This window comes from Paraburkholderia phenoliruptrix (assembly GCF_019511605.1).
In the GTDB taxonomy this organism is placed as follows: domain Bacteria; phylum Pseudomonadota; class Gammaproteobacteria; order Burkholderiales; family Burkholderiaceae; genus Paraburkholderia; species Paraburkholderia phenoliruptrix_A.
This window is the reverse complement of the sequence record NZ_JAEUAV010000014.1, coordinates 1-177,613: the sequence shown is the minus strand read 5'-3', so window position 1 is coordinate 177,613 and position 177,613 is coordinate 1. Positions and strand designations below refer to the sequence as shown.

Genomic DNA, 177,613 nt, shown 5'->3' with positions numbered 1-177,613 from the left:
GCTTAGGGGAGGGGGTGTGCTGCGGGGGCATCATTGGCTATGCATCTTAAGCCTCGATATGCAGACACCAGCTTAAGCGATTGCCCTGCATGAAAACCACGGGATCAAGAACCCCCGCCCTCAACCCTGCCGCAAACAATAAGCCGCGACAGCCTCGAGCACAGCGTCATCCTCACCCACCGCACCAGCGCAGCGGATTTGCACCGCAGGCTGCGCCTCCTGGCAGCGCTGGATCAGCTCCGGCAAGTCCTTCCGGATGTGCCCGCCTTGCCCAAAAAACACCGGCACGACGGTAATCACATCGCAGCCATCGGCGACCAGTTCGCCGATCGCCGTGGGCAAATCCGGCTCCATCAACTCGAGAAAAGCGAGGCGGACGCGCCCGTCGCCGCCGGCTGACGCGCGCGCGGCGCGCAGCTTCGCCGCTAACCGCTCGAAAGGCTCACGCCAGCGCACATCTCGCGCGCCGTGCCCGAACAGGACCAACCCATGCGTAGCCATCGCGAAGGCTCCTAATGCCGATCCACCCACTTCAGCCCGACCAGACCGAGTACCAGATAAACGAGTCCTGGTGTAGCCGCCGTCAACGGTGCGGGCCACGTGTTCAACGTGCCGATATGCGAGAACAGCGTATTGAACAACTGGAAGCTCATGCCGAGCATGATCCCGCCGAACACCTTCATGCCCACCACGCCGGCCCGCGTGTGCAGATACGCAAACGGCAACGAGAGCACCAGCATCACGAACACCGCAAACGGATACAGCACCTTGCGCCACAGCGCGATTTCATAGCGCTGCGTGTCCTGATGGTTCTCCGTCAAATGCTGAATGTAGCGGAACAGGTTGAACATCGACATGCGATCCGGCGACACCAGCAGCACCGACAGGATCTGCGGCGTCAACTCCGAGCGCAGCGAATATTCAGGCAGCACAACCTGCTTCGCGCGATACACCGGATTCAGTGCATCGGCCGGCGTGCCCGCGGGCGGGGGCACGTCAATTAGCTGCGTATCCGTCACGCCTGTCAATCGCCAATGACCGGGCGGCTGATAAACGCCGCTTTGCGCGATGCGCACGTTGGACAGCCGGAACTTCGAATCGAACTCGTAGATCCGCACGTTGCTGATCGTGGCGTCCGGCTTCAGTTCGCCGACGTTGACAAAGCGCGTGACCTGCTCGCCGTCCGCGCGCGCGGTCAGCGTGTCTTTTACCCACACGCCGGACTTGAAGTTGCTCGACACCGAGGAGCCCATTGCCTCGAGCCGCACGCGTTCGGACAACTGGTCGGTGTACGGGCCGATTACTTCGCCAATCAGATACGTGAGAAACACCAGTGGAATGCCGATTTTCAGCAGCGAGCGCAGCGCCTGATTGGTGGCGAGCCCCGACACGCGAAAAATCGTGTATTCGGAATTCGCGGCCATCTGCGCAAACACGTAAATCGCGCTGATCAGCGCGGCGACCGGAATGATCTCGTAGAAGCGCGACGGCGTTTGCAGCGCGACGCGCAGCACCGCGTACTGGAATTTGTAGTTGCCGTGGCCGACCGAATTCAGTTCGTTGATCAGGTCGAAGAAAAAGAACAGGCCAGAAAACGCGAACAGAATAAAGATGAACGTGAGATAGATCTGACGCGCGAAGTACCTTTCGTAGATGCGCATCGCTCAGGCCCCCTGCGAACGGCTGAACATGGCCCGCGTGAACAGCGGCCGGTTGCGCACGCGCAGCCAGAAGATGAACGCGACAATGCCGGCCACGATCACGTGCAGGATCACGAGCCCCACGCCGAACGACATCTTGCCCTGCTCGATCCACGACTGCACGACATTCAACAGGTTCGAATACGTGAGATAGATCAGCACGGCCATCACGAGGTTGATGGTGCGGCTGCGCCGCGGATTCTGGTGCGCAAGCGGAATGGCGAGCAGCATCAGATTGATGGCGATGAGCGGCAGGCCCGCGCGCCACGCGAATTCGGCGAGGTTTTCCTTCGTGGGGTTGCGCAGCAGCGTGAGCGTGGGCGTGCCCGTCGTGGTGGGCGTGTTGACGACCGGCTGGCTCTCGATCCTGACGCCGTAGCGCTCGAATTCCATGATGCGGAAATCCGGATGCCCCGGCTCGCCGTCGTAACGCCGGCCGTTTTCCAGCACGACGAAGCGATCGCCGTTCTTATGTGTTTCGGTGTGGCCGTTTTTCGACACCACGACGTTGAGCTTGCCGTTTTCCGTGCTGGTCACGAACACGTTTTCGACATGGCCCTGGTCGGGCGACATCTTTTCAATGAAGAACACGCGATGGCTCGCCGCCGACTCGCGGAACTGTCCGGGCGCGAGCAGCGAAACTTCGTCGCGCTGCTGGAAGCGCGCGCGAATCAGCTTGCTTTGCTGGTTCGACCACGGCCAGCCGACGAACACGAAGAACATGATGAGAATGATGATCGGCGTGGCGAACATGCCGATGGGCTTGATGAATTGCGTGAGGCTCACCCCTGAGGAGAGCCACACGACCATCTCGGAGTCTTTGTACCAGCGCGTGAGCACGAACAGGATCGAGACGAACAGCGTGGCGACGAGCATGATGGCGAGATAGCCGATCACGGTCAGGCCGATCAGGACCAGCACGTCGCGCGGGTCGATCTCGCCTTGCGCCGCGAAGCCGACGATGCGGATCATCATCGTGGTCAGCACGAGCGTGAGCAGAACCATGAACACGGCACCAGCCGTATACGCGAGTTCGCGCTGGAGGGAGCGTTCGAAGATCATTATTGATGACGAGAGGGGGCGCTCTCAGCGACGCGCGGGTTGCTTTCCGTCACGCCTCCGGTGCAGCCGCCGCGGGAAAAATAGCGGATAATTGCGGCTTTCATCCTAAGCCCAGATTTTATCCGAGGACAAGCGCGATGGACTTTAGCATAAAAGCCTGTGATTGGACCAAAGGCTCGTCAAACGGTTTCCTCACCGGGAAATCGGATTGCATCGTAATCGGCGTGTTCGAGTCGCAAACGCTCTCGGGCGCGGCCCTTGAAATCGACGCGGCCACCAAGGGCCTCCTGACCCGCATCATCAAGGCGGGCGACATGGACGGCAAAGCAGGCACCACGCTGTTCCTGCATGAAGTCTCGGGTATCGGCGCATCGCGCGTGCTGCTCGTCGGGCTCGGCAAACAGGACGCTTTCAGCCAGAAAGCTTACGGCGAAGCGGTGCGCGCCGCATGGCGCGCGTTGCTCGCCACCAAGGTCGTGCAGGTTACCTTCACACTGGCTCAACTGCCCGTGCTCGAGCGTTCGGCCGACTGGGGCGTGCGCGCCGCAATTCTCGCGTTGCGCGAACTGACCTACAAGTTCACGCAGATGAAGAGCAAGCCCGACAACTCGGCGCGTGCGTTAAAGCGCATCGTGTTCAGCGTGAACACCGGCGACGAGAAGGCCGCCAAGCTCGCTGCGAAGCAGGGCGCCGCGCTTGCCAACGGCATGGACCTCACGCGCGACCTCGGCAATCTGCCGAGCAACGTATGCACGCCCACTTATCTCGCGAACACTGCAAAGAAGCTCGCGAAAGACTGGAAGCTGAAGGTCGAGGTGCTTGGCGAGAAGCAGTGCGAAGCGCTCAAGATGGGCTCTTTCCTGTCGGTTACGGCGGGTTCGGTGGAGCCGGCGCAGTTCATCGTGCTGCAATATCAGGGCGGCGCAGCGAAAGCCGCGCCCGTCGTGCTGGTCGGCAAGGGCGTGACGTTCGACACGGGCGGCATTTCGCTCAAGCCGGGCGAAGGCATGGACGAAATGAAGTACGACATGTGCGGGGCCGGCTCGGTGCTGGGCACGCTGCGCGCTGTCGCCGAAATGGGCCTGAAGATCAACGTGGTCGGCATCATTCCGGCCGTGGAGAACATGCCTTCGGGCACGGCTACCAAGCCGGGCGACATCGTCACGAGCATGAAGGGCTTGACGATCGAAGTGCTGAACACGGACGCCGAAGGCCGCCTGATTCTGTGCGACGCGCTCACTTATGCCGAGCGCTTCAAGCCGGCCGCGGTGATCGACATTGCCACGCTCACGGGCGCGTGCATCATTGCGCTCGGCCATCACAACAGCGGTCTGTTCTCGAAAGACGACGCGCTCGCCGGCGAGTTGCTCGACGCCTCGCGCGAGGCATCGGACCCGGCCTGGCGCCTGCCGCTTGACGACGAGTATCAGGAACAGTTGAAGTCCAACTTCGCGGATCTGGCCAACATCGGCGGACGTCCGGCAGGCAGCGTGACGGCAGCCTGCTTCCTGTCGCGCTTTACCGACGCGTATCCGTGGGCGCATCTGGACATCGCCGGCACGGCCTGGAAGAGCGGTGCGGCGAAGGGGGCGACGGGGCGTCCGGTGCCGCTGCTCACGCAGTTCCTGATCGATCGGGCCGCGGACGCTCGCCTCCCGCAATGACGCATTGCAGTAAAGTCGCACGTGCCGCAGCGCCGGCACGCAGCGCGAGGCAAAGCCGCCGATGACTCGAATCGACTTCCATTCGAACGTCGGCGACTCGCTGCTGTATGCGTGCCGCCTCGCGCGCAAGGCATATCAGGCCGGGCAGCCGACCATCGTCGTGGCGGAGCCCGAGCGTCTGCGCGCGTTCGACGAACAGTTGTGGACCTTCTCGGCGCTCGACTTCGTGCCGCACTGCATGGCGGGCACGCCGCTCGCCGCGCAAACGCCCATCGTGCTGGCCACGAATCTCGACGACGTCCCGCATCACCAGGTGCTGCTCAATCTGGGCGCGAGCGTGCCCGCGCAATTCGCGCGCTTCGAAAGATTGCTCGAAGTGGTGGGTAACGCACACGACGAACTCATTGCCGGGCGCGAGCGCTATCGCTTCTATCGCGATCGCGGCTATGCTTTGAACAACTACAAGCAGGGCGCTTAGGCCTACGGCCCGCGTTGCGTGGTGCGTTGCATCGCGTCGCGTTCAGACGCTCCGGCGCACGCGCGGTCTGCTTTCGCTTCGACTCAAACACGGAGGGCGCACGTGTCCGATCCCAACGATAACTCGATCCCCATCCTGCAAGAGGTGCTCGTACCAGGCCACGCGGCGCAACGTCGCGAGCCGCAGAGCGGCGGGGCAGCTCCGACTGTTGCGCAACCATCGGCCGCACCTGTTGCGCCTGCCGCTGCGCAGCCTTCGACCGGAGCGGTTGCGCAACCGCCGTCGGCTGGTGCCGCTGCGCCCGCCAGTGCACAGCCTTCGACCGCGGCCGCTGCGGTCGCAGCACTCGCTGCTGGTGCTGCACAGCCGGCGACCGTAGCGGCTACAAACACCGCTGCCCCAGCCGGCGTGCCGCTGCGCGGATCCGAGCAGCTTCGCGAGTTCAGCGAGCAAGCGGAGCCCGAACTCGCGCCGCAGCCGGTTCTCTCACCTGAAGAAACGCTCGCGCCTGAACCCGTGCTTGCACCGCAGCCTCCAGTCGATCACGCGCAGCCGGCAGTCCATTCCGACGACGCGCATCGCGCAGCCGAAGCCGAGCACGCGCATGACGAGGTGCTCGCGGCTTCGGCAGGCGTGTTCGATCGCACTGAGCCGCCACCGCCGCTGGAAGCTGGCGCCACGGTGCCGCCGGACATCGCGCAGGGGACAGGGGAACAGGTGGCTTCACGCGTCGATGCCGATCTCATCGCCGGGCGTCTGAGCGAACGCTTTGCGGCGTTCCTTGCGGGCGACGGACGCGCCGTCATCGAAGCACGCTGCCGCAGCGCCGTGCAGGAGCACACGACGCGGCTCGTCGATCAGATCACGCGCGAAGTGGCGTTGACGTTGGAAAAAGAAATGACCGGCTGGGTACGCGAAGCCGTTGCAGCGGAGCTCGCCCGCCAAACCCCCGGCGCGTGACGACGAAGAAGCTCGCGGATTGAATGGAGAAGCCGGGAATCGGCGCTTGCGCCGCTGCTGGCACCGTTCACACGCGAGCGGACTACGCATGGGACGAGCGCCACGCGCGCTCATACCCGCTCACCCGCGCTACTTCAACGTCAACACCCAGCTTGCCAGGGTGGCCGCCTGATCAGGCGTGAGTTGGGTGTTCGCGGGCATCGGCACCTGGCCCCACACGCCGCTGCTGCCATCCAGAATCTTGTGCTTCAGGTACGTGGCGGCATCCTCGCGGCCCGAGTATTTCGCGGCGACGTCGTGCAGCGCCGGCCCCATGAACGGCCGCGCCACCGAGTGGCAACTCATGCAGTTCTGCTGCTGTGCAAGCGCGAGCCCGGTCGCCGCTTCGGCGTGCGCACTCGCGCTGACGCCGATGGACATGGCGGCGAACATGGCAGCCGCTGCAAGCACCGCATACGACATTGATTTCATTCTGGTCTCCGCCGGTGCAGGTGCCCGACTTGTGGTGCAAGCATTATAAAAGGAAAGGGACGCACGGTTTTTCGTGCGTCCCCTTCGCTTTTACGTAGAGCCTGTCGCCCGGCAGCCCGCGCCGGGCTTGATGCCTCGCGGCGAGCCCGCCGTGCGCCACCGCCCGTGCTGGTCGCGCGTGTCAGTCGCCCGTGCCGGCGGTTCGTGCCAGTCGCCCCATGCCGGCTGCCCGTGCCCGCCGTTCATGCGCCAGACGGCGCACTTCCTCAGCCTGTGACCGCCCCCTTATTGGCCGGCAGCGCGAGCGCCGAGTACTTCGCCAGCACGCCGCGCGTATAACGCGGCTTCGGCTGTTGCCACGCGGCGCGGCGGCGTTGCAGTTCGGCGTCGTCGACATTCAGTTGCAGCAGCAGCTTATGGGCGTCGATGGTGATCGAGTCGCCTTCCTGCACGAGCGCGATCGTGCCGCCCACGAACGCTTCCGGCGCGACATGGCCGACCACCATGCCCCAGGTGCCGCCTGAAAAGCGTCCGTCGGTGATCAGGCCGACGCTCTCGCCGAGTCCCTTGCCGATGATCGCGGAAGTCGGCGCGAGCATTTCCGGCATGCCCGGTCCGCCCTTCGGCCCGAGGTAGCGCAGCACGACGACATCGCCGGCAACGATCCTGTCCGCGAGAATCGCTTCGAGCGCGCTCTGCTCGTCGTCGAACACGCGCGCCGGGCCGGTAATGACCGGGTTCTTGAGCCCGGTGATCTTGGCGACCGCGCCGTCTTCGGCGAGATTGCCCTTGAGAATCGCGAGGTGGCCTTCCTTGTACAGCGCCTGCTCGATCGGAAAGATCACCTGCTGATCGGCGCGCGGCTTGGCCGGCACATCCTTCAGTTCCTCGGCGAGCGTCTTGCCGGTAATGGTGATGCAGTCGCCGTGCAGCAGACCCGCGTCGAGCAGAATCTTCATGACTTGCGGAATGCCGCCCGCCTTGTGCAGGTCGGTCGCGACGTACTGGCCCGAGGGCTTCAGATTGCAGATCACCGGTACTTTCTTGCGCATGCGCTCGAAGTCCTCGATGGTCCACTCCACTTCAGCGGCATGCGCGATGGCCAGATAGTGCAGCACCGCGTTAGTCGAGCCGCCGGTCGCCATGATCAACGCCACGGCGTTTTCAATCGATTTCTTCGTGATGATGTCGCGAGGCTTCAGGTCTTTCTTGACCGCTTCGACGAGCACGCGCGCCGATTCGGCGGCGGAGTCGACCTTTTCCTGATCCGGATTGGCCATCGTCGACGAATACAGCAGCGACATGCCGAGCGCCTCGAACGACGAGCTCATGGTGTTGGCCGTGTACATGCCGCCGCACGAACCGGTCGACGGGCAGGCGTTACGTTCGACTCCTTCGAAATCTTCCTGCGACATGCGGCCCGCCGTGAATTCGCCGACCGCCTCGAACGACGACACGATGGTGAGGTCGGTGCCCTTCCAGTTGCCGGGGCGGATCGTGCCGCCGTACACGTAGATGCCCGGCACGTTCATGCGCGCGAGGCCGATCATGCCGCCCGGCATGTTCTTGTCGCAGCCGCCGATCACGACCACGCCGTCCATCCACTGCCCCTGTACGCAGGTCTCGATGCAGTCGGCGATCACTTCGCGCGACACCAGCGAGTACTTCATGCCTTCCGTGCCCATCGACATGCCGTCCGAAATGGTCGGCGTGCCGAAGATCTGCGGATTCGCGTCCGCGCCCTTGATCGCGGCGACGGCCGCGTCGGCGAGCCGTTGCAGGCCAGCGTTGCACGGCGTGATCGTAGAGTGGCCGTTGGCGACGCCGATCATCGGCTTGTCGAAGTCTTCCTTCTGATAGCCGAGCGCGTAGTACATCGAGCGGTTCGGCGAACGGGCCACGCCCTGCGTGATGTTCTGCGAACGACGGTTGTATGGCATGGGGAGCTCCAGTCTGTCTGTTTTGCTGGTCGGTCCAGTGTAGTTCGGACGCGTCGGCCAAGAATGCTATTTTGCGATATGCGTGTCCAATATATTATTGGCGGCCCATTAGGTCGTAAAATGTATTAATCATGTTGCCCTCCGTTCCCGACCTGCGTCAGTTGCGCTATTTCGTGACCGTCGCCGAAGAAAAGCACTTCGGCCGTGCGGCCGCGCGCCTTTCGATTACCCAGCCGCCGCTCTCGCAGGCAATTCGTGCGCTCGAAGAGACGCTTGGTGTCGAGCTGTTCGCGCGTACCAAGCGCTCGGTCGAGCTCACGCGGGTGGGCGCCGACCTGTTGCCTGAGGTGCAACGGCTGCTGGCCGGCGCGGAAGGGCTGCGGCCGCTCGCGCAAAGCCTTGCGCGCGGCGAGGCGGGGGTGCTGTCGCTTGCGTTCGTGTCGACGGCCGACTACGGCCTGCTGCCGCGCCTCTTGCGCGACTTCGGCGCGCGCCATCCGCGCGTGCGGCTCGAACTGACCGAGGCCACGAGCGACGTGCAAGTGGATGAACTCGTGGCCGGGCGCATCGACGCGGGCCTACTGATCGCGCCGCTGCCGTCGCGGCATGCCACCCAGCTTGCGTGGCTGCCCATCGAGCGTGAGCCGCTCGTCATTGCCATGTCGACGCAGACGGCGGCGCGCGTGGCGGCCGCCGCGGGCAGCGCCGGCGACCCGCGCGCCGAGTGGCTCGACACGCCGGTGAGCCTGCGCGAGGTGGCCGATGTGCCGCTCGTCATCTTCCCGCGGCGTTTGGCGCCCGGCTTTTATGACATCATTATGGATTGCTACGGCGTAGCCGGCTTCGCGCCGCGGGTCGGCCAGGAAGCGATACAGATGCAGACCATCGTGAGCCTGGTGTCGGCCGGCATGGGTGTCGCACTGGTGCCGCAATCGCTGCGTAACCTGCGCCGCACCGGCGTCGTGTACCGGCCGTTGTCCGAGTCCGTGCCCGCTATCGAGACAGGTCTCGTCTGGCGCAGCGCCGAGATGAGTCCGGTGCTTGCGGGCTTCATCGAGATCGTGCGCGCGCATGCCGCCGGCGAAGTGCAGCAGGCCGCGTTCCCCGATTAGCGAAGCGGCGCCGAACGCATGGCGCGTGCAGCCGTCCAACGCAGGCGGCACATGCCGCGCGCTGTCCACACCAACCAGCTTCTGAACGAACCGCCCATAACAACACGATGCTCATTCACCCGAACTTCGACCCCGTTGCCATTCACCTGGGGCCGCTTGCCGTGCGTTGGTACGGACTGATGTACCTGGTCGCGTTCATCGCGGCAATCGTGGTCGGCAGGCTGCGGCTGCGTTTGCCGTATGTGGCCGCCCAAGGCTGGACGCCGAAAGATATCGACGACATGCTGTTTTACGGCGTGCTCGGCACGATTCTCGGCGGCCGGCTCGGCTATGTGCTGTTCTACAAGGCGAGCTTTTACTTCGCGCATCCGCTCGATATTTTCAAGGTGTGGGAGGGCGGCATGTCGTTCCACGGCGGCTTTCTCGGCGTGACCTTTGCGATGGTGCTGTTCGCCTATCAGCGCAAACGCTCGTGGCTGCAGGTCACGGACTTCGTCGCGCCGATGGTGCCGACCGGGCTCGCGGCGGGGCGGCTTGGCAACTTCATCAACGGCGAGCTGTGGGGGCGCGTGACCGATCCTTCGGCGCCGTGGGCCATGCTCTTTCCCGGCGCCGCGTCCGACGACGCCGCGTGGCTCGCCGCGCATCCGCAACAGGCCGCGCAATGGCACCTGACTGAGGTGTTTGCGCAATATCACATGCTGCCGCGCCATCCTTCGGAGTTGTACGAGATCGCGCTCGAAGGCGTCGCGCTCTTTTTCGTGCTGTTCTTCTTCTCGCGCAAGCCGAAGCCGCTGGGTGCGATTTCCGCCGTGTTCCTGATCGGCTACGGCCTTGCGCGCTTCACGGTTGAATTCGCGCGCGAGCCCGACGACTTTCTCGGCCTCCTCGCAATGGGCTTCTCGATGGGCCAATGGCTTTCGCTGCCGATGATTCTCGTGGGCGTTGCGATGCTCGTGTGGTCGTATCGGCGCGGCCGCAGCGAAACAGCGCACGCGTTGCCGTGAGCGCGCAATTCGCCGCGCGATAGCAAGCGCGCAGAGGGATAGCAAAACGCCACGGCATGCCGTGGCGTTTCTGTTTGCTGTGCGCCGCTCGCTGTCGACAAGGAGCGGCGCCGTGAGCGGTCACTTCATCTGAACCGAGCCCGAGACGTTGACGGTGACCGTCGACGTGCCGCCTTCTATGGGCACCGGCGCAGCCGTTTTCGCTTCGGCGCCCATGGCGCGCGCGCTCATCATCATGACGGGGCGCGGCATGACGCCGTTGTGCCCGACGTTGACCTCGCGGATCGAATAGCCACTGTAGCCGAACGCCTGGGCAGACGAAGCGGCCTGCTCGCGAAACGATTTGATCGCTTCGGCGGTGAGCTTCTGTTCGGCGGCGCGCTGCGCTGCTGGCGACAGCGAGAACTGCACATTGCCGACCTGCATGACGGATGCCAGTTGCCCCGCGAGCTTCGACGCCGCGGCAAAGTCGTGCGATTCGAGCACGACCTCCGTGCGCCCGCGCCATGCGGAGATGCGGCCGTCGCGATCGGTGGACGGATAAATCGAGAACGAACCGGTGCGCGCGGTCACGCCGCTCACGCCCTTGGCTTTTTGCAGCGCCGAATCGGCGCGCTGGTTCAGCGTGGAAGTGAGCGACGACGGGTCGCTTGCTTCCTGCTCGTAAAAGAGCGTGATATCCACGACGTCTTGCGGCACCTCGGCGCTGGCCTGCGCATTGAGCGACAGCACGCCGGCAGGTTGATAGGGCGCGACAGTCTGGGCCCGCGCGACGGCCGGGGAAAGCGCGAGCGCAGCAGGTGCCGCGCAGACGAGCGCGAAAGCGAGGGCACGTGCGGTGTGTTTCGTCATTGTTGGACTCCTTGCTTGAACAGGATGGCGCGCCGCGAGTGCGCGCAATGCAGCGGCATGGTGCTTGCATGTGCCGTTGCGAGTCCGTTAGGCGCTCGTAACCTGAGCTTGGTTCCCTAATTTGACCTTGCTTGAAGTTGCTGGACTTCGACAGAGCGGAGCGCTTCACGCGCGACACTTGCACGCACCCACGCACCGTAGGCCCGCGAGTTGCGCGTGCAATGTGCGTCGCATCGCTCGACACGGCGCACGCCGACCCGCAGCCAACGCCGGTCGGTTCAGACAAGCCGCGTCGTGATGAAGCGCCACTCCGCTTCGGTCACCGGCGTGATCGACAGACGGTTGCCTCGTGCAAGCACCCGCATGTCTTTCAACTCTTCGTGCTCGCGCAAAGCCGCGAGCGGAATCAGCGGAATTTTCTTCTTGAACACGACGTCGACCAGCAGCCAGCGCGGCGTTTCGTGCGACGACTTGGGGTCGTAATACGGACTCTTGCTGTCGAACTGCGTGGGGTCCGGATACGCGGTAGACGCTACTTCAGCGAGCCCCGCGATGCCCGGCTCCGGGCAGCTCGAGTGATAGAACAGCACACCGTCGCCCACTTGCATGGCGTCGCGCATGAAGTTGCGCGCCTGATAGTTGCGCACGCCCGTCCACGGCAGCGTGCGGTGCCGAGCGTTGGCGAGATGGTCGATGCTTGCTTCGTCCGGTTCGGACTTCATTAGCCAGTAGCGCATGAATCGAATTGAACGTTAAGAGTTTGAAGAAGCAGGGAAAGAGACGCAGGACGCGAGGCACAAACAAAAACGGCACCGGACGCAAGTCCGATGCCGTTCCACATATGGTCCCCGCCTTAGCCGCTAGGCCGGCATCCTGAACCGAAGGTTCAGAATTGGTCGCAGTTAGCAGCACTTCGGGTACATCAGACAGAGTGACGCGCACACCCGTGCTACAAATTTCCGCAACCGTGCACATGGCATTGGTTCAAGGAATATATGACCTTGGCGAACCAGGCAGGGAAGCTAAACCGATAAACATGCGACTCGCAACTGCCGCTTACTGCACGCTGTACTGCGCGATGACAGTACCCAGTTGCTCGTTCATTTGATGCATTGTACGCCGGATTTCCTCAGCGGGAAATGCTTCTCCGTGACGCACGCTTTGTTGCAGCTTAAGCAGTTCGGATGCCAGCGACAGCGCGGCCATGACAGCAATGCGATCCGTGCCCCGCACGTTGCTGTTATTGCGGATCTTCGACATTTCCGCGTCGACCCGCGCGACTGCTTCGAGCAGCGCGCCTTCCGTTTCCGGCGAGCAGGCAAGACGATAGGGCACGCCGAGAATCGATACTTCGATCTGCTTGGTGGTCATGCATTTTCTCCGTGGCGTGTGGCGTCGCTCTCCGCTTGCACTTCATGCTGAACGGGCTCGAGCAGATCGAGCTGGTTGTCCGGCTCGTTGTGCGCGCGCGCACGCGGCAATTTTTCGAGGATCGCGTTCAAGCGCACCTGGGCGTCGTCGATCTTGGCCGACAGCGCGTCGCGCTCCGCCTGCAGTGCGTCGCGTTCCTCGCGCAGCAGCGCAAGTTCCGTGCGCGTGGCTTCTGCTTCGGCGCGCGACTGCGCGAGTTGCTCTTCGAGCGCGATACGCGCTTCATTGTGGCGCTGGCTGATCGCGATCAGCTTGCCGATATTCTGTGAAAGTGTTTCGAGTTCGGTGAGCATGTGCTGCGTCCTCTAAAGACCTCGCATTTTAGCGCGGAATGTCGCACGTTCCGACAATTGTCTCGTTTCGAGACGTAACAACACCGCTTTTTGCAGGCTTTTTTCGACTGAAGAAGAAAAACTACTCGCATGGCGGGGATCGCGTCGGACAGAAGTTCGACCCTGTCCGAATGAATCGCTCATACAGCCCGCATTCTTGACTGACCCCGACGCCGCTCATACACTGGCCGCACTCTGGTGCCCGCGCGCATGTCACTGTGCGCGCAGTTAAACGGGAAGCAGGGCGCGCGGCTCACCTGAACGCGCTAACCTGCGCTGCCCCCGCAACGGTAAGCGACCGCATTGGCGCGCTCGTGTTGCGCTCGTATTGCAGTTCAGTACTGCCATACGGGTGACGACTGGGTGACAACTGGCTAGCAGTTCCGGCCAGCAACTCGCGCTTTGCAGTTCGATCCCCATCGCGAGTTCCGGTTCAACTCGCGAGTGTGCCACTGCGCGTCACGCGTGGGAAGGCGGGATCGAAAGTCGTTAGCCCGGATACCGGCCAGAGGGAGGGGCGCAACTGCGAAATGTTAAAAACGCACGCGCCCCGTTACGCGAGGGCCTGCGGGGAAGCGGGCCGCGCACGCCATCCACGGGAACTCTCATTTCATGCTGTCCCCCATCGCCCGCGCGGCGCTGCTCGCTTTTGCAGGGCTGCCGTCTCTCGCGCATGCTCAGGCCACGGCGCCTGCAAGCGCTGACTCCTCGTTCAACGTGTTGTCGCCCGTCGTGGTCACTGCCGAGCGCGGACCGCAACCGCTCGCCGACGCCATTCCGCAAACGGCGCTGTTCGATCAGCAGGACATTGCCGACACCGCCGCAACCGATCTGCCCGGCCTGCTGCAACTTGCTCCCGGCGCGCAAATCTCGCGCACAGGTGGCCCCGGCTCGACGGCTAGCCTCTATTTGCGCGGTGCATCGACCACGCAATCGCTCGTGCTGATCGACGGCGTGCGCGTCGATTCAGTGAGTCTCGGCGCCGCGCAAATCGCCCAGATTCCGCTCGATCAGATCGACCACGTCGAAGTCGTGAACGGCAACGTGTCCGCGTTATATGGCTCCGGTGCGATAGGCGGCGTGGTCCAGGTGTTCACGAAGGACGGCGGCGATCACCCGCCGCGCTTCAATTTCTCGGTGGGCTACGGCAGCTATCACACGCAGACACAGCAGGTCGGCGCCAACGGCGCATTGGACAAAGACGGCCGCACGACCTTCAGCATTTCGCTCGCGCGCTCGAAAGACGACGGTTTTTCCGCGCTCGATCCGCGCGAGGCGCCCAATGCCAATCCCAACGCTAACGGCTACCTGAACGAGAGCGTCTCGGCTTCGCTGCGCCACAAGTTCAGCGACAAGTGGGACGCGGGCGTCACCTACTTCCAGTCGAACGGCAACACCAGCTACGACAACGCGTACGGCACGCCGACCGATCTGAACAATCTGTACACGAAGGTGCGCCAGGTGTCGGCGTTTGCGAACGGCAAGCTGACCGACTGGTGGACCACGCATCTGATCGTCTCCGAAGGCGACGATCGCAGCGTGTCGAACACCAACGGCCTGTACAACGGCCGCTTCGATACCGACAACCGGCAGTACACATGGCAGAACGATTTCGCGCTCGCCGCGCAGCAGAAGCTACGCGTGGGCTATGAGCACCTGGACCAGAGCCTCGACTCCGATACGTTCGCCGCGCCCACCCGTCGCGTGGATTCTGCTTTTGCGGGCTATACGGCGCGGCTCGGACGCAGCCAGATCCAGGCGAACGTGCGGCGCGATCAGTACTCGGATTTCGGTGGAGCGAACAGTTACTATCTCGGCTACGGGTTCGACATCACGTCGCACTGGAAGGTAAGCGCAAGCTATGCCGATTCGTTTCGCGCGCCGAGCTTCGACGATCTGTACTATCCGTTAAGCGGCAATCCGTCGATCCAGCCCGAGCGTAGCCACTCGCTCGAAGCTGCGCTGCAATACGCGTCCAACGCGCTTGGCGTAATGCGGCTGAGCGCTTTCCAGACGCGCTATTCGAATCTGATCGACTATCGGCAGGTCACGCCTGGCATCTATCTCGCCGAGAACGTGGGGCATGCGAAAGTGCAGGGCATTGAAGGATCGTGGAGCGGACATGTCGGCAGGACCGACGTGCGCGCAGCGGTGACGCTGCAAAATCCGGTCGATCTCGACAACGACGTGGACCTCGTGCGGCGCGCGCGCCGTTTTGCGTCGCTCGCGGTGAATCGCAGCATCGCGGGGTGGCGCGTGGGCGGCGAGTGGATTGTGAGCGGTCCGCGTGAAGACAGCAGCGGCAAGCTGGGCGGTTACGGCATCGTCAATCTGTCCGCGCGTTACAACATCACGAAAGCGTGGTACGTGGCGGCGCAAATCCAGAATCTGTTGAACAAGGACTATGAAACGGCCTACTCGTATAACTCGCCGCGGCGCGGTGCGTATGTCACGGTCGGCTGGCAGCAGCAGTAATACGCGCGCCATGCCGGGAGCGCTCCTATGAACCCTATGAACCGTTCCCCGGCTTCGCTGCCCGCCACGCTCCACGCCATGAGCGCGAAGCGCGCCGCCGCCATCTGGCTCGTGCTCGCGCTCGCCGCGCTGGTCGTGTTGATGGCGTCGCTCGCGTTGGGCAGCGTGTCGGTCGCACCGGTCAGCGTGATGGAGGCGCTTTCACCGTTGCATGCGTCGTCTTCGCAAGGCGCGTCTGCCGATCTCGCGGCAGAAATTGTCCGCACGCTGCGTTTGCCGCGTGCATTGGCCGGTTTTGCGTGCGGCGCATTGCTCGCGGTGGCCGGCGCGCTGCTGCAAGTGTTGTTGCGCAATCCGCTTGCCGAGCCCTACGTGCTCGGCGTGTCCGGCGGGGCCGCGAGCTTCGCGCTGGTCGCGATGATCGCCGGCTGCTCGTGGTGGCTCGTCGACGTATCGGCATTCGCGGGCGCATTCGTGTCGATTCTTCTCGTGCTCGGCCTCGCACGCCGCGAGCTTTGGCGCGGTGAACCGCAGGACACGTCGCCGCGTCTGCTGTTGACGGGCGCGGTGATCGCCGCCGGTTGGGGCGCGCTGATCACGTTGCTGCTGAATGTGGCGCCCGACAACCGTTTGCGCGGCATGCTGTTCTGGCTTACCGGCGACCTCAACGGCAATGCGATGCCGTGGACGGCGCTGGCTGCGCTCGTCGTCGTGTTGCTCGCGATCGTCCCCGTTGCGCCGCGCCTGAATGTGCTGCTACGAGGCGATGCAGTCGCACAAGCGCTGGGCGTGGCGGTGGTGCCGCTGCGGCTGCGCGTCTATCTGGCGGCCTCGCTCGCCGCGGCGGCGGCCGTGACGACCGCGGGCACCATCGGCTTTATCGGGCTGGTGGTGCCGCATGTGTTGCGGCTTGCATTCGGCAACGATCAACGCATGCTGCTGCCCGCGGCGGCGCTCGCTGGCGGCGTCGCGGTGATGGGCGCCGACCTGATCGCGCGCCTCGTGATCGCGCCGGCGCAATTGCCGGTCGGCGTGATCACGTCGATTATCGGCGTGCCGGTGTTCCTGTGGATGCTGCTGCGCGCTCCCCGATGATGCACACAGCCAACCGGGCCGAGCCCGCCCTCAGCGCCCAACGCGTGACCTTGCGCGCGGGCTCGCGTACCTTGCTCGACGCGTTCACGCACACTTTCTACGCGGGCGAGATCTGGTGTGTCGCGGGTCCGAACGGCGCCGGCAAGACAACGCTTCTATCGACGCTCGCAGGATTGCGGCAAGCGTTCGCGGGCCACGTCGAACTCGACGGCACACGTCTTGTCGACTGGCACGCTCAACAACTCGCACAGCGTCGTGCGCTGATGCCGCAAAGCGCGCCCGACACGTTCAGCGCAAGTGTGCTCGACATTGTCATGCTCAACCGCTTCCCGCATCTGACCGGTTGGGGCTGGGAGCGCGAGGCCGACCGCGCTGCCGCGCGCGCCGCGCTCGATCTGCTGGGCCTCACTCGCCTCGCCGCGCGCGACGTGCTGTCGCTCTCCGGGGGCGAGCGTCAGCGCGTCGCGCTCGCCGCGGTGTTATGTCAGCAAGCGCCGCTTCTGCTGCTCGACGAACCGCTTTCTCATCTGGACCTGCATCATCAGATCGAGTGTCTCGAAGCGCTCAGTGAATGGACGCGCGAGCCGGGGCGTAGCGTGCTGTTTTCGTGTCACGACCTGAACCTCGCGCGTCGCTTCGCAACCCACGCGCTGCTGCTGGATGGCAACGGCGCAGCATATGCGGGCCCCGTGCGCGATGTCCTGACGCCCGCGTTGACGAGCCGCGTGTTCGGCTACCCGCTGATTCTGATTCGCGACGGCGAGCACGAGGCGCTAATTCCCGCGCTGGGTTCGCGTCATGAATCGCCTTCGGTTCATGACGCGGCCGCACGCCGCTAGCCAGACCACAACATCATCTATCTCGACCAACTCATGACTTCTCTGCCCGCTCCGTCCGCATTGCCCGAAGTTGAACCGCTCGATCAGAGCTTGCGCGCGGAGCTTCAGCACATCATCGATACGAAGACGAAGCCGCCTGGCAGCCTCGGTCTGCTCGAAGCGCTCGCTTGTCAAATGGGATTGATCCAGCACAGCACGCGTCCCGTTGTGCAACGCCCCACGCTGATCGTGTTTGCCGGCGACCACGGCATTGCCGCCGAAGGCGTGAGCCCGTATCCGCAAGCGGTGACCGCGCAGATGGTGGCGAATTTCCTCGCGGGCGGCGCGGCGGTGAATGCACTGAGCCGCGTCGCCGGCATGGAGCTCGAGGTGGTGAACGCGGGCATTTCCACACCGCTGCCGCGCAGCGACGGGCTGATCGACATTCCGGTCGCTGCGGGCACACGCAACTTCGCGCAGGAACCGGCAATGACGCGCGAGCAGGCGCTCGCGGCGATGCAGGCGGGCGCGGCGCGCGTGCGGCATCATGCGGCGCTCGGCAGCAACGTGATCGGCTTCGGCGAGATGGGCATTGCAAATACGTCGGCGGCGGCGTGTCTGATGAGCCGCCTGTGCGGCCTGCCTATCGACGAGTGCGTGGGCCGCGGCACGGGTCTGGACGACGCGGGGCTCGCGAACAAGCGCAACGTGCTGGCGGCAGCGCTCGCGCATCATGAGGCGTCGCATGAACCGCTCGATGTGCTCGCAACCTTCGGCGGTTTCGAAATCGCGATGATGGCGGGCGCCTACCTCGCGGCGGCGCAAGCGCGCATGACGATTGTCGTCGACGGCTTCATCGCCGGGTCAGCGCTGCTCGCGGCCAACGCGATTGCACCGAGCGTGCGCGATTACTGCGTGTTTGCTCATGCGTCGAACGAAGCGGGGCACCAGCGCATGCTCGAGCATCTTGGCGCGCGGCCGCTGTTGTCGCTCGACATGCGGCTGGGCGAGGGCACCGGCGCCGCGCTTGCCGTGCCGCTGCTGCGCGCGGCCTGCGCGTTCATCAACGAGATGGCGAGCTTCGAATCGGCCGGCGTCGCGAATCGCGAAGCCTGAGGGGCGCGCAGCGGTTCATCCCACAACACGCACGCGAGCACGCACCTATGAATCCGCTGGCGGAATTGCGCTACTTTTTCACCGCGCTCGGGTACTTCACGCGTGTGCCCGTGCCGCGCTGGGTCGGTTACGAACCGCACTATCTGAACGCGGCGGCGCGCTATTTTCCGCTCGTCGGCGTGCTGATCGGCGGCTTAAGTGCGCTTGTCTATCTGACGGCGTTGCGCGTGTTTCCGGCGGGCGTGGCGGTGTTGCTGTCGATGGCCGCGTCGCTGCTGATTACCGGCGCGTTTCACGAGGACGGTCTTGCCGATTGCGTGGATGCGTTCGGTGGCGCCTATACGCGCGACGATGTGTTGCGCATCATGCATGACTCGCGCATTGGCGCGTTCGGCGCGATTGCGCTCGTCATCGCGCTCGCGCTCAAGTGGCAGACGCTCGCCGCGTTGCCGCCGCTGCGGGCTGCCGGACTGATGATCGCAGCCCATGCAGCAAGCCGCGCCTGTGCAATCAGCTATCTGGCCTCGCTCGACTATGTGCGTGCCGAAGGCAAGGCGAAGCCGGTTGCGCAACGTCTGAGCGTCCCGGCGCTGGCGTGCGCGGCGCTCTTCGGCTTGCCGTGGCTGTTATGGCCGGACGGCTTGCGCGGCTTCTCTTCGGCGGACTGGCGCTTTGCCGCTGCGACGCTCGCAATGCTCGCGGTGCTGCGCTTTGCGATGGGCCGTTATTTCATGAGGCGCATAGGCGGTTACACCGGCGACTGCCTCGGCTTTGCGCAGCAGGTTTTCGAACTGAGCATCTATCTGGCAGGGCTCGCATGGATATCGTCCTGATTCGCCATCCCGCGGTCGCGCTCGACGCGGGCGTGTGCTACGGCCACAGCGATGTGGCGCTCGCCGAAGCCGCGGACGTGTCGTCCGCCGCGCTCGCATTGCGGCTTGCGGGCTTGCAGGTGCCCGCACCGCGCGTCGTGATGTCGAGTCCGTTGACGCGCTGCTCGGCGCTCGCCGTCGAATTGGCAAACGACTTCGGCTGCGTGCTGAGTCACGACGACCGCCTGAAGGAAATGAATTTTGGCGACTGGGAAGAGCGTCGCTGGGACGCGATAGATCGCGAACTGCTTGACGACTGGGCGGCCAACTTCGAACACGCGCGAGCGCATGGCGGCGAGAGTGTCGCGCAGTTCGTCATGCGCGTGCGGGCGTGGTTCGATGCCTACACGCAGACTCGTGAGCTTTCACCCGCCTATGTGGTGACGCACGCGGGCGTGATGCGCGCGCTCGCTTCGCTGGCGCTTGGCGTGCCGCTCGAATGCTGCTTGCGATGGTCGCTCGAAACGGGCGGCATGGTCTGGTTGCGTCGCGGCGATGAGGGGCAGCCGTGGTCGCTTGTGAAGTGGAACGCTTGAGGGTGAGCGTTGTGAGGCGCGCGGGAGTTCGCGGGCGCGAGATCGCGCTGCGTGTCGTTCACCGTTGCGGACTGTACCGCGCGTGACTGACTGGCACTGCGTTTCTTTCCGCATCGCCCGAGTGGCGCTCAGCGTAGCTGCCGTCAGAGCAAGTGTCACGGAGCGTCGCGGCGCATATTGGCGCGCCGCTTGTCTCCATCTTCCGCTACGTTCTACTTCCTGCGCGAGCGCGCCAGTTCGAGGTCTGCGCACATCTGCGCCGCGCCTTCCACGATGCGCGGCGCGGGCCGATTGATCAGATCGCCGTCGATCGCGAACAGGTTGTTGTTCGCCACCGCCAGTAGCCGCGGCCATGCGCGCCATGCGCCGAGTTGCGGCAACGCAGTGTCCGGTCTGGTCGCACCGGGAGCAGCGGTGACAATGGCCTCCGGGTTCGCGGCGAGCACTGCTTCTGTGGAAACCGTGGGCACGAGCGGTTGCAGCGCTGCGAACACGTTGCGGCCGCCGCATAGCTCGATGACGTCGCTGACCATATGCTCGCCGTTGAGCGTCATCAACGGCTGATCCCACACCTGATAGAACACGTTCACTGCCGGCCGTTTCGCATACTGCGCGCGCAGTTGCGCAATCTCGCGACGATACGCGGCCGCCGCTGAATCCGCCACGGACGACGTGCCGAGCAGCTGGCCGAGCCTGGTCAGTGAAACGGCCACATCGTCCAGATGATGCGGCTCGCTGAAGTACAACGGTATGTGCAGTTCGCGCAGTCGGTCGAGCTGACGTTGCGCGTTGCCGTGCCGCCACACCACGATCAGATCGGGCTTGAGCGCAACGATGCGTTCGAGGTCGAGCGACTTGTTGTCGCCGACGCGCGGCAGTTGTTTTGCCTCGGGCGGATAGTCGCTGTATGACACGGCGCCCACCATCTTCGACGCGCCGCCCGCCGCGTACAGAAGCTCGGTGACGTGCGGCGCGAGGCTGATCACGCGTTGAGCCGCAGCGGGCAGGCTGACCACGGCGCCCGTGTCGTCGGTCACAGTGATGCTGGCATTCGCGGGCAACGCGACGGCAATCAAGGGGACAATCAGAGCGGCAGTCAAGGCGGCGGGGATCGAACGGGCAAGGCGCGCGAAGAATGTCATCGATTCCAATGTCGAAATGTGCGTTGAACGTAAGAGCGGTGCGGCGAGGCGCAAGAGCGTTGCAGCGGTCAAACGCCTCAGCCTGATTCGGGTGCCTGGGCGCCGGTCGCCGCCGTCGTCCGCCGCGCCGCCACTGCCGCCATCGCGTCGCGCAAGCTGTCTTGCAGGCGCGTCCATTCCGCCTCACTGCCAGGCAAGCCGAAACGCACGCTACCCGACGACGCGAAAAGCCGCGTCCATACGCCGCGTGTGGCGAGAGCTTCATGCAAGGCCGCGGCGCGCGGGTCGTCGGTCCATGCGAAGAGCGGCGTGGCCCGGCTGCGGATGTCATGCGCTTGCAGCAGGTCGACGAGACGCGCGCTGTCCGCGGCGAGTCGCGAGCGCATCTGCTGTTGCCAGCCGTGATCCGCGAATGCCGCCTTCACGGCATGACGCGCCGGGCCGCTGACGGTCCAGGCGCCGAGCGCGCGGCACAGCCGTTCGAGCATGGCCGGCGATGCCAGCACGAAACCGGCGCGCACGCCTGCGAGGCCAAAAAACTTGCCCGGCGAGCGCAGCACGATCAGACCTTCACGATTGACGTGCGTTGCGAGCGACGCGGCGGGCATCGTGTCGGCAAAGGCTTCGTCGACGAGCAGCGTGCCGCCGCGCGCGCTCAGTTGCGCGTGCCAGGCGAGCAGCTTTTCAGCGCTCAGATGGTGAGCGGTCGGATTGTTCGGATTCACGACGATTGCGTGCGTGAGCGCTGCGGGCAATGTGTCGCAGGCAATGTCGAGCGGCATGACGCCATGACCCGCGCGCTCGAAAGCCGGTGCGTATTCGCTGTAAGTGAGCGGCGCGACGCCGGCCTGGCCTCGCGGCAACAAGGCCGGCAGCGCGCGGATCGCCGCCTGGCTTCCGGCGACGGGCAACACGTGCGCGGCGTCGGGCGCGCCGTAATAGCGCGCGGCGCAGTCGGGAAGGCCGTCGCCTTCGTCGGGCAGGCGGCGCCATGCTGCGGCGGGCACGGGCGGCACCGGATAGCCATGCGGATTGATCCCCGTCGACAGATCCAGCCACTCGTCGTACGGAATTCCATAGCGCTCGGCCGCTTCGTGCAGATTGCCGCCGTGCGTGATCGGCGCGCGGGGCGTCGCGGGAACATCGGCTGGCAGGGCGCTTTGCTCGCGCTGCGCAGCGCGAGCAAAGCGCGAGTCGGCGATTCGTTCAGACATGCAGCGGCACGCTCAACAAGGCCAGCACGATCAGCACCGCGAGCCACAGAATCATGGTGCGCTCGACCAGCATCAGCGCCGCTGTAATGTGCGCGGCCTTGGCGGGATGGCCGAAGCCGAGCGTGGGCCGGTGTTCGAGCGCGCCGTGATAAACCGCCGGGCCGCCGATCAGCACATTCAGGCTGCCGGCCCCCGAGGCCATGACCGGGCCGGCGTTCGGGCTGTCCCAGCGCGGCGCCTGCTCGCGCCAGCAGCGCCAGGCCGTGCGCGTGTCGCCGAGCAGCGCGTAGCTCGCGGCGGTGAGGCGCGCGGGAATCCAGTTGAGCACGTCGTCGAGGCGCGCGGCCGCCCAACCGAAGCGCAAGTAACGCGGCGTGCGGTAGCCCCACATGGCATCGAGCGTATTGGCGAGGCGAAAGCCGAGTGCGCCGGGACCACCCGCGATCGCGAACCAGAAGAGCGCGCCGAAAATTGCGTCGTTGCCGTTTTCCAATGCCGATTCGACTGCGGCGCGCGACAGCGCGGCTTCGTCCGCATGCGCGGTTTCCCGCGAGACGATCCGTGCGGTCAGCAAGCGCGCCTGCGCGAGGTCGCGCTTTCCGAGCGCCTTGGCAATCGGTTCGATATGGTCGTGCAGGCTGCGCGCGCCAAGCGCGAACCACAGCAGGGCGACGTGCATGGCACACGCCGCGAAAAACGGCAGGACGGCCACCAGCCACCATGCGGCCAGCACCGGCGGCAACACGGCCAGCGCCCACGCGAGCAGACCCTTTAGCCGCAGGCGCCGGCCGCGGTTGTAGTGCGCTTCGAGACGCGTCGCCCACTTGCCGAAGCCCACCAACGGATGCGCGCCGCGCGGCTCGCCGAGCCAACGGTCAACGGCCACGCCCGCGGTGGCGAGCGTCACGATGAGGGGAAGCGTCAGCATCACGCGGCGCCTGCGGTTTTGAGAGCGAGCGGCAGGCCCGCGACCATCATCGTGGCCTGGCTTGAGAGCGCCGCAATGCGCTGATTGAGCCGCCCGAGTTCGTCGACGTAAAGACGCGTGGCCGCGCCGAGCGGCACGACGCCGAGGCCGATCTCGTTGCTGACCGCGATGATCTTGCCGCGCGAGGTGGCGAGCGCCGTCGCAAGCGCCTCGATGCGCGCCTGATATTCAGCCGGCGGCAGCGGCTCGCCGTCGGCGGGGCACAGCAGATTGGCAAGCCACAAGGTCAGACAGTCGATCAGCGTGCAGTGCCCCGGCGCGTCCGCTTGCGCTACTGCGCCCGCGAGGTCGAGATCCGCTTCCAGAAGGCGCCAATGCGCGGGGCGCCGCGCGCGATGATGCGCGATGCGCGCGTTGAATTCGGCGTCGCCGGCAACGCGCGCCGTCGCAATGTAGGTGACGGGCAGCGCGCTTTGGCCGGCGAGACGCTCGGCGTACACGCTCTTGCCCGAGCGCGCGCCGCCGAGAACGAAGGTGAGGTCGCGGGAAATCATCGCGTGATTGTACCGGCGTGCCGGCGTGCAGAGCGGGCCGGCGCGATGGGATAATGCGGCCCACCATTCCTTTTCATCGTCGAGTTCAAGGTTTCCGTGAGCACCCAACCGATCCCGCCGCAGATTCCGCTCGACGCGCCAGTCGTGCCGCGCGGCACGCTGATGATCCAGGGCACCACGTCCGACGCCGGCAAGAGCACGCTCGTCGCCGGTTTGTGCCGGCTCGCGCGGCGCGCCGGTGTGCGCGTGGCGCCGTTCAAGCCGCAGAACATGGCGCTCAACAGCGCGGTCACCGTTGACGGCGGTGAAATCGGGCGCGCGCAGGCCCTCCAGGCAGTGGCCGCCGGGATCGCCGCGCACACCGACCTGAACCCCGTGCTGCTCAAGCCGACGAGCGATCGCGGCGCGCAGGTGATCATCCACGGCAAGGCGCGCATGAATCTCGACGCCCGCGCGTATCACGACTACAAGCCGGTCGCCTTCGAGGCGGTGCTGCAATCGTATGCGCGGCTGCAAGCGGCATACGACACGATTTTCGTGGAGGGCGCGGGCAGCCCGGCCGAGATCAACCTGCGCGAGCGCGACATCGCGAACATGGGTTTTGCCGAGGCCGTGGACTGTCCGGTGGTGCTGGTGGCAGACATCGACCGGGGCGGGGTCTTCGCGCATCTGACGGGCACGCTCGCCTGCCTGTCGGCGAGCGAGCAGGCGCGCGTGCGCGGCTTCGTCATCAACCGTTTTCGCGGCGATATCGGGCTGCTGAAGCCGGGCCTCGACTGGCTCGAAGCGAAGACCGGCAAGCCGGTGCTCGGCGTGATTCCCTATCTGCACGGATTGACGCTCGACGCCGAGGACATGCTGCCGCCCGAGCTGCGCGCCGCGCAGCGCGGCGACGCCGCGCGCACCCTGCGGGTGGTGGTGCCGGTGTTGCCGCACATCAGCAACCATACGGATTTCGACGCGCTGCGCGCCCATCCGCAAGTCGATTTCCACTACGTGCGCAGCGGCATGACGCCGCCGCCCGCGGATCTGATCATCGTGCCGGGCTCGAAGAACGTGCGGGGCGACCTCGCGTTCCTGCGAGCGAACGGCTGGGACGCGGTGCTGCAACGGCACCTGCGCTATGGCGGGCGGGTGATCGGCATCTGCGGCGGCATGCAGATGCTGGGCCGCGAGGTGGCCGACCCGCACGGCGTGGAAGGTGCGCCCGGTGCGTCCGCAGGGCTCGGCTGGCTCGACTACTCGACGGTACTGACGCGCGAGAAGACGCTCGTGAACGTGACCGGGCGGCTCACGCTGCCCGGCTTGCCGGAAGTGGCCGGCTACGAGATTCATATGGGCGAGACGCGGGGGCCAGCGCTCGAGTCGCCGGCACTGCGTCTTGACGAAGCAGACGAGGCGAGCGGGATCACTGGACGAGGCCGGAAAAGCTCCGGGGCGCAGGCGCACGAGGCAGGCCACGCGGGCCAACGTGGCCACATCGCTCAACCCGGCACCGCGCGCCCGGATGGCGCGATTTCCGCCGATGGGCAAATTCTGGCGACCTACGTGCACGGGCTGTTCGACACGCCGGCCGCTTGCGCGGCGCTGCTGGCGTGGGCCGGGCTGAGCGACGCCGAAGCGATCGACTACCCCGCGTTACGTGAAGCGTCGCTGGATCGGCTGGCCGACACGCTCGCGGAGCATCTCGACCTCGCGGCATTGGCGGCGGCAGTCAGCTGAGCGCCGACACGACCCGCTGTTGCTCGCGTTGCGCGCAAAAATGGCGAAGGGCAACCGGCAGGTTCGCTCCAGTTGCCTCGTCCGCTGCGTCCCGCGCGTCAATACAACACGATTTGCGTGCAGCGAAAGAGCGCGATGGTCTTGCCCGCCGGATCGGTGACGGTTGCGTCCCACACCTGCGTACTGCGGCCGAGGTGCACGGCTTTTGCGACGGCGCGAATCGTGCCCTCGGTCGCCGTGCCGACGAAGTTGCTTTTCAGCTCGACCGTCGTGAAGTTGCGCGCCGTTTCCGGCAGATGGGCGAGGCACGCGTAGCCGCAGGCGGTGTCCGCGAGACCGATTACCGTGGCCGCGTGCAAGAAGCCGTTGGGCGCGAGCAGTTCTTCGCGCACGGTCAGTTCCGCGCTCAGCATGCCTTCGTCCAGCGACAGCACATGCACGCCCAGCAAGCCCGGCAGCTTGCCCTTCTGGCGTTCGTGCAGGCGTTCGACGGTGTATTCCGGACGGAGCTTGCTCATTGATCGGCTTCCTCGAAAGATGGATTCGCTGACGGACGACGGCCGATTAGCCGTTCGGGGGCTTCGGCCTCGCTGCATTTGTCGATATTATCAACGGCTGGATCGGCGCGCGCGGACCCGCAGCCTCGCAAAGCGGCACGCGGGCGCGACAACAGGGCGGCAAGCCCGAAGCAGAAAGCGGCAAACCGGCTGGCATTGCCCAGCCTTCTTTCCGGGAGTATTCATGACGGTAATCGTGGTGGCGAATCCGAAGGGCGGCGTGGGCAAGAGCACGCTGTCGACGAATCTGGCCGGCTATTTCGCCGCGAGCGGCGAGTGGGTGGCGCTCGCCGATCTTGACAAGCAGCAGTCGGCGCACGCGTGGCTGTCGTTGCGGCCCGACACATTGCCCGCCATCGAAACGTGGGAGGTCAACCCCGAGACGCCCGTCAAACCGCCGAAGGGACTCGAGCACGCGATCATCGACACCCCCGCCGGGTTGCACGGCAATCGCATGAACGTCGCGCTCGAACTGGCGGACAAGGTGATCGTGCCGCTGCAGCCGTCCATGTTCGACATCCTCGCCACCCAGGACTTCCTGGAGCGGCTGGCTAAGGAAAAGGCGGTCAGCAAAGGGGCAATCGAGGTCGGCGTGGTCGGCATGCGAGTGGACGCGCGCACGCGCTCGGCGGAGCAACTGCACCGTTTCGTGGAGGGGCTGAAGCTGCCCGTGCTCGGTTACTTGCGGGACACGCAGAACTACGTGCAGCTCGCCGCACACGGCCTGACGCTGTGGGACGTCGCGAAAAGCCGCGTGGAGAAGGATCTGGAGCAGTGGGAGCCGATCATCCAGTGGACGAACGGCGCCGCGAAGAAAGGCTGAGCGGGCGGCGAGCGACGGCTGGGGCTGCCATGCGGGCGGCAGTTCGGCAGGGAGCCGGCCGAATACTGGCCCCTGGGACGGCGGCCCAGGGAGCGGCCGAACACCGGCTTCAGGTACTGGCCGAATACCGGCCTGATTCGGGCGAATACGGGACTGATACGGGCCAATACCGGCCGACTCCCATGCGGCTCCCGGCGGCGGGTCGGCTTAGGTCCACTTCTGGCTCAGGTCCAGTTCTGGGTGGGCACGTGGTCGCGGCTGCCCTTGATCTTGTTGTTTTCGTCGACAAAAACCAAATCCGGCTTCCAGCCCGCCTTGAGTTCCGCCTCCTCGACCATCGCGAAAGCCGCAATGATCACCAGATCGCCGAGTTGCGCACGCCGGGCCGCCGAGCCGTTCAGCGAAATCATGCCGCTGCCGCGTTCGCCCTTGATCGCATAAGTCGAGAAACGCTCGCCGTTGTTGATGTTCCAGATGTCGATGCGTTCGTTTTCGACAATGTTCGCCGCTTCCAGCAGGTCTTCGTCGATCGCGCAGGAGCCTTCGTAGTGCAGCTCGCAATGCGTGACCGCGACGCGGTGGATCTTCGACTTGAGCATGTTGCGTTGCATGGCTGGCCAATCCTTTGATTCCTGGCGATTCTCAGGTGTCGTGCGAATCGCCTCAAGCAAGTTTAGATTTCGAGGTTGTCGATAAGACGGGTCGCGCCGAGCTTGGCCGCGGCCAGCACGACGAGTTCGGCGTTCGCGTCCTGCGGACCGGGGGGCAGCAGATTCGAGCGCTTGCGCACCGCGACGTAGTCGGGTTGCCAGCCGCGCGCGCTGAGCGATGCCATGGCCGCGCGCTCGAGCGCCGCGAAGTCGCGCTCGCCCGCGAGAACCGCGTCGCGCACGCGATTCAGTTCGGCCGCCAGCATCGGCGCTTCGGCGCGCTCGGCCGGCTCCAGGTAGCGGTTGCGCGAGCTGAGCGCGAGGCCGTCGGTATCGCGCACGGTTTCCGCGGCCACGATGTCGGTAGGCAGCGCGAACTGGTGGCACATGCGGCGCACGATCATCAACTGCTGGTAGTCCTTCTTGCCGAACACCGCGACGCGCGGCTGCACGCAGGACATGAGCTTCATCACGACGGTGCACACGCCCTGGAAGAAGCCGGGGCGGAATTCGCCCTCCAGAATGTCGCCCAAGTCGTGCGGCGGATGCACGCGATACTCCTGCGGCTCCGGGTACAGATCGCGCTCGGTCGGCGCGAACAGCACGTAGACGTTTTCTTTCTGCAGCTTCTCGATATCGGCTTCGAGCGTGCGCGGGTATTTGTCGAAATCTTCGTTGGGCCCGAACTGCAGACGGTTGACGAAGATGCTCGCCACCACCGGATCGCCGTGCTGGCGCGCGAGGCGCATCAGCGACAGATGGCCCTCGTGCAGGTTGCCCATCGTCGGCACGAAGGCGGTGCGATTCTGGCCGCGCAACTGGTCGCGCAATTCATGGATCGAGCTGATGACTTTCATGATCGGACGGGGATTCCTCGCGCGGCGCGAGGCTGGGTTGACGCAACGGCCCTGGCCGGTAGCGCGGCCCGCGGCCTCACTGGTAATGACAGGTTCGAAGCGCGGGATTGTAGTGGATTTGGCGGCCGGTTGCACCGAAATGAGGCCTGAGCGGCGCCTCGAAAGGGGGCGCGCCGGCATTGCTGCGAGGAGCGCTTGGGTCGGCGCTGATCTGGCGCTTGTCCGGCCTCATCCGGCGTTCATCCGGCGTTCATCCGGCGATTATCGGACCCGTTCGAGCTGCGCAGCGGTGTTCAGGCCGGCAAGTAGGCAAGGCGCACATAAATCGGTGCGAACGGCTCCGCCTGGGTGATTTCCACGAGCGATTCCCGGCACAACTCCAGCACGGCGATGAAATTCACTACCACGACGGGCACGCCCTTGCTGGTGTCGAAAAGCTCGGAAAATTCCATGAAACGCGCGTTCTGCAACTGCCGCAGAATCGTGCTCATGTGTTCGCGCACCGACAGTTCCTCGCGCGAAATCTTGTGATGCTGCACCAGCTTCGCGCGCTTGATCACGTCGGCCCACGCGGCGCGCAGGTCTTCGCTGTTCACGTCCGGAAAGCGCGGTGTGATGCTTTGCTCGATATACACTTCGGCGCGCAGGAAGTCCCGCCCGAGTTGCGGCAACTGGTCGATGCGCTGCGCGGCCAGCTTCATCTGCTCGTATTCGAGCAGGCGCCGCACGAGTTCGGCGCGCGGGTCTTCGGCTTCCTCGCCGCTGTCTACCTTCTTGACCGGCAGCAGCATGCGCGACTTGATCTCGATCAGCATGGCCGCCATCAGCAGATATTCGGAGGCGAGTTCGAGATTGGTCTGGCGCAACTGGTCGACGTAGCCCAAGTACTGCACGGTGACGTCCGCCATCGGGATGTCGAGCACGTTGAAGTTCTGCTTGCGGATCAGGTAGAGCAACAGATCCAGCGGTCCCTCGAACGTTTCGAGAAATACCTCGAGCGCGTCCGGCGGAATGTACAGGTCGGTGGGCAGCTTGAAGAGCGGCTCGCCGTACAGGCGCGCGAACGCAATGCCGTCGACAGTGTCCGGCGTCGAATCGGTGGCGGGCGTGGCAAGCGCGGCGTCGGGCGACGCCGGCGGTGCGCCGTGAGCCTCGTCGGCGTGACTCATTGGTGGCGGCGCGGCGCTCAGAAGTTCTGGTAGTACTGGTAAGGCGTCTGTTCGACGCGCGAAGCCTTCTGCTCGGCGCGCTCTTCCAGGTCGATCGGCTGCTTGTCCCACAGAAGCGCCCGGCCGCGGCGTTGCTCTGCTTCCAGGTTAGGCTTTTGCTGCTTGAGCTGGTTCAGGAACTGGGTGATGTCCGATTGATACATGGCTCGACTTCTTCCGTAGTTGGGGAAATGGCGGCTTCGCTGCTCTGCGCACGTGCCGCTACTCGATTTCGCAATTTTAGCTCATGCGCCGCGCGCGGTCGAAAAACTCCGGTGGGCAGGCCGCGCGGGGTGTGTATCTGCCGCTTCGCTTCGCGCGGCTGGAACCCGCGCGCCGCGCGGCGCGTCAAAGGCGGGCGCGTGCGTCCCGCATAAGGCGCCCGGGTGCGGGGCTGCGCGTCTTCTCCGAAGTGCGTCCAAGTGTGCATTCGCGGTGCATTAGCGGCGCATTAGCGGATGCGTTTAGAGATAGCGCCGTTGCGCCGATGTGGTCAAATAGTGAGCTTCGGCGGCACTGCGCGCCCGAACGACAAATTCAATCAACCATGGCCGGAGGTCCTGCTTGGCGGGGTGTGTGATCGAAAAGCCGCACGAGCGGCGCGGCGCGCTGGGCGCACTGGGCGCAGCGCCGCAGCCGGCCGCAGTCAACGCCGCAGGGCGGCGGCATTGGCTGCGCTGGCTGCACGCGTGGCTCGCCGTCGGCATGCTGCTGGTCCTCGCGGGCGGCCCCGCTTATGCAGCGCGCGCGGCGGCGAGCTACAAGGTCGACGTGCAAGCCTCGCCGCGTTCGCTGCGCAAGCTGCTCGACGAGCACCTCGACATTGCGCGCTTCGCGAAACGTCCCGACATCAGCGACGACCAGTTCGAATTTCTGATCACCGCCACGCCCCAGCAGGTGCGCGACCTCGCGGCCACGCAAGGCTACTTCACGCCGGTGGTCCGTACCGACGTGCGTACCGTGGACAAGACGAAGCACGTCACGGTGAACGTGGATCCGGGGCCGCAAACCATCGTCAGCTCGATCTCGCTCTCCTTTCGCGGCCCGGTGCTGACCGAGGACCCGGCGCAGGAAAACGCGGCGCGCTTCGCCTTCACGCTGCACGAAGGCGATCCGTTTTCCCAAAGCGAGTGGGACGACGCGAAGAACGCGTCGCTGAAGGCGTTGCAGGCGCGCCGCTATCTCGGCGCGAAGATCTACCACTCGGAGGCGCGCGTCGATCCGCGCACGCACGAGGCGAAGCTCTCGGTCGCATTCGAAAGCGGGCCGACCTTCACGATGGGCAAGCTCGACGTGTCGGGCACGCGGCGCTACCCGGAGCAGATCGTCGATAACGTCAATCCGATCTCGGTGGGCGACATTTACGACGTGCAGCGCATCACCGAATTGCAGCGGCAGTTGCAGAACACGCCGTACTACGCGAGCGTTGCGATCGACGTGGACAGCGACCCCGCCAAGCCGGTCGAAACGCCGCTGCACGTGAAGGTGTCGGAGTATCCGTACAACAGCATTCGCGGCGGCGTCGGCTACTCGACCGACAATGGCGCGCTCGTGCAGGGCGCGTATTCGTATCTGAATACGTTCGGCAAGGCGTGGCCGTTCACTATCGACGGACGTCTGGATCAGGTCCAGCAATACGGCCAGGTGCAGCTCGCGATGCCGCCCGGGCCGCGCGCGTGGACCAACAGCGTGCTTGCCTCGTACACCACCACCGACGTTTCCGACACGCGCATCTACAGCATTCGCGGCGGCGTGCAGCGCACGCGTACGTCGCAATTCATCGACTATAACTACGCGATCCTGTTCTACCAGGACCGGCTCGACCAGAACGTCGGCGCGCCGACCACCAGCCGCGCGCTCGTGCCTTCATGGTCGTGGACCCGCCGCAATACCGACGACCCGCTGTTCCCGCGCAAAGGCAACCTGATCCACGTGGAGGCCGGTTTCGCGGTGAAGGGCGTGCTGACCGACCAGACGTTCATTCGCGGCTACGCGCGCGGCCAACAGTATTTGCCCATCGGCAAGGAAGACCTGGTGGTGTTTCGCGCGGAACTGGGCGGCGTGTTCACGAGCGGCAGCTCCAGCGGCATTCCGGCTTCGCTGCTGTTTCGCGCCGGCGGCTCGAACTCGGTGCGCGGCTATGGTTACCAGAGCATCGGTAACAACGTTCAGGGCTCGGTGCTGCCGACCAAATACCTTGTCACGGCGTCGGCGGAGTACCAGCACTGGTTCACGCACGACTGGGGCGCGGCGGCGTTTTTCGACGTCGGCACCGCCACCGACACGTGGGGCGAGCGCGTGTTCTATCCGGGCGCGGGCGTCGGCGCGCGCTGGCGCAGCCCCGTCGGGCCGGTCAACGTCGACCTTGCGTACGGCATTCGCAACCGCAGTGTGCGGCCCTATCTGACGCTCGGGATCGCCTTCTGATGGAAACCTCCTCTTTCTCCAACCGCGCATGACCACGGACGTTTCCGCCCAACCTCCCGCACCGCCCCCCGGCGACCAGCCTCCCGGCGACCGCCAAGCCGGGCCGCCAGGTCCGCCGCCGCGGCGGCGCCGCGTGGGTCGCCTGCTGGTGAAAACGCTCGGCTGGGCGGTGGTCGTGATCGTCTTGCTGGTCGTGCTGGCGCTCGGCCTCGTCTACGGAGCGCTGACCACCGAACGTGGCACCGCTTACGCCTGGCAGGCGGCGGTGCGGCTCTTGAGCGGCAAGCTGAGCGGCACCCTGGAAGGCGGCGCGCTGGCCAACGGCGTGCGGCTGCGCGACGTGCGCTGGCGCGCGCTCGACGGCAGCGGCACCGACATCCAGATCGACCGCGTGGCCGGCCGCTGGGGGCTGACGCGCGAGCCGTGGCGTTTCACCGTCGACTATCTGCATGTGGGCACCGTGGACGCGCGCATTGGCGCCTCGTCGCCGCGCAGCAACGAGCCGCTGAAGCTGCCGCAAGATCTGCGCTTGCCGATGCAGCTCGAGATCCGCGACGTGCAGGTGGACAGGCTGTTGCTGCGTCAGGGCACCTCGACCAGCGAGTTTGCGCACTTCGCCTTTCATGGACGCAGCGACGGGCGTCATCACGAGGCCGCGGTCGAGCGGCTGGATACGCCGTTCGGCGCGGTGGCGGCATCGGCGAAGCTCGACGGCGTGAAGCCGTTTGCAATCGCCGGCGACCTCTCTTATTCCGGCAAGGTCCGCGACGAGGCCGTGCAGGTGGGCGGGCAGATAAGCGGATCGCTAGAAAATCTGATCGCGGAGCTCGACGCGAGCGGCATGAAGCTCGCGGGGCACGCGCACGTCGAGGCGACACCATTCGCCGAAGTGCCGCTCAAACGCGCGACGCTGACCTTCGACCACGTCAATCCGCAGGCATTTGCGCCGGGCGCGCCGCTCGCCGATCTGGCGGTGAGAGCGGAGTTGCAGCCGGTGGGGCACGAACCTGGCCCGGCGGGTGGCGACGGCGCGGCCCGCCCGGCGGACCGCGGCCGTGATGACAGTGGCAAGGCCGGTTCCGGATCCATCGCAACCGCGCCTGCCGGCGCGTCTGGGCGTCGCGCCCCCGCGCATCCGGCCAGCTCAGGTGGGCGGCACGCAAGCGAGGCGCCGCCAGAAGCACCCGCGCAAGCGGACAACTCCGCGAAGGCCAGCCCGTTCGCCGTGGCAGGCCATATCTCGATCGTCAACGCACGTCCCGGCGCAATTGATCAAAACCTGCTGCCGCTCATCGACGCCAACGCCGATGTGCGCCTCGACGCCCAGGCGCAGCGCATCTCGAATCTCGCCGTGCGGCTCGTGAAAAGCGCCACGCTGACAGGCGGCGGCGCGCTCGCCGGCAAGCGCGGGCAGTTCGATCTGCAGGTGGCCGGGCTCGACCTGAACGCGCTGGAGGCGGCGGTGCGTCCGACACAGCTTTCCGGTCCCATCGCGATCCGGTTGAACGACGATATCCAGACTGTCACGCTCGATCTTGCCGATCCAAAAGCCGCGCTGCGCGCGCAAGGCAAGCTGACAATGGACCCCGCGCGGCTCAGCTTCAACGACGTGCGCGTCACGTCGGGCCAAGGCCGCATCGAGCTGTCCGGCGCGCTCAAGCACGATGCGAATTCCAGCTACAACCTGAAAGCGCAACTGACCGACTTCGACCCGTTGACGCTGACTTCGCAGATGCCGTCGCGCACGCCGGTCAAGGGGCCCGCCGTGACGCAGAGTGCCGCGAACGGCAAGCTCGCGGCCGAGGCCGCTGCGCAAGCGGGCAGCACCGCCGGCGCGAAAAGCGCGGCTCCGGCCGACAAAGCGGCGGCGGCAGTCAAGAACACCGGCAAGGCCGTGGTAAAAACCGAGGTGCTGCAGCGCAAGAGCCCCGCGCCCAAACGCGCCGCGCCGCCCGCCCGGAAGATAGAGGCGAAGGTCAACGGCACCTTGTCCGCGACCGGCATGCTGGCGCCGGTGTTCACCACCAAGGCCGAATTCAGGCTCGGTCCGAGCGTCTACGACGGCCTGCCGCTAACAGGCGGCGGCACCGTGCAACTGGCGGGCTCGCGAATTTTGCCGAGCCGCGCGAACCTCTCCGTGGCCGGCAACCAGGTCGACCTGCAAGGCAGCTTCGGCGCGCGCGGCGACCGCTTGCGCTTTCATGTCGACGCCCCCGCGCTCGAGCGCCTCGGCTTCGGTCTCGCCGGCCTGATTGCCGCCGACGGCGATCTGACCGGCACCTTCGATCACCCGAACGTGGTGCTGAACTACAAGGCCGACAGCGTCGTGCTGAGCAGCAACCGCATCGGCCATGCGGAAGGCCACGCGGAACTGCGCGACGGTGCGAACGGTGCGCTGGTTTTCACCACCGACGCGCGCAACGTCAGCGCAGGCGGCGTCGATCTGGCCACGCTCACCGCGCGTCTGACCGGCACGCGCGCCAATCATTCGCTCGAAGCGGCCGCCACCGGCAAGCTGCAGGAGCGCCCGCTCGATCTGACGCTCGCGGCCAACGGTAAGCTCACCGAAGCGCGCGACGGCACGCGCTGGGACGGCACGGTGACCCGTCTGCAAAACCGCGGCACACCGGCGCTGAATCTCGACTCGCCTCTCGCCGTGAGCGCCGGTCCGCGCCGCCTGACGCTCGGCGCGACGCGCCTCACGCTGGAAGGCGCGGTGCTGAGCCTGAAATCGTTCGCGTTCGACCACGGCCGGGTGCAATCGGCGGGCAGTCTGACCGGCATTTCGCTCGCGCGTCTTCAGGATCTGCGCCGCGAGATCACCGGCGTGCCGCCGGCGGTCAAGACCGACCTGATCTTCGACGGCGATTGGGACTTCGCGCTCGGCAACAGCGCGAGCGGACATATCCAGCTAAAGCGCCGCAGCGGCGACGCCACCGTCGAGATAGGCCGCGGGCTGGCGTCGCTCGGCATTACCGACATCGCCGCGCGTGCCGAATTCAGCGGCGGCAACCGGCTGAACGCAACGCTGCATGCGCAGGCGAGCCGCATCGGCGTGATCGACGCCGACGCGCATACGCTGCTCGTCGCGCGCGACGGCTTTCTGACGGTCGACGAGGAGAGCGTTCTCACCGGCAATGTGAGCGCCAATGTGCCGTCGCTGAAAACGACCGGCGGGCTGTTCGGCCCGAGTTATCTGCTAGACGGCCATCTGGCGCTCAAGCTCGCGCTCGGCGGCACCGTCGCGCGGCCCAACCTGACCGGCTCGCTGCTCGGCGACGAGCTGTCGGCCACCCTTGTCGATCAGGGCGTGCAACTGAAGGACGGCGTGGTGCGCATCGCGCTGTCGCACAATCTCGTGGACTTCCAGCAGGTCGAGTTCCACGGCGCGAGCGGCACCTTGCGCGCCACCGGCCGCGTGCGCCTGGACGGCGCGGAGCCGGACCTGACCGCAAGCATCGTCGCGGACAAGCTCGAGCTTTTTGCCGCGCCGGACCGCAACCTGTCGCTGACCGGCAGCGCGACGGTGGCGAACGCGGGCGCGCAGGGCGGCATGGCGATCAACGGCAAGTTCGTGGTCGATCATGCGCTCTTCGACATGCCGGAGCAGTCGGCGCCCAAGCTCGGCGACGACGTCGTGGTGGTGCGCCCGGACGGCACCGTGGCCGGCGAGCGGCCGCGGCCGGTGCCCGGCAGCAACAAGCCGATCGGCCCGTTTGCGCCGCGCGCGAACATCGACATCAGTCTCGGCAACAGCTTCCGCTTCCGCGGGCAAGGCGCGGATCTCGGCCTGACCGGCACGATCACGGCGATGAGCGCGCCGAACCTGCCGCTGCGCGCGGTCGGCAACGTGCGCGTGACGCCGGGCTCGACCTACACCGCGTTCGGCCGCAAGCTGAACATCGAGAACGGCTTCTTCACGTTCAACGGGCCGGTGGCGAATCCCGGCATCAACATTCTGGCGATGCGCCGCAACCAGCAGGTCGAGGCAGGCGTGCAGGTGACCGGCACCGTGCAGTTCCCGGTTGCGAAACTCGTGTCCGAGCCGAACGTGCCGGACAACGAAAAGCTTTCGTGGCTGCTGTTCGGCCACGGCACGGACCAGGGCAACAACCTCGGCCAGCAGAGCACCATGACGACGGCGCTGGCGCTGCTCGGCAGCGCCAGCGGCAAGCGGATCGCGCAGACCTTTGGTCTGGATGAGTTTTCGATTGGCCGCAGCGAAGTCGGGCTGACCGATCCGCAGGTGGTGATGGTGTCGAAGGCGATCAACGAATGGCTCGTAATCGGCTACGAGCAGGGCTTGCAGTCCGCGAGCAATGCGATCAAGGCGACCGTCAACCTGACGCGCTACTGGTCGGTAGCGGCTTACGGCGGCACCTTCGACGGCATCACGCTGCTCTATACACGGCGTTACGACCGGATCAAGTGGTGACGGTTGCGGCTATGAAAAAACGGCACGCCTTTGCAGGGCGTGCCGTTCTTGGATGGTGCAGAGCCAGGAGCCACGTCGGGCTTGACCGAAGCGCCAAACCCGCCGCCGCGCGTTCCCCCGCGCTTACTTCACCCGCATACCGGGCTTCGCGCCGCTGTGCGGCTCGAGCACGTACAGGCCCGGCTCGGCTTTCTCATCCGCCGCCGACGCCGCCAGCACCATCCCTTCCGACAGACCGAACTTCATCTTGCGCGGCGCGAGGTTTGCGACCATCACCGTGAGCTTGCCGATCAGTTGCTCGGGCTGATACGCGGACTTGATGCCGGAGAACACGTTGCGGGTTTTCTCCTCGCCGACGTCCAGCGTGAGTTGCAGCAGCTTGTCCGAGCCTTCCACCGCCTTGCAGTCGACAATTTTTGCGACGCGCAGATCGATCTTCGCGAAGTCGTCGATCGAAATGACGCCGGGCGTTTCGTCGCTCGCGCCGGGAGCAGCGGCGGCGGCGGCCTTGGCAGCCTTGGCGGCTTTGGATTTCGCCTTCGCGTCCGCCGCCGCAGGCGCCGCCGTTTGCGGCGTGGCTTGCAGCGACTCGCGATTGGCCGCGAGCAGCGCTTCGATCTGCTTCGGATCGACGCGCGTCATCAGATGCTTGTACGCGTTGATCGGGCGCGCCGAGCTGAGCGGCAGGTTCGCATCGGCCCATTGCAGCGGTTCGACGCCGAGGAACGCTTCGACCGCCTCGGCCAGCTTCGGCAACACGGGCTTGAGCGCGATCGACAGCAGCCGGAACGCCTCGATGCTCACGCTGCAGGTTTCGTGCAGCGCGACGGCGTTAGCCGGGTCCTTCGCCTGGTCCCACGGCTTGGCCGTGTCGACGTACGCGTTGACTGCGTCGGCCAGTTCCATGGTTTGACGCAGCGCACGGTTGTACTCGCGTGCCTCGTAGTTCGCGGCGATCTGTCCGAGCGCGGCACGCAGCGTGACGAGCAGCGGATGCTGCATCGCGCTGTCCTGCACGCGGCCGTCAAAGCGCTTGATCAGGAAGCCCGCGGCACGGCTCGCGATATTCACGTACTTGCCGACCAGATCGCTGTTCACGCGCGCCTGGAAGTCGTCGAGGTTCAGGTCGAGGTCTTCCATCGTGCTGTTCAGCTTGGCAGCGAAGTAGTAGCGCAGCCATTCTGGATTCAGCCCTGTCTCGATGAAGCTTTGCGCGGTGATGAAAGTGCCGCGCGACTTGGACATCTTCGCGCCGTCCACGGTCAAAAAACCGTGCGCGAACACGTTGGTCGGCGTGCGGTGACCCGAAAATTCGAGCATGGCCGGCCAGAACAGCGTGTGGAAATACAGAATGTCCTTGCCGATGAAGTGATACTGCTCCGCCTTCGAGCCGGGGCGAACCCACGCGTCGAAGTCGAGGCCGCGCTTTTGCGCGAGATTCTTGAAGCTCGCGTAGTAGCCGACCGGCGCATCCAGCCACACGTAGAAATACTTGCCCGGCGCGCCCGGAATCTCGAAGCCGAAGTAAGGCGCGTCGCGCGAGATGTCCCAGTCGGCGAGTCTGGCTTCGCCGGCGTCGCCCAGCCACTCGCGCATCTTGTTGGTCGCCTCGGGCTGCGCAAGGCCGCCGACCCACTCGCGCAGGAAGTTCTCGCAACGGGGGTCCGAAAGGCGGAAAAAGTAATGCGTGGATGTCTTGCGAACCGGCGTGGCGCCCGAGACAACCGAATACGGATTGACGAGATCGGTCGGCTGATAGGTCGAGCCGCAGACCTCGCAACTGTCGCCGTATTGGTCTTTTGCGCCGCATTTCGGGCATTCGCCCTTGATGAAGCGGTCGGGCAGGAACATTTCCTTGACCGGGTCGTATGCCTGTTCGATGTCGCGCGCCTCGATCAGGCCGGCTTCCCTCAGCGCGAGATACACGTTCTCGCTCAGCACGCGATTCTCTTCCGAATCGGTCGAATAATAGTTGTCGAACGAAATGCCGAAGCTGTCGAAGTCGCGCTTGTGCTCCTGCCAGACGCGGTCGATCAGTTGCTTCGGCGTCAGACCTTCCATCTCCGCACGCAGCATGACGGGCGTGCCGTGCGTGTCGTCGGCGCCCACGTAGTAGACCTCGTGCCCGTGCATTCGCAGCGCGCGGACCCAGATGTCCGTCTGGATATATTCGACCAGATGGCCAATATGGATTTGCCCGTTCGCATACGGAAGGGCCGACGTGACGAGAATCTGGCGGCGGCCCGACGGCGCGCCTGCGGTGAGATCGGTTGCGGGTGCTGACATAACGATGGTGGGAGCCTGCGGTGGGACGAAAGGTCGATTCTAGCAGGGCGGACGCCCGCCGGGCGCGGGCCCGCGCGGGGCTGGCGCAGCCGCGCGGCCTTGGACGACGCGAAAAGCGAGCGCCCAAAAAAAACCGGGGCGATTAACCCCGGAGCAACAACGACAAGAGGAGAATGGTGACGCGGCGGCTTCGCCAGCCACGTACCGTAAAGACAGACAGCGAATTTTCGCGAGAGTTCGAAATTTTTTTCGTTCCCGTACGAGATTTCCCGCCGCGCATTTTTCAGGCTGTGCCGCGCGCCGAGCGCAACAACATTGCGCCGCTGTCTGGCCGGTCCAGAGCGGGCTGCGGCGCGATAAACCACGCTCCCAAGCCGCCCCAAGCCGCCCTGAGCCGGGCGGGCGCTGCGCGCGCCCGCCTTTCTCCGTACTGTCGCGCGCCGTGCTTACTGCGTGGCGTGCTGAGCCGTGGCGCGCAGGTAGATTTCCACGCGACGGTTGGCGGCGCGGCCGGCTTCCGTGTTGTTGTCGGCGATCGGCTGGTTCTGACCCATGCCTTGCGCCGACAGGCGCTGCGCCGCAACGCCGCGCTGCTCGAGGAAGCTCACCACGCTCTGCGCGCGATTGACCGACAGCGTCTGGTTGTAGGCCGGCTGCCCGGTGCTGTCGGTATGGCCGACCACTTGCGCGATCACTTCCGGATTCTGCTGCAGCGTCTGCGTCAGCTGATCGAGCACCGGCGCGAACGACGGCTTGATCGCATAGCTGTTCGTGTCGAACGTCACGGAGCTCGGAATGTTCAGCTTGAGCGAGCCGTCCGGCTGCTCGGTGATTTGCGTACCGGTGCCCTTGGTTGCGCCCGACAGCTTGTTGTGAATGGCCTGCCAGTTGTAGCCGGTAATGCCGCCCACCGCAGCGCCGACCCCCGCGCCTATTGCCGCGCCCTTGCCGCCGCCGAAAATCGCGCCGAGCGCCGCGCCGGTGCCGGCGCCCACGCCCGTGCCGACAGCCGTGTTAGTACCCTGTTGGCTGGCGCAACCTGCCAGCACGGAGCCGGCAACTGCGAAAACGGCCAGGCGAGTCATGAGTCTTGCGTTCATTTTTGGTTCCTCTCGATTGATGCAAATGACGCGCTTAAAGCGCGCAGGTAAAGCATTTAAAGCATTTTCGCGACGTCGCGCCTTGCTAGTGAGCGGCGCTTGCTGCAGCAACAGCCTTGTGCCGGTCCGGCCGGATAACCCAGGCGGCAGGCTTGCGAGCAGCCCAAGGACCAAGCCCAAGGACCTGGCCCAAGGACCTGGCCCAAGGACCTGGCCCAAGGACCTTCTTCGTCCGTCCCGGTCCGACAGTGAAGAAGGGTCTTCCGGCATCGCTTCACCCCAGCCACTACAATAAAGGCTGGCGCACAGCGATGCGGCCCCAGGGCAATTCGCCTGCCGGAAGGGTGCCCCGCATGCGTGGTTTTCGCAATGCTGACTAACAATTGCTTGCAAATTCCGGCGTGCGGCGAGATTTCGATCCCGCCGCGACGCCGGTGTTCCCCTCGGAGTGTCAATGAGTATCGATCGGGCATTGGTCGACGCTGCGCTCGCAGCCGTCACTGACCCCAACACCGGCCGGCCGTATGCGGCTGCCAGAAACGTGAAGGACGTGGCCGTGGAGGGTGACACGGTCAGCGTCGCGGTGGTAGTCGGCTATCCGGCCATGCGCGAATTCGACGCGATCCGCAAACAGTTCGACGACGCGCTGCGCGCCGTGCCGGGCGTGGCGCAGACTCGCGTGCAGGTCTCGCAGGAAATCGCCGCGCATACGGTGCAGCGCGGCGTGAAACTTTTGCCGAACGTTAAAAACATCGTCGCAGTGGCGTCGGGCAAGGGCGGCGTCGGCAAGAGCACGACTGCCGTCAATCTTGCGCTCGCGCTGGCGAGCGAGGGCGCGTCGGTGGGCATACTCGACGCGGACATCTACGGCCCGTCGCTGCCCTTGATGCTCGGCATCGAAGGGCGCCCGGAGTCGCCGGACGAAAAGACCATGAACCCGATGACAGGTCACGGCCTGCAGGCCAACTCCATCGGCTTTCTGATCGAGCAGGACAACCCAATGGTGTGGCGCGGCCCAATGGCCACGTCGGCGCTCGAACAGCTGCTGCGGCAGACCAACTGGCGCGATCTGGACTACCTGATCGTCGACATGCCGCCGGGCACCGGCGACATCCAGTTGACGCTTTCGCAGCGGGTGCCGGTGACGGGCGCCGTGATCGTCACCACGCCGCAGGACATTGCCCTGCTGGACGCGCGCAAGGGCCTGAAAATGTTCGAGAAGGTGGGCATTCCGATTCTCGGCATCGTCGAGAACATGGCCATGCACATCTGCTCGAACTGCGGGCACGAAGAGCATATCTTCGGCGCGGGCGGCGGCGAGCGAATGGGCAAGGAGTACGGCGTCGACCTGCTCGGCAGCCTGCCGCTCGACATTGCGATCCGCGAGCAGGCCGACTCTGGCCGGCCGACCGTGGTGGCCGACCCGCAAGGGCGCATTGCGCAAACGTATCGCACGATCGCGCGCAAGGTGGCGGTGCATATCGCCGAGCGGGCGCGCGACATGAGCTCGAAGTTCCCCAACATCGTCGTGCAGAACACCTGACAGGTCGTGCCGGTCGGCGGGCCGGCGCACTGCGGCAGCCCCGCCGGGCGCGGCAGGCGGGCGCAAGCGTCTGTTTTCGCGATGTCTCGCGGTATCATGTCGACTTCACAGGTTCGGCTCGGCGGCCGCAGGGGCGGCTGCCAGGCCGGCAAGAGGATCGCATGGGAAAACGAATCGACGGGCAGGCGGTGCATGCGTTCATCGTCCTGACTGCCAGCAGTGTGCTGTTGTGCGGCTGCAGCGCCTTCCTGAGACCACAGGAAAAGCGTGCCGACGCGCAGTTGCTGCCCACCGTAAGCAATCAGGCGCGCGGCCTCGTGACGTTCATCGAGCGCTCTGACGGAGTGCAGGTCACCTACAATCTTGCGGGCTTGCCGCCCAATAGCGATCATGCGCTGCAAGTGCACGAGCGCGGCGACTGCAATGCCGCCGACGCCTCGAGCGCCGGCCAGGTGTTCTCGCCCGCGGCGGAGCGTCTGAAAGCAGGCGCGCGCGTGGAGGGCGATCTCGGCAACATCCATGCGGACGCCAACGGTGTGGCAAGCGGCTTCATCGTGGCACCGGACGTCTCGCTCGACGGTATCCGTTCGGTCCTGCAGCGCGCGGTTCTGCTGCATCACGACGCCACCGACCCCTACGCGTATCCGCAGCACGGCGCGGGTCCGGCGCTCGCTTGCGGCGTGATCCGTCAATGAGCGCAAGCGCCACGGGCTTTATCCTCGAGCGGCTCGCCAGCGGCAGCGCTTGCAGCGCGGATCTGCGGCAGCATCTTCACGATCGCGTAAAATAAGCGCCTTTCGTGCGGCGCACCGTCATGGACACCTGAGCAGCGGGCCCGGGCCGTGGTGCCCCGGCGCACACCGCGCAGCCATCATTCAGTTACCCGTCGGTTATCCGTCACCTATCTGTTATTACGTCGAGCAGCGTTCACCTATGACCATCAAATCCGACAAGTGGATCCGGCGCATGGCCGAGTCGCACAAAATGATCGAGCCGTTCGTGCCCGATCAGATTCGCGTCTCCGAGGACGGCCGGAAGATTGTCAGCTACGGCACTTCGAGCTACGGCTACGACATTCGCTGCGCCGACGAATTCAAGATCTTCACGAACATCAACTCGACGATTGTCGACCCGAAAAACTTCGACGAAAAATCGTTCGTGGACTTCAAGGGCGACGTGTGCATCATTCCGCCCAATTCGTTCGCGCTTGCCCGCACGGTCGAGTATTTCCGCATTCCGCGCTCGGTGCTGACCGTGTGCCTCGGCAAGTCCACTTACGCGCGCTGCGGAATCATCGTGAACGTCACGCCGTTCGAGCCGGAATGGGAAGGGCACGTCACGCTCGAATTCTCGAATACGACACCTTTGCCTGCCAAAATCTACGCGAACGAAGGCGTCGCTCAAGTGCTGTTCTTTGAAAGCGACGAGATTTGTGAAACGTCGTACGCGGATCGCGGCGGCAAATATCAAGGTCAGCACGGCGTCACGTTGCCCAAGACGTGACGTCGGCAGCGCATTGACCCACCAGCTATTCGGGTGACCGCTGCGATTTTCAGAATGCAGCGGTCGTTCTTTTTGGAGAATCGCCCATGAAGTTCCGTTTTCCCGTCGTCATCATCGACGAAGATTTCCGCTCCGAGAACATCTCGGGTTCCGGCATCCGGGCTTTGGCCGAAGCAATCGAGAAAGAAGGCGCGGAAGTGCTCGGGTTGACGAGCTACGGCGATCTGACTTCGTTCGCGCAGCAGTCGAGCCGCGCGTCGTGCTTCATCCTTTCCATTGACGACGACGAGCTGCTGCCGTACGTCGAGAACGTCGTGGTGGAAGGCGAAACGCCAGAGCTCGCGGCCGCGATCGTCGCGCTGCGCGCGTTCGTGACCGAAGTACGCCGCCGCAACGCGGACATTCCGATTTTTCTGTACGGCGAGACGCGCACCTCGCGCCATCTGCCGAACGACATTCTGCGCGAGCTGCACGGCTTCATCCACATGTTCGAGGACACGCCGGAGTTCGTCGCGCGCCATATCATTCGCGAGACAAAGGTGTATCTCGACTCGCTCGCGCCGCCGTTCTTCAAGGAGCTCGTGAAGTACGCGGACGAAGGTTCGTACTCGTGGCACTGCCCGGGCCATTCGGGGGGCGTCGCGTTCCTGAAGAGCCCGCTGGGGCAGATGTTCCACCAGTTCTTCGGCGAGAACATGCTGCGCGCCGACGTTTGCAACGCAGTGGACGAACTCGGGCAACTGCTCGATCACACCGGGCCGGTGGCGGCTTCGGAGCGCAACGCCGCGCGCATTTTCAGCGCGGACCACGTGTTCTTCGTGACCAACGGCACCTCCACCTCGAACAAGATCGTCTGGCACGGCACCGTGGCGCCGGGCGACATCGTGCTGGTGGACCGCAACTGCCACAAGTCGATCCTGCACGCGATCACGATGACGGGCGCGATTCCCGTGTTTCTCACGCCCACGCGCAACAACTTCGGCATTATCGGTCCGATTCCGCGCTCGGAATTCGAGCCGGAGAACATCCGCAAAAAGATCGCGGCGAATCCGTTCGCGCGCGAAGCGCTCGCGAACAACCCGAACCTCAAGCCGCGCATTCTGACCATCACGCAAAGCACATACGACGGCGTGATCTACAACGTCGAAATGATCAAGGAGATGCTGGGCGAATGGCTCGACACGCTGCATTTCGACGAGGCGTGGCTGCCGCACGCGGAGTTTCACGAGTTCTATCAGGACATGCATGCGATCGGCGCGGGCCGCCCGCGCATCGGCGCGATGGTGTACGCGACGCACTCCACGCACAAGCTGCTGGCCGGCATCTCGCAGGCTTCGCAGATCGTCGTGCAGGATTCGAAGAACAGCCGCTTCGACAAGCATCGCTTCAATGAGGCGTACCTGATGCACACGTCGACAAGCCCGCAATACGCGATCATCGCCTCGTGCGACGTGGCCGCGGCGATGATGGAAGCGCCCGGCGGCACCGCGCTCGTCGAAGAATCGATTGCCGAAGCGCTCGACTTCCGTCGCGCGATGACGAAGGTCGACGAAGAATACGGCGACGACTGGTTCTTCAAGGTCTGGGGCCCGGAGCAGTTTGCCGAAGAAGGCATTGGCTCGCGCGAAGACTGGATGCTGCGCCCGGACGACTCGTGGCACGGCTTCGGTCCGCTCGCCGAGGGCTTCAACATGCTCGACCCGATCAAGGCGACCATCGTCACGCCGGGTCTGGACATGAACGGCGATTTCGGCGAGTCGGGCATTCCGGCCGCGATCGTCACGAAATATCTGGCCGAGCACGGCATCATCGTCGAGAAGACCGGGCTGTACTCGTTCTTCATCATGTTTACGATCGGCATTACGAAGGGCCGCTGGAACTCGATGGTGACCGAGCTCCAGCAGTTCAAGGACGACTACGACAACAACCAGCCGCTGTGGCGCGTGTTGCCGGACTTCGTCGCGCTGCACCCCACGTATGAGCGGGTCGGATTGCGCGACCTGTGCCAGCAGATCCACAGCGTGTACCGCGCGAACGATATTGCGCGCCTCACGACCGAGATGTACCTCTCGAGCATGGAACCGGCAATGAAGCCGTCGGACGCATTCGCAAAGCTCGCGCATCGCGAGATCGACCGCGTGCCCATCGACGAGCTGGAAGGCCGCGTCACGTCCATTCTGCTGACGCCTTATCCGCCGGGCATTCCGCTGCTGATTCCGGGCGAGCGTTTCAACAAGACTATCGTCAACTACCTGCGCTTTGCGCGCGAGTTCAACGAGCGCTTCCCGGGCTTCCACACGGACATCCACGGGCTCGTCGGCGAAATGATCAACGGCCGCATCGAGTATTTCGTCGATTGCGTGCGCGTCTGACAATGCGGCCAACGAGGCTTCTTGCACTCGCGCTCACGTGCGTGCTCGGCGCCGCGCCGCTGGCGGCGCGCGCCGAAGTTGCCGCTGCCGATCCCATCGACGCGGCGATGCGCACGTGTCTTGCGCGCAGCGATATGTCGTCGACGGCGGGGCAGGTGCAGTGCATGGAGACGGCGCGCATCGGCTGGAAGACCGCGCTCGACAACGCATGGCAGCAGTTGCAGCCGGAATTGCCGCCCGCGCGGCGCAAGCAGTGGCAGAAAAGCCAGGCAAGCTGGGAGGCTTTGCGCGACGCCGACAAACAACTGCTCGCGGCGGTGTTTGCGACCACGCGCGGCACCATGTACCTGCTGGCCGAAGCCGACATGCAACTGCAGCCGGTGCGCGACCGTGCGCTCGTGCTGCGCGGCGCGGTGGCCGACGCACGCCCCGGCCAGCCGTCGCGCGGCAAGCGTCTTGGCGCCTGTACTGCCGACGCTCGCTGCGAACACGCCATGTTCGACATGAACCGCTACTACCGCCGTCTGCGGGCGAAGTTGCCGGTGCGCGCACGTCCAACGCTGGTGCGTGCGCAGAAGGCGTGGACTACGTACCTGAACGCGGCCACGCCGCTTGTCGACGAGCGCGGCCGCTTCGACATCATCGGCGCGCGGGTTGCAATGCTCAAACGCCTCGCCGAAACGGCCGGCAACGACTAGACGCCTGAGTCACCCCGGTCGCTTTGGTCGCCTCGGTCGCCTCGGTCGCCGCGTCATGCCGGATGTCGGCATTTCCGTTCAGGTTCAGGTGAGCGCAAAGCTCTCCGGCTGCGGACCCGGCAGCGCAAGCGGCGGCTCGCCGCGCAGATCGCGCATAGCGTCTTCGATAATCATGGACATCGTGTTGAGCGCGAGGTCGTTGTCGTCGGTGCCGAACGGCTCTTCGATTTGCGAGGCGATCGCTTCGTGCGCCATGAACGTGTAGGCAACGAACACCGCGAACACCGGCGTGAAAATGCCGATGCTGTCGACCAGCCCGAACGGTAGCGACGCACAGAAGAAGTACACGGTGCGATGGATCATCACCGAGTACGCAAACGGCAGGGGCGTGGACGCAATGCGCTCGCATCCGCCAATCACATCGGACAAGCCATTCAGATTGCGGTCGAAGGCGAGCACCGCCATCGGATCAATTGCGCCGCTCTGCGCGTGGCGCTGCACCCATTCGCCGAGAACCAGCATCAGCGTAGCCGGTTTATAGCGCGACGCCATCACGCGTTCCAGCAGCGCGGGCGGCAGACGCGCGGCCAGATCGTCGCGCGGATCGGTTCTGCGAAGCTGATGGCGCAGCGCATGCGCGAGTGCACCGAGCGCCGTGCAAAATTCGATCAGGTCTTCTTGCGGCAACTGCCGCGCTCGCAAGGTGAGCGCCTGCCGGGTCAGCGAGCGCGAGTCGTTGAGCAACTGGCCCCACAGCTTGCGCGCCTCCCACCAGCGGTCGTAGCTCGCGTTATTGCGAAAGCCGAGAAACACCGCGAGTGCAATGCCGACCAGCGAGAACGGCGCGGTGGTGTTCAGGTTCAGCGAGATCGGCAACAGATGATCGTGCGCCGCGACCGCGACCACCGAAATGGCGAAAATGAGCGCGAGCCGTGGCAGCAACTGCGGAAGAACCGAGCCCCGCCAGGCGAGCAGCATGCGGAACCAGTGGAGGTGCGGGCGGATGATCATCGGTGTGCATGGCCGTGAGCGATGGGGGTTCTATTATCGCTTCAACAGACGGCTCCTCTCGTGCTTCGTCCGTTGCAATGAAAGGCCACGCCGCAGCGTGGCCTTCATGCCGACCTGAATCAGGCTGCGGGCGGACTCAGTCGCGCGCCGATGAAGCCGCGCCGTGACTGAGCCAGTCGAGCACGGCGCTCGCGTCGTCGTCGGCGCCTTGACGTGCTTTGGCAACCGTCTCCGCGACGTCCGCGCTCGGCGCCGCGCGACGAATCGCCACGCCTACCGCGAGAATGTCGATCATCACCAGATGCAGGATGCGCGAAATCATCGAGAGCTGCGACTCGCGAATCTCGATGTGATCCGTTTCCAGCGCGACCGTGGCGCGCTTGGCCAAAGGCGTATTGCTCGACGTGATCGCGATGACCTTTGCACCGGCTTGCATCGCGACGTCCAGCACGCGCAGCAGTTCGGGCGCGCGGCCGGACTTGGACACCGCCACGATCACATCGCCCTTGCCGAGCAACGCAGCCGAGGCGGCCTGCATGTACAGATCGCCGTACGCAATGGTCGGAATGCCGAAGCGAAAGAACTTGTAGTGCGCGTCCTGCGCGACGATATTCGAATTGCCGAGCCCGTAGAACTCGATGCGACGCGCGCCGTTCAACAGGTCGATGGCGCGCTCCACGTGTTCGAAGTTCAGGTGCTCGCGCAACTGCAGGATGGCCGAGACAGTGTTGTCCAGCACCTTCGCGCCGAAATCCGTCGCCGTGTCGCCGAGGTGCACCTGGCTATGGCTGACCGGAATCGTGCCGGTCAAACCGGTGGCGAGCTTCAGCTTGAAGTCCGACAAGCCCTGGCAGCCGAGCGAGCGGCAAAAGCGGATCACGGTCGGCTGACTCACGTCGGCCTTGCGCGCGATGTCGACAATCGGGTCGTTGATGATGGAGCGCGGATGATTCAGCGCGAGATCGGCGACGCGGCGCTCGGCCGGCGTCAACGCGTCGCGCATCTGACGGATCCGCTCGAATACCGCCGACGAACTGCCGCCCGCGCGATTCGACAATTGCTCTGCAAGAATCGCGGAAACGCCCAGAAAAGCCGGATATTCCGCGGTAATCACGTAGGTCGGCACGTTCTGCAAGTACGCCTCGAAGCGGCCCTTCGCCTCGAAGCGCTTGCGAAACGACGAGCGCGCGAAGAACTCGCCGAGCCGCGGCACGACGCCGCCGCCGATATAGATGCCGCCAAGCGCACCGAGCGTCACCGCGATATTGCCCGCGAAGGTGCCGAGAATGCCGCAGAACACGTCGACGGATTCGGCCGCGAGCGGCTCGCCATCGAGCGCACGCTTGACGATTTCGCGCGTGTCGACGGTGGCGGCCACGCGTTTCTTGTCGCGGCCCGCAAGCGCGCGGTAGATCACTTCGATGCCGGGGCCCGCGGCCACACGTTCGAACGACACGTGCGACCACTTCTTGCGCGCGTACTGCAGCACGATGTCCTCGCGTTCGTCGGCCGGCGCGAAGGTGGCATGGCCGCCTTCGCTGCCGAGCGCGATCCAGCGGTCGTCCGCCGGAATCAGGCCGGATACGCCCATGCCGGTGCCGGGGCCGAGCAGGCCGATCACGCTGTTCGGCCGGCGCGTGCCGCCGCCGACCTGCACGCGCTGCGAGTCGGTCAGGCCCGGCAGGGCCATCGCAAGCGCGGTGAAGTCGTTCACGACGAGCAGTGTGTCGAAGCCGAGCGCGCGGCGCGTGGCTTCGATAGAAAACGTCCAGTCGTGATTCGTCATGCTGACCTGATCGCCGTCGACCGGGTTCGCAATCGCAATTGCCGCGTGGTTGACGCGGCCAATCTTCGTGTCCTTCAGATACTTCTTGATGACGTCCGCAACGCCGGGATAATCCGCACAAGGGTAGACCTGCACCGAGCCGATCTCGCCCGGTCCGGTTTCGAGCGCGAAGCGCGCATTCGTGCCGCCGATGTCGGCGAGCAGCCTCGGTCCGTCGGCGTGCTGGCCCGCGCCCGGAACAGCCTTAGTTTGCACACCAGTAGACATCGAGTCTCACTCCCTTGTCGTTTGCCAGCTGCGAGATGGCATTTTTTTGTAGCGAAGAGGCGGCGGCGTTCAGCACGTCCATCTTGCGCGGTCCTGCGATCAGCAGAAACAGATGCCTGATTTCCTTCAACGCCGAAAGCGACCAGCTCACGCGTGCATGCGGCGCGCTGCCGGGATGCACGGCGACAAAGCGCTCGGCGGTCGTAATGGCGTGGTCCCATTCGGGGGCATCCGCGAAAATCGACGCCGTATGGCCGTCTTCGCCCATGCCGAGAATCGCGACGTCGGGCACGTTCGCAAAACGCGGGTCGGCGTTGAGCGTGGCGACGTGCGAATGCAGGTCCTGGGTCGTGTCCGCGAGCGGCCAGAAGGTCGCGTCCTGCGCCGCGCGCTGCAGCAGCGTGGCACGCACGAGTTGTGCGTTGCTCGCGCTGTCCGTCTCGGGCACCCAGCGGTCGTCGACCAGCGTCACGGCTATGCGCGGCCAGTCGAAGCTGTGTGTGGACAACGTCTGCAGGAACGGGCGCGGACTGCTGCCGCCGGACACGGCGAGCAGGGCCGGGCGCGCGCCGGCGGTTGCGTTACCGGCCGTCGATGCGCCGGCAATACCGGCGTCCGACGTTGCCGCCTGTGCGGCCAGCGATGCATGTAGCGCGTCGCCGACTGCCTTCGCCAACGCGTCGGATTGGGCGCGTTGATCGTCGAAAGCGTGAAGCTCGATCACTTCTCCTCCGTGCTGCTTTTTTGTTAGCGCGGCGCAAGGCCGCCGCGAATCAGTTCTCTTCTTCGAGCCAGCAGGTGCCGTGCTGCGCGAGCATCGCGCTGGCGGCCGCGGGACCCCACGTGCCCGCCGCATACGGCTTGGGCGGCCGGTTCGAAGCCTTCCATTCGTTCAGGATCGGCTCGACCCATTTCCATGCCGCTTCCTGTTCGTCGCGTCGCACGAAGAGCGCGAGACGACCGTTGATCACGTCGAGCAGAAGACGTTGATACGCTTCCATCTGCCCTTCGCGGAAGAACTGGTCGAACGCGAGATCGAGGTGAACGCTTGCGAGGTTCATGCCTTCGCCCGGCTGCTTGGCGAGACAGTAAAGGCGAATGGTCTCGTTCGGCTGCAAACGGATCACCAGACGATTGGCGCCGGCGCGCAACGCCGAGGCGCCCAGCGCCGAATGCGGTACCGCGCGGAAATTCACCACGATTTCCGCGACGCGATCGGCCAGCCGTTTGCCGGTGCGCAGGAAAAACGGCACGCCCGCCCAGCGCCAGTTCTCTATCTCCACCTTCAGCGCGACGAAGGTTTCCGTCGTGCTGTTCTGCTTCACGCCAGGTTCAGTCGCATAGGCGGGCACCGAGGTGCCGCGAATCACGCCCGAATGATACTGGCCGCGCACCGCGACCTTGCCGATGTCGAGCGGATCGATGGGCTTTAGCGCACGCAGCACGCGCAGCTTCTCGTCGCGCACCGAGTCGGAGTCCATCGAGTGAGGCGGCTCCATTGCAACGATGGAAAGCAGTTGCAGCAGATGGTTCTGCACCATGTCGCGCAGCGCCCCGGTATTGTCGTAGAAATCGCCGCGCGCTTCGACACCGAGTTCTTCCGCAATGGTGATCTGGATGCTCTCGACCCACTCGCGGCGCCACAGCGGCTCGAACAGCGCGTTGCCGAAACGCAGCGCGAGCAGGTTCTGCACGGGCTCTTTGCCGAGGTAGTGGTCGATACGGTAGATCTGCTCTTCCGCGAAGATTTCGCCGACCGCGTCGTTGATCGCATTGGACGACTTCAGGTCGTAGCCGAGCGGCTTCTCGAGCACGATGCGCGCGTTTTCGTTCAGCCCCACCGACGCGAGCGCGCGGCAGATAGGCACGAACAGCGACGGACCGGTGGCCAGATAAAACACGCGGATGCCAGGCAGCGCCTGCACCGCATCGCGCAGCAGCACGAAGTCTTCGGGATTGCCGAGGTCGAGCTTCACGAACTCGATGCGTTCCAGAAAGCTGGCCCACGCGCTTTCGTCGACACCGTTCTTCGACACATGCGGCTTGACGTGCCCGTTCACCCACTCGAGGTATTCGCCGCGATCGCCGACATGGCGCGCAACCGCGACGATCTTGCCGCTGTCGGCCAGCATGCCGCCCGCACGATGTGCTTCGAAGAGGGCGGGGAGAATCTTGCGCATCGACAGATCGCCGGTTCCGCCGAAGAGAACGAAGGTGAAGCTTGAATCGGTTTGCATGAGTCTCCGTCGATGTCCTGAGGCCGCCGCGCGGACCGCTCACTGCTCGCGGAAGGGCGACCGTAGTCCGATAAAATATTTTTTGACACTGAATTGTAGTTTAACTACAATCCAAATCAAGAGGTAGCGCTAATTCGATGAAAAAAGCGTGCGCTGGCAGGCAGGTTGCGCGTTTCGCGAATCGGCAGGCGCCCCCTGCATGTTAACGACAAGTGGCGGACAACGCATGGCGGCATCGGCGGGCGGTCCCCTCGTTGAAGTGCAAGGCACCTCGAGTCTGCCGCGCGACGCGGGCGGGCAAAAATCAAAAGAGGAGACAGTCAGTTGCATCCCGAACCACTCATCTCTTGAGCTTCCAGCGACCGGACATCGGCCGCCGGCACATGCTCCGCGCATGCGCCCGACCATGCTCGATCGCCCAGTGTTTTGCCTGTTTTGAACCAACCACAGCACCCTGGCGACATCAGGGGCCATTTGTTTTTTGTTCAGGTGTCTGGAGGAGATAAGCAATGAAATTTCGCGCGATCATGGGCGCTCTGTGCGCCGCAGGTCTGATGTGTGGCGTCTCGGCTGCGCAGGCTGCCGAGTCGGTCGAAGTGTTGCACTGGTGGACTTCGGGCGGCGAATCGAAAGCCGTCGGCGTCCTCAAGGACGACATGACGAAGCAGGGTTACACGTGGAAGGACTTCGCGGTTGCGGGCGGCGCCGGCGCGGCTGCCATGACGGCACTCAAGACGCAGGTGATCTCGGGCAACGCGCCGAGCGCGGCGCAAATCAAGGGTCCGCTGATTCAGGACTGGGCTTCGCAGGGCGTGCTGGTGCCGATCGACTCGGTCGCGGGCGACTGGAAGAAGAACCTGCCGCCGGAAATCGACAAGATCATGCACGCTGACGGCCACTACGTCGCGGCGCCGTTCTCGGTGCATCGCGTGAACTGGCTGTACATCAACAAGGCTGCGCTCGACAAGGCGGGCGGCAAGGTGCCGACCACGTGGCCGGAGTTCTTCGCGGTCGCCGACAAGATGAAGGCCGCGGGTATCCAGCCGATCGCGATGGGCGGCCAGCCGTGGCAGGACCTGACGCTGTGGGAAGACGTCGTGCTGTCGCAAGGCGCGGACTTCTACAAGAAGGCGCTGGTCGACCTGGATGAAAAGACGCTGACTTCGGACAAGATGGTCGGCGTGTTCGACACGGTCCGCAAGATTCAAGGCTACTTCGACGCGGGCCGCACCGGCCGTGACTGGAACCTCGCCACCGCCATGGTCATCAACGGCAAGGCGGGCATGCAGTTCATGGGCGACTGGGCGAAGGGCGAATTCGCCAACGCCGGCAAGAAGTCGGGTGCGGACTACGTCTGCGCTGCCGTGCCGGGCACCGAAAAGTCGTACACGTTCAACGTCGACTCGTTCGTGTTCTTCCAGCAGAAAGGCCAGAAGGCTGCCACGCCGGGCCAACTCGCGCTCGCGAAGACCATCATGTCGCCGGAATTCCAGGAGCAGTTCAGCCTGAACAAGGGTTCGATTCCGGTGCGCCTCGGCGTGTCGATGGCAAAGTTCGACGACTGCGCGAAGAAGTCGTACGCGGATGAGCAAACCGCGATCAAGTCGGGCGGCTATGTGCCCTCGCTTGCTCACGGCATGGCTCAGCCGGATGCGGCAGCCGGCGCGATCTCCGACGTCGTCACGAAGTTCATGAACTCGCAGCAGGATTCGAAGAGCGCGGTTGCAGCGCTCGCGAAGGCAGCGAAAACCAAGTAAGTGAAGTTGCGAAGGGCGCGCCGGTGTATCGGCGCGCCCTTCGCGCCGTTGATCGCGTGAATTCGCGCCATCCGGTGGGTTGCCTGCACTTCGCCCATGCGGGTGCACGCGGCTTCACCTGACAGTTTCAGCAGGAGTCGAGTAGTGACTGCTTCTATCAGCGAAAACGGGAAAACGGCTACCGTCGCCCGCCGCGCGTCGCCCATGTCGGCCCTTGCCGATCGCTGGATTCCGAAGCTGGTGCTCGCACCCAGCGTCGTGATCAGCCTGATTTTCGTGTATGGCTTCATTGCCATTACGGGCTATCTGTCCATGTCGAACTCGCGGCTCATGCCGCGCTACGATTTCGTCGGCTTCGACCGTTACCGCGAACTGTTCGACAACGACGTGTTCTGGACCTCGGCCGCGAACCTCGGCTGGTTCGGCATTCCGTTCATCGGCATCTGCATTGGCCTCGGTCTCTTTCTCGCGATTCTGCTCGATCAGCAGATCCGCAACGAAGGCGCGCTGCGCGCCGTGTTCCTGTATCCGATGGCGCTGTCGTTCATCGTGACCGGCACGGCGTGGCAATGGATCATGACGCCGAGCATCGGCCTCGAAAAAGTCTTTCACGACTGGGGCTGGACGAGCTTCTCGTTCGGCTGGCTGGGCGACCCCGACAAGGCGATTTTCTGCGTGGTGATCGCCGCAGTGTGGCAATCCACCGGTTTCGTCATGGCGCTCTTTCTCGCGGGCTTGCGCGGCGTAGACGGCGAAATTTTCAAGGCCGCGCAGATGGACGGCGCGAACCTGCCCACCATCTACCGCAAGATCGTGATTCCGAGCATGCGCCCGGTGTTCTTCTCGGTGCTGCTGATTCTTTGCCACATCACGATCAAGACCTTCGACCTCGTCGTTGCATTGACAGCGGGCGGTCCGGGCACTTCGTCGTCGCTGCCGGCTATTTTCATGTACACGTTTTCGTTTAATCGCGGGCAGCTCGGCGTCGGCGCGGCATCGTCGATGATGATGCTGGCCACCGTCGTGGCCGTGCTCGTGCCGCTCATGTATCTGGAATCGAGGAGCACCCGCAATGCAGCCTAAGATGACGATCAGCCGTGCCGTCATTTACGCGGCCCTGGTTCTGTTTGCCCTGTACTTCCTGTTTCCGCTGTACGTGATGCTGTCCACGTCGTTCAAGGACATCGACCAGTTGCGCACCGGCAATCTGCTCACGCCGCCGTCGCACTGGACCGTGGATCCGTGGATCAAGGCATGGAGCGGCGCCTGCACCGGCGTGCGCTGCGACGGCATGCAACCGTTCTTCATGAACTCGGTGCGCATGGTGATTCCGGCGGTGCTGATTTCGTCGATCATCGGCGCGTTCAACGGCTACGTGCTCACGCACTGGCGTTTTCGCGGCGCCGATCCGATCTTCACGATGCTGCTGGTCGGCTGCTTCATTCCGTTCCAGGCAATCCTGTTGCCGATGGCGCGTTTCGAAGGCGCGCTCGGCCTGTCCAACACGACCACCGGTCTGGTAGTGGTGCACGTGATCTACGGTATCGCGTTCACGACCATGTTCTTCCGCAACTTTTACGTGAGCGTTCCGGCCGAACTCGTGAAGGCGGCGCGTATCGACGGCGCGGGTTTCTTCACGATCTTCACGAAGATCCTGCTGCCGGTGTCGCTGCCCATTTTCATGGTGTGCCTGATCTGGCAATTCACGCAGATCTGGAATGACTTCCTGTTCGGTATCGTGTTCTCCGGCGTGGACTCCATGCCGATCACCGTGGCGCTGAACAACCTCGTGAACACTTCGACCGGCGTGAAGGAATACAACGTGGACATGGCCGGCGCGATCATCGCCGCACTGCCGACCCTGCTCGTCTACATCGTGGCCGGACGCTATTTCGTGCGCGGCCTGACGGCGGGCGCCGTGAAGGGCTGACGCCTCGCGAGATCATCCGAGCGCGGCGGCGCTTCGTGCACCGCACATACGGGCACATGAGCACCGCCGCCATCCGACAAGACGCTTTCAAGCAGTACCAGAGACTAGAGGATTCACAGCATGGCAAGCCTTTCCATCCGTGACGTGTACAAGACTTACCCGAATGGGGTGCCGGTTCTGAAGGGTGTCAACATCGACATCGAAGACGGCCAGTTCCTGATTCTCGTCGGCGGCTCGGGCTGCGGCAAGTCGACGCTGCTCAACATGATTGCCGGCCTCGAAACGGTGACCAAGGGCGAGATCCAGATCGACGGCAAGACGGTGAACAACCTCTCGCCGAAAGACCGCGACATCGCAATGGTGTTCCAGTCGTACGCGCTGTATCCGTCCATGACGGTGCGCGAGAACATCTCCTTCGGCCTGAACATCCGCAAGGTGCCCAAGAGCGAGCAGGCGCAGATTGTCGAGCGCGTGTCGAACACGCTGCAGATCACGCACCTGCTCGATCGCAAGCCGGGGCAGTTGTCCGGCGGCCAGCGTCAGCGCGTGGCAATGGGCCGTGCGCTCGCGCGCGACCCGGTGATGTTCCTGTTCGACGAGCCGCTGTCCAATCTGGACGCCAAGCTGCGTATCGAGATGCGCTCGGAAATCAAGCTGCTGCATCAGCGCCTCGGCACGACGATTGTCTATGTGACGCACGACCAGATCGAGGCGATGACGCTCGGCGACCGCATCGCCGTGATGAAAGACGGCATCGTCCAGCAGTTCGGCGCACCGCAGGAAATCTACGACTCGCCGTCGAATCTGTTCGTGGCGGGCTTTATCGGCGCGCCGCCGATGAACTTCATTCAGGGCAAGCTGGTCGAGCAGGGTGCGGGCGTGGGCCTCGAACTGGATACCGGCGTGGCGCGCACCGCGCTGCTGCTGCCGTTCGACTCGGCCAAGGTCAAGTCGCATATTGGCCGTGAGGTGATTCTCGGCTTGCGGCCGGAGCGCATTACCGATTCGCGCGGCGCGCATGGCGACCACGGCAAGCTGCAGCAGATCGACGTGAAAGTCGACGTGATCGAGCCGACCGGTCCGGACACGCTGGTATTCGCGCAGGTCAACGGCAAGCGCGTGGTGAGCCGCGTGCACCCGGCATCGAACCCGCAGCCGTTGACGAACACCACGCTGTTGTTCGATACGTCGAAGGCGGTGCTGTTCGATCCGTCGAACGAAGAACGGATCGCTTAAGGCGAGACTTCTGACTCAATTTCGCACTGTCTGTTCGTGCAACGGAAAAGCCCCTTGGCTCGCGAGAGACAAGGGGCTTTTTCTTTTTGCTTCTTCTTTTTGCTTTTACTCGTGCGTTTGCTTCGGAAGAACCCGTTCCCCGCGCGTCAAGCGTCCGGAATGCGCAGGTCCGGATTGTTGCGCACGAGTTCCGTCACCCATTCGGTGAACGCGCGCAGCCGCGAGCTGAGATTTCGGCGATGCGCGTAGAGGATCGACAACGGCGTGCCCGGACTCGTGTAGTCGGTGAGGATCTCCTTTAGCACGCCGCGCTCGATCAGATGCGCAACCATGAAGCGCGACGGCTGGATGATGCCGTGGCCGAGCGCGCCCGCGCGAATGTAGACCGAGCCGTCGTTCACCGCGAGCACGCTTTTCATCGTGACCTTCGCGATCTCGCCGTTCACTTCGTATTCGAACGGAAAAGTTTTGCCGGTGCGCGCCGACACATAGTTGACCGCGCGGTGCTCGCTCAATTGATCGAGCGTGGTCGGCGTGCCGTATTTCTCCAGATAAGCCGGCGACGCGCACGTGACGATCCGCGCATGGCCAATGCGCCGCGCAACGAGGCTCGATTCCTCCGGCGTCCCCATGCGAATCACGCAGTCCACCGCGTCCTGAATCAGGTCGATGTTGCGGTCCGCGAGGCCGAGCCGCACGTCGATTTCAGGGTAGCGGCGGTAGAAGTCGTCGAGCGCGGGCAAGAGAAGCGCGCGGGCGAGCGTGCCCGAGGTGTCCACGCGAATCGTGCCCACCGGGTTTTCGCGCTTGTTCGACAGCGACGACTCAGCGTCCGCCACTTCCGCGAGAATGCGCACGCAGCGGTCGTAGAACAGCGCGCCGTCTTCGGTGACGCTGACCTGGCGCGTCGAGCGGTTCAACAGGCGTACGCCGACGTGTTCTTCGAGCGCCTGGATCGTGCGGCTCACCTTGGCGCGTGGCAGGTCGAGCGACTCGGATACTTTCGTGAAGCTGTTCGCCTCGACCACACGCGTAAATATCTCCATCGCTTCGAAACGGTCCATGTTTGGCCTTATGTGTAATTGCTGGAAATAGGTTTCGACGTGAAGTGTATAGGCTCGAATTAATGTTGTCCGCAACTGGGCGCCGCGGCGGTACCGCACGCGTTCCCGCCGTGTCCGTTCAGGCCGGGTTCGGCTGTGCTCAGTCCCTATCCGGCGCGCCGAGCGGGAACAGCGGGCGGTATGGCCGTGCTTCGTCCACCGCACGGGCAAACGACGGACGCGCCAGCAGACGCTCGCGATAGGCACGCACCTGCGCGAAGCGTGCGTCGATTGGGTGCGTCCAGTCGGCGTAAAAGAGCGCGGGCGCGGCCGCGCAATCGGCGAGGCTGAACGTGCCGCCTGCAGCCCATTCACGACCCGCCATGGTCCTGTCGAGCCACGCATAGGCTGTATCGAGCATCGCGCGCGCTTCGGCAACCCCGCGCTTGTCGCGTTCGGCTTCGGGGCGCAGGCTGTCGAACACGACCTTCTGCTGCGGCGTCGAAATATAGTTGTCGAAGAAGCGGTCCATGCCGCGCACCTCGAGCGCGGCGCGGGCGTCGGCGGGCAAGAGCGCCACCGGGCCTGGGTAGTGCAGCCCAAGGTATTCGATGATGATGCTCGCCTCCATCACCGTGTGCCCGCCGTCGACCAGAACGGGAAAGCGTTTGATTGGCCACAGTTCGGCGAATTCGGCCATGATCTGCGGATTGTCGTGCGCGAGCATGCGGAATTCGAACGGCGTACCGTTCTCGTACAGCGCGATCAGCGCCTTCTGGCAGTATGAGGAGAACGGGTGCGCGTATAGCTTGAGGCTCATCGTAATCACCTTCGGCGGTTCGACGCGTGCTGCGACCCGGTCGGGCCGCTCCGGACACGGCGTCCACACACGACGAACGGGCGCGGTGAAAATCGACACACCGCACGGCGCGAGCATGCGCTCGTCGCTTGGCCCGTCGCTCAGGCGGTCGCTGAGTCGGTCGCTCAGGCGGTCACTGATCGGTCGCCCAGTCGGTCACTCGCCCCGCAAAGCCAAACCCTGCTAATGCGGCAGGCGCACGTCGAAGCGGTACGTCGCGAGGCGCGCGAGCAGAATGAAGCCGGTGGCGATCAGCACGCTATACACCGTGTCGAAGTTCACGTAGTCCAGCAACACATACAGCCAGCAACCGACAAAAGCACAGGTCGCGTAGGGCCGCGAATCGCGCAGAATAAGCGGCACTTCGTTGCACAGCACGTCGCGGATCACGCCGCCGAACACGCCGGTGGCCACGCCCATCATCACGGACGTGAACCAGGGCATTTGCGCGTCGTGCGCGATGGAGGTGCCCGCAATGCTGAAAAGGCCAAGGCCGATCGCATCGGCCACCAGCAGCACGCGCTCGGACAAGAGGCGCGAGGTCATCTTGAGCAGCGTGGGCGCGAACAGCGACATCGCGAAGATCGCAATCAGGTAGTCCTGATGCTCGACCCAATAGAACGGCCGGCGCTCGAGCAGCACGTCGCGCAGCGTGCCGCCGCCGAAAGCCGTGGCGATTGCGACGAGAAACGTGCCGACCGCGTCGAGGCGCCGTGTCCTCGCCTCGATGAAACCGGAAATGGCGTACGCGAAGATGGCCAGCGCCTCCATGATGGAAAGCGCGAGCGTGAGTCTGGGGTGGATCACCGCGGCTCCGTCGAAGGTCTGGCGTGAGCCGGCGCCGCCCCCGGCTGAAGCAGCACCACCACCGCGCCGGCGCCGCCGTCATGCGGGCGGGCCTGGCAGAACGCGATCACTTCGTTCTTTTGCACGAGCCACGCCCGCACTTTGCCCTTCAGCACGGGTTCCTTGCCGATGGACCCGAGGCCCTTGCCGTGAATCACGCGCAGACAGCGCAAGCCGCGCTTGACCGACTCGCGGATGAACTCGGCCAGCGCCTCGCGCGCTTCTTCGCGGCGCATGCCATGCAGATCGATCTGCGCCTGCACGATCCAGTCGCCGCGCCGCAGTTTGCGCACGACTTCCTGGCTCACGCCGGGGCGGCAATAGGAGAGCGTTTCGTCGGTGTCGAGCAGTACTTCGGGGTCGTACTCGTCGGAGATGGCTTCGTGCAGCACCGCTTCTTCGTCGAGGAGGGTTTGCACCGGCAGCGGCGGCGGAGGATTGCGCGGCAACGATGCACGCGGCGGCACCGCGAGCGGCGCAACCTCGCCGATCTCGCGGCGAAACAGGTCGGCGTCCGCGGCTGCTTCGCGCTGTGCGGCGGCGGCCGCCGCGCGTTCGCGCTCGCGTTTTTGCGCGTCGATCTTCAATGCGTCGCGCAACGCGGAGAGGCCCGCGAGCCCCGCAGCCGGCTCGATGGCAGGCTTCGCGGCGGGCGTCGCCGGTTCGCGCGCGGCCGGCGCGGCGGCGCGTGCGCGCTTCGGCTCGTTCGGATGAGGGTGGTTCTTCGGCATAGCGGTAGTGGACGCGGAAAATGCGAAAAAAACGGCCTGAACGAGCTGATCGGCCAGCAATCCGGTCACGCGGCGCCTCGCGCAACCATGCTGCGGCTTCGCATGAAAAAAGGCCGCCGGCAAGTGAGCCGCGGCCTTTCATTCAGCTAGCAGCCGGGCAAGGCCCAGCCGCCATTTTACCGTTGCGTTGGCGTGCAGGCGCTTTGCATCAACGCTCGGCTTCCTGGCTCATCGCATGTTCGCCGGCCATCTCGTTGATGGTTTCCAGATAGCGCTGCGCGTCGAGTGCAGCCATACAGCCGGTGCCCGCGCTCGTGATCGCCTGACGGTACACGTGGTCCTGCACGTCGCCGGCCGCGAACACGCCCGGCACGCTGGTGGCCGTGGCAAAGCCGTTCAGGCCGCCCTTGGTGATAATGTAGCCGTTCTTCATCTCCAGTTGGCCTTCGAAAATGTCCGTGTTCGGCTTGTGGCCAATCGCGACGAAAAGGCCCTGCAAAGCGATGTCCGTCGTCTCGCCGGTTTGCGTATGCTTGATGCGCACGCCGGTCACGCCCGACTGGTCGCCGGTCACTTCGTCGAGCGTATGGTTCCATTTGATCTCGACGACGCCTTCCTTCTCTTTCGCGAGCAGGCGGTCGATCAGGATCGGCTCCGCGCGGAACTTGTCGCGGCGATGGATCACCGTGACCTTCTTTGCGATGCCCGACAGGTACAGTGCCTCTTCGACCGCGGTATTGCCGCCGCCGACCACGGCCACGTGCTGCTGCTTGTAGAAAAAGCCGTCGCACGTTGCGCACGCGGACACGCCCTTGCCCATGAACGCTTCTTCCGAGGGCAGGCCGAGGTATTGCGCCGACGCACCCGTCGAGATGATCAGCGAATCGCAGGTGTATTCGCCCGAATCGCCGATCAGGCGGATCGGCTTTTCATTGAGCTTCGCCGTGTGGATGTGGTCGAAGATGATTTCGGTGTTAAAGCGCTCAGCGTGCTCCAGGAAGCGCGCCATCAGTTCTGGGCCCTGCACGCCGTTGGCGTCGGCGGGCCAGTTTTCGACGTCGGTCGTGGTCATCAACTGGCCGCCTTGCGCAAGGCCGGTGACGAGCACCGGCGCGAGGTTGGCGCGCGCTGCGTAGACCGCGGCAGTGTAGCCGGCGGGACCGGAACCGAGAATCAGAACCTTGGCGTGTTTCGTGGAAGTTGCGGGCATGATCAAATCCTTTTACGGCGCGCTGCCCGCCCATGCGGGCAACGCGACTTGGCTGAAACTGTAGATGGGCATCAGTCGGCCATTATAAAGGGCGGGGCGGCCGCCTGCTCCATGAAGCTTTTCCATCGCAGCGATAGCCCGGCACATCGCTGCGCGCGGCGCGCGCGTGGCCAATCGGCCAGGTTACCGTCATTTACAGCCTGCCTTGGGGCACTGCGTTTACAATAGGCCGGATCGAAGTTTCGGGTCGACGGCGCCGTGCCCGCAGCCGCGCAGCGCCCGGCACACCGGACTGGCCACACAAGCAACAGGATCAATGGCAAAAGCTCCTTATTCCGCGAGCGCGCAGGCATTGCCGCACCGCATGTCGCGCCTCTTCACCGAAATCCGCTGGATCCTGCAGGTCGCGCTCGGCGTGTTCCTGCTGATGGCGCTCGTCAGCTACAGCCGGCGCGACCCGAGCTGGACGCACGCCGCGCAGGTCGATCACATCGCCAACTGGGCGGGGCGCGTGGGCGCGTGGACTTCGGACATTCTGCTGCTACTGTTCGGCCTGTCCGCCTACTGGTGGATCGTGCTGCTCGGCCGGCACATCTCCGCGAACTACAAGCGCATTACCCGTCACGAGGAATTGCCGGAAGACGCGCCGCGCGACACCACCTGGCTTGCGGACGCGTTCGCGTTCATGCTGGTGCTGCTCGCCTGCGACGGTATCGAGGCGCTGCGCATGTGGTCGCTGAAGGTGCAATTGCCGCGCGCGCCGGGCGGCGTGATCGGCGAGACGGTCGCGCGCGGTGTCTCGCATGCACTCGGCTTCACGGGCGGCACGCTGGCGTTGCTGATCGTGCTGGCCATCGGCCTGTCGCTGTATTTCCGCTTCTCGTGGCTCTCCGTGGCGGAAAAGGTCGGCGAGTCGATCATCTCGGCCGTCACCTTTGCAAAGCTGCGCCGCGAGGCGGGGCGCGATCGCAAGCTGGGCGAGGCGGCCGCCGTCAGGCGCGAGGGCAAGGTCGAGAAGGGCCGCGTGCGTATCGAGGAACACGAGCCGGTAGTGATCGTGCCGCCGGTCGTCACGCCGGCCAAGTCGGAGCGGGTCGAAAAAGAACGGCAGGTGCCGCTGTTCACCGATCTGCCCGGCGATTCCACGCTGCCGCCCATTTCGCTGCTCGATCCCGCGCCCGCCGCGCAGGAAACCATCTCCGCAGATACGCTCGAATTCACCTCGCGTCTGATCGAGAAGAAGCTCAAGGACTTCGGAGTGGAGGTGAGCGTGGTCGCTGCCTATCCGGGCCCCGTCGTCACGCGCTATGAGATCGAGCCGGCCACCGGCGTGAAGGGCAGCCAGATCGTGAATCTGGCGAAAGACCTCGCGCGTTCGCTGTCGCTCGTGTCCATTCGCGTGGTCGAAACGATTCCGGGCAAGAACTACATGGCCCTCGAATTGCCGAACCAGCGCCGCCAGACCGTGAGTCTGTCGGAGATTCTCGGCTCGGCGGTTTATGCGGACGCCGCCTCGCCGCTGACCATGGGCCTTGGCAAGGACATCGGCGGCAAGCCCGTGTGCGCCGACCTCGCGAAGATGCCGCACCTGCTGGTGGCCGGCACCACCGGCTCGGGCAAGTCGGTGGGTATCAACGCGATGATTCTGTCGCTGCTTTACAAGGCGAGCGCCGACCAGGTGCGCATGATCCTGATCGATCCGAAGATGCTCGAAATGAGCGTCTACGAAGGCATTCCGCATCTGCTCTGTCCGGTCGTGACGGACATGCGCCAGGCCGGCCACGCGCTCAACTGGGCAGTCGCCGAAATGGAGCGCCGCTACAAGCTGATGAGCAAGCTCGGCGTGCGCAATCTCGCGGGCTACAACAACAAGATCGACGAAGCCGCAAAGCGCGAGGAAAAGCTGCCGAACCCGTTCAGTCTCACGCCGGACGATCCTGAACCGCTCACGCGCCTGCCGAACATCGTGATCGTGATCGACGAACTCGCGGACCTGATGATGGTGGTCGGCAAGAAGGTCGAGGAACTGATCGCGCGGATCGCGCAGAAGGCGCGCGCGGCGGGTATCCATCTGATTCTCGCGACGCAGCGTCCGTCGGTCGACGTGATCACGGGTCTTATCAAGGCAAACGTGCCGACGCGAATGGCGTTCCAGGTGTCGTCGAAAATCGACTCGCGCACGATTCTGGACCAGCAGGGCGCGGAATCGCTGCTCGGCATGGGCGACATGCTGTATCTGCCGCCGGGCAGCGGCTTGCCGGTGCGCGTGCACGGCGCGTTCGTGTCCGACGAGGAAGTGCACCGCGTGGTCGACAAGCTCAAGGAGCAGGGCGAGCCGAACTATATCGAGGGCATTCTGGAAGGCGGCGTGACCGGCGAGGGCGACGAAGGCTCCGCGGGTGCCGGCGGCGGCGGCTCGGGCGACGGCGAGTCCGACCCGCTCTACGACCAGGCGGTGGACGTGGTGCTGAAGAACAAACGCGCGTCCATTTCGCTGGTGCAGCGGCATTTGCGCATCGGCTATAACCGCGCGGCGCGTTTGCTCGAGCAGATGGAAAACTCGGGCGTCGTGTCGGCCATGTCGTCGAACGGCAATCGCGAGATTCTCGCGCCGGCGCGCGAGGCGGACTGAGCGCAAGGGCTCGTGTCCGTCTGTAACGTCCGTTTCCAGACGTTTGCTCCTAAGCTTCGCTTAAGACTCGCTGCCTAAGCTGCGGTCCAAACCCCAAGACGGCTTGGGAGCGGGTTCAGTCTCACGCGTATGTGCCGAGGTCCGCGAATCGCGCGCCGTATCTGACGCTGCGCGCGGTTTTGCGAGAGGCCGCAAGCAACACGACTATCACCACGCGCCGCGACCAGCTCGGCCGTTCAACGAATTCAAATCAAGGGAGAAAACCATATGCAGCTATTCGCGCAGCAGTATGCCCAGTCAAGCAACTCCGGCCGGTTTGCCCGCCTGGCTCGCAGCGTGGCGCGCGGTGTCGGCGCGGCGGCGCTCGGCGCGTCGATGCTGGTCGCTTCGCAGGCTTTCGCGAGCGGTACCGAGCAATTGAAGACGTTCGTCGCGCAGGTTCACTCCGCGCGCGGCACCTTCGTGCAGCAGGAAGTGCGCGCGCCGGGCAAGGCGCAGGCGGCCAGCAGCCCGAGCGCCGGGAGCGGCGTGCTGTCTACCAACGGCGGCGGCAGGAACAGCACGTCGAGTGGCACATTCACGTTTGCGCGCCCGGGCAAGTTCATCTGGCAATACGAAAAGCCCTACGCGCAACTGCTGCAAGCGGACGGCGACAAGCTGTACGTGTATGACAAGGACCTGAACCAGGTGACCGTGCGAAGCCTCGGCGGCGCGCTCGGCGCGAGCCCGGCGGCCATTCTGTTCGGCAGCAACGATCTGGACAAGAACTTCACGCTGCGCGATGCGGGCGTGAAGGCCGGCATCGACTGGCTCGAACTGACGCCGAAAACGAAGGACACGCAATTCCAGCGCGTGGGCATCGGCTTCAAGGACGGCAATCTGCAAGCAATGGAATTGCACGACGTATTCGGCAACGTGACGCTGCTGACGTTTTCCAACATCCAGAAGAATCCGCCGTTGCCGGCGGACGCGTTCAAGTTCACGGTGCCCAAGGGTGCGGACGTGATCAACGGCTAGTTTTGCTGCCGTAGGTTTGAGGCATGCGCGGCCTTCATATCGTCGAGAAACGCTTCGACAATATCGGTTCGTTGCCGCCGTGCCCGGGTGACCATATGAAACGTGACCCGATAGCGCATGAGCGCCGGGTTCAGTGCGGCGAGCAGACCTTGCTCGACGAACGGCGCCGCGAAGTGCTCCGGTAGATAGCCGAGGTGATGCCCGGAAAGCACGAGCATGGCGACGGCTTCCATGTTGTCGGCCACGGCGGTGACATTGCGGGCAGGCGCCGCATTTTCGGCTTCGGGTAACGGATAGCTGCGCCACGCCCATTCGTGCGCCGCGGCCTGCGCGGGCGTTACGCGCCCGGCGCGCTCAAAGAGCGGATGCCCCTTCGCGCAGTAGGCGAACTGCTCTTCGGCAAATATCTCGGTGTATTCGAGCGACGGCACCCGATGCCAGAAATAGCCGATGCCGATCTGAATCCGCCCGTTGAGCAGCAGTTCTTCGAGTTCGCCGGGCGAGCGCACGAGAATCGAGAATCGCACCGACTGATCGCGCGAGCGAAAACGGCCAATCGCGTCGCTGATTCGCGCGCTTGCCGACACCGGCGTATGGCCGATCATCCCAATGTCCAGCGTGCCGACCAGCTTGCGGCCCACATTGCGCGCCTCTATGCCGAAGTTGTCCACTGCATCGAGCAGCGCGCGAGCGGCGTCGACAAACTGCTCGCCGCGCGCGCTCAGCCGGAAGCCGCCGCGGCCGCGTTCGCATAGCCGGTAGCCGAGGCGCGTTTCCAGCGTGGCGAGCTGGGTGCTGATGGTGGACTGGCCGACATTGAGCGTGGCTTGCGCGGACGAGACGCCGCCCGCGTCGACAATTGCGAGAAATACGCGGATGAGCCGCAGGTCGAGGTCGGTGAGTTGGGAGAACATGCGTCAGCATACATCGCTCGGGATCGATGTGAAGGTTTTTGCGCGGCTATTTGAGGATCCGCAAAGTTGCTCAAGAATGAAGGTTCACCCGGCAGGAGGCGTGCGGGCGGCCTGAACGTTCGCTGCTTCGCGCCGGTTCCGCGGGTTTTTACGCCAGTTCCGCGCCTGTTGCGCTGCTTTCATTGCCGAGCCACGATGAATACTTCCTCTTTCATTTCCCCCGAAGCCGGCGAGCGGCCGCAACCGCTCTCCGGCAATGCAATGCCGCGCTGCGGCGGCATTGCGACGATGATGCGTTTGCCGAATGTCGGCTCCGCTGCGGGATTCGATGCCTGTTTCGTCGGCGTGCCGTTCGATCTGGGAACCTCCAACCGCACGGGCGCGCGCTTCGGGCCGCGCCAGATTCGCAGCGAGTCGGTGCTGCTGCGCCCCTACAACATGGCGACGCGCGCAGCGCCGTTCGATTCGCTGCGCGTGGCCGACCTCGGCGACGTGGCCATCAACCCGTACAACCTGCATGACTCGATTGCGCGAATCGAAACCGCGTATGACGAGATTCTGCAGCACGATTGCAAGCCGGTCACGTTAGGCGGCGATCACACGATAGCGTTGCCGATCCTGCGCGCGATTCATCGCAAGCACGGCAAGGTGGGACTGATTCACGTCGACGCGCATGCAGACGTCAATGACACGATGATGGGAGAAAAAATCGCTCACGGCACGCCGTTTCGTCGCGCGGTGGAGGAGGGCTTGCTCGACTGTGAGCGCGTCGTGCAGATCGGTCTGCGCGGCACCGGCTACGCTGCCGAAGACTTCGACTGGTGTCGCGATCAGGGCTTCGAGGTCGTGCAGGCCGAAGCCTGCTGGAACCAGTCGCTCGCACCGCTGATGGCGCGCGTGCGCGAGCGCATGGGCAATGCGCCGGTCTATCTGACATTCGACATCGACGGGATCGATCCCGCTTTCGCGCCTGGCACCGGCACGCCGGAAATCGCCGGACTGACGGTGCCGCAGGCGCTCGAAATCATTCGCGGCGCGCGCGGTTTGAACATCGTCGGGTGCGATCTGGTGGAGGTCGCGCCGCCGTACGATCCGTTCGGCACCACGGCGCTGCTCGGCGCCAACCTTGCGTTCGAGTTGCTATGCGTGCTGCCGGGCGTCGAATATCGGACGCCTGTACGCCTGTAGCTCGCTGAACCGGCTCGCGACGCGAGTTGCCGCAGAAAAGCTGCGCAATGCGTCACACGCAAAGAAAAGGCCTGCAAATGCAGGCCTTTTTTCATCGGCAGGCAAAGAGACCGCTTACGCGTAGGCCGTCTTGCGCGTCGAGACGAAGACGAGATAGCACACCGCACCGATTACCAGCGAGGGCAACGTCGCGCCCAGATTCGGCAGCCATTGGTTGATCGCCTGATAAGCCGCTATGCCGATCGCCCACGCAATGAACGCGCTCAGATGCCAGCCTGCCGAAAAGCCATAACGACCGCGCACGTCGGCAAGCGCGGCCGCTTCGATGCGGCGCTTGCGCACGATGAAGTGGTCCACCAGCACCACGCCGAAGAGCGGCGCGAACACCGAGCCGATCAGCAACAGGAAGTTCTGATATTTCGCCATCGGCACGAGCAGCGCGATCAACGTGCAAAGCGCGCCGAATGCCGCCGAGAGCATCGGCACACTGCCGCGCGCCCAGAAGGTTCCCGTCGACACGGCCGCCGAATGAATGTCGGCAAATGCATTGTCGACTTCGTCGATCAGGATCAGCAGCAGCGCGAGGCCGCCGCCCGCCTGCGCGAGCGCGCTCGTGAGCAGCGCGTCGCCGCCGCCCGCGGCGAGGCCGTAGACCGCGCCCAACGCATAGAACCACAGGTTCGCGATGCCGTAGCCAAGCAGCGTGCCGCGAAACGTCTCGCCGGCGCGGCGGCCAAAGCGGGTGTAGTCCGCGATCAACGGCAGCCATGAGAGCGGCATGGCGACCACTAGGTCGATCGCGCCGCCGAACGACATCTCGCCGGTGCCGGGCTTGCGCAACATTGCCGCCAGGTCGTGCTGCGCGAGCAGATTCCACGTGAGCCACGCCGCGCCCGCGAGCAGCAGCCAGATACCCCAGCTGCGCAGAAAACGCCGCACAAACGAGAGCGGACCGCTGATCGCGAGCAGCGTCGCAAGCAGCCCGAACACGACGGTCCAGATGAGCGGCATCGAGAAACCGAATGCCTGCTTCGCGAGGGCGTCGGCGGAATCGCGCATCACGATCACTTCGAACGCGCCCCAGCCGACCAGTTGCACGGCGTTCAGCACCGCGGGTACCGAGGCGCCGCGCACGCCGAGCGTCGGCCGCAGCGACGACATCGCGGCGAGTCCCGTGTCCGTGCCGATCACGCCCGCGAGCGCGAGCAGGACCACGCCGATCGCGCTGCCTATAGCGATGGCGAGCAACGCATGCGCAAGCGACAGGCCGGGCACCAGCAGCGCGCCGGCCTGAGCGACGAGCAGGCCGATGCCGAGCGAGAACCAGAGGGCAAATGCGTCGCCGGTGCCAAACGCGCGCCGTGCGTCGGGCACCGGCGTGAGCGGTGCGTAGGTGGAGCCGGCGTCGCCGGCGAGTGGGTCGGGTGTTGCTTGTGTCATCGGGTCTTGTCCCTGCGTGGTGTGTCTAGGTGCCGATTTTGTTGCCGGTGTTGCTGCTGGTTGTGTTACTGGTTTCGCTGCTGGTCTTGTTGTTGGTCTTGTTGCTGGTCTTGTTGCTGTTGTGCGGCTCGTCGGCCGCGCAGCGGGCCGGCCGCGAACGCGCTTCGCTCGCGCAAGGCGCCGTGGCTGTCATAATGCAGGACGTTGCCCGCGTGTTGGTTGCGCGTTGGTTGCCTGTTCGCCGCGCGGGTCTGGCGCTTGTCCGGCAGCACGGCGCCTGCGCCCATCGCAGATGCCGTCGCGCGAAGCGCGTCCGGAAAGCCGAGATTATCCCCAAAACGTCATGTTCGAAGAAACCCGTGCCAATGTCCCGCTCGCCGAACGGCTGCGGCCCCGCAATATCGACGAAGTGATCGGCCAGAAGCACCTGCTCGGCCCGAACAAGCCGCTGCGGGTCGCATTCGAGTCCGGCCAGGCGCATTCGATGATCCTCTGGGGCCCGCCCGGCGTCGGCAAGACCACGCTCGCGCGGCTCATGGCGGACGCGTTCCACGCGCAGTTCATCGCGCTGTCGGCGGTGCTCTCCGGCGTGAAGGACATTCGCGAGGCGGTCGAGACCGCGCAGGTCCACCGCGCGAATGGGCATCAGACGCTGGTGTTCGTCGACGAGGTGCATCGCTTCAACAAGAGTCAGCAAGACGCGTTCTTGCCGCACGTGGAGTCGGGACTTTTCGTGTTCGTCGGCGCGACAACGGAAAATCCGTCGTTCGAGGTGAACAGCGCGTTGCTCTCGCGCGCCGCCGTGTATGTGCTGAAAAGCCTCGACGAGGACGAGTTGCGCGAACTGCTCGCGCGCGCGCAGCACGAACTGGGCGGCCTGACGTTCACCGACGAAGCGCGCGACGCGCTGATCGGCTCCGCGGACGGCGACGGCCGCAAGCTCCTGAACAACCTGGAGATCGTCGCGCGCGCCGCTTCGCAGCAGAAGACGACGGAGATCGACGGCGCGTTGCTCGGCAGCGCGCTCGCCGAAAATCTGCGCCGCTTCGACAAGGGCGGCGACGCGTTCTACGACCAGATCAGCGCGCTGCACAAGTCGGTGCGCGGCAGCAGTCCGGACGGCGCGCTGTATTGGTTCTGCCGGATGCTCGACGGCGGCGCGGACCCGCGTTATCTGGCGCGCCGCATCGTGCGCATGGCGTGGGAGGACATTGGTCTGGCCGACCCGCGCGCCGCGCGCATCGCACTCGATGCCGCCGAAACCTACGAGAGGCTCGGCACGCCCGAGGGCGAACTGGCGCTTGCGCAGGCGATCATCTATCTGGCGGTCGCGCCCAAGTCCAATGCCGGCTACAACGCGTACAACGAAGCGCGGCGCTTTGTCAGCAAGGACAAGTCGCGCGGCGTGCCGGTGCATTTGCGCAACGCGCCGACGCGGCTCATGAAGGAGCTCGGCTACGGTCACGAGTATCGCTACGCGCACGACGAACCCGACGCCTACGCGGCCGGCGAGACCTATCTGCCGGACAACATGCGCGATCCGCATTGGTACACGCCGACGCCGCGCGGACTTGAAGGCAAGATTGGCGAGAAGATGGCGCGCCTTGCCGAACTCGACGCGCAATGGCGCAGCGAGAACAAGCCGAAGAAGGGCTGAGACTATCCGGCGCGCGGCGCCGGTGCGCTAAAATCCCACCTTCACACAACGAATACCCGCCCCATCCCATGCTCGACATCCAGTTGCTGCGCAAAGACCTCGACGGCGTCGCGAAACGCCTCGCCGACCGCGGCTATGCCCTCGACGTCGCGGCTTTTACCGCGCTCGAAGCGGAACGCCGCGATACCCAGACCCGTACCGAAGAACTGCAGGCACGCCGCAACAGCCTGTCCAAGCAGATCGGCGCGATGAAAGGGCGCGGCGAGGACACCTCGGCGCTGATGGCCGAAGTAGGCGGCATTGGCGACGAGATGAAGGCGTCGGCGGCAAAGCTGGACGATATTCAGAAGCGTCTGTCGGATCTGCTGCTGGGCGTGCCGAATCTTCCGCATGAGAGCGTGCCGGTGGGACGCGACGAGGCAGATAACGTCGAAGTGCGCCGCTGGGGCACGCCGCGTCAGTTCGACTTCGAAGTGAAAGATCACGTGGATGTGGGTGCGCCGCTCGGCCTCGACTTCGAGACCGGCGCGAAGCTCTCGGGTGCGCGCTTCACGATGCTGCGTGGCCAGATCGCGCGGCTGCACCGTGCGCTCGCGCAGTTCATGATCGACACGCATACGCAGCAGCACGGCTATACGGAGATTTACACGCCGTATATCGTGAATCCGGAGATTCTGTACGGCACCGGCCAACTGCCCAAGTTCGCAGACGACATGTTCCGCGTCGAGAAGGGCGGCGGCGAAAACACGGTGACGCAATATCTGATTTCCACATCGGAAATTTCGCTAACGAACACGGTGCGCGAGAGCATCGTCGAAGGCAATGCGCTGCCTATCAAGCTGACCGCGCATTCGCCGTGCTTCCGTTCGGAAGCAGGCTCGTACGGGCGCGATACGCGCGGCATGATCCGTCAGCATCAGTTCGACAAAGTCGAGATGGTGCAGATCGTGGCGCCGGAAACGTCGTACGACGCGTTGGAACAGATGGTCGGCCATGCGGAGACAATCCTTCAGAAGCTCGAACTGCCGTACCGCGTGATCACGCTGTGTACGGGCGACATGGGCTTTTCGGCGACCAAGACTTATGACCTCGAGGTGTGGTTGCCGGCGCAAAACACCTATCGCGAAATTTCGAGCTGCTCGAATACGGAGTCGTTCCAGGCTCGCCGGATGCAGGCCCGTTATCGCAACGCGCAAGGCAAGCCCGAACTGGTGCATACGCTGAACGGCTCGGGGCTCGCGGTCGGCCGCACGCTCGTGGCCGTGCTGGAGAACTTCCAGAACGCGGACGGCTCGGTCACGGTGCCCGCTGCATTGCGGCCGTATCTGGGCGGTGTGGAACGGCTGGAAGTGCCGGCGGCCTGAGTTGCATTGCTGCGGGGCGCTCCTCTGAATTTTTTTCGATGAGGGGCTTGGAAAACCAGATTAGCTGTTCTATAATCTTCCTCTCTCAAGCAGCGACCCGCTTGAACCTGACAAATCCGCCCGGCTTCATGAGTGGCGGTAAGTTGGAAAACACGGAAAGGTGGCAGAGTGGTCGAATGCGCCGGACTCGAAATCCGGTGTACCTTTAGGGGTACCGTGAGTTCGAATCTCACCCTTTCCGCCAGATTTTTAAAACAGGCCCTTCGGGGCCTGTTTTTGTTTCTGGTCGAGCATTGTGATGGTCCTTTGAATGTCGCGCAGGTGTTCCGCTTTTATAAGCGATCCTAAGCGAATGCGCGACGACAGTGCCAACGCCAACAAGCGGATGCCGACCTAAGCTGTCATTGCGCCTGCCTGCCACCGGCCCCTTCCCGATCCTCTGTACAATTGGCCGTTCGATTGAACATCGAACCACCTTCGAACCTAGCGACCGAATTCATGGCCATTACCTACAAGACTCCCGACGACATCGCCCGGCTGCGTATTTCGGGCCGCCTCGCGGCCGATGTGCTGGCCATGATCGGCGAGCACGTCAAGGCCGGTGTCTCCACCGAAGAACTGGACGCGCTGTGCAACGACTACATCGTCAACACGCAGAAGTCGATTCCGGCGAACGTCGGCTATCTCGGCTTTCCAAAGACGGTATGCACGTCGGTCAACCAGGTCGTGTGCCACGGCATTCCGAACCGCAACGAGGTGCTCAAGGACGGCGACATCATCAACATCGACGTAGCTATCATCAAAGACGGCTATTTCGGCGACACGAGCCGCATGTACGTGGTCGGCGAGCCGAGTCCCGTGGCGCGCCAACTGGTCGACACGACCTATGAAGCCATGCTCGCGGGCATCCGCGAAGTGAAGCCGGGCGCCACGCTTGGCGATGTCGGCCATGCGATCCAGAAGATCGCGCAGCGCGATGGTTTTTCGATCGTGCGCGATTATTGCGGCCACGGCATCGGCAAGGTGTATCACGAAGAGCCGCAGGTCCTGCACTACGGTCAGCCGGGGCAGGGCCTGCGTCTGAAGCCCGGCATGGTCTTTACCATCGAACCCATGATCAACGCGGGCCGCGCAGGCACCACCGTTCTGCGCGACGGCTGGACGGTGGTGACGAAAGACCGCTCGCTGTCGGCGCAATGGGAACACATGATCGCCGTCACCGACGACGGCTACGAACTCCTTACGCCCTGGCCGGACGGCACCGGCGGCTACGAGGCGCCCTAGCCTGCAAGGTCACCCCGCGAACAGGCACACGTGCACGGCGCCGGGCGCGGCAAATGCTGCGAACCTGTTGCGCGCTTTGCGAGAACCCGTTCGCGCGATAAGATCGCCCGGCAAAGAATGATTTGACTCGCACGCCGGTTCGGTTAAAGCTACGCCTTAAGGCTTCAAGGGGTTTTCGTCTGCATGAGTCCGTCATTGACCGTTCGCCGTATCGCCGCTGATCAGGGCGCCGTTTTTCGCGAACTCCGTACTGCGTCGCTGCGCGAGGCGCCCTATGCCTTTGGCGCGACCCTGGAAGACGCATTGTCTGCGGATGCCGCCAGCTTTGACGTCATCGCCGCGAAGCACGCGGTTTCTCTGACCGTCAGCACTTTTATTCTCTATACCGAAGGTCATCCGGCCGGACTCATCGAAGCGCATTTCGAAGAGGTCCCGGGGCGCCGTGCTTTTGTCTGCGAGCTATGGGTGGCGCCGGCGGTCCGGCATCTGCGCGGCGGGGAACTGCTAGTCGACACCGCGAGCGGCTGGCTCGCCAGCGAAGGCGCCACGGAAATCTATGCGTGGGTCGCGGACTCCAATCGCAACGCCATGCGCTTTTACGAAGCGCTCGGTTTTGGGCCGACCGGCGAGCATCGGCGCATGGCTCGTGCACCGGAGCAGGCCGAAAGCCTGCTGGTTCGCCACGTACCATCTTCGTCGCCCGCAGTTGCTGTGTGATTGACCTGCAATTCATCTGTGGTTGACGCGTGATCCCACCGAGCGGCGCAGCAGTTCTGCCGCCCGTCTGCATGTCTTGCCTGTTCCCTTCGTCTGCGCGCCTGTAGCTCGATGGCTGCCGTGCATCGTCCGTCCATGTGCGGCGCTGTGCGATCGTTTTGCGCGGACAACGTGCGATTGTCAGCCGCGCTGTCGGGCAAAAAATCTCGCCGCGCGCGTGGACGCCTGTAAAATACGCAAAATTTTTTGCCGAACGCTATGTCGCCCAAGAAATCGCCTTTTTTCGAACTTCGCAGCGGTTCCGTCGACACGCTCCTTTTTGTGGTCAAGACGACTGACCTCGACGCCATGCGTGCTGAGCTGACCCGGCGCTTCGAGGCGACCCCCGAATTCTTCGCTAACGACGTTGTCGCGATCGACGTGCGCCGCCTCACGGAGAACGAGCGTGTGCCGCTTGCCGACATCGCGCAACTGCTCGAGAGCGTGCGCATGCGGCCGGTCGGCGTGGTCGCAGAGACGCAGCAGTCGTGGGCGGCGGAATCCGCGTTGCCGCTTCTCGAAGCGCGCGATCGTCGCGGCGCGACCGCAAAACCGGCTGATGAAGATGCGGCGAGCGCGTCGGCAGCAAACGGCGCGGCAGGTCTCGCGACAGACGGCGCGCAGGGTGCAGGCGGTGAAATCGGTGCAGTCAGTGCAGACAATCCAGGCGGTGCTGCCGCCGCGGCAGGCACGAATGCCGCGCCGGGCGCCACCGCAGCCGGCTCGCCGGAGGCTGCGCCCGCCGCCGAACCCGTGCGCCTCGCCACTTCGTCGCAAACCATGGTGGTCGAAAAGCCGCTGCGCTCGGGCCAGCGCATCTACGCAAAGGGCGATCTGGTTGTGCTCGGACTCGTGAGCTACGGCGCGGAAGTCATTGCGGAAGGCAATATCCATATCTATGCGCCGTTGCGCGGCCGCGCGCTTGCCGGCGTGCAAGGCAATCACGACGCGCGCATTTTCTGCACGTGTCTCGAACCGGAACTGATTTCGATCGCGGGTATCTATCGGACCACCGAAAACCCGCTGCCGGCCGACGTACTCGGCAAGCCCGTGCAGATCTGGCTCGAAGAAGAAAAGTTGATGATCGAACCATTGCGGCTCACGTAAGCGCCGCGAAGCGCGCCGTGCCCGGGCTTTGCGGCAGGCGGCGCTTTGCACGAACTACGGCCGCACATAATTGACGAATTTGACGAACACAAGGTAAGGGTAATGGCAAAAATCATTGTGGTGACATCGGGCAAGGGTGGCGTGGGCAAGACGACCACGAGCGCGAGTTTTGCATCGGCCCTCGCATTGCGGGGCAGCAAAACCGCCGTGATCGACTTCGACGTCGGCCTGCGCAACCTCGATCTCATCATGGGCTGCGAGCGCCGCGTGGTGTACGACCTGATCAATGTGATCCAGGGCGAAGCCAATCTGAACCAGGCGCTCATCAAGGACAAGAAGTGCGAGAACCTCTTCATTCTTCCGGCCTCGCAAACGCGCGACAAAGACGCGCTCACGATGGAAGGCGTCGAGAAGGTCATTAACGACCTGATCGCAATGGACTTCGAATACATTGTGTGCGATTCGCCGGCCGGTATCGAATCGGGCGCGCTGCTCGCCATGCACTTCGCCGACGAGGCGCTGATCGTGACGAACCCGGAAGTGTCGTCGGTGCGCGACTCGGACCGCATCCTCGGCATTCTTTCGTCGAAGACCAAGCGCGCCATTGAAGGCAAGGAGCCGATCAAGGAGCATCTGCTGATCACGCGCTACAACCCGAAGCGCGTGAGCGAAGGCGAGATGCTGTCGCTCACGGACATTCAGGAAATTCTGCGCATCGACCTGATCGGCGTCATTCCGGAATCGGAAGCCGTGCTGCACGCGTCGAACCAGGGTTTGCCGGCCGTGCACCTGGACGGCACCGACGTCGCCGAAGCCTATAAAGACGTCGTATCGCGTTTCCTCGGCGAGCAGAAATCGCTTCGCTTTATCGATTACCAGAAGCCCGGGCTGCTGCAGCGCCTCTTCGGCACCAAGTAAGGGGAGCGCACGTTATGTCGATTCTTTCGTTTTTGCTGGGCGAGAAGAAGAAATCCGCGTCGGTAGCGAAGGAACGCCTGCAGTTGATCATCGCGCACGAGCGCGCCGGCGGCCATGCTCCCGCCGATTATCTGCCTGCGTTGCAACGCGAACTGGTGGCCGTGATTTCGAAGTACGTGAGGATCTCGGATGACGACATCCGCGTGAGCCTCGAACGCCAGGACGACCTCGAAGTGCTCGAGGTCAAGATCGAAATACCGCAGACCTGACGGGCGCGGCGGACAGAAGGGCAGGCGGGCACGTCGCGCTGACGGGCCGACCGATGCATCTGTTCGCGCCTGCCCGAGCTCACTGCGCAGCGCGCCAGCGCGAAGCATCGCGCAAAGCACCGCCGCGAAGCATGCGCGCAAAGCACCCGCGCATAGCACCCGCGCAAAGCACCAGCCTCACGGATTACCGCAACGGATCACCGCGGCCGATCAGCGGGTGCATCAGTTGGCGCGTCGCCTGACGGCGCGGGCCCATCGCCGTTGGCTGCTTCCGTCACCGCTTCAGGCGCCTCGACCTCCGGCACTTCGGGCACCGGAGCGGGCGCCGGCCGCGGCAGTGGCGCCAGGTAGCGCTCCGAAAGGGCTTCGTAAAGCGGCGGCGCAAAGACGCGTGCAACGCGGCTCGCGATCAGCGCGGTAGCCATCAGCGAGATCACGAGCGCGTGTCCGTTGATCATCTCCATCACGATCACAAACGACGTGATGGGCGATTGCGTGACGGCCGCCAGATAGCCCACCATCGCAAGCGCAATCAGCATCGGCAATTGCATGGAGCCGAACACCATATGCAGCAGATTGCCGAAGCCCGCGCCAATCGAGAGGGACGGCGCGAAGATGCCGCCCGGAATGCCGGGCAGGTACGAGCCGACCATCGAGATCATCTTGAGGAACGGATAGAACACGGATAACTGTTGGTTGCCGTCGAGCAATCCGCGCGCTTCGGCATAGCCGCTGCCGAAAGTGGTGCCGCCCGAAATCAGGCCGACTGCCGCGATCGCGAGGCCGCACAGCGCGGCGAACGCAACCGGCCGCTCGCCGTGCAGCTGGCGCAACGGCGCGGGAATCCAGCGCGCGGTGTTCAGCAGTAACCAGCCGAACACGCCGCCCGCGAGGCCGGTGACGATGGCAGTGAGCAGCACCGCCAGCGCAAGCAGATTGGGAAAGTGCGCGCCGATCTGAATCGTGCCGAAATACGTGTAGTTGCCGTTCAGCCCGAGCGCGATCACACCGGCAATGATGATCGCCGTAATGAGCACGCCGCTCGCGCGAGCCTCGAAGCTGCGCGTCAACTCCTCGATGGCGAACACAATACCGGCGAGCGGCGTATTGAATGCCGCCGACAAGCCCGCCGCCGCGCCGGCCAGCACCAGTTGCCGTTCGATCAGCGCATTCGAACGCGGATAGAGCCTGCGCAGATTGAACATGAGCGCGGCGCCCACCTGCACGGTCGGACCTTCGCGGCCGATCGTGAAGCCGCCGAGAATCGCGAGAAAAGACACCGCGATCTTGCCGAGCAGAATGCGCACTGACAGCAGCCGCGCGCCGTATTCGCCGGGCTTCGCATGAAGCGTAGCGATCACCTGCGGGATGCCGCTGCCCTCCGCGCCGCGGAAAAATTTGCGCGTGAGCCACACGGCGAGGGCGGCCACGGCGGGCGTGATGATGAGCGGCGCCCACACATGCTCGCGCTGCACCGTCCGGAATTCGCTATAGCCCCAGTCGATCAGCCGTGCGTAGAGCACCGCGACGAGCCCGACCGCGATTGCGCCCAGCCAGAAAATGCCGTATTGCCGCCAAAGGCGTCTGGCTCGACGCACGATCCCGAAGGAAGAAAGAGGTTGTGCTCGGGGCATGAGTCTGTGAGGAAGCAAATGACGAAGTATAAAGGGTGCAGACGCCCTGAAACGCTGTGAAAGCCTTGTGAAATGTAGTAAAAAGGCAGGTTGTAAGGCGCGCGTTGTAAGGCGCCGTATTATTGCCGGGCGCCTGTCTTGCCCGGTTCAGCAAAGACTATTCCATTCGTCGGCTAAAATGTTTTGACGTCTGAACAACCAAAGGCCCTTAATGAAGCGAGTCCTTATCGTCAAGGTCACGTCACTCGGCGATATCGTGCAAGCGCTGCCCGTCGTGGCTGATATCAAACGCGCATTTCCCGGCGTTCAGGTCGATTGGGCCGCGGACGAAGCATTCGCCGAAGTGGCGCAATGGTGCAAAGGCATAGACCGCGTGCTGTGCGCACCGCTGCGCCGCTTCAAGAAAGCGCGCCGCTGGGCCGACTTCAAGGCCATCGCGGCGTCCATTTCAGAGCTGCGCGCGCATCGGTACGACTACATTATCGACATTCACGGCGTGTACAAGAGCGCGATCATCGCGTTTCTGGCCCGCTCGTCGCGGCGCATCGGCTATCAGTCGCAAGATTTGGGCGAGCGCGGCGCCGCATTTGCGTACACCGGTCGCTTCGGTCCGCGTCCGCTATGCAATGCGTGGCACGGCATGCGCATCAGCGCAGGCGAGGCTCTGGGCTATGAGGTGCAAGGTCCGGCTGTTTACGATCTGAAATTGCCCGAACCGGCCAAGCCGTTGTTCGCGGATGAGCGCGCGCCCGTCGCAGCGCTTTTTCACGCCACGTCGAAAGACGACAAGAAATGGCCCGTCTCGCACTGGGGCGTGGTCGGCGCGGAACTGGCTGAACGGGGCTTTCGCGTGGTGCTGCCGTGGGGTTCCGAAAGCGAGCGGCAAGAGGCCGAGCAGATCGCCGCGCAGGTGCCGGGCGCAAGGGTGCTGCCTAAGCTGAGCGTCACTGAAATCGCGCAAATGATCGACGCATGCGCGCTGGTCGTCGGCACCGATACCGGCTTCGTTCACCTCGCGCATGCGCTGCAAAAGCGCACGGTGATGGTCTTCGTGGCGACTTCGCCGTCGCACTGCGGGGTGGAAGCGCCGTTCCGCTCGATCTCGGTGGGCGACGGCTTTTCGGTGCCGCCTATCAGCGACGTGCTCGGCGCAATCGACTACGTGCACCTCGATCCGCACGTTGTGGCCGCGGAGCGAGGCTCGGCTGCCGCTTGATAGCAACGCGCGGCGCAATCGTTTGCTCAAAGAAAAAGGGCGTGACGCGCACGGTGCCGGTTTGAACGGCCCTGCCACGTGACGCCCGCAAACGCCCGCGTCGGGGAACGTCGGGCGAAGAGGAACCGCATTGCTGCGTGAAATATGCGGCGTAAAGTGCTCGAAACTTGTTCACCGAGCGTTCGTTGCGCGCCACGCATGCATTACACGCTTGTTAAATCTGTCGCTTTTCGTTGGTCGTAAGCTTCGTTGCACCCGCCGCGATTGCACGGCTCGGGCAGGAATCCGGTCGATCATGCTGCTTGTGAGCGGCTTCAGGGCACCTTTGAATCCGCTTTCCAGTGGCGTTCCAGGCGCGTATGCGTGACGCACGTGCATCTTCGTCCAGCCAGGACGCATGAGGCATACGGCGCGTCGGCGGCGGGCACATGCAACGAGTATAGACGGTGTTTTTGACAGCTATCTAGCTGAACACCAATTCCCGACGTCACCCGTCCAGCGAGGCCAGGCCGCCTTCTCAAATATGTAACCCCGCCGTGATCTTCCCTTACAACTGGCAACGTTCTCGCAGGGGCGGGTCGTGTTCAATCGAGTCATTCGAGACCTCGGCTCGAACACACTGACTCGATGGAGAACAACATGAAACGCTTGATCCTCACCCTGCTCGCCGGCACTGTGCTTGCCACCATGCTGGGCGGCTGTATCGTCGCTCCGGCGCCGGGCTATTACTACGGCGGTGGCGGCTACTACCACCACGGCTATTACTATCGGTGAGATCGCTGGGCAGCCTCGACCGCTCAGGCGGGCGGCCCCTGAGTCGCTCAGCCGCTCAGCCGCTCAGCTGCTCAGCCGCTCAGCCGCTCAGCCGCTCAGCCGCTCAGCCGCGAAGCCGCGAAGCCGCGAAGCCGGCGAGCCGCTGAGCGGGCGGTCTTGCGCACCGCAGACCGCGGCTCGCGGCTCGCAAAAGACACAGAGGGAATAGGAGCGTGTCAGGCGACCAGCATTTCGAACGCGACCACGGCGGTAATGGCCGCCGCATTGGCGGCCAACGCCTCGACGACAATGCCCTTCCAACTGGCGGGACGAAAGCGCAGCGCGAGCAGCATTGAACACAAAAGCGCGAGCGCGATGATCATCACGATGTCGGCATTGTGAAGATGAAGATTCATCCGGGCCTCCCTGCTTACCGTGGGGTTTCTCGGATTCGAGTATAGGCAAGTCAAAAAGGCAGGCAAGGCAGGGGATTCACTCAGAGAAGCCCCGCCAGGCCGACACTCCGGCGATCGCCGCCGAAGCTCACTGCGTCGCGCAGCGCTGCCGTCACATCATGCGCGAGTCGCGTGTCTCGCGCATGCACAGCACGCCGATCATGCTGATAGCGGCTGCAATCGACACGTATGCGCCGACCCACGGCAACCCGCCGCGCGCAGCGAGCATCTGCGCGATATACGGTGCCACGGACGCCCCCAGAATCCCGCCGAGGTTGTACGACACGCCCGCGCCGGTATAACGCACATTGGTGGGGAACAGCTCGGGCAGCAGCGCGCCCATTGGCGCGAAGGTCACGCCCATCAGGAACAGCTCGATCACGAGGAACAGCAGCACGAGCGGCGTCTGCCCGCTGCCGAGAAGCGGCGCCATCGTGAAGCCGGACAGCACCGCCGCGACGATGCCCACGATCAGCACCGGCTTGCGGCCATACCGGTCGCTTGCCCGTGCCGAGAGCGGCGTAGCGAGCGCCATGAAGACCACGGCGATGCACAGTAGCCCGAGAAACGTCTGCCGCGGAATATGCAGCACCGAGACCCCGTACGACAGCGAGAAGGTCGTCGCGTTGTAGAACAGCGTGTAGCAGACCACCATCGCCAGTGCGCCGAGCAGCGTGGGCAGCCAGTGCTGCGACAGCAGCGTGGCGATGGGCACCTTGACACGCTCCTGCCGTTCGATAGCGGCCTGGAAAGCCGGCGTCTCGGCAATCTTCAGGCGCACGTACAGACCCAGCGCCACCAGCACAGCACTGACGAGGAACGGCACGCGCCAGCCCCAGCTACGGAACTGTTCGTCGGTGAGCGACATGGCGAGCGCGAAGAACAGGCCGTTGGACGCGAGAAAGCCGATTGACGGGCCCAGTTGCGGGAACATGCCGAACCACGCGCGCTTGCCGGCCGGCGCGTTTTCGGTGGCGAGCAGCGCCGCGCCGCCCCATTCGCCGCCAAGCCCGATGCCCTGGCCAAAGCGCAGAAGGCACAGCAGAATCGGCGCAAGGCTGCCGATCGTGTCGTAGCCAGGCACGAAGCCGATCAGCGTGGTCGAAATGCCCATCACGAGCAGCGACGCGACCAGTGTCGACTTGCGCCCAATGCGGTCGCCGAAATGGCCGAACAGAAACGAGCCGATGGGCCGCGCGACAAACGCAATGCCGAACGTGACGAAAGCCGATAAAGCCTGAGCCGTTGCCGACCCATGCGGAAAAAACACCGGACCGATGACGAGCGCCGCGGCGGTCGCATAGACGTAGAAGTCGTAGAACTCGATCGCGGTGCCGATGAAGCTCGCGAAAATGATCCGCCCGCTATGGGTTTGCCTGGCCGCATTGGGCCCGGCCGCGGAAATCGGCGATGTGGACATGCAGGGTCTCCATATGTGTCGTGACGCCGGTGGTTGCCGCCAGTACCTGCGACGGCGGCGCTCGCCCAGCGGCAGCCTTGTTGTCCGCAGTGCGGTCAGTCGGGCGGCGCGCGCGAGGCGGCGAGCTGAATCGGCATCTTTGTTGAGGTTCGCGCGCTTGTGCGCATCACGCGCCGAGGTTGCGTCGAGCGAGGACTCGCAACGCACAACCATACAACGCATTGCACAAAGGCGCTTGCGCGGCACGCACGGATGACGCGGTGCCGCGACAGGCTGCTGCGGGCACACCTGCGGATGAGCAGGCTGCCTGAGCGGTGCCGGAAGGCTCCGGCGGGGAATCGGAAAATTATAGCGAGCGTGGCGCTCGCGCAGCAAGGCGGGCGGCCGACCAGCGCGTCAGTCTCAGACCGAGCCACTCCCAGGATGACCCGCTCAGCCGACCCACCCACTCAATGAGTGCGGCCGACTCACCCAGTCGCCCCACCTAGTCGATAGTCAGCGCTTGCGGCGGGGCAAGTTCGCGCAACTGGAATTTGCCGTCGTCGTTGAACAGCCAGTCTTCGAAGAGTTCCAACTGGCCGCGGCCGTTCAGCAACTTGCCGGGCGGCAAGGGCAGCGGCGACGCACGCCGCAAGCTGGCGAGCGCGGTGCCTTCGGCTTCGTCGTCGCCATTGGTTCGATACACCGACGACTGCACCACGTGCCCGTTGCGATCCACGGTGAAGGACACCACGACGAGCGAGCGCAGCATCGCTTGCGGCGTGCCGCGCAGCACATAAGACGGGCTGCGCTCGACGATGCGCCGCGCAACGGCTTCGCGGTATTGATCCAGCGTGGCGCTGTTGACCGCCGCGGGCGGCGTGGCCACCGTCGTGCGTGGCGGCGGCGTGATCGTGCAGCCGGCGACAGTCAGCGCGAGCAAGGCCGTCACTGCCGTGCCGCGCGACAAGGTCGACCATGCGCAGCCGCGGCGCGCGCTGTATTGGGTTGGAGCAAGAAGAGAGCGCGTGCGGGTAAGCATGATGAACCACGAAAAAGGGCTGAACCTGTCTTGATGGTAGTCAAAAACCGCGCGGTTTCAATCCGCGTTCGCCCCTGTATCGGCGGGCATGCGCCCAACAAAAAAGGCGAACCCGTCAACGAGTTCGCCTTCGCGATTTGCCATGCTTGAGCGCCGTGGCGACGGCGCGTCCGCTCGTCAGTTCAACGCCTGCCGCGCGGCCTTGACCGCTGCGAGCACCTGCTCGGGCGCGGTTCCGCCCGGATGATTGCGGCTTGCCACCGAGCCTTCGAGCGTCAGATACGAGAACACGTCTTCGCCGATCAGATGCGCGACGTTCGGCAACTCGGCGCGCATTTCGTCGAGGGTGAGATCGGCGAGATCGCAACCGCGATCCGCGCAGATGCGCACGGCGAGCGCGACTGCTTCGTGCGCGTCGCGAAACGGCAGGCCGCGCTTGACCAGATAGTCGGCCAGATCGGTCGCCGTGGAAAAGCCCTGCAATGCGGCGTCGCGCATGGCTTGCGGCTTCACCGAAATGCCGGCCACCATTTCAGCGAAGATGCGCAGCGTATCGGCCACGGTATCGACCGTGTCGAACAGCGGCTCCTTGTCTTCCTGATTGTCCTTGTTGTATGCGAGCGGCTGGCCCTTCATCAGCGTGAGCAGCGCCATCAGGTGCCCGTTCACGCGGCCCGTCTTGCCGCGCGCGAGTTCGGGCACGTCCGGGTTTTTCTTCTGCGGCATGATGGACGAGCCGGTGCAGAAGCGGTCGGCGAGATCGATAAAGCCGACGCGCGGGCTCATCCACAGCACGAGTTCTTCGGAGAAGCGCGAGATGTGCGTCATGACCAATGCCGAGGCGGCCGTGAATTCGATCGCGAAGTCGCGGTCGGAAACCGCGTCGAGCGAATTGGCGCAGATGCCGTCGAAGCCGAGCGTCTTCGCCACGGCATGACGGTCGATCGGATAGCTCGTGCCGGCGAGCGCGGCTGCGCCGAGCGGCAGGCGGTTCACGCGCTTGCGGCAATCCAGCATGCGCTCGGCGTCGCGTGAAAACATTTCGACGTAGGCGAGCAGGTGATGGCCGAACGTGACGGGTTGCGCGACCTGCAAGTGCGTGAAGCCGGGCATGATGGTCGACGCGTTTTTCTCCGCCATGTCGAGCAGCGCGGTGCGCAACTCCTTCAGCAATTCGCCGATACGGTCGATCTCGCCGCGCAGCCACAAGCGGATATCCGTTGCGACCTGATCGTTACGCGAGCGGCCCGTGTGCAGACGCTTGCCCGCGTCGCCGATCAGCGCGGTCAGGCGCGCCTCGATGTTCAGGTGCACGTCTTCCAGGTCGAGTTGCCACTCGAACTCGCCGCGCTCGATTTCACCCTTGATCTGCGCCATGCCGCGTTGGATCGCGGCGAGGTCGTCGGCGGCGATGATCTTTTGCGCGGCCAGCATCGAGGCGTGCGCGAGCGACCCTTCAATGTCGACGAGTGCCAGACGCTTGTCGAAGAAAACCGACGACGTGTAGCGTTTGACGAGCTCCGACATCGGCTCCGAGAAGCGAGCCGACCAGGCTTCGCCTTTTTTGTGCAGTTGGGACGTCATGGTGTTGGGCAATTGAGCAGCGGTTAAAGGGCAGTGGAGCGGGCGGTGAAGCGGCTGACGGCGCGAATGCAACGACACGGCTGCCTACGCCGCGCAAGCGGGAAAGAACGCGATTTTAACACCGGCGACAGGCCGCCCCGGCGACTGAGAGGCTCGGCGCGCGCGACGCCGCTTGGGCGATGCGAACTGAGCAGCGGAGCGTGCGGGGTTGGCGGGCGCGAGTTGCGCTGAGTCGGCGGCAGTCGGTGGGGGCTCGCGCGGGTTGACAGCGGAAAGCCCGCACCGGGCGCTACTCGCGCACCAGCACGACGAGTTTCAGATCTTCGCGATGCGCGGGCTTGAAAGTGATCTGATCGTAGACGAGCCGGCCCTCGCGCGGGTGGTTGAACTCGCGCCGCCCGCCTTCGCGGCCGCCCACGTCCTGCGAAGCCCAGAAGCGCGCGAACGCGTCGCTCGCCGCGCTCAAGGAATCGATCAGCGCACGCGTGGGCGCGTCGCTCAAGTGACGGATGGAATCCGCACGGAACTCGGCGGCAAGCCGCCGCGCGCGGGTTTCCCAGTCGACGATCAGCTCGCGCGCCGCCGGCTCCGTGAACGTATAGCGCAGCAGATTGCGGTCGTGCGTGCCGTCCAGCCAGCCGACGAACAACCCGGCCGCGCGCTCGTTCCACGCGAGCGCGTTCCATTGACGGTCGAGCACGTAGGCCGGCGTGTTCACGAGTTGCACCGTTTCCAGCAGCGTGGCGGGCGCGTCGGCGGCGGCCGGGTCGGGTTCGGCCGGATCGCGCTGCGCCGCCAGCTCGAACAGATACGCGCGTTCGGCGCGCGACAGTTGCAACGCGACAGCAATGCGCGCGAGCGCGTCCGCGGAAGCGGAAACCGGACGCCCTTGCTCGATCCACGTGTACCACGTCGGACTTACCCCGCACAGTTGAGCGACTTCCTCGCGACGCAGGCCGGGCGTGCGGCGGCGCGGGCCCGGCGGCAGGCCGAGCGCCTGCGGTGACAGCCGTTCGCGATGCGCGCGGATAAAGTCGCCGAGCGCGCGGGCCGGAGTGGCCTCGAGCGGCGGCGGGTGATCGGCGGAAGCGGGCTGACTGGTTCGCGGGGTCATTCGATTCTTGCAGCGCGTGAAGAAAGTGGTGAAGAGGGTGGTTTAGATACCAGAATAATTGCTTAACTTGTACTGGTACTGAACGGGCTCTATTGTATCGGCGTAGCGGCATGAACGGCAGGCCGCGCTGCCGGGCGCTACACGCGGACCCACACGATACTTGTCCCACGCAGACAACCGGAGCTACTCATGAAGCATCACGATCAGGTCGCCGACGCCTTTGGCTCGACCGCCGCCGCCTATTTGACGAGTCCAACCCATGCAAGCGGCGCCGACCTGCGCACGCTCGCCGACGCGGTTGCCGCGACGCCGGGCGCAACGGTGCTGGACATGGGCTGCGGCGCCGGCCACGCGAGCTTCGCCGTGGCGCCGCACGCAAAAGAGGTGGTCGCGTACGACATTGCTGCGCCGATGCTTGCCACCGTCGAAGGGGCGGCGAAGGAGCGCGGCCTCGCCAACATTTGCACCCAGCAGGGCGCCGCTGAAAGCCTGCCGTTCGACGATCACACGTTCGACTGGGTGATCAGCCGCATGAGCGCGCACCACTGGCACGACGTCGCGCCCGCGCTGGCCGAAGTGCGGCGCGTGCTGAAGCCGGGCGGCAGAGTGTTGTTCATCGACATTGCGGGCACCGACCATCCGCTGCTCGATACGCATCTTCAGGCTATCGAACTGTTGCGCGACGGCTCGCACATTCGCGATTACCGCGCCGACGAATGGCTCGCGATGTTCGAAGCCGCGGGCTTCAAGGCGTCGATTCGCGAGCGTTGGCGCATCGACATCGAGTTCAGCTCGTGGGTTGCTCGCATGCGCACGCCCGAGCCGCGCGTGGTCGCGATCCAGTCGCTGTGGCGCGGCGCGCCGGATGAAGTGCGGCAGTATTTCGACGTGCAGGAAGACGGCTCGTTCAAGCTGGATGCATTGATGATCGACGCGCGCTGAGCGCTGCGAATGCGATTGCTGCGTCGACCTCGAGCATCGCCCGCAACACAACCGCACGCGCCAAAAACAAAGCCGGCCGTGGCAACACCTCCACGTCCGGCTCCGTCGATTCAAAGCGCAGCGGCGCCCGCAAGACACGCCGCCGCCCGCTTCGCAAGCGCTAGCCCGTATTGCGCAAGCCCGCCGCGATCCCGTTGATGGTCAAATGAATTCCGCGCCGCACGCGCGCGTTGGTATCGCCCGCACGGTGACGTTTGAGCAGTTCGACCTGCAGGTGATTGAGCGGATCCAGATACGGAAAACGGTTCTTGATGGAACGCGCGAGCAGCGGATTTTCCGCAAGCCGCTCGCTCTTGCCGCTGATCTCCGACAAGACCTTGGAAGTGCGCTCCCATTCCGCGACGATCCGCTCGAACACATGCTTGCGCAGCTTCTTGTCGGACACGAGCGCCGCATAGCGCGAGGCCACCGCAAGGTCGGTCTTCGCGAGCACCATGTCCATATTCGAGAGCAGTGTCGAAAAGAACGGCCAGCTCTTGTGCATCTTCTTGAGCAGCGCAAGGCGGCGTGCGCGTTCGGCGTCGCTCGGCGCGCCGTCGAGATACGCGCCGACCGCGCTGCCAAAGCCATACCATCCGGTCAGCAGCAGGCGGCACTGGCCCCACGAGAAGCCCCAGGGAATCGCGCGCAGGTCTTCGATCTTGCGATGCTTCGGGTCCTGCAATTTGCGCGACGCCGGACGGCTGCCAATGTTCAGTTCCGCGATCTCCGAGATCGGCGTCGACTCGAAGAAATACTCCTTGAAACCGGGTGTTTCGTACACGAGCGCGCGGTACGAGGCCATCGCCGCGTCGGAAAGCTGCTGCATCGTTTCTTCGAATGCGGGCAGCTCGGCGGGCGCATTGCCATGCGGCAGCAGCGACGCTTCGAGCGTCGCCGCGACCACCGTTTCCAGGTTGCGCCGGCCGATTTCCGGATTGCCGAACTTGCTTGCGATCACCTCGCCTTGCTCGGTCAGGCGGATCTGGCCGTCGACCGTGCCAGGCGGCTGCGACAGAATCGCCTGATAGGTCGGACCGCCGCCACGGCCGACGGTGCCGCCGCGTCCGTGGAACAGGCGCAGCGTGATGCCGCGCTCGTTGAAGAGCGAGACGAGCGCGAGTTCGGCGCGGTACAGCTCCCAATTCGACGTGAGGAAGCCGCCGTCCTTGTTGCTGTCCGAATAGCCGAGCATCACTTCCTGCTCGTTGCCCTGGTGCTCGATGATCGAGTCGGCGCCCGGCAGCGCAAGCAGATCGCGCATGATGTGCGGCGCGTTGCGCAGATCGGGGATCGTCTCGAAGAGCGGGATCACCATGAGCGCCGCCTTCGCAGGATCGTTCGGATTGCCGAGTTGTCCCTGCAGCAGGCCGGTCTCTTTTTGCAGCAGCATCACTTCCACCAGATCGCTGACCGTTTCCGTGTGCGAAATGATGTAGTTGCGCACCGCGCGCGCGCCGAATTTCTCGCGCGTGACGCGAGCCTGTTCGAGCACGCCGAGTTCGCTTTTCACGAGATCCGAGTACTCGGCATACGGCAGGCGCAGCGGGCGCGGCTGCGCGAGTTCCGCGAGCAGCACTGCGAGCTTCTCGCTTTCGGAGAGCGCCGCGTAGTCGTCGTGCACGCCCGCGCGCTTGAGCAGTTCCGCGATCACCGCTTCGTGAATGTCCGAGCTCTGGCGCAAGTCGATGCTCGCCAGATGGAAGCCGAACACTTCCGCTGCGCGCGCGAGCGGCGCAAGACGCGGCGCGGCAAGCGGCGCACCGTGGTGCGCGGCGAGCGAATCGATCAGCACATGCAGGTCGCGCACGAACTCCGAGGCGTCGTCATACGGGGTTGCGCGGATCGGCGCTGCGCCGCGGCCCGCGCTGCGCAGCGGCACGCTGCCTTCGCCGAGGCGCACCCGTGCGCTTGCGGCGAGCCGCGTGTACATGCCGATCAGCGCGCGCCGGTACGGCTCGTCCGTGCGATGCGGCGAGCGGTCCGGCGAAATGTCGGCGAGCGCTTTCAGCTCGTCGCTTGCGCCCGCGAGCAGATTCGATACGGACAACTCGGCGCCCAGCTTGTGCACCTGCTCCAGATAGTGCTCGAAGATCACCTCGGCCTGGCGCGCAATGGCGTGCTCGAGCGTCTCGGCGGTGACGTTCGGGTTACCGTCGCGGTCGCCGCCGATCCAACTGCCCATCTGGAAGAAGGGCGGCAGGCGTGCTTCGAGGCCGTGCTCTTTCAGCGCTTCTTCGATGTCGGCATAGAGCGCGGGGATTTCTTCGAGGAAAGTCGCGCGGTAGTACGACAGTGCGTTCTCGATTTCGTCGGCCACGGTGAGGCGCGAATCGCGCAGCATGCGCGTTTGCCATAGCGACGTGACGCGTGCGCGCAACATGGTCTCGTTGTGCGCGCGTTCGCGCTCGGTCAACTGCTGGTCGCGCTCGGCGAGCAGGCGCGCGACGTCGTGCTCGGCGTCGAGAATGCTCTTGCGCTGCACTTCGGTGGGGTGCGCCGTCAGCACGGGCACGATCAGCGCGTCGTTGAAGAACTGTTGCAGCACCGGCGTCGCGGCGGCGCCCGCTTCGACCAGTCTCTCCAGCGCATAGGCAATGCTGCCGGGCTGCGCGGCGGAGCCTGCCAGCGCGTGAATGCGGTGACGGCGATTGCGGTGACGGTCTTCGGCGATGTTGGCGAGATGCGAGAAGTAGCTGAACGCACGCACCACGCTCACCGTTTGTTCGGGGCTTAGCGAGCGCAGCTTTTTGTCGAGCGTTTGCGCGGCGGCGTTGTCATCCTCGCGGCGAAAGCGCACGGCTGTCTGCCGGATCGTTTCGACGACGTCGAACACTTCGTCGCCTTCCTGTTCGCGCAGCACGTCGCCAAGCAGCCGTCCGAGGTAGCGGATGTCCTGGAAGAGCGGATGGTCCTTGTCGTCGCGCGTGCGGCCGTTGGTTTTCGGCGCGGCGGCCGACGCGTCCGCGGAGATGGCTGGCAGGGCCGGCGTGGGGCCGGCGGCTTCGCCTTTCGTCTTCTTCGTGGAAGGAACCGCCTCGCTGGACTTGCCCGGCTTCGGCATCTTCAGGGCTTTGTCTTCTTTATCGGCTTTGACCGCCTTGTCAGCTCTATCGGCTTTACCGGCTTTGTCCGCTTTGACGGGCAAGGAGGTTTTGCCTGCCTTGCCGGCTTTCAGGGCCTTGGTGGCTGTAGCGGCGTTGCTGGCTTTTTCGGCCTTGGCGGCTTGAGAGGCCGTGGCGGCCTTCGCGCCCGACGTCGCGCGTTTGACCTTGCCAGCCGGAGCGGCGTCGGCCGCGATGGGTGCCGAAGCCGGGAACGCGCCGGCGTCGGCAGTGGAAGCGTTGGGCGATGCAGTGTTGCGGCGGGCTGAGCGCGCCGATCCAGAAGACGTCACGATGGGTTTCCTCAGGGAAGCCAGGGTCTGTTAAGTGATGAACTGCTACTGCGGAACTCGAAACTGCACTGAACTGCAACGTGAACTGCATGAAGCGGTATGCACCGATGACGATACGTCGGAGAGGAGGGCCGCGCTCGCACGAACTCTGCATACGGCGCATGTTGCGCCGCATTGAATCATCGCGCATGCAGCGGCGCGATGCGCGAACGATCGTGCGCGAAGAGGCTCAGGCGGGACAGCCTAAAGTCAGCCTCGAGACAGCCGCAAGACAGCCTCCAAAGCGCGTGGGACAGCCGCGCGTGGCGCGAAGCCCGTCTCCTCCGTTGCTACCGGGTCGGCACGGCGCCCCGCCGCACCTCGATTCGAGCCTTGTTCCGCAACGAGCGGCAGGGGGCGAACCGGGGGGAGAGCGCAAGGGCGCGTGCTAACATTCCTTGTTATTTGATCCCGTCATTCAATCGACAAGCTAATGAACACCGAGACGTTTGCCGCGCCACCCCACACGCTTGTGATTGCTTCGCGAGAGAGCCGCCTTGCCATGTGGCAGGCGGAGCATGTGCAATGTGCGCTGCACAAATTATATCCATCTTGCGAGGTAAAAATCCTCGGAATGACGACACGCGGCGATCAGATTCTCGACCGTACGTTGTCGAAGGTGGGTGGCAAGGGTCTCTTCGTGAAAGAACTCGAAGCCGCGCTCGCCGACGGCCGCGCCGATCTGGCCGTGCATTCGCTCAAAGACGTGCCGATGGAATTGCCCCCGGGCTTCGCGCTGTCCACCATCATGGAGCGCGAAGACCCGCGTGACGCGCTGGTCTCCAACCATTACGAGTCGCTCGCCGCGCTGCCCGCGGGCGCGGTGGTGGGCACCTCGAGCCTGCGCCGCGAAGCGATGCTGCGCATGCGCTATCCGCATCTCGAAGTGCGTCCGCTGCGAGGCAATCTGGACACGCGCCTCGCCAAGCTCGACCGCGGCGATTACGCGGCGATCATTCTCGCCGCAGCGGGTTTGAAGCGCCTGGGTCTTGGCGACAGGATTCGCGCGCTGCTCGATCCGCAAGACAGCTTGCCTGCTGCGGGGCAGGGCGCGCTCGGCATTGAGATTCGCGCAGGCCGGGCGGACCTTGCGGCGTGGCTCGCGCCGCTGCATCACGAGCATACGGCGGCAGCCGTCGAGGCGGAGCGCATGGTGTCGCGCGCGCTCGGCGGCAGTTGTGAAGTGCCGCTCGCGGCCTATGCCGAGTGGCATGACGGCGCGTTGCACCTGCGCGGCGTCGTGGCCACGCCGGATGGCCGGCGCGTGCTCAGTGCGCAGGCCTCGGCGCCCGCACCGACCGTGGAGCGCGCCGTGGCGCTGGGCCGCGAAGTGGCGAACGCGCTCGAACAGCAAGGCGCGATGGAGATTGTCCGCGCGCTGAGCACGGCAAGCGGCCCGGCAGGCGGCACGGCCAACAGCCCGGTCTCCGGCGACTGATGGCCGCCGACACTCCACGCAACGCATCATCCGTGGGCGCCGGTCAGGCGGCGTTCACGGTCGTCATTACGCGACCGGCCGGTCAGTCGAGCGAGTTGATCGCGCGGCTTGCCGCAGCCGGCGTCGCCACGCTCGACTTTCCGCTCATCGACATAGCGCCGGTTGCGGACGACACGCCGCTGCGCGCCGCGCTCGGTTCGCTGGAGCGTTACGCGCTCGTCGTATTCGTGTCGCCCAATGCGATCGACCACGCGTTTGCGAAGAGCGGCGCGATCTGGCCGCATGCGTTGCCGCTCGGCGTGGTCGGGCCGGGCAGTGTGCGTGCGCTCGCGCGACACGGCGTGAGTGCGCCGGCACACCAGGTCATCAGCCCGGCAGCGGGCGTGGATGACGAGAACGGTCGCTTCGATTCTGAGGGACTCTACGCCGCGATCGAGGCCGCGCTCGGCGAGACGGGCCTCGAAGGCAAGCGTGTGCTGATCGTGCGCGGCGACGGCGGCCGCGAGTGGCTTGCGGATCGTCTGCGCGAAGCGGGCGCGCAGGTCGAGACGGTCGCTGCTTACCGGCGCCTCGTGCCCGAACCGTCTATCGGGGCGTGGGCGCGCGTTCATCAACTGCTGGCGGGCGAAGCGCATGCATGGCTGCTCACGAGTTCCGAGGGCGTGCGCAATCTGCACGAACTCGCGCACGAACATCTGACCGCCGACGAAATCGCGCAGCTCAAGCGCGCGCTGCTCGTCACGCCGCATCCCCGTATCGCGCAGACCGCGCGGGCATTGGGTTTTGATAGGATTACGGTGTCCGGCGCGGGCGACGAGCGCATCGCCCAAGCCCTGCTCGCCGCCCTGCCGACCGTAGTTCAACCGGTACCGTCCAATCCGGCTCATTCACCGGCTCAATCACGCATGACTGAAACGAACGCATCCACGAACGCTTCACCCCAGCCGGCCGCGACTGCCAGCTTGCCGCCGAACCAACCCTTCACGCCCTACGAAGCGCAGAAGCGCCGCAGCGCGAGCGGACCGCTGCTGTGGTTTGTCGTCGTGGTTCTGGCTTGCGCCGCGGGCGTGGGCGGGTACGCGCTCAATCGCAAGCTGGAGCGCACCGAACAGCAGATCGCGCAGCGCCAGCAGGCGAACGACACACAAACCAACGAGTTGCGCATCAAGACCGAGCAGGCGCTCGCCACGGTGCGTCAGTCGGACTCGCAGGTCGCGCAACTGGAAGGCAAGCTCGCCGATGCACAGGCCGCGCAACAGGCGCTGCAACAGCAATACGCCGATCTGGCGCGCAATCGCGACGACTGGACACTCGCCGAGGTCGGGCAAATGCTCTCTGCCGCGAGTCAGCAATTGCAATTGACCGGCAACACACAGCTTGCGCTTTTCGCGCTGCAAAGCGCCGACACGCGGCTCGCGGCGTCCGACAGCGCGCAGGCGGTCGCGGTGCGCAAGGCCATCGCGCAGGACATCGACAAGCTGAAGGCGGCGCCTTCCACCGACCTCACAGGTCTTGCCATCAAGCTCGACAACGCGGTCGATCAGGTAGACAGCCTGCCGCTCTCGGGCGAGGCGCCCATTGCGCATGCCACGCCGCGCGCGGCCACCTGGGCCGACACGGCGAAGGTCGCGGCGGCCACCGGCGAGCCGCGCTGGAAAGTGTGGTGGCACGAGGTGACGAGCGGCATCGGCCAGCAGTTGACGAGCCTCGTGCAGGTGCGCCGCATCGACCATGCCGATGCGATGATGGTCGCGCCCGATCAGGGCTATTTCGTGCGTGAGAACGTGAAGCTGCGGCTGTTGTCGGCACGGCTCGCGCTGCTGTCGCGCAACGAGACCACGCTCAAGTCCGACTTGCAGGCGGCGCAAAACGCGCTGACGCGTTATTTCGATGCATCGTCGAAGAAAACGCAGAACGTGGTCGATCTCGTCAAGCAGGTCGAAGCCGGCTCAGCCGCAGTGGAGTTGCCGAATCTGAACACCAGTCTGCAAGCGGTCAATCAATACCGGAGCCGAGGTTAATCATGGCGATCCGGGGACTTCTGTGGCTCGCGTTGCTCTTTGCCATCGCGGTGGTGCTCGCGGTGGTCGGGCGCTTCGACATGGGGCAGGTGCTGCTGGTGTATCCGCCGTACCGCGTCGACATGTCGTTGAATCTGTTCGTGGTCGGGCTCGTGGTGTTGTTCATTCTGGTCTATGCGCTCTTGCGCATCGTGCGCAATATCTGGCGGATGCCGCAGCGCGTGGCTGCGTACCGCGCCCGCGCGCGGGTGGCCAAGGCGCATGCGGCGCTGCGCGACGCAATCGGCAACCTGTACGCCGGGCGCTTTTCCCGTGCGGAAAAGGCCGCCAAAGATGCGCTCGCGAACGGCGACAACAAGGGTGCGGCTGGCTTGATCGCTGCGACGGCGGCGCATCGCATGCATGAATATGGGCGGCGCGACGAATGGCTTGCACAGATCGACCAAGCCGACTGGCAGGACGCACGCCTGATGGCCACCGCCGACATGCGCGCCGACGGCCGCGACGCGGACGGCGCGCTGGCAGCGCTCAAGGAAATGCAATCGCAGGGCGGCCGGCGCATTCACGCGCAACAAATCATGTTGCGCGCGCAACAGCAATTGAAGAACTGGGGCGAAGTGCTCAAGCTCGTCAAGACGCTGGAAAAGCGCGAGGCGATTCATCCGGCTGTCGCTGTGCGTTTGCGTCAACTGGCAGCGGAGAACCTGTTGCGCGATCGTCGGCATAACGCCGATGCGCTGCTCGAACTATGGAACTCGTTGACGCCGACGGAGCGTCATTCGCCGCGTCTCGCCGATCTGGCTGCGGAGCTGCTGGTCGCGCTGAATCGTCCACAGGAAGCGCGCAAGATTGTCGAGGACGCGCTCGCTCAGAACTGGGACGCGCGTTTGCTGCGCCGTTATCCGGACACCGCGGGCGGCGACGCGTTGCCGTTGATCCAGAAGGCGGAGGCATGGCAGAAGGACCGTCCGGACGATGCAGATCTTCTGTTCGCGTTGGGGCGGCTTTGCCTGCATCAGCAGTTGTGGGGCAAGGCGCAGTCGTTCCTCGAGCGTGCGTTGAAGCTGGCCGACAACGAGACGTTGAAGATCCGCTCGCACCGCGCGTTGGCTCGGCTGCACGAGCAGCTAGGCGATACCGAAAAGGCGAGCCTGCATTATCGCGAGAGTGCGTTGGCGATGAATATCGTGTGAGGCTCGCTTTCGCTTCTTCGCTCGCTGTGCGTTTGCTGAAGCGCACGCGATTTCGAATGTCATGACGGATGGCCGCAGCGGGTGCTGCGGCCATTTTGTTTTGACGATGCGCTAACGAGTGGAACAAGCGGCAGCCTGGCCAACCAGGTTCTTCGGGTCACTGCTCGGGGCCACGTCGCGATGACGGTGCATGTTGCGCGTTTTGTCTGCTCCGTCGTCATTCGCCACGCGCGGCGAGCGCTCTGATCCGCTCGGCTATTTTGTCGTCGAGCGGGTTGTAGACGATCATGCTCAGGTCCGGCCGGCCATCGACGGAAAACGCCGAGTATTCGAGCTCGATAGCCCCCAACTCGGGATGCCGCAGGCGCTTGACGTTGTCTCCGTCGCCGTGCCCAACCACCTCGTTGTCTCGCCACAGCGCGTCGAACTCCGGGCTTACGCGGCACAGTTCGTCCACGAGTTCGCCCACTTCGGATGCAAGGCCCGCGCGAGCCACGTCCGCTCTGAACCCGCCCACGACGAAGCGGGCGACGCTTTCCCAGTCGTGCTGCTTCGCGCGAGCCGCCGGATCGCGAAACAGGAAGTACAGGATGTTGCGCTGACTGGGGGGCAGTGCGGCGTAGTCGGTCAGCACGACAGCAGCAGCACGGTTCCACGCAACGATGTCCCAGGTGGCGGTTCTGATCAGCGCCGGGCTCGCGTCGAGCAGATCGAGCAGCCGCTGCAACCGGGGGCTCACGTTCTTCACGGACTTATAGCGGACCTCGGGCGGTCGCCCAAGACCCAGCATGAACAGATGCTCGCGCTCTGCATCCGTGAGCAGCAACGCGCTGGCGACCCGGTCCAGCACTTGCGCCGAGGGCGCGCCACCGCGCCCCTGCTCGAGCCACGTGTACCAGGTCGGGCTGATGTTCGCGCGCTGAGCGACCTCTTCGCGGCGCAGCCCTGGAGTTCGTCTGCGTCCGGAAAATCCGAAGCTCGCTGGATCGAGGCGGGTGCGGCGGCTTTTGAGGAAATCTCCGAGCGACCTCGCTGTGTTCACTGGCATGATGACCCTGTTAGTCGCTTTACTATGATGAGGTCACTACTTTAACGGGATACGCGAAGGCCGGATAGTGAGCGGGGTGACAACCAAGGAGCTCACTATGCGTATTTTTCTGACCGGGGCGACCGGCTTCATCGGCTCGGCTCTTGTTCCCGAACTCATCAACGCGGGTCACGAGGTGATCGGCATGGCCCGTTCCGACGCCGGAGCGCAAGCACTTATCGCGGCGGGCGCGCAGGTGCATCGCGGCACACTGGAAGATCCCGAGAGTTTGCGCGACGGCGCGATGAAGGCGGAGGGCGTGATTCATACCGCCTTCGACCATGACTTCTCCCGCTTCGTCGAAAATTGCGAAAAGGACAAGCGCGCGATCGCAGCGCTGGGTTCCGCGCTCGCTGGGTCGGATCGTCCGCTTGTCATCACTTCGGGAACCGGTGTGGGCAGCGGGGCGCATGGCGAACCGGCGAGTGAAGATGTGTTCAACGCGAGCCACCCCAATCCGCGCATTGCCTCCGAACTGGCGGGCAATGCGCTGCTCGAAGAGGGCGTCAACGTGTCGGTGGTGCGATTGCCGCAGGTCCACGACGTGTTCAGGCAGGGCCTCATTACGCCGCTCATCGCCATCGCCCGCGAGAAAGGCGTGTGCGCCTATGTCGGAGAAGGCCGCAACCGTTGGCCGGCGGGCCATCTCTCCGATGTCGTGCGTCTGTACCGGCTCGCCGTGGAAAAGCGCGAGCGGGGCGCGCGCTATCACGCGGTTGGCGAAGAAGGAGTCAGCAGCCGGGAAATCGCCGAGGCGCTGGGTCGAGGTTTGAACTTGCCGGTCGTTTCGATTCCCCCGCAAGAAGCGGCAGCCCATTTTGGCTGGCTTGCGATGTTTACCGGCCTGGATATGCCGGCCTCCAGCGCCCTGACGCAGTCGCGCCTGGGTTGGCGTCCAACCGGGCGCACGCTCATCGCCGATCTCGACGAAGCGCGTTACGCTCAATGAGCGTCGCTGGTCACGTCAGACCGGCGCGATTTTGGTGCTGCTCCGGCGCCCCTGGTTCGCTGACGGAATAACACATACCGCTGTTCTGGCGGCAGCTTGCCGTGCGATCGGCAACGCAGCAGTGCGCGTAACGGCGCAGTCCCGAGAAACACAAAGCCCTGGCAGCGCAGTGCCGCCAGGGCTTCAGTATCAGCGAGCCGCTTTACGTCACCGCTTTACCTCAGCGATTGACCATCTTCGCCGGCACGCTGATCGCGAGCAGTCCACCCAGCACCATGAACGCTGCCAGCATGTACATGCCCGAATCGTTCGCCGCTGTCGCCTGCTTCAACCATCCCACGGCATACGGACTCAGGAATCCGGCCAGATTTCCGATCGAATTGATCATCGCGATCCCGGCCGCCGCGCCCGTCCCGGCAAGAATCGCGGTCGGCAAGCTCCAGAAGAGCGGCAGCGTAGTGAGAATGCCCATGGTCGCGAGCGTGAGAGAAGCCATTGCAAGCAATGTGTTCTGCGCCCATATCACCGACAGCACGAGCCCGATCGCCCCCGCAAAGGCGGGCAATGCAATATGCCAGCGCCGCTCGCGGGTACGGTCGGCACTGCGCGCGACGAGCACCATTGCCACCACCGCAGCGGCGAACGGAACCGCGGAGAGCAGGCCGATCACCAACGCATCGGTCACGCCGGTCGCCTTGATGATGGTCGGCAGCCAGAAGCTCACGCCGTACAGGCCCATCACGAACGAGAAGTACGTCAGACTGAGCATCAACACGCGGCCGCTCGTCAGCACCTGGCGGATCGGCATGTCGTGTTTGCTTGCTTCCTCCGCGCTCACGTGACGCTCGAGCAGTTGCTGTTCTTCTTTGGTGAGCCACTTCGCTTTGGCAATCCGATCGTCGAGCGCGAAGAACACCAGAATGCCCACCAGTACCGAAGGCAGCCCTTCCAGCAGAAACAGCCACTGCCAGCCATGCCAGCCGTTCATGCCATTGAAGGTCTTGAGGATGTAGCCCGAGACCGGCCCGCCAATCACGCCAGAAAGCGCAATTGCGGTCATGAACCAGGTCGTCATGCGTCCGCGCCGATGCGCCGGATACCAGTACGTGAGATACAGGATGATGCCCGGGAAGAAGCCGGCTTCGGCAACGCCGAGCAGAAAGCGCATCACGTAGAACATGGTCGGCGTGGTGACGAACATGGTCAGCATGGAGATCACGCCCCACGACACCATGATCCGCGCGATCCACACGCGCGCGCCGACCTTGTGCAGGATCACATTGCTTGGGATTTCGAAGAAAAAGTAGCCGACGAAGAAAATACCGGCGCCGAAGCCGTAGACCGCGTCGCTCAGACCGAGATCGCTGGTCATTTGCAGCTTCGCGAAACCCACGTTCACGCGATCCAGATAGGCGACCACGTAGCAGAGCATGAGCAAAGGCGTGAGCCGCCAGTTGACCTTGCGGTAGGTCGCCTCTTCGAAACTGGAAGGCGGCGCGCCCGCGCCGGGATGGTGGAGCGGATCTGCGGGACTAGCCATGATGTCTCCTCTCTTCTTGTGGAATTGAAGTGCCGCGTCGATCGATTCTAGCCGCGCGGCGCGGCTCGCATGTCATTTAGATACCGGGGGAAAACACTGAGCCCGGCAAGCGCCGCGCGTGAACGGCGCTTGCTCGGGTGCGGCTGCTAGCAGGAAAGCTGCGGCGCGGTGCTGGGTGCGGCGCTGGATACTGGCCCGCAGTCTGTGGGAAATGTGGCGGAAAGCGGTAGGCGCGATGTGCAACGCCCGGCGCTCAAACACCGCACGCGCCGCTACACGCAGCGTCCACCGTCCACTTCCAGACACACGCCGGTAATGAACTCCGCTTCGTCCGAAGCCAGATAAAGCGCGGCGTTGGCAATGTCCTGCGGCGTCGAAAAGCGCCCCAGCGGAATGCCGGCGAGAAAGCGCTTGCGGTTTTCGGGCGTGTCCTCGACGCCCATGAACTCCGAGAGCAGGGCCGTTTCACCGATCACCGGATTCACGCAGTTCACCCGAATGCGGTCGGGTCCAAGCTCCACGGCAAGCGACTTGCTCGCGATAATCACCGCGCCCTTGCTGCCGTTGTACCAGACCAGCCCCGGCCGCGGCCGCACACCCGCCGTCGACGCAATGTTGATGAAGCTGCCGCCGCCCTGCTCGCGAAAGTACGGCACGAACTCCTGCACGCTCCAGTAAATGCTCTTCACGTTCACCGCGTACACGCGGTCGAACTCTGCTTCGGTGACTTCGAGCACAGGTTTGTTGCGGTGTGTGGTCCCCGCGTTGTTGACGACGATCTGCACGCTGCCGAAGTCTTCGAGCGCCGCTTCGCGCAGCTTTTGCCAGTCCTCGCGTTGCGCGACGTTGCCCGCCACCGCAATCGCCTTGCCGCCCGCCAGCGCAATTTCGCTCGCGACGCGCTCGGCCGCCGGGCCGTTCAGATCGTTGACCACCACGTTTGCGCCTTCGCGCGCGTAAGTCTTCGCGATGCCCTCGCCGAAACCCGAGCCGGCGCCTGTGACAATGGCCGTTTTACCTGTCAACCGCATGATGTCTCCGCTGTGTATGTTGTGAGATTGTGACGTTGCGGCCTGCTATACCGGCATTCGCGCCCGCAGGGCTAGCCGTGGCGGATCGCAATGGTTTTCAGCACGGTGAAGCCGTACAGCGCTTCGAAGCCCTTTTCGCGTCCGTGGCCCGAATGCTTGACGCCGCCAAACGGCAATTCCACGCCGCCGCCCGCGCCGTAGTTGTTGATGAACACCTGGCCCGAGCGCAAACGCCGTGCAAGACGCATCTGCCGCGCACCGTCGCGCGTCCAGATGCCGGCCACGAGACCATATTGGGTACCGTTGGCAAGCGCGAGCGCCTCGTCTTCGTCGTCGAAGGACATGGCGGCGAGCACGGGGCCAAACACTTCGTCGCGCGCGAGACGGTGGCTCGCGGGTACGTCGCGCAGCAAAGTGGGCGCCTGGTAGAAGCCGCTTTCCGGCGCTTCGGGGATCACTTCGCCATGCGCGGCCATTGCAATGCCGTCGTGCTGGGCGTCGGAGAGAAAGTCCCACACGCGCCGCTGTTGCTTTGCGTTGATGAGCGGCCCGCAATCCAGGTCCGCATGCGAAGGCCCTACGCGCAACGCGTTGAACGCGTTGCTCAGCCGGTCGAGCAGGGGCTCGTAAATGCCGCGCTCGATCAGGACCCGGCTGCCCGCCGAGCAGGTTTGCCCGGCGTTCTGCACGATCGCCGAAACGAGTACGGGCAGCGCGGCGTCGAGGTCCGCATCGGCGAAGACGATTTGCGGGGACTTGCCGCCCAGCTCGAGCGTGACCGGCACATGGTTTTCGGCGGCCATTTGCGCGACCAGCTTGCCGGTTTCCGGCGAACCCGTGAACGAAATATGATCGATGCCCGGATGACGCGCGAGCGCCGCTCCGGCGTCGTGTCCATAGCCTGTGACCACGTTCAGCGCGCCCGCCGGCAGGCCGGCCTCTGCCGCCAGTTCGGCCACGCGCAGCACGGAAAGGCAGGCGTCCTCGGCGGGTTTGACGACGCACGCATTGCCGGCCGCCAGCGCCGCCCCCACGCTGCGCCCGAAAATCTGCATCGGATAGTTCCACGGCACGATGTGGCCGGTGACGCCATGCGGCTCGCGGATCGTCATGACCGTGTAGCCCGCCTGATAGGGCAGCGTTTCGCCGTGCAGCTTGTCGGCCGCGCCAGCATAGAACTCGAAGTAGCGCACGAGCGCCGCCGAATCGGCGCGCGCCTGCTTGAGCGGCTTGCCGGTGTCGCGCGCTTCGAGTTGCGCCAGTTCTTCCTGGCGCGCGGCGACGAGCATCGACAGACGATACAGCACGCGTCCGCGTTCGGCCGCGCTGGCCGCGCCCCATGCGCCTTCGAACGCACGGCGGGCCGCTTGCACGGCGGCGTCGACATCCGCCCCGGTACCGCGCGCGAGCTGCGTGAACGGCTGGCCGTCCGAGGGATCGAGCACGGCGATGGTCTCGCCGCCTGAAGCAGCGGTCCACTCGCCGCCAATGAAATGCCGGGCTTCTTCCATGCAGACTCCTTAAGAGGTGGCGCAGCAGGCGCACGCTCGAGCGGATGCGCCAAGCGGGCGCCGTTACACGGTGTTCACAAACCAGCAGCACGCTCGGAGCACACAGCGTGACACGCGCGCAGAGAGACAGGCAGCGATACACGCGCAAACAGCAGCGAGTGACCGGGATGCGACGCGCCAGACGATTATCGCGCCGATCCGGCAAGGGGTGCCATCTGCCGATTGGCTATAATGGCGCATTCCTGACTGTCCGGCCGTAGCGCTCGCATTCGAGGCGAGTTTCACCACGCATCGCCTCGGGCCCCGCGCCGCTTGCCGTGCTCCGAATTCCATCTGACCAGAGAGCGCTCATGAGCTTCAATAACGTCCCCGCAGGGAAAGACCTTCCGCAAGATTTCAACGTCATCATCGAAATCCCGGCGCAAAGCGACCCGGTGAAGTATGAAGCCGACAAGGACCTGGGCCTGCTCGTCGTCGACCGTTTCATCAGCACCGGCATGCGCTATCCGGCCAACTACGGCTTCATTCCGCAAACGCTGTCGGGCGACGGCGACCCGGTCGACGTGCTGGTGATCACACCGTTCCCGCTGCTGGCAGGCTCGGTGGTGCGCGCACGCGCGCTCGGCATGCTGCAAATGACCGACGAATCGGGCGTGGACGCGAAGCTGATCGCCGTTCCGCACGACAAGATCTGCCCGATGACCGCGAGCCTGAAGTCGATCGACGACGTGCCGGCGTACCTGAAGGACCAGATCAAGCACTTCTTCGAGCAATACAAGGCGCTGGAAAAGGGCAAGTGGGTGAAGGTCGAAGGCTGGGCCGACATCGAAGCCGCGCACAAGGAAATCAGCGAAGGCGTGGCGAACTACAAGAAGTAACTTGCGTGACGCGCCGCTCGGCAGAACCAGCGGTTCGCCGAGCGCCACGCATCCCGCCACAAACCGCGCGAGCCCGCCAGGGCCGCGCGGTTTTTTTTGCATGTGCATCGGCATGAGTGAAAGTTTGCGGCCGGCCCCGCTCGCTGTTGCGCCCACATAGCCGAACTGCATCGCGCGGATGAAGCAAAGCCATTTTTATATCTCGGTGTAAACCCTTATGATTTGTGGCCTGCGGCGGATCGTCCCGGCGTAGGCTGGTTGCCAATGCCATGCACAGCGCCGCCTGGCCCTGCATGGCACGCGGTATGCCGCGTTCGTCAAACTACATTGTCAGCCACACGCCCGCTTCAGGAGCACACCGTCCGGATGTCGAACCGCAAGTTCAACCCGCCGTCTTCTCTGCCACGCTGGTCGAATCGGCTGTATGCGATCGCCACGGCGATCTATCGCAAGCGGCCGGTGTGGATGGTGTCGTTTTCGACCAGCGAGGCGAGTCTCTCCGAAGGCTTGCGCGCAGCGTGCGCATCGACGGCAATGCTCGCGCTCGGCAACCTGTTGCACGATCCCGTATTTGCGTGGGCGGCCATCGGCGCCTTCTGGACCTGTCTTGCCGATGCGGCCGGTTCGAACCGTGCCCGCTTTGCGTCGATGATGGGCTTCGCGCTGCTTTCCACGCTGTGCGGCGGGCTTACCGCTTTGGCGTCGGCAAGCGGCACGGTGGCGGCCGCGCTCGCACTTCTCGCGTTCACGAGCCTCGGCGGATTCGGCCGCATCTGGGGCGCGGCCACCTCGCAAGTGACGATTCTCGCCGCCACCGCCTGCGTTGTGATGGTGGACCGGCCCATGCACGACGTGCGCGAGGGGCTCGCGTTCCTCGGCGTCTATCTGAGCGGCTGCCTGTTCGCGGTCGTGCTGAGCCTGACCGTGTGGCGCATACACCCGTTCGGCGCGAGCCGCGCGTCGTTGCGCACGGTGTATTCACGGCTCGCGGATATTGCGTTCGACAGCGCGCGTCTGCTGCAACAGCGCAGCACGCCGCGCGAGTGGGCGACGCACGCCGCAAAGTTTCGCGCCGACGCACGCGCGGCGCTGGAGCGCGCGCGTCAGGCGCTGGCCGCCGTGCCGGCCGCGCGAGCCGGCGGGCGCGACACTTACTACGCACTGCTTGGCCTCTTGACCGAAGGTGAGGCATTGTTCGCGTATCTGATCGCCGTCTCGGGCGCGTGCGAAAAAATGCCGGGCGGCGGCCAGCATGCTCGCCAGGTCACGCGCGCCGCGCGTCTCCTCGCAGGCATGGGCGAGCGGCTGCGCAACATCGGCGGGGACGCGAACGAAGCGCGCTGGACGCGCGTTTCGCAACTGCAGTTGCGTGTGCGCCGGCTCGCGCGGCGTCTCGAAAGTGCGTTGCCGGAACCGGTGAAGCTGAAATCCGACTTCGAGCTGGTGGACTTCACGCCCGTGCAAGAAGTGCCGCCGGGTTTCGCACAGCGCGCCGCGCTCATGCTTGCGCGAGCCTGGACGACGCTCAAGGCGAATCTGTCGCTCAAGTCCGTGGGTTTGCGGCACGCGGCGCGCGTGGGTGTGACGACGACCGCCGGCTTTCTCGTGATCCGCGCGCTCGGCCTGCCATTCGGCTATTGGGCGACCATGGCGACGCTGCTGATCCTGCAGCCTTCCATTGCCGCTACCTGGCCGCGCAGCATCGAACGCGCTGCGGGCAGCATTGTCGGCGGCGTGCTGGCGGCGGGCATCGGCTACGCGATTCATTCGCCGCTCGGCATTTCACTGGCGGTTTTTCCGCTCGTGATGGCGACAATGGCGCTGCGCCCAGTGAGCTACAGCCTCTTCGTGCTGTTCCTCACGCCGACCTTCGTGCTGGTGGCCGACTTCGCAGCGCCAGGCGCGAGCGGTATCGCGTATGCGCTCACGCGCCTTGGCAACAACGTGCTGGGTTGCGTGCTCGCGCTTTTCGCCACGTTCTACCTGTGGCCCACGCGCGAAAAGACCGATTACCGCGCGTATCTGAGCGACGCGGTGCGTGCCAACCTCGCTTATCTGCTGGCGGCGCTCGAGTCGCCGGATCAAGGCGAGAAGGAGATGGAGCGCCTGCGCCGGGCGGCGGGTCTCGGCAGCAACAATGCTGAGGAAGCCATTGCGCGGGTTCGCCTCGAAAAGCTTGAAGACTCGATGGTCGACACGGTCGCGCTGACGGTGCTGAGCGTGCTGCGCAAGATGGCGGGAACGGCGACGCAGCTTCGCCTGAGCGCGAACCGGCGCAAAGCGCACGATATGCACGCGGATCTGCGCGCTTGGGTGGAGGCGGTGAGCGCGGACATCGAGGCCGCGCTGAACCGCACGATTGTGCCGCTGCGGCACGAGCTTCCGTCACGGGAACGTTTGACGCCGCTCGAGGCGGACGCGGTGGGCGAACTGGCGCTGATGCAGCGACTGCTCACCGAGCGCATGCGCGAAGCGCGCGGATAATACGCTGTCCCGGCAAGGGCGCTTCCATGCACGCGCTCACGCACTCGGTGCTCACGCGCCGCTGTCTTCCCCCGCCACTTCTTCGACACGGACGGCCAATTGCGGCTCGGGCAACGGTATCACCGATTCAAGCGTGCGTGCGCCCGCAGCCAGCGCGCGCTTCTGGTCCGGGCTCAACCGCTTCACCCAATATTCGGCGCGCGAGGCGCTCGAACGGTTTGCCAGTTCGAACGACGCCAGCACGCGCACCGGCTTGCGCGAACGCGTATAGCGCGCCCCCGCGCCGCTCGCGTGCTTTTCGAAGCGCGCCTCGACGTCGGTGGCAATGCCCGTGTAGACGCTGCCGTCCGAGCATTCGAGCAGATAGAGAAACCATGCCATGAGCGCGCGTCAGCTTTTGAACGGATTGTGTTCGCGCAGCTCGTCCACATACGCGTGGATGCTGTTCTTCTCGTTGTCGAGAAAGTGGCCCACCGCATCGGCGAAAGCAGGATGCGCAAGCCAGTGCGCCGAGCGCGTCACCGTCGGCAGGAAGCCGCGCGCCATCTTGTGTTCGCCTTGGGCGCCGCCTTCGAACGCCCCCAGTTTTTCTTCGATGCAGAATTCGAGCGGCTGATAGTAAGCGGTCTCGAAGTGCAGGCAGGGCACGTGTTCGAGCGCGCCCCAGTAGCGGCCATACAGCGTGCCACCGGTCTTCGCGTCGCGTTGATAGACGACGAGCGAGCTCGCGATAGGCTTGCCTTCATGCTCGGCCATGACGAGCAACAGGTTTTCCGGCATCGACGCACCGATCATGCGGAAAAAATCCAGGTTCAGGTACGGAGTCGAAAAGTGCTCGCGGTAGGTCTGCCGATAGCATTTGCTGAAGAAGCGCCAGTCCGCGTCTTGAATGTCCTCGCCGCGAATGCGGCGCATCGTGATGCCGGCGTCGCGCACCTTGCGGCGTTCCGCGCGAACGTTCTTGCGCTTCTTCTGCTCGAGGGTCGAGAGAAAGTCGTCGAAGTCGCGGTAGCCGTCGTTTAACCAGTGAAATTGCACGCCTTCACGCTGCATCATGCCCATCTCGGTAAGGGCCTGCGCTTCGTCCCCGGTCGGAAAAAGCACATGCAGCGACGACACGTCCGCCTGCTCGGCGAACGCCATCAAGGTGGCCGCGAGGTGCCGCAACGCGTGCGGGTCGGTTGCGAGCAGACGGTTGCCCTGCACCGGCGTGAACGGCACCGCGCACAGCAGCTTTGGGTAATAGGGCAAGCCGTTGCGCTTGTACGCGTCGGCCCAGGCCCAGTCGAACACATACTCGCCGTACGAATGGCCCTTCAGATAAACCGGCGCGGCCGCGGCGAGCTTGCCCGTGAGCGGATCGGTCAGCGTGACGAATTGCGGTGCCCAGCCGGTGTCCGCCACCGCGCAACGGGTGGCGTGCAGCGCGTTCAGAAACTCGTGACGCAGAAACGGCGTGGGTTGCGGCTGCCGCGCGAGGAGGGCGTTCCATTCGGTGGCGTCAACCTCGGAGGGCGACGCCAGAATGCCCGTGCGATAATCAAAGCGTTCCTGATTCAATCTGTGTGACTGTCCCAATGAGCGACGCGGTCCGTCGAGCACGTACTGCGTCGTTCGTTTATCCGATTGTCGTTTGCCCGTTCATCCGTTCCGTCGAGCCAATAACAAGCCGCGTGACTCGCAAGCTGCCAGCTTGCCCGTCGATCCTGCCATGAAGACACGAATCGCTCTTGCCCAAATCAATGTCACCGTCGGCGACTTCGCCGGCAATGTCGCGAAGATCGTTGCAGCCGCGCGTGACGCACACAACGCCGGCGCGAAGCTGCTGGTCGCGCCCGAACTCGCGCTGTCCGGCTACCCGCCCGAAGATCTGCTGCTGCGCCCCGCGTTCTATACCGCGAGCGCCGCGGCGCTCAGAGACCTTGCCGCTCAGATCGAGCCCCTTGCCGGGCTGCATGTGATTGTCGGTCATCCGTTGCGCGATAGCGCGAACGGCGCGAACCAGGGTCATGGTAATGCAAACGCGCCGATCGAGCGCGGCGTGCCGCCGGTCGACACGTTCAACGCGGCGTCTTTGCTGGTCGACGGCAGGATCGTGGGCACCTATCGCAAGCAGGATCTGCCCAACACCGAGGTGTTCGACGAGAAGCGCTATTTCGCGTCCGATCCGCAGCCGTTCGTGTTCGAGCTCGACGGCGTGAAGTACGGCGTGGTGATCTGCGAGGATGCGTGGCATGCGTCGGCCGCGCAAATGGCGAAGGCCGCGGGTGCCCAGGTGCTGCTGATTCCGAACGGCTCCCCGTTTCACCTGAACAAGGAAGCGGTGCGCTTCGACATTCTGCGCGCGCGGATTCGCGAGACCGGATTGCCGATGGTCTACGTGAACATGGTCGGCGCGCAGGACGAACTCGTGTTCGACGGCGGCTCGTTCGTGCTCGACGCTCACGGCGAACTGGTTGCGAAAATGCCTCAGTTCGAGGAGACGACCGCATTCGTCGAGTTCGAAAACGGTGCGCCGGTGCGCAACCAGACAAGCGCGGCGAACGGCAGCAGCGGCGCTGACCACGCAATCGCGCCCGAGCTCACGCTCGAGGCGCAGGTGTACGCCGCGCTCGTCATGGGCGTGCGCGACTACGTGGACAAGAACGGTTTTCCGGGCGCGCTGATCGGCTTGTCCGGCGGCGTGGATTCCGCGCTGGTGCTAGCGGTCGCTTGCGACGCGCTCGGCGCGGACCGTGTGCGCGCGGTGATGATGCCCTCGCGCTACACGGCGGACATCTCCACCACGGACGCCGCCGACATGGCCCGTCGCGTCGGCGTGCGTTACGACGAAATCGCGATTGCGCCGATGTTCGACGCGTTCCGCAACTCGCTCGCGCAAGAGTTCGCAGGGCGGCCCGAAGACGCCACCGAGGAAAACATTCAGGCCCGCATTCGCGGCACGTTGCTGATGGCGCTGTCGAACAAATTCGGCTCGATCGTGCTGACAACCGGCAACAAGAGCGAGATGGCGGTGGGCTACTGCACGCTGTACGGCGACATGGCCGGCGGCTTCGCGGTGATCAAGGACATCGCCAAGACGCTGGTGTACCGCCTTTGCCATTACCGCAATCAGGCGAGCACCTTCGAGAGGCAGAACGTAATTCCCGAGCGCATCCTGACGCGCGCGCCTTCCGCGGAATTGCGCGAGAACCAGACCGATCAGGACAGCTTGCCGCCGTATGACGTACTCGACGCGATCATGCGCATGTACATGGAAGAGGACCGCTCGCTCGCCGAAATCATCGCCGCCGGTTACGCGGCCGAAGACGTGAAGCGCGTCACGCGGCTCATCAAGATCAATGAGTACAAGCGCCGCCAGGCGCCGATCGGCATTCGCGTCACGCATCGCGCGTTCGGGCGCGACTGGCGTTATCCGATCACCTCGCGCTACACCGAACCGGTGGAATGAACCAGCACGGTGCGCTGCCCAAAGCGCGCCGGAGTGCCGCAAGGCATCCGGCGCGGCGTAGAATAAAAATCATCCATCTTCCTTTCACTCTTCCAGTCACGAGACGAGGTTCGCCATGAAGCGCATCACCGCAGTCATCAAACCGTTCAAACTCGACGAAGTGCGCGAGGCGCTCGCTGAAGTCGGCCTCACGGGCCTGACCGTTACCGAGGTCAAAGGCTTCGGCCGGCAGAAAGGGCATACCGAGCTCTATCGTGGTGCAGAGTATGTGGTCGACTTTCTGCCGAAAGTGAAGATCGAAGTGGTCGTGGCGGACAATCAGTGCGATCAGGTAATCGACGCGATCATTGGCGCGGCGCGCACCGGCAAGATCGGCGACGGCAAGATCTTCGTCGCGGACGTGGAGCGCGTGATTCGCATCCGCACCGGCGAGGAGAACGAAGCGGCAGTGTAAGCCGCTCGCGCACCGAAGCGGTGCGCCGCGCGTGACTCGAACGCCAGGCGCTTCAGCGCGAATTCGCAGAAGTTCGCACGCCAATAAAAAACGGTGCGATACCCTTTCGGACATCGCACCGATACGCGCCTCTCGCAGCAGCGTGAAAAAGATTCTCTCGGAGAAATTCTAGACCCCGAAGGCCATGCCTTCGAGGAACACCGTTCGATTAGAACGAGTGCTGGATACCTGCGTACACGCCGGTCTGGCTGTGACCCGGCAGCGGGTTCTCGTTGTACGTGGTCGTGCCGCCCGACGTGATGTTGCCGCCAGGGCCTGCGCTGTTCGCGTCCAGACCGAAGTTGGCCGACTTGCTGTTACGCACGGTCGCAATCTGGATGTCCAGCAGCGTGCGCTTGGACAGGTTGTACGAGCCGCCGATCGTGTAGATCGTCGCGTTGCCGCCGCCCTTGTTCGCGTTCACGTGATAGACCGCGGCGATCAGCGCTGCAGCCGGCGTGGCTTGCCACGTCACACCACCCCATTCGTGATCGAGCGAAGTCGGTGCGGTGCCTGCCGCGCTTGCAGCCGACGAAGTACGCACTGCCTGGTACGCGCCCTGAATCTTGAATTGGCCCAGGAACACGTTGAATGCAGCCGTGTATTCGCGCGATGCGGTGAACGGGTCCGTGAAGTTACCGTTGCCGCTGTTGCGGATTTCGTCGTACATGCCGCGCAACTGGAACAGCGACGAGGTGTACGTGAGTTGCAGACCGGCTTCACGGCCTTGCGGCGTCGTGCCGTTACCGTTCCAGTTCGTCGCGTTCGACAGCGCGTACTGGCCGTACACGTCAAAGCCGTAGAACTTCGGCGACTGGTAAGCGATGTTGTTGCTCGATTGCGGCCAGTTGCGGCCGCGCACCAGCGATGCCGACGACCAGTTCGATTGACCGAACGGGTCGAAGTCCCACACGCCGTTCGAGATGAAGAGCATGCGGCCCATGGTCAGCGTACCGTATGCGCTGTTCGACAGACCGACCGTTGCCCAGCGATTGAAGAGACCGCCGCCGCCAGGACCTTGGCCGTTCATCGTGTTGAACGAGCCTTCCAACTGGAACAGGACCTTGTTGCCGCCACCGATGTCCTCGACGCCCTTCATACCCCAGAGGCTCGTGCCCCAGTCACCGCTTTCCGCGCGCCAGCGCGAGGTTGAACCGGTATAGTTGGCATTCGGCAGCCCGCTGATGTATTCGAGACCTGCATCCAGGCGGCCATACAGTGTCACGCTGCTTTGAGCATGCGCAACGACCCCGGCCGACATCAGCGCAGCGGCGAGCAAAGCTTTCTTCATCTTCTCCTCCATACCCTGTCAAAAAGTGAAACCCAGTACTGCGAATGGTGTTCGGACGCGAGCCGCGCCGAACAGAAATCGGTACCAGGGAGATTAGCGGGCGGATTGGTCTCCTGTCCTGACGTGCAGCCTTGGGGCTGTTCTTTGCGTCATGCCGATCCCTCGCCGACCGGTTCTCCTCTGTGCTTTGAAGTCAAACTACTTTTAATGTACTTAGTTTTGCTACTTTGGTTACTAATTTATCAAAAATAGACTTGAGTGTGAGAAGAAATTAGTACCGACGCCGACCTGTGTCTCCAAATTGCAATACGGATGTGCGCCAAGACCCGTTGCGGCCTTCGCCAAAACGTCGAAAACCCTTATGCGACAAGGGAATCACGGATCGCGGGAGGCAAGATCAAGGATTGCCACTATTGACGCGTGCCATGCGGCAGGCTAGTGCGAAAAACGTGGGCTGGAGGGCGGGTGGGACCAGACTTTCGCGGCCAGAAAGCGCGGATTACGCAGTTGACCGAAATAAAAAAGGCGCTCGTAAGCGCCTTGTAAAACTACTTTGACTACAGCCGGTAATCAAGTTTCGTCGGGAAATCTCAAATACCAGGCTGTGCGATATGTTTCTATTTGAGGCTGCCGGAAAGGAACTGCTTGAGCCGCTCGCTGCGCGTGTTCCTGAAGACCTCGTCCGGGTGGCCTTCTTCTTCCACGCGGCCTTGATGCAGGAACATCACGTGGTTCGACACGTTGCGGGCGAACGCCATTTCATGTGTGACGACGATCATCGTGCGGCCTTCTTCGGCCAGCGTCTGCATGACCTTGAGCACTTCGCCGACCAGTTCGGGGTCGAGTGCGGAAGTGGGTTCGTCGAACAGCATGACGTCAGGGTGCATGGCGAGCGCGCGGGCAATCGCCACACGCTGTTGCTGGCCGCCCGACAGGTGCGACGGATACTGCTTCTCGAGGCGCGGTGCAAGACCAACTTTCTCCAGATACTCGCGAGCGCGGTCTTCAGCTTCCTTGCGCTTGAGGCCGAGCACGTTCACCGGCGCCTCGATGATGTTTTCGAGCACGTTCATGTGCGACCACAGGTTGAAGTGCTGGAACACCATTGAGAGTTTGGTGCGCACCCGTTGCAGTTGCTTGGGGTCCGACACGCGCAGCGCGCCGTTCTTCGCCAGTTGCGTACGCACTTCTTCTCCATCCACGAAGATGCGCCCGGCATTCGGCTGCTCGAGAAAGTTGATGCAGCGGAGCATCGTGCTCTTGCCCGAACCGGACGAACCGATCACGCTGATTACGTCGCCGGCGTTCGCCTTCAGCGAAACACCCTTGAGGACTTCGTTGTCGCCGTACTGTTTATGAAGCTCGTCGACGAAAAGCTTTTGCTTCGTGTTGTTCATCAGGATCCTTGGGCGTGCTTACGTGCGGGGCGCGGGGCCGGTTATTTGCCTTGCGGCCGCAGATAGGCGAGCCAGCGGCGCTCCGCGCGGCGAAACAGCCACACGAGCGCGAAAGAAATGCACAGATAGAGCAGGGCGGCAATGCCGAAAGCGTTAAACGACTGGTACGTTGCCGAGTTGACGTCGCGCGCGATCTTGAGAATGTCCGGCACGGTCGCGGTGAAGGCGACGGTCGTGGCGTGCAGCATCAGAATCACTTCATTGCTGTAGTACGGCAACGCGCGGCGCAGCGCCGAAGGCAGAATCACGCGCCGGTACAGCGTGAACGACGACATGCCGTACGCGCGCGCCGCTTCGATTTCGCCGTAGGGCGTGGCCTTGATCGCGCCCGCGAAAATTTCGGTGGTGTACGCGCAGGTGTTCAGCGTGAAAGCGAGCAGCGTGCAATTCATGCCTTCGCGGAAGAACGCGTTGGTCAGCTCGTGGTTGCGCACGATCTCGAGGCTGTACAGACCCGTGTAGCAAAGCAGCAACTGCACATAGAGCGGCGTGCCGCGAAAGATGTACGTGTAGAGCCAGACGAGACCGGCGAGCCATTTCTTCTTCGAGACGCGCGCCACTGCCAGCGGAATCGACAGGCAGAAGCCGAGCCCGATCGACACGACCAGCAACCACAGCGTGATTGCGAGGCCGGTGAAGCGGTAGCCGTCGGTATAGAGATAGTTGCGCCAGTATTCCTGAATGATCTCGATCATAGATCCGCCTTTCGCACGCCGGTCGAGTAACGCTTTTCGAGGTACATCAGCACGAAGTTGGACACTGTGGTGATGGCGAGATAGATGGCCCCCGCAAGCAGGGTAAAGAAGAAGAACCGCAAGGTGCCTTTGCCCGCGTCCTGCGAAGCCTTGACCACGTCCGCGAGACCGATGATCGACACCAGCGCCGTGGCCTTCACCATGACCTGCCAGTTGTTGCCGATGCCGGGCAGCGCGAAGCGCATCATCTGCGGGAACATGATGCGGGAGAACACCTGCCAGCTCGTCATGCCGTAGGCCGCGCCGGCTTCGAGCTGGCCGCGCGGCACCGCGAGAAACGCGCCGCGGAACGTCTCGGTGAAATACGCGCCGTAGATGAAGCCGAGCACCGCGACGCCGGCCACGAACGGGTCGATGTCGATCTGCTCCCAGCCGAGCATGTCGGTCAGATTGTTGAGCCAGATCTGAATGCTGTAGAAGAGCAGCAGCATCAGCACGAGGTCGGGCACGCCGCGCACGAGCGTCGTGTAGACGGTGCCGGCGCCGTACGAAAGACGGTTCTTCGACAGTTTCGCCGCCGCGCCAAGAAGGCCCAGCAAGAAAGCGAGCGCCAGTGACAGAACCGCCAGCTTGACGGTTTGCCAGGTGCCGTTGAGAAGCAGCGGGCCGTAGCCTTGAAGGAACATAGGGGGTCCTTGACGATGCGTTTGCGACACACCGCGAAAGACGCGGCCGGACCGGCGCCGCGTACCACCGCGGGCATGGCCCGCCGCGCTTCGCGGCGCACAGCGCACCGCTGTGCAAATCATGACTGCATGGCCGTTGCCGGCCTTGCAGCGCGCTTTTCGACTCTCTTTGAAACCAGACCGACTGTATTACGAAGCCCCGGGCGCGCCCATGCGGGCGAGCCCCGAGTCTCCTCTTGCTGCATGAGGGAAGCCCGGCTGGGCTCCCGAAGCGGGCGGCCGTTTCGGGCGGGCCCGTCGTGCGCTCAGTGTCCCGGGTAGATCTCGAAGTCGAAGTACTGCTTTTCGAGCTTCCTGAACGTGCCGTCCTGATGAACCTGCGCGAGCGCCTTGTTGAACATCGTCTTCAGGTCGGCATCTTCCTTGCGCAGACCGATGGCCGTGCCTTCGCCGATGGTTTTCGCGTCTTTCACTTCCGGGCCGGCCCACGCGAAGCCCTTGCCGCGCGGCGTTTTCAGAAACCCGGCGTCGGCCTGGATCTCGTCTTGCAGCGCGGCGTCGAGCCGGCCGGAGGTGAGGTCGGCGTAGACCTGATCCTGGTTCTGATAGGGCACCACCGTCACGCCCTTCGGCTCCCAGTACGCCTTGGCGTACGCTTCCTGGGTCGTGCCCTGTTCGACGCCGACGCGCTTGCCTTTCAGCGATTCAGCGGTGGGCAAGAGCGGCGAGCCGGCTTTCGCAATCATGCGGGCGGGAGCGTCGAACAGCTTGTCCGAAAAGTCGATCTGCTCGCGGCGCTTGTCCGTAACAGTCAACGACGACACGATCGCGTCGAACTTCTTGCCCTTCAGTGCGGGGATGATGCCGTCGAAATCCTGCTCCACCCATACGCACTTGACGTTCATTCGTGCGCACAGCGCCTTGGTCAGATCGACGTCGAACCCGACTACCTGGCCGTTGGCCGCCTTCGATTCGAACGGCGGATAACTGGCGTCAACCCCGATGCGTACGGTTTTCCATTCTTTTGCCATGGCGCCGGTGGCCATGACGGCGAGCGCTACGCACAGTGCGAGCTTCTTCATGTTTCTCCTGGGTCAAACTGATCGTCTCGGTGTCCGATCCCGACGAAGCCTGGCTTGTGGCCGGCCGTCGCTATTCTAGGCGGTCAAAATTGCGGCGCCCTCGCGGTTTGCCGCGTCGCGTCCGGCCGTGCCGGCGCGCTTTGCGCCACCATGTGCGGTGAAAAGCGCGGTATTTTACCCGAACAGGGAACGTGCGCCAGTGCGCGACGCCGGTGCTGTCCCGCGCCGCGGCAAGCGCGTTGCGTGGGCGCGACGCATGCGGGCGCATCGCTGCAAGGCCGTGCGCTGCGGCTTGGGTCGAGGAGTGGCGTGGAAGTCACGGCGACGGGTATGGCGTGCCGAGGGCTCATGCGGGTTCGTGTGGGCGCATGCGGGCTCACGGGCTCTAACGCGGAACGCTGCAATCCAGTCCGATTACCCGGATTTGCGAAACGATCCGGTGCACTGGCGCCCGATTGTCCGCGAGGCGGCAAGCCCATACATTCTCGCCATCGCCAATTTCACCGGGAGTACGTCATGATCGAAATTCGCCGCTCCGCAGAACGGGGCCATGCCAACCACGGCTGGCTCGACTCGTATCACAGCTTTTCGTTTGCCGACTATCGCGACCCCGAGCACGTTCATTTCGGGCCGCTGCGGGTGATCAACGAAGACCGCATCGCGGGCGGCCAAGGATTCGGCACGCACGGGCACCGCGACATGGAGATCGTTACCTATGTGCTCGAAGGCGCGCTCGCGCATCGCGACAGCATGGGCAACGGCTCGACGATCCGTCCTGGCGACGTGCAGCGCATGAGCGCCGGCACGGGCGTGATGCACAGCGAGTTCAACGCGTCGCAGGACGAAGAAGCGCATCTCTTGCAGATCTGGGTGATTCCGCAACGCGCCGGCGATCAGCCGGGCTACGAGGAAAAGCGCTTCGACGCCGCCGAAAAGCGTGGCCGCCTGCGCGTGGTCGCGTCGCCCGACGGCCGCGACGGTTCGGTGACGATTCATGCCGACGCGTCGATCTATGCCGCGCTCATCGACGGCGCGGAGACGGCCAGCTTCGCGGTGCCGCAAGGGCGGCTCGTCTACGTGCACGTGGCGCGCGGCTCGCTGACGGTCAACGGCGAGGCGCTGCAAGCCGGCGACGCAGCCAAGCTCAGCGATACCGACACGGTGACGCTCGAAAAGGGCGAGCAGGCGGAAGTGCTGCTGTTCGACCTCGGACGATTGAACGGGTGACCTGGCGCGCGTTGCATCGCTCGACCGGAAATGGTTGAGCGTGCAACCAGTGCGAGCGGGTGCTTAAACCGTTTAACCCGCCGCTTGACTCGCCGCTTAACCCGCCGCTTAACCCACCACTTTCCCCGCCGCTTGACCGACAGGCGGAAGAGCGGAGCCACAAGCGGCCCAATAAAAAACGCCACGGAGGCCTCTCCGTGGCGTTTCTGTTTTGCGAAGGCAAGCGATGCCAGCCGCGCTGGACCAAGGCAGGCGGCGGAGCATGCAGCGCGCCGCCACTTTCAGCAAGTGTCAGCGCCCGTCAGCGCACCCCGCCTTTCCGCTCACTGACTCGCGGCAGGTGCCGGCGCCGCGCCATGATGTTGCTGCCAGCGCTCGCGCATCTTCTCGTGACGCGACTCCATCTTTGCAAAGCGCTGCTTGAGCGCGGTGCTGACGGTCGTCTTCTGCTGGTCGTTCAGGCCGTTATAGAACTTGAGCCAGGCGTCCGTGGTTTGCTGACGCAACTGCGCGTCTTTCTGTTCGATCTGCTGATGAGCGGCGGCCATCGCGTTCAGATCCAGAATCGGCTGCTGCTGCGCGGCCTTGAACTGGTTTTTCATCTGCTCGTGATTGGCGCGCATGGCTTCATGGCCCTGCTTCATCGTGTCGAGCGCGGCTTGCCACTGCTTTTCCTGATCCGCGTTCAGCTTCAACTGGTCGTGCAGTTGCGTGAGCTCCTTCATGAAATGGCCATGCCAACCGCCGGGGCCGCCCGGGCCGCCCGGGCCCTCGTGAGCGGGTTGGGCGGCATAGGCCGCGCCCGCGCCAATGGCGAGAGCGGTAGCGGCAACGGCGAGGGCGCGCGAGATTTTTCTGGTGGACATATAAGGCTCCTTGTAATGGAATAGCCGACGATGCATCCGATCCAAACGGCGGCCTGCATTCGGTAAGACACAGCGTAGAGAACTGCGCCGGTCCCTGTGTTACGCGGCCTCGCGCCGCTATTACGGCCCATTACGCGCAGCTTTCACCGTAACACCCAGTAACCCTTGAGGCCGGCTTGAAATCGAAAACGGCCCGTGCCGCGCGTTAAACTTCATTCATGGCTACTCAAATACTTGTTGTCGACGACGACGTCGAATTGCGCGATCTGCTGCGCGACTATCTGGCCCGCCAGGGTATCGAGGTTTCGGTGCTGCACGACGCGGGCTCGCTCGAGCGCAGGCTGGAGCGCGAGCGTCCCGATCTGATCGTGCTCGATCTGATGATGCCGGGCGTGGACGGGCTCACCGCATTGCGCAAGCTGCGCGCGTCGGGCGACGATATCCCCGTCATCATGCTGACCGCGCGCGCGGACGACGTCGACCGCATCGTCGGTCTCGAACTGGGCGCGGACGACTACCTCGGCAAACCGTTCAACCCGCGCGAGCTGCTCGCGCGCGTGCAGGCGGTGCTGCGCCGGCGCCGCACGCTGCCCTCGGCGGCCGCGCCCGAGCAGCGCGAGCCGTTCAGCTTTGGCCGCTTCACGCTGGACTTCCAGTCGCGCACGCTGCATCTGGAAGACAAACCGCTCACGCTGTCAGGCAGCGAGTTCGCGCTGCTCAAGATTTTCGTCAATCACCCTATGCGCACGCTGACGCGCGAGCGTCTGCTCGAGCTGCTGCACGGTCCCGAATACGACGGCACCGACCGCGGCATCGACGTTCAGGTATGGCGCCTGCGCCGCATTCTCGAAACGGATCCGTCCACGCCGCGCTTCATTCAGACAGTGCGCGGGCGGGGCTACGTGTTCGTGCCCGACGGCGAACAGCATGCGCCGGCCCATTGATTCACTGTTTGGGCGGCTGGCGTTGCTGGTCGTCGCGGTGCTGCTGCTGTCGCATTTCGCGTGGTATGCGCTCATGCGTCTGGAGCGCAGCCAGTTGCAAACCCGCTACGCCGTCGAGGAAGCGACTTTTCTCGTCGATGCGGTGCGCCAGCACGTGGCCCGCAATCCGGACCAGCCGCTGCCGTCGCGCGTGAAACTCGTGGACCCGACGAGCCCCGAGGTGCCGCCCGAAATGTCGGACATGCCGCCGCCGCTCGAGCGTTTCATTGAAGACGCACGCGACCGTATGCCGTCCGGCACTCAGGTGCGCGTCGGCCTGCCGGGGCGTCCGCCCACACTGTGGGTGCGCGCGCCCACCGACCGCAGCTGGATCGTCGTGCCGGTGCAGCCGCTGCGGCCGCCGCGCTCGCTCGACCGCACCGTGCTGTGGCTCGTCATCATCTTCTCGTTCGCGGTAATGGCGGCGCTTTTTGCCGCATGGGCGCTGCAGCAGCCGTTGCGCTCGCTCGCCCAGGCGGTGGCGCGCTTCGGCCGCGGGCTGCCGGTGCCGCCGGTGCCCGAGCGCGGGCCGCGCGAGTTGCGCCAATTGACACATGGCTTCAATCAGATGGTGCAGGAAGTGGCGCGCACCGAGAATGACCGAGCGGTAATGCTCGCGGGCGTCGCGCACGATCTGAAGACGCCGCTTGCGCGCTTGCGGCTGCGCGCCGAGATGATGGACGAAGCGAAGATGCGCGACGGCGTGGTGCGCGATGTCGATTCGATGACCCACATCGTCGAGCAATTCCTCGTGTTCGCGCACGACGGTGCCGACCGCAGCGAAGCCGTCGAAGTCGACGCGCAATGCGAGCGGGTGGTGCGCAGCTATCGCGCGGTGGCCTCCGGTGCCCCGACCGTGCAGACCGATCTGCGCGCCGGCCCGGGCTTTTTGCTGCCCGCCGCCACGCTAGACCGGATTCTGTCGAACCTGCTTGACAACGCGCATGCGTACGGTGCGCCGCCCATTGTCGTTGCCACCGCGCGCACCGCGCAGGGCTTCACGCTGTCAGTGAGCGACAACGGCAAGGGCATCGCCGCACAAGACCTCGTCAATGCAAGCCGGCCCTTCGTGCGGCTCGATCCGGCGCGCGGCGGCAATGGTCATAGCGGTCTTGGCCTCGCCATTGTCGAGCGGCTGGTGCGGCGCGCCGGGGGCGAGTGGGAGATAGGCAACCACGAAGGCCGTGGTTTGCGCGTTCTCATGAGCTTTCCGTTTTCCGCGCTGCCTCAGGCGCGGGCGGCGTCGGAAACCGTCTGGTAGGTGGACGGCAGGCGCGGTGTTGCGCCGTGCCCGGGTTTCTTATGGGTTTCTTGCGGCGGCCGGCATGTCCGCTTGCGGTCCACGGCCTGGCTTCAGTCGCAGAACGCTTGAGCCGCAGAACGCTCCGGTCACACAGCGTTAGTCGGAGAACAGCGTGTTCAGCGCGTTTGCCGCTTCGCTATCCACGGTATTCCACGTCACGCTTTCGGCCTCGAATATATAGTGGGTCGTGTATTTGCCGAGGCGCGCAAGGATCTCCTCCTGAATGACTTCGGGCGCGACCTCCAGCTTCAGATACCACGCGGTGGACGACAGTCGCGTCTGAAACGCGCCGTACTCGGCCAGCAAATGATCGAACGCGTCAGCATCCTGATCGCGGCACACAATGACCAGATTTCCCTTCATGCGAATCTCCCGTTAAAGCGGTAGCGACAACTCGAAGTCAGTGCCGATCATACCTGTCTCGTCGGGAAGGCTCGAAGTCGTGGCTTGCGTTGGGTCAGAAGGGGCGTTCGCTACCAGACGTTCGCGACCGTGCGCGCGGGCGGGGCGGTGTCGTCGGGCGGCAGGGCTTCGGTGCGGTCGCGCCCGCCGGTTTTCGCCGCGTAGAGCGCCATGTCGGCGCGGCTCATGATCCGCTCCGGCAGGTCGTCGACGGAAAGCTCGGTAATGCCGATGCTCACGCTCAGCGTCACGGAGGCCGGCAGTTTGGACGACGGCACCGCTTTCAGACGCAAACGGAGACGCTCGACTACTTCGCGGCCGCCGGCAAGGTCGGTGGCCGGCAGCAGCAGCCCGAATTCTTCACCGCCGAGCCGGCCGATCGCGTCGGCGCCGCGCAGTTCCGCGCGGCAGGTGTCGACGAAATGTTCGAGCGCGCGGTCGCCGGCGGCATGGCCGAAGCGGTCGTTGATCTGCTTGAAGTGATCGAGGTCGGCAATCGCCATGCACAGCGGCTGGTTGCCCAGATGCGCGCGGTCGATTTCATGACGCAGCAGGTCGAGGAAATAGCGGCGCGACAGCGCTCCCGTCAGCGCGTCGTGCCGCGCCTCGGCCGAAAGCAGCGTATTGGCCGATTGCAACTGCTCCGCGAGATCGCGCGTGGCTCGATGATGGCGCCGCTCGCGCACATACGACACGGTGATCACCCATGCGAGCGCCACGGTGCCCGCCAGCGTCAGGAACACCAGCAGATGGTCGCGCTTGTGGTTGCGCAGCAGTTCGGGCCAGGCGGAAAGCGGTTCCACGAGATGCGCCGAGAGCCCGGAGTTCAGGCCGCTGCGAGTCTGATACAGCGCCGGCCCCGGCTGCCCGGAGGAGCCGAACAACTGCCCGGCCGTGGCGGCGGACACCCACGGCGCCTGTTCGCGCACCTGGGTATCGACGCGGATCTGGATGTCCGGGAAGCCGTCGCGGCGATAGGTCACGGTGCGCTCGGCGACGCTCATCTTCGCGATGCGTGAATTGGGCAGAGCGTGGCCTTCGAGCTTGCTGTCGTGCGCCATGATGATGACGCCGTTGTCGTCGGCCACGAACGTGCCGGCATGCGCGACCCAGTGGCGCAGCCGCGCGATCCCTACCTTGGCGACGACCGCGCCCGCCAGCTCGCCGTCGGCGTAGACCGGCACCGCGATGAAGATGCCCGGTTCGCCGGTCGTGCGCCCCACGCCATAGGTCTCCGAGAACGCGCCGAGCAGCGCCTTGGCCAGATAGGCGCGCACGCGCATGTCGATGCCCAGGAAGGAGCTGCGCGGCGCCTGTGGATCGCTGCCGACATCGCTCGAGGCCACGCAGATGCCGTTGGCATTCACGAGCCATACCTGATCGAGTCCGGAGAAGCCTTGAGCGCGGTGCAGGAAGGTGCTTACCGGGCTCAGGCGCGGGTCTTTCAGCAACGCGGCGCGCAGCGCGGGTTCCGTCGCCCCGCCGTTCGCGGCATAATTCCGGGATTGCACCAGCGCGTGCTGGATCATGTCCATCTCGGCCAAGGTGGCGGGAATGGCCCGCGACATCGCAAGGTCGCTTGCGATCACCTCTGCCATGTTGTCGACGATCGAGGCGGCCATCTGACGTTGCGCGTGCAAAGCCGCCGCGAGCTCTTGCTGTACCATCCGGTCCGCGACCATGCCGGCCACGAACCAGCAAGCCAGTACGATCAGCATGAAGCCGATCGGGCCCGTTGCGTGGCGCAAGGTTGTCCTGTTCATCGACCCTCTGATCCGTCTGGCTGAGACATGCAACTAGCTTATTCGTGGCAGCCCCGCGGCGCTACGTCGCCCCGCGTTTCGCTCGGGGTCGCGCCGTTCGGTTGTCTGTTGTTATTGCAGCGCACGCTGGCAAGCCCCCGCAGCGGGCCGGGGTAAACCACCAGCACAGGTGCATCTTTGAGAATTTTAACCGTCATGGGGCCAGGGGGCAGCGTTATTGGGCCATCAAATTCAGATTGGCTGCACCCATCAGGCTTTTAACGGCAACCGTGCTGGTTTCTTGATGTTGTCGCCCGCTGGCGCAAGGCGGCCAGCACCGTTGCAGTAGGGGCGCAAGCTGCTTGCCGGCGCGAACGCAGGGCAGTGCCAGGATAGCGAGCCTGCGGCATCGTGAGCCGTGTTCGGCGGAAGGCCACTGTCAGGTCATTGCGGGCCCGTTGTCAGCCGGCCGCTGCAAGAGGCGGTGAATTGCCATCAATGGTTGTGCCTGAAACATAGGATGGTGTAGTGTCGTGCCGTCCAAAACAAAGGAAAGCTCGCCAGCCTACGGGTGGCGCCTGCGGCGACAGGACTCTGGCTTGACGAACGAGGTCCCGGGCGGCTCGTCCCGCGGCGCTTCAATTGCCGGTCCCGATGTCTCCTACGCTAACGATTTACCGCACCTACGCGTTTTGCCATGCCTGATTTCCGCTTTCCGGACCGATCTTCAGACCGCCGCGCGGCAATTGCCGCCTCCTTCGCGCGTTCGAACGCCTGTGTAGACAAGGAGTGGGCCTGATGGACTTCAGCTTCGACCTGAAGCGCACCGCCAATGCGTCGGCATGGCGGGTGCTGCCCAATCGCTGGGACTTTGTTGCGTTCCCGCTCATCATCTGCATCATCGCGATGGCGGCGATCGGCTTTCACGAGACGCTCGCGCCGATGTCCACGCTGAAAACCCAGACGATCTCGCTCGACCCGGCGAATCTGCCGGAGTATGCGATGCGCACGACACTGCGCATGCTCGCGGCCATGGTCGCGTCGCTGATCTTCACGCTGGTCTACGGCACGCTCGCCGCGAAAAGCCGCCGCGCGGGACTGGTACTGGTGCCGATTCTCGACATCCTGCAGTCGGTGCCGGTACTCGGCTACATCTCCTTTACGGTCACGTTCTTTCTCGCGCTGTTTCCCGGGCGCGTGCTGGGCGCCGAACTCGCGGCGATCTTCGCGATCTTCACGAGCCAGGCCTGGAACATGACGTTCAGCTTCTATCAGTCGCTGCGCACGGTGCCGCGCGATCTCGACGAAGTCTCGCGGGGCTTTCACCTGACGTCGTGGCAGCGCTTCTGGAAGCTCGAAGTGCCGTTCTCGATGCCCGGCCTCATCTGGAACATGATGATGTCGATGTCCGGCGGCTGGTTCTTCGTGGTCGCGTCGGAGGCGATCACCGTGGGCAACCGCACCATCACGCTGCCGGGCATAGGCGCCTATCTGGCGCAGGCAATCACCGAGAAGAACCTGCATGCCATCGGCTGGGTGATTCTCGCGATGACCGTCGTGATTCTCGCGTACGACCAGTTCCTGTTCCGCCCGCTGGTGGCCTGGGCCGACAAGTTCCGCATGGAGAACACCAGTTCCGGCGACGCGCCCGAGTCGTGGCTGCTCGACCTGATTCGCCGCACGCGGCTGATTCATCGGCTACTGGTGCCGCTTGGCTGGATGTTCGCGAGGGCCGCGCGGGTGCCGTTGCGCATGCCCGCGCTGCAAGGGCCGCGCTTTCAGATTCCGCAGATCCAGAAGAGCTCGCGCGTCGGCGACATCGTGTGGGGCGCGCTCGTGCTGATCGGCACCGTCTATGTGGTGTATCGCGTGTTCATCTACGTGCGCACCGGCGTGTCGCTCGACGAAGTGGGCCACGTGTTTCTGCTTGGCCTCATCACGCTGCTGCGCGTGGTGCTGCTGATCGCGCTGGCGTCGCTGATCTGGGTGCCGGTCGGCGTGCTGATCGGCCTGCGCCCGGCGCTCGCCGAGAAGATCCAGCCGCTCGCGCAGTTTCTCGCCGCGTTTCCGGCCAATCTGCTGTTCCCGGTGTTCGTCATCGCGATCGTGCGTTTCAACCTGAATCCGGACGTGTGGCTCTCGCCGCTGATCGTGCTCGGCACCCAGTGGTATATCCTGTTCAACGTGATTGCCGGCGCGACGTCGTATCCGAACGACTATCGCGAAGCGGCCAGGAATTTCCATATCCGCGGCTGGCAATGGTGGCGTCAGGCCATGTTGCCGGGCATCTTCCCGTACTACGTGACCGGTGCGATCACCGCGTCGGGCGGCGCGTGGAACGCGAGCATCGTCGCCGAATTCGTGCAGTGGGGCGACACCAAGGTGGTCGCGCACGGCTTGGGTGCCTACATCGCGCAGTCCACGGCGGCAGGGGATTATCCGAAGATCATTGTAGGGATCGCGGTAATGTCGCTGTTCGTGACGCTGTTCAACCGCCTGTTGTGGCGTCCGATGTACGCGTACGCGGAATCGAGGCTGCGGCTGGACTGAGGCCCCGGCCCGTGCCGTTTTGCGCCGGAGCCCGCGCGAGCAGAAGAACGGGCGCGCCGGCGTTTTCCTGAGAATTGAAGGCATAACGCGATGCAAAATCCTAAAGCAGCCATGACCGCCGCGCCGATCCAGACGCCGCCGAAGCCGCCGCGCCTCGGCGAAGAAATACTGCGCGTCAAGGACGTGTGCCGCGGTTTCAACAAATCGCAGGGCGAACTGCTGGTTCTCGACGACGCGAACCTGTCGTTGCGCGAGGGCGAGATAGTGGGGCTGCTCGGGCGTTCGGGCTCGGGCAAGTCGACGCTGCTGCGCATCATTGCCGGTCTGATCGAGCCGACCGACGGCGAAGTGACGTATATGGGCAAGCCGCTCGACGGTCCCGCAAAGGGCGTCGCAATGGTGTTCCAGACGTTCGCGCTGTTCCCGTGGCTGACCGTGCTGCAGAACGTGGAAGCGGGGCTCGAGGCGCAAGGCGTAGCCGCGCGCGAGCGCCGTGAACGCGCGCTTGCCGCGATCGACCTGATCGGTCTGGACGGCTTCGAGAACGCCTATCCGCGCGAGCTGTCGGGCGGCATGCGCCAGCGCGTCGGCTTTGCGCGCGCGCTGGTGGTCGATCCCACGCTGCTGCTGATGGACGAACCGTTCTCCGCGCTGGACGTGCTGACCGCCGAAACGCTGCGTACCGACCTGCTGGACCTGTGGACGCAGGGCCGCATGCCGATCAAGGCGGTGCTGATTGTCACGCACAACATCGAGGAAGCGGTGTTCATGTGCGACCGGATTCTGGTGTTGTCGTCGAATCCGGGCCGTGTGATTGCGGAGATCAAGGTGCCGTTCAAGCATCCGCGCAATCGTCTCGACCCGGCGTTCCGGCGTCTGGTCGACGAAATCTACGCGAAGATGACCGCGCGCCAGACCGACGAGAAAACGAGGAAAGGGCTCGAACTGCACAGCTGGTTGCCGCATGTGTCGACCAACCTGATGGCCGGTCTGATCGAGACGCTCGCCGCCGCGCCGTATCACGGCCGCGCGGACATGCCGGAAATTGCCCGCTCGCTGCATCTGGAAGTGGACGATCTGTTCCCGGTGGCCGAAGTGCTCCAGCACCTCGGTTTCGCGGACGTGCGCGAAGGCGATATTTTCCTCACGCCGCCCGCGCGCGTGTTCGCCGAGTTCGGCACGCAGGAGCGCAAGATGATGTTCGCCGAGCATCTGCTGCGCCACATGCCGCTCGCCGCGCGAATCAAGAAGGTACTGAACGAGCGGCCTGGGCACCGCGCGCCGCGCGTGCGCTTCGAGCAGGAACTGGAGGACTTTCTGTCCGACAGCGCCGCAGAAGAAACGCTCGACGCGGTCATCAACTGGGGCCGCTACGGCGAGATTTTCTCGTATAACGACCAGACCGAAATTTTCAGTCTCGAAGACGTGGAGTCGTAAGCGCCGGCCGCGCAAGTAAGCGTAGGGGGCCCGGTTAAAGCAGAAACGGCAGGGAAGACCCTGCCGTTTTTCGCGTGGCCGCGCGAAATCTGCTTGCGGCCGCCCTGACTACCGCTTCATAGTCCCGTTTCATAGCCTTGTTTCATTGCCGTGCGATTGCCGATACTTGCAGCCCGACTAGCGGCTGATTCCGGCGTGCGCCGCTACACCCCGCCGCCGGCTTATTGCAGATTGCCCCAGCGCTCCACCGCCGGTTCTGCCGACGCCCATTTCCAGCCTTTGTCCTGCTGACACGCGCTTGCCGTGTACCAGTCTTCGCGTGCATTCGGGCCGTCGCCGTCCTGCACCGAGAACACGAATTCCTTGCACAGCGCGAGCGCGGAACCGAACGCACGGGTCACGCGTACCTGACCGTGGCCGTTCTCGATTGGCAGCGTATGCTTGACCGACCACGGCCGCGTTTCGCCGACCGGCATTGCGCCGGCCAGTGCCGCGATCAGGTTCTGCTGGTCGCTGTGCATGCTGCGCATGTAACGGCCCACGGCTTCGTCCGTGGCAGCTTGCACGGCGATACCCACGCCGATGCCCACCGCCGGATTCGACGTGACGAGCCCGGAAGCCACACCGGCGGCCGCGCCGCTTGCCGCACCAATCGACGAACACCCACTGGTCAGAAGACCCGCGCTGATACAGAGCGCGCCGGCCAACGCCGTCAGGCTCACGCGATGCAGCGGCCGCGCCACCGCGAGCGCACGCGCCGTCATTGCAAGGCACCCCAGCGTTCAGTGGCGGGCTCGGCCGACGCCCACTTCCACGTGTCGCCGTCGCGGCAAATGGAGGCGACATAAAACGCGCTGCTTGCGGGCACGTTCTGGGTCGCGATGCGGTCGACCGAGAAGACGATTTCCTTGCAGTCGAGCGCGCCCGCGCTGATCGTGCGGCTGACCGTGACGCGGCCGTGCTCGTCGTCTTCGATCGGCATCGAATGCGTGACGCTCCACGGGGCGATCGCGCCGACCTCGAGCGGTCCGGCGATTTTCGCTATGCCGTCCTGTGTATTCTTGTGGACCACGCGCTCCGAGTACTGAACGCCGGCTCGCGCCGCCGCGACCGCGCCGAGGCCGATGCCGGTTGCAACCGCCGCATTGCTCGTGACTTTCGCCGCGATCGCGGCGCCGGCGATACCCGCACCGGCGGTGGCGCCTTCCGAATAGAAGGAACTGCAGCCAGAGAGCGCCGACGCGAGCACTAGCGCCAGCGCGGCAACAGTCGTTGCCTGACGGCGCGCGCCTGCTGCGGCGCGTTCGGAGCGGGATTCACCGCGCGGTCCCAGCCACTCGCCGCACACCAATTTCTTTTGCATTGCCTGTCTCTGCTCTTGCGAAGTGCCGGGGTTCGCGCAAGGCCCGAACCAGCGGCAGGTTCTCCCATTGCCAAAAATGGGCTGCTGCATTTTGCAGGATGCGTTTTGTAAATGGCAGAGGCAAAGTGCAAGCAATTGCAAAAGATGCTGCACGTCAAACCGGTTTCTGCTCGGCGTCTGGACCGGTTTGATTGGTGGTGCGAACTGTTCGCAGAGGAAGGTTCTGCAGTCCGGCGTCTACTGTTCGGAATCTTCTTCCGTGCCTTCGTCGCCGTAGGCGCTCAAGCGGTTGTAGAGCGTTTTGAGGCTCACACCCAGCGCTTTCGCCGCGCGCCGTTTGTCGCCGCCGCAGTACTTCAAGGTGCCGAGAATGATCTGTTTCTGCGCGTCGGCGAGGGGCGTGCCGATCCACACGCTCATGGCGTCGCCCTGCGTGACGGGCCGTTTGACCTTCGACGCGAGATGTGGATGCGGCAGCTCGACCGTCTTTTCCGCGAGAATGAACGCGCGATACACGGCGTTTTTCAACTCGCGCACGTTGCCGGGCCACGACCAGGTGCGCAACGTTTCGATCGAGCGTTTGCTGAAGGTCTTGTGGGTGCCTTCCTGCTGGTTGAGCTGTGCGAGAAAGTGCTGCGCGAGCAGTTCGCGGTCGTTCTCGCGTTCGCGCAAAGGCGGCGCGCGCAACGGAAAAACCGCGAGCCGGTACATGAGGTCTTCGCGCAGACCGTTTTCCTTCACCGCCACGGCGGGATCGCGATTGGTCGCGGCAATCACGCGCACGTTACCGCTGATCAGTTCGTTGCCGCCCACGCGGTAGAAGGTGCCCGTCTCGAGCGCGCGCAACAGCTTGACCTGACGCACGGGCGCCATTTCCGTGACTTCGTCGAGAAACAGCGTGCCGCCGTTTGCATGTTCGAAGTAGCCGACGCGTCCTTGGACCGCGCCGGTGAAGCTGCCTTTCTCGTGGCCGAACAGTTCGGCCTCGATCAGTTCGTCGGGAATCGCGCCGCAGTTCACGGCGACGAAGGGCGCCTCCCTGCGGCTGCTTTGATCGTGAATCGTGCGGGCAATCAGCTCCTTGCCGGTGCCCGATTCGCCGATGATCAGCGCGGTTGCATCGGTGCTCGCGACCCGCTCGATCTGCTCGTACAGATCGAGCATGACCGGCGACGAGCCGTACAGCAGGCCGTACGATTTCAGTCCCGCGATGCCGTCCGCGACGCGCTGCTTCGCCTGGGCGGAAGCGCTGCCGCCGGCGGACACAGTGGGCGAGTCCAGATCGATTGACGCCATAAACGGGGAAGTCCTGTCCGAAAGAGTGGGTTGTTGCGGCGCTTAGGCCTCTGACACGAGACAGCAAAAGTTCTATCTCACAAAGGTCGATTTAACCACTTCGACGGCGCTTCCTGCAATCTATGTGACAGCAAAGACGGAAACGCCGGCAAATGTCGGTCGAAACTGCTCGGTCCACGGCCGGGCCGTGCCCGCAGCGCCCAGAGTTACCGGGCACACGGCTTGCGTCTGGCCCGCGACATGTGTGCGCTGGGCCGGTGACTCGCGGCCTGCTCACGCGAGCACTGAAACTGGATGAGGAGGGAAAGATGACTGACACGACGCAACAGCTTGCACTCGGCGGCCAGAAGATCGTCGAGGATCTGCGCGTGCTGCTGAAGGACTCGGAGGAAATGCTGCGGCTCGCGGCCAATGTGCCCGGCGAAGGCGTCGGCGCTTTGCGCCAGAAGCTCGGCAGCCACGTCGAGACGCTGCAATCCGCATTGGGCGACGCGCAGGACAATGCGCAGCGCCGCTACCGCTACGCGACCGTCAGCACGGAACGCTATGTGCGGCAGAACCCGTGGAGTTCGGTCGCCATCGCAGCGGGCGTCGGCTTCGTGCTGGGCGTGCTGACCGCGCGCTGAGCGCCTCTGCTTCGCCGTCCCGGCAACGGTTGTGTCCGGCCGACGGCGCAGCGGTTTTCTTCTCTGCGTTTAACGAACAAAGGAGTTCATGATGGCTCGACCCAAAATTGGCATTTTCGGTGCGCTCATGGCGCTCGGCGGCTATCTGGCGGTGCGCTACGTGCAGCGCAGCCGCGCGGCCCAGCCGGCGACGGCGCGCGAGTTGAACCGCTGGGAAGACGAGGGCGGCGCGGTCGTCACGCCATCGGCCTCGTCGACGGCGCAGGCAGGCAGGAGCTTGCCGGCCAGCGCCGGTCCGGGAGCACACGGACCGAACGGCTCGGCGCACCCGGACGCCTGGCCGTTTCCGCATAGCAGTTGAGGTAGCTTTCGACATTACGCCGCCGCCGGCCCATTGGGCCCGCGGCGTATTGCCGGGACTGTTAAATTGTCTCGATAAAGCCTTATAATAGGTAAATACACAACAATAGTGCCGATCACGTCGCGATTTTCGCGTGTATTGTTGCAATATTGAATGAAATCGGTGACCAAGCGCTGTATTGAAGTTGGCGTACGCTCACTTTTGAGAGGTAGATGCCGGCTCCCGCGCGAGGTCGTCGCCGTTTCCAGCATGCGCGCCGCATGCTGTTCCTCCCACGCTTGCAGGCTTTCGAGACGCGATGCCACATGTACTGATTGTCGATGACGACGCAAGTACCCGCGAGGCGCTTTCCGCCATCATCGGGGAAGACGGTCTGACCACCGCCACCGCGGGCGATCTGCGCGAAGCGCGCATTCAACTGGTCCGGCAGGTGCCGGACGTTGTCTTTACCGACCTGAAGCTGCCCGACGGCAGCGGGGTCGAACTGTTCGAAGATCTCGATCCGCGCTCCGGCGTGGAAGTGATCGTGATTACCGGCCACGCCACCGTCGAGTCGGCGGTGAACGCGCTGAAGATGGGCGCCACCGACTACCTGGTGAAGCCGATCAACATGCAGCGCGTGAAGGCGATTCTTTCGCGCCTGCCGCGCGCCGGCGACCTGAAGGCCGAGATCGGCACCTTGCGCGGCGAGTTGCGCCGCATGGGCCGCTTCGGTCTGATGCTCGGCAATTCGCCGGCCATGCAGGAGGTGTACGACCAGATTGGCCGCGTCGCGCCGACGGCGGCCTCGGTGATGCTGGTCGGCGAATCGGGCACCGGCAAGGAAGTGGCCGCCCAGACGCTGCACGAGCTGAGCCTGCGTCGCAAGCACGCGTTTCTCGCCGTGAACTGCGGCGCGATCTCGCCGAACCTGATCGAGTCGGAAATGTTCGGCCACGAACGTGGATCGTTCACGGGCGCGGACCGTCAGCACAAAGGGTATTTCGAGCGCGCGAACGGCGGCACGCTGTTCCTCGACGAAATCACCGAAATGCCGATCGAGTTGCAGGTCAAGCTGTTGCGCGTGCTGGAAACCGGCATGTTCATGCGGGTGGGTACCACGAAGGAAATCGAAACCGACGTGCGCCTGATTGCCGCGACCAATCGCGACCCGGAGCAGGCGGTGCTGGAAGGCAAGCTGCGGCTCGACCTGTACCACCGGCTGAATGTGTTTCCGATCAGCCTGCCGCCGCTGCGCGACCGCGGCAAGGACGTGGAGCTGCTCGCGCAGGCGTTTCTCGACGAACTCAACGAGCGGCACGGCACCAAGAAGCACTTTCCGCCCGCGGTGAAGGAGATGCTGCTGTCGTATCCGTGGCCGGGCAACGTGCGTGAACTCAAGAACTACGTGCAGCGCGCGCACATCATGTCGGGCGGGGACTCCGACAGCACCGCGACGGTGCCGTTGCAGATCACGTTGTCGAAACCCGCGGCGGGCACGGCGATCACGATTCCGTTCGGCACCTCGCTCGCAGAAGCCGACCGTCAACTGATTCTCGCGACGCTCGAACAATGCGGCGGCGTGAAGACGCGCGCCGCGGAAATCCTCGGCATCAGCCTCAAGACGCTGTACAACCGTCTCGTGGAATACGGTAACGACGCACGCGAAGAAAGCGATTCCGCCGACGAATCGCGCGCGCTGGGCGGCGCGGACGCATAGCGTCAACGCGCCGTCTTTCGGCCGGGAGCGCGGCTGCAAACGGCACAAACGGCACAGCCCTTGCTGATCCGAAAGGAAACGCATAGCGAGGACCACTGACATGCCGCATTACGCTGCCGCTCCCGCGTCGTCACCCTGGAAGCACGCCCACCGCCCGGAGCCGATCGAGCCGCCCACACCGGGCGAGCCCGACACGGTGCCCGATCCGAGCCCGCAGCCGATTGAACCGGTCGAGCCGCCCATCGGCGACCCCCCGCCGCAGCCCACGCAAACTCCGCAGGCCAGGCGGCGTCCGCCAATCTCTCTGCGCGTGTGACTCCGGGCGGGCGGCGCGCTCGCCTCGCGAAACGAATTTGTGTACATGTTACAACTGCGACGCATGATTTACCGGCACGCCTACCGGCGTCGCTCCTACCCGTTGGTGATGCCGCCGTTGCCGGGCGGCGCGCGGCTTTGTCCGGAGGCATCGATCATGAGACATCCAGCGCTGCGGCGCTCAGCGCGCCATTCGAAGCGCGAAGGCCGTCCCGCCAGTAAGAACGTCCTGCCGGTTTCTTCCGCGCCCGCCAGCGGCCCGGAAGCCGTACGGGCTTCGCCTGCGTCGCACCACGACCCGTCCGCGCAGAACCGCGTGGCGCCCGACGCGCCGCCCGACGGGGAGTACAACCAGGGCGGCGTGCGTCAGGAAGGCCTCGACTATCAGCGCGACCTCGGCTCCGAGCAGGACGCGTGAGGCGCTTGCCGCGCCGGACATGTAGCGGACACGCAGCAGACATGTTGCGCACGGGAACGCATCTGCGCGTTTCCGTCATAAAAGCGGAAGGAAATTTTTCGCGACGCTCATGGGCGGCGGCTTTGTGCTCGTTCGTCACATTTGCATACATTTTTATTTCGCGTGCGCGAAAAAGAGGCACGGTGCTTGCATGAACCGTCCTTGGACATGTCCGTAGCAACGAAATAATCGAACTAGGTGGAGCACTAATGAGCAGACTGATCGTGGTATCGAATCGTGTCGCGCCGACCCAGGAAGGGCGGCCCGCAGCGGGTGGCCTGGCGATCGGCGTGCTGGACGCGTTAAAGGAAACCGGCGGAGTCTGGTTCGGCTGGAGCGGGGAGACGGTGAGCGAGCCGTCCGCGCCGGTGATCGAGAAGCAGGGCAACGTGACCTATGCGACCGTCGGTCTCACCAAGCGCGATTACGACCAGTATTACCGCGGTTTTTCGAATGCAACGCTGTGGCCGACGTTCCACTACCGCAACGACCTGTCGCGCTACGACCGGCAGGAATACGCGGGCTATCAGCGTGTCAACGCGACGCTCGCCAAGCAGCTGAAGGAACTGTTGAGGCCCGATGACATCATCTGGGTTCACGACTATCACCTGCTGCCGTTCGCGCGCTGCCTGCGCGACCTGGGCGTGAAGAATCCCATAGGCTTCTTCCTGCATATTCCGTTTCCGGTTCCCGAAGTGCTGCGCACCATTCCGCCGCACGAAGAACTCGTGAAGGCCATGTGCAGCTACGACGTGATCGGCTTTCAGACGGAAGCGGACCGCCAGTCGTTTGTCGATTTCATCGAGCGGGGCCATCACGGCACCTCGAGCGAAGACGGCATGGTCCACGCGTATAACCGCTTCCTCAAGGTGGGCGCGTATCCGATCGGTATCTATCCGGACGCGATCGCCAAGGCCGCCGAGCAGTTCACCGACCGCAAGCCGGTGCGCAGCCTGCGCGACGGCATGCGCGGTCGCAAGCTGATCATGAGCGTGGATCGGCTGGATTATTCGAAGGGACTGGTGGAGCGCTTCCAGGCGTTCGAACGTCTGCTGCTGAATGCGCCGGGATGGCATGGGCGCGTGTCGCTGGTGCAGATCGCACCGCCTACGCGCTCCGACGTGCAGACCTATCAACGGATTCGTCAGACGCTGGAAGGCGAAGCCGGCCGCATCAATGGCCGCTTTGCGCAGCTCGACTGGACGCCGATTCAGTATCTGAACCGCAAGTACGAGCGCAATCTGCTGATGGCGCTGTTCCGCCAGTCGCAGGTCGGCTATGTGACGCCGCTGCGCGACGGCATGAATCTGGTCGCCAAGGAGTATGTGGCCTCGCAGGACCCGGCCGATCCTGGCGTGCTCGTGCTCTCACAGTTCGCGGGCGCGGCCGAGCAACTGCCGGGCGCGCTGGTCGTCAATCCGTTCGATCTCTCGCAAATGGCCGAGGCGCTCGAACGCGCGCTTTCCATGCCGCTTGCCGAGCGCCAGGCGCGCCACGCGGACATGATGACGCCGATGCGCGAGAACAACCTGTCGGTGTGGCGCGATACGTTCCTCGCCGATCTGCGCAACGTGGCGACGGCTTCTTCGGTGGCGGCTAAAGCGGTAAAGCTCGCTGACGTGACGGCGTCGTCGTAGGTCGTTCGGCGGTTGCGCGGTTCTGCAAAGCCGCGCGAGCTGGTCACGTCGCAGCGAGGCAGGAAAGCAGTAACGCGGCAACAGGCGCGAAAGGCGCGTAATGCGTAAAGGGGCGCAAAGGGCGCAAAGGGCGTGCATCGCAGGATGCGCGCCCTTTTCATTTGGGTGGTTGGCACAGTGGCTGGCAGTCAGGCCGCCGCGTCGGGTTTGACGAAGCTCAGGCCGGGCGCGGGTTGGCTCGCTGCATGACGCGCAGGGTGCTGACCACCGCCGCCAGCGCGGCAAACCCCGCCGCCACGTAGAGCGCGACAACCGGTCCGCTGTGCGGCGCGATGCCGAAAATCAGCGCGACGAGCGCCGCGCCGAGCGTCTGGCCGGTCAGGCGCGCGGTGCCCAGCATGCCGCTCGCGCCGCCGCTTCGTTCGCGCGGCGCGGACGAGAGCATGGTGCGATTGTTCGGGGACTGGAAGATGCCGAAGCCCGCCCCGCACAGCGCCATGCGCCAGGCGATCTGCGTTGCGTCGGGATGCGCGCCGAGCGTGGCGAGCAGCAGCAGCCCGAGCGTCAGCGCGGCGAGCCCCACGCCGCCCAGCCAGCCCGCCGACACTTTATCGGACAGCACGCCGGCAATCGGCGCGGCGAGAATGATGATGGCGGGCCACGGCGTCATCAGGAGGCCGGTGTCGACCTGTGAAAACCCGAGTGTGTCCTGCAGCATGAAAGGCAGCGACACGAACGCCAGCATCTGCGCGCAAAACGAACACACCGACGTGCCGATAGACAGGGCGAAGATGGGAATCCTCAGCAAGTCGATGGGCAGCAGCGGCGCCGGGCGGCTCAACTGCCGGCGCACGAAGAAATAGCCGATCACCACTGCGCCGATCAGTTCCACCACGACATAGCCGAGCCGCTCGCCGTGGCCGAGTCCGTCGACGGCGAAAATCAGGAGACCGAACACCAGCGCGTTCATTACTGCGCTCAACAGGTCGTATGGGGATTCGTGGCCGCGGTTCATCGGTAACGCCTTGAAGCCGCCGACAATCGCCGCAATTCCGATCGGCACGTTGATCGCGAAGAGCCACGGCCACGGGGCCACCGCAAGCACGCCCGAGGCCACCGTGGGCCCGACTGCCGATGAAATGGCCACCACCATCGCGTTGATGGATACACCGCGTCCGAGTTGTGCCGGCGGATAGATCATGCGCACGAGCGCGGTGTTCACGCTCATCACGCCCGCTGCGCCGAAGCCCTGCACGACCCGGGCAATCGCAAGCGTGGGCAGTGAAGTGGACAGCGCGCAGCCGAACGAGGCCAGCGTGAAGAGAATCAGCCCGGCAAGATAGATGCGCCGATAGCCGATGCGATCGCCAAGCGACGAGAGCGGCAGCAAAGAAATGGTGATGGCCAACTGATACGCGTTGACGATCCAGACCGAGCCCGCCGCGCTAGCCTGCAAGTTGCGCGCGATGGTGGGCAGCGCGACATTGGCGATGGCGCTGTCGAGCACCGCGAGCGTCAGACCGAGCGCGATGACGAGCATCGCCCAGTAACGTTGCGGTGTCGGCAGGCCGTGTTCGGAAGCAGCGGCGGGCGCGCTGTCGGGCGCGAGGCTCTGCTCTGCGTCCGGCGGTACTGTCCCGCCGTTGCCGGATGGTTGTGCGTGCATCGATTATGGGAGCTTGCTGTGAACGATGCGGCGGGCAGCGGGCCGCGGTCATGCGTGCATCCGGTCTGCGTGCCCGCCTGTCTGCCTGCGTGCCGGCTACGATCGCATCGCGCGGAGTGCGCCGATGCCGCGCCGCTCATCTGATGGACCTGCGACGCGGCAGCCTGGCCCTGCCGTTATTTGAGTTCGTAGAGACCGGTATGCGTGGTCGAATCGATTTCATTCATGTGGGTCATGAAACGTGCGACTGCATTGGTCGTTTCGGCGGTGATAGGCAGATGCGGGACCTTCAACGCATGCAGCCGGAAGATGTAGCGGTGCGTTCTGTCGCCGCGCGGCGGCGCGGCGCCGCCGAAGCCCACCGTGCCGTAATCGTTGCGCACCTGCAATGCGCCTTGCGGCAGCAGCGAGCCGTCGGCCTTGCCGGCATTGCGCGGCAACGAACGCGCGTCGGCCGGAATGTTCACCACGACCCAATGCCAGAAGCCGCTGCCGGTGGGCGCGTCGGGATCGTGTACGGTGAGCGCGAAGCTTTGCGTATCGGCAGGCGCGCCTTCCCACTGCAGTGTGGGCGAAATGTTCTCGCCGTCGACGCCGAACGCCTTGTCGTGGTATTCGTGCGCTTTCGGCATGAAGCCGTTGTTCGGGAAATCGTCGGACCAGAGACGGAAATCAGCCATTGTGTGCCTCCCTTCTTGACGGGTTTTGACGGCCGAAGCAGGCGGTCGAGGCTGCGCTTTCATCATGCCCGGCGCGCTTTTCGCCGCTTCGGATCAGCCAATCGAGTTTATCACCGCGGGCTTTCGGTTAGCTCGCAATGAGCGCGCTTCGCGCGGCTTTCAGCCACGCTCCTCGAAGTCCGGCGCGTCGCTCTGCAACCATTGCACGAGCCGCGTCAGCACGCCTTCGATGTCGCGACCGGCACCACGCAAAGCGCATTCCCATACCACGCCGACGCGCCAGCCGGCGGCGAGGAGCGCGGCGCGCACCTTGTCGTCGTTGGTCCGGTTGCGGCCGATCTTGTCGCGCCAGAATTCGGGACGCGTTTGCGGCCATTTGAAAAGGCGGCAGTCATGTCCGTGCCAGAAGCAGCCGTGCACCAGCACGACCGCGCGGTAGCGGGGCAGCACGATGTCCGGACGCCCCGGCAGATCGCGCGCATCGAGCCGGAAACGGAAACCCTGCCGATGCAGCAGACTGCGGATCAGCACTTCAGGCTTCGTATTGCGGCCCCGGATACCGGACATCATGCGGCTGCGAGTCGCACTGTCGACGATATCGACCATGGCTAGCTTCGCGAACTCGTGTAGCCGGTGCGCTTCCGTGTGCGGGGAGGGGACGTGCGTCTCATGCTGGGGCTCCTCGGTAAGCAGCGACGGCGTGCGGGGAGCATGAAGCAGGCCGCTTCGGGCGGTGTCGGCATTCAATGCGAAGCGCACGCAAGGAAGCCGGCTCATGCCGGCACTTGCGAGCAGTTTACGCAAATTGTGTGCTTCGCGTGCGGTTGCAACCGCGGCGACGGTGCCTGTCAGGACCGGCGCACCAGCATGCAGAGGCTTTGTAGTCTGCGCAGATCCGCGTCATATCCTTCGAGCGTGTGGCGAAGGAGCGTTCTGCGCGCCATGCGCTTCTCTTCGAAATTGCGCTTTTCTGCGTGAGTCGGCACCCAGTAGATGCCGATGCGAGCTTCCTGCACATGGCGGACGGTTCCTGCGTCGACAAGCTGGCTCAGCGAAGCCTTGATCTGCCGCGGACTGCCGTTCAACTGCTTCGCCAGCGCGACGCAGGTGTAACGGACACCGGGTGTCATGACGGCGTCGAGCTGCGACGCGTTCAGTTTTCTTTGCTTTGCCGTCTCCCTGTGTCTTTCATCTTTACTATGTGCGTGACTGTTATCCTTCGATTCGGTATGCGAAGCAATCGCGCTGGGTGCCGCAACCCCTGCCTGCCTGTCACGCGACGACGCCCGTGCCGTGCTGTCCTGTCTCATGTTCGACGTCTCTCCTATTCCAGTTTGACCAGTGGTGGATCGTCTTTACATCCGCGCCGCAAGCTCGTTGTTCGAAACGCGCTGCGCCGACTACTTACTGCGTTGCGGCCGCAGGCATGCCGTCGCGTGCGGCAGCAACCGAGGCGTCGCGTTCTTTCTTAGCGGCAGCCTTCTGTCGCAAATAGACGCGTTTAGCAGCGGCTACTTTCGCGTCATAGACACGATTGGCCTCGGAAATCCGCTCGTGCATCTGGACGATCTGATCGTTCATGCCCGGCTGCGTCCTGTCGGGTTCGGTCTGCGCCCAGCATGCGGATGCCGCGCTGAACATGCAGAACAGCAAAGTGGAAACGATCTTCTTCATGGACACTCCTGCTTGAAAAAAAGACGGCCGCGCCAGGCGGCCGCAAAAGTCCACCACTCAGACCTTGATAAGTGGCGGCTCGGGGTCGTCACTCGCTGCAACGTGCTGGAAAGGTAGTGCAAGCACTGCGCAGGGGAAAGAGCAGGAATCGCGTACACGTAAACCAAAACTGAACAGCGAGCATGGGCTGCCACGCGAACCTATGTCACGTCTTGCGCGCGGCATTACTGTTCGCAGACGATTAACGCGTTCACGGTTGCGCTTCTTCCCAGCCTGCAGGGGCTCGCGATACGTTGCGGCTGACAGTCACGAGGCGACGAGTGACAAAAGCGCGGCGCTAATCGCCTGGCTTGTCCGCCACACCTACTCATCACGAACACGGAGCAAGATATGCGTGCACTCACAATGCGCTTACCCACCATGCTGAACCTCGCGTTTGCTGCGGCCTTACTGTTGGGCCATCCGCCAGCGAGCCACGCGCAGCAGGCGCAAATGCCCGCGGCCGCATCTACCGGCACGCCGGGCGCAGAAGTGATAGCCCGTCTCAAGAGCCGTATCGTCCATGTCGACACACAGACAAGCCGCATCACGGTGGAGGGCTCGCGCGGCGCGACGGTGGTAATCGAGGTCGATCCCGAGGTGGCCGATGTGAGGCTCCTCAAAGTGGGCGACGAGGTTCACGTCGAATATAGAGGCGCGCTGTTGCTGTCGGCCGAGAAGGTGGAAGCGAAGGGTGTGCGCTCCCGGATCGACGAGGAAGCGGCGACGCCGCTCGCGCACGGCATGTCGGTCAAGCTGCGCAACGTCGACGTGGTCGCGACCGTGCAGAGCCTCGATCGCAAGAATCGCCAGGTCGTATTGCGCGGCCAGGAGCGAAGCGTGCTGTTGCAGATAGCACCGAACATATCGCTCGACAGGATCGCCGTGGGCGACAGTGTGCACGCACGGTACCGCGCGGAAACGGCGGTGTTGATTACGCGCGACGGCCAGCCGGTGCGCTGACCGTTGCAATGCGCCGGCGGCAGTGCTCAGGCATTGAGCCGCCGGCGTCGCAAGCTGTGGCGAGCTAGAACAGTAACTCCGTCGATTGCAGAACCCGCTTTGCCTCCACGCTGCCCGCCTTGTCACTATGGCGGATGGTTTCCATGAGTATGTCGATCAGGCAATGCGCTGCCGGACTTTGGGGATGGCCGTTGCGCGAGACGATGCCGATGGATGTGTCCTCCAGTTCTTCCCTGAGCGGGAACGCGCAGAATTTGAAACGCGACACACAAAGTTCTGCCAGCGGCCACGGGAAAATGCTGACTGCGTCCGTTCTTTGCAATACCGACGCAGCCACCGTCAAAGAATGGGTGAAGTGAATGTTGCGCGGTTCGGGCAAGCCATTGCGATAGAACATCTTCTTTGAAAGGCGGCACTCCATGTCCGAGTCCAGACAGACCAGCCAGTCGGCGTCCAGCAGATCGGCGAGAGAGCGCGACTGCGCGAGTGGATGCCCGCGCCGTGCGACGACCGTGAGTCCGCAGGAGAACAGTGGGCGGAAACTGAATTCGGTGTTCAGCGGATCGGAAGCCTGCGGGCCGACGAATACTTCGACGCTTCCGTCACGCAAGCGCGGATAGGCGATCGACATGAGCCCTTCGAACATTTCCAGTTGTACCTTCGGCATGCGCTCGCGGAACTGGAGGAAGATCTCTGAAGAAAACATAACGCTATCCACGGCGTGATAGCCACTGAGAGCTTGCCGCACGGCTCGCCTCGCATCTCGTTCAACGCGCCATGCGCACGCTCGACCTGCGACACGATAAGGCTCGCATGCGTGAGAAGCGTATTGCCGCATTCCGTCAACGTTGCCCGTTGCAGCAAAGGCGCGTTGACATAGTCTTCAAGATCTTTCAGCGCCTGGGTGATCGCGGAGGGCGACAGTCCGAGAGCGCGGGCTGCGCCGCGCACGCTGCCGGCGTCGGCAATGGCGACGAGCGCGCGAAGTTGATGATTCTTCATCGTGTCCTCACCGATTAAATGATTGCATTGCTGCTCGTCAAAGCCGTTTGACGACCTGGCCGGTTCTTTGCCAATCTTCTTCGAGTTGTGTGCCGGCTTGACATGCCATCGAAACATGCATGGATGTTGCGTAATGCCGTGCAATTATGAGCGGGCGCGAAAGGCGGTGCCACGGTTTCACAAATAACTCTGAATTAACGTGTTGTTATTGTTTGGCGGGGTGAGTCCGCCTGACGATTTCAATGGCTGTGTCCAGCACCACGGGCTTGCGGCTTTGAACGCGCCAGAAGGCGACGAGCCGCCGAGGGGGAATATCCGCGAGGATTATGCGCTTCAGGTTGCAACTGACTATTAAATCATCGGGAGCGTGTTCAGGCAACAATGCAATGGCGCCGCTAATCGACGCCATTCGCAATGAGAGTTCCAGCGAGTCGCATTCGATTGACGGCTGTATCGCGCAGCCCAGCACCCGTTCCACATAGCGTCGCACTCCGAAATGACGCGGCGGCAGAATCAGCTTCAACTCGGAGAGGCGCGACATGGCTTCGCGGCTCATATCCATGGCGGCGCTATGGTAGAGCGCGAGGCGCTCTTCGTGAAGCTCCACGCTTTGCAGGTCGATCGTGCTGAGATCCGTCGAATAAGTCAGACCAAGGTCGGCCATGCCGCGTAGAACCATCTCGACCACGTGACTGGAACTGTCGCATTGCAGTGACAGCCGCGTCTGCGAATAGATTCGCAGCAGTTCCTTGCTGAAGTTGGGTATGAAATGGCCGATCAGCGTCTGCACAGTGGCAATGCGCAGGGAAAGTCCCCAGCCGGGGCCGTGCGCCGCTGCATGAGAGACGGACTCGTCAAGGGCGTCGAAGAGCGGTTCCACCGTGCGCAGTAGCGCTTCGCCGTCGGACGTGAGCTGCATGCCGCGTCCATGCCGCCTGAAGAGGGCGTGGCCCAGCTTGAGCTCGAGTGACTGAATATGGCGGCTCAACGCTGGCTGCGTGATGCCGACCGTGTCAGCCGCCGCGCGCAGCGAATGGCACTTTGCCACCGCGACGAACATGCGCAGTTGTGTGTCGTGGCTTGCGCTGATCGTCATGTGGCTTGCTGCGGTCGAAGAGAAACGTGTTGCGGCGCAATCATTTCGCGAGTCTCGTTCGCACGCCATTGGTGATCGCGATCAGCACGCTGGTAATCGCCCAATAAACTGCGCCGGCGACGAGCAGCATGGGCACGATCGTGCGCGATCAGCTCAGCAGGCTGAGCGTAGCCGCCGCGCAGCCCGGTCCTCTATCGTTGCCGTGCCGGACCGCGTTGCGCGCCTGGCTACGCGTGAAGCAGCACTCGTGCTTGCTGGGACGGCAAGTCTTGCGCGAGTAGTGCTCTGATGTGCGGGACCATGATGCGGGCCACTTCGCGCATGACCGGCACGACCACGCTGTTGCCGAACTGGCGATACGCCTGCGTATCGCTCACGGGAATCACGAAGTCGTCGGGAAAGCCCATCAGGCGTGCGCATTCGCGCGGCGTGAGGCGCCGCGGCCGCTCGCCTTTGCCTTGCGCCAGCAGGATTTCAGAGCCGTCCTTGTGGTAACGCGCCGACAGCGTTCGCGTGACGCTGGCCGGCGTCACCAGGCCGAAGCCAAAGCCGTTTCCAGCCGCGCGATGCTTTTCCGCATAAGCCTGCAGATAGGCCCACAGGTTCGGCGTCAGCGTGTATTTCGGCTGGACGCTGCGGCGCATAGGGTCGAAGAAACGCTCGCCGTCGTGTGGCAACAGCGGCTCGCTGCCGTCGGTCTTGTGCAGGATCGACGCAAGGCGCGGACCGCTGGCTGGCAATTTCAGGTCGTCGAATGAAAAACCGGTTTCCTGGCGGAAGCCGACAATGACGATCCGCTCGCGGTGTTGCGGCGTGAAATGTTGCCCGTCGATCACCTTGTAGTGAACGTCGTATTTGAGTTCGTCGCGCAGCACGTCGAGAATCGTGCGAAACGTATTGCCCTTGTCGTGCGACATGAGGTTCTTGACGTTCTCGAGCAGAAACGCGACGGGACGCTTTGCATCGATGATGCGCGCCACGTCATAGAACAGCGTGCCCTGTGTCGTACATTCGAAACCGTGCGGGCGACCGAGCGAATTTTTTTTGCTCACGCCCGCAATGCTGAAAGGCTGACACGGAAACCCGGCGAGCAGCACGTCGTGAGACGGAACCGACTGTTCCGGGAAAGACACGATGTCGCCCACGAACTGGTGCGCGTCGTCCGGGTCGCGGTGATTCTGCTGATAGGTTTTCTTCGAGAACTCGTTCCATTCGCTCGTGAAGACGCAGCGGCCGCCGTGCGCTTCGAAGCCGCGCCGAATGCCGCCAATGCCGGCAAAGAGGTCGATGAAACGAAAATCAGGCTGGCCGTTGCCGGATTGGCTACGCGGCTCGTCTTGCAGCATCTCACGCAACGCGGCTTCCGCAATGCGCGGGCAACTTTGATCGCTCTTCCAGCGGCGAATGGTGCGAACATTTTTCCCGCAGCGCGCCGCGATTTCCGCCTGGCTATAGACCTGCAAGGCCTGTGTGAGCAGATCGTGCCTTGTGGCCGGGGTCATGTCGCGTGTCATGTTGCCTTTTCGCTCGGAGCGCTGGGAATTTTGGCGGACATTTTGACCGTTCGACAACCGCCTGTCCAGGAATTTTGGGGCGCGATGTGGCGCCGGGCAAAGGCGGGCGCCGAAATGCGCGTGTCATGGTTGGATGTGTACGCTAGCAGCGTGACGCGAAGTCCCCGCGTTGCGACGTGTTGAGGCCGCAGCGCAGTTCGCGGCCATTTTTTCAACGGATTCCGGCGAGGGCGGTGCCCAGCATAGGCTCGCGGCCCGCAGCGCGCCGAGGCAAACCTCAGGCGAACCCCAAGCGAACCCCAAGCGCCGCGTCAGGCGCGGTGGCCGGCGTTGGCTTCGTGCGTGGGCGGAAAAAGCGCCGCGGTAGCGGGCGCGAGCTCATCCCAGGGCAGCGGCGGCTCGGCCTCGAACTGGTCGAGTTGCAGCAGAAGGCTGTCTACCGCGCACAGTTGCGGGTGAGTCAGATTGCCGAGGTCGAGCAGCTTGTAAAGACGTTCTCGCCAGTAGGTCGGCGACAGGATGGGCCCGGCCAGATCGCCTTGCAACGACAGCCGCATCGCACGCGCGATATGGGTGATGTCGCCGTCTATCAAAGCGGTTTTCGAAGATGCAGACAGGGTAGTCGGTGTGCGGTCCATGGCTCCTCCGTGGCTGCTATTACGGCAGGCTGAAGGGCAACTTTAGGGTTGGCGTGAAAAAATTTCGGTGGCGCGCATGCAACGCGGCTGCGCATGTGGAGAATTTCGCGCCTTTGGTCGGAGGAAGTGCCGGGCATGGCCGTTGCTCGACACGGTTACTGGCGCAATGTCGCGTCGGCATTACTTCCAGACGGAGCCAAAGATGAACAAGGACCAGGTAAAAGGCGTAGGCGAACAGGTGAAGGGGAAGATCAACGAAGCCGTGGGCAAGGCGACCGACAACCCCGGCAAGGAACTGAAGGGCGATCTACAGCAGGGGGCGGGCAAAGTGCAGCAGTCCTACGGCGACGCGAAGGAAGATGCCAAGGACGAAGCGAAGCGCAATAACCCGTAATGCGGCTGCATTACCTGTCCATGAAAAAGGCGCTCCGGCGCCTTTTTCAATTGCCGCGGGTTGCGGCCTGGGAGTAACCCGGTTTTGGCGCTCCAGATGCGCCGCGCTGGCTGCGACGCCTTTAGACTGAATGCATTCAACATGGAGGCGAGCCAATGACACCGGAGAAAGTGCTTTCGATGTTCGAACGACAGTACCTGGAGGGCAAAGCGCCAGTCGACCTCGAGGAAACCTGTACGAATTTCGCGGCCTGGCTGGCATCGGCGTGGGAGCAGCTCGATGTCGCTCACCGCACGCAACTGCTGACCGTGGGCGCCGCGTTGTGGCGCGAGGGCTATGACGTCAGCGCGGGCAGCGCGACGAAAGACCTGTGGTAAGCGCGGCCTGATGCGCAGACCTGCCGGCCGCCGCACGCGCCGAGCCGAGTGGGTTTATATTGGGCGCTCCGCATCTTGACGAACCCCGGCCGGGCGGCCGCCGTTCGTCTTGATAGCGTTTTTCCCGCCACCGCACAGGGCTACCTTATTCCATGACAGATCTGACCGCTTTCCCGATCACGAAAAAATGGCCTGCCGCGCATCCTGAGCGCATTCAGCTTTATTCGCTGCCGACGCCAAACGGTGTGAAAGTGTCCATCATGCTCGAAGAAACCGGCTTGCCGTACGAGCCGCACCTCGTGCGCTTCGACACGAACGATCAGATGACACCGGAATTCCTCTCGTTGAACCCCAACAACAAGATTCCCGCGATCATCGACCCCAACGGTCCTGACGGCAAGCCGTTGCCGCTCTTTGAGTCCGGCGCGATCCTGATCTATCTCGCGGACAAGACCGGGCAACTGATTCCCCAGGACGCCTCCGGCCGCTACGAAGCCATTCAGTGGGTGATGTTCCAGATGGGCGGCATCGGCCCGATGTTCGGCCAGCTTGGCTTCTTCCACAAGTTCGCGGGCAAGGAGTATGAGGACAAACGCCCGCGGGATCGCTACGTCGCCGAATCGAAGCGGCTGCTCGGTGTGCTGGAGCAGCGTCTGGAGGGACGCGAGTGGCTGCTTGGCGATCAGTATTCGATTGCCGACATCGCCATTTTTCCATGGGTGCGCAATCTGATCGGCTTCTATGAGGCAGGCGATCTGGTCGGCATCCAGGACTTCCCGAACGTGCGGCGCGCGCTCACGGCGTTTGTCGCGCGGCCCGCAGTGGTCCGAGGGTTGGATAGTCCGAAGCGGGTGTAGAGACGAGCCGGCGCGGCGAGGCGGCGACCTGGCCAGCGGCCTCGCGGCGGCGCGGTAATCGTGCGACGTAGCTACGGGGCCAATTTGCCGGGCGCGCCGCGCGCGGCCCATGCTACGATTTTCCGCGATCATGTGCCGACCGTTATGTGCCGACCGTTATGTGCCGACCGTTATGCGCCGACCGTTATGCGCCGACCGTTTGCGCCCGCCGGTCGGCCAGCTCACGCGACCAGAATTGAGTTTGTCCAATGCCCATCAACTATTTGCGCGGCTTTACAGCGCCCGAACGCACGGACGCGACCAATCGGCGTCTCGGACGATCATTGGCATTCGTGGCGGGAGCGGCCAACGCGGGCGGCTTTCTTGCCGTCGGCCAATATACGTCGCATATGTCGGGCATCGTGTCGTCGCTCGCGGACAATGCCGTGCTCGGCGACGCGAGCCTCTTCATCGCGGGACTCGGTTCGCTGCTCTCGTTCGTAATGGGGGCGGCGGCGTCGGCGATTCTGATCAACTGGGGCCGGCGCCGGCGTCTGCGCAGCGTGTATGCGACCCCACTCGCGATAGAAGCCGCTCTGCTGCTTGGCTTTGGCTTCGTCGGCGCGAATCTGGAGCAACATCGCGTACTGTTCGTGCCGGTGACCGTTTGCATGCTGTGCTTCGTCATGGGGCTGCAGAACGCGATGATCACGAAGATCTCACGCGCGGAGATTCGCACCACTCACGTGACCGGTCTGGTCACCGACGTCGGTATTGAACTCGGCAAGATGGTCTACTGGAACGCGCGGCCGGTTGCGGGCGAGGGGTTGGTGCAGGCGGATCGGGAGAAGCTGACTCTGCTCGTCTCGCTGCTGTTCTCGTTCGTCGCGGGCGGCCTGGCGGGCGCGCTCGGGTTCAAGCATCTGGGTTTTGTATCGACCGTGCCGCTCGCGATTGTTCTGCTGACGCTTGCGGCGGTGCCCCTTTTCGACGATATGCGGGGCGAGCGGGGCTAGGGTTGCCGGCGGGATGGGTGCTGGGGATAGTCGTGCTAACGGTGAGATCCTGTGCCAGTAGAACAGGCGGCGTTCAGCGCAGTCTCCCTTGCCGCTAACGGACGTTTGTGCGCGAGGCGCCGGCCTTCAACCATGAAGCGGGGCTATGGATAGACTTGCCAAGCTGAATGAAGGGGCGCTCTATCAACGCGAACGTGAGGGCAGCGACAACGCATAAGAGCGCCGCGCAGACGAGCAGCGCCAGCCAGTAATGCATGGGCGACACAACCGCCCATGCCCTGAACGGCGCGTTCCAGAACAGCAGCGTTATCGGTATTCCCTGCAGCAGATAGACTCCGTAGCTGACGTGCCCGAGACGCTGCGCAGACTTCAGTCGCAACAGGCCGAACAGGTCAGCGCCGCAAGCGATCATATAGAAGGCGATGCCGGTAAGGGCGATCTGCACGACGCCCGCGTGCGTTTTCGCGAACGAGAACAGGAGCGCGAGCACTGCGAGCGCAATGAGCGACATCGTGTTTTCGAGCATGCGCGGCTTGACGTTCTCGTGCAACAGCGACGCCGTAACCATTCCGCAGAAGAATGCGGCCGGCAGGCACCACAGGTCGGACTGCGTCGTGAGGATGATCGCGAACGACGCGGCGAGACCGACAAGCGCAAACACCATGTGCATTCCGGTTCTGACGAACACCGCGCTGACGACCAGCGAGAAGTAGAACCACCACTCGTATTTAATGCTCCACGTGACGCCCATCAGAATGAAAATGGTCCACGGAAAAGCGTTGATTGGTTGCATGTCGTCGTTCAGGCCAAATGCGAGCCAGCGACCCATGTTCGGCAGAAATATTCCCAGTTGCTCGCGCAGTTCAAACCCGGATCGCCAGAACACGATGAAGGTCATTGCCAGGACAGCAAAGATGTATAGCGGAGCTATCCGGAAAAACCGCCCGATATAAAGGGCCGCCCAATCGGGCCTGCCATCGCGTCCTAATAGACGCGTCCAGAAGAGAAACGCCGTGATCATGAAGAAAAACATCACGGCAACACCGCCGAGCGGGCGGTAGAACAGGGCGTCTGCCGCCATCCATTTTCCGACCGTCACGTAGTTGTAATTGATCAGGCCGTGATACACCATGACGGACGCCGCTAAAAAACCACGGAGCCCGTCGATAGTCTGCATTCGCTCTTTTACGCCAGCCGCGTCGTCGACAAAGGCGAATATCGGGAGTGCAAACAGGCAGCACAGGATCGCCATGATCACGAAGTACGGCACGATGTTGTACAGGCCCATGTCTCATATCTTTCTTTTTATTACCTGGACCCAGTCTACACGAGATATGTAGGTGTTTTTCTGCGGGAATTCGGGGTGTTTCTGATGGCTCCCTTGATACGCGGTTCGTGAGAGATTTGCTCGCAATAATGTTTTATTGACGTGGACCGCTGGCCATTCTTTCTTTGCGACTTGGGCGAGTTACGCCGCACCCTCGAGCGCAGCCGGAGGTGCTTTGCGAGCGTCTGCGCCGTTCGATCAGCGGGACGATCTTTTAGGCGCATTCTGGGCGTGGCTTTGGGCGTGGGGGTATGAAAAAGCCCCGGAGCGCAACGCGTAGCGGGGCTTTTCTGGCAAGACTGGGAAGTGCTGGCGAGGCTGGGTGGTCCCCCTGGCAGGAATCGAACCTGCATCTAGCGCTTAGGAGGCACTTGTTCTATCCATTGAACTACAGGGAGATGGACAGCAATAACGGGGTGGACCAGACCCCGGACATCTCAATCGCCGCATCGACATTCCACGGCAGCCGCTCACGTTCAGCCATGCAAGCGAGGGCAAGAGTATAGCAAAAACGCCGACAGCCGCGCCGCGCTCACACTGGTCCGGATTGCCTCAAAACCTCGTCGAATAGGCAACACCCACCGCCTGCCCGCGCGAGCTACGGCTATACGTAATAGCCCAGTTGCCGAGCAGCGCGCCGGTGAGCGCGCCGACGACATCCACGGCCAGATCCTTGTAGGAAAAACCGCTGCTGCGACAGGTGCCGTCGATCCCTTCCTTGATCAGCCCTGGAAGCGTGCCGATCAGCGTGCCGTAGATCACCGGGTGCGCTGTGTCGCGGGCCAGGTACGCGCCTAGCGCGCCGAACGGCACCGAGACCGCGAAGTGCTTGAGCTTGTCGCTGTGAAACCAGCCGTCCGATGTCTGCATGCGGTATCCGCCGCGCCCGCCGCCGCAGTCCACGTCGGCGTGTACGGCCGTGCTTGCTGCCAGCATCAGCGCAACGCAGATGCCGTGTCTCCATGTTGTGCACATGTTGTTGTCCCCCTAGTTTATCGTTTTTTATGGAGACGCCGCAGACCGGTATCCGCGTTGATGCGTCGCCATGGGTCTACGTTTTACGCAGGAGACGTGCGTGCGAATGTGCGCCGCACGACCAACGATCGGCCATCTCTGCGGGCTGCGCCACACACGCGCAGCGGCAGCCGCCGTATGCACCCGCGCAGCGCGAGCAGGAAGGAGAGCAAACAGAAAAGGGGAAGGCGCGTCGATAGACGACAACCAGGCGCGGGGGGGGTTAAACCCATCCCCTCGATAATCCCGATCCCAAAATAGAAGCGGCCCCGCAGGCATGACCTGCAGGGCCGCGTAAACCACGTAAGCGTTCTTGCGCCACGGACGCGTTTTTGCGTTGCCGGCTTAATCAAAACCGGCGGCGGATCAACAACCGTGCAACCTCAGAACTCGACTACTGCGAACTCGGCCTTGCCAACGTCGCACAGCGGGCAGCGCCAGTCCTCGGGAATCGCGGCAAAGCGGGTGCCGGGCGGGATGCCTTCGTCGGGCAAGCCTTCCTCTTCGTTGTAGATCCAGCCGCAAATCAGGCAGACCCAGCTCTTGTAGTCAGTCACATCCATTACTTCACTCACGACGCACTCTTCTCTATTCAATGCAATGATCCGCGCAGTCTGCCCCTTTTTGGGGCGTCGGCGGCGACCCGCAATATTACCGGAATTTGTCAGCTGCATCGGTGATCCGGTTTACTCCGGATGACCAGCCGCCGGGGCCTGACACACTGTGCGTGTATGCTGCGGACTCACGGCGTGATTCCGTATTCTGTGTGGCTCGTGTTTCTAACCAGGAGAAAACGATGTTCAAAACCAAATGGTTGACCGGCGCTGCACTGGCTGGATTGCTGGCGGCATCCGGTGCAGTGCAGGCGGCGGGCGTGTCCTTCGTGCAGCCGACGGACGGTGCCACCGTCAGCAATCCCGTCCACGTGGTGTTCGGTCTGGACGGCATGAAAGTCGCACCCGCCGGCACGATGACGGAGGGCACGGGGCATCATCATCTGCTGGTGGACGGCAAGCCGTTGCCGAAAGGCGAGGTGATTCCCGCCAACGACAAATCGCTGCACTTCGGCAAGGGCCAGACAGAAACGGACCTCACGCTACCGCCGGGCGACCATACGCTGACGCTGCAATTCGGCGACGGCGCGCATCGCTCCTATGGTCCCGAATTCAGCAAGACCATTACCGTGCATGTGAAGTAAGCGCGGCCTCGGGCCGTCGGCCGGGCGTGAACTGGCGATACCGCGCTGCGGAGCCCCGCGCCGCCAACCGCTCCTCGCCACACAGCCCGGCGCCCGCCGTCGCCACGCGCTCCGTTCGTCCTATATCTTCCGGCCTACAGGCAGCGTCGCGCGCGCCCGGTACAATGGGCAGTTCCGAGTCCTCGCTGTCTTCTCCAATTCTCCATGTCGCTTTACACCATTACCGGAGCCCAACTGGCGTTCGGTCACGTAGCGTTGCTCGATCACGCGGACTTCTCTCTCGAAACGGGCGAGCGAGTCGGGCTGATCGGCCGCAATGGCGCGGGCAAGTCGTCGCTGCTGAAAATCGTTGCTGATCTGACCAAGCCGGACGACGGGCTTATCACCCGCCAGCAGAATCTGACCACGGTGTACGTGCCTCAGGAGCCGGAGTTCGATCCGGACGACACCGTGTTTGACGCGGTGGCTGCGGGCCTCACGCACGCGCGCGCGCTGCTCGACGAATACGACGCGGTCGCCAACCAGCTCGCGGACGAACCCGAAGGCGCGCAGCACGACGCGCTGATGGCGCGCATGAACACGCTGCAATCGTCGCTTGACGCGGCGGATGCCTGGAACTGGAGCACGCGCGTGGCGACCACGTTGCAGCAAATCGGCCTGAATGGCGAGGCGCGCGTGGGTTCGCTGTCGGGCGGCATGCAAAAGCGCGTCGCGCTCGCGCGTGCGCTCGTGGTTCAGCCAGACGTGCTGCTGCTCGACGAGCCGACCAACCACCTGGATTTCGACGGCATCCGCTGGCTCGAAGACCTGCTCGTATCGCAGCGCGCGGCGCTCTTTTTTATCACCCACGACCGCGCGTTCCTCGACCGTGTGGCGACACGCATCGTCGAGCTGGACCGCGGGCGTCTGCTGTCGTATCCGGGCAATTTTTCGGCTTATCAGACGCGCAAGGCGCAGCAACTGGAAGTGGAGCGCGTCGAAAACGAGAAGGCCGACAAGCTGCTCGCGCAGGAAGAAGTGTGGATTCGTAAAGGCGTCGAGGCGCGCCGCACGCGCAGCGTCGGCCGGATCGCGCGGCTCGTGGAAATGCGCAAGCAGCGCGCCGAACGCCGCAACGTGCAGGGCAACGTCAGGCTCGACGTGGGCCAGGGCGAAAAGTCGGGCAAGATCGTCGCTGAACTGACGGACGTGACGAAGCGCTACGGCTCGCGTACGGTCATCGACCGCTTCACCGCCACGGTCATGCGTGGCGACAAGATTGGCTTTGTCGGCCCGAACGGCGCGGGCAAGACCACGCTGCTGAAAATCATCCTCGGCGAACTGAAGCCGGACGAGGGCACGGTACGCGTCGGCACAAATCTGCAGGTAGCGTATTTCGACCAGATGCGCGCACAGCTCGACCTGGAGAAGAGTCTCGCCGACACCATCAGCCCCGGCAGCGAATGGGTTGAGGTGAACGGCCAGAGAAAGCACGTGATGAGCTATCTCGGCGACTTTCTGTTCGCGCCGGAGCGCGCGCGTTCGCCGGTCAAGTCGTTGTCGGGCGGCGAGCGCAACCGTCTCCTGCTCGCGCGCCTGTTCGCGCGTCCGGCCAACGTGCTGGTGCTCGACGAACCGACCAACGATCTCGACATTCCCACGCTCGAGCTGCTCGAGGAATTGCTCACCGACTACGACGGCACCGTGCTTCTCGTGAGCCACGACCGCGCGTTTCTGGATAACGTGGCAACCTCGGTGATCGCGTCGGAAGGCGCGGGCAAGTGGCGTGAGTACGTAGGCGGCTTCACCGACTGGCAGGTGCAAAGCGAGCGGTCGCAGCAGCTCGCGCAGGAGGCGCAGAAAGAGGCCAGCAGCAACGCGGCCAAAGACGCCCAGAAAGACGCCGGCAAAGACACGTCGGGCAAGGACAATTCAGCGGGCCGCAACGCGCAGCGCGCGGCCCGCCTGTCCTTCAAGGAACAGCGCGAACTGGAGGCGCTGCCGGAGAAAATCGCCGCGCTCGAGGCGGAGCAGAAATCCATTGGCGCACAGCTCGAAGACGGCTCCGTTTTCACGAAGGACCCGCAGGAGGGCGCGCGTCTTTCCGAACGCTACGCCGCGATCGACGAAGAACTGCTGGTCGCGCTCGAACGCTGGGACGAGCTCGAAAACCGTCGCAAATGACGTGACGGCGCCGACGTGTCGCGCCGGCGGTGCCTTCGCCGGCGCGTGTGAAACGCCTTGTCCGTCAGGCCGCTCACGTGCGTTCTGAATTGCCGCCAGGTTCGAAATCAGTAAAATACCCCGCGAACCGGGCTTCCCCGGCGTTCGGATGTGCGGCGACGCTGCCCAGCCACAAGGCCGGCCGCGAGTCGCGATAGAACGCCGGAACTGGCAGCGCGCACCAAAGCCAGTGTGGCCAGGCGCGCCGCACAAATGCGCGGCACAAATGCTACGGGCATGCGAAAGCCGTGCGGAAGCCGAGCAGCAAAACAGCATGCCCGCACTGCGGGCACCCCACCTAACCACGTTGTTTCGTTTCGCTTTTTTTGAAAACTCAACGCATTGTCCACGGACTTATGAACAGGACCTGTGGACAACGATGAACCGACGCACCCGAGTCAACCATGTCTACGAAAAAGCCAAACGCCGCGTATAGCGAAGCGTCGATCAAGGTGTTGAAGGGTCTGGAGCCGGTCAAGCAACGGCCCGGCATGTACACCCGCACCGAGAATCCGCTGCACATCATTCAGGAAGTTATCGACAACGCGTCGGACGAAGCCCTCGGCGGCTATGGCCGGCAAATCACGGTCACGCTGCACGCGGACCATTCGGTGTCGGTCGAAGACGACGGCCGCGGCATTCCCTTCGGCCTGCATCCCGAAGAAGGCGTACCGGTTGTCGAAATCGTCTTCACGCGCTTGCATGCGGGCGGCAAGTTCGACAAAGCGGCCGGCGGCGCATACACGTTTTCCGGCGGCCTGCACGGGGTCGGCGTGTCGGTTACCAACGCGTTGTCCACGCGGCTCGACGTCACCGTGTGGCGCGACGGCAAGGTCGCTGCGCTGAGCTTTGCCAATGGCGACGTGGCGAAGCCGCTCGAAGTGCGCGCAGCCGCCAAGGGTGAAAAGAAATCGGGCACGCGGGTGACCGCATGGGCGAATCCCAAGTACTTCGACTCGCCGAACCTGCCGCTCGGTGAACTGCAACGTCTGCTGCGCTCGAAAGCGGTGCTGCTGCCGGGCGTCGAAGTCACGCTCGTCAATGAAAAGACCGGCGAGCAGCAGAGCTGGAAATACGAAGACGGCTTGCGCGGCTACCTGCTCGAAGGCATGAACGGCAGCGACCTGCTGATTCCACTTTTCGAAGGCGAGCGTTACGCCGAAAACTCGCGCGCGAACGAAGAGACGTTTGCCGAAGGCGAGGGCGCAGCATGGGTCGTCGCGTGGAGCGAGGAAGGGCCGCTCACCCGCGAGTCGTATGTCAACCTGATTCCAACGCCTGCGGGCGGCACGCACGAGTCGGGGTTGCGCGAAGGTTTGTACCAGGCGGTGAAGAGCTTCGTCGAACTGCACAACCTGCAGCCAAAGGGCGTGAAGCTGCTAGCCGAAGACGTGTTCGCGCGTGTCTCGTTCGTGCTGTCGGCCAAGGTGCTCGACCCGCAATTCCAAGGGCAGATCAAGGAGCGGCTCAATAGCCGCGACGCGGTAAAGCTGGTGGCGTCGTTCGCGCGGCCCGCGCTCGAATTGTGGCTGAACCAGCATGTCGAGCACGGCAAGAAACTCGCCGACCTCGTCATCAAGCAGGCGCAGGCGCGCACGCGCGCCGGCCAGAAGGTCGAGAAGCGCAAGAGTTCGGGCGTGGCGGTGCTGCCGGGCAAGCTGACCGATTGCGAATCGACGGAAATCTCCCGCAACGAGTTGTTCCTCGTCGAAGGCGATTCTGCCGGCGGCTCCGCGAAAATGGGCCGCGACAAGGAATATCAGGCCATTCTGCCGCTGCGCGGCAAGGTGCTGAACACGTGGGAAACCGAGCGCGACCGTCTCTTTGCCAATAACGAGGTACACGACATTTCGGTGGCTATCGGCGTCGATCCGCATAGCCCGGACGACAAGGTCGATCTGTCGAACCTTCGCTACGGCAAGATCTGCATTCTGTCGGACGCGGACGTGGACGGCTCGCACATCCAGGTGTTGCTGCTCACGCTGTTCTTCAAACATTTCCCGCAATTGATTGAGCGTGGCCACGTATGCGTGGCGCGTCCGCCGCTCTTTCGCGTCGACGCTCCCGCGCGCGGCAAGAAGCCGGCGCAGAAGCTGTACGCGCTGGACGAAGGCGAGCTCGAAGCGATTCTCGACAAGCTGCGAAAGGACGGCGTGCGCGACACGCAATGGTCGATCAGCCGTTTCAAGGGTCTCGGCGAAATGAGCGCCGAGCAACTGTGGGACACCACGATGAACCCGGACACGCGGCGTCTCACGCCGGTGGCGCTCGGCGAGCTCGACTACGACACCACGGTCGCGCGCATGACCATGCTGATGGGCAAGGGCGAAGCGGCTTCGCGGCGCAGCTGGCTCGAAGAAAAGGGCAACGAGGTCGAAGCGGACATTTGAGCGGCGCAAGCGCTCCCGCGGCAAACCTCACGTCAAACACGATACGGATTCTAGATGGACGACGATAACACTCTCGACCTTTTCACCGAGCCGCCCGCGCCCGAAGGCGACTTTCTCACGCTCGGCAATTACGCGGAAGGCGCCTACCTGCAATATGCGGTGAGCGTGGTGAAGGGGCGCGCGCTGCCCGACGTCTGCGACGGCCAGAAGCCGGTGCAGCGGCGCATTCTCTACGCGATGAACGAGCTCGGCCTGAGCGACAACGCGAAGCCGGTCAAGTCGGCGCGCGTGGTGGGCGACGTCATCGGTAAGTATCATCCGCACGGCGATCAGTCGGCGTACGACGCCCTCGTGCGTCTCGCGCAAGACTTTGCGATGCGCTATCCGCTGATCGACGGCCAGGGCAACTTCGGCTCACGCGACGGCGACGGCGCGGCGGCCATGCGCTACACCGAAGCGCGCCTCACGCCGATCTCGAAGCTGCTGCTCGACGAGATCGATCAGGGCACGGTCGACTTCATGCCCAATTACGACGGCGTGGAAGAGGAGCCGCGGCAGTTGCCCGCGCGTCTGCCGTTCCTGCTGCTCAACGGCGCATCGGGCATTGCCGTGGGCCTCGCCACCGAGATCCCGTCGCACAACCTGCGCGAAGTCGCGGCCGCCACGGTCGCCATGATTCGCAATCCGAAGATCGCGCACGCGGAGTTGATGCAGCACATCCCGGGGCCGGATTTTCCGGGCGGCGGCCAGATCATTTCGAGCGAGGCGGAAATCGCGGCGGCTTATGAAACCGGCCGCGGCAGTCTGAAGGTGCGCGCGCGCTGGAAGATAGAAGACCTCGCGCGCGGCCAGTGGCAACTGGTTATCACCGAATTGCCGCCGAACACGGCCGCGCAGAAGGTGCTCGAAGAGATCGAGGAACAGACCAATCCGAAAATCAAGCTCGGCAAGAAGGCGCTCACGCCTGAACAGTTGCAGGCGAAGCAAACCATGCTCGGCCTGCTCGACGCAGTGCGCGACGAGTCGGGCAAGGACGCTCCGGTGCGTCTCGTCTTCGAGCCGAAGTCGAGCCGCATCGATCAGACGGAGTTCGTCAACACGCTGCTCGCGCATACGAGCCTCGAGTCGAACGCGTCGCTGAATCTGGTGATGGTGGGCGGCGACGGCCGGCCGCGTCAGAAGGGCTTGAGCGAAATTCTGCACGAGTGGATTGCGTTCCGCTTCGCCACGGTCACGCGTCGTACGCGGCATCGTTTGACCAAGGTGGACGACCGCATTCATATCCTCGAAGGGCGGATGATCGTCTATCTGAACATCGAGGAAGTCATCCGCATCATCCGCGAGTCCGACGAGCCGAAGGTCGCATTGATGGCCGCGTTCGGGCTCTCCGATCGTCAGGCCGACGACATCCTCGAAATCCGGTTGCGTCAGTTGGCGCGGCTCGAGAAGATCAAGATCGAGAAGGAACTTGCGGAATTGCGCGATGAAAAGGCCAAGCTGGAGGAACTGCTCGGCAGCGAATCGGCGATGAAGCGCCTGCTCATCAAGGAAATCGAAGCCGACGCGAAGCAATACGGCGACGAGCGCCGCACGCTGATCCAGCAGGAAAAGCGCGCGACCTACGAAGCGCGCGTGATCGACGAACCCGTCACGGTCGTGGTTTCGCAAAAGGGTTGGGTGCGCGCGCTGAAGGGCCACGGCCTGGATACCGCCGGCTTCACGTTCAAGGCCGGCGACGGTCTGTACGCGGCGTTCCAGTGCCGCACGCCCGATACGCTCGTCGCGTGGGGCAGCAACGGGCGCGTCTATTCGGTGGCGGTGGCGTCGTTGCCCGGCGGCCGCGGCGACGGCGTGCCGGTCACGTCGCTTATCGAGTTGGAATCGGGCAGCCATCTGATGCATTACTACGCGGCTTCGGCGGATCAGGCCTTGTTGCTTGCGTCGAGCAACGGCTTCGGTTTTATCGCCAAGGTCGGCGACATGGTGAGCCGCGTGAAGGCCGGCAAGTCGTTCATGACGATCGACGCGGGCGCCGTGCCGCTCGCGCCGATGCCGCTGTTGCCGGACGCGTCGCAGGTTGCGTGTCTGTCGTCGACGGGGCGTCTGCTGGTGTTCGGCATCGACGAAATGAAGACGCTCTCGGGCGGCGGACGCGGCGTCACGCTGATGGCGCTCGACGACAAGGAAACGCTGGTGCAGGCGCTCGCCATTAACGGCGCAGGCGTGATGTTGATCGGCGCGCGTCGCGGTGGACGTCTCGACGAAGAAAAGCTGAGCGGCGCCGCGCTGGCTGCGCATGTCGGCAAGCGCGCCCGCAAGGGCCGTGCACCCGAGAGCAAGCTCAAGCTCGAAGGTATGCGTCCCGCGCTGGCCGGCTGACGCACATTCATGTCGAAAGCGGCCGGCGTCTGTTAGCATGCGCAGACGCCGGCCGCGTACAGCAGAATTGGATGCGAGCAATAAGCGCGGCAGCAATCGGATTCGTGCGCGCTGAGGCAAGCGCAGCCAATCAGCAGTGCAAACCGGCACGGCCTCTCACCGCGCGAACAAGCACAGCAACTAGCAAAGCAAGAAGCACAGCAACAAGCGCAGTCCACCGCGCGAAATCTTCGGGGGCGGCGTGGCGATGTCGAGACCAAGTACCTGATGCGCGGTACTTCTTCGTGGCCTCGCGCGCGCCGCAATAACAACAAGAAAAGCGACTTAAGCCGTGGGCGCTTCGGAACTGCACGCAAGAGGTGCGGTCGAACGCGCTCAATAGCCGCTGCTCATCGCGTTTCGCTTCAGCGGCGCGGCATAGTCGGAGAGGAATACACCATGAACAAGGCTATCGAACTCGCGCTCTTCCTGCATCTGCTCGCGGTCGCGGTGTGGGTGGGCGGGATGGTCTTCGCGCATTTCTGCTTGCGCCCGGCAATGGCCGATCTTTCGCCGCAATTGCGTCTGCCGTTGTGGGAATCGGTGTTCGGCCGCTTCTTCAATTGGGTGGCTGCTTCGGTGCTCGTCATTCTGCTGACGGGCGGCTTCCTGCTCATGCAATTCGGCGGCGGTCACGCCACCTGGCCGCTGCATGCAATGGCCGGCATCGGCATCGTGATGATGCTGATCTTTGGCCATATCCGCTTTGCCGTGTTTCCGCGCATTCGCCGCGCGGTGCAGGCGCAAAAATGGCCGGACGGCGCGCAGGCCGTCGGCACGATCCGGCGCCTCGTGCTGGTCAACATCGTGCTGGGCGTGGTGACTGTCGGCGTCGCGGTGCTTTCGCGGGGCTTCTGAGAGCGCGCAAGATCGAATGCGGCGCCGCCGGCCGACGGCGCGTGACGGCACCGGCGCGGTCAGCTCGCACGCCATTTGTTCAGGCGCGGCGCTTCGCCAACTCCTAACCCCACGCGCCATACGCCAGATACAATCCGCACGCCGCGGCCACGGTGCCGTACACCGCGTAGACGGGCAGCTTGAGCTTGGCAAAGCACATCGCAGAAAAGAGGGCGGTGAGCAGATACACCGGTTGCAGCGGTACGCGCCCGGCAATACGCAGCACCGCCACCGCGAGAAAGGCAGTCGTGACAGCGCGCAGAATCCGCATGCCGTGCTCGAACCGCGGATTCATTTTCAACTGATGCAGATGCCGCTGCGCAAGCACGACAAGGCAGCCCGACGGCACGAACAGGGCGAGTGTGGCGAGCAGCGCGCCCGCCCATCCGTCGACGAGATAGCCGAAGAACGGCACCACATTCAGAAGCGGTCCCGGCGATATCGGCGACAACGAAAACGCCAGCGTGAAGTCGTTGTCCGAAATGCCTACGGTCGGTGTGACGAACAAGGTTTTGAGCACCGGCAACGCGGAAAAACCGCCGCCAAAGAGCGTCATGCCGGCACCGGCGAGGCGCGGCCACAGTAGCGCGAGATCGTAGCGATGCGGCAGCGGCAGCGCGAACAGCAGCACGAACACGCACAGCATGGCGAGTATCTGCCAGTCGCCGCGCGCGAACGACACCACGAAGCGCGTGTCGCGCTCCGGGCTCACCACCCAGCCGGCGCCGAATGCCGCGCTCAGCATCAGCACATACGCGGCGGGGCTGTGCGCGAAGAAGAGCGCAAAGCAACCGAGCAGCGCCGCGGCCCACTCGAGCTTGCCGCGTACCAGCGCGCGCGTCTGCTTGTACCAGGTGATGCCGATCAGCGTTGCAAGCACCACGCTGAAATGATTGAGCAAAGTTTGCGACGCGGCGGCGCGCACGAGAGGCGTGCGATAGAAGATCGCGAAAAGCGTCATCAGCAGGAAGAACGGCAGCACGCTTGCGACGCCCGCAACCCATGCGCCGGCGCGACCGCGCAGGGCGTGACCGAGTTGCACGGCGACGTTGCAGCCCACCGGTCCCGGCACCATCCACGCGAGCGCGATCAGATCGGAGAACGCGACGCGTGAAACTCTCGCCTCGCGCTCCACATAATGATTTTCGAGCTGCGCCATCAGCGCGAGGCCGCCCCATGACAATGCCGACAGGCCGAACACGACCTTGAACAGCATCCATAGCGGTTCCCGCTCCCCTCGTCTTGCCGCATCGTGGCTTGTTATCGTCTGCATGGCGCCACGGGTACCCGGTGTGCGGGCGCCCCTCCTGTGGATTGCTTGATGTTTGCTTGATGTTGCGCGCGGCCGCCCGGTCCGACGGCGTCGCGCGAAAACGCGATACAGCGAGAATGTAGCCGGTTTCGGGCGGCGGCGGTATTGACCGGTTTGCCAGGGCGCGGCGTGGACGCGAAGCCTTCGACGAGGCTGTCCGGCGTGTCAGTCCCATCGCGTTTATCCAGCCCATCCAGCCCATCCAGCCCATCCGGTGTATGCCGGATATGCTGCGTACGCCGGCGCCGCCTAACCGTTCGTGCTGGCGCTCGCGCTGTTCGCTTCCTGAATGGGGCGTCGGCCGTTCATGCCGCAGACGCCGAAGCGTTCCAGCAGCGCCGGGATCGCGTCGACGGGAACGGGGCGCGAAAACAGGAAACCCTGCGCCTCGATATGGCCGAGCGCCGCGAGCCACGCAATCTGCTCCTCGGTCTCCGTTCCTTCCACCACCACTGTGAGTCCGAGCGAGCGCGCCAGATTGACGATCGCCGTGACCATCACGCACACGCTGCGGTCGCCCGGAATGGCCTGGACGAACGACCGGTCCACCTTCAGCGTGTCCACCGAGAACCGGTTCAGGTACGACAGCGACGAATAGCCGGTGCCAAAGTCGTCGAGCGCGATGCGCACGCCGAGGCGCTTGAGCGCAAAGATCTTCTCGGAGACGAGCTCGGGGTACTCCATCATCGCCGTTTCGGTGATTTCGAGTTCGAGACGGCGCGCGGAAATGCCGCTTTCCTCGATCGCGTGCGAGACCGTTTCGTACAGGTCGCCGCGCCAGAATTGCACCGCCGAAATATTGACCGCGAGCGAGAGCGTGTCGTAGCCCTGTTGCTGCCATATCGCCAACTGGCGGCACGCGGTTTCTATCACGAAGTCGCCGATCGGCACGATCAACCCCGTGGACTCGGCAACCGGAATGAATTCGTTGGCGGGAATCAGGCCGTGCTGCGGATGATTCCAGCGCACCAGCGCCTCGAAGCCGGTAATGCAGCGGCGCGTCAGGTCGATCTTCGGCTGATAGGCGAGGAACAGTTGCCCTTCGGCGAGCGCCACGCGCAACTGCTGCTCCCACTTCATCAGGTGATCCGCGCGGTGCGACAGTTGCGGCGAATAGAACTGGTAGCAGTTCTTGCCTGCATCTTTCGCGCTGTACATCGCCAGGTCGGCTTTTTTCAGCAGGTCGATCTCGCTTTCGTTGGCGACCGAGTAAAGCGCAATGCCGATGCTCGCGTGCAGTACGAACGAACTGCCGCGCACTTCGAACGGTTTGGAGAACGCTTCCGCGGCCGCTTCCGCAAGCGCCACTGCGCGCTTTTCCACGTCGTCGCCCTTGATCACCACGACGAACTCGTCGCCGCCGATGCGGCTTAACGTGCCGCCGTCCGCGACCGCGGTGGCGAGGCGCGAGGCCGTCATTTGCAGCACGATGTCGCCGGCGTTGTGGCCGAGCGTGTCGTTGACCGTCTTGAAGTTGTCGAGGTCGATGAACAGGATTGCGAGGTGGCCGAGGTTGGCCGGGTGCGCCACTTCTTGCCGCAGCGTGCGCAACGTGGCGTAGCGATTACGCAGACCGGTGAGCAGATCGTATTCGACAAGATGCGTCATTTCGCGCTCGCGGCCGAGCAGCTTGCCGATCAGACCGGTTGCCACGGCGAAGAAGCTCAGCATGGCCACCGAGATGAAACCCGCCATCAGCAGATAGACGTTGCGCGTGTGATTGTAGTCGGCGAATTCCTCTGCTTGAGACAGACCCACGAGCACGCCGAGCGGATAGCCGTCGATATGCCGGTACGACACGATGCGCGTGACATTGTCGATCGAATCGACATAGGTGCCCGACACATGTTCCGAGGTCGGGTAGGAGCCGCTTGCCGAGAACGCGCCGGTCGCGTTCACGGCGCTGCCTGTGCGCCGCGCGAGCACCGTGCCGTTGTCCGAGATGACTGCGATCACGCCTTCGCGGCCGATTGCCGCGTTGTTGTAGAAGTCGCTCGTGAAATAACTGGGGTCTTCGGACACCACCACCACGCCCGCGAACGTGCCGTCCGGATGATTGAGACGGCGCGTCATCTGCAGGGTCCAGTGGCCCGACACGCGACCGAGCACCGGCTTGCTGATATACAACTGGTCGTCGTTCTCGTGCTCGTGAACCTTGAAGTGCTCGCGGTCCGACAGGTCGATGCGCTTCGGATTGAGCTCGGCTGTGTTGGCGATCAGCTTGCCGTGCTCATCGATTAGCGACACCTGCACGAGCGTCTCGCTTTGCACGACGCCTTTTTCGACCGTGGTGGTCAGATCGAAACGCCCAGGCGTTTTCTCGAACTCGTATTTGACGAAGCGCGTGATCTGGTCGACCTGGTGAATGGCCTTGATCGTATGCTGTTCCAGCGCCGCCGAGAGTATCGCGGCAGACGCCATGGCTTCGCGATAGGTGGCTTCTTTTTCGACCGAAAGACGCGCGAAGATGACAGTCCAAAGCAGAATCAGCACGAGCACGCCGAGCGCGGGAATGGCGAGCAACGCGCGGCGCCGCGACGCGGCGGGATCGCGACGGCTCTGTGCTTCGCGCTGATCGGAAAAGCGGGTTTTGCTCATCAGACGGCCCGTACCCAGCTGCCGGCCGGTTGCGAACACGCGAGCGTCGACTGCGCTGTTTTCATGGGTGGCTGCATGGGATTGCCAGAACTGCTGCGCAAGAAGGGGCGTGGCTTGGCGCTGATCGTTCGCACTTTGTCGGGTACGTTTCGATATTACTTAATGCCACCAGATTAAGGAAGGGTCCGGGCTCCGGGTAAACGCGGGCGCGCTCCGGGGCTGTCGGGAAGCCGTTTCGCGGGCTCTTTTTCGCATCTGTAGGCGGCCGGTTTGCCGCGCTTTTCCGGACTCTATCCGGGAGTCTGCCGGACCTCCGGTCGGGCGGCAGATCAGTGCATGCGCGGCATCGTACGCTGGCGGTCATTATGTTCGAATAGTCCATCGTGATTCGGCAGTCCGGCATGGCGCGTTGCGCACATGGCCCTGTTCAGGCGTTTGGTCATGCAAGCCGCATCGCGCAAGTGCGGCCATCGGCTTTCTGTGGCTCAACCTGGTCAAGCATACTCAAGCGTCTTAAAAGAAGTATGCCGTTTCCGGGTTATCGGCGCCGGCTTGCGGCAGCTTGTCTGTTGCCGTTGCAAGCTAGCGGAATGTAAGCAAACGACGGACCGTCACGGCATCCGGAACGTACCGTCGACGACCGTCACCGACGATCCGCCAATCCACGTCTTGCCGTGCGCGTCGTCATAGCGCACCAGGACCTCGCCCGCGCGCCCCAGCACAGTGCCCTGGCGGGCGGTGTAGCCGGCGCCGGGGCGCAGATTCTGCGCGCTCAGCAAACCTGCGAGCGCGGCATTCGCGCTGCCCGTAACGGGATCTTCGCCGACGCCGAATGCGCCGCCCATCATCAGGCAGCGCACCTCGAAGGTAGCGGGGCCGCCCGCATCGTGCGGACCATACGCGGCGACGCCGTGCGTGCCGGCCGACTGCACGATGGGCGCGAGCAAGGCCGGGTCCGGATCGAGCGCCAGACAGTCGCGTGCCGAATTCATTCGCACCACGAGCCACGGCGCGCCATTGTCGACGGCGCAAGGCGCCGCCCCGAAGTCTATCGCGTTACTACGCAAAGCCGTAGAAAGTGCAGGGTATTGTAGTTCTGGCAACGGGCTGATCCGAGCGGGCGGTGCGGCGAAGGCCCATGCACCCCCAGCGCCGCTTGCGCTTTCGGTGAGTGACTGCAGTTCGACGAGACCCACGCCGCATTGCTGCACGAGCCTGCCGCGCTGCTGCGGCTGATAGCCGCTTTCGAGGAGCGCATGCGCGGTGCCTAGCGTCGGGTGTCCCGCGAAGGGCAGTTCGCCGTGCGTCGTGAAGATGCGCACGCGATAGTCGGCGGCAGGATCGGTGGGCCGCAGCAGGAAGGTCGTTTCGGACAGATTGGTCCAGTGCGCGATGGCCTGCATCTGATCGACGCTGAGTGCGTCGGCGTCGAACACGACGGCAAGCGGATTGCCTTTGAACGGCACCGACGTAAACACGTCGACCTGTTTGAAACGAACTGTGTGGGCGGGCATCGGGCGTGGTCCGGCGATTCCTGCGGTTGATATGGTTCGCGGATTCTATCTGCTGCCGCGTGAACGATCCACCTCGCCACAAATGCAAAACGCGCCGCAGGTGCTTGCACCTTGCGACGCGTTCTATCGAGCGCGGGCCGAGCCGTCCATTCCGGTCCCGCCCATGCCGGAATCCGGCGGCCCGGCCTGACGCCGGGTTACTCCACTTCCGCGATCATCTCTATTTCGACGCAGGCGCCGAGCGGAATCTGCGCGACGCCGAATGCCGAGCGCGCATGCTTGCCGCGCTCGCCGAATACGTCGGCGATCAGTTCGGACGCGCCGTTCGTGACCAGATGCTGCTCGGTGAACTCGAGCGTGGAGTTCACGAGGCTCATCAGCTTGACGATGCGCTTGACGCGGTTCAGGTCGCCCACATGCGCATGCAGCGTGGCGAGCAGGTCGACGGCGATGGAGCGGGCCGCGGCCTTGCCTTCCTCGGTGCCGAGATCGGCGCCGAGCTTGCCTGCCCACACCTTGCCGTCTTTCTTCGCGATGTGGCCGGACAGGTACACCGTGTTGCCGCTTTGCGCGCTCATCACATAAGCGGCGGCGGGCGCGCCGGCGCTCGGCAGTTCGATGCCCAGTTCCTTGAGCTTGTCGTAAATGTTCGTTTGAGCCATGTTGTCCTCGATCGGTAATGAAAAACGCGGAAGCAAATTGGGGCGAGCAAGCCGGCCAGCTTATAACTTCGCGCGGATCAGCGCAGCAAGACGTGCGACGCCTTCGTCGATCCTCGCGGGCGGCACGGTGACGAACGACAGCCGCAGCGTATTGTGCTGCGCCTCGTTCGCGAAGAACGGCCCGCCCGGCACGAACGCGACATTCTGCGCGACGGCTTCGGGCAGCAGCTTCATGCTGTCGATCTGCGCGGGCAGGCTCACCCAGATGAACATGCCGCCTTCGGGGCGATTCCATTTGACGCCTTCGGGCATGTAGCGCTCGAGCGCGGCCAGCATTGCCGCGCACTGGTTGCGATACAGCTCGCGGATGGTCGGCACGTGCGTGTCGAGAAAGCCGTCCTTCACCACTTCATGGACGATGCGCTGCGTGAAGCTCGGCGTGTGCAGGTCGGTGGCCTGCTTGGCCTGCACGAGTTTGAAGATCAGCTTCTCGGGCGCGATGATGTAGCCGACCCGCAGTCCCGGCGCCAGCACCTTCGAGAACGAGCCCAGATGCACGATGTGATCGGGCGCCATGGAGAGCATGGTAGGCAGCGGTTCGCCCGCATAATCGAGCGCGCCGTAAGGGTCGTCTTCGATCACCGGGAACGGCGCGGTTGTCGCAAACTCGGCAAGCGCGCGGCGGCGCTCGACCGGCAGGCGGCGCCCGGTCGGATTCTGGAAATTCGGTTGAGCGTACAACAGCCGTGCGTCAGCGGTGAGTTCCGGCGTGAGTCCTGCCGGGATCAGCCCGTTGTCGTCGGTCGGCACCTGGACGTAGTGCGGTTCGTACATCGAGAACGATTGCAGCGCGCCGAGGTAAGTCGGCGTTTCGACCAGCACGTGGCTTTGCGGGCACACCAGCACTTTGCCGAGCAGATCGAGCGCCTGTTGTGAGCCGGTGGTAATCAGTACCTGGCTCGCGCGAATTTGCGCGCCGTTGACCGAATAGCGCTGTGCGATCCACTCGCGCAGCGGCGCATAGCCTTCGGTCGCGCTGTACTGAAGCGCCGCGGCGGGCGTGTCGCGCAAGATCCGGTCGGACGCTTCGCGCATGCGCTCCGCAGGGAAGGTGGCCGGCGAGGGCAGGCCGCCCGCGAACGAAATGACCTCGGGCCGCTCCGTTACCTTCAGAATCTCGCGGATCGCCGAGCTGGTGAGCTTGCGTGCGCGGACGGAAAATTGCCACGTGGGGCCATTCAAGTCGCTTTGGTCCATGGTCTCCTCTGCTGGTGTCTCTGGAACCGGTCAAAACTTCAATTATCGCGCGAGTCGGCGACCCGCGCGCGCTGCTTATTTAAGGGTCCGTAGACCGCTCGGCGTTTCGAATTCGGCGACGAGCGCGGCTGCGCCATCCGTCGCCTGCAATTCGATCAGATGCGCGGCGCCGAGCCACTGCAATTGCTCCGCCACGGTGCCGGCTTGCGGATGCTGGGCCTTCAACGCTTTCAGCGCGATGCCGCTGTCCGGCAATACCGTAGACGGATGCCGCGGCGTGTCCCACTGGATCAGGGACGGCAGCACGCCGCCGCCGACGCCTTGCCAGCTCGGGAGGGCGCCGTCTTCCGGCACCGACAGGCCCCACGCGAAGTCGCCCCGGGTGAGCGGCACGATAGGCGGAATGCGCTGCGGGTACTGGGCCTGCCACGTGGGCAAATGCTTCGGCCGGTCGACTCTCACGACCCAATGCGACAGATACGGGCCGGCTTCGAGTCGCGCGCGAGTGGCCGCGTCGTCGAGCGCGAAAAGACGCGGGCGCGGCGCGGCGCCTGGCGCGGTTTGATGGGCGGTGTCGGCGTGCGGATCGACCGCGATCACTTCCAGATAGGCGCCGCCCCACAGGTTCAGCAGCCGGTTGTGCGTGCGCATCAGCGGATGCGCGCCGCCGCCGGCCGGCTGTGCGCCGAGCACGTCGGCGACGTACTGCGTGCCCTCGTCGAGGGTGCGGGCGGAAACCACCAGATGATCGAGACGAAGCGGATGTGCGGTCATTGCAAATCGGGAAAACAGGTTGCGACGGTGGCCGGACCCCGCGCCGCGTGCCGCTTGCGACGGGCGCCGGGGTCGTAAGCATAACCGTTCGCGCGCGGGCTGGAGTGACGCAGAGGCAACTGTGCGGGTCAAGCAGGAGGCGTTGTGCTGCAGTCCAGTGCTTCACACGGTGCGCTGGGCTGGTTGCCGGTCCAAAGCGGTTGAGCCGTGGTTCCGCGCCAAGCGCACCCGTCGGACAGATGGCCCGACAGATGGCCCCACAGACGGCCCTTTTGTCCGACGCGATGATCTGTGTCAAATGTAGCGGCGGCGACCGGCACAGTAACGGTACAATCGACTCGATACCGTTCGGTACAGTTGGAGCCCGTCATGTCTGTTCCGCTTACGCAGATTCCCGCCCCGCACGACACCGCGTCGCTGACGCTGGTCGAGCAGCTCGTGCAATGGGCGCGCCGCCGGATCGAAGAGCGCGTGTTCCGCCCCGGCATGCGCATGCCGTCCATTCGCAAGCTCGCGCTCGACAAAGGCGTGTCGCGCTTCACCGTGGTCGAGGCGTACGAGCGGCTCGTCGCCCAAGGTTATCTGGAGTCGCGGCGCGGCTCGGGTTTCTTCGTGCGCGAACGGCTGGGCGGCACGGCAGGTGCCGCGGTCGCGGAACTTCGCCCCGCAGCGCACGCGCCGGCTCCGGCCACCATCGACGTGGTCTGGCTGCTGCGCAACATGCTGCACACGGGCGCCCGGCCGGAGCGCAGTCCGGGGCTCGGCTATCTGCCGGCACGCTGGCTCGACGGCGAACTGATCACCAACGCGCTGCGCACGCTCGGCCGGCAAAGCGGCGCGCAGATGCTCGGCATCGGCACGCCGCTCGGTTTTCTGCCGTTGCGCCAGCAATTGCAGACGCGTCTGGAGGAACTGGAGATCGGCGCGTCGGCCGATCAGATCGTGATGGTGTCGGGCATCACGCAGGCCATCGACCTGATCTCGCGCATATACGTGAAGCCTGGCGATTCGGTGATCGTCGGCGATCCGGCCTGGTTCCAGATGTTCGGGCGCTTCGCGTCGCAAGGCGCGCGGCTCGTCGGCATGCCGTACACGCCGGAGGGCCCGGACCTCGACGCGCTCGAGTCGCTCCTGCAAACCTGGCGGCCGAAGATGCTGGTGATCAACTCCGTGCTGCAGAACCCGACCGGCACGTCGCTGACGGCGGCGCAGGCATTCCGGATTTTGCGGCTCGCGGAGGCGTACGACTTCATTGTCGTGGAAGACGACATTTACGGCGATCTGTGTCCACCCGGCTATGCGGGCACGCGGCTCGCGAGCCTCGACCAGCTCAAGCGCGTGATTTACCTGGGCAGTTTCTCGAAGACGCTTGCGCCGAATCTGCGGGTCGGATTCATCGCATGCGCGCCGGAGGTGGCCAAGGCGGTGAGCGACCAGAAGATGCTGGTCGGCATGACCACGCCGGAACTGAACGAGCGCGTGCTGTACAAGATTCTCACTGAAGGCCACTACCGGCGCCACGTCGAGCGGCTGCGCGTGCGGCTCGACGGGGTGCGGGAAAAATCAGTGCGGATGCTGGAAAAGACCGGCCTAAAGCTTTTTCTGACGCCGACCGCGGGCATGTTCGTGTGGGCCGACACAGGAGTCGACGCAGACGGGCTCGCCGCAGCCGGTCATGAAGCGGGCTTCCTGCTCACGCCCGGCAGCCTTTTTTCGCCGCAGCAATCGTCCACCACGTGGATGCGCTTTAACGTGGCCAATTGCGGCGATCCGGAGCTGGCGACGTTTTTGTGTCGTTACCTCGACGGGGTGGCGCGCCGCGCCTCTTGAAACTGCGCAGGCTCGTCCCTATTTAGGCGGACAATCCGCGGGTTGGGGCCGGCGCGGTGGGGCCGGCAGGATGCGACCGGCGCGGGCGACGCCGCGTGCGGTTCGCCGGGGCGCGCGGTGCGGCGCCCGGCTGCCTCTGCGCGACACCATTTCGCAAAACCGATTCGCACAACCCGGTTCGCAAGACCGATTCGCAAACCCAATTCGCAAAACCGATTCGCAACAGAGAGGAAGTCCGACCATGGCACAAGAAACCATGAGCTTTCAGGCGGAAGTCAAACAGCTTCTGCACCTGATGATCCATTCGCTGTACAGCAACAAGGAAATCTTCTTGCGTGAGCTGATTTCCAATGCGTCCGACGCGGCCGACAAGCTGCGCTTCGAAGCCATTGAAAACAGCGGGTTGTACGAGAACGACCCGAATCTGCGTATCCGCGTGTCGTACGACAAGGACGCGCGCACGGTAACGATCGACGACAACGGCATCGGCATGAGCCGCGACGAGGCCATTGCGAACCTCGGCACGATCGCGCGCTCGGGCACGAAGGAATTCTTCGGCAAGCTGTCGGGCGACCAGCAGAAAGACGCCGCGCTCATCGGCCAGTTCGGCGTGGGCTTCTACTCCGGCTTTATCGTCGCGGACAAGATCACGGTCGAGACGCGCCGCGCCGGTTTGCCCGCCTCCGAAGGCGTGCGCTGGGTCAGCTCAGGCGAGGGCGACTTCGCGGTAGAGACCATCGAGCGCGCCGCGCGCGGCACCACGATCACGCTCCACTTGCGCGCGGACGAGGACGAACTGCTGTCGTCGCATCGGCTCAAGTCGATCATTCAGCGCTATTCGGACCACGTTGCGCTGCCCATCCTGATGAAAAAGGAAGAGTGGGACGCGGAAAAGAGCGCGATGGTCACGAAGGACGAGGACGAGACCGTCAACCAGGCGAGCGCGCTGTGGACCCGCGCGAAGAGCGACATTACCGAAGAGCAGTACAAGCAGTTCTATCAGCACCTGTCGCACGACCACCAGGACCCGCTCACGTGGACGCACAACCGCGTGGAAGGCCGCAGCGAGTACACGCAGTTGTTGTACGTGCCGAGCCACGCGCCGTTCGACCTGTGGAACCGCGATCATCGCGGCGGGCTGAAGCTGTACGTGAAGCGCGTGTTCATCATGGACGACGCTGAGCAACTGCTGCCGTCGTATCTGCGCTTTGTGAAGGGCGTGGTCGATTCGAGCGACCTGCCGCTTAACGTATCGCGAGAAATCCTGCAGGAAAGCCGCGACGTCAAGGCGATTCGCGAAGGCGTGACCAAGCGCGCGCTCTCCATGCTGGAAGAGTTGGCGAATTCCGAGAACGAAGCCGACCGCGAAAAGTACGCCGGCTTCTGGAAGGAGTTCGGCCAGGTGTTGAAGGAAGGCATTGGCGAAGACTTTGCGAACCGCGAGCGGATTGCCAAGCTGGTGCGCTTCGCGTCCACGCATACCGAAACGCCGGAGCAGACCGTGTCGCTCGCGGACTACGTCTCGCGCATGAAGCCCGAGCAGACCAAGATCTACTACGTGACCGCCGACACCTGGCAGGCCGCCACGCACAGCCCGCATCTGGAAGTGTTCCGCAAGAAGGGCGTGGAAGTGCTGCTGCTGACCGATCGCGTGGACGAGTGGATGCTGTCGTTCCTGAACGAATTCGACGGCAAGCCGCTGCAAAGCGTGGCCCGCGGCGATCTGGACCTCGGCGCGCTGAACGACGAAGAGAAGCAGGCGCAGGAAAAGGTCAGCGAAGAACTCAAGCCGCTCGTCGAAAAGATGAAGGAAGCGTTGAAGGACAAGGCAAAGGACGTGCGCCTCACGTTCCGCCTGACCGATTCGCCTTCCTGCCTCGTTGCCGACGACGGCGAGATGAGCGGCTACCTGCAGCGCATGCTGAAGGCCGCGGGTCAGCAGGCGCCGTCTTTCCATCCGATTCTCGAGGTGAATCCGGAGCACGCGCTGGTGAAGGGCTTGCAGGCCGACAGCGCGAACTTCGACGACTGGTGCCACCTGCTGTTCGATCAGGCGTTGCTGGCCGAAGGCGGCGCGCTTGAAGATCCGGCGAGCTTCGTGAAGCGCACCAACGCGCTGTTGCTCGCGCGCGCGAACTGAGCGTGACGGTGTAGCGGCGGCGGACGCATCGGCAGATGCGTCCGACTGATGCGTCCCGCCGGCGTGCACCGTGGCAAATTCAAAATGCGTTGCTTAGGCAGCGCATTTTTTTTGCCTTGCGCTCGGTATTCGCGCTACAGCACGGCCCTAAAAGACCGGGCTTTGAACGGCGTGCGCCTCAACGCTGGAAAGTCAGCCCGTGCAGATGCCGCACTTGCGCGAGCACACTGCCGGCCAATTCTTTGGCCTCGAAACTGGAATGGTGATCGCCGAGCACTCTTGCCGCGAGGGCACCAATTGCCGCACTGGTTTGCTTCGACGTGTGATGCTGCGCGAGCGCGGAGCCGGCTAGCTCTTTCTCGATATGCGTGGCGCCCTGACGATGCAATATGGCCGACGCAAGATGCGCGATGCGGTCGGACGTTTCCTTCACATTAGTAGTATTCAACCTGACTCCCTGCTGCTAGTTGTTGATTAACGGGCGCCGCGGGGCATTTCTGACACCGGGTGTAAATCATTATGGTTAACTAACTAAAACTTATCAACGACCATAAATTGAGATTGGTTTATGAGATGCGGCACGCGGCATCATCTTGGCTTATCACGTTTCGAACCCGAGGCCTGGACAACCGCACAGGTTGTTCAAGTCATTTTCTGTCAAGGCTGCGCGCGTCAAAGTGTGTTCTGCAATCTCCGCTTGCAATCCACGCACACGCGCATGTGCCGCTGCATCTTCTGAATGTTATGTCCGACTCCGCTCTGGCCGACCCGGCCGTTATGGTCAATGTGACAACCCGTCTGGAGACCGTGCATCTTTTGTGGTCGGTCCTGCGCGAAGAGGGCTGGGAGGCTGCCGTTTCGCGCGCCGCCGAACTGGCCGCCGCGGGTGTAACGCCGCAATTGCACGCCGACCTGCACGCGAGTGCGGGGCGCTTTGAAGAGGCGTATCACAGCGCGTCGCAGGCACAAGCGGAGCCTAATGGCGCGCGCCATGCACGCGTCGCGCTATTCGCAGACGCGCTCGGCCGCGGCGAAGTCGCGCGGCATTACAGCGAAAAGGCGGTCGCCGCACAGCCGCTTGCCGAGACGCTCCAGTGGGTCGTCTGGCTCATCAACCAGTGCGGTGCGCACTCGGCCGCGGCGCACATGTTGCGCGCCTATCAGCAGCGTGAACCGCGCGACGCGCGCGGGCCGTGGTGGCTCGCCATTGCGCTTGGCTCACTGGCGGGTCCTCGCGTGCGCGATGAGCGGCGCTGGGCACTCGCGCACGCGTACGCGCTCGATCACGCCGTCGATCCCGCATTGCCGCTGCAATTGGCGCTGGCGTTGCGCGAAGCGCGCGATTGGCCCGCCGTCGAGCAGGTGTGCCGCGAAGCGCTGCTGCGCAATCCCGCGGACGCTGAAATGGCCTGGCAGCTCAGTCATGCGCAATGGCAGTGCAACGACGCGGCGGCGGCCGAATCCACCATGCGTGCTGCCCACGCCGCGTCGCCAGGCAATGCGGACGTGTTGGCCGCCATCGGCTTCTATCTGGGCGAGCAGGCGCGTTACGAGGAAAGCGAAACGGTGCTGCGCGAAGCACTCACGCTGAATCCCAACGCTGTCACACCGGCAGTCGATCTGGCCGACCTGGAACTGCGGCGCGGCGCATGGACCAGCGGCTGGAAGCGTTTCGAAGCACGCCTTTCGCGCGACGACCGTCAGCCGAACAACATCGTGTCTGTCATGGCGCGCCTGTGTCCGCGCTGGCAGGGCGAGACGCTCGCAGGCAAAACGCTCGTGGTGCACAGCGAGCTCGGCAATGGCGACGACCTCCACATGGTCCGCTATGTGCCGCAACTCGCCGCACGTGTGCGCGAGCAGGGCGGCAGGCTGGTGCTCTGTGTGCGCAAGTCTTTGCACGCGCTGCTCGCGCGTTTTTACGACGACTGTGTGTCGATCGAAGACGGCCCGCTCGGCGCCCCGGACTACAGCTTGCCGATGATGAGCTTGCCGCTCGTGCTGGACCTGCAGCCGCAGCAGGTGCGAGGCACTGCCTATCTCCCCGTTGATGCGGACAAGGTGGCTGCCTGGCAGGAGCGGCTGCGCGCCCAGGCGCCGCAGGCGAGGCTGCACGTGGGACTCGTGTGGGCCGGCAGCCCGACGCATCGTCGCGACAATAGGCGTTCCATTGCTCCCGCCGCGCTTGAATCGCTGCTCTCGCTCGCCGGTGTCGCGTTCTATTCGCTCACGCCAGGGCGCACGGCAGACGTCGCGGTGATGACCGCGCAGGGTTACTCGGTGTGCGACATGACGGCGCACTACACGTCAGGTTTCGACGATGTCGCCGCTCATATGTCCGCGCTCGATGGGTTGGTGACAGTCGACAGCGCGCCGCTGCATCTGGGCGGCGCGCTGGGGCGCCCGGTGTTCGCGATGCTGGATCACGTGTCGCATTGGGCGTGGGGCAACGAGGAGACGCAAGTCTGGTACGACTCGTTGGAGTTGTTCCGGCAGCCGCAGCCGGGGCATTGGGGGCCGGTTGTCGAGCGAGTCACCGCGCGTCTGAAAGCGCTCATGGCGAACGGCGCAGGCAACGCGGATGCGGGTCGGGTTGCGCTCGCCACTGTGAACGGCTAGCTACCGCACGCCATGCATCATCAAGGTTCATCGCGTTCATCCGGTTTGTCAGCTCCCGCAGCGCGAGAGGCGCCGCCCGACGATGCGCATGCGCTGCATCAACGCGGTCTCGCCCATTTTCGCGAGGGAGCGCTCGATCACGCCTGCGAGCTACTCGATCGCGCATTGAACGCCGCGCCGGAGCGTGCGGATATCTGGGAGCACCGCGGGCTGCTCGCTGCGTTGCGCGGCGAGCCGATCGCGGCGGAGGCGTTCTACTATCGGGCGCTGAACATCGGCGGTGGCAGCGCCAGCCTGCATCGTAATCTGGCGGATTGCCTGAAGCTGTCCGGTCGGCTCGACGAAGCGCGCCGGCACTATTCGAATGCACTAGGTTTCGAGCCCACGTTGCATCATGCCGTTCGCGCACTCGCGCAAATTTGCGGGGATCAGGCTCAGCATGCCGATGCGGCGGATTTTTGGCAGCGCGCATGGGAACTCGACTCGTCGAATATCGCCGATGGCTGCAAGCTGATCGCGGCGTTATTCAAGGCGGGGCGCGAGGCCGAACTCGACGTCACCTGGCCCGCAGTGCGCGCACGCTGCGCCGCAGATGCCGGCGCGCTACAGCAACTCGCCTTCGCATTGAACAGCGCGCAGCGTTTCGTCGAGGCGCTGAGCGTCGCGCGGCAGGCAGTGGCAGTCGATCCGCACGACGCGTGGTTGCATCACAATGCATCGTTCGCGCTGAACATGCTCGGCGACTTCGAGCAGATGCACCTGCATGCCGCCGAGGCCGCGCGTCTGTTGCCGGACAACGCGCTCATGCAGTTCAATCTGGCCGCGGCGCAGCTTCGCGCGGGGGATTTCCGATGCGGCTGGAAACAGTACCGGTGGCATGACGCGCTGCCCGAAAACCACAACCTGGTTCGGCCGCCTTATCCCGAATGGCAGGGCGAGCGCGTGTTCGGCTGCCGTTTCCTGCTGGTCGGAGAACAGGGTCTTGGCGATCAGATCCAGTTTTTGCGCATGGCCGACTGGCTGCACCAGCGTGGCGCGCAGGTGGACGTGTGGGTCGAGGAGCCGTTGGGCGATGTAGCGCGTGGGGCCGCGGGCGTCCATGCCGCGTGGACCACGGTGCCGCCCGGTCCCTACGACTACTGGTGCCGCATGCTGCGCATGCCCGTGCATATGAACCTCGAGGTATCCATGCTGCCGCTCGCCAGCGCCTATCTGCGGGCCGAGCCGTGCAAGCTGCAGCGCTGGCGCAACCGCCTCGAGGCGCTCAGTGTGCAGCAGGCGCAGCGTCCGTTCAGAAAGCGCGTCGGCATTGTGTGGGCCGGCAACCCGGCATATGGGCTGGATCGCTACAGGTCTGTTGCGCTTCTGCAATGGCGGCCGTTGCTCCAACAGCCTGACGTGCGCTGGTTTTCGCTACAGAAGGGCGATGCACAGCACGACGCGGCAGCCACGTCCGCCTGTATGAACGTGCATCCGCTTGGCCCCGAAATTCAGGATTTCGCAGATACGCTCGCGATCATTCAGTCGCTCGATCTCGTGATTACCGTGGATACCGCGGTTGCGCATCTGGCAGGCGCATGCGGCACGCCGGTCTGGGTGCTGGTGCCCACGTTCACGGACTGGCGCTGGATGGTCGCGCGCGACGATAGCCCGTGGTATCCGTCAATGCGCCTCTTCAGACAGCGCGAGTTGGGCCAGTGGAACGGAGTGCTCGCCGAAGTCGCACGAGCGCTCACGGAATTTGTCGAGAAATGAGCCGCACACGCGTGGCGCGTCCGGCTTCATATGTTGCAGCGGGCGAAAGTCGGCCCGCCGTCCAGCGGGCTTTTACTTCTTGCCCATCAAGGTTTCCATCGTCTCGCCGCGCACGACGATCTCGGTGCGGCGATTGAGCGCGCGGCCTTCCGGCGTGTCGTTGCTCGCGACCGGGTTGTTGTACGCATTGCCTTTGGTGCGAATCCGGTCCATCGCCACGCCGCGCGCCACTAGCGCGTACCCCACCGCGACCGCGCGCGCTTCGGAGAGTTGCTGGTTGTATTCGAGCGTTCCGACGTTGTCCGTATAGCCTTCGACGATGATCGGCTTCTTGCTGCGCTTGAGCAACACCGCCGAACGGTCGATCACCCCGCTCGCATCGCTGCGCACGTCCGACTTGTTGAAATCGAACAGCGCTTTTTCCGGCAGCTTGACGGCGACGCCGTCCGTGACCGGCGCGACTTCAATACCCACGGCCTTGTTCAACGACGTTTCGGTGTCTCGGTTCAGTTGGGCCGCGCAGCCGGCCATCAACACGACAGACAGTGCGCAGGCGCTGACACCCAGAAGTTTCTTCATGTTTATGCTCTCGTTGTTTTGCGGATTGGATGGCGAGCCCGCCGACGGCGGGCCGATCGCCGGTGCGTAAAGCACGGAGGTTGTATCGTGCGTTGTGGTCGAGGGAGAATCGGAGCTTTCCGAAATCAGCGCGCCGCTCGCGCGGTTTGATGCACATGCGGCGTCTATCGCCATTTGGCAGAAGAGCCGCGCGTGTGCCTGGCAGTGCTCCGACGGGCCGTCGCTATAATCCGATTCCATGCCTATCCGTTTTGATGCCGCCGACGCGCACTGGCGTGTCGCTCCCTTGCCTGGTTTCAGTGCTGCGCAAAAAGACTGGTTGACCCGCGGCGGTTCGTTGACCGCGCATCTGCGCGTGCTCGGCGCGGTCGCCGTGCGCGTTACCCGTGAGGGCGTGGCGCTGCCCTGGGCCGACGAGCATGCCGCGCTGGGTCTTTGCATGCGTGCGCCAGTATGGGTGCGCGAGGTCGTGCTTTGCGTCGATGGCGTGCCGTTCGTCGCAGCGCACAGCGTCGCGCCTCTCGCCGCGAGCGTGGGCGTGTGGCAGGCCACGCGGCGTTTGCGCACCAGGCCGCTCGCCGAACTGCTGTATAGCGACAGCAGCGTCGCGCGCTCGGCGTTGGTCAGCCGGCGTGTGACCGCGCGGCATCCGCTGTACCGTCTTGCCGCGCGTGAGGTCGGCGCAATGGCGCCGCATGCATTGGTGGCGCGCCGTTCGGTGTTCGAGCGGTGTGGCGCGCCGCTTCTCGTCACCGAGTGTTTTTTGCCGGCACTGTGGGCGCACCTCGCGGCGTTGTCGAAGCGGGCGCCGCACTTGCGCCCGGCTTCCGATGCGGCCGGTGGCAGCGCTGCAAGCCACGCGGCGCACGCGCGCCTGCGCGAGCATGGCCGTTCGCTGGAGCACACGGCGTCACGGGCGCATGCCGCGATGCAGCCTGCTACGGCGAACGCCCCGGCAGACCCGCCGGCAGACCCCACGCATAAACGGAGTCCCTGATGTTGCGCGGCTTTCCCCCCGTCGTCGCCGCTGACACCCATACGCTGATTCTCGGCAGCTTTCCCGGCGAGGCGTCGCTGGCCGCGACGCAGTATTACGCGCATCCGCGTAACCAGTTCTGGCGTTTGCTTGGCGCGGTGCTCGACGAGCCGCTCGCCGAGCTTACCTATGAAGAACGCCTGCAACGTCTGCTCTCGCACGGCATAGGCGTGTGGGACGTGCTGGCCGCGTGTCATCGCGAGGGCAGCCTCGATGCGGCGATCCGCAATGCGCAGCCAAACGACTTTGCTTCGCTGCGCGAGCACTCGCCGAAGCTGCGCAAAGTCGCCTTCAACGGCAAGACCGCAGGCCGCTTTGCAACGGTGATCGGCGCGGCGGGCTACACGACGCTCGTGTTGCCTTCGTCGAGTCCGGCCAATGCTATGCTCTCGTTCGATCAAAAATTGCGCCTGTGGCGCGACATCCTTACATGACGAAACTCATCAAGCGCGCTTCGGCCGAGGCGCGTGCATTCCGCAACCGCAACGACCACGACGCGAGCAAACGCGCTTCCGTGCGCAACAACAAACGCGCGTCGCACGAAGACGACCTGCACGACGCGCCGCAGATCGAAACGCCGCGCAAGCCGCGCTTTGCGCCCGTCACGTTCTCGGAAGAGGGCGGCGTGCGCTATCTGCATTTCGGCACGGAATGGGTGCAAGGCGCGATGCGGCTGCGCAAGCCCGATCACATCGAACTCGAATACGCGCAACAGATGATGGCGTGGCTGCTCTTCATCGAAACGCCCAGGCGTGTCGTGCAACTGGGCCTCGGCGCTGCCGCTCTGACCAAGTTCGCGCACCGCTTCCTGAAGCGCGCGAAGGTCGAGGCGGTCGAGGTGAACCCGGCGGTCGTGGTGGCCGCGCGCACGATGTTCGGGTTGCCGCCCGACGACGCGCGCCTCGCCGTGCACGAGACCGACGCGTGGGACTTCGTCAACGACCGCGCGAATCACGGCACGATCGGCGCATTGCAGATCGACATTTACGATGCAACGGCGCGCGGCCCCGTGCTCGACAGCGTCGGCTTTTACCGTGCGGTGCGCGCGTGTCTGACAGAGGCGGGCGTGGTCACCGTGAACCTGTTCGGCGATCACCCGAGCTTCGTGCGCAACATGAAGCGCCTGAAAGAAGCGTTCGACGGCCGGGTGGTCGCGTTGCCCGAAGTGCACGACGGCAACCGCATCGCGATCGCGTTTTCGGGGCCGCCGCTCGACGTGCCCTTCACGGCGCTGCAAGCGCGCGCGAGGCTCATCGAGGCGGAACTCGGCCTGCCGGCGCGCAAGTGGATCAAGGGGCTGCAGGAATCGACAGGGCAGACGGGCGCGTCGTTCGTCATCTGAGCGGAACATGCGCCGCGGCGGCCGGGCCCGGACCGTGATTCCGGCGGCCTCAGCGGAAATCGTCGCGTCCACGCGACGCCGGGCCCGCGCCGCTATCTCCCGGGCCTGCGCCGCTATCTATTCAGCATTGGGGTACGGGCGTAGGGGCAGTGAGGCGTTGAGGCATGCGGGCCTCGACGCTTCGCTGCGTCGCCAGGCTGTCTTCGCGACTCGATCGACGGCCGGCAAAGCTCGTCGCCCTCACCTCACACCCACCCCTTCGCCTCGGGTCCACCCTGCTTGACCGCACGTTCGCGGCTCCTATACTCTTTCGAAGCTTTCGGGGCACTCGTGTCCCATGCGGGGCGATCCTCCGCAGGCGGGCTACCGCGAGGCGGCTCTGCGCTTTAGGGAGCCGCCCCCCGTCGAACACGGGCCAACATTTCAATAATAGGGAAGAGGAGACGTCATGGCTCACGACGCCGACGCAAACAAAGCCAGCAAGCACTGGCTCTGGCTGTTGCTGTTGCCCTGGATCGCCATGGTCTGGGTGCCGTCGTATAACAAGGTCGAACCGGTTCTGTTCGACTTTCCGTTTTTCTACTGGTATCAGCTCCTCTGGGTGCTGATCAGCGCGATCATTACCGCAATCGTGTACTTCAAGACCAGGACGCGCGCGTCGGGCCGTCCGCAAGGAGACGCACGATAATGAACGCCATCGCAACTTTCGTCTTCGTTCTGTTTTTCATCGGCGTCACGATTCTCGGGTTCATCGCGGCGCACTGGCGGCGCGGCGATCTCGCCCATCTGGAGGAGTGGGGTCTCGGCGGGCGGCGCTTCGGCACCATCGTCACGTGGTTCCTGCTGGGCGGCGACCTGTACACCGCGTATACGTTCATCGCCGTGCCGGCGCTGGTGTTCGGTGCGGGTGCAACCGGTTTCTTCGCGCTGCCGTACACGATCCTCATCTATCCGTTTGCGTTCGTCGTGTTCCCCAAGTTGTGGAGCATCGCGAAACGTCAGGGTTACGTAACGTCGGCGGATTTCGTGTCGGCGCGCTACGGCAGCCGCATGCTCGCGCTCGCCATTGCCGTGACCGGCATCGTGGCGACGATGCCGTACATCGCGCTGCAACTGGTCGGCATCGAAGTGGTGATCGGCGCGCTCGGTTTCGACACGAAGGGCTTTGTCGGGGACCTGCCGCTGATCATCGCGTTCGCCATTCTGGCTGCGTACACGTACACGTCGGGCCTGCGTGCGCCGGCCATGATCGCCGTGGTGAAGGACATCCTGATCTACGTCACCATCTTCGCTGCGATCATCGTGATTCCGCCGCAACTGGGCGGCTTCGGCCACATCTTCGGCGCAGTGCCGCCGGCCAAGCTGCTGCTGAAGGCGCCGGACGTGTCGAGTCTGAACGGCTATAGCGCGTATGCGACGCTCGCAGTCGGTTCGGCGCTGGCGCTGTTCTTGTACCCGCACTCGATCACCGCGGTGCTGTCGTCGAAATCGGGCAACACGATCCGCCGCAATATGGCGATGTTGCCGGCGTATTCGCTGGTGCTCGGTCTGCTCGCGCTGCTCGGCTTCATGGCGCTCGCCGCAGGCGTAAAAGACATGCCGGAATTCGCGCCGTACTTCAAGGCGTTCGGCCCGAACTTCGCGGTGCCGGCGCTGTTCCTGCACTTCTTCCCGTCGTGGTTCGTCGGCGTGGCGTTCGCGGCCATCGGCATCGGCGCGCTGGTGCCGGCGGCAATCATGTCGATCGCGGCAGCGAACCTGTACACGCGCAACATCCACAAGGAGTTCGTCAACCGCAACATGACGCACGACCAGGAGACCAACGTCGCGAAGCTGGTGTCGCTGATCGTCAAGGTGGGCGCTGTGGCGTTCATTCTCGGCTTGCCGCTCACGTATGCCATCCAGTTGCAGTTGCTCGGCGGTATCTGGATCATCCAGACGCTGCCCGCCATCGTGCTCGGACTGTACACGCGCGTGCTCGACTACCGCGGCCTGTTGCTCGGCTGGGCGGCGGGCATTGCGACGGGCACGTGGATGGCGATTTCGCTGAAACTCGCCGGCTCCATCTTCACGGTTCACCTGTTCGGCATGGCGATTCCGGGCTATGCGGCGGTGTGGTCGCTGATCGTGAATCTGGTGGTGGCGGTGGTGGTGAGCCTGCTCGTGCGTGCGTTCGGCATGCAGCGCGCCGAAGACCGTACGCGTCCGGAAGACTATCTGGACGTGGTCGAAAGCTAAGCGTCGACGCTAGCAAACCAGGCGCCCGCGGACCGCAGTCCGCGGGCGTTTGTGTTTGTACTTCCGCCGCACTCCAGGGCACGATAGCGGGACTTCCTTCGAAAGCGCTGTCCGCTGCCGCCGCCATGGCTTCTGCAGATTCCCGCCCTGTCATTCCGCGCCGCCCGGCAGTGAGCCGGATGGTCCGCGCGATCACGTCGCCGTATTACCGCTACCGGCACGCCAAAGTGCTGCACAGTCTGCGCGTCGGGCTCGCGATGCTGTTCTCGATTCTCGCGACGACCGGCATCGACATTCCGCACGGCATCTGGTCGTCGGTAACGTTGCTGGTGGTGATCGGCGGGCTGCAGCATCACGGAAACATCCGCAAAAAAGCGGCGGAACGGGCCGCCGGCACGCTACTGGGCGCGTCGATCGGGCTGGCGTTGATCGTGCAGCAGAACCTGATCGGCTCGCTGCCGCTCACCTACGTGTTGATGGCGATTGTGGCGGCAATCTGCGCGTGGTTTGCGATCGGCTCGTCGGGCTATATCGGGTTGCTCACGGCGATCACCATGTGCATCGTCGCCGGACATGGCGACAACGTGATCGACGTCGGCCTGTGGCGCACGTTGAACGTGCTGATCGGCATTGTGATCGCTCTCGCGTTTTCATTCGCGTTGCCGTTGCATGCCACCTATTCGTGGCGCTACGGGCTCGCTGCGAATCTGCGCGAATGCGCGCGCATCTACACGCGCTTGCTGGAGGGCGAATCGATCGGCGAGGAAGAGCAGGTCAGGCGTTTTCTGGAGATCAACCGGCGGCTCGTGCAGTTGCGCTCGCTCATGCCTTCGGTGGCGAAGGAGATCGACGTGCCGCAGGCGAAGCTCGAGGAGATTCAGCGCTTGCATCGTTCGGTGCTGAGTTCGCTGGAACTGCTGGCGACCGGGCCGCTGATGCAGGCCGACGCCGCCGCGCGTGCGGCCTATACGCGACGCTGCGGAGCCGAGGTGCAAGCCGTGCGCACGATGCTGCTGGCGACGGCACGCGGCCTGCGTTTTGGTCGGGCGCAGCGTTCCGGGGCTTTGACCAAGGGCGCGGCGGCTGGCGTTGCGGCGCAGAATGCGTCGGCGGCGTGCCTACCCGCGACGGTCGGCTCGACGGCGGACGCGTCGCGAGCCGGCGCTCCCGCGGCCGACGTCCTCACAACCGCTGCGCCCGTGGCCGGCAGTCACGCAGCCACGCCGCTCACGCCGGCTGCCTGTGACTCGGCGCTGCCGTTGCCGCCCGATTTGCAGGGACCGTATTGGCTCGGGCAGCGGCTCGCGGAACAGGTGGCGCGTTTGCGCGCGGCGCTCTGCGACACCGAGTCGCACTGGAACATCGAGCGGCATTCGCGGATCTTGTCTAAGACCTAGGCGCCGTGTTTGGGGCCGCCGCAGCTCACTCGTGCGGCAGGGTCACCATCCACATCAGGCCGAAGCGGTCCACCGCCATGCCGAATCCCTTGCTCCAGAAGGTTTCGCCCCAAGGCATGACGATCTGGCCGCCGTCGGCCAGCGCGTTGAAGTATTTCTGCGCCGACGCCGTATCGTCCGCGGTCAGGGAGAGGCTGAAGCCGCTCATCGGTTTCGCGTCCTGATCGCAGTTGCCGTCGGACGCCATCCACTGTGTCGAGCCCATCTGCACGTTCGCATGCATGATCTTCTCTTCGACGCCGGCGCGCGGCTTGTTCTGCGGATCGGGCGGTGCGTCCTTGAAACGCATCATGAACGTGACTTCGGCGCCAAGATGCTGGCGGTAATAATCGAGCGCTTCTTCGCAACGTCCGTTGAAAAACACATACGGTTGAACTTCCATTGTCGTCTCCCGAAATACGGATATGAAACGCCCCGATGCCGAACGGCAAAACGAACGGCAGGCGTGCAGACAATTTTAGGTAACGGAGTTCAGTCGATTGTGACTTTGTGTCGTGAGGAGAAGACGGCGTGTCGCGCGAATTGGCGTAAGGCAGCGGTGGACGGGACAGGCGGGGGGCGCTGGTCGTCCGCTGGCGGGCAGCGGGCGGAAGGC

The 177,613-nt window shown here is 64.2% G+C and carries 151 protein-coding genes, 2 tRNA genes, 1 other RNA gene, 2 pseudogenes and 1 riboswitch; of the genes and pseudogenes, 77 read left to right on the top strand and 79 right to left on the bottom strand.

The annotated features are described in order from the left end of the window. Window positions 1-120 precede the first annotated feature (120 nt). From JNB89_RS18880 to lptF, 3 genes are read right to left on the bottom strand one after another with little or no spacing between them, the layout of a single operon-like run. Window positions 121-501, bottom strand: a complete 381-nt coding sequence (locus JNB89_RS18880; RefSeq protein WP_013338453.1) for a sirohydrochlorin chelatase — start codon at window positions 499-501, stop codon at window positions 121-123. A gap of 11 nt (window positions 502-512) precedes the next feature. After that, on the bottom strand, window positions 513-1,661 hold the full coding sequence (gene lptG, locus JNB89_RS18875) for an LPS export ABC transporter permease LptG (protein ID WP_013338454.1): 1,149 nt from the start codon (window positions 1,659-1,661) through the stop codon (window positions 513-515). Between the two features lie 3 nt (window positions 1,662-1,664). Next, on the bottom strand, window positions 1,665-2,762 hold the full coding sequence (gene lptF, locus JNB89_RS18870) for an LPS export ABC transporter permease LptF (RefSeq protein ID WP_013338455.1): 1,098 nt from the start codon (window positions 2,760-2,762) through the stop codon (window positions 1,665-1,667). 137 nt (window positions 2,763-2,899) lie between these two features. Here lptF and JNB89_RS18865 point away from each other — a divergent pair, with 137 nt between their 5' ends. The 3 genes from JNB89_RS18865 to JNB89_RS18855 all read left to right on the top strand — a co-directional run bounded on the left by JNB89_RS18865 (window position 2,900) and on the right by JNB89_RS18855 (window position 5,864). Further along, on the top strand, window positions 2,900-4,426 hold the full coding sequence (locus JNB89_RS18865; protein WP_220363257.1) for a leucyl aminopeptidase: 1,527 nt from the start codon (window positions 2,900-2,902) through the stop codon (window positions 4,424-4,426). A gap of 61 nt (window positions 4,427-4,487) precedes the next feature. Next, window positions 4,488-4,904 carry a DNA polymerase III subunit chi gene (locus tag JNB89_RS18860; protein ID WP_027210145.1) on the top strand — a complete coding sequence of 139 codons (417 nt, stop codon included), beginning with the start codon at window positions 4,488-4,490 and terminating at the stop codon, window positions 4,902-4,904. A gap of 102 nt (window positions 4,905-5,006) precedes the next feature. Next, complete coding sequence (locus JNB89_RS18855; RefSeq protein ID WP_220363256.1) at window positions 5,007-5,864, top strand: DUF2486 family protein; 858 nt, start codon at window positions 5,007-5,009, stop codon at window positions 5,862-5,864. 129 nt (window positions 5,865-5,993) lie between these two features. Here JNB89_RS18855 and JNB89_RS18850 read toward each other — a convergent pair whose 3' ends face one another. Continuing rightward, entirely contained in the window at window positions 5,994-6,335 is a 342-nt protein-coding gene (locus JNB89_RS18850) for a c-type cytochrome (protein WP_013338459.1), read from the bottom strand. Window positions 6,336-6,601: 266 nt separating this feature from the next. Further along, window positions 6,602-8,275: a dihydroxy-acid dehydratase gene (gene ilvD / locus JNB89_RS18845; RefSeq protein WP_220363255.1), complete on the bottom strand. Its 1,674-nt coding sequence runs from the start codon at window positions 8,273-8,275 to the stop codon at window positions 6,602-6,604. A gap of 131 nt (window positions 8,276-8,406) precedes the next feature. Here ilvD and JNB89_RS18840 point away from each other — a divergent pair, with 131 nt between their 5' ends. Then, the gene (locus JNB89_RS18840) at window positions 8,407-9,387 is read left to right on the top strand and encodes a LysR family transcriptional regulator (protein WP_220363254.1); all 981 of its coding nucleotides are present in this window, start codon (window positions 8,407-8,409) and stop codon (window positions 9,385-9,387) included. Window positions 9,388-9,494: 107 nt separating this feature from the next. Then, a complete protein-coding gene (lgt, locus tag JNB89_RS18835) occupies window positions 9,495-10,394 on the top strand; it encodes a prolipoprotein diacylglyceryl transferase (protein WP_220363253.1) in 900 nt (299 codons plus the stop codon). Between the two features lie 120 nt (window positions 10,395-10,514). Here the strand turns inward: lgt and JNB89_RS18830 are convergent, their stop codons facing one another. From JNB89_RS18830 to JNB89_RS18810, 5 genes are all read right to left on the bottom strand, one after another. Next, on the bottom strand, window positions 10,515-11,246 hold the full coding sequence (locus tag JNB89_RS18830) for an SIMPL domain-containing protein (RefSeq protein ID WP_013338463.1): 732 nt from the start codon (window positions 11,244-11,246) through the stop codon (window positions 10,515-10,517). 278 nt (window positions 11,247-11,524) lie between these two features. Continuing rightward, on the bottom strand, window positions 11,525-11,983 hold the full coding sequence (locus JNB89_RS18825; protein ID WP_220363252.1) for an EVE domain-containing protein: 459 nt from the start codon (window positions 11,981-11,983) through the stop codon (window positions 11,525-11,527). Between the two features lie 104 nt (window positions 11,984-12,087). Further along, window positions 12,088-12,269, bottom strand: a non-coding RNA gene (gene ssrS, locus JNB89_RS18820) — 6S RNA. Window positions 12,270-12,302: 33 nt separating this feature from the next. Then, a complete protein-coding gene (locus JNB89_RS18815) occupies window positions 12,303-12,617 on the bottom strand; it encodes a cell division protein ZapA (protein WP_013338465.1) in 315 nt (104 codons plus the stop codon). Further along, complete coding sequence (locus JNB89_RS18810) at window positions 12,614-12,970, bottom strand: ATPase (RefSeq protein ID WP_013338466.1); 357 nt, start codon at window positions 12,968-12,970, stop codon at window positions 12,614-12,616. The genes JNB89_RS18815 and JNB89_RS18810 overlap by 4 nt, the downstream gene beginning before the upstream one ends. Window positions 12,971-13,188: 218 nt before the next feature. Then, window positions 13,189-13,533, top strand: a riboswitch (cobalamin riboswitch). Between the two features lie 88 nt (window positions 13,534-13,621). Between JNB89_RS18810 and JNB89_RS18805 the strand changes: the two genes are divergently transcribed. From JNB89_RS18805 to cobC, 6 genes are read left to right on the top strand one after another with little or no spacing between them, the layout of a single operon-like run. Next, window positions 13,622-15,484: a TonB-dependent receptor domain-containing protein gene (locus JNB89_RS18805; protein WP_220363251.1), complete on the top strand. Its 1,863-nt coding sequence runs from the start codon at window positions 13,622-13,624 to the stop codon at window positions 15,482-15,484. Between the two features lie 36 nt (window positions 15,485-15,520). After that, on the top strand, window positions 15,521-16,579 hold the full coding sequence (locus JNB89_RS18800; RefSeq protein ID WP_220363262.1) for a FecCD family ABC transporter permease: 1,059 nt from the start codon (window positions 15,521-15,523) through the stop codon (window positions 16,577-16,579). Then, window positions 16,576-17,418, top strand: coding sequence for an ABC transporter ATP-binding protein (locus tag JNB89_RS31120; protein ID WP_220374474.1), 843 nt, complete (start codon window positions 16,576-16,578; stop codon window positions 17,416-17,418). Before JNB89_RS18800 ends, JNB89_RS31120 begins: the two co-directional genes overlap by 4 nt. Before the next feature lie 33 nt (window positions 17,419-17,451). Further along, window positions 17,452-18,513, top strand: coding sequence for a nicotinate-nucleotide--dimethylbenzimidazole phosphoribosyltransferase (gene cobT, locus JNB89_RS31115; RefSeq protein WP_220374475.1), 1,062 nt, complete (start codon window positions 17,452-17,454; stop codon window positions 18,511-18,513). Window positions 18,514-18,560: 47 nt separating this feature from the next. Continuing rightward, on the top strand, window positions 18,561-19,346 hold the full coding sequence (locus JNB89_RS18790; RefSeq protein WP_220363250.1) for an adenosylcobinamide-GDP ribazoletransferase: 786 nt from the start codon (window positions 18,561-18,563) through the stop codon (window positions 19,344-19,346). After that, on the top strand, window positions 19,331-19,921 hold the full coding sequence (gene cobC, locus JNB89_RS18785; RefSeq protein WP_135893207.1) for an alpha-ribazole phosphatase: 591 nt from the start codon (window positions 19,331-19,333) through the stop codon (window positions 19,919-19,921). Before JNB89_RS18790 ends, cobC begins: the two co-directional genes overlap by 16 nt. Before the next feature lie 212 nt (window positions 19,922-20,133). Here cobC and JNB89_RS18780 read toward each other — a convergent pair whose 3' ends face one another. The 4 genes from JNB89_RS18780 to cobU form a co-directional block, all read right to left on the bottom strand. After that, window positions 20,134-21,063 carry a cobalamin-binding protein gene (locus JNB89_RS18780; RefSeq protein WP_223216807.1) on the bottom strand — a complete coding sequence of 310 codons (930 nt, stop codon included), beginning with the start codon at window positions 21,061-21,063 and terminating at the stop codon, window positions 20,134-20,136. A gap of 77 nt (window positions 21,064-21,140) precedes the next feature. Further along, window positions 21,141-22,277 (bottom strand): threonine-phosphate decarboxylase CobD, encoded by a 1,137-nt coding sequence (gene cobD / locus JNB89_RS18775; protein WP_223216806.1) that lies wholly within the window; start codon window positions 22,275-22,277, stop codon window positions 21,141-21,143. Then, window positions 22,270-23,205, bottom strand: a complete 936-nt coding sequence (gene cbiB, locus JNB89_RS18770) for an adenosylcobinamide-phosphate synthase CbiB (RefSeq protein WP_220363249.1) — start codon at window positions 23,203-23,205, stop codon at window positions 22,270-22,272. The genes cobD and cbiB overlap by 8 nt, the downstream gene beginning before the upstream one ends. After that, the gene (gene cobU / locus JNB89_RS18765; RefSeq protein WP_220363248.1) at window positions 23,205-23,759 is read right to left on the bottom strand and encodes a bifunctional adenosylcobinamide kinase/adenosylcobinamide-phosphate guanylyltransferase; all 555 of its coding nucleotides are present in this window, start codon (window positions 23,757-23,759) and stop codon (window positions 23,205-23,207) included. Before cobU ends, cbiB begins: the two co-directional genes overlap by 1 nt. Window positions 23,760-23,921: 162 nt before the next feature. On the opposite strand from cobU, the gene JNB89_RS18760 reads away from it, so the two are divergent. Beyond that, entirely contained in the window at window positions 23,922-25,481 is a 1,560-nt protein-coding gene (locus tag JNB89_RS18760) for a cobyric acid synthase (RefSeq protein WP_222859000.1), read from the top strand. A gap of 98 nt (window positions 25,482-25,579) precedes the next feature. Here the strand turns inward: JNB89_RS18760 and JNB89_RS18755 are convergent, their stop codons facing one another. After that, a complete protein-coding gene (locus JNB89_RS18755; RefSeq protein WP_013338478.1) occupies window positions 25,580-25,999 on the bottom strand; it encodes a PaaI family thioesterase in 420 nt (139 codons plus the stop codon). Between the two features lie 223 nt (window positions 26,000-26,222). Here JNB89_RS18755 and JNB89_RS18750 point away from each other — a divergent pair, with 223 nt between their 5' ends. After that, window positions 26,223-26,861 (top strand): ParA family protein, encoded by a 639-nt coding sequence (locus tag JNB89_RS18750; RefSeq protein ID WP_220363247.1) that lies wholly within the window; start codon window positions 26,223-26,225, stop codon window positions 26,859-26,861. A gap of 224 nt (window positions 26,862-27,085) precedes the next feature. Here the strand turns inward: JNB89_RS18750 and panD are convergent, their stop codons facing one another. The 4 genes from panD to JNB89_RS18730 all read right to left on the bottom strand — a co-directional run bounded on the left by panD (window position 27,086) and on the right by JNB89_RS18730 (window position 29,740). After that, window positions 27,086-27,472 carry an aspartate 1-decarboxylase gene (gene panD, locus JNB89_RS18745; RefSeq protein WP_013338480.1) on the bottom strand — a complete coding sequence of 129 codons (387 nt, stop codon included), beginning with the start codon at window positions 27,470-27,472 and terminating at the stop codon, window positions 27,086-27,088. 62 nt (window positions 27,473-27,534) lie between these two features. Further along, window positions 27,535-28,368: a pantoate--beta-alanine ligase gene (gene panC, locus JNB89_RS18740; protein WP_220363246.1), complete on the bottom strand. Its 834-nt coding sequence runs from the start codon at window positions 28,366-28,368 to the stop codon at window positions 27,535-27,537. Window positions 28,369-28,661: 293 nt separating this feature from the next. Next, complete coding sequence (locus tag JNB89_RS18735; protein ID WP_013338482.1) at window positions 28,662-29,537, bottom strand: segregation and condensation protein A; 876 nt, start codon at window positions 29,535-29,537, stop codon at window positions 28,662-28,664. A 17-nt stretch (window positions 29,538-29,554) separates the two neighbouring features. Then, window positions 29,555-29,740, bottom strand: a complete 186-nt coding sequence (locus JNB89_RS18730) for a DUF3460 family protein (protein ID WP_013338483.1) — start codon at window positions 29,738-29,740, stop codon at window positions 29,555-29,557. A 400-nt stretch (window positions 29,741-30,140) separates the two neighbouring features. On the opposite strand from JNB89_RS18730, the gene JNB89_RS18725 reads away from it, so the two are divergent. Next, window positions 30,141-32,003, top strand: coding sequence for an autotransporter assembly complex protein TamA (locus JNB89_RS18725; RefSeq protein WP_220363245.1), 1,863 nt, complete (start codon window positions 30,141-30,143; stop codon window positions 32,001-32,003). A gap of 28 nt (window positions 32,004-32,031) precedes the next feature. Beyond that, complete coding sequence (locus tag JNB89_RS18720; protein ID WP_220363244.1) at window positions 32,032-36,438, top strand: translocation/assembly module TamB domain-containing protein; 4,407 nt, start codon at window positions 32,032-32,034, stop codon at window positions 36,436-36,438. A 123-nt stretch (window positions 36,439-36,561) separates the two neighbouring features. On the opposite strand, the gene metG is transcribed toward JNB89_RS18720, so the two are convergent. Together metG and JNB89_RS18710 are read right to left on the bottom strand one after the other, a co-directional pair. Beyond that, window positions 36,562-38,724: a methionine--tRNA ligase gene (gene metG / locus JNB89_RS18715; RefSeq protein ID WP_220363243.1), complete on the bottom strand. Its 2,163-nt coding sequence runs from the start codon at window positions 38,722-38,724 to the stop codon at window positions 36,562-36,564. A gap of 446 nt (window positions 38,725-39,170) precedes the next feature. Continuing rightward, window positions 39,171-39,824 carry an OmpA family protein gene (locus JNB89_RS18710; protein ID WP_013338487.1) on the bottom strand — a complete coding sequence of 218 codons (654 nt, stop codon included), beginning with the start codon at window positions 39,822-39,824 and terminating at the stop codon, window positions 39,171-39,173. A 454-nt stretch (window positions 39,825-40,278) separates the two neighbouring features. Between JNB89_RS18710 and apbC the strand changes: the two genes are divergently transcribed. The 5 genes from apbC to JNB89_RS18685 all read left to right on the top strand — a co-directional run bounded on the left by apbC (window position 40,279) and on the right by JNB89_RS18685 (window position 45,940). Continuing rightward, a complete protein-coding gene (gene apbC, locus JNB89_RS18705) occupies window positions 40,279-41,367 on the top strand; it encodes an iron-sulfur cluster carrier protein ApbC (protein ID WP_220363242.1) in 1,089 nt (362 codons plus the stop codon). Window positions 41,368-41,528: 161 nt separating this feature from the next. Next, window positions 41,529-42,062: a superoxide dismutase family protein gene (locus tag JNB89_RS18700; RefSeq protein ID WP_013338489.1), complete on the top strand. Its 534-nt coding sequence runs from the start codon at window positions 41,529-41,531 to the stop codon at window positions 42,060-42,062. 238 nt (window positions 42,063-42,300) lie between these two features. Beyond that, entirely contained in the window at window positions 42,301-42,870 is a 570-nt protein-coding gene (gene dcd / locus JNB89_RS18695) for a dCTP deaminase (RefSeq protein ID WP_013338490.1), read from the top strand. Between the two features lie 86 nt (window positions 42,871-42,956). Next, the gene (locus tag JNB89_RS18690; RefSeq protein WP_013338491.1) at window positions 42,957-45,242 is read left to right on the top strand and encodes an arginine/lysine/ornithine decarboxylase; all 2,286 of its coding nucleotides are present in this window, start codon (window positions 42,957-42,959) and stop codon (window positions 45,240-45,242) included. 2 nt (window positions 45,243-45,244) lie between these two features. Beyond that, the gene (locus JNB89_RS18685) at window positions 45,245-45,940 is read left to right on the top strand and encodes a lysozyme inhibitor LprI family protein (RefSeq protein ID WP_220363241.1); all 696 of its coding nucleotides are present in this window, start codon (window positions 45,245-45,247) and stop codon (window positions 45,938-45,940) included. Between the two features lie 84 nt (window positions 45,941-46,024). On the opposite strand, the gene JNB89_RS18680 is transcribed toward JNB89_RS18685, so the two are convergent. The 4 genes from JNB89_RS18680 to zwf form a co-directional block, all read right to left on the bottom strand. After that, a complete protein-coding gene (locus tag JNB89_RS18680; protein WP_135893217.1) occupies window positions 46,025-46,951 on the bottom strand; it encodes a bestrophin family protein in 927 nt (308 codons plus the stop codon). Window positions 46,952-47,087: 136 nt separating this feature from the next. Next, window positions 47,088-49,004, bottom strand: coding sequence for a bifunctional transcriptional regulator/glucokinase (locus JNB89_RS18675; protein ID WP_013338494.1), 1,917 nt, complete (start codon window positions 49,002-49,004; stop codon window positions 47,088-47,090). After that, window positions 48,982-49,728 (bottom strand): 6-phosphogluconolactonase, encoded by a 747-nt coding sequence (gene pgl / locus JNB89_RS18670; protein ID WP_013338495.1) that lies wholly within the window; start codon window positions 49,726-49,728, stop codon window positions 48,982-48,984. The genes JNB89_RS18675 and pgl overlap by 23 nt, the downstream gene beginning before the upstream one ends. A gap of 49 nt (window positions 49,729-49,777) precedes the next feature. After that, on the bottom strand, window positions 49,778-51,241 hold the full coding sequence (gene zwf, locus JNB89_RS18665; RefSeq protein WP_013338496.1) for a glucose-6-phosphate dehydrogenase: 1,464 nt from the start codon (window positions 51,239-51,241) through the stop codon (window positions 49,778-49,780). A gap of 509 nt (window positions 51,242-51,750) precedes the next feature. Between zwf and JNB89_RS18660 the strand changes: the two genes are divergently transcribed. The 4 genes from JNB89_RS18660 to JNB89_RS18645 all read left to right on the top strand — a co-directional run bounded on the left by JNB89_RS18660 (window position 51,751) and on the right by JNB89_RS18645 (window position 56,164). Further along, complete coding sequence (locus JNB89_RS18660) at window positions 51,751-52,998, top strand: ABC transporter substrate-binding protein (RefSeq protein ID WP_013338497.1); 1,248 nt, start codon at window positions 51,751-51,753, stop codon at window positions 52,996-52,998. A 96-nt stretch (window positions 52,999-53,094) separates the two neighbouring features. Next, complete coding sequence (locus JNB89_RS18655; RefSeq protein WP_431026593.1) at window positions 53,095-54,081, top strand: carbohydrate ABC transporter permease; 987 nt, start codon at window positions 53,095-53,097, stop codon at window positions 54,079-54,081. Then, window positions 54,071-54,928 (top strand): carbohydrate ABC transporter permease, encoded by an 858-nt coding sequence (locus JNB89_RS18650; protein WP_013338499.1) that lies wholly within the window; start codon window positions 54,071-54,073, stop codon window positions 54,926-54,928. The genes JNB89_RS18655 and JNB89_RS18650 overlap by 11 nt, the downstream gene beginning before the upstream one ends. A 120-nt stretch (window positions 54,929-55,048) precedes the next feature. Continuing rightward, window positions 55,049-56,164, top strand: coding sequence for an ABC transporter ATP-binding protein (locus JNB89_RS18645; RefSeq protein WP_220363239.1), 1,116 nt, complete (start codon window positions 55,049-55,051; stop codon window positions 56,162-56,164). A 146-nt stretch (window positions 56,165-56,310) separates the two neighbouring features. Here the strand turns inward: JNB89_RS18645 and JNB89_RS18640 are convergent, their stop codons facing one another. The 5 genes from JNB89_RS18640 to trxB form a co-directional block, all read right to left on the bottom strand. Further along, complete coding sequence (locus JNB89_RS18640) at window positions 56,311-57,228, bottom strand: LysR family transcriptional regulator (protein WP_013338501.1); 918 nt, start codon at window positions 57,226-57,228, stop codon at window positions 56,311-56,313. Between the two features lie 139 nt (window positions 57,229-57,367). Then, on the bottom strand, window positions 57,368-58,027 hold the full coding sequence (locus JNB89_RS18635) for a glutathione S-transferase family protein (RefSeq protein WP_220363238.1): 660 nt from the start codon (window positions 58,025-58,027) through the stop codon (window positions 57,368-57,370). A gap of 222 nt (window positions 58,028-58,249) precedes the next feature. After that, on the bottom strand, window positions 58,250-58,870 hold the full coding sequence (locus JNB89_RS18630; protein ID WP_041728720.1) for a trimeric intracellular cation channel family protein: 621 nt from the start codon (window positions 58,868-58,870) through the stop codon (window positions 58,250-58,252). Beyond that, window positions 58,870-59,643: a Smr/MutS family protein gene (locus JNB89_RS18625; RefSeq protein ID WP_041728722.1), complete on the bottom strand. Its 774-nt coding sequence runs from the start codon at window positions 59,641-59,643 to the stop codon at window positions 58,870-58,872. Before JNB89_RS18625 ends, JNB89_RS18630 begins: the two co-directional genes overlap by 1 nt. Window positions 59,644-59,851: 208 nt before the next feature. After that, window positions 59,852-60,853: a thioredoxin-disulfide reductase gene (gene trxB, locus JNB89_RS18620; protein ID WP_013338505.1), complete on the bottom strand. Its 1,002-nt coding sequence runs from the start codon at window positions 60,851-60,853 to the stop codon at window positions 59,852-59,854. 316 nt (window positions 60,854-61,169) lie between these two features. On the opposite strand from trxB, the gene JNB89_RS18615 reads away from it, so the two are divergent. Beyond that, a complete protein-coding gene (locus JNB89_RS18615; RefSeq protein ID WP_220363237.1) occupies window positions 61,170-63,485 on the top strand; it encodes a DNA translocase FtsK in 2,316 nt (771 codons plus the stop codon). Window positions 63,486-63,752: 267 nt separating this feature from the next. After that, window positions 63,753-64,502 carry an outer membrane lipoprotein chaperone LolA gene (gene lolA / locus JNB89_RS18610; protein WP_220363236.1) on the top strand — a complete coding sequence of 250 codons (750 nt, stop codon included), beginning with the start codon at window positions 63,753-63,755 and terminating at the stop codon, window positions 64,500-64,502. Here lolA and JNB89_RS18605 read toward each other — a convergent pair. Continuing rightward, on the bottom strand, window positions 64,499-65,416 hold the full coding sequence (locus JNB89_RS18605; RefSeq protein ID WP_220363235.1) for a LysR family transcriptional regulator: 918 nt from the start codon (window positions 65,414-65,416) through the stop codon (window positions 64,499-64,501). The two genes, lolA and JNB89_RS18605, sit on opposite strands and share 4 nt — an antisense overlap. Window positions 65,417-65,611: 195 nt before the next feature. Here JNB89_RS18605 and speB point away from each other — a divergent pair, with 195 nt between their 5' ends. After that, the gene (speB, locus tag JNB89_RS18600; RefSeq protein ID WP_035466157.1) at window positions 65,612-66,604 is read left to right on the top strand and encodes an agmatinase; all 993 of its coding nucleotides are present in this window, start codon (window positions 65,612-65,614) and stop codon (window positions 66,602-66,604) included. A gap of 114 nt (window positions 66,605-66,718) precedes the next feature. Here the strand turns inward: speB and cytX are convergent, their stop codons facing one another. Further along, window positions 66,719-68,044, bottom strand: a complete 1,326-nt coding sequence (gene cytX, locus JNB89_RS18595; RefSeq protein WP_220363234.1) for a putative hydroxymethylpyrimidine transporter CytX — start codon at window positions 68,042-68,044, stop codon at window positions 66,719-66,721. 65 nt (window positions 68,045-68,109) lie between these two features. Continuing rightward, entirely contained in the window at window positions 68,110-68,331 is a 222-nt protein-coding gene (locus JNB89_RS18590; RefSeq protein WP_220363233.1) for a hypothetical protein, read from the bottom strand. A 56-nt stretch (window positions 68,332-68,387) separates the two neighbouring features. Between JNB89_RS18590 and JNB89_RS18585 the strand changes: the two genes are divergently transcribed. The 8 genes from JNB89_RS18585 to minE all read left to right on the top strand — a co-directional run bounded on the left by JNB89_RS18585 (window position 68,388) and on the right by minE (window position 75,399). Further along, window positions 68,388-69,701 (top strand): replication-associated recombination protein A, encoded by a 1,314-nt coding sequence (locus JNB89_RS18585; RefSeq protein WP_013338511.1) that lies wholly within the window; start codon window positions 68,388-68,390, stop codon window positions 69,699-69,701. Between the two features lie 68 nt (window positions 69,702-69,769). Then, a complete protein-coding gene (gene serS, locus JNB89_RS18580; protein ID WP_220363232.1) occupies window positions 69,770-71,065 on the top strand; it encodes a serine--tRNA ligase in 1,296 nt (431 codons plus the stop codon). Window positions 71,066-71,219: 154 nt separating this feature from the next. Continuing rightward, a tRNA-Ser gene (locus tag JNB89_RS18575) sits at window positions 71,220-71,309 on the top strand. A 254-nt stretch (window positions 71,310-71,563) separates the two neighbouring features. Next, the gene (gene map, locus JNB89_RS18570; protein ID WP_013338513.1) at window positions 71,564-72,349 is read left to right on the top strand and encodes a type I methionyl aminopeptidase; all 786 of its coding nucleotides are present in this window, start codon (window positions 71,564-71,566) and stop codon (window positions 72,347-72,349) included. 183 nt (window positions 72,350-72,532) lie between these two features. Then, window positions 72,533-73,066 carry a GNAT family N-acetyltransferase gene (locus JNB89_RS18565; RefSeq protein WP_220363231.1) on the top strand — a complete coding sequence of 178 codons (534 nt, stop codon included), beginning with the start codon at window positions 72,533-72,535 and terminating at the stop codon, window positions 73,064-73,066. A gap of 258 nt (window positions 73,067-73,324) precedes the next feature. Continuing rightward, window positions 73,325-74,212 carry a septum site-determining protein MinC gene (minC, locus tag JNB89_RS18560; RefSeq protein ID WP_220363230.1) on the top strand — a complete coding sequence of 296 codons (888 nt, stop codon included), beginning with the start codon at window positions 73,325-73,327 and terminating at the stop codon, window positions 74,210-74,212. 102 nt (window positions 74,213-74,314) lie between these two features. Beyond that, entirely contained in the window at window positions 74,315-75,130 is an 816-nt protein-coding gene (gene minD / locus JNB89_RS18555; protein ID WP_013338516.1) for a septum site-determining protein MinD, read from the top strand. Window positions 75,131-75,144: 14 nt separating this feature from the next. Beyond that, window positions 75,145-75,399, top strand: a complete 255-nt coding sequence (gene minE, locus JNB89_RS18550) for a cell division topological specificity factor MinE (protein ID WP_006048489.1) — start codon at window positions 75,145-75,147, stop codon at window positions 75,397-75,399. Window positions 75,400-75,596: 197 nt separating this feature from the next. On the opposite strand, the gene JNB89_RS18545 is transcribed toward minE, so the two are convergent. Then, window positions 75,597-77,033: a chloride channel protein gene (locus JNB89_RS18545; RefSeq protein ID WP_220363229.1), complete on the bottom strand. Its 1,437-nt coding sequence runs from the start codon at window positions 77,031-77,033 to the stop codon at window positions 75,597-75,599. A gap of 211 nt (window positions 77,034-77,244) precedes the next feature. Here JNB89_RS18545 and waaC point away from each other — a divergent pair, with 211 nt between their 5' ends. Beyond that, the gene (gene waaC, locus JNB89_RS18540; protein ID WP_220363228.1) at window positions 77,245-78,249 is read left to right on the top strand and encodes a lipopolysaccharide heptosyltransferase I; all 1,005 of its coding nucleotides are present in this window, start codon (window positions 77,245-77,247) and stop codon (window positions 78,247-78,249) included. Between the two features lie 639 nt (window positions 78,250-78,888). Continuing rightward, window positions 78,889-79,023: a hypothetical protein gene (locus JNB89_RS31240; RefSeq protein ID WP_013338519.1), complete on the top strand. Its 135-nt coding sequence runs from the start codon at window positions 78,889-78,891 to the stop codon at window positions 79,021-79,023. 215 nt (window positions 79,024-79,238) lie between these two features. Here the strand turns inward: JNB89_RS31240 and JNB89_RS18535 are convergent, their stop codons facing one another. The 5 genes from JNB89_RS18535 to JNB89_RS18515 all read right to left on the bottom strand — a co-directional run bounded on the left by JNB89_RS18535 (window position 79,239) and on the right by JNB89_RS18515 (window position 84,596). Beyond that, on the bottom strand, window positions 79,239-79,418 hold the full coding sequence (locus tag JNB89_RS18535) for a hypothetical protein (protein WP_013338520.1): 180 nt from the start codon (window positions 79,416-79,418) through the stop codon (window positions 79,239-79,241). Between the two features lie 151 nt (window positions 79,419-79,569). Next, window positions 79,570-80,877 (bottom strand): MFS transporter, encoded by a 1,308-nt coding sequence (locus JNB89_RS18530; protein ID WP_220363227.1) that lies wholly within the window; start codon window positions 80,875-80,877, stop codon window positions 79,570-79,572. A gap of 484 nt (window positions 80,878-81,361) precedes the next feature. Beyond that, window positions 81,362-81,898, bottom strand: a complete 537-nt coding sequence (locus tag JNB89_RS18525; RefSeq protein ID WP_013338522.1) for an energy transducer TonB — start codon at window positions 81,896-81,898, stop codon at window positions 81,362-81,364. 177 nt (window positions 81,899-82,075) lie between these two features. Further along, window positions 82,076-83,482: an argininosuccinate lyase gene (argH, locus tag JNB89_RS18520; RefSeq protein ID WP_013338523.1), complete on the bottom strand. Its 1,407-nt coding sequence runs from the start codon at window positions 83,480-83,482 to the stop codon at window positions 82,076-82,078. Window positions 83,483-83,771: 289 nt separating this feature from the next. After that, on the bottom strand, window positions 83,772-84,596 hold the full coding sequence (locus tag JNB89_RS18515; protein WP_218741408.1) for a helix-turn-helix transcriptional regulator: 825 nt from the start codon (window positions 84,594-84,596) through the stop codon (window positions 83,772-83,774). A 189-nt stretch (window positions 84,597-84,785) separates the two neighbouring features. Here JNB89_RS18515 and JNB89_RS18510 point away from each other — a divergent pair, with 189 nt between their 5' ends. Continuing rightward, a complete protein-coding gene (locus JNB89_RS18510; protein WP_218741407.1) occupies window positions 84,786-85,538 on the top strand; it encodes a class I SAM-dependent methyltransferase in 753 nt (250 codons plus the stop codon). A gap of 160 nt (window positions 85,539-85,698) precedes the next feature. On the opposite strand, the gene ppc is transcribed toward JNB89_RS18510, so the two are convergent. Next, entirely contained in the window at window positions 85,699-88,974 is a 3,276-nt protein-coding gene (gene ppc, locus JNB89_RS18505) for a phosphoenolpyruvate carboxylase (protein WP_220363226.1), read from the bottom strand. 472 nt (window positions 88,975-89,446) lie between these two features. Here ppc and hemC point away from each other — a divergent pair, with 472 nt between their 5' ends. From hemC to JNB89_RS18490, 3 genes are read left to right on the top strand one after another with little or no spacing between them, the layout of a single operon-like run. Then, on the top strand, window positions 89,447-90,451 hold the full coding sequence (hemC, locus tag JNB89_RS18500; RefSeq protein ID WP_220363225.1) for a hydroxymethylbilane synthase: 1,005 nt from the start codon (window positions 89,447-89,449) through the stop codon (window positions 90,449-90,451). Continuing rightward, on the top strand, window positions 90,451-92,472 hold the full coding sequence (hemDX, locus tag JNB89_RS18495; RefSeq protein ID WP_220363224.1) for a fused uroporphyrinogen-III synthase HemD/membrane protein HemX: 2,022 nt from the start codon (window positions 90,451-90,453) through the stop codon (window positions 92,470-92,472). Before hemC ends, hemDX begins: the two co-directional genes overlap by 1 nt. A gap of 2 nt (window positions 92,473-92,474) precedes the next feature. After that, window positions 92,475-93,665 carry a heme biosynthesis protein HemY gene (locus JNB89_RS18490; RefSeq protein ID WP_013338529.1) on the top strand — a complete coding sequence of 397 codons (1,191 nt, stop codon included), beginning with the start codon at window positions 92,475-92,477 and terminating at the stop codon, window positions 93,663-93,665. Window positions 93,666-93,882: 217 nt separating this feature from the next. On the opposite strand, the gene JNB89_RS18485 is transcribed toward JNB89_RS18490, so the two are convergent. Continuing rightward, window positions 93,883-94,713 (bottom strand): helix-turn-helix transcriptional regulator, encoded by an 831-nt coding sequence (locus tag JNB89_RS18485; RefSeq protein ID WP_013338530.1) that lies wholly within the window; start codon window positions 94,711-94,713, stop codon window positions 93,883-93,885. 97 nt (window positions 94,714-94,810) lie between these two features. Here JNB89_RS18485 and JNB89_RS18480 point away from each other — a divergent pair, with 97 nt between their 5' ends. After that, the gene (locus JNB89_RS18480) at window positions 94,811-95,701 is read left to right on the top strand and encodes an SDR family oxidoreductase (RefSeq protein ID WP_220363223.1); all 891 of its coding nucleotides are present in this window, start codon (window positions 94,811-94,813) and stop codon (window positions 95,699-95,701) included. A gap of 220 nt (window positions 95,702-95,921) precedes the next feature. Here the strand turns inward: JNB89_RS18480 and JNB89_RS18475 are convergent, their stop codons facing one another. From JNB89_RS18475 to JNB89_RS18465, 3 genes are all read right to left on the bottom strand, one after another. Next, window positions 95,922-97,241, bottom strand: a complete 1,320-nt coding sequence (locus JNB89_RS18475) for an MFS transporter (protein ID WP_220363222.1) — start codon at window positions 97,239-97,241, stop codon at window positions 95,922-95,924. 272 nt (window positions 97,242-97,513) lie between these two features. Further along, window positions 97,514-98,272, bottom strand: a complete 759-nt coding sequence (locus JNB89_RS18470) for an SDR family oxidoreductase (RefSeq protein WP_013338533.1) — start codon at window positions 98,270-98,272, stop codon at window positions 97,514-97,516. A gap of 71 nt (window positions 98,273-98,343) precedes the next feature. After that, window positions 98,344-99,783 carry an aldehyde dehydrogenase family protein gene (locus JNB89_RS18465; RefSeq protein ID WP_220363221.1) on the bottom strand — a complete coding sequence of 480 codons (1,440 nt, stop codon included), beginning with the start codon at window positions 99,781-99,783 and terminating at the stop codon, window positions 98,344-98,346. A gap of 350 nt (window positions 99,784-100,133) precedes the next feature. On the opposite strand from JNB89_RS18465, the gene ppa reads away from it, so the two are divergent. Next, complete coding sequence (gene ppa / locus JNB89_RS18460) at window positions 100,134-100,661, top strand: inorganic diphosphatase (RefSeq protein ID WP_013338535.1); 528 nt, start codon at window positions 100,134-100,136, stop codon at window positions 100,659-100,661. Window positions 100,662-101,027: 366 nt separating this feature from the next. Beyond that, on the top strand, window positions 101,028-103,145 hold the full coding sequence (locus JNB89_RS18455; protein WP_220363220.1) for an FUSC family protein: 2,118 nt from the start codon (window positions 101,028-101,030) through the stop codon (window positions 103,143-103,145). Window positions 103,146-103,199: 54 nt separating this feature from the next. Here JNB89_RS18455 and JNB89_RS18450 read toward each other — a convergent pair. Together JNB89_RS18450 and JNB89_RS18445 are read right to left on the bottom strand one after the other, a co-directional pair. Next, window positions 103,200-103,526, bottom strand: a pseudogene (locus JNB89_RS18450) (GIY-YIG nuclease family protein); the annotation flags it as partial. A gap of 9 nt (window positions 103,527-103,535) precedes the next feature. After that, a complete protein-coding gene (locus JNB89_RS18445; RefSeq protein WP_220363218.1) occupies window positions 103,536-104,705 on the bottom strand; it encodes a GNAT family N-acetyltransferase in 1,170 nt (389 codons plus the stop codon). Window positions 104,706-104,856: 151 nt separating this feature from the next. Here JNB89_RS18445 and JNB89_RS18440 point away from each other — a divergent pair, with 151 nt between their 5' ends. Together JNB89_RS18440 and glnK are read left to right on the top strand one after the other, a co-directional pair. After that, complete coding sequence (locus JNB89_RS18440; protein WP_220363217.1) at window positions 104,857-106,596, top strand: NAD+ synthase; 1,740 nt, start codon at window positions 104,857-104,859, stop codon at window positions 106,594-106,596. A 115-nt stretch (window positions 106,597-106,711) separates the two neighbouring features. Next, a complete protein-coding gene (glnK, locus tag JNB89_RS18435; RefSeq protein ID WP_006048444.1) occupies window positions 106,712-107,050 on the top strand; it encodes a P-II family nitrogen regulator in 339 nt (112 codons plus the stop codon). A 208-nt stretch (window positions 107,051-107,258) separates the two neighbouring features. Here glnK and JNB89_RS18430 read toward each other — a convergent pair whose 3' ends face one another. The 5 genes from JNB89_RS18430 to JNB89_RS18410 all read right to left on the bottom strand — a co-directional run bounded on the left by JNB89_RS18430 (window position 107,259) and on the right by JNB89_RS18410 (window position 112,300). Continuing rightward, window positions 107,259-108,380: a porin gene (locus tag JNB89_RS18430; protein WP_013338540.1), complete on the bottom strand. Its 1,122-nt coding sequence runs from the start codon at window positions 108,378-108,380 to the stop codon at window positions 107,259-107,261. Window positions 108,381-108,997: 617 nt separating this feature from the next. Beyond that, a complete protein-coding gene (locus JNB89_RS18425; RefSeq protein ID WP_013338541.1) occupies window positions 108,998-109,777 on the bottom strand; it encodes an ABC transporter ATP-binding protein in 780 nt (259 codons plus the stop codon). Between the two features lie 41 nt (window positions 109,778-109,818). Then, the gene (locus JNB89_RS18420) at window positions 109,819-110,532 is read right to left on the bottom strand and encodes an ABC transporter permease (protein WP_013338542.1); all 714 of its coding nucleotides are present in this window, start codon (window positions 110,530-110,532) and stop codon (window positions 109,819-109,821) included. Next, window positions 110,529-111,218 (bottom strand): ABC transporter permease, encoded by a 690-nt coding sequence (locus tag JNB89_RS18415; protein WP_013338543.1) that lies wholly within the window; start codon window positions 111,216-111,218, stop codon window positions 110,529-110,531. The genes JNB89_RS18420 and JNB89_RS18415 overlap by 4 nt, the downstream gene beginning before the upstream one ends. A gap of 305 nt (window positions 111,219-111,523) precedes the next feature. Then, the gene (locus JNB89_RS18410; RefSeq protein WP_220363216.1) at window positions 111,524-112,300 is read right to left on the bottom strand and encodes an ABC transporter substrate-binding protein; all 777 of its coding nucleotides are present in this window, start codon (window positions 112,298-112,300) and stop codon (window positions 111,524-111,526) included. Between the two features lie 516 nt (window positions 112,301-112,816). Between JNB89_RS18410 and JNB89_RS18405 the strand changes: the two genes are divergently transcribed. After that, window positions 112,817-113,527: a pirin family protein gene (locus JNB89_RS18405; RefSeq protein ID WP_013338545.1), complete on the top strand. Its 711-nt coding sequence runs from the start codon at window positions 112,817-112,819 to the stop codon at window positions 113,525-113,527. A 323-nt stretch (window positions 113,528-113,850) separates the two neighbouring features. Here the strand turns inward: JNB89_RS18405 and JNB89_RS18400 are convergent, their stop codons facing one another. After that, window positions 113,851-114,393 (bottom strand): periplasmic heavy metal sensor, encoded by a 543-nt coding sequence (locus JNB89_RS18400; RefSeq protein WP_220363215.1) that lies wholly within the window; start codon window positions 114,391-114,393, stop codon window positions 113,851-113,853. Between the two features lie 218 nt (window positions 114,394-114,611). On the opposite strand from JNB89_RS18400, the gene JNB89_RS18395 reads away from it, so the two are divergent. Together JNB89_RS18395 and JNB89_RS18390 are read left to right on the top strand one after the other, a co-directional pair. After that, a complete protein-coding gene (locus JNB89_RS18395; RefSeq protein ID WP_013338547.1) occupies window positions 114,612-115,337 on the top strand; it encodes a response regulator in 726 nt (241 codons plus the stop codon). Continuing rightward, window positions 115,321-116,637, top strand: a complete 1,317-nt coding sequence (locus JNB89_RS18390; protein WP_013338548.1) for an ATP-binding protein — start codon at window positions 115,321-115,323, stop codon at window positions 116,635-116,637. The genes JNB89_RS18395 and JNB89_RS18390 overlap by 17 nt, the downstream gene beginning before the upstream one ends. A gap of 138 nt (window positions 116,638-116,775) precedes the next feature. Here the strand turns inward: JNB89_RS18390 and JNB89_RS18385 are convergent, their stop codons facing one another. Continuing rightward, window positions 116,776-117,042, bottom strand: coding sequence for a hypothetical protein (locus tag JNB89_RS18385; RefSeq protein WP_013338549.1), 267 nt, complete (start codon window positions 117,040-117,042; stop codon window positions 116,776-116,778). A gap of 110 nt (window positions 117,043-117,152) precedes the next feature. Next, window positions 117,153-118,844, bottom strand: coding sequence for a sensor domain-containing diguanylate cyclase (locus tag JNB89_RS18380; protein WP_220363214.1), 1,692 nt, complete (start codon window positions 118,842-118,844; stop codon window positions 117,153-117,155). Between the two features lie 777 nt (window positions 118,845-119,621). On the opposite strand from JNB89_RS18380, the gene JNB89_RS18375 reads away from it, so the two are divergent. Together JNB89_RS18375 and JNB89_RS18370 are read left to right on the top strand one after the other, a co-directional pair. Continuing rightward, on the top strand, window positions 119,622-121,373 hold the full coding sequence (locus JNB89_RS18375; protein WP_135893250.1) for an ABC transporter permease: 1,752 nt from the start codon (window positions 119,622-119,624) through the stop codon (window positions 121,371-121,373). A gap of 90 nt (window positions 121,374-121,463) precedes the next feature. After that, on the top strand, window positions 121,464-122,810 hold the full coding sequence (locus JNB89_RS18370; protein ID WP_220363213.1) for an ABC transporter ATP-binding protein: 1,347 nt from the start codon (window positions 121,464-121,466) through the stop codon (window positions 122,808-122,810). A 221-nt stretch (window positions 122,811-123,031) separates the two neighbouring features. Here the strand turns inward: JNB89_RS18370 and JNB89_RS18365 are convergent, their stop codons facing one another. The 3 genes from JNB89_RS18365 to JNB89_RS18355 all read right to left on the bottom strand — a co-directional run bounded on the left by JNB89_RS18365 (window position 123,032) and on the right by JNB89_RS18355 (window position 125,469). Next, window positions 123,032-123,574, bottom strand: a complete 543-nt coding sequence (locus JNB89_RS18365) for a hypothetical protein (RefSeq protein WP_135893251.1) — start codon at window positions 123,572-123,574, stop codon at window positions 123,032-123,034. Beyond that, window positions 123,571-124,173 carry a hypothetical protein gene (locus JNB89_RS18360; protein ID WP_135893252.1) on the bottom strand — a complete coding sequence of 201 codons (603 nt, stop codon included), beginning with the start codon at window positions 124,171-124,173 and terminating at the stop codon, window positions 123,571-123,573. Before JNB89_RS18360 ends, JNB89_RS18365 begins: the two co-directional genes overlap by 4 nt. A gap of 237 nt (window positions 124,174-124,410) precedes the next feature. Beyond that, a complete protein-coding gene (locus JNB89_RS18355) occupies window positions 124,411-125,469 on the bottom strand; it encodes a sigma-54 interaction domain-containing protein (protein ID WP_135893253.1) in 1,059 nt (352 codons plus the stop codon). A 308-nt stretch (window positions 125,470-125,777) separates the two neighbouring features. Between JNB89_RS18355 and JNB89_RS18350 the strand changes: the two genes are divergently transcribed. From JNB89_RS18350 to otsA, 6 genes are all read left to right on the top strand, one after another. Next, window positions 125,778-126,095, top strand: coding sequence for a DUF883 family protein (locus tag JNB89_RS18350; RefSeq protein ID WP_013338556.1), 318 nt, complete (start codon window positions 125,778-125,780; stop codon window positions 126,093-126,095). 91 nt (window positions 126,096-126,186) lie between these two features. Then, window positions 126,187-126,456, top strand: a complete 270-nt coding sequence (locus tag JNB89_RS18345) for a hypothetical protein (RefSeq protein ID WP_220363212.1) — start codon at window positions 126,187-126,189, stop codon at window positions 126,454-126,456. Window positions 126,457-126,754: 298 nt separating this feature from the next. Continuing rightward, the gene (locus tag JNB89_RS18340) at window positions 126,755-128,155 is read left to right on the top strand and encodes a sigma-54-dependent transcriptional regulator (protein ID WP_013338558.1); all 1,401 of its coding nucleotides are present in this window, start codon (window positions 126,755-126,757) and stop codon (window positions 128,153-128,155) included. A 100-nt stretch (window positions 128,156-128,255) separates the two neighbouring features. Beyond that, window positions 128,256-128,471, top strand: a complete 216-nt coding sequence (locus JNB89_RS18335; RefSeq protein WP_220363211.1) for a hypothetical protein — start codon at window positions 128,256-128,258, stop codon at window positions 128,469-128,471. Window positions 128,472-128,627: 156 nt separating this feature from the next. Next, window positions 128,628-128,888, top strand: a complete 261-nt coding sequence (locus tag JNB89_RS18330; protein WP_220363210.1) for a hypothetical protein — start codon at window positions 128,628-128,630, stop codon at window positions 128,886-128,888. 248 nt (window positions 128,889-129,136) lie between these two features. Beyond that, complete coding sequence (otsA, locus tag JNB89_RS18325; RefSeq protein ID WP_013338561.1) at window positions 129,137-130,564, top strand: alpha,alpha-trehalose-phosphate synthase (UDP-forming); 1,428 nt, start codon at window positions 129,137-129,139, stop codon at window positions 130,562-130,564. A 217-nt stretch (window positions 130,565-130,781) separates the two neighbouring features. On the opposite strand, the gene JNB89_RS18320 is transcribed toward otsA, so the two are convergent. The 5 genes from JNB89_RS18320 to JNB89_RS18300 form a co-directional block, all read right to left on the bottom strand. Further along, window positions 130,782-132,230, bottom strand: a complete 1,449-nt coding sequence (locus JNB89_RS18320) for an MFS transporter (RefSeq protein ID WP_220363209.1) — start codon at window positions 132,228-132,230, stop codon at window positions 130,782-130,784. A gap of 176 nt (window positions 132,231-132,406) precedes the next feature. Then, window positions 132,407-132,910, bottom strand: coding sequence for a YbhB/YbcL family Raf kinase inhibitor-like protein (locus JNB89_RS18315; RefSeq protein ID WP_013338563.1), 504 nt, complete (start codon window positions 132,908-132,910; stop codon window positions 132,407-132,409). Between the two features lie 159 nt (window positions 132,911-133,069). After that, window positions 133,070-133,516 (bottom strand): very short patch repair endonuclease, encoded by a 447-nt coding sequence (locus JNB89_RS18310; protein WP_220363258.1) that lies wholly within the window; start codon window positions 133,514-133,516, stop codon window positions 133,070-133,072. 242 nt (window positions 133,517-133,758) lie between these two features. Then, on the bottom strand, window positions 133,759-134,040 hold the full coding sequence (locus tag JNB89_RS31110) for a hypothetical protein (RefSeq protein WP_223216804.1): 282 nt from the start codon (window positions 134,038-134,040) through the stop codon (window positions 133,759-133,761). Window positions 134,041-134,314: 274 nt separating this feature from the next. Continuing rightward, window positions 134,315-134,584, bottom strand: a complete 270-nt coding sequence (locus JNB89_RS18300; protein ID WP_220363207.1) for a hypothetical protein — start codon at window positions 134,582-134,584, stop codon at window positions 134,315-134,317. Between the two features lie 390 nt (window positions 134,585-134,974). Here JNB89_RS18300 and JNB89_RS18295 point away from each other — a divergent pair, with 390 nt between their 5' ends. Then, window positions 134,975-135,586, top strand: a complete 612-nt coding sequence (locus JNB89_RS18295) for a hypothetical protein (protein WP_220363206.1) — start codon at window positions 134,975-134,977, stop codon at window positions 135,584-135,586. Window positions 135,587-135,650: 64 nt separating this feature from the next. Here the strand turns inward: JNB89_RS18295 and JNB89_RS18290 are convergent. The 4 genes and pseudogenes from JNB89_RS18290 to JNB89_RS18270 all read right to left on the bottom strand — a co-directional run bounded on the left by JNB89_RS18290 (window position 135,651) and on the right by JNB89_RS18270 (window position 139,836). Next, window positions 135,651-136,588 (bottom strand): annotated as a pseudogene (locus JNB89_RS18290) (LysR family transcriptional regulator). A 205-nt stretch (window positions 136,589-136,793) separates the two neighbouring features. Continuing rightward, complete coding sequence (locus tag JNB89_RS18285) at window positions 136,794-137,684, bottom strand: LysR family transcriptional regulator (protein WP_220363205.1); 891 nt, start codon at window positions 137,682-137,684, stop codon at window positions 136,794-136,796. 227 nt (window positions 137,685-137,911) lie between these two features. Beyond that, the gene (dcm, locus tag JNB89_RS18275; RefSeq protein ID WP_223216802.1) at window positions 137,912-139,186 is read right to left on the bottom strand and encodes a DNA (cytosine-5-)-methyltransferase; all 1,275 of its coding nucleotides are present in this window, start codon (window positions 139,184-139,186) and stop codon (window positions 137,912-137,914) included. A gap of 323 nt (window positions 139,187-139,509) precedes the next feature. Next, entirely contained in the window at window positions 139,510-139,836 is a 327-nt protein-coding gene (locus tag JNB89_RS18270; RefSeq protein ID WP_220363203.1) for a hypothetical protein, read from the bottom strand. 202 nt (window positions 139,837-140,038) lie between these two features. Here JNB89_RS18270 and JNB89_RS18265 point away from each other — a divergent pair, with 202 nt between their 5' ends. The 4 genes from JNB89_RS18265 to JNB89_RS18250 all read left to right on the top strand — a co-directional run bounded on the left by JNB89_RS18265 (window position 140,039) and on the right by JNB89_RS18250 (window position 142,459). Further along, the gene (locus tag JNB89_RS18265) at window positions 140,039-140,230 is read left to right on the top strand and encodes a CsbD family protein (protein WP_013338578.1); all 192 of its coding nucleotides are present in this window, start codon (window positions 140,039-140,041) and stop codon (window positions 140,228-140,230) included. Between the two features lie 155 nt (window positions 140,231-140,385). Next, window positions 140,386-140,607, top strand: a complete 222-nt coding sequence (locus tag JNB89_RS18260) for a hypothetical protein (protein WP_013338579.1) — start codon at window positions 140,386-140,388, stop codon at window positions 140,605-140,607. Window positions 140,608-140,759: 152 nt separating this feature from the next. Beyond that, entirely contained in the window at window positions 140,760-141,464 is a 705-nt protein-coding gene (locus tag JNB89_RS18255; protein WP_220363202.1) for a glutathione S-transferase C-terminal domain-containing protein, read from the top strand. 248 nt (window positions 141,465-141,712) lie between these two features. Then, entirely contained in the window at window positions 141,713-142,459 is a 747-nt protein-coding gene (locus tag JNB89_RS18250) for a YoaK family protein (RefSeq protein ID WP_220363201.1), read from the top strand. A gap of 94 nt (window positions 142,460-142,553) precedes the next feature. On the opposite strand, the gene JNB89_RS18245 is transcribed toward JNB89_RS18250, so the two are convergent. The 4 genes from JNB89_RS18245 to JNB89_RS18230 form a co-directional block, all read right to left on the bottom strand. Continuing rightward, the gene (locus JNB89_RS18245) at window positions 142,554-143,747 is read right to left on the bottom strand and encodes an acyltransferase family protein (RefSeq protein WP_220363200.1); all 1,194 of its coding nucleotides are present in this window, start codon (window positions 143,745-143,747) and stop codon (window positions 142,554-142,556) included. A 362-nt stretch (window positions 143,748-144,109) separates the two neighbouring features. Continuing rightward, window positions 144,110-144,184 (bottom strand) — tRNA-Arg (locus JNB89_RS18240). A 154-nt stretch (window positions 144,185-144,338) separates the two neighbouring features. Next, window positions 144,339-144,761, bottom strand: a complete 423-nt coding sequence (locus tag JNB89_RS18235) for a hypothetical protein (RefSeq protein ID WP_220363199.1) — start codon at window positions 144,759-144,761, stop codon at window positions 144,339-144,341. A gap of 422 nt (window positions 144,762-145,183) precedes the next feature. Further along, window positions 145,184-145,363 carry a rubredoxin gene (locus JNB89_RS18230; protein WP_013338590.1) on the bottom strand — a complete coding sequence of 60 codons (180 nt, stop codon included), beginning with the start codon at window positions 145,361-145,363 and terminating at the stop codon, window positions 145,184-145,186. A gap of 233 nt (window positions 145,364-145,596) precedes the next feature. On the opposite strand from JNB89_RS18230, the gene JNB89_RS18225 reads away from it, so the two are divergent. From JNB89_RS18225 to JNB89_RS18205, 5 genes are all read left to right on the top strand, one after another. After that, on the top strand, window positions 145,597-145,998 hold the full coding sequence (locus JNB89_RS18225) for a DUF4399 domain-containing protein (RefSeq protein WP_013338591.1): 402 nt from the start codon (window positions 145,597-145,599) through the stop codon (window positions 145,996-145,998). Between the two features lie 204 nt (window positions 145,999-146,202). Next, window positions 146,203-148,161, top strand: a complete 1,959-nt coding sequence (locus JNB89_RS18220) for an ATP-binding cassette domain-containing protein (protein ID WP_220363198.1) — start codon at window positions 146,203-146,205, stop codon at window positions 148,159-148,161. Window positions 148,162-148,604: 443 nt separating this feature from the next. Next, window positions 148,605-150,590, top strand: a complete 1,986-nt coding sequence (locus tag JNB89_RS18215; RefSeq protein ID WP_220363197.1) for a DNA topoisomerase IV subunit B — start codon at window positions 148,605-148,607, stop codon at window positions 150,588-150,590. Between the two features lie 54 nt (window positions 150,591-150,644). After that, entirely contained in the window at window positions 150,645-152,969 is a 2,325-nt protein-coding gene (gene parC, locus JNB89_RS18210; protein ID WP_220363196.1) for a DNA topoisomerase IV subunit A, read from the top strand. A 438-nt stretch (window positions 152,970-153,407) separates the two neighbouring features. Next, a complete protein-coding gene (locus JNB89_RS18205) occupies window positions 153,408-153,866 on the top strand; it encodes a CopD family protein (RefSeq protein ID WP_013338595.1) in 459 nt (152 codons plus the stop codon). A gap of 103 nt (window positions 153,867-153,969) precedes the next feature. Here JNB89_RS18205 and JNB89_RS18200 read toward each other — a convergent pair whose 3' ends face one another. From JNB89_RS18200 to JNB89_RS18175, 6 genes are all read right to left on the bottom strand, one after another. Further along, window positions 153,970-155,178 carry a chromate transporter gene (locus JNB89_RS18200; protein ID WP_013338596.1) on the bottom strand — a complete coding sequence of 403 codons (1,209 nt, stop codon included), beginning with the start codon at window positions 155,176-155,178 and terminating at the stop codon, window positions 153,970-153,972. Between the two features lie 288 nt (window positions 155,179-155,466). Beyond that, the gene (locus JNB89_RS18195) at window positions 155,467-157,815 is read right to left on the bottom strand and encodes a bifunctional diguanylate cyclase/phosphodiesterase (RefSeq protein ID WP_041728737.1); all 2,349 of its coding nucleotides are present in this window, start codon (window positions 157,813-157,815) and stop codon (window positions 155,467-155,469) included. 611 nt (window positions 157,816-158,426) lie between these two features. Continuing rightward, entirely contained in the window at window positions 158,427-159,329 is a 903-nt protein-coding gene (locus JNB89_RS18190; protein ID WP_220363195.1) for a PhzF family phenazine biosynthesis protein, read from the bottom strand. A gap of 197 nt (window positions 159,330-159,526) precedes the next feature. Beyond that, window positions 159,527-159,991, bottom strand: coding sequence for a RidA family protein (locus tag JNB89_RS18185; protein WP_013338599.1), 465 nt, complete (start codon window positions 159,989-159,991; stop codon window positions 159,527-159,529). Window positions 159,992-160,051: 60 nt separating this feature from the next. Continuing rightward, on the bottom strand, window positions 160,052-161,248 hold the full coding sequence (locus JNB89_RS18180) for a PLP-dependent aminotransferase family protein (protein WP_220363194.1): 1,197 nt from the start codon (window positions 161,246-161,248) through the stop codon (window positions 160,052-160,054). A gap of 75 nt (window positions 161,249-161,323) precedes the next feature. After that, a complete protein-coding gene (locus JNB89_RS18175; protein ID WP_220363193.1) occupies window positions 161,324-162,022 on the bottom strand; it encodes a VOC family protein in 699 nt (232 codons plus the stop codon). A 369-nt stretch (window positions 162,023-162,391) separates the two neighbouring features. Between JNB89_RS18175 and JNB89_RS18170 the strand changes: the two genes are divergently transcribed. Continuing rightward, window positions 162,392-163,852: a PLP-dependent aminotransferase family protein gene (locus JNB89_RS18170; RefSeq protein WP_013338602.1), complete on the top strand. Its 1,461-nt coding sequence runs from the start codon at window positions 162,392-162,394 to the stop codon at window positions 163,850-163,852. A 241-nt stretch (window positions 163,853-164,093) separates the two neighbouring features. Continuing rightward, window positions 164,094-165,992, top strand: coding sequence for a molecular chaperone HtpG (gene htpG / locus JNB89_RS18165; RefSeq protein WP_013338603.1), 1,899 nt, complete (start codon window positions 164,094-164,096; stop codon window positions 165,990-165,992). Between the two features lie 178 nt (window positions 165,993-166,170). On the opposite strand, the gene JNB89_RS18160 is transcribed toward htpG, so the two are convergent. Beyond that, window positions 166,171-166,440, bottom strand: a complete 270-nt coding sequence (locus JNB89_RS18160; RefSeq protein WP_135893278.1) for a hypothetical protein — start codon at window positions 166,438-166,440, stop codon at window positions 166,171-166,173. A 296-nt stretch (window positions 166,441-166,736) separates the two neighbouring features. On the opposite strand from JNB89_RS18160, the gene JNB89_RS18155 reads away from it, so the two are divergent. Continuing rightward, window positions 166,737-168,611 (top strand): tetratricopeptide repeat-containing glycosyltransferase family protein, encoded by a 1,875-nt coding sequence (locus JNB89_RS18155; RefSeq protein WP_135893279.1) that lies wholly within the window; start codon window positions 166,737-166,739, stop codon window positions 168,609-168,611. 12 nt (window positions 168,612-168,623) lie between these two features. After that, window positions 168,624-170,366: a hypothetical protein gene (locus tag JNB89_RS18150; RefSeq protein WP_135893280.1), complete on the top strand. Its 1,743-nt coding sequence runs from the start codon at window positions 168,624-168,626 to the stop codon at window positions 170,364-170,366. A 72-nt stretch (window positions 170,367-170,438) separates the two neighbouring features. Here JNB89_RS18150 and JNB89_RS18145 read toward each other — a convergent pair whose 3' ends face one another. Next, window positions 170,439-170,945, bottom strand: coding sequence for an OmpA family protein (locus JNB89_RS18145; RefSeq protein ID WP_135893281.1), 507 nt, complete (start codon window positions 170,943-170,945; stop codon window positions 170,439-170,441). 238 nt (window positions 170,946-171,183) lie between these two features. Here JNB89_RS18145 and JNB89_RS18140 point away from each other — a divergent pair, with 238 nt between their 5' ends. The 6 genes from JNB89_RS18140 (at window position 171,184) to JNB89_RS18115 (ending at window position 176,958) form a co-directional block, all read left to right on the top strand. After that, complete coding sequence (locus tag JNB89_RS18140) at window positions 171,184-171,942, top strand: chorismate--pyruvate lyase family protein (protein ID WP_220363192.1); 759 nt, start codon at window positions 171,184-171,186, stop codon at window positions 171,940-171,942. Then, window positions 171,942-172,415 (top strand): DNA-deoxyinosine glycosylase, encoded by a 474-nt coding sequence (locus JNB89_RS18135; protein ID WP_220363191.1) that lies wholly within the window; start codon window positions 171,942-171,944, stop codon window positions 172,413-172,415. Before JNB89_RS18140 ends, JNB89_RS18135 begins: the two co-directional genes overlap by 1 nt. Next, window positions 172,412-173,323 (top strand): spermidine synthase, encoded by a 912-nt coding sequence (locus tag JNB89_RS18130; RefSeq protein ID WP_220363190.1) that lies wholly within the window; start codon window positions 172,412-172,414, stop codon window positions 173,321-173,323. The genes JNB89_RS18135 and JNB89_RS18130 overlap by 4 nt, the downstream gene beginning before the upstream one ends. A 448-nt stretch (window positions 173,324-173,771) precedes the next feature. After that, complete coding sequence (locus JNB89_RS18125) at window positions 173,772-174,011, top strand: DUF3311 domain-containing protein (protein ID WP_013338611.1); 240 nt, start codon at window positions 173,772-173,774, stop codon at window positions 174,009-174,011. Further along, window positions 174,011-175,561: a monocarboxylate uptake permease MctP gene (gene mctP, locus JNB89_RS18120; protein WP_013338612.1), complete on the top strand. Its 1,551-nt coding sequence runs from the start codon at window positions 174,011-174,013 to the stop codon at window positions 175,559-175,561. The genes JNB89_RS18125 and mctP overlap by 1 nt, the downstream gene beginning before the upstream one ends. Window positions 175,562-175,686: 125 nt before the next feature. Beyond that, a complete protein-coding gene (locus tag JNB89_RS18115) occupies window positions 175,687-176,958 on the top strand; it encodes an FUSC family protein (protein WP_220363189.1) in 1,272 nt (423 codons plus the stop codon). 25 nt (window positions 176,959-176,983) lie between these two features. Here JNB89_RS18115 and JNB89_RS18110 read toward each other — a convergent pair whose 3' ends face one another. Further along, the gene (locus JNB89_RS18110; RefSeq protein WP_013338614.1) at window positions 176,984-177,400 is read right to left on the bottom strand and encodes a VOC family protein; all 417 of its coding nucleotides are present in this window, start codon (window positions 177,398-177,400) and stop codon (window positions 176,984-176,986) included. Window positions 177,401-177,613 lie beyond the last annotated feature (213 nt).

What these genes read in the sequence shown, in the direction of transcription:
- minE (WP_006048489.1), top strand. Translation starts at nt 75,145, where the DNA reads ATGTCGATTCTTTCGTTTTTGCTGGGCGAGAAGAAGAAATCCGCGTCG.
- speB (WP_035466157.1), top strand. Translation starts at nt 65,612, where the DNA reads ATGAATACTTCCTCTTTCATTTCCCCCGAAGCCGGCGAGCGGCCGCAA.
- metG (WP_220363243.1), bottom strand. Translation starts at nt 38,724, where the DNA reads ATGTCAGCACCCGCAACCGATCTCACCGCAGGCGCGCCGTCGGGCCGC.
- JNB89_RS18400 (WP_220363215.1), bottom strand. Translation starts at nt 114,393, where the DNA reads ATGTCCACCAGAAAAATCTCGCGCGCCCTCGCCGTTGCCGCTACCGCT.
- JNB89_RS18825 (WP_220363252.1), bottom strand. Translation starts at nt 11,983, where the DNA reads ATGCGCTACTGGCTAATGAAGTCCGAACCGGACGAAGCAAGCATCGAC.
- JNB89_RS18295 (WP_220363206.1), top strand. Translation starts at nt 134,975, where the DNA reads ATGCGTGCACTCACAATGCGCTTACCCACCATGCTGAACCTCGCGTTT.
- map (WP_013338513.1), top strand. Translation starts at nt 71,564, where the DNA reads ATGGCCATTACCTACAAGACTCCCGACGACATCGCCCGGCTGCGTATT.
- JNB89_RS18335 (WP_220363211.1), top strand. Translation starts at nt 128,256, where the DNA reads ATGCCGCATTACGCTGCCGCTCCCGCGTCGTCACCCTGGAAGCACGCC.
- cobD (WP_223216806.1), bottom strand. Translation starts at nt 22,277, where the DNA reads ATGTCTGAACGAATCGCCGACTCGCGCTTTGCTCGCGCTGCGCAGCGC.
- JNB89_RS18840 (WP_220363254.1), top strand. Translation starts at nt 8,407, where the DNA reads ATGTTGCCCTCCGTTCCCGACCTGCGTCAGTTGCGCTATTTCGTGACC.
- JNB89_RS18220 (WP_220363198.1), top strand. Translation starts at nt 146,203, where the DNA reads ATGTCGCTTTACACCATTACCGGAGCCCAACTGGCGTTCGGTCACGTA.
- JNB89_RS18145 (WP_135893281.1), bottom strand. Translation starts at nt 170,945, where the DNA reads ATGAAGAAACTTCTGGGTGTCAGCGCCTGCGCACTGTCTGTCGTGTTG.
- JNB89_RS18525 (WP_013338522.1), bottom strand. Translation starts at nt 81,898, where the DNA reads ATGCTTACCCGCACGCGCTCTCTTCTTGCTCCAACCCAATACAGCGCG.
- JNB89_RS18130 (WP_220363190.1), top strand. Translation starts at nt 172,412, where the DNA reads ATGACGAAACTCATCAAGCGCGCTTCGGCCGAGGCGCGTGCATTCCGC.
- lptF (WP_013338455.1), bottom strand. Translation starts at nt 2,762, where the DNA reads ATGATCTTCGAACGCTCCCTCCAGCGCGAACTCGCGTATACGGCTGGT.
- JNB89_RS18125 (WP_013338611.1), top strand. Translation starts at nt 173,772, where the DNA reads ATGGCTCACGACGCCGACGCAAACAAAGCCAGCAAGCACTGGCTCTGG.
- ilvD (WP_220363255.1), bottom strand. Translation starts at nt 8,275, where the DNA reads ATGCCATACAACCGTCGTTCGCAGAACATCACGCAGGGCGTGGCCCGT.
- JNB89_RS18800 (WP_220363262.1), top strand. Translation starts at nt 15,521, where the DNA reads ATGAACCGTTCCCCGGCTTCGCTGCCCGCCACGCTCCACGCCATGAGC.
- JNB89_RS18655 (WP_431026593.1), top strand. Translation starts at nt 53,095, where the DNA reads ATGCGGGTGCACGCGGCTTCACCTGACAGTTTCAGCAGGAGTCGAGTA.
- JNB89_RS18150 (WP_135893280.1), top strand. Translation starts at nt 168,624, where the DNA reads ATGCATCATCAAGGTTCATCGCGTTCATCCGGTTTGTCAGCTCCCGCA.
- JNB89_RS18465 (WP_220363221.1), bottom strand. Translation starts at nt 99,783, where the DNA reads ATGGAAGAAGCCCGGCATTTCATTGGCGGCGAGTGGACCGCTGCTTCA.
- JNB89_RS18510 (WP_218741407.1), top strand. Translation starts at nt 84,786, where the DNA reads ATGAAGCATCACGATCAGGTCGCCGACGCCTTTGGCTCGACCGCCGCC.
- JNB89_RS18360 (WP_135893252.1), bottom strand. Translation starts at nt 124,173, where the DNA reads ATGCAAAAGAAATTGGTGTGCGGCGAGTGGCTGGGACCGCGCGGTGAA.
- panC (WP_220363246.1), bottom strand. Translation starts at nt 28,368, where the DNA reads ATGAAAGTCATCAGCTCGATCCATGAATTGCGCGACCAGTTGCGCGGC.
- JNB89_RS18135 (WP_220363191.1), top strand. Translation starts at nt 171,942, where the DNA reads ATGTTGCGCGGCTTTCCCCCCGTCGTCGCCGCTGACACCCATACGCTG.
- JNB89_RS18585 (WP_013338511.1), top strand. Translation starts at nt 68,388, where the DNA reads ATGTTCGAAGAAACCCGTGCCAATGTCCCGCTCGCCGAACGGCTGCGG.
- cobC (WP_135893207.1), top strand. Translation starts at nt 19,331, where the DNA reads ATGGATATCGTCCTGATTCGCCATCCCGCGGTCGCGCTCGACGCGGGC.
- JNB89_RS18645 (WP_220363239.1), top strand. Translation starts at nt 55,049, where the DNA reads ATGGCAAGCCTTTCCATCCGTGACGTGTACAAGACTTACCCGAATGGG.
- JNB89_RS18200 (WP_013338596.1), bottom strand. Translation starts at nt 155,178, where the DNA reads ATGCAGACGATAACAAGCCACGATGCGGCAAGACGAGGGGAGCGGGAA.
- JNB89_RS18410 (WP_220363216.1), bottom strand. Translation starts at nt 112,300, where the DNA reads ATGAAGAAGCTCGCACTGTGCGTAGCGCTCGCCGTCATGGCCACCGGC.
- cobU (WP_220363248.1), bottom strand. Translation starts at nt 23,759, where the DNA reads ATGATTTCCCGCGACCTCACCTTCGTTCTCGGCGGCGCGCGCTCGGGC.
- JNB89_RS18365 (WP_135893251.1), bottom strand. Translation starts at nt 123,574, where the DNA reads ATGACGGCGCGTGCGCTCGCGGTGGCGCGGCCGCTGCATCGCGTGAGC.
- JNB89_RS18685 (WP_220363241.1), top strand. Translation starts at nt 45,245, where the DNA reads ATGCGGCCAACGAGGCTTCTTGCACTCGCGCTCACGTGCGTGCTCGGC.
- JNB89_RS18230 (WP_013338590.1), bottom strand. Translation starts at nt 145,363, where the DNA reads ATGGATGTGACTGACTACAAGAGCTGGGTCTGCCTGATTTGCGGCTGG.
- JNB89_RS18475 (WP_220363222.1), bottom strand. Translation starts at nt 97,241, where the DNA reads ATGGCTAGTCCCGCAGATCCGCTCCACCATCCCGGCGCGGGCGCGCCG.
- JNB89_RS18185 (WP_013338599.1), bottom strand. Translation starts at nt 159,991, where the DNA reads ATGGCTCAAACGAACATTTACGACAAGCTCAAGGAACTGGGCATCGAA.
- JNB89_RS18760 (WP_222859000.1), top strand. Translation starts at nt 23,922, where the DNA reads ATGATCCAGGGCACCACGTCCGACGCCGGCAAGAGCACGCTCGTCGCC.
- JNB89_RS18735 (WP_013338482.1), bottom strand. Translation starts at nt 29,537, where the DNA reads ATGAGTCACGCCGACGAGGCTCACGGCGCACCGCCGGCGTCGCCCGAC.
- JNB89_RS18350 (WP_013338556.1), top strand. Translation starts at nt 125,778, where the DNA reads ATGACTGACACGACGCAACAGCTTGCACTCGGCGGCCAGAAGATCGTC.
- JNB89_RS18250 (WP_220363201.1), top strand. Translation starts at nt 141,713, where the DNA reads ATGCCCATCAACTATTTGCGCGGCTTTACAGCGCCCGAACGCACGGAC.
- JNB89_RS18815 (WP_013338465.1), bottom strand. Translation starts at nt 12,617, where the DNA reads ATGACCACCAAGCAGATCGAAGTATCGATTCTCGGCGTGCCCTATCGT.
- JNB89_RS18640 (WP_013338501.1), bottom strand. Translation starts at nt 57,228, where the DNA reads ATGGACCGTTTCGAAGCGATGGAGATATTTACGCGTGTGGTCGAGGCG.
- JNB89_RS18880 (WP_013338453.1), bottom strand. Translation starts at nt 501, where the DNA reads ATGGCTACGCATGGGTTGGTCCTGTTCGGGCACGGCGCGCGAGATGTG.
- JNB89_RS18860 (WP_027210145.1), top strand. Translation starts at nt 4,488, where the DNA reads ATGACTCGAATCGACTTCCATTCGAACGTCGGCGACTCGCTGCTGTAT.
- cytX (WP_220363234.1), bottom strand. Translation starts at nt 68,044, where the DNA reads ATGACACAAGCAACACCCGACCCACTCGCCGGCGACGCCGGCTCCACC.
- JNB89_RS18375 (WP_135893250.1), top strand. Translation starts at nt 119,622, where the DNA reads ATGGACTTCAGCTTCGACCTGAAGCGCACCGCCAATGCGTCGGCATGG.
- JNB89_RS18300 (WP_220363207.1), bottom strand. Translation starts at nt 134,584, where the DNA reads ATGAAGAAGATCGTTTCCACTTTGCTGTTCTGCATGTTCAGCGCGGCA.
- parC (WP_220363196.1), top strand. Translation starts at nt 150,645, where the DNA reads ATGGACGACGATAACACTCTCGACCTTTTCACCGAGCCGCCCGCGCCC.
- JNB89_RS31240 (WP_013338519.1), top strand. Translation starts at nt 78,889, where the DNA reads ATGAAACGCTTGATCCTCACCCTGCTCGCCGGCACTGTGCTTGCCACC.
- JNB89_RS18345 (WP_220363212.1), top strand. Translation starts at nt 126,187, where the DNA reads ATGGCTCGACCCAAAATTGGCATTTTCGGTGCGCTCATGGCGCTCGGC.
- JNB89_RS18485 (WP_013338530.1), bottom strand. Translation starts at nt 94,713, where the DNA reads ATGCCAGTGAACACAGCGAGGTCGCTCGGAGATTTCCTCAAAAGCCGC.
- JNB89_RS18415 (WP_013338543.1), bottom strand. Translation starts at nt 111,218, where the DNA reads ATGTTCCTTCAAGGCTACGGCCCGCTGCTTCTCAACGGCACCTGGCAA.
- JNB89_RS18215 (WP_220363197.1), top strand. Translation starts at nt 148,605, where the DNA reads ATGTCTACGAAAAAGCCAAACGCCGCGTATAGCGAAGCGTCGATCAAG.
- dcd (WP_013338490.1), top strand. Translation starts at nt 42,301, where the DNA reads ATGACCATCAAATCCGACAAGTGGATCCGGCGCATGGCCGAGTCGCAC.
- JNB89_RS18750 (WP_220363247.1), top strand. Translation starts at nt 26,223, where the DNA reads ATGACGGTAATCGTGGTGGCGAATCCGAAGGGCGGCGTGGGCAAGAGC.
- JNB89_RS18865 (WP_220363257.1), top strand. Translation starts at nt 2,900, where the DNA reads ATGGACTTTAGCATAAAAGCCTGTGATTGGACCAAAGGCTCGTCAAAC.
- JNB89_RS18430 (WP_013338540.1), bottom strand. Translation starts at nt 108,380, where the DNA reads ATGAAGAAAGCTTTGCTCGCCGCTGCGCTGATGTCGGCCGGGGTCGTT.
- JNB89_RS18405 (WP_013338545.1), top strand. Translation starts at nt 112,817, where the DNA reads ATGATCGAAATTCGCCGCTCCGCAGAACGGGGCCATGCCAACCACGGC.
- trxB (WP_013338505.1), bottom strand. Translation starts at nt 60,853, where the DNA reads ATGCCCGCAACTTCCACGAAACACGCCAAGGTTCTGATTCTCGGTTCC.
- JNB89_RS18225 (WP_013338591.1), top strand. Translation starts at nt 145,597, where the DNA reads ATGTTCAAAACCAAATGGTTGACCGGCGCTGCACTGGCTGGATTGCTG.
- JNB89_RS18605 (WP_220363235.1), bottom strand. Translation starts at nt 65,416, where the DNA reads ATGTTCTCCCAACTCACCGACCTCGACCTGCGGCTCATCCGCGTATTT.
- JNB89_RS18205 (WP_013338595.1), top strand. Translation starts at nt 153,408, where the DNA reads ATGAACAAGGCTATCGAACTCGCGCTCTTCCTGCATCTGCTCGCGGTC.
- apbC (WP_220363242.1), top strand. Translation starts at nt 40,279, where the DNA reads ATGAGTATCGATCGGGCATTGGTCGACGCTGCGCTCGCAGCCGTCACT.
- JNB89_RS18480 (WP_220363223.1), top strand. Translation starts at nt 94,811, where the DNA reads ATGCGTATTTTTCTGACCGGGGCGACCGGCTTCATCGGCTCGGCTCTT.
- serS (WP_220363232.1), top strand. Translation starts at nt 69,770, where the DNA reads ATGCTCGACATCCAGTTGCTGCGCAAAGACCTCGACGGCGTCGCGAAA.
- JNB89_RS18190 (WP_220363195.1), bottom strand. Translation starts at nt 159,329, where the DNA reads ATGCCCGCCCACACAGTTCGTTTCAAACAGGTCGACGTGTTTACGTCG.
- JNB89_RS18370 (WP_220363213.1), top strand. Translation starts at nt 121,464, where the DNA reads ATGCAAAATCCTAAAGCAGCCATGACCGCCGCGCCGATCCAGACGCCG.
- JNB89_RS18195 (WP_041728737.1), bottom strand. Translation starts at nt 157,815, where the DNA reads ATGAGCAAAACCCGCTTTTCCGATCAGCGCGAAGCACAGAGCCGTCGC.
- JNB89_RS18470 (WP_013338533.1), bottom strand. Translation starts at nt 98,272, where the DNA reads ATGCGGTTGACAGGTAAAACGGCCATTGTCACAGGCGCCGGCTCGGGT.
- JNB89_RS18650 (WP_013338499.1), top strand. Translation starts at nt 54,071, where the DNA reads ATGCAGCCTAAGATGACGATCAGCCGTGCCGTCATTTACGCGGCCCTG.
- JNB89_RS18455 (WP_220363220.1), top strand. Translation starts at nt 101,028, where the DNA reads ATGTCGAACCGCAAGTTCAACCCGCCGTCTTCTCTGCCACGCTGGTCG.
- mctP (WP_013338612.1), top strand. Translation starts at nt 174,011, where the DNA reads ATGAACGCCATCGCAACTTTCGTCTTCGTTCTGTTTTTCATCGGCGTC.
- JNB89_RS18535 (WP_013338520.1), bottom strand. Translation starts at nt 79,418, where the DNA reads ATGAATCTTCATCTTCACAATGCCGACATCGTGATGATCATCGCGCTC.
- lgt (WP_220363253.1), top strand. Translation starts at nt 9,495, where the DNA reads ATGCTCATTCACCCGAACTTCGACCCCGTTGCCATTCACCTGGGGCCG.
- JNB89_RS18155 (WP_135893279.1), top strand. Translation starts at nt 166,737, where the DNA reads ATGTCCGACTCCGCTCTGGCCGACCCGGCCGTTATGGTCAATGTGACA.
- JNB89_RS18680 (WP_135893217.1), bottom strand. Translation starts at nt 46,951, where the DNA reads ATGATCATCCGCCCGCACCTCCACTGGTTCCGCATGCTGCTCGCCTGG.
- JNB89_RS18625 (WP_041728722.1), bottom strand. Translation starts at nt 59,643, where the DNA reads ATGCCGAAGAACCACCCTCATCCGAACGAGCCGAAGCGCGCACGCGCC.
- JNB89_RS18780 (WP_223216807.1), bottom strand. Translation starts at nt 21,063, where the DNA reads ATGACATTCTTCGCGCGCCTTGCCCGTTCGATCCCCGCCGCCTTGACT.
- lolA (WP_220363236.1), top strand. Translation starts at nt 63,753, where the DNA reads ATGCAGCTATTCGCGCAGCAGTATGCCCAGTCAAGCAACTCCGGCCGG.
- cbiB (WP_220363249.1), bottom strand. Translation starts at nt 23,205, where the DNA reads ATGCTGACGCTTCCCCTCATCGTGACGCTCGCCACCGCGGGCGTGGCC.
- JNB89_RS18285 (WP_220363205.1), bottom strand. Translation starts at nt 137,684, where the DNA reads ATGACGATCAGCGCAAGCCACGACACACAACTGCGCATGTTCGTCGCG.
- JNB89_RS18810 (WP_013338466.1), bottom strand. Translation starts at nt 12,970, where the DNA reads ATGCTCACCGAACTCGAAACACTTTCACAGAATATCGGCAAGCTGATC.
- JNB89_RS18710 (WP_013338487.1), bottom strand. Translation starts at nt 39,824, where the DNA reads ATGAACGCAAGACTCATGACTCGCCTGGCCGTTTTCGCAGTTGCCGGC.
- JNB89_RS18395 (WP_013338547.1), top strand. Translation starts at nt 114,612, where the DNA reads ATGGCTACTCAAATACTTGTTGTCGACGACGACGTCGAATTGCGCGAT.
- JNB89_RS18830 (WP_013338463.1), bottom strand. Translation starts at nt 11,246, where the DNA reads ATGACGAAACACACCGCACGTGCCCTCGCTTTCGCGCTCGTCTGCGCG.
- JNB89_RS18545 (WP_220363229.1), bottom strand. Translation starts at nt 77,033, where the DNA reads ATGCCCCGAGCACAACCTCTTTCTTCCTTCGGGATCGTGCGTCGAGCC.
- JNB89_RS31120 (WP_220374474.1), top strand. Translation starts at nt 16,576, where the DNA reads ATGATGCACACAGCCAACCGGGCCGAGCCCGCCCTCAGCGCCCAACGC.
- JNB89_RS18235 (WP_220363199.1), bottom strand. Translation starts at nt 144,761, where the DNA reads ATGTGCACAACATGGAGACACGGCATCTGCGTTGCGCTGATGCTGGCA.
- JNB89_RS18260 (WP_013338579.1), top strand. Translation starts at nt 140,386, where the DNA reads ATGACACCGGAGAAAGTGCTTTCGATGTTCGAACGACAGTACCTGGAG.
- JNB89_RS18850 (WP_013338459.1), bottom strand. Translation starts at nt 6,335, where the DNA reads ATGAAATCAATGTCGTATGCGGTGCTTGCAGCGGCTGCCATGTTCGCC.
- waaC (WP_220363228.1), top strand. Translation starts at nt 77,245, where the DNA reads ATGAAGCGAGTCCTTATCGTCAAGGTCACGTCACTCGGCGATATCGTG.
- lptG (WP_013338454.1), bottom strand. Translation starts at nt 1,661, where the DNA reads ATGCGCATCTACGAAAGGTACTTCGCGCGTCAGATCTATCTCACGTTC.
- dcm (WP_223216802.1), bottom strand. Translation starts at nt 139,186, where the DNA reads ATGACCCCGGCCACAAGGCACGATCTGCTCACACAGGCCTTGCAGGTC.
- JNB89_RS18180 (WP_220363194.1), bottom strand. Translation starts at nt 161,248, where the DNA reads ATGGACCAAAGCGACTTGAATGGCCCCACGTGGCAATTTTCCGTCCGC.
- JNB89_RS18805 (WP_220363251.1), top strand. Translation starts at nt 13,622, where the DNA reads ATGCTGTCCCCCATCGCCCGCGCGGCGCTGCTCGCTTTTGCAGGGCTG.
- JNB89_RS18420 (WP_013338542.1), bottom strand. Translation starts at nt 110,532, where the DNA reads ATGATCGAGATCATTCAGGAATACTGGCGCAACTATCTCTATACCGAC.
- JNB89_RS18615 (WP_220363237.1), top strand. Translation starts at nt 61,170, where the DNA reads ATGGCAAAAGCTCCTTATTCCGCGAGCGCGCAGGCATTGCCGCACCGC.
- JNB89_RS18140 (WP_220363192.1), top strand. Translation starts at nt 171,184, where the DNA reads ATGCCTATCCGTTTTGATGCCGCCGACGCGCACTGGCGTGTCGCTCCC.
- JNB89_RS18440 (WP_220363217.1), top strand. Translation starts at nt 104,857, where the DNA reads ATGAAGACACGAATCGCTCTTGCCCAAATCAATGTCACCGTCGGCGAC.
- JNB89_RS18675 (WP_013338494.1), bottom strand. Translation starts at nt 49,004, where the DNA reads ATGTCTACTGGTGTGCAAACTAAGGCTGTTCCGGGCGCGGGCCAGCAC.
- JNB89_RS18380 (WP_220363214.1), bottom strand. Translation starts at nt 118,844, where the DNA reads ATGAACAGGACAACCTTGCGCCACGCAACGGGCCCGATCGGCTTCATG.
- minC (WP_220363230.1), top strand. Translation starts at nt 73,325, where the DNA reads ATGTCGCCCAAGAAATCGCCTTTTTTCGAACTTCGCAGCGGTTCCGTC.
- JNB89_RS18660 (WP_013338497.1), top strand. Translation starts at nt 51,751, where the DNA reads ATGAAATTTCGCGCGATCATGGGCGCTCTGTGCGCCGCAGGTCTGATG.
- JNB89_RS18515 (WP_218741408.1), bottom strand. Translation starts at nt 84,596, where the DNA reads ATGACCCCGCGAACCAGTCAGCCCGCTTCCGCCGATCACCCGCCGCCG.
- hemDX (WP_220363224.1), top strand. Translation starts at nt 90,451, where the DNA reads ATGGCCGCCGACACTCCACGCAACGCATCATCCGTGGGCGCCGGTCAG.
- JNB89_RS18385 (WP_013338549.1), bottom strand. Translation starts at nt 117,042, where the DNA reads ATGAAGGGAAATCTGGTCATTGTGTGCCGCGATCAGGATGCTGACGCG.
- JNB89_RS18320 (WP_220363209.1), bottom strand. Translation starts at nt 132,230, where the DNA reads ATGCACGCACAACCATCCGGCAACGGCGGGACAGTACCGCCGGACGCA.
- JNB89_RS18330 (WP_220363210.1), top strand. Translation starts at nt 128,628, where the DNA reads ATGAGACATCCAGCGCTGCGGCGCTCAGCGCGCCATTCGAAGCGCGAA.
- JNB89_RS18425 (WP_013338541.1), bottom strand. Translation starts at nt 109,777, where the DNA reads ATGAACAACACGAAGCAAAAGCTTTTCGTCGACGAGCTTCATAAACAG.
- JNB89_RS18720 (WP_220363244.1), top strand. Translation starts at nt 32,032, where the DNA reads ATGACCACGGACGTTTCCGCCCAACCTCCCGCACCGCCCCCCGGCGAC.
- JNB89_RS18590 (WP_220363233.1), bottom strand. Translation starts at nt 68,331, where the DNA reads ATGGGCGCAGGCGCCGTGCTGCCGGACAAGCGCCAGACCCGCGCGGCG.
- JNB89_RS18265 (WP_013338578.1), top strand. Translation starts at nt 140,039, where the DNA reads ATGAACAAGGACCAGGTAAAAGGCGTAGGCGAACAGGTGAAGGGGAAG.
- JNB89_RS18730 (WP_013338483.1), bottom strand. Translation starts at nt 29,740, where the DNA reads ATGTATCAATCGGACATCACCCAGTTCCTGAACCAGCTCAAGCAGCAA.
- otsA (WP_013338561.1), top strand. Translation starts at nt 129,137, where the DNA reads ATGAGCAGACTGATCGTGGTATCGAATCGTGTCGCGCCGACCCAGGAA.
- JNB89_RS18635 (WP_220363238.1), bottom strand. Translation starts at nt 58,027, where the DNA reads ATGAGCCTCAAGCTATACGCGCACCCGTTCTCCTCATACTGCCAGAAG.
- ppa (WP_013338535.1), top strand. Translation starts at nt 100,134, where the DNA reads ATGAGCTTCAATAACGTCCCCGCAGGGAAAGACCTTCCGCAAGATTTC.
- JNB89_RS18270 (WP_220363203.1), bottom strand. Translation starts at nt 139,836, where the DNA reads ATGGACCGCACACCGACTACCCTGTCTGCATCTTCGAAAACCGCTTTG.
- argH (WP_013338523.1), bottom strand. Translation starts at nt 83,482, where the DNA reads ATGACGTCCCAACTGCACAAAAAAGGCGAAGCCTGGTCGGCTCGCTTC.
- JNB89_RS18490 (WP_013338529.1), top strand. Translation starts at nt 92,475, where the DNA reads ATGGCGATCCGGGGACTTCTGTGGCTCGCGTTGCTCTTTGCCATCGCG.
- JNB89_RS18390 (WP_013338548.1), top strand. Translation starts at nt 115,321, where the DNA reads ATGCGCCGGCCCATTGATTCACTGTTTGGGCGGCTGGCGTTGCTGGTC.
- JNB89_RS18310 (WP_220363258.1), bottom strand. Translation starts at nt 133,516, where the DNA reads ATGGTCGATATCGTCGACAGTGCGACTCGCAGCCGCATGATGTCCGGT.
- JNB89_RS18110 (WP_013338614.1), bottom strand. Translation starts at nt 177,400, where the DNA reads ATGGAAGTTCAACCGTATGTGTTTTTCAACGGACGTTGCGAAGAAGCG.
- JNB89_RS18355 (WP_135893253.1), bottom strand. Translation starts at nt 125,469, where the DNA reads ATGGCGTCAATCGATCTGGACTCGCCCACTGTGTCCGCCGGCGGCAGC.
- glnK (WP_006048444.1), top strand. Translation starts at nt 106,712, where the DNA reads ATGAAGCGCATCACCGCAGTCATCAAACCGTTCAAACTCGACGAAGTG.
- JNB89_RS18170 (WP_013338602.1), top strand. Translation starts at nt 162,392, where the DNA reads ATGTCTGTTCCGCTTACGCAGATTCCCGCCCCGCACGACACCGCGTCG.
- JNB89_RS18700 (WP_013338489.1), top strand. Translation starts at nt 41,529, where the DNA reads ATGGGAAAACGAATCGACGGGCAGGCGGTGCATGCGTTCATCGTCCTG.
- JNB89_RS31110 (WP_223216804.1), bottom strand. Translation starts at nt 134,040, where the DNA reads ATGACACCCGGTGTCCGTTACACCTGCGTCGCGCTGGCGAAGCAGTTG.
- zwf (WP_013338496.1), bottom strand. Translation starts at nt 51,241, where the DNA reads ATGCAAACCGATTCAAGCTTCACCTTCGTTCTCTTCGGCGGAACCGGC.
- cobT (WP_220374475.1), top strand. Translation starts at nt 17,452, where the DNA reads ATGACTTCTCTGCCCGCTCCGTCCGCATTGCCCGAAGTTGAACCGCTC.
- hemC (WP_220363225.1), top strand. Translation starts at nt 89,447, where the DNA reads ATGAACACCGAGACGTTTGCCGCGCCACCCCACACGCTTGTGATTGCT.
- htpG (WP_013338603.1), top strand. Translation starts at nt 164,094, where the DNA reads ATGGCACAAGAAACCATGAGCTTTCAGGCGGAAGTCAAACAGCTTCTG.
- JNB89_RS18115 (WP_220363189.1), top strand. Translation starts at nt 175,687, where the DNA reads ATGGCTTCTGCAGATTCCCGCCCTGTCATTCCGCGCCGCCCGGCAGTG.
- panD (WP_013338480.1), bottom strand. Translation starts at nt 27,472, where the DNA reads ATGCAACGCAACATGCTCAAGTCGAAGATCCACCGCGTCGCGGTCACG.
- JNB89_RS18690 (WP_013338491.1), top strand. Translation starts at nt 42,957, where the DNA reads ATGAAGTTCCGTTTTCCCGTCGTCATCATCGACGAAGATTTCCGCTCC.
- JNB89_RS18175 (WP_220363193.1), bottom strand. Translation starts at nt 162,022, where the DNA reads ATGACCGCACATCCGCTTCGTCTCGATCATCTGGTGGTTTCCGCCCGC.
- JNB89_RS18530 (WP_220363227.1), bottom strand. Translation starts at nt 80,877, where the DNA reads ATGTCCACATCGCCGATTTCCGCGGCCGGGCCCAATGCGGCCAGGCAA.
- JNB89_RS18315 (WP_013338563.1), bottom strand. Translation starts at nt 132,910, where the DNA reads ATGGCTGATTTCCGTCTCTGGTCCGACGATTTCCCGAACAACGGCTTC.
- JNB89_RS18340 (WP_013338558.1), top strand. Translation starts at nt 126,755, where the DNA reads ATGCCACATGTACTGATTGTCGATGACGACGCAAGTACCCGCGAGGCG.
- JNB89_RS18565 (WP_220363231.1), top strand. Translation starts at nt 72,533, where the DNA reads ATGAGTCCGTCATTGACCGTTCGCCGTATCGCCGCTGATCAGGGCGCC.
- JNB89_RS18790 (WP_220363250.1), top strand. Translation starts at nt 18,561, where the DNA reads ATGAATCCGCTGGCGGAATTGCGCTACTTTTTCACCGCGCTCGGGTAC.
- JNB89_RS18755 (WP_013338478.1), bottom strand. Translation starts at nt 25,999, where the DNA reads ATGAGCAAGCTCCGTCCGGAATACACCGTCGAACGCCTGCACGAACGC.
- minD (WP_013338516.1), top strand. Translation starts at nt 74,315, where the DNA reads ATGGCAAAAATCATTGTGGTGACATCGGGCAAGGGTGGCGTGGGCAAG.
- JNB89_RS18245 (WP_220363200.1), bottom strand. Translation starts at nt 143,747, where the DNA reads ATGGGCCTGTACAACATCGTGCCGTACTTCGTGATCATGGCGATCCTG.
- JNB89_RS18255 (WP_220363202.1), top strand. Translation starts at nt 140,760, where the DNA reads ATGACAGATCTGACCGCTTTCCCGATCACGAAAAAATGGCCTGCCGCG.